This is a genomic window from Paenibacillus sp. Y951 (assembly GCF_056786395.1).
In genome coordinates this window covers 57,672-228,574 of the sequence record NZ_JBXCIY010000008.1, presented here as the reverse complement: position 1 = coordinate 228,574, position 170,903 = coordinate 57,672, and the positions used below count along the sequence as shown (strand labels likewise).

At 38.7% G+C, this 170,903-nt stretch carries 152 protein-coding genes, 5 tRNA genes and 1 riboswitch (1 of these 158 only partly in view); of the genes, 111 read left to right on the top strand and 46 right to left on the bottom strand.

Annotated features, from left to right (window positions below; translation table 11 throughout):
- Positions 1-2,445 (top strand): fibronectin type III domain-containing protein (locus AC1TPB_RS14050; RefSeq protein WP_482077061.1); only part of this gene is annotated, 2,445 nt, incomplete at its 5' end.
- Positions 2,446-2,617: 172 nt separating this feature from the next.
- Here the strand turns inward: AC1TPB_RS14050 and AC1TPB_RS14045 are convergent.
- Positions 2,618-3,787, bottom strand: coding sequence for an ROK family transcriptional regulator (locus tag AC1TPB_RS14045; protein WP_482077060.1), 1,170 nt, complete (start codon positions 3,785-3,787; stop codon positions 2,618-2,620).
- Between the two features lie 204 nt (positions 3,788-3,991).
- Between AC1TPB_RS14045 and xylA the strand changes: the two genes are divergently transcribed.
- From xylA to AC1TPB_RS14030, 3 genes are all read left to right on the top strand, one after another.
- Positions 3,992-5,305: a xylose isomerase gene (xylA, locus tag AC1TPB_RS14040; protein WP_482077059.1), complete on the top strand. Its 1,314-nt coding sequence runs from the start codon at positions 3,992-3,994 to the stop codon at positions 5,303-5,305.
- Positions 5,306-5,686: 381 nt separating this feature from the next.
- The gene (gene xylB / locus AC1TPB_RS14035) at positions 5,687-7,183 is read left to right on the top strand and encodes a xylulokinase (protein ID WP_482062377.1); all 1,497 of its coding nucleotides are present in this window, start codon (positions 5,687-5,689) and stop codon (positions 7,181-7,183) included.
- Between the two features lie 99 nt (positions 7,184-7,282).
- Positions 7,283-7,621 (top strand): hypothetical protein, encoded by a 339-nt coding sequence (locus AC1TPB_RS14030; RefSeq protein ID WP_482077058.1) that lies wholly within the window; start codon positions 7,283-7,285, stop codon positions 7,619-7,621.
- Between the two features lie 40 nt (positions 7,622-7,661).
- Here AC1TPB_RS14030 and AC1TPB_RS14025 read toward each other — a convergent pair whose 3' ends face one another.
- Both AC1TPB_RS14025 and AC1TPB_RS14020 read right to left on the bottom strand, forming a co-directional pair.
- Complete coding sequence (locus AC1TPB_RS14025; protein WP_482077057.1) at positions 7,662-7,787, bottom strand: hypothetical protein; 126 nt, start codon at positions 7,785-7,787, stop codon at positions 7,662-7,664.
- 157 nt (positions 7,788-7,944) lie between these two features.
- Positions 7,945-9,213, bottom strand: coding sequence for a BaiN/RdsA family NAD(P)/FAD-dependent oxidoreductase (locus tag AC1TPB_RS14020; protein WP_482077056.1), 1,269 nt, complete (start codon positions 9,211-9,213; stop codon positions 7,945-7,947).
- Positions 9,214-9,394: 181 nt separating this feature from the next.
- On the opposite strand from AC1TPB_RS14020, the gene AC1TPB_RS14015 reads away from it, so the two are divergent.
- From AC1TPB_RS14015 to acpS, 5 genes are all read left to right on the top strand, one after another.
- Positions 9,395-11,062: a two-component system sensor histidine kinase NtrB gene (locus AC1TPB_RS14015; RefSeq protein ID WP_482077055.1), complete on the top strand. Its 1,668-nt coding sequence runs from the start codon at positions 9,395-9,397 to the stop codon at positions 11,060-11,062.
- A gap of 81 nt (positions 11,063-11,143) precedes the next feature.
- Entirely contained in the window at positions 11,144-11,578 is a 435-nt protein-coding gene (locus AC1TPB_RS14010; RefSeq protein ID WP_482077054.1) for a BrxA/BrxB family bacilliredoxin, read from the top strand.
- Positions 11,579-11,581: 3 nt separating this feature from the next.
- On the top strand, positions 11,582-12,394 hold the full coding sequence (gene nadE, locus AC1TPB_RS14005; RefSeq protein WP_482077053.1) for an ammonia-dependent NAD(+) synthetase: 813 nt from the start codon (positions 11,582-11,584) through the stop codon (positions 12,392-12,394).
- Between the two features lie 174 nt (positions 12,395-12,568).
- Complete coding sequence (locus AC1TPB_RS14000; RefSeq protein WP_482077052.1) at positions 12,569-15,613, top strand: EAL domain-containing protein; 3,045 nt, start codon at positions 12,569-12,571, stop codon at positions 15,611-15,613.
- A gap of 1 nt (position 15,614) precedes the next feature.
- Complete coding sequence (acpS, locus tag AC1TPB_RS13995; RefSeq protein WP_482077051.1) at positions 15,615-16,013, top strand: holo-ACP synthase; 399 nt, start codon at positions 15,615-15,617, stop codon at positions 16,011-16,013.
- Positions 16,014-16,073: 60 nt separating this feature from the next.
- Here acpS and AC1TPB_RS13990 read toward each other — a convergent pair whose 3' ends face one another.
- Positions 16,074-16,445, bottom strand: coding sequence for a c-type cytochrome (locus AC1TPB_RS13990; protein ID WP_482062385.1), 372 nt, complete (start codon positions 16,443-16,445; stop codon positions 16,074-16,076).
- Between the two features lie 245 nt (positions 16,446-16,690).
- Here AC1TPB_RS13990 and mutY point away from each other — a divergent pair, with 245 nt between their 5' ends.
- Positions 16,691-17,947 (top strand): A/G-specific adenine glycosylase, encoded by a 1,257-nt coding sequence (gene mutY / locus AC1TPB_RS13985; protein WP_482077050.1) that lies wholly within the window; start codon positions 16,691-16,693, stop codon positions 17,945-17,947.
- 4 nt (positions 17,948-17,951) lie between these two features.
- Positions 17,952-18,587: a bifunctional 4-hydroxy-2-oxoglutarate aldolase/2-dehydro-3-deoxy-phosphogluconate aldolase gene (locus AC1TPB_RS13980; RefSeq protein ID WP_482077049.1), complete on the top strand. Its 636-nt coding sequence runs from the start codon at positions 17,952-17,954 to the stop codon at positions 18,585-18,587.
- Positions 18,588-18,627: 40 nt separating this feature from the next.
- On the opposite strand, the gene AC1TPB_RS13975 is transcribed toward AC1TPB_RS13980, so the two are convergent.
- Positions 18,628-18,756 (bottom strand): hypothetical protein, encoded by a 129-nt coding sequence (locus AC1TPB_RS13975; RefSeq protein WP_482077048.1) that lies wholly within the window; start codon positions 18,754-18,756, stop codon positions 18,628-18,630.
- A gap of 129 nt (positions 18,757-18,885) precedes the next feature.
- Here AC1TPB_RS13975 and AC1TPB_RS13970 point away from each other — a divergent pair, with 129 nt between their 5' ends.
- Positions 18,886-20,112, top strand: coding sequence for a transglutaminase domain-containing protein (locus tag AC1TPB_RS13970; RefSeq protein ID WP_482077047.1), 1,227 nt, complete (start codon positions 18,886-18,888; stop codon positions 20,110-20,112).
- 982 nt (positions 20,113-21,094) lie between these two features.
- Here AC1TPB_RS13970 and AC1TPB_RS13965 read toward each other — a convergent pair.
- Positions 21,095-22,234 (bottom strand): conserved virulence factor C family protein, encoded by a 1,140-nt coding sequence (locus AC1TPB_RS13965; protein WP_482077046.1) that lies wholly within the window; start codon positions 22,232-22,234, stop codon positions 21,095-21,097.
- A gap of 620 nt (positions 22,235-22,854) precedes the next feature.
- Between AC1TPB_RS13965 and AC1TPB_RS13960 the strand changes: the two genes are divergently transcribed.
- The 3 genes from AC1TPB_RS13960 to AC1TPB_RS13950 all read left to right on the top strand — a co-directional run bounded on the left by AC1TPB_RS13960 (position 22,855) and on the right by AC1TPB_RS13950 (position 27,128).
- Positions 22,855-24,480 (top strand): ABC-F family ATP-binding cassette domain-containing protein, encoded by a 1,626-nt coding sequence (locus AC1TPB_RS13960; protein ID WP_482077045.1) that lies wholly within the window; start codon positions 22,855-22,857, stop codon positions 24,478-24,480.
- Positions 24,481-24,719: 239 nt separating this feature from the next.
- Positions 24,720-25,589, top strand: a complete 870-nt coding sequence (locus tag AC1TPB_RS13955; protein ID WP_482077044.1) for a cation diffusion facilitator family transporter — start codon at positions 24,720-24,722, stop codon at positions 25,587-25,589.
- Between the two features lie 408 nt (positions 25,590-25,997).
- Positions 25,998-27,128, top strand: coding sequence for a C40 family peptidase (locus tag AC1TPB_RS13950; protein ID WP_482077043.1), 1,131 nt, complete (start codon positions 25,998-26,000; stop codon positions 27,126-27,128).
- Positions 27,129-27,426: 298 nt separating this feature from the next.
- On the opposite strand, the gene AC1TPB_RS13945 is transcribed toward AC1TPB_RS13950, so the two are convergent.
- Both AC1TPB_RS13945 and AC1TPB_RS13940 read right to left on the bottom strand, forming a co-directional pair.
- Positions 27,427-28,038: a YqaA family protein gene (locus tag AC1TPB_RS13945; RefSeq protein WP_482077042.1), complete on the bottom strand. Its 612-nt coding sequence runs from the start codon at positions 28,036-28,038 to the stop codon at positions 27,427-27,429.
- 85 nt (positions 28,039-28,123) lie between these two features.
- The gene (locus AC1TPB_RS13940; protein ID WP_482077041.1) at positions 28,124-29,236 is read right to left on the bottom strand and encodes an MGDG synthase family glycosyltransferase; all 1,113 of its coding nucleotides are present in this window, start codon (positions 29,234-29,236) and stop codon (positions 28,124-28,126) included.
- 196 nt (positions 29,237-29,432) lie between these two features.
- Between AC1TPB_RS13940 and kapB the strand changes: the two genes are divergently transcribed.
- A complete protein-coding gene (kapB, locus tag AC1TPB_RS13935) occupies positions 29,433-29,819 on the top strand; it encodes a sporulation phosphorelay system protein KapB (protein WP_482077040.1) in 387 nt (128 codons plus the stop codon).
- Between the two features lie 77 nt (positions 29,820-29,896).
- Here kapB and AC1TPB_RS13930 read toward each other — a convergent pair whose 3' ends face one another.
- The gene (locus AC1TPB_RS13930) at positions 29,897-31,249 is read right to left on the bottom strand and encodes a stalk domain-containing protein (RefSeq protein WP_482077039.1); all 1,353 of its coding nucleotides are present in this window, start codon (positions 31,247-31,249) and stop codon (positions 29,897-29,899) included.
- A 297-nt stretch (positions 31,250-31,546) separates the two neighbouring features.
- Between AC1TPB_RS13930 and gltB the strand changes: the two genes are divergently transcribed.
- Entirely contained in the window at positions 31,547-36,148 is a 4,602-nt protein-coding gene (gene gltB / locus AC1TPB_RS13925) for a glutamate synthase large subunit (protein WP_482077038.1), read from the top strand.
- A gap of 214 nt (positions 36,149-36,362) precedes the next feature.
- Here the strand turns inward: gltB and AC1TPB_RS13920 are convergent, their stop codons facing one another.
- Both AC1TPB_RS13920 and AC1TPB_RS13915 read right to left on the bottom strand, forming a co-directional pair.
- Positions 36,363-36,794 (bottom strand): bactofilin family protein, encoded by a 432-nt coding sequence (locus AC1TPB_RS13920; RefSeq protein ID WP_482077037.1) that lies wholly within the window; start codon positions 36,792-36,794, stop codon positions 36,363-36,365.
- Between the two features lie 77 nt (positions 36,795-36,871).
- Positions 36,872-37,882, bottom strand: a complete 1,011-nt coding sequence (locus AC1TPB_RS13915; RefSeq protein ID WP_482077036.1) for a M23 family metallopeptidase — start codon at positions 37,880-37,882, stop codon at positions 36,872-36,874.
- A gap of 220 nt (positions 37,883-38,102) precedes the next feature.
- On the opposite strand from AC1TPB_RS13915, the gene AC1TPB_RS13910 reads away from it, so the two are divergent.
- From AC1TPB_RS13910 to AC1TPB_RS13900, 3 genes are all read left to right on the top strand, one after another.
- A complete protein-coding gene (locus AC1TPB_RS13910) occupies positions 38,103-38,306 on the top strand; it encodes a hypothetical protein (RefSeq protein ID WP_482077077.1) in 204 nt (67 codons plus the stop codon).
- Positions 38,307-38,614: 308 nt separating this feature from the next.
- Positions 38,615-38,941, top strand: a complete 327-nt coding sequence (locus tag AC1TPB_RS13905; protein WP_482077035.1) for a hypothetical protein — start codon at positions 38,615-38,617, stop codon at positions 38,939-38,941.
- On the top strand, positions 38,938-39,126 hold the full coding sequence (locus tag AC1TPB_RS13900; RefSeq protein WP_482077034.1) for a hypothetical protein: 189 nt from the start codon (positions 38,938-38,940) through the stop codon (positions 39,124-39,126). The genes AC1TPB_RS13905 and AC1TPB_RS13900 overlap by 4 nt, the downstream gene beginning before the upstream one ends.
- 40 nt (positions 39,127-39,166) lie before the next feature.
- Here AC1TPB_RS13900 and AC1TPB_RS13895 read toward each other — a convergent pair whose 3' ends face one another.
- Positions 39,167-39,478, bottom strand: coding sequence for a dehydrogenase (locus tag AC1TPB_RS13895; RefSeq protein ID WP_482077033.1), 312 nt, complete (start codon positions 39,476-39,478; stop codon positions 39,167-39,169).
- Positions 39,479-39,613: 135 nt separating this feature from the next.
- Between AC1TPB_RS13895 and AC1TPB_RS13890 the strand changes: the two genes are divergently transcribed.
- From AC1TPB_RS13890 to AC1TPB_RS13875, 4 genes are all read left to right on the top strand, one after another.
- Positions 39,614-40,222 (top strand): DedA family protein, encoded by a 609-nt coding sequence (locus tag AC1TPB_RS13890; protein WP_482077032.1) that lies wholly within the window; start codon positions 39,614-39,616, stop codon positions 40,220-40,222.
- 63 nt (positions 40,223-40,285) lie between these two features.
- Positions 40,286-40,852, top strand: coding sequence for a thioredoxin family protein (locus AC1TPB_RS13885; RefSeq protein ID WP_482062403.1), 567 nt, complete (start codon positions 40,286-40,288; stop codon positions 40,850-40,852).
- A 2-nt stretch (positions 40,853-40,854) separates the two neighbouring features.
- Positions 40,855-41,505, top strand: a complete 651-nt coding sequence (locus tag AC1TPB_RS13880) for an MBL fold metallo-hydrolase (RefSeq protein ID WP_482077031.1) — start codon at positions 40,855-40,857, stop codon at positions 41,503-41,505.
- Positions 41,506-41,620: 115 nt separating this feature from the next.
- Entirely contained in the window at positions 41,621-43,795 is a 2,175-nt protein-coding gene (locus tag AC1TPB_RS13875) for a Tex family protein (RefSeq protein WP_482077030.1), read from the top strand.
- A gap of 168 nt (positions 43,796-43,963) precedes the next feature.
- Here AC1TPB_RS13875 and cmpA read toward each other — a convergent pair whose 3' ends face one another.
- Both cmpA and AC1TPB_RS13865 read right to left on the bottom strand, forming a co-directional pair.
- Complete coding sequence (gene cmpA / locus AC1TPB_RS13870) at positions 43,964-44,101, bottom strand: cortex morphogenetic protein CmpA (protein ID WP_482062406.1); 138 nt, start codon at positions 44,099-44,101, stop codon at positions 43,964-43,966.
- A gap of 165 nt (positions 44,102-44,266) precedes the next feature.
- Positions 44,267-44,626 carry a hydrolase/acyltransferase gene (locus tag AC1TPB_RS13865; protein ID WP_482062407.1) on the bottom strand — a complete coding sequence of 120 codons (360 nt, stop codon included), beginning with the start codon at positions 44,624-44,626 and terminating at the stop codon, positions 44,267-44,269.
- Between the two features lie 294 nt (positions 44,627-44,920).
- Here AC1TPB_RS13865 and AC1TPB_RS13860 point away from each other — a divergent pair, with 294 nt between their 5' ends.
- The 13 genes from AC1TPB_RS13860 (at position 44,921) to AC1TPB_RS13800 (ending at position 54,503) form a co-directional block, all read left to right on the top strand.
- The gene (locus AC1TPB_RS13860; protein WP_482077076.1) at positions 44,921-45,391 is read left to right on the top strand and encodes a SprT family protein; all 471 of its coding nucleotides are present in this window, start codon (positions 44,921-44,923) and stop codon (positions 45,389-45,391) included.
- A 44-nt stretch (positions 45,392-45,435) separates the two neighbouring features.
- Positions 45,436-45,511: transfer RNA gene (locus AC1TPB_RS13855), tRNA-Asn, on the top strand.
- 4 nt (positions 45,512-45,515) lie between these two features.
- Positions 45,516-45,606, top strand: a tRNA-Ser gene (locus AC1TPB_RS13850).
- Positions 45,607-45,759: 153 nt separating this feature from the next.
- Positions 45,760-45,834: transfer RNA gene (locus AC1TPB_RS13845), tRNA-Glu, on the top strand.
- 46 nt (positions 45,835-45,880) lie between these two features.
- Positions 45,881-45,956 (top strand) — tRNA-Lys (locus tag AC1TPB_RS13840).
- 321 nt (positions 45,957-46,277) lie between these two features.
- Positions 46,278-46,363: transfer RNA gene (locus AC1TPB_RS13835), tRNA-Leu, on the top strand.
- Between the two features lie 200 nt (positions 46,364-46,563).
- On the top strand, positions 46,564-47,043 hold the full coding sequence (locus AC1TPB_RS13830; protein ID WP_482077029.1) for a hypothetical protein: 480 nt from the start codon (positions 46,564-46,566) through the stop codon (positions 47,041-47,043).
- Between the two features lie 212 nt (positions 47,044-47,255).
- Entirely contained in the window at positions 47,256-47,939 is a 684-nt protein-coding gene (locus tag AC1TPB_RS13825; protein WP_482077028.1) for a class I SAM-dependent methyltransferase, read from the top strand.
- Positions 47,940-48,041: 102 nt separating this feature from the next.
- Positions 48,042-48,980, top strand: a complete 939-nt coding sequence (locus tag AC1TPB_RS13820) for a copper amine oxidase N-terminal domain-containing protein (protein ID WP_482077027.1) — start codon at positions 48,042-48,044, stop codon at positions 48,978-48,980.
- Positions 48,981-49,076: 96 nt separating this feature from the next.
- A complete protein-coding gene (locus AC1TPB_RS13815) occupies positions 49,077-49,958 on the top strand; it encodes an ATP-binding cassette domain-containing protein (protein WP_482077026.1) in 882 nt (293 codons plus the stop codon).
- The gene (locus AC1TPB_RS13810; protein ID WP_482077025.1) at positions 49,955-50,659 is read left to right on the top strand and encodes a hypothetical protein; all 705 of its coding nucleotides are present in this window, start codon (positions 49,955-49,957) and stop codon (positions 50,657-50,659) included. The genes AC1TPB_RS13815 and AC1TPB_RS13810 overlap by 4 nt, the downstream gene beginning before the upstream one ends.
- 179 nt (positions 50,660-50,838) lie before the next feature.
- Positions 50,839-52,917, top strand: coding sequence for a DUF2339 domain-containing protein (locus AC1TPB_RS13805; protein WP_482077024.1), 2,079 nt, complete (start codon positions 50,839-50,841; stop codon positions 52,915-52,917).
- Positions 52,918-53,081: 164 nt separating this feature from the next.
- Complete coding sequence (locus AC1TPB_RS13800) at positions 53,082-54,503, top strand: aldehyde dehydrogenase family protein (RefSeq protein ID WP_482077023.1); 1,422 nt, start codon at positions 53,082-53,084, stop codon at positions 54,501-54,503.
- Here the strand turns inward: AC1TPB_RS13800 and AC1TPB_RS13795 are convergent.
- Positions 54,492-54,629 carry a hypothetical protein gene (locus AC1TPB_RS13795; protein ID WP_482077022.1) on the bottom strand — a complete coding sequence of 46 codons (138 nt, stop codon included), beginning with the start codon at positions 54,627-54,629 and terminating at the stop codon, positions 54,492-54,494. The genes AC1TPB_RS13800 and AC1TPB_RS13795 overlap by 12 nt on opposite strands.
- 8 nt (positions 54,630-54,637) lie before the next feature.
- Positions 54,638-54,820, bottom strand: a complete 183-nt coding sequence (locus AC1TPB_RS13790; protein ID WP_482077021.1) for a hypothetical protein — start codon at positions 54,818-54,820, stop codon at positions 54,638-54,640.
- Positions 54,821-55,163: 343 nt separating this feature from the next.
- On the opposite strand from AC1TPB_RS13790, the gene AC1TPB_RS13785 reads away from it, so the two are divergent.
- The 5 genes from AC1TPB_RS13785 (at position 55,164) to AC1TPB_RS13765 (ending at position 60,065) form a co-directional block, all read left to right on the top strand.
- Positions 55,164-55,829, top strand: coding sequence for an HAD family hydrolase (locus AC1TPB_RS13785; protein ID WP_482077020.1), 666 nt, complete (start codon positions 55,164-55,166; stop codon positions 55,827-55,829).
- Positions 55,830-55,909: 80 nt separating this feature from the next.
- Entirely contained in the window at positions 55,910-56,419 is a 510-nt protein-coding gene (locus AC1TPB_RS13780) for a hypothetical protein (protein ID WP_482077019.1), read from the top strand.
- A 263-nt stretch (positions 56,420-56,682) separates the two neighbouring features.
- Positions 56,683-57,729 (top strand): FtsH protease activity modulator HflK, encoded by a 1,047-nt coding sequence (gene hflK, locus AC1TPB_RS13775; protein ID WP_482077018.1) that lies wholly within the window; start codon positions 56,683-56,685, stop codon positions 57,727-57,729.
- An 11-nt stretch (positions 57,730-57,740) separates the two neighbouring features.
- Positions 57,741-58,610 carry a protease modulator HflC gene (gene hflC, locus AC1TPB_RS13770; RefSeq protein ID WP_482077017.1) on the top strand — a complete coding sequence of 290 codons (870 nt, stop codon included), beginning with the start codon at positions 57,741-57,743 and terminating at the stop codon, positions 58,608-58,610.
- 171 nt (positions 58,611-58,781) lie between these two features.
- Positions 58,782-60,065, top strand: a complete 1,284-nt coding sequence (locus tag AC1TPB_RS13765; RefSeq protein ID WP_482077016.1) for an MFS transporter — start codon at positions 58,782-58,784, stop codon at positions 60,063-60,065.
- Between the two features lie 58 nt (positions 60,066-60,123).
- Here AC1TPB_RS13765 and AC1TPB_RS13760 read toward each other — a convergent pair whose 3' ends face one another.
- The gene (locus AC1TPB_RS13760) at positions 60,124-60,351 is read right to left on the bottom strand and encodes a 3-dehydroquinate dehydratase (protein ID WP_482077015.1); all 228 of its coding nucleotides are present in this window, start codon (positions 60,349-60,351) and stop codon (positions 60,124-60,126) included.
- 125 nt (positions 60,352-60,476) lie between these two features.
- On the bottom strand, positions 60,477-61,391 hold the full coding sequence (locus tag AC1TPB_RS13755) for a helix-turn-helix transcriptional regulator (protein ID WP_482077014.1): 915 nt from the start codon (positions 61,389-61,391) through the stop codon (positions 60,477-60,479).
- Positions 61,392-61,546: 155 nt separating this feature from the next.
- On the opposite strand from AC1TPB_RS13755, the gene yicI reads away from it, so the two are divergent.
- The 5 genes from yicI to AC1TPB_RS13730 all read left to right on the top strand — a co-directional run bounded on the left by yicI (position 61,547) and on the right by AC1TPB_RS13730 (position 68,890).
- Positions 61,547-63,868, top strand: coding sequence for an alpha-xylosidase (gene yicI / locus AC1TPB_RS13750; protein WP_482077013.1), 2,322 nt, complete (start codon positions 61,547-61,549; stop codon positions 63,866-63,868).
- Between the two features lie 118 nt (positions 63,869-63,986).
- Complete coding sequence (locus AC1TPB_RS13745; protein ID WP_482077012.1) at positions 63,987-65,063, top strand: AbrB family transcriptional regulator; 1,077 nt, start codon at positions 63,987-63,989, stop codon at positions 65,061-65,063.
- Positions 65,064-65,215: 152 nt separating this feature from the next.
- Positions 65,216-65,998: a sugar phosphate isomerase/epimerase family protein gene (locus tag AC1TPB_RS13740; RefSeq protein WP_482077011.1), complete on the top strand. Its 783-nt coding sequence runs from the start codon at positions 65,216-65,218 to the stop codon at positions 65,996-65,998.
- Positions 65,999-66,062: 64 nt separating this feature from the next.
- Complete coding sequence (locus tag AC1TPB_RS13735) at positions 66,063-67,085, top strand: Gfo/Idh/MocA family protein (RefSeq protein ID WP_482077010.1); 1,023 nt, start codon at positions 66,063-66,065, stop codon at positions 67,083-67,085.
- A 947-nt stretch (positions 67,086-68,032) separates the two neighbouring features.
- On the top strand, positions 68,033-68,890 hold the full coding sequence (locus AC1TPB_RS13730) for a CAP domain-containing protein (protein WP_482077009.1): 858 nt from the start codon (positions 68,033-68,035) through the stop codon (positions 68,888-68,890).
- A gap of 90 nt (positions 68,891-68,980) precedes the next feature.
- Here AC1TPB_RS13730 and AC1TPB_RS13725 read toward each other — a convergent pair whose 3' ends face one another.
- Entirely contained in the window at positions 68,981-70,252 is a 1,272-nt protein-coding gene (locus tag AC1TPB_RS13725) for a methyl-accepting chemotaxis protein (protein WP_482077008.1), read from the bottom strand.
- A 254-nt stretch (positions 70,253-70,506) separates the two neighbouring features.
- Here AC1TPB_RS13725 and AC1TPB_RS13720 point away from each other — a divergent pair, with 254 nt between their 5' ends.
- A complete protein-coding gene (locus AC1TPB_RS13720) occupies positions 70,507-70,908 on the top strand; it encodes an O-methyltransferase (RefSeq protein WP_482077007.1) in 402 nt (133 codons plus the stop codon).
- Here the strand turns inward: AC1TPB_RS13720 and AC1TPB_RS13715 are convergent.
- Positions 70,896-71,087 carry a DUF5325 family protein gene (locus tag AC1TPB_RS13715; protein ID WP_482077006.1) on the bottom strand — a complete coding sequence of 64 codons (192 nt, stop codon included), beginning with the start codon at positions 71,085-71,087 and terminating at the stop codon, positions 70,896-70,898. The two genes, AC1TPB_RS13720 and AC1TPB_RS13715, sit on opposite strands and share 13 nt — an antisense overlap.
- A 120-nt stretch (positions 71,088-71,207) precedes the next feature.
- Here AC1TPB_RS13715 and AC1TPB_RS13710 point away from each other — a divergent pair, with 120 nt between their 5' ends.
- The 3 genes from AC1TPB_RS13710 to AC1TPB_RS13700 all read left to right on the top strand — a co-directional run bounded on the left by AC1TPB_RS13710 (position 71,208) and on the right by AC1TPB_RS13700 (position 71,966).
- Positions 71,208-71,420 (top strand): alpha/beta-type small acid-soluble spore protein, encoded by a 213-nt coding sequence (locus AC1TPB_RS13710; RefSeq protein ID WP_258202446.1) that lies wholly within the window; start codon positions 71,208-71,210, stop codon positions 71,418-71,420.
- Positions 71,421-71,632: 212 nt separating this feature from the next.
- On the top strand, positions 71,633-71,767 hold the full coding sequence (locus tag AC1TPB_RS13705) for a hypothetical protein (RefSeq protein ID WP_482077005.1): 135 nt from the start codon (positions 71,633-71,635) through the stop codon (positions 71,765-71,767).
- Positions 71,768-71,822: 55 nt separating this feature from the next.
- Positions 71,823-71,966, top strand: a complete 144-nt coding sequence (locus tag AC1TPB_RS13700) for a hypothetical protein (protein WP_482077004.1) — start codon at positions 71,823-71,825, stop codon at positions 71,964-71,966.
- 39 nt (positions 71,967-72,005) lie between these two features.
- Here AC1TPB_RS13700 and AC1TPB_RS13695 read toward each other — a convergent pair whose 3' ends face one another.
- From AC1TPB_RS13695 to AC1TPB_RS13685, 3 genes are all read right to left on the bottom strand, one after another.
- Entirely contained in the window at positions 72,006-73,001 is a 996-nt protein-coding gene (locus AC1TPB_RS13695) for a metal-dependent hydrolase (protein WP_482077003.1), read from the bottom strand.
- A gap of 253 nt (positions 73,002-73,254) precedes the next feature.
- The gene (gene gerQ, locus AC1TPB_RS13690; RefSeq protein WP_482077002.1) at positions 73,255-73,677 is read right to left on the bottom strand and encodes a spore coat protein GerQ; all 423 of its coding nucleotides are present in this window, start codon (positions 73,675-73,677) and stop codon (positions 73,255-73,257) included.
- Positions 73,678-73,703: 26 nt separating this feature from the next.
- The gene (locus AC1TPB_RS13685) at positions 73,704-74,126 is read right to left on the bottom strand and encodes a cell wall hydrolase (RefSeq protein WP_482077001.1); all 423 of its coding nucleotides are present in this window, start codon (positions 74,124-74,126) and stop codon (positions 73,704-73,706) included.
- Between the two features lie 174 nt (positions 74,127-74,300).
- On the opposite strand from AC1TPB_RS13685, the gene cyoE reads away from it, so the two are divergent.
- Together cyoE and AC1TPB_RS13675 are read left to right on the top strand one after the other, a co-directional pair.
- On the top strand, positions 74,301-75,209 hold the full coding sequence (gene cyoE / locus AC1TPB_RS13680; RefSeq protein ID WP_482077075.1) for a heme o synthase: 909 nt from the start codon (positions 74,301-74,303) through the stop codon (positions 75,207-75,209).
- Positions 75,210-75,230: 21 nt separating this feature from the next.
- Entirely contained in the window at positions 75,231-75,860 is a 630-nt protein-coding gene (locus tag AC1TPB_RS13675) for an SCO family protein (protein WP_482077000.1), read from the top strand.
- 174 nt (positions 75,861-76,034) lie between these two features.
- On the opposite strand, the gene AC1TPB_RS13670 is transcribed toward AC1TPB_RS13675, so the two are convergent.
- Positions 76,035-77,219: an MFS transporter gene (locus AC1TPB_RS13670; RefSeq protein WP_482076999.1), complete on the bottom strand. Its 1,185-nt coding sequence runs from the start codon at positions 77,217-77,219 to the stop codon at positions 76,035-76,037.
- A gap of 458 nt (positions 77,220-77,677) precedes the next feature.
- On the opposite strand from AC1TPB_RS13670, the gene AC1TPB_RS13665 reads away from it, so the two are divergent.
- The 10 genes from AC1TPB_RS13665 to AC1TPB_RS13620 all read left to right on the top strand — a co-directional run bounded on the left by AC1TPB_RS13665 (position 77,678) and on the right by AC1TPB_RS13620 (position 88,028).
- Entirely contained in the window at positions 77,678-78,178 is a 501-nt protein-coding gene (locus tag AC1TPB_RS13665) for a hypothetical protein (RefSeq protein WP_482076998.1), read from the top strand.
- A 37-nt stretch (positions 78,179-78,215) separates the two neighbouring features.
- The gene (locus tag AC1TPB_RS13660) at positions 78,216-80,336 is read left to right on the top strand and encodes a peptidoglycan D,D-transpeptidase FtsI family protein (RefSeq protein ID WP_482076997.1); all 2,121 of its coding nucleotides are present in this window, start codon (positions 78,216-78,218) and stop codon (positions 80,334-80,336) included.
- Positions 80,337-80,711: 375 nt separating this feature from the next.
- The gene (locus AC1TPB_RS13655; protein WP_482076996.1) at positions 80,712-81,464 is read left to right on the top strand and encodes a Cof-type HAD-IIB family hydrolase; all 753 of its coding nucleotides are present in this window, start codon (positions 80,712-80,714) and stop codon (positions 81,462-81,464) included.
- Between the two features lie 40 nt (positions 81,465-81,504).
- The gene (locus tag AC1TPB_RS13650) at positions 81,505-81,990 is read left to right on the top strand and encodes a DUF456 domain-containing protein (protein WP_482076995.1); all 486 of its coding nucleotides are present in this window, start codon (positions 81,505-81,507) and stop codon (positions 81,988-81,990) included.
- Positions 81,991-82,086: 96 nt separating this feature from the next.
- The gene (locus tag AC1TPB_RS13645) at positions 82,087-82,800 is read left to right on the top strand and encodes a ThuA domain-containing protein (protein WP_482076994.1); all 714 of its coding nucleotides are present in this window, start codon (positions 82,087-82,089) and stop codon (positions 82,798-82,800) included.
- A 24-nt stretch (positions 82,801-82,824) separates the two neighbouring features.
- Positions 82,825-84,534, top strand: coding sequence for a putative polysaccharide biosynthesis protein (locus AC1TPB_RS13640; RefSeq protein ID WP_482076993.1), 1,710 nt, complete (start codon positions 82,825-82,827; stop codon positions 84,532-84,534).
- A gap of 412 nt (positions 84,535-84,946) precedes the next feature.
- A complete protein-coding gene (locus AC1TPB_RS13635; protein WP_482076992.1) occupies positions 84,947-85,285 on the top strand; it encodes a thioredoxin family protein in 339 nt (112 codons plus the stop codon).
- 91 nt (positions 85,286-85,376) lie between these two features.
- Positions 85,377-86,300: a COX15/CtaA family protein gene (locus tag AC1TPB_RS13630; protein ID WP_482076991.1), complete on the top strand. Its 924-nt coding sequence runs from the start codon at positions 85,377-85,379 to the stop codon at positions 86,298-86,300.
- Between the two features lie 167 nt (positions 86,301-86,467).
- Positions 86,468-87,175, top strand: a complete 708-nt coding sequence (locus AC1TPB_RS13625; RefSeq protein WP_482076990.1) for a Cthe_2314 family HEPN domain-containing protein — start codon at positions 86,468-86,470, stop codon at positions 87,173-87,175.
- A gap of 79 nt (positions 87,176-87,254) precedes the next feature.
- Positions 87,255-88,028 (top strand): SDR family oxidoreductase, encoded by a 774-nt coding sequence (locus AC1TPB_RS13620; protein ID WP_482076989.1) that lies wholly within the window; start codon positions 87,255-87,257, stop codon positions 88,026-88,028.
- 64 nt (positions 88,029-88,092) lie between these two features.
- Here AC1TPB_RS13620 and AC1TPB_RS13615 read toward each other — a convergent pair whose 3' ends face one another.
- A complete protein-coding gene (locus AC1TPB_RS13615; RefSeq protein ID WP_482076988.1) occupies positions 88,093-88,338 on the bottom strand; it encodes a NifU family protein in 246 nt (81 codons plus the stop codon).
- Positions 88,339-88,431: 93 nt separating this feature from the next.
- Between AC1TPB_RS13615 and AC1TPB_RS13610 the strand changes: the two genes are divergently transcribed.
- Positions 88,432-88,704, top strand: coding sequence for a YuzB family protein (locus AC1TPB_RS13610; protein ID WP_482076987.1), 273 nt, complete (start codon positions 88,432-88,434; stop codon positions 88,702-88,704).
- Between the two features lie 342 nt (positions 88,705-89,046).
- On the opposite strand, the gene AC1TPB_RS13605 is transcribed toward AC1TPB_RS13610, so the two are convergent.
- Positions 89,047-90,108 carry an NAD(P)/FAD-dependent oxidoreductase gene (locus tag AC1TPB_RS13605; protein ID WP_482076986.1) on the bottom strand — a complete coding sequence of 354 codons (1,062 nt, stop codon included), beginning with the start codon at positions 90,106-90,108 and terminating at the stop codon, positions 89,047-89,049.
- A 319-nt stretch (positions 90,109-90,427) separates the two neighbouring features.
- Between AC1TPB_RS13605 and AC1TPB_RS13600 the strand changes: the two genes are divergently transcribed.
- A complete protein-coding gene (locus tag AC1TPB_RS13600; RefSeq protein ID WP_482076985.1) occupies positions 90,428-90,787 on the top strand; it encodes a HesB/IscA family protein in 360 nt (119 codons plus the stop codon).
- A gap of 130 nt (positions 90,788-90,917) precedes the next feature.
- Here AC1TPB_RS13600 and AC1TPB_RS13595 read toward each other — a convergent pair whose 3' ends face one another.
- The 5 genes from AC1TPB_RS13595 to AC1TPB_RS13575 form a co-directional block, all read right to left on the bottom strand.
- Entirely contained in the window at positions 90,918-91,670 is a 753-nt protein-coding gene (locus AC1TPB_RS13595) for a hypothetical protein (protein WP_482076984.1), read from the bottom strand.
- 656 nt (positions 91,671-92,326) lie between these two features.
- On the bottom strand, positions 92,327-93,067 hold the full coding sequence (gene pflA, locus AC1TPB_RS13590; protein WP_482077074.1) for a pyruvate formate-lyase-activating protein: 741 nt from the start codon (positions 93,065-93,067) through the stop codon (positions 92,327-92,329).
- Positions 93,068-93,105: 38 nt separating this feature from the next.
- Positions 93,106-95,367, bottom strand: coding sequence for a formate C-acetyltransferase (gene pflB / locus AC1TPB_RS13585; protein WP_482076983.1), 2,262 nt, complete (start codon positions 95,365-95,367; stop codon positions 93,106-93,108).
- A 53-nt stretch (positions 95,368-95,420) separates the two neighbouring features.
- On the bottom strand, positions 95,421-98,015 hold the full coding sequence (gene adhE / locus AC1TPB_RS13580) for a bifunctional acetaldehyde-CoA/alcohol dehydrogenase (RefSeq protein WP_482076982.1): 2,595 nt from the start codon (positions 98,013-98,015) through the stop codon (positions 95,421-95,423).
- Between the two features lie 948 nt (positions 98,016-98,963).
- Positions 98,964-99,725: a Crp/Fnr family transcriptional regulator gene (locus AC1TPB_RS13575; RefSeq protein WP_482062450.1), complete on the bottom strand. Its 762-nt coding sequence runs from the start codon at positions 99,723-99,725 to the stop codon at positions 98,964-98,966.
- A gap of 167 nt (positions 99,726-99,892) precedes the next feature.
- On the opposite strand from AC1TPB_RS13575, the gene AC1TPB_RS13570 reads away from it, so the two are divergent.
- The 3 genes from AC1TPB_RS13570 to AC1TPB_RS13560 all read left to right on the top strand — a co-directional run bounded on the left by AC1TPB_RS13570 (position 99,893) and on the right by AC1TPB_RS13560 (position 102,220).
- Positions 99,893-100,345, top strand: a complete 453-nt coding sequence (locus AC1TPB_RS13570) for a GAF domain-containing protein (RefSeq protein ID WP_482062451.1) — start codon at positions 99,893-99,895, stop codon at positions 100,343-100,345.
- A gap of 116 nt (positions 100,346-100,461) precedes the next feature.
- Positions 100,462-101,130, top strand: coding sequence for a response regulator transcription factor (locus AC1TPB_RS13565; protein ID WP_482076981.1), 669 nt, complete (start codon positions 100,462-100,464; stop codon positions 101,128-101,130).
- Positions 101,120-102,220: a PAS domain-containing sensor histidine kinase gene (locus AC1TPB_RS13560; protein ID WP_482077073.1), complete on the top strand. Its 1,101-nt coding sequence runs from the start codon at positions 101,120-101,122 to the stop codon at positions 102,218-102,220. Before AC1TPB_RS13565 ends, AC1TPB_RS13560 begins: the two co-directional genes overlap by 11 nt.
- A gap of 922 nt (positions 102,221-103,142) precedes the next feature.
- Here AC1TPB_RS13560 and AC1TPB_RS13555 read toward each other — a convergent pair.
- A complete protein-coding gene (locus tag AC1TPB_RS13555; protein WP_482076980.1) occupies positions 103,143-103,340 on the bottom strand; it encodes a hypothetical protein in 198 nt (65 codons plus the stop codon).
- A 466-nt stretch (positions 103,341-103,806) separates the two neighbouring features.
- On the opposite strand from AC1TPB_RS13555, the gene AC1TPB_RS13550 reads away from it, so the two are divergent.
- The 11 genes from AC1TPB_RS13550 (at position 103,807) to AC1TPB_RS13500 (ending at position 114,885) form a co-directional block, all read left to right on the top strand.
- On the top strand, positions 103,807-104,313 hold the full coding sequence (locus tag AC1TPB_RS13550; protein WP_482062454.1) for a Crp/Fnr family transcriptional regulator: 507 nt from the start codon (positions 103,807-103,809) through the stop codon (positions 104,311-104,313).
- A gap of 37 nt (positions 104,314-104,350) precedes the next feature.
- Entirely contained in the window at positions 104,351-104,659 is a 309-nt protein-coding gene (locus AC1TPB_RS13545) for a hypothetical protein (RefSeq protein ID WP_482076979.1), read from the top strand.
- Positions 104,660-104,909: 250 nt separating this feature from the next.
- A complete protein-coding gene (locus tag AC1TPB_RS13540; protein ID WP_482077072.1) occupies positions 104,910-106,559 on the top strand; it encodes an alkaline phosphatase in 1,650 nt (549 codons plus the stop codon).
- An 84-nt stretch (positions 106,560-106,643) separates the two neighbouring features.
- Positions 106,644-107,345: an ABC transporter ATP-binding protein gene (locus AC1TPB_RS13535; RefSeq protein WP_482076978.1), complete on the top strand. Its 702-nt coding sequence runs from the start codon at positions 106,644-106,646 to the stop codon at positions 107,343-107,345.
- A gap of 5 nt (positions 107,346-107,350) precedes the next feature.
- Entirely contained in the window at positions 107,351-108,550 is a 1,200-nt protein-coding gene (locus AC1TPB_RS13530) for an ABC transporter permease (RefSeq protein WP_482076977.1), read from the top strand.
- Between the two features lie 17 nt (positions 108,551-108,567).
- A complete protein-coding gene (locus AC1TPB_RS13525; protein WP_482077071.1) occupies positions 108,568-109,515 on the top strand; it encodes a hypothetical protein in 948 nt (315 codons plus the stop codon).
- Positions 109,516-109,693: 178 nt separating this feature from the next.
- A complete protein-coding gene (locus tag AC1TPB_RS13520; RefSeq protein WP_482077070.1) occupies positions 109,694-110,428 on the top strand; it encodes a response regulator transcription factor in 735 nt (244 codons plus the stop codon).
- A gap of 79 nt (positions 110,429-110,507) precedes the next feature.
- Positions 110,508-111,593 (top strand): sensor histidine kinase, encoded by a 1,086-nt coding sequence (locus AC1TPB_RS13515; protein WP_482076976.1) that lies wholly within the window; start codon positions 110,508-110,510, stop codon positions 111,591-111,593.
- A 216-nt stretch (positions 111,594-111,809) separates the two neighbouring features.
- Positions 111,810-112,586 (top strand): ABC transporter ATP-binding protein, encoded by a 777-nt coding sequence (locus tag AC1TPB_RS13510; RefSeq protein ID WP_482077069.1) that lies wholly within the window; start codon positions 111,810-111,812, stop codon positions 112,584-112,586.
- Positions 112,561-114,531 carry an ABC transporter permease gene (locus tag AC1TPB_RS13505; RefSeq protein ID WP_482076975.1) on the top strand — a complete coding sequence of 657 codons (1,971 nt, stop codon included), beginning with the start codon at positions 112,561-112,563 and terminating at the stop codon, positions 114,529-114,531. The genes AC1TPB_RS13510 and AC1TPB_RS13505 overlap by 26 nt, the downstream gene beginning before the upstream one ends.
- Before the next feature lie 132 nt (positions 114,532-114,663).
- Positions 114,664-114,885, top strand: a complete 222-nt coding sequence (locus AC1TPB_RS13500; RefSeq protein WP_482062461.1) for a hypothetical protein — start codon at positions 114,664-114,666, stop codon at positions 114,883-114,885.
- 179 nt (positions 114,886-115,064) lie between these two features.
- On the opposite strand, the gene AC1TPB_RS13495 is transcribed toward AC1TPB_RS13500, so the two are convergent.
- Positions 115,065-115,781 carry a metallophosphoesterase gene (locus AC1TPB_RS13495; RefSeq protein ID WP_482076974.1) on the bottom strand — a complete coding sequence of 239 codons (717 nt, stop codon included), beginning with the start codon at positions 115,779-115,781 and terminating at the stop codon, positions 115,065-115,067.
- A 226-nt stretch (positions 115,782-116,007) separates the two neighbouring features.
- Between AC1TPB_RS13495 and AC1TPB_RS13490 the strand changes: the two genes are divergently transcribed.
- The 3 genes from AC1TPB_RS13490 to sda all read left to right on the top strand — a co-directional run bounded on the left by AC1TPB_RS13490 (position 116,008) and on the right by sda (position 119,661).
- Positions 116,008-118,125 carry a DNA topoisomerase III gene (locus tag AC1TPB_RS13490; protein WP_482077068.1) on the top strand — a complete coding sequence of 706 codons (2,118 nt, stop codon included), beginning with the start codon at positions 116,008-116,010 and terminating at the stop codon, positions 118,123-118,125.
- Between the two features lie 470 nt (positions 118,126-118,595).
- Positions 118,596-119,267 (top strand): YheC/YheD family protein, encoded by a 672-nt coding sequence (locus AC1TPB_RS13485; RefSeq protein WP_482076973.1) that lies wholly within the window; start codon positions 118,596-118,598, stop codon positions 119,265-119,267.
- A gap of 250 nt (positions 119,268-119,517) precedes the next feature.
- The gene (sda, locus tag AC1TPB_RS13480) at positions 119,518-119,661 is read left to right on the top strand and encodes a sporulation histidine kinase inhibitor Sda (RefSeq protein ID WP_482076972.1); all 144 of its coding nucleotides are present in this window, start codon (positions 119,518-119,520) and stop codon (positions 119,659-119,661) included.
- A 65-nt stretch (positions 119,662-119,726) separates the two neighbouring features.
- Here the strand turns inward: sda and AC1TPB_RS13475 are convergent, their stop codons facing one another.
- Complete coding sequence (locus AC1TPB_RS13475) at positions 119,727-120,728, bottom strand: NAD(P)/FAD-dependent oxidoreductase (RefSeq protein ID WP_482076971.1); 1,002 nt, start codon at positions 120,726-120,728, stop codon at positions 119,727-119,729.
- 303 nt (positions 120,729-121,031) lie between these two features.
- Between AC1TPB_RS13475 and AC1TPB_RS13470 the strand changes: the two genes are divergently transcribed.
- Together AC1TPB_RS13470 and AC1TPB_RS13465 are read left to right on the top strand one after the other, a co-directional pair.
- Positions 121,032-122,225: an NAD(P)/FAD-dependent oxidoreductase gene (locus AC1TPB_RS13470; RefSeq protein ID WP_482076970.1), complete on the top strand. Its 1,194-nt coding sequence runs from the start codon at positions 121,032-121,034 to the stop codon at positions 122,223-122,225.
- Positions 122,225-122,530 carry a hypothetical protein gene (locus AC1TPB_RS13465; protein ID WP_482076969.1) on the top strand — a complete coding sequence of 102 codons (306 nt, stop codon included), beginning with the start codon at positions 122,225-122,227 and terminating at the stop codon, positions 122,528-122,530. The genes AC1TPB_RS13470 and AC1TPB_RS13465 overlap by 1 nt, the downstream gene beginning before the upstream one ends.
- A 758-nt stretch (positions 122,531-123,288) precedes the next feature.
- Here the strand turns inward: AC1TPB_RS13465 and hemQ are convergent.
- Entirely contained in the window at positions 123,289-124,035 is a 747-nt protein-coding gene (gene hemQ / locus AC1TPB_RS13460) for a hydrogen peroxide-dependent heme synthase (RefSeq protein ID WP_482076968.1), read from the bottom strand.
- A 185-nt stretch (positions 124,036-124,220) separates the two neighbouring features.
- Here hemQ and AC1TPB_RS13455 point away from each other — a divergent pair, with 185 nt between their 5' ends.
- The 10 genes from AC1TPB_RS13455 (at position 124,221) to AC1TPB_RS13410 (ending at position 138,528) form a co-directional block, all read left to right on the top strand.
- Positions 124,221-124,511, top strand: a complete 291-nt coding sequence (locus AC1TPB_RS13455; protein WP_482064416.1) for a YuiB family protein — start codon at positions 124,221-124,223, stop codon at positions 124,509-124,511.
- A gap of 233 nt (positions 124,512-124,744) precedes the next feature.
- Positions 124,745-126,313, top strand: a complete 1,569-nt coding sequence (locus AC1TPB_RS13450; protein ID WP_482076967.1) for a DnaD domain protein — start codon at positions 124,745-124,747, stop codon at positions 126,311-126,313.
- 24 nt (positions 126,314-126,337) lie between these two features.
- Positions 126,338-127,288 carry an AFG1/ZapE family ATPase gene (gene zapE, locus AC1TPB_RS13445; RefSeq protein ID WP_482064414.1) on the top strand — a complete coding sequence of 317 codons (951 nt, stop codon included), beginning with the start codon at positions 126,338-126,340 and terminating at the stop codon, positions 127,286-127,288.
- A gap of 342 nt (positions 127,289-127,630) precedes the next feature.
- Positions 127,631-128,662, top strand: coding sequence for a phosphotransferase (locus AC1TPB_RS13440; protein ID WP_482076966.1), 1,032 nt, complete (start codon positions 127,631-127,633; stop codon positions 128,660-128,662).
- Between the two features lie 174 nt (positions 128,663-128,836).
- The gene (locus AC1TPB_RS13435) at positions 128,837-130,597 is read left to right on the top strand and encodes an ABC transporter ATP-binding protein (RefSeq protein WP_482076965.1); all 1,761 of its coding nucleotides are present in this window, start codon (positions 128,837-128,839) and stop codon (positions 130,595-130,597) included.
- The gene (locus tag AC1TPB_RS13430; protein WP_482076964.1) at positions 130,597-132,369 is read left to right on the top strand and encodes an ABC transporter ATP-binding protein; all 1,773 of its coding nucleotides are present in this window, start codon (positions 130,597-130,599) and stop codon (positions 132,367-132,369) included. The genes AC1TPB_RS13435 and AC1TPB_RS13430 overlap by 1 nt, the downstream gene beginning before the upstream one ends.
- Positions 132,370-132,506: 137 nt before the next feature.
- Positions 132,507-134,114: an ABC transporter ATP-binding protein gene (locus AC1TPB_RS13425; protein ID WP_482076963.1), complete on the top strand. Its 1,608-nt coding sequence runs from the start codon at positions 132,507-132,509 to the stop codon at positions 134,112-134,114.
- A 29-nt stretch (positions 134,115-134,143) separates the two neighbouring features.
- The gene (locus AC1TPB_RS13420; RefSeq protein WP_482076962.1) at positions 134,144-134,380 is read left to right on the top strand and encodes a hypothetical protein; all 237 of its coding nucleotides are present in this window, start codon (positions 134,144-134,146) and stop codon (positions 134,378-134,380) included.
- A 721-nt stretch (positions 134,381-135,101) separates the two neighbouring features.
- Positions 135,102-136,763: an ABC transporter ATP-binding protein gene (locus tag AC1TPB_RS13415; RefSeq protein WP_482076961.1), complete on the top strand. Its 1,662-nt coding sequence runs from the start codon at positions 135,102-135,104 to the stop codon at positions 136,761-136,763.
- Complete coding sequence (locus AC1TPB_RS13410) at positions 136,741-138,528, top strand: ABC transporter ATP-binding protein (RefSeq protein ID WP_482077067.1); 1,788 nt, start codon at positions 136,741-136,743, stop codon at positions 138,526-138,528. The genes AC1TPB_RS13415 and AC1TPB_RS13410 overlap by 23 nt, the downstream gene beginning before the upstream one ends.
- 296 nt (positions 138,529-138,824) lie before the next feature.
- Here AC1TPB_RS13410 and AC1TPB_RS13405 read toward each other — a convergent pair whose 3' ends face one another.
- The 3 genes from AC1TPB_RS13405 to AC1TPB_RS13395 are packed head-to-tail and all read right to left on the bottom strand — an operon-like array spanning position 138,825 to position 143,255.
- Complete coding sequence (locus AC1TPB_RS13405; protein WP_482076960.1) at positions 138,825-139,832, bottom strand: sugar ABC transporter substrate-binding protein; 1,008 nt, start codon at positions 139,830-139,832, stop codon at positions 138,825-138,827.
- On the bottom strand, positions 139,825-141,420 hold the full coding sequence (locus AC1TPB_RS13400) for a response regulator (RefSeq protein ID WP_482076959.1): 1,596 nt from the start codon (positions 141,418-141,420) through the stop codon (positions 139,825-139,827). Before AC1TPB_RS13400 ends, AC1TPB_RS13405 begins: the two co-directional genes overlap by 8 nt.
- 47 nt (positions 141,421-141,467) lie before the next feature.
- Positions 141,468-143,255: a sensor histidine kinase gene (locus AC1TPB_RS13395; protein ID WP_482076958.1), complete on the bottom strand. Its 1,788-nt coding sequence runs from the start codon at positions 143,253-143,255 to the stop codon at positions 141,468-141,470.
- A 280-nt stretch (positions 143,256-143,535) separates the two neighbouring features.
- Here AC1TPB_RS13395 and AC1TPB_RS13390 point away from each other — a divergent pair, with 280 nt between their 5' ends.
- The 9 genes from AC1TPB_RS13390 to AC1TPB_RS13350 all read left to right on the top strand — a co-directional run bounded on the left by AC1TPB_RS13390 (position 143,536) and on the right by AC1TPB_RS13350 (position 152,823).
- Positions 143,536-144,510: an ABC transporter substrate-binding protein gene (locus tag AC1TPB_RS13390; protein ID WP_482064405.1), complete on the top strand. Its 975-nt coding sequence runs from the start codon at positions 143,536-143,538 to the stop codon at positions 144,508-144,510.
- 179 nt (positions 144,511-144,689) lie between these two features.
- Positions 144,690-146,201 carry a sugar ABC transporter ATP-binding protein gene (locus AC1TPB_RS13385; RefSeq protein WP_482076957.1) on the top strand — a complete coding sequence of 504 codons (1,512 nt, stop codon included), beginning with the start codon at positions 144,690-144,692 and terminating at the stop codon, positions 146,199-146,201.
- Positions 146,198-147,232, top strand: coding sequence for an ABC transporter permease (locus AC1TPB_RS13380; protein WP_482076956.1), 1,035 nt, complete (start codon positions 146,198-146,200; stop codon positions 147,230-147,232). Before AC1TPB_RS13385 ends, AC1TPB_RS13380 begins: the two co-directional genes overlap by 4 nt.
- A complete protein-coding gene (yjfF, locus tag AC1TPB_RS13375) occupies positions 147,225-148,211 on the top strand; it encodes a galactofuranose ABC transporter, permease protein YjfF (RefSeq protein WP_482077066.1) in 987 nt (328 codons plus the stop codon). The genes AC1TPB_RS13380 and yjfF overlap by 8 nt, the downstream gene beginning before the upstream one ends.
- A gap of 118 nt (positions 148,212-148,329) precedes the next feature.
- Complete coding sequence (locus tag AC1TPB_RS13370; RefSeq protein WP_482076955.1) at positions 148,330-149,355, top strand: ABC transporter substrate-binding protein; 1,026 nt, start codon at positions 148,330-148,332, stop codon at positions 149,353-149,355.
- A 362-nt stretch (positions 149,356-149,717) separates the two neighbouring features.
- The gene (locus AC1TPB_RS13365; RefSeq protein WP_482077065.1) at positions 149,718-150,743 is read left to right on the top strand and encodes a sulfate ABC transporter substrate-binding protein; all 1,026 of its coding nucleotides are present in this window, start codon (positions 149,718-149,720) and stop codon (positions 150,741-150,743) included.
- Between the two features lie 41 nt (positions 150,744-150,784).
- On the top strand, positions 150,785-151,642 hold the full coding sequence (gene cysT, locus AC1TPB_RS13360; protein ID WP_482076954.1) for a sulfate ABC transporter permease subunit CysT: 858 nt from the start codon (positions 150,785-150,787) through the stop codon (positions 151,640-151,642).
- 35 nt (positions 151,643-151,677) lie between these two features.
- Positions 151,678-152,562: a sulfate ABC transporter permease subunit CysW gene (cysW, locus tag AC1TPB_RS13355; protein ID WP_482076953.1), complete on the top strand. Its 885-nt coding sequence runs from the start codon at positions 151,678-151,680 to the stop codon at positions 152,560-152,562.
- Positions 152,563-152,607: 45 nt separating this feature from the next.
- Complete coding sequence (locus AC1TPB_RS13350; protein WP_482076952.1) at positions 152,608-152,823, top strand: YezD family protein; 216 nt, start codon at positions 152,608-152,610, stop codon at positions 152,821-152,823.
- 89 nt (positions 152,824-152,912) lie between these two features.
- Here the strand turns inward: AC1TPB_RS13350 and AC1TPB_RS13345 are convergent, their stop codons facing one another.
- On the bottom strand, positions 152,913-153,059 hold the full coding sequence (locus AC1TPB_RS13345; RefSeq protein WP_482064398.1) for a YqzM family protein: 147 nt from the start codon (positions 153,057-153,059) through the stop codon (positions 152,913-152,915).
- 385 nt (positions 153,060-153,444) lie between these two features.
- Between AC1TPB_RS13345 and uvrC the strand changes: the two genes are divergently transcribed.
- Positions 153,445-155,256, top strand: coding sequence for an excinuclease ABC subunit UvrC (gene uvrC, locus AC1TPB_RS13340; protein ID WP_482077064.1), 1,812 nt, complete (start codon positions 153,445-153,447; stop codon positions 155,254-155,256).
- Here the strand turns inward: uvrC and AC1TPB_RS13335 are convergent.
- Positions 155,222-156,907: a CPBP family intramembrane glutamic endopeptidase gene (locus AC1TPB_RS13335; RefSeq protein ID WP_482076951.1), complete on the bottom strand. Its 1,686-nt coding sequence runs from the start codon at positions 156,905-156,907 to the stop codon at positions 155,222-155,224. The genes uvrC and AC1TPB_RS13335 overlap by 35 nt on opposite strands.
- Before the next feature lie 89 nt (positions 156,908-156,996).
- A complete protein-coding gene (locus AC1TPB_RS13330) occupies positions 156,997-157,893 on the bottom strand; it encodes a LysR family transcriptional regulator (RefSeq protein WP_482076950.1) in 897 nt (298 codons plus the stop codon).
- A 339-nt stretch (positions 157,894-158,232) separates the two neighbouring features.
- On the opposite strand from AC1TPB_RS13330, the gene AC1TPB_RS13325 reads away from it, so the two are divergent.
- Genes AC1TPB_RS13325 through sdhB form a run of 3 tightly spaced genes read left to right on the top strand, consistent with a single transcriptional unit; the run spans position 158,233 to position 161,452 of the window.
- Positions 158,233-158,904, top strand: coding sequence for a succinate dehydrogenase cytochrome b558 subunit (locus tag AC1TPB_RS13325; protein ID WP_482076949.1), 672 nt, complete (start codon positions 158,233-158,235; stop codon positions 158,902-158,904).
- Between the two features lie 23 nt (positions 158,905-158,927).
- Entirely contained in the window at positions 158,928-160,685 is a 1,758-nt protein-coding gene (sdhA, locus tag AC1TPB_RS13320; RefSeq protein ID WP_482064394.1) for a succinate dehydrogenase flavoprotein subunit, read from the top strand.
- Between the two features lie 2 nt (positions 160,686-160,687).
- On the top strand, positions 160,688-161,452 hold the full coding sequence (gene sdhB, locus AC1TPB_RS13315; RefSeq protein WP_482064393.1) for a succinate dehydrogenase iron-sulfur subunit: 765 nt from the start codon (positions 160,688-160,690) through the stop codon (positions 161,450-161,452).
- Here the strand turns inward: sdhB and AC1TPB_RS13310 are convergent.
- Positions 161,426-161,629, bottom strand: coding sequence for a hypothetical protein (locus AC1TPB_RS13310; RefSeq protein ID WP_482076948.1), 204 nt, complete (start codon positions 161,627-161,629; stop codon positions 161,426-161,428). The two genes, sdhB and AC1TPB_RS13310, sit on opposite strands and share 27 nt — an antisense overlap.
- A gap of 583 nt (positions 161,630-162,212) precedes the next feature.
- Here AC1TPB_RS13310 and AC1TPB_RS13305 point away from each other — a divergent pair.
- A complete protein-coding gene (locus AC1TPB_RS13305) occupies positions 162,213-164,081 on the top strand; it encodes an SLC13 family permease (RefSeq protein ID WP_482076947.1) in 1,869 nt (622 codons plus the stop codon).
- 77 nt (positions 164,082-164,158) lie between these two features.
- Here the strand turns inward: AC1TPB_RS13305 and AC1TPB_RS13300 are convergent, their stop codons facing one another.
- From AC1TPB_RS13300 to AC1TPB_RS13290, 3 genes are all read right to left on the bottom strand, one after another.
- Positions 164,159-164,470, bottom strand: a complete 312-nt coding sequence (locus tag AC1TPB_RS13300; protein ID WP_482064391.1) for a winged helix-turn-helix transcriptional regulator — start codon at positions 164,468-164,470, stop codon at positions 164,159-164,161.
- Positions 164,471-164,688: 218 nt separating this feature from the next.
- The gene (locus AC1TPB_RS13295; RefSeq protein WP_482076946.1) at positions 164,689-165,525 is read right to left on the bottom strand and encodes a histidinol-phosphatase; all 837 of its coding nucleotides are present in this window, start codon (positions 165,523-165,525) and stop codon (positions 164,689-164,691) included.
- A gap of 355 nt (positions 165,526-165,880) precedes the next feature.
- Positions 165,881-166,783, bottom strand: coding sequence for a LysR family transcriptional regulator (locus AC1TPB_RS13290; protein WP_482076945.1), 903 nt, complete (start codon positions 166,781-166,783; stop codon positions 165,881-165,883).
- Positions 166,784-167,036: 253 nt separating this feature from the next.
- On the opposite strand from AC1TPB_RS13290, the gene AC1TPB_RS13285 reads away from it, so the two are divergent.
- Positions 167,037-167,837 carry an AAA family ATPase gene (locus tag AC1TPB_RS13285; RefSeq protein WP_482076944.1) on the top strand — a complete coding sequence of 267 codons (801 nt, stop codon included), beginning with the start codon at positions 167,037-167,039 and terminating at the stop codon, positions 167,835-167,837.
- A gap of 105 nt (positions 167,838-167,942) precedes the next feature.
- Here the strand turns inward: AC1TPB_RS13285 and corA are convergent, their stop codons facing one another.
- Positions 167,943-168,878, bottom strand: a complete 936-nt coding sequence (corA, locus tag AC1TPB_RS13280) for a magnesium/cobalt transporter CorA (RefSeq protein WP_482064387.1) — start codon at positions 168,876-168,878, stop codon at positions 167,943-167,945.
- A 385-nt stretch (positions 168,879-169,263) separates the two neighbouring features.
- Positions 169,264-169,368, top strand: a riboswitch (SAM riboswitch).
- A 317-nt stretch (positions 169,369-169,685) separates the two neighbouring features.
- Between corA and metA the strand changes: the two genes are divergently transcribed.
- The gene (gene metA, locus AC1TPB_RS13275; protein ID WP_482076943.1) at positions 169,686-170,603 is read left to right on the top strand and encodes a homoserine O-acetyltransferase MetA; all 918 of its coding nucleotides are present in this window, start codon (positions 169,686-169,688) and stop codon (positions 170,601-170,603) included.
- 21 nt (positions 170,604-170,624) lie between these two features.
- On the top strand, positions 170,625-170,903 hold the 5' portion of the coding sequence (locus AC1TPB_RS13270) for a PLP-dependent transferase (protein WP_482076942.1). It continues 876 nt past the right edge of the window; the window shows 279 of its 1,155 coding nt (coding positions 1-279); its start codon is at positions 170,625-170,627; the stop codon falls past the right edge of the window.

Genomic DNA, 170,903 nt, shown 5'->3' with positions numbered 1-170,903 from the left:
TCGAGCAGGAGATTAACGATTCAAGATTACAGCTATGACCTAGACCGCTATTCACAACGTAACAAAGGGGTTACCACATGGGTTTGGAAGTGGAAGAAGGTCGATGATACAGATTGGACCGTTGGCAAGCCACCTAGTCAACTACAAGCGAATACCGATTATTTTGTAGCGTTAAAGGTAAAAGATATTGACGGGGCTTGGTCAAGTGAAGTTGTGAAGTATGTGACCACGAATCCATTCAATCAGCCACCAGTTGCTTTGTTCACGATTGATCCGAAGTCAGTCTCCTGGAGCAAGCAAGCCGTTGTAACCGATCATTCGTATGATCCCGATGGTGATCCAATCATTACGAGAGATTGGAAGGTATATCGAGAGAATAAGCTTATTTTAAGTAGCGGTACAACCCCTACATTTAATCAAATCAAGACAGCAGCAGTAGCAGCAGGGCTAGACGCTTTAGGAAATTATAAGCTTACATTACGTGTGCAAGATTCACAAAATCTATGGTCAGAAACATATACGGACTTTTTAGAAGTCATTAACTTCCCACCGATTGCCGATTTTGAACCAATAGAAGATACGTATCGAGATACGGTGAATAAAGTTACCAATCTAACCGCTAATCCCGATCAAGACGGTGACAATGTAACGTATCAATGGAAGCTCTATTATGGGGATAAATCCTATAATCTAGGAACAGCCCAGCATCCGAGTTTCAAAGTGAAAGATAGAGGGCTAGGTAAGTTAGCTGTAGGTACATGGCAGCTAGAATTGAAAGCGAGTGATCCATTAGGTGCTAGTAGTTATATGACTCATGCTTTTAATGTGGTCAACCAAGTGCCAACAACGACCATTACAAGCGGTCGCTCTACGGGATACATTAATGAACCATATGCTTACACCTCTAGTCGGTCCGATGCCGATACGGATGATGTAGCAAGCCTACAAACTTTTTGGAGATTAACGTCACCTTCAGGCAAAGTGAAGGAATGGTATACACAAAACATATCCATTACTTACGTTGAAAAGGGTTCTTATGTACTAGAAAATTGGGTAGTCGATCAATTGGATGCGAAAAGTGAAATCGATAAAAAGAACATAACGATTTTGAATCTAGCACCAATACCAGGCTTTACGATGAATCCGAATCCTACGTATCGAGGGGTAGATGTTAACTTTGTTAGTCAGGCTACGGATATGGATGGATATATTGATAAGCAAAAATACGAATATTTAGCAGACGATGGCTCTATTATTACATTAAGCTCAAGTGGCGATTTCACAAGATCATTTCAAACAGTTGGCAAATTGAATATACAACAAACGGTAACCGACAATGACGGTGCGACCGCATTGATTGTGAAACCAATAACTATTGTTAATCGTCTCCCTAACGTTGAAGTTACTACTCCAACAGCAACATCCCCCGCGACTGCTACCACCTTTACTTCATTAACTCCTACAATACACTGGAAAATGACAGATGCAGATAACGATCCGCAAGTGAAGTATGAATTAGTTTTGAAATCTATTAGTGGAGCGATATTGCAAACGTCATCTGTTGCTACAGGTTCAGCTCAATCATTTATCATTCCTAGCAACTGGAATCTTATTGAAAATACGATTTACCGAGTTACTGTTAGATCCTTTGACGGCTATGATTGGAGCGTATATGCAACCGATAAATATTTCAATATTATAACGAATCAGCCGCCAACAGCAGGATTTACATGGTCGCCAGCTACCATTTGGGAAGGTGATCATATTCAGCTCAAGCATCAAGTGGATGATCAAGATGGAGATATGCTGCTTGTTCGCTATAAAGTAACCGCGCCAGATGGAACGATTGCAATGTATCCGCAAACTAGTAACTATTCACTAACAAAAGCTCAATATAGTAGCGATGCATTTAGTATTCATAATGCTGCAATAGGGAAATATAAAATTGAGCAAACGGTATCCGATGGGAAGAGCGCTACGGTGCTGCTCACTCAATTCATCACTGTTAATGAATTAGATGTCATTGGAGAAGTTGTCCATACTGATCTATGGGAGCAATATAGATTAAGCTACAATCAATCTGCAACAACGAATGGTGCTGCTATATGGAATAGCGATCAATTTTATGGGGGTGAAAAATTCATACTGAAGGCAAGCACGACAAATACAGGGGCGATAGACTCAAGTTCAAATTCAACAGGGATTACTTATGCAAGAGAAGTAACTGTTTCGCTACTTAATAAATACGGTACGACTCTACTTCGTCAAAATGCTACGAAATGGACAGGTGAACTATGGCATATCGAATTTTCAGATATGAAGAAAGGGATGTATGATGTAATCTTTGTGGCGACTTACTCTAATGGCGTTGTAAAACAACATACCGTCACTATAGAAATTATCGGTAAAGCATCATCATTCGTAAGTCTCCATCGTTGGAAGTAGACAAGGAAATAGGTGAGATAAGGGAAGCCATGCGCTATTGAGTTTCTAATTTAAGCGGGGGTAACGAAGATAGAAATAAACAAAATATAAATGGGATACTCTAAGGTAGTTCATGACCTTGGGGCATCCCATTCTGCGTTTTTGTACTTAATGTATCCCATTTAGTGTAAGCCTATTGATGCGTCGCTTTAAATTGTTCGAAAAAACGATCAATCGCATAGTATGCGGCACCTCTAACAGCAGACAGTTCCTGTAGCTCAGCAAATAAAAACTGGAGCTGCTCTGTATGGAACGAAAGTGCCCGTTGTTGCACTGTTTTCTCGATCGATGGCATAATCCATTCTGCTGCTCTACTCATCCGATTGCCAATCATCACGCTATCTGGATTCAATGTATTGATAATGTTGGCAATTCCGATGCCGAGGTAATGTCCAATCTTCTCGAATAAATGCAGTACACGCTCATCACCTTGTTCAGCTGCCTGTATCAATTCATCAAGATGCTCAAAGCCATATTCAGAAGCATCCTCTAGCAAAGCTTTTTCTGAAGCATATAATTCCCAACAGCCTAGATTGCCGCAGGTGCACTCTTTACCGTTGAAATCAATTGATAGATGACCAAGCTCGCCAGAAAAGCCAGAAGTACCTTTGTAAAGCTCTTTATCGAGAATGATTCCCGAGCCAATACCATAGCCGACGCTAAGATAAATTTGATTGCGTATCCCTTTGCCCGCACCATATTTTTGCTCACCTTGAGCACCAGCATTCGCTTCATTATCGATAATGATCGGGTAATCAAACCGTTCCTCTAGCATTTGCTTAAGTGGAACTTCGCGCCATTTCATATTCGGTGCGAACAAAATTGTGCCATTTTGGTCTACAATACCGGGCACACCGACACCGATCCCGACGATACCGTAATTACTTGTTATAGCTTGTTCTATTAATGTATCGATGCTCTGAATTAATGCATCAAATGCTAGCTCACGTTTCTGGTTAGTAAGCTTTTGATAGTATTCCTGTTCAATGTTTCCGTTAAGATCGACTAGGACACCGCGAATATAATTGACGCCGAGATCGATGCCTATCGCATAGCCAGCCTTATCATTAAATAAGAGTAAAACAGGCTTACGACCACCGCTCGATTCACCAGGGCCGATCTCTAGTACAAGATTATGCTCGATTAATTCGGCTACTAAATTAGAGACAGTCGCTTTATTTAACCCTGTTTGTTCAGATATTTGAGCACGAGAAAGTGGGGCGTGCTTACGAATACATTTCAAAACAATATATGAATTCAGTTTTTTGACTAAAGCAAGATCACCTGTAGATTTGGCTTTCAAAGTGAAACCTCCGTCCGAAAATATAATACTGAAAGTAGTATAGCATAAAACTTTGTTTATTTAATAGACAAACTAAGTATTGTTATGTTATTGTTATATCAAGGTTGCTAGATAAAGCGATTTCAATACTGAATTTTTGAAGTCACTATCTAGTCAGATATCAATTTATTCAATTAAATTATCTATTTTAGGAGGATTCATTATATGACTTATTTTACTAGCTTTGATAAAATCCAATTTGAAGGTAAAACTTCTAAAAACCCATTCGCATTCAAACAATACAACCCAAGCGAAGTGGTTTCAGGTAAAACTATGGAAGAACATCTTCGTTTTGCAGTTGCTTACTGGCATACATTTAACGCTAACGGTGCTGATCCTTTCGGTACTGCTACAATGATTCGTTCTTGGGATAAATTCGATGGTCTTGATCGTTCGAAAGCGCGCGTAGAAGCTAACTTTGAATTTATGGACAAATTGAACATTCCTTACTACTGCTTCCATGACGCAGATATCGCTCCTGAAGGTGCAACACTACAAGAAACAAACAAAAACATCGATGTTATCGTTGCTATGTTGAAAGACTACCAAAAACAAACAGGCAAAAAGCTTCTTTGGAACACAGCTAACAACTTTACAAACCCTCGCTATGTACATGGTGCTGGTACAGCTGTTAATGCTAACGCTTATGCTTTTGCAGCAGCTCAAATTAAGAAAGGTCTAGAAGTTGGTAAAGAACTAGGCGCTGAAAACTATGTATTCTGGGGCGGTCGTGAAGGTTACGAGTCTCTTCTTAACACGAATATGTCTCTTGAGCTTGATAACCTTGCTCGCCTATACCAAATGTCAATTGACTATGCTAACGAAATCGGTTTTGACGCTCAATTCTTAATCGAGCCTAAGCCAAAAGAGCCAACAACTCACCAATATGATTTCGATGCTGCAACTACAATTGCATTCTTACAAAAATACGGTTTACAAGATAAATTCAAACTTAACCTTGAAGCTAACCATGCTACACTAGCTGGTCATACGTTCGAACACGAAATTCGTGTTGCTGCAACAAACGGTATGCTTGGATCGCTTGATGCTAACCAAGGTAATATGCTGCTTGGCTGGGATACAGATGAGTTCCCAACTGATCTATATGCTACAACGCTTACTATGTATGAAGTTCTTAAAGCTGGTGGTATTGGTCGCGGTGGCGTTAACTTTGACGCTAAAGTTCGTCGTACTTCCTTCGAGATGGATGATCTAGCTCTAGGACATATTGCTGGTATGGATAGCTTCGCATGGGGCCTAAAAGCTGCTGCGAAACTAATCGAAGAAAAAACTTTCGATAGCCTAATTGATGATCGTTATGCAACATTCACAACTGGTATCGGTGCAGATGTTGTTGCAGGTAAATCTTCTCTTAAAGCTCTTGAAGCACATGCATTAACAAACCCAGTTGTTGATAACAGATCTGGTCGTATCGAGAGATTACGTCTACAACTAAGCGAAGCAATCTACAGCGTGTAGAGGAAATTCAATAAGCGGACTTTATAACAAGAAAATTTACAACTTATATAAGTGTTTCCAACTAATGCTTCCGAAGCGATTACACGTTTCAGGGAGCATTAGTTGAAATTAAAGCAAAAAGTTGCTTTACTCATCGTCACTTGGGTCCATTTATGTGAATTAAAGAAAAAACTTGCATTAATGTGTCTAGTGAACTACTCGATGGAGCTAATAAAGCAAAAAGTTTCGTTAATATGTCAAGCGGGCTAGTCCATGGAGCAATTAAAGCAAAAAGTTGCTTTAATGACCATCTACCTGTTGTGTTTACGTGAATTATGACAAAATTTTGTCGCCAGGAAGTCTAATCAGAATACAACAAAATGTTTTAGGAGGTTACAGTCAATGAGCTATGTTATTGGTGTTGATTTAGGTACGAGTGCGGTTAAGACGTTGCTCATGGATCGTAAAGGTAATATTGCAGCGGAAGCTACTCGTAGTTATCCTCTTTTCCATGACCGCCCAGGCTATAGCGAACAGCGTCCTGAGGATTGGGTAACTGCAACGATTGAAGCGATGAATGAAGTAGCTTCTGCAGAAGGTATTGATGCATCGACTATTGAAGGAATTAGCTTCTCGGGTCAAATGCATGGTCTTGTACTATTGAATGAGGCTGGCGGCGTTGTACGTAATGCCATTCTTTGGAACGATACACGTACTACAGCAGAGTGCCGTGAAATTGAGTCGGTTCTTGGTGATACTTTACTTAGCGTAACGCGCAACCCAGCGCTTGAAGGATTTACATTGCCGAAAATTTTATGGGTTCGTAAGCATGAAAAAGAATTATTTGATCAAGCTTCGATCTTCTTATTGCCGAAAGACTATGTACGTTACCGCTTAACTGGTGAGTTGCATATGGATTATTCCGATGCAGCTGGTACATTACTATTAGATGTAGCTAGTAAAGTATGGAGTAAGGAAGTATTGAAAGCATTCGATCTTCCTGCTAGCTTCTGCCCTCCACTTGTAGAATCACATGGTCTAGTTGGTACACTTCTTCCAGAGGTTGCTACTGCATCGGGACTATCTGCATCGACTAAAGTATTTGCCGGCGGTGCTGATAATGCATGTGGCGCAATCGGTGCTGGTATTTTATCAGAAGGATTAACGCTTAGCAGTATTGGTACTTCTGGTGTTATTCTTTCTTATGAGAACGACAAGGACAAAGATTTTGCAGGGAAAGTACACTTCTTCAACCATGGTAAAGAAAATTCATTTTACGCAATGGGTGTAACGCTTGCTGCTGGCTATAGTCTGAGTTGGTTCAAGAAAACATTTGCTGCAACTGAGTCATTTAACGAAATGCTCGCAGGAATTGAAGACGTTCAACCAGGTTCGAACGGGCTGTTATTTACTCCATATCTTGTTGGTGAACGTACGCCACATCCAGATGCTAACATTCGTGCAAGCTTTATTGGTGTAGATGGTTCTCATGAGCGTGTTCATTTTGCTCGTGCTGTTATGGAAGGAATTACATTCAGCTTGAACGAATCAGTTGATATGTTCCGTCAAGCAGGTAAAGTTGTTGATAAAGTCGTATCGATTGGCGGCGGAGCACAAAATCCAGTATGGCTACAGATGCAGGCTGATATTTTCAATGCCACTGTTGTTTCACTTGAGAACGAACAAGGTCCTGGTCTAGGTGCAGCAATGCTTGCAGCATATGGCTGTCAATGGTTCACTAGTCTTGAGGAATGTGCAAGTCAATTTGTGAAGCATGCGGATAGCTATGAACCTAATGCTCAAGCTGTTGAGCAATATGCAGGTTTATTCCGAATTTATCAGCAAATTTATGCGCAAACCGTTTCTATTAATGAACAGCTTGTTCCATTCCGTGGATAATTCATATGTATAAAAAGCTCCTTCTTGTTGGATAACTAAGATACATCCCGAAAGCTATATGCTCAGGAATGGACTCATCCAATAGAAGGAGCTGTTTTTATGTCATCACCGATGGCGATTGTATTTGATTTCCCTGATGAACAAAGTACGTTAAATGCTTTTTCTTTGTTACAAGAGCTAGGATATGATCCCTCTTTACATGATGCAACGAGATTACATATTCATGTCATTAATGAGGATCTTACTTCGGCACTTGAGATTACTCAGGCTAATGGAGGTACACTAGTTGAACAAGCTCATATTCAAGATGAACTGATTGCTTCAACCGCGTATGGGCTTGATGCGATATTAATTCCTGCATATGTTGTTAATGAAGATTTAATTGCCGAAGAGGATGGGCTGCCAACGATTGAGGGTCTTTCATCATTTTCAGGGTAGTTCAAAAAGCGGACTTTGATAACGAAGTAACGCAAGTAGCTTAATCGACATCGAATATGAAGCGAACTTGGAAAGTACGGCATAAGCTTCCGATGTATGTTTCTTGCAGAAACATTGTAGGTTCGCGTGTACCAAACACGTACACTTGCGCTTCCGCCTTTCTCAAGTAGCGCTCCATTTTCTCGGCTTTCGAAAGCCCGCTTTTTGAACTTTGATTTGAAGGGGTAGTTCAAAAAGCGGACTTTTTGAACTTTCACGCAATAACAGGCTGTAGTATTGAAGGAGTGAAAAACCTTCAATACTGCAGCCTGTTTAATTTATTATTATTGTAAAGTTAAGCTCTCAGCTGCATCTCGACCAGCGTTATAGCCTGTCGTAAATGCCGCGGTAATATTGTAGCCGCCAGTGTAGCCATGAATATCAAGAATTTCACCACAGAAATATAACCCGCTCATCAGCTTCGATTCCAATGTACTTGGATTAACTTCCTTCAAAGAAACTCCCCCACCTGTAACAAAAGCTTCCTCAATCGATAAGGAATCATGAATTCGGATCGGAAAGGCTTTAATAAGATTGGCTAGCTCCAGCCATTCCTGCTTTGGAATATGATCGAAAGTAATCTCTTCTTGTAAATTCGCTCGTCGCATCAATAGTGGAATCATTCGTTCGGGAACAAATGATTTCAGAACATTTTTCACCATTTTCTTGGCATCACTTTGACAAAGTAGATAGGATTGATCATGGACCTCCTGCACGGTTAACTCAGGCTTAAGATCAACGGTTAAGCGAATCGGCGTACCTGAACTTTTCATCAATTCTTTAACGACAAATTGACTACAGCGCAGTACAATTGGACCGGATATGCCAAAGTGTGTAAAGATCATATCACCTTGATGGGTAATAAGCTTCTTTTCCTTTAAGCTCCAAACAGAAAGTGTAACATCACGTAAAGACAAACCTTGTAATTCTTTGTCTGCAATAAAATGCTCTCTGGACGTAAGTGGAACTTCCGTTGGGAATAATTGGGATATTGAATGACCTGCATCCTCTGCCCATGCATAACCATCTCCCGTAGAGCCTGTATGAGGGACTGATTTTCCGCCAACAGCGACAATTACTTTTTGACAATGAACGATTTCTCCCGACATTAATCTGACACCAGTCACTTTACCTTCTTCATAAATGACTTTAGCAACAGGACTATTGACTTTAATATGAACACCGAGTCTACGAACTTCTCCAACTAAAGCATCAACGACCGACTTTGCTTTATTAGATATTGGGAACATGCGACCATTATCTTCCTCTTTTAAGGCAATACCAAGCGATTCGAAAAATGCCATAATATCGTAATTACTGAAAGTAGCTAAAGAACTATGCAAGAATCTACCATTTCCTGGGATGTTTTTAATTAATTCATCAATATCTTTTGCGTTAGTTACATTACATCTTCCGCCACCAGAGATGCCTAATTTTCTACCAAGCTTGTCTCCCTTATCCAAAAGCAAGACATTAGTACTGTTTTTTCCAGTTGCTACAGCTGCCATTAGTCCAGAAGAACCGGCGCCGATAATAATAATATCGTAATACATATTAATCCTCATTTTCATTTATTATTAAAAAATGTCGAAAAAGCAAATAAAATGCATATAATTATTTTGGCTATAAATGTAAAAAATATAACCAAAGATGCTTGTAATTGTGTATACTAGATATTAACATAAATCGAAGCGATAGGCGAAGTGTTGTTAATTTGCTAGAGGAGGATTCTTGATGCTTTATGCGATTGTATCATATGCTATTATTACTACATTACCCGCTGCATACATGTACTTCTACCCTACGAATGCTAACTCTGAATCTTCACGCAAACTAACTGTAAGTGCAATCTCACTAATCTCTTTCATTATTCAAACTCACTATATGCTGGATTTAAATAATCTTCAATACTGGTTTGCTATGGTTCCATTATTTTTCACTGGCCTATATGCAGGGAAGCATTACCTTGCAATGGTCGCAGTTGGCGCAGTGTTGTTTCATCTATTTTATTATACCTCGGGTTTAGAATTTCTTATCTATACCACCTATGTGTTTATTATCTCTATAGTAACCTTCACCATATACTATAAGTATCAAACTTTACATAATATCGGGAAAATTATATTAATAATGAGCAGTGTTACAGTAGCCGGCATACTATGCGTACTTCTTTATATACAAAGTGCAGCTCCACTCATGGTTAACAATATTGTATATACATGGTGGGAACAAATCGAATATGGACTACTATTTTATAGCTCGCTGCTGATTTCAGTTATGGCACTCATTAGACAAGAGGATAAAGACCGAATAATTACTTTATATCAATCATTGAACCGTACTTATCATCATGAATTAAGCACATGGATTCAAGTCATAAAAAATGCACCTTTTGCTGTAATGAATGTAAATGTAAATAATGAAATTATATATGCAAACAACAAAGCCTATGAGGAGCATTCGCTTCTCCAGAGTGTAAGTAATAAATTGGATTGTAATCTAAAACTTGATGATGTACTTTCTTCATCTGACAGCTCGTCTGTTACACAACTTGTTGAACAAGTATTTATGAACAAAATAGCAGCTAATATTACTCAATTTGATGGTGAGAATTGTTATATGTACTCTGCGTTACCAATTTTCACTCATGATAATAAGCAAATTTTAGCTGTCTCATTATTTGTGCAAGATATAACGGAGTTACATATTCTTCGTCATGAAATAGACCATATGGATAGATTAAGCTTAGTTGGCCAGATGGCGGCTAGTATTACGCATGAAATACGTAATCCAATGGCAGTTATTCGCGGGTTTGTACAGTTACTCGAAGAAAAAAGTGGTTCTAAGGGGCATGAGTACTTTCGTATAATTATAGATGAGCTTGATCGAGCAAACGCGATTATAACTGATTTTCTCGCGCTAGCACAGCAACGTGAGGTCAAAAAAGAGTTCCAACAAATTAATAAAGTTATTGATGATTTATCGCCGCTTCTGCTTGCCGATGCAAATCTTAGAGGACAGACGATGGAAATTACATTAGCTGAACAGCTTCCACCTATTTCGATTAATGAGCGAGAAATTAAGCAACTTATGTTGAATCTCTCTCGCAATGCGATGGAAGCTATGGATCAAGATGGTCATTTACATATTAGTACGACGCGGTGTAGTGAAGGGATATTACTCTGCGTATCCGATCTAGGTCCTGGAATATCTGACGATATGAAAATTAAAATATTTGAACCGTTTGTCTCCACGAAGGATACAGGAACTGGATTGGGACTCCCCTTATGTGCAGATATTGCAAAACGCCATAATGCCCATATTAAAGTACTAAATAATAAAGAACGGGGAGCTATTTTTCAAATTTTGTTTCCGATTGAGAAACAGCGATTAAGCTCATAATATAAGCTTAATGAGTTGCACTGTTTCATGCTCAGAAGGTATAATGAGAGTCAGATACAAAAAACTAAGGGAGTGTTATGGATGTCCATGTCATTTGAAAGATATATGTTAGATATGATTCAACCAATGCGAGATGATCTTACTAGCGTTGGTATTACAGAATTGCGTACGGTAGAAGAGGTGGAAGCTAATCTTCCTACAGCAAAAGGAACTGCTCTTGTTGTTATTAACTCAGTATGTGGCTGTGCTGCTGGTCAATGTCGTCCTGGTGTAGCTGATGCACTTCAACATGCAGTAACACCTGATCAATTATTTACTGTATTTGCTGGTCAAGATAAAGAAGCTACTGCAAAAGCTCGCGAATATTTCGCTCCATATCCACCTTCTTCACCTTCAATTGCGCTTATGAAGGATGGCGAATTAGTATACTTTATCGAACGACACAGTATTGAAAATCGTTCTGCTGCTGATATATCTGCTGATTTGGCTGCAGCGTTTGATAAATTTTGTGGTTAATATATGAGCACATTACAATCGCAAATTATTGAAAGATTTGGTGTTAAGCCTAGTATTAATGCTGCTGAAGAAGTTCGTAAGCGCGTTGACTTCTTAAAAGAATATGTTCGTAATACAAGGACTACTGGGTTGCTTATTGCAATTAGTGGTGGTCTTGATAGTGCGGTTGCAGTAGGACTATGCAAACAAGCTACAGATGAACTAAGCGATGAAAGTGGAAAAGAGTACATCACACTTGGTGTATTTCAACCTTACGGTGAGCAATCCGATATTGCTGATAGCTATGCTGTAGCCGAAGCATTTAATCTTACGCATAAAGTTGAAACAAATATTGAAGAAGCTGTTGATGAAATTTCATTAGAGGTTGAACATGCCTTCAAATCAGTTGGAAAACATCAGCATATTAGTCGCAGTGGCAAAGGTAATGTGAAGGCTCGCACTCGTATGGTCGTTCAATATGCACTAGCATTTGATATGAATTTACTTGTTGTAGGCACTGATCATGCATCAGAAACAGTTACAGGATTTTATACAAAGTGGGGCGATGGGGCAGTAGATATCACACCACTTAGTAGCTTGAACAAGCGACAAGTCAATCAAGTAGGTGCATACATTGGTGTGCCCGAATCAGTTCTTATTAAAGCGCCAACTGCTGGATTATGGGATGGTCAAACAGATGAGAACGAGCTTGGTATAACGTACACACATAACAATGATTATTTGGAAGGGAAAGAAATTCCAGAGGATGTACGTGAGAAGCTTGAAAAACAATACTTAAAAACAGAGCATAAAAGATCGCTGATTCCAGGGATCTAGACGACAGAGCCTATCGCATACTTAGCGATAGGCTTTTTCTAACAAAAGAAGTTTATGCAGTGAAACGCTTTCAAATTTCGCTGCAATTCATGAAACTTATACATTAGCCTTACATAATATGCTATACTTCTTACTAATATTAGAAATATTATGGGGATAAAAGGAGGAACTCAAATGCAGCGTCAACGAACAATCGGCGTCTTAACTCCTTTTCTAGGTGGAAATTATTATACAGAAGTGATCCAAGGTATTCAATTTACTGCTAGAAAACTTGATGTAAATCTAATTATTATTCGTACAGGAGGTAAATACTTTGATGTTCCAATTGGAATGGACAAAGTAGATGGCTGGCTTGTCGTTAATTATGCAGTGGAAGATCATTTTTTGAAGCAACTTGAAGAAATATATCAAAAACCTATAGTGACAGTGGCCAAAGATATTCGACAGTTGAATATGAATGGTGGAATGGTCGTAGTTAATAATAAAAAAGCTGCAAAAGAAGCTATTTTTCATTTACATAAACATGGTCATACCAAAATTGGTTATTTAGGAAGTATGACGATGGATGATATGAAATATCGTTACGATGGTTATTTATCTGCCATGCAGGAATTAGGGTTAGAAGTAAAAGCGAATTATATATATGATTCTGTTGATATGAGTGTATTTGGCGGCAAACAAATCGCAGAGAGAATCATCAGTGAAAAATTCCCAATGACGGCTGCGTTAGTGGGTACAGATCTTTGTGTATTTGGTATGATTGATAAATTACTTGAAAAAGGATATAGCGTGCCGGAGGATATTGCTTTAATCGGCTTCGATAATTCTAGTACCGCGCGACACTCTGAAATTTCTATTACTAGTTTTGAACAGAATCTAGATCTTATATTAATAAAAGCGATCGAAAACTTATGTCAACGGATCGAACACCCCCAAACATTTAAGCTAGATGTTATCGACGGTACACTTATTAGACGTCAATCCTGCGGTTGCGGGATCGAGGAAGGTAATGAAAATAACGAGAGTAGTATCATCCAAGTAGAATACGCCAATCATATTAATGCTTTACGTACTGAAAATAATGTTAACTATGAATTTAATCGTTATATATTAAGCCACAGATTTAAACATGTCCGTGATATTGCAGATTTAATTGATAATTATTTTAATTGGGGTTCGATTACTGAGCAACAAGGATATAACGCGCAGCAGCAGCCTCATTTGATAATGAAAGAATATTTTAATTTTACAACTAGAAAAAACGAACTTAAGCAAATTTATTTGAAGCAATATGAGACATTGCCAGCTCACCCACCAATATTCTCATCGCAAAATTTGAAATCTGATAATGAAGTAATTTATGTTCTTCCCTATAGACAAACTCAAAATAATTGGAGCTTACTTTCATTCGGTACATCTCATGAAAAGACGAATCAGCGAACTTCTGAATATATGAGAATTGTACATTTATTTGATATTGTATCTAACACAATTGATAGACTTTCATTATTAGATGAATCAGCAACACTTAGACAAAAGCAGCAAGAGTTGTCTGAACGACAAGATGTGATTACTCGATTAAGCGATGATATTTTATTTGAAGTGAATTTTGATAAGAAAAAAGTATGGTTTAATCGTAATCTTAACTTCAAAGTAAAACCAACAACATTTTTAGGGCTCGAGGAGTTGGTCCACCCTGAAGATGTGAGTTTGCTTAAGAAGCATTTTTATGAGCATTTCCGCGATAACAAACCTTTCTATATAGAATTAAGAATTCAGATTAATAATGGTCCATATTACTTCGCAATTATTAGCGCTGAAAGTACGAGAGATCATGTAGGAAATATTCAAAAATTAATTGGTACGATAAGGGATATTTCAAAGCAGCGTATTAGTGATGATGGCAATGAATTAGCACATGGACTTGTAAATCGCAGAAGATTTTACGAGGAAATTAAACAGGTTATTCAAGCAGGGCATCGTGAATTTGCACTATGTGTGTTAGATATTGATAATTTTAAGCTTATTAATGATTTATATGGGCATCATGTTGGCGATGATATAATAGAAACTCTGTCAGATGTGCTTACTCGTTGTATTAAGCAAGGGGATCATATTTCACGTTTTGGTGGAGATGAGTTTGTTATTTTATTCCAATTCAATCAAGTTGAGGAGATTGATATTTTCGCAGCGCAAATATCTGAAGCTATTTCTCAGCGGATTGTAGGTATGAATCGTGATATCAATTTATCGGTTAGCGTTGGGATTAGTTTATATCCAAGTGATGGACATGAGTACGATGAGTTACTGAAAAAAGCAGATATAGCGCTATATCAAGTGAAGCATAATGGTAAAAATAACTTTATGAGATATGAACCATATATGATTAATTATCAGCAAGACAAACGTAAGATGGAGAAAATATTGCGTGAAGCGCTAGCGAAAGAGCAGTTTCTGTTAGTATTTCAGCCACAAGTACATGCACGTTCAAAGCGAATATATGGAATTGAGGTACTGCTTCGGTTACGTACGGAAAGTGGTGTAATTTTATCACCAGATAAATTTATCCCGATAGCGGAGTCTGTTGGATTAATTGTACCGATTGGGGCATGGGTCATCCGAGCGGCTTGTATACAGGGGATGGAATGGATTAGACAAGGCTATGAACCAGTTAAAATTTCAATTAATATATCTGGATTGCAATTGAAATCTATTCAATTCATGTCCTCGGTACGAGCTATATTAGAGGAAACTGGAATGAATCCTGCACATTTAACATTTGAAATTACGGAAACTACGATTATCGATCAATCACATGTTGTGTTGAATGTTATTGAGGAGATCAGAAAAATAGGTATCTCTGTAGCTATTGATGATTTTGGAATTAGCTATTCATCATTATCCGTGTTGAAAAATTTCCCAATCGAAATTTTGAAAATAGATAAAAGTTTTATACGTGAAATGGTTACAGATGACAAGGGATATAAAATCGTTAATGCGATTATAAATATTGCCAAAAGTCTAGATCTACGTATCGTTGCAGAAGGTGTAGAAGATAGCACTCAATTGGAGCTATTAGACGAATTAGGGTGTCATTACATTCAAGGTTTTTACATAAGTAAACCAATTAGCAAAGAAGAGATCATTTACTTTTTACCGAACAAACCAGTATTAGCAAATATGCTATACAACCAAGAGCAAAAGGATGGAGCACGCTAGAATGATTATTGGCATAGGTCACGATCTGACGGAACTTTCACGAGTAAGGAAGCTACTAGCAGGAACAATTGGTGAGAAGTTTCTACACCGTATTTTTACCGAGCAGGAATATGTGGAGTTTAGTGCAACAGTTGGAGAAATACGTAAAGTTGAATATGTAGCAGGTCGCTTTGCCGTGAAGGAAGCGGTAAGTAAAGCTTTTGGCTGTGGGATAGGCTCGAAGCTTGGCTTTCATGACATTGAAATTAAGCGAAGTGTCAATGGGAAACCCGTTTGCAGTGTTACAACAACAGCACTAGAAGCGCTTGGATATGGAGATATGAATCTTGACATTCATGTTTCCATCACCCATGAACGAGAGCTTGCTTCAGCATTTGTTGTCGTTGAAAGTAGACCGTAATTAGTAAGGGGTGCATTAGAAGATAATCTTCTAATGCACCCCTTACATGTTTTCATGATGTTATTGCTTAGATAACCAAGCAGCTAGTGAATTGATTTCTTGCTCGGAGAGCTTATCTTTGAATGGTTGCATGATCTCACCACCATTAGTAATCGTTGCAACAATATCATCGTAGCTCAGTGATTCATAGATTAGCTGCAAATTAGTTTGTTCACCCATCTTGCCAGAAAGATCAGTAGCATGACAGCTTATACAACGAGCTTTATAAATCGATTGAACTTCACTTGAAGCAGTTGAAAGTGAAATCGGCTTCGAGGATTGTTGTTGCCCATTTGAAGATGAATTTGAGCCTTGCTGTCCACATGCTGATAAAATAACGCTAACGCAAATAATGGTACAAGCTACAGACATAATAGTTTTCGCGGCTTTCATTGCTAACCTCCTACAACTTTTCATAATCTCCCTGAAGTACTTCTAGTTAATGAAAAGTACTTCGGAAGGAAATACTACAACTTTTTGTTACCTACTTGAAGTGCTTCCTGCCAACAAAAAGTCGCATCGGAAGCATACACTAAACTTTTCATAATCTCCCTGAAGTACTTCCAGTAAATGAAAAGCACATCGGAAGCAGAGCTTACTCAGAAATGATATAATATATAGAGATAAATCTATTATAGATGAATACTAATGCAAGTACACAAGGGATGGTAGTACATTACATGACAATATTAAGTATTGAACAGAAAAAAGAAAAATACGGCTTAGACATACTAGAGTGGTATTTTCATATACAGCGCGATTTGCCTTGGCGTCAAAATCATGATCCGTATCGTATATGGGTATCAGAGATTATGTTACAACAGACTAGAGTAGATACAGTAATTCCTTATTATAATACATTTATGGAGAAGTTTCCTACAGTACGAGCGTTAGCAGAGGCACCGGAAGATGAAGTGTTAAAGTGCTGGGAAGGATTAGGCTATTATTCACGCGCTCGTAATTTGCAAGCTGGAGCACGTATGGTCATGGAGCAATATAACGGACAGGTGCCAACAACTGCGGAAGAAGTAGCGAAGCTTAAAGGTGTTGGACCGTATACTTGTGGAGCGATAATGAGTATAGCGTACAATGAGTCCGTACCAGCTGTAGATGGCAATGTTATGCGTGTCCTATCACGATTTTACTTACTTGAAGATGATATCGCTAAGGTATCGACAAGAACAAATATCGAAAAACTAGTTTTAACGATGATTCCAGAAGGTAAAGCCCGTTACTTTAATCAAGCACTAATGGAGCTTGGCGCGTTAATCTGTTCTCCGAAATCGCCTAGCTGTCTAATCTGTCCTGTTATGGAGCATTGCGAAGCAAGAATTCAAGGCAGAGAACTAGAAATACCAATCAAGACAAAAGCAAAAAAAGCTAGAGTTGAGTATAGAGTTGCTGTAATCGTAGAAGGAACTGGTGAGAATGAAGGTAAGATTCTTATTCGTCAGCGTCCTAATGAAGGATTGTTAGCAGGAATGTGGGAACTACCGCATATACTAATTGAAAATAGTAATGCTATTTCATTATTCGACGCCGAACCGAAAGAGCAGCCTGAACTAGGCGCAGCTATTTCCGCTTCCATCTATAATGAGCAAAAGCTGCTAGTACGTCCGTATCAATGGTACAGTGATGAAGAGCATATATTTAGTCATATTCGCTGGAAGATGCGATTTTATAATGCTGATATGGATAGAAAATCAGAAGTTTCACAGATAAATGAGTATTCGGAACTGCTAGTTGCTGAACGAAGTGAACCGTACAATAGTAAGGTTGCAACTGATAACGGGAGTCAATATCGATTTATTAATGAGGCGGATATGAATACTCTTCCGTTTCCGAATTTATTTTTGAAAGTCATTCAGAAATATTGGAAGAAGAAAGAGGAATAATAAGATGAAATCTACACTGCTTAATGAACTATTAGAGCATAAAATTATTGCTATATTACGAGGGATCGAAGATTCATATGCGATAGCTACGGGGCATGCCATTGTCGATGGTGGCGTCAAATTTATGGAAATTACGATGAATACTGTAGGTGCGACCACTATGATTGAACAATGGCGTACAACATTTGACGGAATTGCTTATGTTGGTGCTGGTACAGTTATTGATGTTGAACATGCGAAGCGAGCGATTGCAGCAGGTGCTCAATTTCTTATATCGCCCAATTTAGATCTTGAAGTTGTTCAATATGCTCAGCAGCAAAATATACCGATGTGGCCAGGCGTTATGACACCAACGGAGATTATTCAAGCAATGAAAGCGGGCGTTGATGCTATTAAACTATTTCCGATGGCTTCGCTCGGTATAAACTACTTAAGCGAGATTCGCGGTCCGATCAAAGACATACCTATTATTGCTACTGGCGGCGTTAATTACGATAATTTTAGGCAATACTTTGAAGCAGGCGCTAATGCCGTTGGTATGGGGACGAAGCTAGTTAATTTGGAAAATGCGAAGCTAGGTAAGTTTGATGATATTACAGAGCAGGTGCAGAGCTTTACTACGTTAGCCGCATCAATTTAAAAGGAAGTTCAAAAAGCGGGCTTTGATAACGATGAGTCTGCTAACGTAGCATACTCGACATCGAATATGAAGCGAACTTGGAAAGTACGGTTCGCGTGTACCAAACACGTACACTTGCGCTTCCGCCTTTCTCAAGTAGCGCGTCATCTTCTCGGTTCTGAAAGCCCACTTTTTGAACCTCTATTGTAATAGGAAGTTCAAAAAGCATACTCGACATCGAATATGAAGCGAAGATAACGATGATTGGCTTGGTAGTGGATTCGGCATAGTTAACTGAAGATTGAGGGGTGAGATGCTTTTGAGAAAATTATTCGGGATCGTCGTAATTGTCGCAATTGCTATTGGATGCTACCAATGGTTTGAGCAAAATACCGATATGGATTGGAAGCAGCAGGTCACAACTACGATCCAAGAGACAGTTGACGATACGGCATTTTTTATTAAGGATGGGTTGACAGTAGAGTCATCTTCGTCTTCTAGTAAGACAGGGGAAGAAAAGCTTTCGTCGAAAGATAGTGAACATATTGTGCGATATATAGCTAAAGAGCTTGCTGAAGGTAGAACGGCAATTGATATTACGATTCAAGGTAATAGCGATGATGTTAAGAATCAATTCGCTAGCTGGCTTCAACAAGCTATAGATGTCGATGATTACATCAAATATACGATGGAATCATACAGTTACTCGATGAGTAGTGGATTATCAAGGTCTGAGGTTGCTCTTACTGTTGTATATCGAGAAAGTCATGAGATGAGTGCAGAGGTTACAAGTTATGTGAAGCAAGTCATTAAGACGCTTGAGCTAGAGGAATATTCTGCATTTGAACAAGTAAAACTAATCCATGACTGGATTGTGCAGCATGTTCAATACGATCAGAGTTTGACTCGTTACACAGCATACGAAGCGATTACTGAGGGTACAACAGTATGTCAAGGTTATGCATTGTTAGGCTATCGTTTCTATAGTGAGGCAGGCTTTGATGTTAGAATTGTTGAAGGCAGTGTTAACACGGGAGAACATGCTTGGAACTTAGTGGAAATCGAAGGGCAATGGTATCAGATTGATCTCACATGGGATGATCCGATTGGTCAGGCAGAAGACGATGTATCTTATAAGTACTACTTGGTAAGTGATACACAGTTAGCTCAGGATCATGTATGGAAAGCGGATTATCCCGTCGCAACAATGAGTTACCAACAATTGTTGAATGAGCAACTAGCAACTGCTGATCCAGCTTCGGAAGCATTTATTACGGTTCAACAATCAAGAGAGCAATTAGGGTACCATATGGAGGATTCGAGTAATACGATTGAAAGTTATGAGCAGATGAAAGCTATGGTGAAATCTGCAGTTGGAACTGGCGAGACAGAGCTACAGTTTCGCTATACAGGTGGAGAGCAATTAGTTGATGATATCAATAAAGCTTTCAAATCATTGAACAAAAGTCTGTCCTACCAAACTAGCTATCAGGAATGGAACAAAGCGGGAGATTATCTCGTTACGATTACGATAGAATATAGGTAATGAGTAAGCAGTCGCACTAATGTAGGTTTGAGTAATTGTAGAGAGAAAAGTAACCGAAAAGCCTAATAGACAGTAAAAATGGAGTCTATGGAGCAGAAAAGTAACCGAAAAGCCCAATAGACAGTAAAAATGGAGTCTATGGAGCAGAAAAGTAACCGAAAAGCCTAATAGACAGTAAAAATGGAGTCCATGGAGCAGAAAGGTAACTGGAAAGCCCAATAGACAGTAAAAATGGAGTCCATGGAGCAGAAAAGTAACCGAAAAGCCTAATAGACAGTAAAAATGGAGTCCATGGAGCAGAAAAGTAACTGGAAAGCTCAATAGACAGTAAAAATGGAGTCTATGGAGCAGAAAAGTAACTGGAAAGCCTAATAGACAGTAAAAATGGAGTCTATGGAGCAGAAAAGTAACCGAAAAGCCTAATAGACAGTAAAAATGGAGTCCATGGAGCAGAAAGGTAACTGGAAAGCCCAATAGACAGTAAAAATGGAGTCTATGGAGCAGAAAAGTAACCGAAAAGCCTAATAGACAGTAAAAATGGAGTCTATGGAGCAGAAAAGTAACCGAAAAGCCCAATAGACAGTAAAAATGGAGTCCATGGAGCAGAAAAGTAACCGAAAAGCCCAATAGACAGTAAAAATGGAGTCCATGGAGCAGAAAAGTAACCGAAAAGCCCAATAGACAGTAAAAATGGAGTCTATGGAGCAGAAAAATAACCGAAAAGCCCAATAGACAGTAAAAATGGAGTATATGGGGCAGAGAGGTAACATTGGGCATATTATTGACAGTAAGGCTCAATGGAAGGTAATTGTAGCTTTCGTTTGGCATTCTTCTGTCAGCTCGGTTCGATAGGCCTTGCAACTTACACACTATTGATATTGAATATACAAACAAGCTCGACCGACACCAAGTAGAGTGTTAGTCGAGCTTGTATTAATTACCGATGTACCGCAATTCAAATGCCTCTTGTATAATATTGATATTATTGTTCCTTTTGTCTAGCTGCTGTCATCTGCTGCCATACTGAGCCGGCTGCTTCTTCACCGCGTTCAATACGTTCAATTGCGATCTTCGCCTGCAATTGAATTTCAAATTCTGGGTCAGTGGATGCAACCTTCAACGCTTCCAGCGCGCGCTCATCGCCAACCTCGTACAAGAAGCGGGCAGCACGCCAACGGACAAGTTTGTTTTTGTCAGCTGAAGCAACAATCATCGGCTCTATCGCACCAACATCACCTAGATCAGATAAGGTGTCGCCAGCAGTTCTACGAACGGAAGGGGAGCTATCCGCTAATGCTTTGTACAGTAGTGACAATGCATCATCTGTACGCAAATCACCAAGCAGTATAACTGCATGTCGTCGTATCGATGTATTACTGTCTGTTAACGCTATTTGCAGTACTTCGATTGCTTCCTCATCTAACGCATAACGCTCTAGGGCGGCATAACGAGCTTGCCACTCGTCTTCGTGTAATTTTACTAATACTTCCGCTCCGTTAAGTGGTAAAGGTCTAATAACCTCGATAGGAGTGTCATCTCCACTACCGATAGCGAGAGAGGCTTCAATTAGATTATGAAGTCGTTCACTTGTGTAACTGGCCTCTAGCTCCTGTACAATTTCATTCGCTATCTCTTCAGGAACGCCATAGCGAACGCCGAATTCTTCAAGTTTTCGCTCACGTATCATCGATGAACCGGCAGCTTGAGTAATCGCGTCGATAAACTTTTGCGGTAAAGCAGCACGAAATTCTCCATCAACAGTTTTAACGCGGATTTGCATCGGAATTCCACGGAACATTTGTACAAGTACTTGTGCTTCCCCATATCCATCGGAACCTTGTGCCACTGTTGCAGCTAATTGTTGATCAGCTTGTAAAATAATTCTTGCTTCTGCAAGGATAGCAGCCCAATCCGCTCCTGGTTTGCGATCAAGCGCAATAAAGTCTGCGGTATGGAATAAGCTTCTGACACCTTGAATCGTCAGCAAACTGCGATATGGCTGGGCAAGATCAGTTGATTCTTTGGTCGTATAAGTAAGTCTACGGCCTCTAGGCAAAGCTTCATCGAGATTCAGTTTCATAGAATTTGGACTCGGTGTAGGCTCAATCGACAATAATTTCATAATTAATCCCCCTAAATTTTTTTGTGAATCAAAGTGAAACCGCCGCGTAGAACATAAAATAGTATCTATGCAAAGCGAATGAATGAAAGTAGCATAATACGGAAAAAAGTTACTCTGTTTACTCCGCAACCGGTGCCCCGAAGCAAAACAAAGCAAAAACTAACCTCGTTCTTAATCCCATCACCCTCGCCGTAGCGGAGAGAATTTTTCATTCCTCCACGCTCTAGCGGAGAGAACTAATCGCCAACCTTCGCTTTAGCGGAGAGAACCAATCGCTCGTGGAGAAGCGCAGCGTTCGTTTTTGTCCTCGGATTTATACCGCTTGACCAATCCAATAAATCCGAGGACAACGGCGATCGGAACAGCAATTGGTTCTCGTAGCGCCCCTGATCGGAACAGCGATTGCTTTTCGTAGTGATCCCCGATTGGTTCTTGCAGCGCTCTCCTATAAGAGTAGCAGTTATTTATACAATAGCAAAATAGTGACGTATTAATAAAGCGATTTTCGTAAATTATGAACAATGAATAAGAAAATTCATGGAAAACGGCGTCTTTACAGTTGAGACTATGCTATAATAGTCTGAGATAACGAGAATGATAATGAAGGACGGGATTACGTAATGATTAGTACAAGTGGCATCACGCTACGTTTTGGTAAGCGTGCGCTCTTTGAAGATGTAAGTATTAAATTCAACCCTGGTAACTGTTATGGTCTTATCGGTGCTAACGGTGCAGGAAAATCAACATTCCTTAAAATACTTTCTGGTGAAGTTGAGCAGTCATCAGGTGAAGTTCATATTACGCCAGGTGAGCGCCTTGCGGTATTGAGTCAGAACCATTATGCATATGATGAGTTCCAAGTGCTTGAAACTGTTATTATGGGTCATAAAAAGTTGTATGATATTATGAAGGAAAAAGATACTTTGTATGCAAAAGCTGACTTCACTGATGAAGACGGTATGCGTGCTGGTGAGCTTGAAGCTGAGTTTGCTGATATGAATGGTTGGGAAGCTGAGTCGGAAGCTGCTGAGATGTTGAACGGTCTGGGCATTGGTTCAGATTTTCATGACAAGCAGATGTCTGAACTAGATGGTAGCGAGAAAGTTCGAGTGTTGCTAGCACAAGCACTATTTGGTTCACCGCATATACTATTGCTGGATGAGCCTACCAACCATCTTGATATCGAATCTATTCGTTGGTTAGAGAACTTCTTAGGCGACTATGAAGGTACTGTAATTGTAGTCAGCCATGACCGTCACTTCCTGAATGAAGTTTGTACACATATTGCCGACATTGACTTTGGTAAAATTCAAATGTATGTTGGTAACTATGACTTCTGGTATGAGTCCAGTCAATTGGCTCTTGCGCTAATGCGTAATGAAAATAAGAAAAAAGAAGATAAAGTTAAAGAACTACAAGCGTTTGTTCTACGTTTTAGTGCGAACAAATCGAAATCCAAACAAGCAACTTCTCGTAAAAAGGCGCTTGAAAAAATTACGCTTGATGACATTCGTCCTTCCAATCGTAAATATCCGTTTATTCTATTCAAAGGTGAACGTGAAGCTGGAAAGCACTTACTAATGACTGAAAATCTTACAGTTTCAGTTGACGGTGAAAAAGTAATTGATAACTTGACGATGGCTATTAATAAAGGTGATAAAATTGCTTTTGTAGGTCCTAATGGCTTGCCGAAAACAGCATTTTTCCAAGCTGTTTCTGGAGAACTTGAGCCAGATGCAGGTTCATTCTCTTGGGGAGTTACGACGACTCGTACTTACTTCCCGAAAGACAACTCAGCATACTTTGATGATGTTGATCTGAACTTGGTTGAATGGTTACGTCAGTATTCTAAAGATCCTGATGAAACATTCCTACGTGGTTTCCTAGGACGTATGTTATTCTCCGGTGATGAAGCTATGAAGAAAGCAAGTGTGCTTTCAGGGGGAGAAAAAGTTCGTTGTATGCTATCTAAGATGATGCTTGAAGGTGCTAACGTATTTATTATGGATGAGCCAACGAATCACTTAGACCTTGAATCCATTACAGCATTGAATAATGGTTTGATGGATACAGATTGCACTATTCTTTTCACATCTCATGACCATCAGTTCGTTCAAACGGTAGCGAATCGTATTATCGAATTTACGCCAAACGGGGTAATCGATCGTCTAATGACTTACGATGAATATCTTGAAAATGCTGAAGTAAAAGAACTTCGTGAAAAAATGTACAGCGGTACACTTTAATAATATAGAAGCCTCTAATGACCTAGTTGTTCAACATCTAGGTTGTCAGAGGCTTTTTTTATGTATATACGTGCATATATTGAAATTTTTAGTCAAGCTTACAATGTTGGATTAATGATAACTTGTTGCACTGGGGCATAAAGTTACGCATTAGGTCAACACTGTTTCTGTAGACCCACATTAGTTGTATCGTGTATGATACGTTAGTGTGTTCTAGTACGGATCAGGAGGTTATTAAGTTGACGCAATATGAGGAAATAAAAGAAGGCGAAAAAGGAGCATGGATCAGCATTGCTGCATACTTAGTTCTTTCGTCAGTAAAGCTTATTATAGGTTATATATTCTTGTCTGGTGCACTAGTTGCTGATGGATATAATAATCTAACCGATATTATTGCTTCTATTGCAGTATTGATTGGATTGAAAATATCTCAGAAGCCGCCTGATGAGGATCACCCGTATGGACATTTTCGTGCAGAGACGATAGCAGCAATGGTTGCTTCGTTTATTATGGCTACTGTAGGGATTCAGGTACTTATCGGTGCCATTCGTACAATGATTAAAGGTGAATATCATACTCCCAATATACTTACAGCTTGGGTCGCAATAGGAGCAGCGCTTGTTATGGTAGCTGTATACATGTACAATAATCGCCTTGCTAATAAAATTAACAATCAGGCGTTAAAAGCTGCAGCAAAAGATAATTTATCCGATGCTTTAGTAAGTATTGGTGCAGCGGTCGGTATTTTTGGAGCGCAACTTAATATGCCGTGGCTAGATCCTGTAGCGGCATTAATTGTAGGTATTATCATTTGCAAAACGGCATGGGATATTTTTACGACCTCTACACATGCATTAACTGATGGAATAGATGAGAAGGTGCTGAAAAAGCTTCATACTACTGTATCTAATACGAAAGGTGTATGTGAAATTACAGACTTGAAGGCACGAGTACATGGAAATAATGTGCTTGTAGAAGTCAGTGTTCAGGTTGATCATGAATTATCACTCATTGAAAGTCATACCATATGTGATGAAATTGAGCGTAGACTGTTCAAAAAACATAATATACTTAATGTAAATGTGCATGTAGAACCATTAGAACAATAGAATAATACTGATTGATATAACATATAAATACAGTAATTAAAATTAAATGGATAAAAATTATGATCCTAAAGTAATGGTAAATGCAGGCAATAATGTCTAGGTCCTAAGAAATTGGTTCTAAAGACCTAATATGCTAACTTGGGAAAAGTAGAAAGTAATGAGAAGCTTCTCACTTTACTAATGTGCATTTGCTTCGAGGTAACTATAATAATGAGAATATAAAGGACACATCTCTTCTGAGATGTGTCCTTTATTAATATTCTCTCACTATTTCACGACCTATTTTTCGGACCTCTGCTGGCACACGTATTTAGGTAAGTAGTCAGATGCCTAGTCCCTCCTTTTAATCCTATAATTGCATCAACGCTTAACGAAGCGAATACAGCAAGAGGAAGGAAGAATAGCAGAATGAGTTATTCAATCAAATACAAAGTAGCATCTGCAGCAATTGCAGTAAGTTTATTAGTAGGAGGTCTGTCTATTACTGGGACTCCTAGCGCATATGCAGCAGAAGTAAGCGCGGTTAATCAACAGGCACAAGTAACATGGGGAGTTAATATGAGAACTAGTTCTAACTCTAGTAGCTCAGTAATAAGAATGATATCGAAAGGCGAGACAGTTACTATTATCGGAATTGCTTCTAATGGATGGCTTCAAGTACAAGATAAAAATGGTCAAAAAGGATTTATTTCTGATAATAGCAAATATACTGAAGTTGTAGGTGCTTCGACCAACAACAATACAGGTTCTAATAACAGTGGTACTGGGACTCCTAGCGCGACTCCTAGCGTATCTACAACAGAGGTAAGCGCAGTTAATCAACAGGCAGAAATAACATGGGGAGTTAACATGAGAACTAGTTCTAACTCAAGTAGCTCAGTTATAAGAAAGTTATCCAAAGGTGAGAAAGTTACTGTTGTTGGATTTGCATCTAACGGATGGCTACAAGTCCAAGATCAAAATGGTAATAAAGGATATATTTCGAATGGGAGTAAGTACACTGAAGTTGTAGGAAGTTCATCCAACAATTCAGGTTCTAATAGTGGATCTAGCTCAAACAATGGTTCAAGCTCTAATGGCTCTACGTCAGCTAATAGTTCATCTGTAGAAAAAGTTATATCTGCAGGAATGAAATATTTGGGAACTCCATATGAATATGGATCTAACCGTAATACGACAACAACGTTTGATTGTTCAGACTTTGTGAGACAAGCTTTTATTGATGCATTAGGTATCAAATTACCTGCTGACTCTAGACAGCAAGGGACATATGTGAAAAACCTTGGTAATGCAGTAACTGATATTAATGATTTGAAACGTGGGGACTTAATGTTCTTCATGTCATCTAAAGGTTCTAGCAAATCTAGTTATAATGGTATAAACAAATCAACTCAAAGAATTACTCATGTTGGTATTTACTTGGGTGATGGTAAAGTACTTCATACGTTTTCCAATGCTGGTGGCGGCGTAACAACAAGCAAAGTGACAGGAAATAGTTGGGAATACCGTTTCTTATATGGCGGTAGTGCCTTGAAATAGTAACATAATAGAAATTCCGAAGGATGCATAGTAATGGCACAGTTCAACTGTCCGATTACTATGCATTCTTTTTAGTTTTTTTAAATGTAATTGTCGAAATTAGCAGTTTATTACACATGTCGATGATATAATGAAAAGAATTACCAAGCTCTACAATACGGAATAATGAATCAGATCTTTGTTGCAGATGAGAACGGAAGGATTAAAAGTAACTGAAGCACAAAAAAGCAGTATCCATCGACGAGGGGAAACCTCGTTGTAGATGGATGCTGCTTTTTGTGCCACAAAATATAGAACATTATATATCAACAGATTGATTGCTGTTTTCTTGTAATGCTAATGCTTTAAGTGCTTTTTTCTTCTGTAGCTGTTTGCGAACAATAATGAAGATAACAATGATCGGTACGGCTATAAGGAAAATATATAAGGACACGTTAGAAACCATCGATTCTGCAGCTTTACCAAACATATAGAATAAAGTACCTACAACATAAAACTTAACGGCTCTACCAACTATTGCATACGCCATTAGCTGCCATAATGGATATTTCATGACACCAGATAATATCGTAAATACTTTAAATGGAATGGGAGTAAAAGCACCGATTAATATTGCACTAGAACCTTTTGTATTGAAATAATGGGTAGCTTTTTCAATCCATTCAGGTTTTAAGAGGCGTTGTAAAATTGCGGCACCGAAAAATTTACCGATATAGTATCCTACAGGAGTACCTAGCAAACAGGCAATAAAACCTATAGTAGCAAGCCATAGTGCGGATTGTGGATGAGCAATACTTAAAGATACTTGAGTGAAAAATGCGGGAATAGGAAAAATTACGGCGTCTAGGAAGGAATGTATCGCTAATCCCCAAGGGCCAAAGCTCTCCATGAAATCGAGAATTGCATCCATCTAAGCGTGCTCCTTTTATTTTAAAATACGTCTAATGAATAATACGATTTACGCAGTTAATGGTTTCAAAAATAAAAAAGCTGTACTACAACAATTGCAGTACAGCCTTAGGACAATCTAGAGGACTATAAGTTTGATCTCGCTTATCTTTTAGCTTTTGTCGATATTGAACTAGCCCCTCTTCGTTATGAAGTAAATTAAACCAACGATCAACGGTATCATTAGAGGTTAGCATTTCTCCAAAGCCCATATTAATAAAATAATCACAATTTTCTTCTTCTTGTCCAGGAATAGGCTCGTAGAAGAGCATAGGCAAAGCTTTGTTAAATCCTTCAGTGCAAGTCATGCCGCCAGGCTTCGTAACTAACAAATCGCTAATATCCATTAACTCATTAATATAAGGAGTAAAACCAATAATATGTATGTTGTGATGCTGGAATAGTGGGTCATCCAACAATTTTTTTCGCATATCGTCATTGGAGCCAATACAGATAATCAGTTGCGTCGTTTCTCGCCATTTGGTCATATAAGATAACGCGTTATCCTCAGTAAGTAATCCCCAACCACCACCCATAATTAATATTGTAGGTAGGTTATTAAGTTGAAAACGAGCAAGGACTTGATCACGGTCATTAACTTTCCAAAATTTTGGATGAATAGGAATACCCGTTACAGCAATATGATTTTCTTGTACACCTTTAGCAAGTAGTCGTTCTTTTACAATAGTAGAAGAAACGAGGTATTGGTTAACCTCTTGATTCACCCAAGAGCCATGTGCATCATAGTCAGTAATCACTGTAATTAATGGTGTGTTTATGCGTTGTTTTCTTAGTCGAGCGATAATCATATTAGGTAAAGGGTGTGTACATATAATAATATCTGGCTTTAGCTGAGTTACTAATCTTAGTGCTTGAGTATAAAATAAGCGATGAAGTGCTAGCTTAGCAATTCCATTTGCTGGTTTACGATAGTTGCTTCGATACATCATTCCGACAACTTTAGGCTGCGAACTAACTGTTTTGCGGTAGGCACTAATAATTAGTGGAGCTACGATAGGATTGAGAAAACTACCTAATTCAAACACTTTCGTTGAAAGATCGGGATTAAGCTGTTTGAGACCCTCACTAAGAGCATGAGCTGCTTGGGTATGGCCAGAACCAAATCCTTCGGATAGCAGCAATACTCTTTTCTTACTCATAAATTTCACCTTCTTTATATATATCATATTACTTGCCTATGCCATGTTATACAAGTCCAGTTTATTCTACTTGCCATTCATATGTTCATCATTTACAGTAATTTTAAATGAGAAGTCGAAGAATATGCTTCCGAAGCTACTTTTCATTTGCAATGATGCTATGATGAATCTAATGAAAAGTTTTGGGAGGTACAAAATGGAACAGCAATCAGCATTTGAAATTGGTCAACTTGTACAAGCAAAGGTAAGATCAGGTATTTATATTGGTGAAGTATATGAGATTTATGCTCCACGTCTTGTTGTAAAAATACTGGCGGTCGTTAAGCATCCTGACCAAGGAGATTTACATAATCCTAATGAGCCTGATGTAGCTATGTTTCATGAACGTAGAGCGCTCAGTTATACTGAAAAGACTACAGTACTACCAAGAGATGTTCAACTGTATACTGGTGCAATTCCAGAGTATAAAGAATCGTTGCTAATAGCTGCCAATCAACAGTTGAATCAATTGCAGAAGCTCAATCAATGGACGGGGAAGAGTGCGACCATCCTGAAAGAGCTACTACAAGATTATAATAGGTAGTTCAAAACATCCACTTGTGATCACGAAGTTTTTGCTTTCGTAGCTTACTCTACATCGAATAAGCTACGAACCTTCATTTAATTATTAACAAACACCAATTTTTGTTTGGCCCAGTATTGGACGAATAGGTCTAGTCCAGAAGACAAAGCGGCAATTGGTACGTAGGTTTTACTCTCCTTACCTATTGTCTCTAAAAATACGGGTGCATCTAATGGATATGATTGACCATTTACGATATAAGTATTAGAACCAACTTTCAACTCTACGGTACGATCATTTAATTTGACGGTTGCTGTCTCAGTTATATTGCTCCAAGATAGATCAGCACCAACAGCATTCGTAATGTCACGTAATACTAGATAAGTACGACCATTAATAACTTTCGTAGGATAATTACTTACTACGTCTTTACCATTAACGACAACAGATAATGAATCCCCTGCTTTTTTTGCCGCAGCAGTTTTGAATTCTCCCCACAACAAAGTACTATAGGCTTCCCCTAATTTTTGATACCCTGTAGCATTTGGATGCACATCTAATGAAGCGATATCAGTAAGTCCGAGAGCATTGCCATCGATAACTGCTGCTGCATCAATATAATCAATTTGTAAACCTGACTTCTTAAATTCTGAAACAACAGAAACGAATTCATTATTCAAGTTGGTTTGTGCACCAACAAGTAGCTGAGCTAAATCCGGTGAAACTTGAATATAGGACTCTACACCGTTAAATGTTACTTTTGGTAGAGGTATATATTGATTTTGGCTAGCGATAACAACATCAGAATTAAGGCTTTGAATAATAGTCAAAATAGCAGTTAAATTCTTTTTATATTCCTCTGTTGATGTTTGCAGTTGGGCTAATAATATGTTTTTCTCATCGGCACTCATAGAAGAGACGCTTTTCGTTAGGTCTAACCCTGCAAGAATATTCAAAAAGTCATTTCCACCAATAGCGAGTACGATAAGATCAGCACTAGAAACGGATTCATATAGTGCATTCGTATCTCCAATTAGCGTATCCACTCTTGGATCTTTCAATCCTTGTTGTACTCCATTTGCTGTAATTGATTGTTGTTTCTCCACAGCAGTTAACCAGTTCAATAATCCTTCTGAACGTAATCCTAGTACTCCATAATTCGTATAGGATGCATGATTACCTTGAAACATCGCTTGTTCATAGATGATTTCGCTGAATCCATAAGGTACAGAAGTCGCATCGAACCCTTTTTGATAACTAGCAGCCAAAGAATCACCTAAAACGACAACATTAAAAATATTTTTTTTCGTTTGCATTTTTCCGTCACTGATCATTGGTTGCTCAGCGTGGGCTAAAATAGGTGAAAATACAGAAAATAGTAGTATTAGAGCGGTTAATGAAGCGGTGACCACACTTCCTCTCCATTTTTTAGATTGTAAATTAGTATACATATAATACAAATCCTCTCTCGTTAATTCCCTTGTATATCAAGGTTTCACGTGATATCCCCTCTATATTTATTGTTCAAATAGTGCTAATATAATATCATTCCGATTCGTTGTTTTACTTGAGTTATGAAACGATGGCGTGAGAATCGAAAAAAATATCATTTACTTTAGATAAGATGAACAATAAAAAATGGGAGGTTGTAGGGGATATTACGCTCTCTACTATTTTATAATAACTTTCCACAAAGAAGAAGACGTTAATGAATAATCTTTATATTTAATATAGAGGGGAAATATACGATGAAAAACCAAACAGTTAGTTTACCTCCTAGACAAGGACTATATGACCCGCAATTCGAAAAAGATGCTTGCGGAATGGGCTTTGTCGCTAGTATTAAAGGCGTAAAGTCTCATGACGTCATTAGTAAAGCGCTACAATTGCTTGAAAATATGGAGCATCGCGGTGGTCAAGGTAGTGAGTCGAATACAGGAGATGGCGCAGGGATCTTAATTCAAATCCCACATGCATTTTTCGTAAGTGAACTTAATAAGGAAGGTCTAATTCTACCTGAACCCGAAAACTATGCGGTTGGTATGATGTTCATGCCTCAAAATGCAGAGCAACGTTCTGGCATCGAGGAGAAATTAGCGTCCATTATTGCTGAAGAAGGTCAACAATTGATCGGCTTCCGTGAAGTTCCAACAAATGATGAAAAACTTGGTCAATCTGCATTGTCTGTAAAGCCGTATGTGGCTCAAGTATTCATTAGACGTAATGCTGCCCTTGTGGACACTCTTTCATTTGAACGAAAATTGTACGTCATTCGTAAACGTGCTGAGCTTGCTATTCGTTACGGAGGGCAAGCGGGCGGAGAGATGTTCTACTTCTCTAGTATGTCATCTCGCAAAATTGTATACAAAGGTATGCTTACGACGGAGCAAGTTCGCTCCTTCTATATCGAATTGAATAATGCTGCGGTTGAATCTGCGATGGCACTTGTTCACTCTCGCTTCAGTACTAATACATTCCCAAGCTGGGAAAGAGCACATCCATTCCACTATATGATTCACAATGGTGAAATTAATACATTGCGAGGTAATGTGAACTGGATGCATGCTCGTCAAACGTTGTTCGCAAGCGAATTGTTCGGTGATGATCTAGAAAAGATCAAACCAATTATTGCTCCGGATGGTTCTGATACGGCGATGTTTGATAATACGTTTGAATTTCTATCGCTTGCAGGACGTTCACTTCCACATGTAGCGATGATGATGGTTCCAGAACCTTGGTCCAATCATGAAGGTATGGATCAAGATCGCAAAGCATTCTATGAATATCATAGTGCGCTAATGGAGCCTTGGGATGGCCCGGCAGCGATGGGCTTTACAGATGGCGTACAGATTGGTGCAATGCTTGATCGTAACGGTCTACGTCCAGCTCGTTACTATGTAACAAAAGATGATCATATCATTTTAGGATCTGAGGCAGGAGCAGTACCAGTTGCCCCAGAGGAAATTGTATATAAAGACCGTCTACGTCCAGGTCGTATGCTGCTTGTTGATACAGCGAAAGGTTGTATCGTACCGGATGAAGAGATTAAAGCGATGATTGCCGCCGAGCAACCTTATCAACAGTGGCTTGATGCGCATCTTGTAACGCTGACTGATTTGCCAGATGCACCTACGCTGCCGGAAGTGAGAAAGGAAAGTTTGCAACAACGTCAACAAGCATTTGGGTTCACATACGAAGAAATTCGTAAAGTGCTGGAGCCGATGGCACTGGAAGGTCAAGAACCTTTGAGCTCCATGGGGTATGATGCACCATTAGCGGTGTTGTCAGAGCGTCCACAGATGCTATATAACTACTTCAAGCAATTGTTTGCCCAAGTAACTAACCCACCAATCGATGCGATACGTGAGGAGCTTGTTACTTCGACTATTACGACAATTGGGCCAGAGCGTAATTTATTGAATGCTGAACCTGAAAGTTGTCGCCATGTGAAATTAGATACACCATTCTTATCGAATGAACAATTTGCTAAGCTCCGTCATATTCGTCGTGAAGGATTCAAAGCAATAACGATTCCAATGTTCTTCTCTGCAGGTAGCGGTGCTACTGGAATTGAGAAGGCATTGGATGAAATATTCGCAGCAGCAGATCGTGTTATTGAGAAGGGGCATAACTTAATCATTCTATCTGATCGTGGCGTTAATCAAGAAAATGCGGCAATCCCGGCATTGCTTGCTGTATCTTCTCTGCATCACCATCTTATTCGTACAGGTGCTCGTACAAAAGTGTCGATCTTACTTGAATCAGGTGAACCAAGAGAAGTACATCACTTTGCATTATTGCTAGGTTACGGTGTTAATGTCATTAACCCCTATCTTGTATATGAAACATTCGAGGATATGGTTGCCAAAGGATCAATGCGCGGTGTAACTTATGGAAAAGCTGTTAAAAACTACATTAAAGCAGCGACAAAAGGTGTAGTTAAAGTGTTATCCAAAATGGGTATCTCTACTATTCAGTCTTATCGTGGTGCACAAATCTTCGAAGCAGTTGGGTTACAAGAAAGCTTAATCGAGAAATATTTCACTTGGACACCATCTAGAATTGGCGGTATTGATCTTGAGCAGATCGCCAAAGATGCACAAAATTCACATAATCGTGGATTTGCAGCACAAGCAGGTGCTGAAAGTGAGCTTGACTCTGGCGGTGAATATCAATGGAGACGTGATGGTGAAGATCATCTACTGACTCCACAGACGATTCATACACTACAAACTTCAGCTCGTAACAACGACTATAAATTATATAAAAAATTCTCTACCCTTGTTCAGGGTGAGAACAAAAAGCATCTTATGCTACGTTCTCTAATCGATTTCAAAACAGATGGTCAATCTATTCCACTTGAAGAAGTTGAATCTGTAGATTCCATTGTGAAACGTTTCAAAACAGGTGCAATGTCTTACGGTTCTATTAGCCAAGAGGCTCATGAAAGCTTAGCGATTGCAATGAACCGTCTTGGTGGTAAATCTAATACAGGTGAAGGCGGAGAACATCCATCACGCTTTATTGCTGATGAGAATGGTGATCTACGTCGTAGTGCAATCAAGCAAGTAGCATCTGGTCGATTCGGTGTAACGAGTCATTATCTTGTTAATGCTGATGAAATTCAGATTAAGATGGCACAAGGTGCTAAACCAGGTGAAGGTGGTCAACTTCCAGGTCAGAAAGTATATCCTTGGGTTGCTGAAGTTCGTGGCTCTACTCCAGGTGTTGGTCTAATCTCACCTCCACCGCATCATGATATTTATTCGATTGAAGATTTGGCTGAATTAATTCATGACTTGAAAAATGCTAACCCTCGTGCCCGTATTAGCGTGAAGCTAGTATCTGGTGCAGGTGTTGGAACGATTGCTGCGGGTGTTGCAAAAGGTCGCGCTGATCTCATTATGATTAGTGGATATGACGGCGGTACAGGCGCTTCACCTATCGGATCTATTCGTCATGCTGGTCTTCCATGGGAGCTCGGTCTTGCTGAAACGCATCAAACATTGATGTTGAATAATTTACGAGATCGGATCGTACTTGAGTCCGACGGTAAAATGATGAATGGTCGTGATGTTGCCATTGCTGCTCTACTTGGCGCAGAGGAATTTGGTTTCTCAACAGCTCCACTGGTCGTTCTAGGTTGCGTCATGATGCGCGTATGTCACTTAGATACTTGCCCAGTTGGTGTAGCTACACAAAACCCTGAGCTTCGTAAGAAATTCACTGGTGATCCATCTCATATCGTAAACTACCTTCGCTTTATTGCCCAGGAGTTACGTGAAATTATGGCTGGGCTTGGTTTCCGCAGCGTTCAAGATATGGTTGGTCGTGTAGACCGACTACAAACAAAAGTACTTGCTGATCAATTGAAAACAAAAGGTCTTGATCTATCTGCGATTCTACACGAGCAGCAGCCTGCTGAAGGTACTACTCGTTATAATTCTAAGGGGCAAAATCATGGACTTGAGCTTTCACTTGATGCTAGAGAACTTATCCCAAATGCAGCAACGGCGCTTGAGAACGGTGAACAAGTTCGTGGAACATTCCCGATCTTGAATACAGATCGTGTTGTTGGTACTACGCTTGGTTATGAGGTTACTAGACGCTATGGTGCGCAAGGACTTCCTGAAGATACAATCTGGTATCAATTTGTCGGTACAGCTGGTCAATCATTCGGTGCATTTGTTCCAAAAGGAATTACGCTTTCCGTTGAGGGTGATACGAATGATTACTTCGGTAAAGGACTATCAGGTGGTAAAATTATAGTAGCGCCATCGAAACGATCTACATTTGTTGCAGAGGACAATGTGATCACTGGTAATACAGTGTTATACGGTGCAACGGGTGGAGAAGCTTATATCCGCGGTATCGCTGGAGAGCGATTCGCAGTTAGAAACTCTGGCGCTAATGTAGTCGTTGAAGGCGTCGGTGACCATGGCTGTGAATATATGACTGGCGGACGTGTCGTTGTGCTTGGTGAAACAGGACGTAACTTTGGTGCTGGTATGTCTGGTGGCGTCGCTTACGTATACGATCCAAAACGTCTATTATTAAGTCGTAGCAATCTCGAAATGATTCTGCTTGAGCATATCGAAGAGCATGAAGATGTCGAAGAACTTCGTTCCATGTTACGGAAGCATGTGGACTATACGGAAAGTGAAGTAGCGTCTCGGATTCTCGGTAATTTCAATGCGGAACTAACTCGCTTCGTGAAAGTCATTCCGAAAGATTACAAAAAAATGCTACAGCATATTAAGCTAGCGCAGCAAGCGGGTCATGCTGGCGAAGAAGCGTTACTAGTTGCATTTGAATCAAGTAAGAAGGAATTACTGCTAGCGTTGAAATAACAGCTAATCATAATCGATCATATGATATGAAAACTTGCAGCAGTTACTAGTATATAAGAAAAAGGATCGTCGCTCAGTCATTGTTGCAATGGCTTGAGAGACGATCCTATTTTTGAGGTAGTACAAAAAGCTTACTTTGATAACGAAGTGATTCAGGACGCATTATCAGCATCGGGAAGTTGATAATAAGTAGCTACATAAGCTCTTTTAGTGGCTAGCCTGCCTGTTTTGCTTTACGATTTTCCGCTTTATTTTCAAGATTTTTATTAATCGTTTCGACCTCTGCATTACTTGCTTTACTTGAAGCATTAATCATCTTACATTGACCGTTAAAGGTAGCACCTTCTTGAACGATAATGGATTGTACGACTGCATTGCCATTTAGTTGTCCAGATGGAGTAATAATGAGTCGACCCGTAACGGTAATATCGCCATGTAATTGACCTGCAATTGTTAAGTTCAAGCATTTAATTTCTGCCTTAGCTACGCCGTACTCTCCGATAATGATCTCACATTGAGATGTAATTTCCCCGTGAAATTCACCTTCAATTCGCAGATTAGCCTCTGTCTGAATAGAACCTTCAAAAACAGTTCCTTGCCCAATTAACGTGTCAGTTGCTGTAAGACGTTTCGCTTCCTTAAACATTGCTTTCCTCCTTAAAAATTTCAGATGGCTTCTCAGAGCGGCTATTTTGCAATGAAAAGTTGCTACGGAATGATAAGCTAAATATGTTTTTGATTATTCAGAAAGGGTAACGGTGAGACTGCTACATTTTTTTGGACGATTTGAAAATGTAAATGCGTGCCTGTACTTTTCCCAGTAGTGCCCATTAAGCCAATCTTCTCTCCCCTAACGACGATATCACCGATACTAGCTTCAATAGCATCAAGATGCATATATATCGTTTGCAGATCATGTAAATGTGAAATGACAATATAGTTGCCATATTGATCGTCGTATCCCGTCTCGATAATTTCACCATCCGCAGCACTGAAAATGGTATCGCCTTTCTTGCCGGCAATATCAATACCAGCATGAAAACGTGATTGGCCGGAAAAAGGGTCACTTCGATAACCAAAACCTGAAGTCAGTTGAGTAGATATTGTAGGCCAAAGATTAGGATATGCATCTACTGCTTCGCGAATCTTACTTGCTTGACGTAGCGTTTGCTGCATAGAAACTCCCATCACTTCGATATACTCACTCATTTCTTGTAATGGAGTATTGGCTTGATATGCCATCGTAGCTATGCGATAGGTAGATTGTTCTAGTGTGTGCGTATCGTTCTCATCCTCATTCTCATTCTCATTCTCCATAATGCTTCTATTCAAGCTCAAAGGTACTTCCTCTCCATACGTCTGGATAAATTGCTGGAGCTGAACCTCAAGCTTCTGTAAATCTATAAGCTTTGCATCAATAGCGGCTTGATTCTGTTGTAAATTAGCTAGTTCGGATTGCAATGTATGAATGTAATTTTCCTTATTATTTATTTCCAAGCTATGCTCGGAAAGCATCGAATCATATTGCTGCTGTAGCAAGGCTTGCTGGCTCTCGATCCGTCTTAGCTCGGAAGCTGCTTGCAGTTGTAGACCGATGACACAGCTAGTTACTACAGCTATGAGAGCGACTGGTGTAGCAATAAGAGATCGCTTTGTCACGTTAAATTGCTTCACAGACTGATCAGGTCCGCGCATCAATAGAAACGACCAATTTGAGTTCTGCTTATGCCTCACACAAATACTCCTTCCGTTTTCCAGCTTACATAAAATTAGAACGTTCTATCACTATTTATTCTGAGATACTATAAAACATGCCATTATGCAATAAAGTTGTCTGAAAGATTCTATTTATCAGCTGTATGAATTGACTGTAATTCGGGGAAATTAGCGTTAGATTTATTATTAAATTCCAATATTCATCGGAATGACTAAGAGGAGAATTGATATGGATAATATGATGCACAGCGATAGACAACGTCGTACAGAAGAACAAGAGATTGTTACAGATGAGCATGGAGGGCGAGAGAGCTACGACATGGATGTAGACCGAATGGTTAATGAGGGACTTGGTGGCGGAAATGTTACGGAGCATAATGGATTAGTTGATGAGACAACTACTGATTCAATGGGAATTATTGTGGAGCAGGATTTGGAGTAGAGTGCTCCGAGAACCAATTACTGTTCCAATCGGAGTCCGCTCCAAGAACCAATCACTGTTCAATTGGAGGTAGCTCCAAGCACGAATGACTGTTCCAATCGCCGTTGTCCTCGGTTTTAATGTAATAGCCATAGCGGCATAAGTCCGAGGGGGAAACAACCGCTATCGCATACCACTAGTGATTAGTTCTCTCCGCTGGAGCGTGGGGGAGTGATTAGGTACTCTTCGCAGGGCGGTGGATAATGAATAAAGGGAATATAACTTTTTTCGTTACTACTTAGTTCATTCACCAACTTAATAAAACAAAATTGCCGTTACAGACGGAGCTATTCGAGCAATCGTGGCGCTGTAACGCCAAAATTGATGCTACAGACGAGCCATTCGAGCGATTTTGGCGCTGTAACGTCAAAATTGATGCTACAGACGAGCCATTCGAGCGATTGTGGCGCTGTAACGCCAAAATTGCCGCTACAGACGAACCATTAGAGCAATTGTGGCACTGTAACGCCAAAATTGATGCTACAGACGAACCAATCGAGCAATTGTGGCTCTGTAACGCCAAAATTGATGCTACAGACGAGCCATTCGAGCGATTGTGGCGCTGTAACGCCAAAATTGATGCTACAGACGAGTGATTCGAGCGGTGGACTATAAAATTATAGTCTATGGAGTCAAAGTAACAAAAATAAGCGCAGAACCATTATGGCATCTACGCTTATTTTTGTATTTGAAAGTAGCTGCGCTTATTTTGGTAGGAACAAATGAAGTGAATGTTAACGAATATATGGAACTACGATCAAGGGAAGGATTAGTGGAGTGATCGCAATCTAGCACCTCGATGTTGCCATACCGAGTGAAGATTAGCCACCATAAGCAGCGCGAAATGCTGTAACAAACTCTGCACGATCAACTTCTAGTACTGCGACGAGTTCATCACATACGTTCTCTTCCCACCACTCCACCTGTTTCTTACGATTACTGCGATTCTCGTGAAGCCAAACCGCATGATTTGCAACTTTTTTGAAATAGATTGTTTCTGCTTGCTCTACTTTTTCAGGAAGGATATATACTTTTAGTCGTTTAATTGTACGGTATAACTCAGCTTGACATGATCGGCGAATTTTCCTCGCAGTAGGTAATTGGGGATTATGATTAGCAGCCTGATGTTTCATTATGAGTTCAGCTCCTTCTATATACTTAACTCATAATATGCAATTATAATTAGGCTGGTCACATAATGAAATTTGGTAGCATGTCCGCAGGTATGATAGAATATCGTTTAGTAATAGAACTGATGGAGGATGAATATGGAAAATTGGATAACGGAGATTATGGAGCAGTTTGGTTACTTTGGTATTTTGTTGTTAATCGCAATTGAGAATATATTTCCACCGATACCATCGGAATTAATATTGACTTTTGGTGGGTTTATGACAACGAAAACAGCAATGACGCCACTTGGTGTAATTGTTGTTGCAACAATCGGATCGCTGATCGGTGCAATTATTTTATATTATATTGGTCGTGTACTCGATGTTGAGAGATTAGAGAGAATTATTGATCGCTGGGGAAAAGTTTTACGTGTGAAGAAAGAAGATATTCGTCGTGCCGATGCTTGGTTTGATAAACATGGAAACTGGGCAGTATTTTTATGTCGTATGGTTCCATTAATTCGCAGTTTAATTTCAATTCCTGCCGGCATGTCTGGTATGAAGTTAGTACCTTTTCTACTATTTACAACACTCGGAACATTAATTTGGAATACGATTCTTGTGACGCTTGGATCAATGCTCGGTGATCGTTGGGAAGATATCGTAGCATTTATGGATGTATACTCCTACATTGCTTATGGATTAATCGCAATATGCGGTATTGCATTTATTATTTTCTACATTCGCAGATTCCGCAAAAATTAGCTATAATTAAATCAATTGAAATTATTGTTATATAAATGAGACATGCAGAAAGAGGGATATATAATGAGCAAAAATGTAGCGAGTAAAATTGGTAAAGGGATTAGTCCTGAACAATTTATTGCAGGCATGACGAAAAATCAAGAGCAATTTATAGCTTGGAAGGAGCAATTCGAATGGCCTTCTGAAGAAGATAAAGAGTTCTATGCATCATTGAACAATCGTGATGACCTTCGTTGCTTAATTGTTATGGCAGATTGGTGCGGCGATGCCGTTCGTAATATTCCAGTCGTATTTAATGTTCTTGAAAACAGTGGTATTCCGATTGATGTGCTAATTATGGAAGACCATCTTGATACGATTGATCAATTTCTAACTTATGGTGGCCGTTCTATTCCAGTCGTAATTATTGCTGACACTGGCGGCGTTGTACTAGGTCAATGGGGTCCTCGTCCGAAACATGTGCAAGAAGTTATGGCACAATTCAAAGCGACTAACCCTGATCGTGAAGCTGCTGATTATGGGGATCGTATGGCTGTTGTTCGTGCAGGCATTATGGAGCAATATGGCGAAGGTACTGGCTATCAAGCTCATATTGTTGCTGAATTACGTGAAGTATTGGAGAGCGTCTAATTATGACTACGCCAACATTTCAAATTACTAGTTTTTCATTGGGGCCATTGCAAACCAATTGTTATTTGTTAACGGTTGAAGAAGAAGCTACGGGGGGAAAACGTGGAATTATTATTGATCCTGGTATGAATCCGAAGCGTTTAATTGAGAAAATTCAAGGTGTTCATATTGAAGCTATCTTGTTAACACATGCACATTTTGATCATATGGGTGGTGTTGATGAGGTTCGTAAGCTTGCCAAATGTCCAGTATATATTCATGATCTTGAAGCAGACTGGCTAACTGATCCTCGTAAAAACGGCTCGATGCGCTGGCAGGATGTAACACCGCCGCTTTCGACTGATCCAGCTGAATATGGATTGGATGAGGGGCAGGTGCTAGAATTGATCGGTCATTCCTTCAAAGTGCTTCATACGCCAGGTCATTCTCCAGGTAGTGTAAGCTTCGTATGCGGTCAAAATATTTTCTCGGGAGATGTATTATTCCGCTTATCTGTTGGTCGTACTGATCTTCCAGGTGGTAAAGAAGTTGATCTCTATCATTCTATTCAAAATAAATTGTACAAGCTGGACGATGCGACGATCGTATACTCAGGACATGGTCCGAAAACAACGATTGGCTACGAAAAGGCTAACAATCCATACGTAAAATAACTAACATGAGAAGCATTCCTAGCAGTAGCACAGGAATGCTTCTGCTTGCATAAAGCGAGCGATGAATGTCGTATTCGTAGTCGATATATAATGAGATAAAGAAAGAGGTACATACATGGAACAGAGCGTAATCCACATGATAAGCGAGATCGCTAAGCAATTAAATATTCCGCAAAGTAAAGTTAAATCAGCAGTGGGCTTACTTGATGAGGGAAATACAATTCCATTTATTGCACGTTATCGTAAAGAGATGACTGGTGAGCTTGATGAGAATCAATTACGTGATATTGAAGAAAAGCTGCAATATATGCGCAATCTTGAGTCTCGTAAGCAAGAGGTCCTTAGACTAATTGAAGAACAAGGTAAGTTGACCGAGGAACTTGCACTTGCGATTAATAAAAGTGTAAAGCTACAAGAGGTTGAAGATTTGTATCGTCCTTACCGTCAGAAGCGTAAGACGAGAGCGAGTGTAGCCAAAGAAAAAGGGCTTGAACCGCTCGCAGAGTGGTTGTTAGCTCAGAACAGTCCTATCACCCCGTTAGTTGAAGCGGCACGTTATATCGACGCTGAGAAGGGCGTAGAAAGCGCTGAAGATGCGTTGGCAGGTGCGAAAGATATTATTGCAGAGCAATTAGCAGATGATGCGAAGATTCGTACTTGGGTTCGAACGTTCACATTTAGCAATGGTATATTGAAAACGGTTGTGAAGGATGCTGAGACGGAGTCAGTATACGAGATGTACTATAACTATCAAGAACCTATCAGTAAATTGCCATCGCATCGGATACTTGCGATTAATCGTGGGGAACGGGAAGAAATTTTGAAGGTTAGCTTCGTACTAGATAGCGAGCGAATTGAACAGTATATGCATAGGCAGACAGTGAAGCGGGATGCTCCTTCAAGCTCAGGGGTCATTCAAGTTCTTCAAGAGGTAATTGTCGATGCGTATAAGCGTCTACTAGCGCCATCGATTGAACGAGAGGTGAGAACAGAACTGACAGATAAAGCTGAAGTTCATGCGATCGATATTTTCTCGGAAAATCTTCGTAATCTACTATTGCAGCCTCCTGTTCGTGGCAAACGAGTGCTCGGAGTCGATCCAGCCTTCCGAACTGGCTGTAAGCTTGCAGTCATTGATGATATTGGGAAAATGCTAGAGGTTGGCGTCTGTTATCCTACAGCGCCGCATCATAAAACTGCTGAAGCTGAGAAGCAAATTAGCAAATTAATCGATACGTACGATATTGAACTGATCGTTATTGGTAATGGAACTGCGTCACGTGAGACGGAGCAATTTATTGCAGCGCTTATCAAAAATCATGCAAAAGCAACGCAGCTGAAATATATTATAGTGAATGAAGCGGGAGCAAGTGTGTACTCTGCTTCCAAATTAGCAGCGGAAGAATTCCCTGAGCTTGATGTTGCTGAGCGCAGTGCTGTATCTATCGCAAGACGTCTGCAGGACCCGCTAGCCGAGCTAGTGAAGATCGAGCCAAAAGCAATTGGCGTGGGCCAGTACCAGCATGATGTTAGTCAGAAAAGGCTGGATGAGACGCTGACTGGTGTTGTAGAATCAGCAGTTAACCATGTTGGAGTAGACGTCAATACGGCATCTGCATCACTATTATCTTATGTAGCAGGGATTAATGGGACAATTGCCAAAAACATTGTGAAATATCGCGATGAGAATGGGCGCTTTGTTAAGCGTGCTCAGCTGCAAAAGGTACCGCGTCTGGGTGCCAAATCATTTGAGCAATGTGTTGGTTTCTTGCGTATAGCTGAAGGTGAGCAACTGCTAGATAACACACCAATTCACCCAGAGTCTTACCGTGTGGTGAAGGCATTATTGAAAGAGCTTGGTATGAAGGAGCAAGCAGTTGGTAGTGAACAACTGGCATCTGAACTTAAAGCTCTGAACATAGAAGAGACTGCGGCTAAGTTAGAGGTTGGCGTGCCGACGATGAAGGATATTGTCGATAGCCTATTACGACCAGGCCGTGATCCTCGTGAGGAATTACCAGCGCCAATCTTCCATACGGATGTACTGAATATCGAGGATTTGACGAAAGATATGGAGCTGCATGGTACTGTGCGCAACGTGATCGACTTTGGGGCATTTGTTGACATTGGCTTGAAGAATGACGGACTTGTCCATATTTCACAGCTTAGTGATCGCTTCGTCAAACATCCGATGGATGTTGTTTCGGTCGGAGATACAGTAACCGTATGGGTGCTGGAAGTCGATATGAAGCGGAATCGTGTAGGGCTAACGATGAAGAAGCCTCGCTAGAAGAAGTTCGATTCGATCTTATGTCATTGTTCCAACTGGAGACCGCTCACCACTAGCGATTAGTTCTCTCCGCTTAAGCCATACCAAGTCGATCGCATGTGTTCGTGAAATAAGCCCAAAGCTTTTATCGGCTTTGGGCTTATTTCAATTGCTATTGGATTTATAAGATTAATTAGAATCAGCTTCCGAATTTACATGAAAGTTGTGGGTACGATAGAAATACCAACAATCATTAAGTAGACGAATTTGCCGACGATCACGTTTCAAGAAAGCTTTCATTAATTGATTGCGAAGCCAATGAGGCATGAACAGTTCCTCCCTCCAGCCTAGGCGATGATGATTCATTACCATATGGCATTTGGAGATTATAGGTGTCTGTCTGCCTAACAAATGCGACAGCTATCAAATGTTACTATAAGATGTAGTTCAAAACTAACATGGTCATTAGGCCATGTTAGTTTTGAACATGCACTATAATTGTTGATCTTCTAGCTCTTCATACCATTGTTCAAGCTGGGCTTGAAGGGCACGAATTTCAGTAAGTAAAGAAATTAATGGGTATGATTTTTCTTTGACAGCAGCAAAATCTGCCTCAAGTTCATTAATGTAATCAAGACCAGATTGAATGTGAACGAGATCGGTATGGAGTTCTACGGCATCACATTCAGCAACTGCGTAAGGTAAGTTAGGTACTTCATCCGCAGTAAGCTTGTCGATTTCTTTACGAAGACGCAAATTCAATGCGCTTAACTGATAAGCGTGAGTTGCGGGCATTTCTATGAATGTTAGCTTAGTTTGTTGTTGCATTAACACATAGCGCATAATAGCCATAATAAGTTGGTACTCTCCCCTCAAATAAAAGCATATTCTACTTGACAGTGTAGCCTATTGTAGGCTTACAATTCAAGTAGTTGGAAGATGCTTCTGATGTGACTTTTTTGTTCAGGGGAGTGCATCAAGAAGAAGGTAAAAAGATTTAAGGAGATGCGTTCGAAGCTACTTTTTGTTTGCGAGATAGTGTATCAGGAAGATAATAAAAAGTTTTAGATTATACTTCCGAAGCTACTTTTTGTTTGCGAGGAAGTGTATCTGGACGAGAAAAAAAGTTTTAGAAGGTGAAAAATGATGGATGATCAGAAGTTGCAACAATGGGTGGAACGTGTTTCGCTGCAATATTTTGACAGAGCGTTTCTACATACTGCGACATTTAATAGTCGATTGAAAGCAACAGGTGGACGCTATTTCACGAATAGTCATAATATAGAGATTAGTCCTCACCAGTTAGAGGCATTCGGACAAGAGGAAACTGAGAAAATAATTAAGCATGAACTCTGTCATTATCATTTGCATATTTTGAAACGGGGATATAAACATCGCGATATGGATTTTAAGCAACTACTGGCTCATGTCGGTGGTTCCCGCTATTGCAATACATTACCAGAACGAAGCAATCGTACAGGTGCGAACTATAAGTATCTGCTTACGTGTAAGGAATGTAAGCTGAAATATTATCGCAAGCGTCGGATGGATGTAGGCAAATATAGATGTGGAAAATGTGGTGGGCAATTAATGATAAAAGAGCTTGACAAGCTATAACGTACATGGTAAATTATTAAGTGTTCGCTTTATCTTATTGTTGTTCCCTGATAGCTCAGTTGGTAGAGCACTCGACTGTTAATCGAGTTGTCACAGGTTCGAGTCCTGTTCGGGGAGCCATTATGGGGAAGTACCCAAGTGGTTCAAGGGGACCCTCTGCTAAGGGGTTAGGCTGCGCAAGTGGTGCGTGGGTTCGAATCCCACCTTCTCCGCCATATTTTTTTCTTGGTAGGCTTGCTTTTAGAGGACCGTCAAGCGGTCTTTTTTATTTGCTAAAAATACTCGGGAAAAATCGCGAAAAAAAGTATTGCATTGTGAAAAAAAACGTGATAAGATACATCTTGTCGCTTTTCAAGACAGTCTAAGATGGCCCGTTGGTCAAGTGGTTAAGACACCTCCCTTTCACGGAGGTAACAGGGGTTCGAGTCCCCTACGGGTCACCACAACCATTCTTATGAGAGCAACTCACATGAGTAATGATTATCATGCGAGCCATTAGCTCAGTTGGTAGAGCACCTGACTTTTAATCAGGGTGTCGAAGGTTCGAGTCCTTCATGGCTCACCAGTTTACTTCTTAAGTCAAGTCAGCTGGATGAATGGTATAATAATGTACAATTTGGCAATAGCCATCATATAGTGGAGCCTAGTATACTTGTATACTAGGTTTTGTTGTTTTATGGTGTGCCTTGCGAAATTGGCGAGGTAGGCCATGAAATTAGTGTCTGTCTGGTAGTGATTAGAAGGAACACCACTTTACAATTAAGACAGATTACTGTAATATACAAAAAGTATGAACTAACAGATTAGTGGTCGATGCCACTAGTAATACATGAAAACTGTTAGAGGTCTCAGGGAATTCAACTGAGAGTGATTCATTCATCGACGTGCGGTAGTGGCGGAACGGCAGACGCGCTAGCTTGAGGGGCTAGTGGGGGCAACCCCGTGGAGGTTCGAGTCCTCTTTACCGCACCATATATGACCTTATCGTGATTTTACATAATTGAATTAGTTAGTGTGCAGGGCTGCACACGATATTATAAACTAGACCACTTTCTTTTCAGAACACAATTCTGATGGGAGGGTGGTTTTTTTGTTATTGAAGCGGCGTGTTCCCATTATGTGGTATAATAGGAATCTAATATGCAGAACTAATTGAAGTTAGGAGTGAAGAGATGAATCTTAACAAAAAGCTTTTGATTGTAGTGAAGATGTGTTTATTCATGTTAACTTGTTTGCTTATAGGTGCTTGTGGTCAAATTGAGAAATTTGAAACCATTGAAGTTTATATGATGGAAACTTATGATGATAATCAAAATGATGAAGGTTTATTTGAAGCGACGGGTTACGTTATAGCTAATGCAATAACTATTATCGAGGAAGGGAAAACCTATATAAAATCAGATGTTAAAGCTATTGAGGATTTTTATAATATGGAAGGTAATTATATACGAACAGAAATAAGCCATTCCTATATAAATAAATCTAAAATGTTACTCACTGAAGAAGGAAAAACCCTCAAAGAAGAACTTCAAGAAACCTCCACAATCCTTATAACCTCTGATAATGCAAAGAATTTTAAATCAAACAATATGACACCCGAAGAAAAAACACAGGTGAAAGAACATGTACTAGCTATGATGGATAAGCTGTAAGAAATGATTAGTTTAATGTGAATCAGCCTTTGTGAATCAAGTTGATAATGGTCTTTTTATTACTGGAATAACTAAATTATAATATAGTTCGAATTCTGACTATGAAAAGATTTATAGCCAAAACCTATCACTCCTATAGTCATTATGTATTTCAGTAATAAGCCTCTTTCTTATATGATAGTGAAAACTTAACTATAGCGGAGGTTGATTCAATGAATAATCATAACGAGATAATATCTAGCTTTAATGAGGTTGCGCAGCAATATGATGAACAACGCAAAAAGTTAATTCCTTGTTTTGATGATTTTTATGGCATAGCGGCTGCACTTGCGAATAGTAATAAACCATCGCCTACTATTTTGGATTTGGGTGCTGGAACGGGATTAATGTCATCATTGCTATTGAAAAAGTTCCCTGATGCTTCGATTACTTTAATTGATATTTCAGAGAAAATGCTCGATGTAGCTAAGTTAAGGCTTCAATCGTATCCCAATGTTAACTATGTCGTAGCGGATTATACTAACTATATAGCACAAGAGAAGTTTGACATTATTATATCAGCGCTTTCCATTCATCATCTAACGGATGTACAAAAATATGAATTATATAAAAATAGCTATAGCAATTTGACTGATTCCGGTATATTTATTAATGCTGATCAAGTTCTTGGAGAAACGGTCTATCTTGATTCTCTCTATAAATTAGATTGGAAAAGCAAGGTAGAAGCTAGTGATCTAAGTGATGAGGAAATCACATCAGCATATGAAAGAACAAAACTAGATAAAATGTCTAATTTACAAGATCAATTAAAAGCTTTGAAGAGTATTGGCTTCTCAGATGTGGATTGTATTTATAAATATTTTAACTTTGTGGTGTTATATGGAAGAAAATCGTAGAAATTGTGAATTAGCCTTGTCAAACCCAACAAACATAGTTATACTGCTTTAAGGAAAAAGGGTATGTTTTCCATACAATTATACATATGAGGGAGAAACGAAATGAAAAAGATAATCGTATTAGTACTTGCGATGATGTTACTTGTACCAACTGGAGTGTCGGCAGCAGCCAATTTATCCGTTATTAAGGTGTATGTTGATGGCGAGCAGCTTGTATTTGATATTGATCCTATTCAAACGCAAGGAACTACGCTAGTCCAATTTACGACAGTTTTCAAAGCGTTAGGGTTAGACTACTCTTGGGATCAAAAAACTAAAACAGTTACTGGATATAATGATGATGTTACGCTTAAATTAACGATTGGTAATAAAACTGCCATTGTAAATGGAGACAAAGTTCCATTATTAGTTGCTCCAGTAGTGAAAGATGGAAACACATTGATCCCACTTCGCTTTGTAAGTGAAGCAACAGGTGCTGAAGTTGATTGGAACAAAGTTACACGTACGATTACAATTGATTCGTATTTTATACCTTTAGTATTTGACACAAACACTCTAAGTGATGCAACTTGGGGTATGACTATGAAACAAGTGAAAGATGTAGAATATGGTAGACTCTTCGCTTCCGATACAGATTATTTATACTTTGGTGGTATTTACGCAGGCGGCTATGATGCTGATGTAGAATATGAGTTTGCGAATAATAAACTAGGCAGAGCAACGTATTATGTAGACACTTATTATGACGATAATATGGACTATATTTACGCTACGTATGATTTATATTATGAGCTTGAAGCAGCATTTGGCGAGCCAACAGTAGATCTTGAATTTTGGTCAGAAGATATAGTTGATGAAGTGGATTTTGAAAAGTATGGAGATAGTCTTGTTGCAGGCGATGTTGATTTACTATCAGTATGGAAATTAGCAGATACTGAAATTGCTCTTCTGACAACGGTTGATGATGACGGTGAACCGTATGTTTGTATCATATCATCAGGACTTCAATACTTTAAACCACTATTCAAAGAGTACTACTAAAGGAATTTAGCTATAATTATTAAGCTTCATTACATATAAAGATAATGTTATCTTTTTATGTAATGAGGCTTTTTTTATAGAACTATGAGGTGAATAATGGAATCAATGATTGAACTTAGAAAAGCAAGTAAGTCGTTTTCAAAGGATAAGATGGTTATAGATCAAATCAGCATTAATTTGGTGAAAAATCAGTGTATTGCAATTTTAGGTCATAATGGCTCTGGCAAATCTACGGTTTTGAAAATGATTGCAGGCCTTATACCTTGTACTTCAGGTGACATTATTTATGCAGGAGACTGTAAAATCGGCTATGCACCTGAACAATTTCCGAAGTTGAGATTTACTGCAGAACAATATTTATATGCAATGGGGCGTATTCAGAGGCTACATAAGTCCGAATTAAAGCAGGAAATAATAAAATTACTTCATAAGTTTAACTTGAACGAAAGCTATAACATGACGTACTTTTCAAAAGGCATGCTTCAAAAAGTTAATTTGTTACAAGCTGTGCTTGGAAACCCTACTGTACTTATTCTTGATGAGCCACTCTCAGGATTGGATGCGAGCTCCCAAATTGAATTAATAACAATGTTGCAACTATTCAAAAATGAAGGAATAACCATTATTTTAACTTGCCATGAAAATTCTCTGCTCAATGGAATTGCTGATCGCATTATAGTAATTAAGGACGGCAAAGTTCATTCCGATAATCCCAATATACAAAACAGAGAGTCATTATTCAAAATTATTTACACTAGTAATGGAAGTACTGAAGTACCTATTTCTCACTGTTTTAATCTAGAAAAGATTCTATCTCACAAGTATGGTAATGAGCTAATTGTTAAAGAAGAGCATCGGGATTATGTTATGTTACAATTACTACGACATAAATATTCTATTACTTCTGTAACTAAGGAAATAGAGCGAAAAAGTGTGTTAGAACTTACGAGCTATGATCCAGAGGGGGAATCTAGTTGAACCTTCATTTGATCAACTATTTATTGAAAAGCTATATTCGTTCACATCGGTATTTTCCAGCTTTAATATGTTTTTTCCTATGTTTAATGATAATGTATTCCTATAAGCCTAATCCGATTATGGAAACTTATGCGTTATCTGCAGTTTTCCTATATCTGATATCTGCGTGGCTTTGTTATAGTTTTATTAATTCTACCAATCCAATACAAGGTCAAATAATTTCTCTACATGCTGGCAGTATACGCGCATATTTAATTGGGAAAATAGTAATGGTATCTGTGCTTTGTTGTGTATTGTGCTTAGTTGCAGTTAACTATCCGCTTGTGACAAATATGTTCAACGAGCCAGTAACGCTTCAAATGTCGGTATTAGCTCTTGCTGTCCATCTCGAGATTTCACTTTTAGGAATTGTTATCCCCTTATTTTTTAATAGAACATTTATTAAAAGTGGTAGTTTTGCTATTTCATGCATACTAATGATTCTTGTTATTACTTTAGCAAAGGGTGGAATTGTAGAAGCATTTGGAGAATGGATTGAATATCCATTGTGGATATTGCCACCAACATTTCAGCTGATCGATATGTTATCTAACTTTGTAAATTATTCTACTTTTGAAATTATTGCTGCATTAGTTATTCCGATCTTGTACTGTTTTGTATTCTTTTGGCTTTATTTAAAGCTCCAACAAAAAAGAATATAGATAATAGTCTAGAGATTAAAATGATATGATATAATACATCGGGAATGGAATATACTTCTAAATGATCTTAGAATAATTAATTTTGAGAAGTAGTTAAGGGGGAGTTCATAATCGATTCACAAAATAAGAAGAGTGAAATTGAAAAACAGATAGCGAAGCTGGAAGAAGAGCTGAAAGCTATGCAAAACGAAGTGGATCAGCAAGCCGCGCCGCAAGGAGCGAATCCACAGCAGTGGAACCAAGCCGCGCCGCAAGGAGCGAACCCACAGCAGTGGAACCAAGCCGCGCCGCAAGGAGCGAACCCACAGCAGTGGAACCAAGCCGCACCGCAAGGAGCGAATCCACAGCAGTGGAACCAAGGCGCGCCGCAAGGAGCGAACCCACAGCAGTGGAACCAAGCCGCACCGCAAGGAGCGAATCCACAGCAGTGGAACCAAGCCGCACCGCAAGGAGTGAATCCACAGCAGTGGAACCAAGCCGCACCGCAAGGAGCGAATCCACAGCAGTGGAACCAAGCCGCACCGCAAGGAGCGAATCCACAGCAGTGGAACCAAGCCGCACAGCAAGGAGCGAATCCACAGCAGTGGAACCAAGCCGCACAGCAAGGAGCGAATCCACAGCAGTGGAACCAAGCCGGGCCGCAAGGAGCGCACCCAGCGCAGCAGCAACAATACGCCTATGGTCAGCCGTATATGAAGGTGCAAAAAGAGAAATCTTCTCGTAATTTTGAAAATACACTTGCCCGCGTGTGGCTGCCTACCGTATTTATTATCGTTCTATTAGTAGGGATGCTATGGGGCTTTGTTGCAGTAGTGAGGGAAGGATATCTTACGGAACCAGTACGCTGTTGGCTCGGAGTTTTCGTGGCGATCGTACTATACGTATTGGGTTTAAGTCAGTACCGTCATAAGCGAGCTGCACTCGGAAAAGTATTATTAGGTGGTTCGCATGGATTGCTAATCATTACGATATCAGTGGCACATTTAGCTTATGAAATATTACCGATACCGTTGGCTATCGTGTGCTATCTCATTGCATTTGCGCAAATTATATATTCATCAATACGTTGGAAATCAGAAACGCTAGTTACAATTTCAATTATTTCCGGATTTCTCTGTGCTTTTCTAGTAGACTTAACAGAAATTAATGGATCACTATTTATTATTTCACAATTAGCATTCTCATTAGTTATGTTGAATTTAAGCTATAAACTCATGTATCGTGTAGCGTACTGGTTTGCATTCGTACTTTTACAGTTCTCATTACTTATTGCCTACAATGAGTTTTTCGCTATTTCAAAGAGTTTATATGTTAGTGCCATTCTTATTCAACTTATTTGTCTATTAATTCATTTTATTATGGATAAAGGAAATACGCTAAATCATATTATAATGCAAGTTATAGCTCTCTCTAATGCATTGATTTGGTCCTATGCTTTATTAGCGAACAATGATAAAATTTCATATTGGATTGTTCTAGGCGTGATGCTACTTTGTTATTTGGGTGGAACAGTCCTCTTCCACAATAAGATGGTAACTGCGGCGAAAGAAGGTAAGGATAGCTACCAATTCCGTTATGAGCTAAGTTTAATTATTACAAGCTTTATAGCTCTTATATTATTTGTTGATCTTGTAGCTAATGACTATAGAGCAACGATGATACAGTTAATCGTAGCCATTTCATTATTTGTAGCGATCAGACAGAAATATATAGTATATGGGGTGCTTTCAAGTATCGTTTTTGTAGCGGTTTCGATTGAAGTTATGGTGCAAGAGGTGCCACATATAATTTCAGCTGAAATGTTAAATTGGGTCATTATATTAGCTTCGTTGCTACTAATTTATACGCAGTATCAAACGAATATTGTTAACAACAGTAAAAGCGCTGATGAGGATATTACATTACCAATTCTACGTTGGACTTCAGCTTTTGTTGGGTTTTTATTTGTCTCGATGTTATCGGTTGTACTAAGTACAGAGCTAGGAATCGAAATGCAGCATTACATTATGTCAGCTTTTTGGACGATATATGCCATCGGTGCTATAATACTTGGACTATTGAAAAAATGGTCAAAGCCTAGAATTACAGGGATTTTCATCTTATTCGTTGTATTGATGAAAGTCATATTCATTGATTTGCCGGATGTGCATATTGGTATTAAAGCAGTAATATTCATCGTATTAGGCGGTGTAGGTATTCTGATTTCACGTTTAATGTATAATAACCAAAGCGAAGAAGAAACAGTTAGTAAAGAGTAACGACTACTGAGAGAATTAATTATGCTTAACTATATTCGTGAATAGATATGTTATCGCTCATTGAATGAACCATAAAACGTTCCTTTAGCAATGGTAGGGTTGTCCTCCCATTGCGTAAAGGAGCGTTTTTTATTGATTACATTATGATACGAGGAGAGTATGAGATGAAGAAACAGTTATTCATTGGCGGAAAAAAAGTGTCAACGGAACACTACGAGCCTTTACGTTCTCCGTATACTGGGGACGTTATTGCGATGATTGCTCAGGCAACGATTGCACAATTGGATGCTGCAATAGACTCAGCGCTAGCTGCATGTGCATCACAACGAAAGCTTGCTGCATATGAACGTGCACATATATTAAGCAAAGTTGCTCAATTGTTAGAGGAGCGTAAGGATGAAGCCGCACATTGTATAAGTCTTGAAGCTGCGAAACCAATTAAGCAATCTTATATAGAAGTAGAGCGTACGATTCAAACGTATCAATATGCAGCAGAAGAAGCAAAACGTTTGAACGGTGAGATGATTCCGATGGCCGCTATGCCTGGAGGTGAAGGTCGATTAGCATTTACGATTCGTGAACCGCTAGGAGTAATCGGGGCTATTACACCATTCAATTTCCCAATGAATTTAGTTGCCCATAAAATAGGACCGGCAATTGCCGCTGGTAATACGGTTATCTTAAAGCCTGCCCCACAAACTCCACTATCTGCTTTATTTATTGGTGAACTCTTCATGGAGGCAGGTTTGCCAGCAGGAGCATTGAATATTGTAACAGGTGATGGTGTGCAGATTGGAGAGCATCTCGTTGTCGATCCACGAGTCAATATGATAACATTCACTGGCAGCCCAACCGTAGGCTTAAGAATATCTCAGCTTGCAGCAATCAAGAAGCGCACGTTAGAGCTTGGATCTAATTCCGCAGTAATTATTGATGATGAGATGATGACTGACGAAGTTATTCAACGTTGTGTCACGGGCGCATTTAGCAATAATGGACAAGTATGCATTTCATTGCAAAGAATATATGTGATTGGCGAACAATATAATCGTTTTGTAGAGCAATTTGTTACAGCAGCTTCCCAATTAGTAATTGGCGATCCACTATCTCTTCATACAGACGTATCGGCATTGATATCTCAAGCAGCGATTTCACGCTCAAGACAATGGATACAAGCAGCACTAGATGACGGTGCTTCACTTGTGTTAGGCGGGAAGGTTATCGATAATGTCATTCTCGAACCGACAATATTGGTAAATGTGCCAGAACATTCGGCTATTAGCTGTCAGGAAGTATTTGCTCCGATTGTTATAGTGAATAAGGTCAGCTCTATGGAAGAGGCAATTGCAATGGTGAATAATTCTGCATATGGTTTGCAGGCTGGTGTCTATTGCAAAACACTAGAAACAGCGTGGCAGGCAGCGGCGAACTTGCAAGTAGGGGGAGTGCTTATTAATGATATTCCAACATACCGTGTTGATCATATGCCATATGGTGGTGTTAAGATGAGCGGTACTGGCAAAGAAGGCGTGCCGTATGCCATAGAAGATATGACAACAAGTAAGCTCATCATCTTAAAGCGGTAGTTCAAACAGCGGACTTTGATAACGATGTAATGCAGGTAGCGTATTCGACATCGCATCTGAAACGAACTTGGAAAGTACGGTTCGCGTGTACGTAATCATGTACACTTGCGCTTCCGCCTTTCTCAAGTAGCGTTTCACCTGCTCGGCTTGCGAAAGTCCACTTTTTGAACCTTCATTGAAAGAGGTAGTTCAAACAGCAGACTTTGATAACGATGCGTATGCTGACGTAGCGTATTCGACATCGCATCTGAAACGAACTTGGAAAGTACGGTTCGCGTGTACGTAATCATGTACACTTGCGCTTCCGCCTTTCTCAAGTAGCGTTTCACCTGCTCGGCTTTCGAAAGCCCACTTTTTGAACCTTGATTTGAAGCGGTAGTTCAAAAAGCGGACATTGATAACGAAGTAATGCAGGTAGCGTATTCGACATCGCATCTGAAACGAACTTGGAAAGTGCATTTCGCGTGTACCAACCATGTACACTTGCGCTTCCGCCTTTCTCAAGTAGCGTTTCACCTGTTCGGCTTTCGAAAGCCCACTTTTTGAACCTTCATTTGAAGTTTCGAGCATTTGACCGCTCGTGTACTCGTACCGTACACGTTGCTGGGTTTTGTTGCATCGCTTGGAACAGAGATTTTAATTAGTGAAGGAGACGATTTTATGATACGAGCTATAGTATTTGATTTTGATGGATTGATGATCGATACGGAAACATTAGATTATGAGGTGCTACAACAAATTTACACTGAATATGAGTTTGATTTGCCAATCGAAACGTATGCGCAAAACATTGGGACGACTATCGGTGAATTTAATCCTTACACAAATCTAGCGAATTTATTGAAACAAGATAAAGATGCACAATTCTTTGGAAATTTACATAAAGAAAGATTACAGTTACTGTTGCCTAATCTTATATTACGTGAAGGAGTAATGGATTTTATTACACAAGCGAAGCAAATGAATCTGAAAATAGCATTAGCAACAAGCTCTAATCGAGCATGGATTGATAGTTTCTTCACTCGGTTTGAACTACATCAATATTTTGATTACATTTGTACAGCAGATGACGTTACGCATGTGAAACCTAATCCTGAGCTTTACCTTCGAGCATTGTCTCTGCTAGGCGTGGACGGTCAAGAAGCTATAGCATTTGAAGATTCTCACAATGGTTCAATAGCCGCGGTAGCTGCAAGGATGCATTGCATCGCTGTTCCGAATCCGGTTACGCAACATTTTACGTTCGAGCATTGCTCCTTAATTATATCCTCGATGGCGGATACTACTTTAATAAAGGTTATTGAAGCGATAGAGAAACCGCTTTAAAAGGAAGTTCAAAAAAAGTTCAGAATCGGCTGGTATACTCTCTATTATTAATTTAATTATAAATAGAGGAGTAAATAAAGATGATACTTTCAATAGTTAGTAACATGGATGCAAAGAATTACTGGTCTATGTTGACCGTAATTGGAATTGTTATACTAGCAGGATTTATTATTAGAGACTTTAAACAGCGCCATAGATATATGAATACACTATCTACTGTTCAGCAGGAACACGCCAATTTTGGACAACAAGAAAATATAGATGAAGGCGTCCTATTACTTGATCAAGATCATAAAATTATCGGAGCTAATGCTTTATTCTATTCATATACTGGCTTGGCAGAGATGCAACCATATCGAGAATCAATCAAGTATTTAGCGACTATTTTTCCAACTAGTACTCGCAGTGATGCTATTAAAAAAATGAAAAAAATATTGCAGCAAGGCTCAGGTTCGATGAGTGGTATTATTCAAAATCAGTCAGGTGCTATGCAAGAAATCACATTGAATTTGTTCAGTATTCAAGATGGTGATGAGATTATTACGTACTATTTATCTATGAATAGTAGATATCCGCTATGCTTGACTTAGTGACAATCTGAAGACACAGAAAAGACGATGTAGGAAGTGAAATATAGCGGTGAAAATAGCTGTCATATATTATCAACGTAATATCGTGGCTATCTACAAAGTAATGAGTAGATAGCTTTTTTTATAGTTATCCCAATGGTATGTTTTTGCTGTAGCGCTCTCGAAAACAACAAAACTGAAAATAACCTTAAAATTCTGTGACCAAACCGTGAAATGAACGTATAGAGTCATATGATATAAGGAGAATGAAAGGGGAATTGGATTTGAACTTTGAAAATGGAAACAACGAAAACCACACTGAACAAAGAAAAGACATTTCTTGGAATCCAAAAGTTGTTAGTAAATCAGTCATTGGTATTTGTATCGCAATTATTTTATTGTACATTGGAATGACTTCATTCTACACCGTGGAGGAACGAGAACGTGCTGTAATATTAACATTCGGTAAAATTACAGATGAGGCAACATCAGGTTTACATTTCAAGCTTCCGTATCCGATTCAAGATGTGAAGATCGTCCCTGCAGAAATGACACAGTATATTACAATTGGTTATCGTGAATCAGCAAATGGTGACATTGTTGATGAGTCTGAAGCGATGATGATTACTGGTGATGAAAACATTGTGTCTGCTGATGCTGTTATTACGTGGAAAATAGGAAACATCAAAAATTATTTAACAAATATTGATAATCATGAAACATTTTTACGTAACTCTGCAATAGCATCTATTCGCTCAGTCATGGGTGCACAGAAGTTAGATTATGCGATTACTGATGGTAAAACAGTAATTCAAGAATTAGCAAGAGAACAACTAATGAAATTACAAGAAAAGTATGAGACTGGAATTATTATTATTGACTTAAAGTTCCAAGATATTGAACCACCTGATGGTCAAGTAGCAGAAGCTTTCCGTGCCGTTACCAATGCACGAGAAGAGAAAAATACGAAAATTAATAATGCAACAAAGTATGAAAATGATCGAATTCCAAAAGCACGAGGAGAAGCTCAAGCATTAATTGAGCTAGCAGAAGCTGAAAAGGCTTCTCGTATTCTGAATGCACAAGGTGATGTAGCTAAGTTTAATGCAATTTATGCAGAATACAATAGCAACAAAGAGATTACAGAAAGTCGTCTAATTATTGAGACTCTGGAAAAAATTCTGCCTAATGCGCAAATTATTATTACAAATACCGGTAGTGATACGGTTAACTATTTACCACTCAATGAGCTTTTGAGTAAGAAGAGCAGCTCAATAACGAACAACACTTCATCTAGCAGTTCGAATTCCGACTCTGCTGGCACACAGTAGGGGGAGATTATATGAAAAACTTTAAACTTACTGGATTTATTATTGGGGGAATAGTCCTCGTAATTTGTATACTCAGCTCATTATTTATTGTAAAAGAAGGCGAATATAAAATTATATTGCGTTTTAGTGAAGCAGTCGATGCTAAATCAGAACCTGGACTATATATGAAAATACCTTTCGTCGACAAAATTAAAGAGTTGCCCAAGTACCAGATGACTTATGAGAATGTACCGACTCAAATTATGACGAAAGACAAGAAAGTTATTCTTGTTGATAATTACACGGTATGGAGAATTGAAGATCCCGTGAAATTCAATAAAACAAGTCCTACTGTAAGTGATGGGGCACAAAGGATTAATGAAGCGGTATACAACTCTGTAAGACGTAAGCTTTCTGAAGTGAATTATGATGAAATTATTAGTGAAAATACAGCAAGAGGTGATTTGAATGATGAAATCACTAAGGATGTAGCTCTGTCACTGCAACGTGATAATTATGGTATTAAAATAGTAGATGTACGTATTAAACGTACTGATCTACCTGAAAGCAACAAGGAAAGTGTTTATAATCGAATGATTTCCGATCGTCAATCGATTGCTGCCCGTTATTTATCAGAGGGTGATGAAGAATCTAAAAAAATTACATCAAAAGCAGATCGTACTGCACTTGAATTAATGGCTCAAGCCGAGGCTGATTCCAAGAAAATAGTTGCGGCAGGTGAGCAAGAGGCTGCAAAAATTTATAATGAAGCATACGGTAAGGACCCGGAATTCTACAATCTGTATCGAACGTTGGAGAGTTATATTGTAACGATGAGTAATAATCCAGTCATTATGATGCCGATTGAATCTCCATATGCTCAAATTTTGCTAGGAGAATAGTAAACATGAACACCACAGTCTATTGTCTCTCTTCGAGAGCTAAAGCACTGTGGTGTTTTTTCTATTTATTAAATATTAAGCGACCACTATACAAATAAGATGCTTTTATAGTATGGTGATTCTTGGACAGTAATTTTTGGGTAAATACACTGAAAAAAGGATCGTTAATATATGTCACAAGCATTAAAGGCTGAGCAACACCAACATTTCGGAATGGAGATACAGCCTCGGGTATGGTGGAATGTACGCGTAGATTTTGTTGCAACTTTGTTTTTTAGTCTTTTCAATGTAGTTATGAATCAGTTTTTTATTGCTTTTGCTATACAAGAAGGTGCTTCTAATTTGCAAGTAGGGATATTGTCAGCTGCTCCAGCAATTGGCTTAATATTCTCACCGATTTGGGCTTCATGGATTGAGCGATCGGATAAGCCGAAGCCATTTACGATAATTCCTAATATGATTGGTCGTCTATTGCCAATATTGCCCGCAATATTCCCTAATCCTAATGTCTATGTAGTAACGGCTGTTGTCTTTCAATTATTAATGGGGATTCAAGCGCCGGCCTATGCTTCGCTCGTATCTAGAATTTATCCATCCAATCTGCGTGGTAGATTAATGGGCTATGTACGTGTTGGTATGGGTGTATTAATGATTCCAATAGCATATCTAGTTGGTAGCTGGACAGACGTATTGGGGCCAAGGGGACCATTAATTGCTGCTGCGATTGCTGGATTTATCTCTGTTAGTATTTTCAATTCGATTAAAGTATCCAAACAAGGTTCTAAACCTAATCGAGGTCTTACTGCAGTAGCTAGAGTTGGCAAAAAAGCTCAATGGCTAGAACAAGTTCAGCTTGTGAAAAGTAATAAAATACTTGCATTATTTCTTATAGCAACAACGTTTTCAGGATTTGGTAATATGATGTCAATTCCTTTATACCAGATTATTCAAGTCGATGTACTTGGATTAAGCAATGTAGAAATAGGTTATGCACGTGTCGCCTACTATATCGCACTCTTATTAACGTTCTGGTTAGGCGGTATTATGATTGATCGTATAGATATTAAGTATACTCTTATAATCGGAATAGCTGCTTACGCAATTGTACCTTTGCTATATAGTTTATGGGGGAGCTTTACTGCAGTATTAATTGGAAATGCAGTTCAAGGTGTTGGTGAAGCAATTTGGGAAATCGGGATTATGGCATTCATATTCAAGATTGCTCCAGGGAGAGAAGCTGTTGTCTTTGGTATACATCTTATGATGTTTGGTATAAGAGGGACTATTGGTCCGTTATTAGGGACAGGATTAACTTCGATAGTGGAAATTAACATTATATTAATTATTGCCTCGATTTTCGGATGGATTGGTACGTTTGTGTTCATCTGGGGAAATCGTAATAAAGGTGAGCCGATATTAGCCAAACACAATATAAAAATACAGTTTAAGAACTAACTTATTAAAACAACAAAGGGACGAAGCTACTGCACTGGTAGCCTCGTCCCTTTGTATATTAATAAAGTGAGATCGTTAAAGTATGATGTTCGGTTAACGCATGTAACGTTGCTTCTGAACCAATAACTTCGATACTAATAAGTGTTGCTAAGCAAGTTTTTAAAGCTTGCTTGCCTGTTTCCCATTTCTGATTCAAAATGGCTTCCAGTTTACGCATTGCTTTTTTATTAAGCTCTTGCATATATACAGGTATCTGTTTTTCTTGGAATACAACTGTAATTGTCATGATTCATTCCTCCAGCACAACAAAGTATGAGTGTATTGTAGCGAATCAACCTTAAGATTACCTTAAAATTTGAGTGAAAATTTCGAAATTTATTAACAATTATGCAAAGTGATATTGAGAATTAGCTAAAGCGTATAGTCTAAGGAGCTATTTAGCATTTTTTTGCGATATTCAGATGGTGTGCAGTTCATTTGCTGACGAAATACTTTAACGAAATAACTCATATGGTCGAAACCGACATCCAATGCGACCGATGAGATTTTGTTCGATGGATCAAGCAGCAACTCTCCTGCACGACGTATGCGATAGGAATTTACATATTCGATGGGTGTTTGTCTCGTCATACTTTTGAAGAAACGACAGAACTGGCCATCACTCATCGGAATTTGCCCAGCGATCTGCGATATTTTTAGAGGCTGATTGTAATTGGATTGAATATAACTAATCGCCTTTTTCAATCTAATCGTCTTCGTCTGATCGGTTAATTCACGTTTGCTGCGGTTTGCATGTCTACCTTCTGGCAAGATCGTTTGCAGCATTTGTAGCAACAATGCTTTAATACTAAGCTGATAGCCCAAATCCTGCTGATCACAAAGTGATAATATAATTTTGAGCGAATCTAAAAGCTGTTTCTCCCAGCGTGAATGTGGCTTAATATGACGGGGAAAACTGCGAGTACGTTCGAAAAAAGGAGCAATATACTCAGTTTGTATTGCATCAAAGCTAGCACTTGCTAATAATTGTGGGTCAAACACGATCGCTCCATACATACAAGTCGCATGATGATGAGAATGACCTGTATGTATTTCTCCGCTATCAATAAATATAGCCTCGCCAGCCTTCACGACATAGTAGTCGGTATCCACCTGAAATAATACTTCCCCTTGCATGCAGAAGAAAAATTCCATTTCGCTATGCCAGTGACATTCTAATATTGGTGCTCCGGCAATCGTTTGGTCGATCCAATAGGCTGCCAGCGGAAATTGCTCAGTACCATGCAGGCGATTTTCCTTCAACGATGTTTTGACGCTTAAGTCCATTTGTGACACCTACTTTTACATTTATCAAAATAGTGCTATATTTCAGCATTATACTGTTAGAATTGTTCTAATTTTATCAGTATAATGCAATTATATCAAATTAATTTACTGTCCAAATAAAGAAACATTAACAATAGAAAGGTTGATCATATCCTATGAAATTTACAAATGGTAACTGGTTAATCCATGAGCAATTTAATGTACAAGGCGCGGTACAAGCGCATGAATTCTATGAAAAGGATGGCGTATTAACAGCTTATGCTGCACCGCGTCCGCTTCTAAATAGAGCAAGTATGCTTGATACGATGCTATTAACGATTCAATTCCACTCTCCACTACCCGGAGTTATTGGAGTGAAAGTTATTCATCATACTGGTGTGCGTAATCTTGGTCCTAACTTTGAACTTACGAAATCTGCGGAAAGCAACGCAGTTATTGAAGAAAATGAACATGAAGCCGTTCTAACTAGCGGTGACTTAAGCGTTCGTATTGCTAAAGGTCCAGAATGGAAAGTAGACTTCTTCCGTGGTGGCAAACGTCTTACAGGAAGCGCGCAGCGTTCTATGGCGTACATTACAGAGGGCAAAGAACGTGCATATGTACGTGAAGAGCTTGATCTTGGTGTTGGCGAATTAGTATATGGTCTTGGTGAGCGTTTCACTCCATTTGTGAAAAATGGTCAAACGGTTGATATTTGGAATGAGGATGCTGGTACAAGTTCTGAGCAAACATACAAAAATATTCCTTTTTATATAACAAATAAAGGCTATGGCGTATTTATTAATCAGCCTGAGCTTGTATCGCTTGAAGTAGCTTCTGAAAAAGTGAAAAAGGTTCAATTTAGCGTTGAAGGTGAATCGCTTGAATACTTTATCATTGACGGTCCCGATATGAAAGGCGTGCTTGATCGCTATACGCAGCTTACTGGTCGCCCGGCATTGCCACCAGCTTGGACATTTGGTCTATGGCTAAGCACATCGTTTACGACTAATTATGATGAGCAAACGGTTAACTCCTTCGTTGATGGTATGGTTGAACGAGATCTTCCGCTTCACGTATTCCACTTTGACTGCTTCTGGATGAAAGAATTCCATTGGACAGATTTCAAATGGGATGAGTCTGTATTCCCAGACCCAGAAGGAATGCTTACCCGCTTGAAAGAGCGTGGCTTGAAAATTTGTGTATGGATTAACCCATATATTGCTCAACGCTCTCGTCTATTTGAGGAAGGTGCAGCAAAAGGCTACTTAGTGAAAAAAGCTAACGGAGACGTATGGCAATGGGATCTATGGCAACCTGGTATGGCGCTAGTAGATTTCACTAATCCTGCTGCCTGCGAATGGTATGCATCGTACTTGCGTGAGCTTGTAGATATGGGTGTAGATAGCTTCAAAACTGATTTCGGTGAGCGTATTCCAACAGATGTTGTATACTTCGATGGCTCTGATCCGTTCAAAATGCATAACTACTATACGCAGCTTTATAATAAAGTCGTATTTGAAGTGCTTGAAGAAAAGCTTGGTAAAAATGAAGCAGCAGTATTCGCTCGTTCAGCAACAGCTGGCGGACAACAATTCCCAGTACACTGGGGTGGTGACTGTTATGCGGATTATGAATCAATGGCAGAAAGTCTTCGTGGCGGATTGTCGCTAGGTATGTCAGGCTTTGGCTTCTGGAGTCACGATATTGGTGGCTTTGAGAATACAGCACCTAGTCATGTATTCAAACGTTGGTTGCAATTCGGCTTACTATCTAGTCATAGCCGTCTACATGGCTCTAAGTCTTATCGAGTACCTTGGGCTTATGATCAAGAAGCAGTTGACGTTACTCGCTTCTTTACAAAGCTGAAATGTTCATTAATGCCTTATCTATACAATACAGCTGTTCAAGCACATGAATTAGGAATTCCTGCTATGCGTTCGATGGTACTTGAATTCCATGGTGATCCTGCAGTAGAGCAACTTGATCGTCAGTATATGCTCGGAGATAGTATACTTGTTGCTCCAATCTTCAATGAAGAGGGAGATGTAACATACTATTTGCCAGCGGGACAATGGACGCATCTATTAACGGGTGAAGTAGTTGTTGGTGGTACTTGGAGATCAGAAACGCATGGCTTTATGAGCTTGCCATTATTCGTTCGTGAAAATACCATTCTTGCAATTGGTGCAGTTAATGATCGTCCTGATTATGATTTCGCTGATGGTGTTGAATTACAGCTCCACAATTTACAAGAAGGTGTTAAGGCATCAACTGTAGTTCGTGATGTGAAAGGTAATGTTTCATTAACAGTTGAAGCAACACGCAACGGTAATTCGATCGCAGTTGCATTGAACGGTGCCAATAAGCCACTTTCACTTGTTGTTAAAGGTCAAGGTGAGGTAACTGCTGTTGAAGGAGTAGCAGCAACGGTTGAAGCAGGTCGCATTGCTCTTGATCCGAAAGGTAACGCACAATTTACAATTGTATTAGCATAATACGGTTATTATAGAAAACAACAGGATTTAGGTGAAAGCTACCTAAGTCCTGTTGTTCATTATGAAACCTTTAAATAAGTAACGATCATGTACTGTATACTGCTATACTAGTTATAATATGGAAGACCTATATTTCAGACTAGAAGAGAGAAGGAACAGCATGAAGCTTACTTATTTACCTATTATAAAAGTTAGTGTAGTTTCAGTGATTGGGGTGATGCTATTTCACCTGTTTTCACTTCCTATGCCGTGGATGTTGGGTCCTTTATTTGCAGTAATGCTATCGCAATTAACGTTCAAAACAACGTGGGGGTGGCCAGTTACTTTCCGTAATATTGGCTTAGTTATACTTGGAACTACGATAGGTGAATCATTTACAGTTGTTGCTCTTCAAAATATGCACGAATACTTGCTGTACATGGTTATCATGAATGTTATTCTCATTATTTCATGTATTTTGCTCGCGATGATCACTCAAAAAGTAACCGGTGTATCGTTGATGAGTGCTTTGACTGCAAGTATACCAGGTGGATTATCACAATCTGTAGCATTTGCAGAAGAGCATAAAAATATTGACATTGGTGTAGTTACGTTCTTCCAAGTCGTGCGTGTCATTTCTATTGTAAGTATTGTACCTTTTCTAGTGAGCGGACATCTCATTAATGATTCACTAGCTGTAAAGGAAGCATCCCCATACTGGGCAGTTATATTATTGTTAGTTATCTCCTATTCATCTGTCGTATTAGGGAAAAAGATAAAATTACCGGTGCCATATTTTTTGATGCCAGTCATCTTAGGAATACTACTTAATATTAGTGGTGTGTACGTCCCAGCAGTTTCATCAGACTTTCTTCATATAGCACAATTAGCAATCGGTGCATACATAGGTTTGCTACTTAAGCCGCAAATGATCAAGTTGCCTTGGAAAGTAATCGTAATGGGCTTACTAAGTTCAATCTTAATTTTAGTAATTAGTTACTTATTCTCTTATTTATTAATGGAAATGATCGGAGAAAGCTTTGCTACAAGTTTTTTGAGTACAGCTGCAGGTGGGATGGACCAAATGACACTGATTGCTACAGCAATCAAGGCGGATTCTACTGTCGTCACGATTTTCCAAATGTTTCGATTACTATTTATATATCTCTTAGTACTACCTGCGCTGAATTGGTATGCTCAAAGAAACAATAATTGATAAAAAGCCAATACTGATAAATAACAAATGACAAAATAACATAAGAATATGTTAATATAATTAATGTTTTTATCGTAATGTATGCGCTATACTTAATCTAGTTGGACAAAATAAGACATAAATTGATAAACATATAAAGGAGTTTGAATATAATGAATAGAATGTCAATCGGATTGCAGCTTTTTACGCTTCGTGAACAATTGGAAGCAGATTTTGAAGGCACTTTACGTCATGTGGCAGGATTAGGTTATGAAGGAGTAGAATTTTACCATTACGGAGATATTCCAGCAGATAAAATGCGTGAGCTATTAGCTGAGCTAAATATGAAAGCAATTGGTAGTCATATTCAATTGTCAAAATTGAAAGATAACTTGGACAATGAAATAGCCTATCTGAAAACAATTGGTGCAAAGTATGCGATCTGTCCATGGTTAGCTGTAGAAATTCGTGATGTTGATTCATGGCGTCAGCATTTAATTGATCTAGCTGACATTGGTCGTGCTTGTACTGAGCAAGGTATTGAATTCTTATATCACAATCATGATTTTGAATTCAGCACATTAATTGACGGTCAAATGGTATTTGAAGCACTATTCGAACGCATTCCTGCTACTGATCTAAAAGTAGAAATGGATATTGGTTGGGTAAAATACTCAGGAATCGATCCAGTGAGCTACATTAACAAATATACTGGACGTTTACCATTGCTGCATTTGAAAGATTTCTTGTTGGAAAGTCGTGATCCTGAAAAACAGATCGATACTGTTGAGTTAGGGGAAGGAGTTCTTCCATTAGTCGAGATTGTAAAAGCAGCTAGTGATGCAGGTGTGGAATGGATTATTGTAGAGCAGGATTCATGTACGAATCCTCCATTGGAATCCATCGCTACTAGCTACAAGTGGTTAGAGCAAAATTATCTTAATCAATTTAAATAATTATAAAAGGTCACGTTCAAAAATGCTTTGCATTTTTGAACAACCTCTAAAGGAGATTATTAAAATGTCAAAAGTTAAAGTAGCAGTAATCGGTTGCGGTTCTATCGCGAAATACCGTCATATCCCTGAGTATGCAAGTGATGCCAATGTTGAGCTAGTTGCATTTGTAGATCCAATTATTGAACGTGCTGAGCTTTATGCTAAGGAGTATGGTGCACAAGCATTTTCTGATTATAAAGAAATGTTGGCAGCAATTAAGCCAGACGCAGTTAGCGTTTGTACGCCTAACTTCTTGCATGCTGAGATGACGATTGAAGCAGCGAAAGCTGGTGCACATGTCCTTGTAGAAAAACCAATGGCAGTAACTGATGCTGAAGCAGAGGCAATGATTGAAGCGACTAAAGCTAGCAATGTGAAGCTAATGGTTGGTCATAACCAACGCTTTATGCCTCCACATGAAAAAGCAAAAGAAATTTTGAAATCAGGCATACTTGGTAAAGTGCTTACTTTCCGTACCTCTTTCGGTCATCCTGGTCCTGACGCATGGAGTATTGACGGTGCTGATAGCTGGTTCTTCCGCAAAGAAGAAGCGATTATGGGTGCTATGGGGGATCTAGGTGTTCATAAATCCGATCTGATCCGTTGGATGCTTGATGATGAAGTATCTGAAATTGCAGCATTCGTGGGTACTCTTGATAAAAAAGATACAGATAGTGATGATAACTCTTCTTGTATTCTACGTATGAAATCTGGTGCTATCGGTACGTTAGTAGCAAGCTGGACATATTACAAAGGCGAAGACAATAGCACCATGTTATGGTGTGAAAATGGTGTAATGCGTATCGGTACTGACCCAGTAGATGATGTTATCGTTGAGCTTCGTGATGGTACAGTAACGAAATATCAAACGGGTGAAATTTCAACTAATGAGAAGCAAGTAACAAGTGGTGTAGTTGAGAAGTTCATTGAATCCATCGTAAATGATACAGTTCCTGCTGTCACAGGCGAGGAAGGTAGAGCCTCTTTGAAAGTTATTCTTGATGCTTTCGAGTCTCAAGAAACTGGTCGAGTTATTAAAGTTAACTAATATTGTTCAGTAAGAAAAAGCATTTCGGGCTTTCCCGAAATGCTTTTTCTTGTTTACATATTAGAAATATAAGTATTTGGTAGAAACAAACAAGAAACTGACTTCATTGAGCTTAATAAGAAAATGGAACGAATGAATATCTATAGCGCCAAAATTGGTGTTACAGAGCGAAAGCTGCACAGCACATGATGCTATAGCGCCAAAATTGGTGTTACAGAGCAAAATTTGCACAGCACATGATGTTGTAGCGCCAAAATTGGTGTTACAGAGCGAAAGCTGCACAGGACATGATGCTGTAGCGCCAAAATTGGTGTTACAGAGCGAAAGCTGCACAGGACATGATGCTATAGCGCCAAAATTGTTGTTACAGAGCGAAAGCTGCACAGCACATGATGCAGTAGCGCCAAAATTGGTGTTACAGAGCGAAAGCTGCACAGGACATGATGCTATAGCGCCAAAATTGGTGTTACAGAGCGAAATTTGCACAGCACATGATGCTGTAGCACCAAAATTGGTGTTACAGAGCGAAATTTGCACAGCAACACCACTACGATACGAAATAAAGGTAGAAGTCTTTGTTTGTCTCTAAACACACGCGCCCTCGCACAATAGAAAATAAAGTAACCTTGTTTTATTATTTCTCCTGCGCTCAAGCTACGAGAAAAAAATCGCCCTTCTACGCTCCAGCAATTAGTTCTCGCAGCGTCCCCGATTGTAACAGCAATATTCTCCGCTTGTTTAAGTTTTCTTCACTTAGTTACATTTACCATAGTGAGGGGATTTTAACAAAGCAATAACAACAGATATGTATACGCTTACAAAATGATTTTGGTAATTTTTGATTCATGCAACCTAAAAAAAACTTTGATACGATAAAGCGGAAGTTGACATATTGGTACACACAGAAGTTATCCAAGAAGCAACAAAAAGTTTAGGAGGAATTAATTATGGCAAAGCAAAAATGGAAGCTGGGAGTCGCAACAATTGTGGCAACCGCTCTTATTAGTACAGCTACTTTAACAGGGGCAAGTGTAGATGCAGCCTCTACTATATCTAAGATGGACATGAAAGAGCAATCTTATACATCCAATTGGCAATCTAATCTTATGAATAGTTTGCTTAACAAAATCACGGATTCCAATCAAACGATTGTAACGATCGGAAATTGGAAAGTGAATGTTCAAACTGGTTTTTGTATTTATTTACCTAATCTTAAACCTGGAGTTACACCTAGCCCTACAGTAACACCTACTGCGAACCCAACAGCAACGGTAGCGCCAACAGCGACAGTAGCGCCAACTGCGAAGCCAACGCCAACTGTTGCACCTAAACCAACAGCAACTGTAACGCCAACAGCAACCGTTGCACCTACTGCGAAGCCTACACCGACTGTGAAGCCTACGGCAACTCCAGCACCTGATGCTGGAAATTCTTCTGTAGCAGCAATTCAGCAGGAAGTTGTAAAGCTTGTTAATGCGGAGCGTGCTGCAGCTGGATTATCTGTATTGGCTTTAGATGCTAGCCTTAATACAGTAGCGATGGAAAAAGCAAGAGATATGGATGTTAATAATTACTTTAGTCATAATTCACCAACGTATGGTTCTCCATTCAATATGTTGAAAACATACAAAATCACTTACTCATACGCAGGTGAAAATATTGCTACTGGTCAAAAAAACGCTGCTCAAGTTATGAAGGACTGGATGAATAGTTCAGGACATAGAGCGAATATTATGAGCTCTAACTTTACAAAAATCGGCGTTGGATATGTGAATGGCAAATGGGTTCAAATGTTCATCGGTTAATGCAATCATATTTGTACCAATATGGTGAAAGAAGCCTTCCTTGAAATCAAGGAAGGCTTTTCATATGCTATTAGGCTCTGATAACGAAGATTATTTCAACTTGAAAATTTGGATAGTACGTTGCAGCTGAGTTGCCATATTAAGCATTCGTTCAGTTTCTGAAACAACGACTTGCACGGAAGGAATTTGTTCATTCATAGAAGCTGAAACTTCCTCAGTACCAGCAGCCGATTGTTCTGTAATTGCAGAAATATTTTGAATTGCAGCAGAAATCTTTTGTGCACTATCAAGCATACTATCGCTTTCTTTAGAGAAATTGAAGATTTGCTCACTAATAAATTGAATGCTTACTACAATTTCATTGAAAATATCTTCTGTTTGACGAATATGTGCTGCTTGCATACTAACGACTTCTTCATTGACTTTCATATTATGTATCGTATCTTGAATTCCTTTATCGATACTTTTCACTAAGTTGAACACTTCTTTTGTCGAAGCTGTTGATTCTTCTGCCAGCTTACGAACTTCTTGTGCAACCACTGCAAATCCTCGTCCGTGTTCACCTGCGCGTGCTGCTTCGATCGATGCATTTAAGGAAAGCAGGTTCGTTTGTTCAGCAATTTCAGATATCGCTTTCGCTGCTGCTGAAATACCTTTAGCCTTTTCAGCTAAATCTTTAATTGTTATAGCAACTTGCTCTGTTGCTTCTATGTTACGATTCATACCATCACTTTGATTTTCAAGGGCAATACGACCTTTATGTACGAGCTCAATCGTTTCTTCGGAACGAGTATTCATTTCTTTTGTAGAATGTGCGTAATTTGTAACACGAATCTCAATTTCAGTGATTGATTCAGTCATATCAGATACATCTTCAGAAATCGTACTAGCGCCAGTTGCAAGTTCAGTTGCAGATACAGCTACCTGCTCCATCGTAGATTGAATAGTGTTATTTTTTTCGAAAATACTGCGACTTGTTTCTGCGACATGTCTCGTAATATTCATTGATTCAGATAGTATATCTCTTAATTTAATAACCATGCTGTTGAAGGTATGCCCAAGCTCACCAGCATTTGTCGCCTCCACATCAATGGTTTGAGAAAAATCGCCTTTAGAAATACGATTTGCAGCACTTTGAATTTCATCAAATGATGCTGTAATTGCATTCTCTACAAATAAAATAATGGGATAGGCAATTCCATAAGATATTACGGCAATGATTATTATTGCTGTGAAATACTGATTCATAATAATAGTAAATATTAGCGCTAGTAGTGTTAAAATGGAAAGGTTAGAATATGTAACAAAAACAAGCTTGCTTCTAACGGATAATGAATTAAACCAATTAGTGAACTTCTCCATAATGTAAGCGCTCCTTTATCAATAATATCCATATTATAGCACCACTTTCGGGATAGGTCCATCACATTAATAGTCAGAAATTCATATATACTTAAACTAAAACTAGTTCAATAGTTGTACAAGTTTATCGGGGGATTCGGTAAATACTACGAAATGCTTCGGTAAATACTGTGCTATCTTTCGGTGCAAGAAGACAATTTTCGCGTTATATTAGAATTGAGTTTACAAAAAAAACATTTGAAGGGAGAAATAAAATGACTGGAATTTCATTAGCAAGACAAGTTGATTTTGTTTTTCGTCAATTAGAACATGAGTTAACAGGGGCAAATGCGGGTACCGTATTAATTATTGTAAGAAACGATACAATTGGTAAATTCGGTATTAAACATCATCCCATTCATATTCAAGATGATGAGGTGCAAAAAGCAGGTGCGGGATTAACGAAAGAGCAGGTAGATCGTTTCAGAGTTTTGGCAATTGATGCATTGAAGATGAAGCGTAATTGGACTCACGGCGAAATACTATATGATTTTTCGGTTAGATCTAATCGAAAAGGGTGGTCTGCCAGTGTTCTTTATGAATCCAATTACAATATGTCCACGTGGAATGTTGTTCCACATTCTAAGCGAAACGGTTTAATTGATTATTCTTCTTGATTGGATTGTTGTTTCATCTTCCGTAGTTTTACCTTCACCATAAACCCCGTTCCAATTGTAATAAGCGATAACAACCCCCAAAAGATTACCCATTTGAGACTATGAGCCATAGCAATCGACATTCCTGCTAAGCAAATAATTCCTAGACTAGAGAACAGCAAAGACAGTGATTTAGACAAGTTCATTCTCCTTTAAAAACTTTTTTTCGAAAATCTGTATAGTAATCTTTTTCGTGCACATAATATGTTTGCAAGCTTGCATATGAATTTTACCTATGAGGACGAAGGGAGATTTACATCATGGCAAATAAAAGTAACCAATTAATCGTTCCACAAGCAACTCAAGCGTTAAATCAAATGAAAATGGAAGCAGCTCAGGAGCTAGGCGTACAATTGTCACCAGAAGGATATAACGGTAACCTAACTACTCGCGAAGCAGGTTCAATCGGTGGTTATATCACTCGTAAGCTAGTGCAAATTGCTGAACAGCATTTGTCAGGCGGACAACGTTAAATTTGATTTTTCATTCAATATAATAATCAAAGAAGCTCAAGGGAAACCTTGAGCTTCTTTGATTATATGATGTTTGTTGAAACAGTACAAACAAATCATTCGCTAAAAAACCAAGCAACGTGTACTTTCTAAGTACGGTTCATACTTGATTTCGAATGACCTACGAAGCCCATCTTCGTTATCAAAGTCCATTTTTTGAACTTCCCATATCAATGAAGGTTCAAAAAATGAGCTTTCAGAACCGAGAAGATGAGACGTTACTTGAGAAAGACGGAAGCGCAAGTGTACATGATTACGTACACGCGAACCGTACTTTCCAAGTTCGCTCCATATTCGATGCCGAGTAAGCTACGTTAGCATACACTTCGTTATCAAAGTCCATTTTTTGAACTTCCCATATCAATGAAGGTTCAAAACATGGGCTTTCAGAACCGAGAAGATGGAGCGCTACTTGAGAAAGACGGAAGCGCAAGTGTACGTTATTGGTACACGCGAACCGTACTTTCCAAGTTCGCTCCATATTCGATGCCGAGTAAGCTACGTTAGCATATACTTCGTTATCAAAGTCCATTTTTTGAACTTCCCCTACACAGAGGAAAGCTTTGCTTCATTGTATAGCCTCTTATACAACTTCCGATCGTTAAGCCAGCCTACATAAGATGCAAGTGGTTGTTCATCGTGATCATAGAAGACGATGGCAACAAACGGATATTGCCTACGATGTCGATAACGGGCATCGGACCAACGCACCTCAGTACCCCAACGATGCTCAGTTACATGCGCAACGGTATGTTTAGTAAAGCTTTGAAGTGCAGCTACTGTAGGGTGCTGACAAGACTTCTCAATAAGTGGATGCTGATCAGACGAAATTTGCTCCACCCAGCGAATAGTATCATTCTTCCAAGTGCCTAGCTTATAACTACCATCGGCCATTTTGATCATAATATGCCATATTCGATATCGTACTGTTGGAATAATCATAAGCACTTCATCATGATGAATAGGAATATGCTTTTGTAGATATTTCATTAAGCGATAGTGATAATCCACTCTTATTACATAATAAAGGGCAATAACGATGTACAGAATTGGGAAAATAAATCTAGGATCAGCGAACTGGCCTATCCAGAGTACACCAGCAATAACATGAGTCGTAAATATAAAAGGATCGAAAATATGAATGATATTCCACGATATCCATCCCCTCGAAAATGGTCGAAGCGCCTGTGTTCCATATGTATTGAACAGATCCATGAACACATGTAAACTTACGGCAAGAAAAGTCCAGCTTACGATATGTCCATATCCTTCATTTAAATGGAACAGCATATATAATGAAGCGGAAACTATAAGAGTCCATAATAGAATCGCAGGTATAGAATGAGAAATGCCGCGATGCTGTCGAATATAGATTTCATTATTGCGCAAACGGGTAATCGTATCGAAATCAGGTGCCTGTGAACCAATAATTGTTGCTAATATAACTGCAGTTTGCATAGCCGGCTGATTAATAACTACCGGATCAAGTTGAGATAAGCCTGCTAGTCCAACTCCGACAACAAAATGTGATGCTGTATCCAAATGTAACCCTCCTAAAACTTTTTGTTACCAACTTAAGTGCTTCCTGCTAACAAAAAGTTACATCGGAAGCATAAGCTAAAACTTTTCATAACGTCTTACTGTGCTTCTTGTGATGGAAGCATACACTACTTCCATTATGCACGAGTTATTGGTAAATATTACACGGGTAATGGAAATAAGTGACGATGCATTAAAAATGCCATGAATGAACAATGTAAAGCACTGTTCATTCATGGCATGGAATAAGCTGAAATTATTCTACTGGTGATTCAGGTGTTACCATTTCACCATGGAAAGGATATTCGTAAGCAATGGGCTCGTCGAAAGTAACGTAGTCAAGATTAAGCATAAGCAACAAGTAACGTTCACCAGTTTCAGGATTGCTCACCACAATGTGATCACGACCAGCTGCTTCAATAAACCCTTGAAATATTTTCGCATTCCATTGTGAGTTATTTTCATAAGTCATATAGAAGGTACCAATTTTTCCGCGATTGAGACGCAAAATATTTTCTACATAGGATTCTTCATAAGTAGGTGCTGATGTAACGATATTACCGCCCATTGGAGTTACTGCTGCTCCGCTCGGAACTAATGGCGGAATAACTTCTACATCACGGTAGAATGATGGATGGGAATAAGGATAATAATAAGGTGAAGCATTAAAATAGTTCATGAATAACTTCCTTTCGAATTGAAAAATTAATAAACGCTTTTACAATCATCCCAGGTTGGCTTGAAGAAGCAATGTGCTTTGTAGCGACCACTATTTTGCTGGTTATACCATGTACTAGGACAATCGCCAGTTGGTCTGAAAAACCACAGTGCATTGGAAGCGGGATGAGTTCGCTCTCCACGAACAGCACGCTCTGCAAGTCGTACTTCTCTATCTCTTGCATTTTGATAAAAATAACTTTTTTGTGTTGCTTCGAATCCGCCAGGACTTTGATAAACCATATCAGGAATTGAGCGAATGTTTCTAAAGTCAAGGCAGTCACCAAGAACTCGATTGACGCTAACATTACCAACCATTAGCATCCCTAGCTCACCCTCACCTTCAGCTTCGGCACGCATGAGTCGAGCAAGCATCTTTGTCTGCTCGGAATTGGTTTTAATAACAGCCATATTGTGTCTGTAGCTCCTTTCACTTTATCTAGGCAAAAATCCATAACACATTGTATGGAGTATCCTGCCTAAATGTGACAGTGTTTTCGTCACATTTGCATGACGAATTAATGAACAACAGAAGTGAACATTGTCACAAACCTGTTTTTTCGGTATGATTAGAAGCGATTCAACATAGAAGGACAAACGAGAAAATCGTCTTACGTGAAGCGGGAGGATCAACAATTGTTTAAAGACTTGATAGGACTAACTAAACCTGGTTTGCTGCGTCTTAATGTATTTGCTTCTTTAGGGGGCTTCTGGGTAGCATCGAAGTGGTCGTTTGATTTTTGGCTATTATTGTGGATGCTAATTGGATGTACATTAACGATGGCTTCTGGAACAGTTATTAATAATTTTTATGATCGTGAGCTCGATCTGAAAATGGAGCGAACGCGAGATCGTACACTACCATCAGGTAGAATGAAGCCATCATCGGTATTAATTTACGGAATTATATTAGGTGTCGTTGGAGTTACTGTTTTGTTCACTTTAGTTAATGTGTTATGTGGTATTTTAGGTATTATTGGCTGGGTTGCTTATATCGTTATTTATACGATGTGGCTGAAGCGAACGTCTACTTGGAGTACTTCAGTTGGCGGTATATCAGGAGCAATGCCTCCAGTTATCGGCTATTGTGCAGTTACAGGTACAGTTGATATGGGCGCTATTTTATTATTTGCGTTTCTATTCTTATGGCAGCCTGCACATTTCTGGTCACTTGCTATTCGTCGTGTAGAGGAGTATCGAGCAGCTGGCTTTCCACTACTACCCGTTGTAAAAGGAATTAAACGTACGAAAATTCAAATGATTCCATACTTGGTCGTTATGCTAGCTACAGTAATATTAATGTACGCATATGACTTAGCGGGCATATACTTCTTAATTCTGTCTACGGTATTAACTGTTTTTTGGCTTGTTCATACCATTATGGGGTTGTTCGCAAAAGATACAGAGAAGTGGGCAAAATTCAATTTCTTAATTTCGGTAAATTATTTGATGATTGTGTTTATTGTTATGATTATCAATACGCCGAAAATGTAGCTGTGAAAGGGGAAAGCAGTGTTGGCATTTTTGAAGAAATACGCATTTCAGATCGCAATATCATGCTTAGTCGTAGTAATGGGTGTATATTTGCTTTACACCTACTTATGGCAGCCAGAAGCAGTACCTAGTGTAAAAGAACCGGCACCAAACTTCCAACTTAATGATTTGGACAATAATCCAGTATCACTTGCAGACACTAATGGAAAAGTTAGACTAGTATATTTCTACTTTGCAAGCTGTCCTGATGTATGTCCACCGACAACGTTTCTAATTAGTGAAGTTCAGGAAATGTTAAGAGAGAAGGGTGAACTCGGTACAGAGGTAGAATTGATCTCGATTACGTTCGATCCGACAATCGATACACCTGAAGTCATTACGAAATTTGTGCAAAAAGTGGGCGTAGAGTTTGACCATTGGACATTTTTACGAGGCGAAAGTTCTGAGGATATGATTAAATTAGCTCGTGAGTTCAGTGTTGCGGTTATGTATGATGAAGAGGCAAAAACTTTCTATCATAATAATCCACTGATCCTCGTTGATCAAGATGGTAATATCCGTCAATGGATTAACGCTTCACCTAATATTGAAGCTGGTGACAAAGAATTAACGGCTCAGGATGTATATAAATCTTTGAAAAAGTTATATTAATAAAAGTTCAAAAAGTAAACTTTTTGAACAAGCACAATTAAAAGACATTCTTCAACGATGCTGTGGCAGGATTAGTAGCAATATCCCGAGATATTGCGCTAATCCTGCCTTTTCAATTTGAAAAATGTGAAACTGCTATATAGATGATTCCAAGAAGTAGCTCCAGCCAACCACTTAGATTTTTAGCGTATTAGGGGATATAGTTTTGTTATCTTTTGGTGGAATAGCGTTGAAAGCAAGTGCTATAAATAGGATAACGAAGGCGATAAAGTATGGTGAAATAATATCTCGCACTTGCCCAGCCAAAAATGGTCCAAGAAATGCTCCTATCGATGTCGCGATCGATAGCATGGAGAAGGTTTTTCCATATTTACTGCCTTCACTAAGTTGAATAAGCCAATGAGAAAGTGCTGGGAAAACGACTCCTTTACTCATACCGATAAGTAGTAGTAGTAGCATAAAGGGAACTTGGAAACTTGCTGCGATAACAAAATAGAAGATCGATAATGATAATGTCCCTAGTATTGTTCTAACAGCTGGATCATAGCGATTAACGAACAACATACATAATGTAATGAGTGAGCCAATGCTAACGACTGTAAAAAGTAGTCCGGTTGTCATGATAGAGTCCATACTACCTGCCATTAAAGGAAGTTCAAATGTTAAAATGCCCTGAGAGCAGCTTAAGCCAATTGGAATAAGAAAAATAGTCCAACGTAGTTTCTTGTCCGGAGTATTCGTAGCTAATACGTCTGTAGTAGCTACAGGTGCATCATGCATTGGAACTGCGGTTGCTGAATCCGCTAAGGCAAACTTTTTTTCTTTAATAAAGAAGAAAGCTAGTATCGCAGTAACGATAAGAAGCCAACCTAATATTAGAAATGTTTTGGTGAAGCCTAGTTTCGCTACTAGAATCGCACCTGCTGCAGGTGAAAGTACTGATGCTAGTGTATGAACAAGTCCGTTACCAGCCATTAATTTTCCTTGCTGAGTTATATCTGAGCTAAGTCTCGCTAATAATGATAGACAGGCAGGTGATAGAAAAGCTAGAACGAAGCCTGCAATCGAACGTAAAATAAGTAATTGCCATGGATCAGTAACGGCAGATTGTACGAGTAGTATAGCACCTGCAAGGAGTAGACTACCTACGATGAACAAACGACTTCCTAGTTTATCTACATATACACTTGCTATAAGATTACCCGGTAGATGAGTAATAGAGTAAATACCCATAATTAGTCCGATAAATGATGGAGCAGCACCTAAAGAGATGGCAAATGGCGTTAATATCGGATATTGTGCATGCAAATCAAAAAATGCAACAAACAAAAATAAGTAGAGCCATATGGCTGTTTTCACTGTGTAAGCCTCCTACAAACATTTTTAACGATGAATGGCAGTTTCGAAGCCGAATACATTACAGCGCATTACCGCGTGATTCCAGGCAACTGGTTTGAACATCCTCTATAGCTACTTGTACGCTCGAGCGGGACAACTTATGCCTATAATTACACCTTCATATTTACTCTAGTAGTCTTGGTAGGGTATAAAATTACACGCTCACATTTACTGTAGTCGGCTCAGTAGGCTATAATGTTCAAGTGACTCCTCTTGGAAGAGGTCGTTCAAAAAAGTCACTTGTGATTAGGATGGCTATGCTAACGTAGCTTATTCGGCGGCGATTATGCCTCCCCATTGAAAGTCTGCATATGCTTTCGACATAATATTTCTTAATGGTAGTAGCAAAAATTTGGTAGTAATCATAATGAGTCTGGGTGTAGGCCCATGTACTATGAAAAATTTAGGGGGAAAAAAGGATGAATTTTTTGGACTTTTCAAGTTACGATGTAGATACGTGGTTAGCGTTTTTAGAAGAGAAATGGTACGTTATTTTAATTGCGTTAATTGTCATCATGTTAATTGTTCGCGTGATGAAAACGATGGTGAAATGGGCTATAATTTTGGTAGTAGCTGTAGGTGTCATTGTCTACAGTGGATATACGCTTGACGATGTGAAAAGCTTAAGCACTAGTCTAATGAGTAATGGCTTTGAAGAATTGAAAGAAATCGGTGCCAAAGTAGCAGATAGCGCAAAGGAAGAGGCTCTTAATGCTATGATCGGAGAAGCAACAAGTGCAACATATACAACAAATAATGATGGAACATTTACAGTGAAAACTTCGTCTATTACTTTGACCGGCCAACCTGGTAGTGAAGAGGTATCGATATCGATTAAAGGTGCTCCAGCTTTCAAGGTGCAAAGCAGTGATATTGTTAGCCAATTTATAAAGCAAGCAGAAGCAAATAGCAAGAAATAATTCGTACTTGGTAGCGGTAGTAGAAGGGGTGTTGTAAGTGCAAGATGATCCAAAGCAACAAGAAATACTGCGGAGAAAACAGTTTTCATTCAGACTTAATGTGTTTTTCTTTATCGTATTTGTTGTATTTAGCATACTTATTGTGCGATTAGCAGTATTGCAATTCGTAGAAGGACCAACATTTGTTAGTGCAATCAATAAAAAATATGAGCGCAATGTTCCAATAGCTCCAATTCGCGGTAATATTTATGATGCTAATGGTTATCCGATCGCCTATTCTACTTCAACGCAATCAATCTATTACAACATTCAACCTGCCGTTAGAGGCGGTAAATCTAGTAATGAACAAGCGGAAGAAATGGCAGAAAAGTTAGCAGAAGTATTTGAGGAATTTGGTAGTTCCGAAAAAATGATGACGAAGGAAGATATTATTCGTCAAATGGATCTTGTATTTAGTCGTAATATTATGTCTACTCCTCGTCGCATTAAGAAAGATTTAACGAATGAAGAGCTAGCGTATATTATGGAAAATCAATCGGATTTTGTTGGTGTAACTCTGCTTGAGGAAAGTGTACGGAATTATGACGAAAATTCGATAGCGGTTCAGCTTGTCGGTTATTTGAAAAAATATAGTGGTGTAAGAACGACTTCTGATTTTTATAAAGAAAAGTTGTCAATAACAGATCATTTGTATAAATATATCGAAGAAGAAGAAGTTGGACTGGATGGCATTGAATATATGTATCAGGATATTCTTCGTGGTGTTAATGGTGTAAAAAAATATCCAGTTAATAATCAAGGGGTAATAACAGGGGATATAAGTATAACGAATCCTACGAAGGGCTCCGATCTGTACCTTACGATAGATAAAGAAGTTCAGCTTCATACGGAGAAATCTATTATGAGTCATCTGGAGAAGATTCGTAATTCGAGTTATTCCTCTGAACGAGCGCCTTATGCCGTAACGGGCTATGCTGTAGCAATGGAAGTAGAGACTGGGAAAGTGATATCAATGGCGAGCATGCCAGATTATGATCCGAATATTTGGGCAGGCGGTAGCATAACCCAGGAAGTTTACGATAATCATGAGTATGTGCTGAATAACGGAACGATCCGGCCTGTATATGGTCCTTATAAAACAGAGGAAGAACGTAATCGACATCCTGGCTCGATTGTACCGATGGGCTCCACAATTAAGCCATTAACCGTCTTAATTGGATTGAATGAAGGCTTTTTCACTACAGAGTCGGAGTACAATGATAGGGGTAGATTTGCATATGGTAAAAAAGGGTATGAACGGTATATTGGTAACTCTGGTGGTCATGCTTATGGGTTAACAGATGGGGCAAGAGCTATTGAGAAATCATCCAATACTTTTATGGCAGATTGGATTGGTAATAAGCTATATATGCGTGGCTCAGTTGATGGTCTATCGAGTATAGATATATGGGATTCCTATATGAAGCAGTTCGGACTTGGCGTTACAACTGGCAGTGGCTTGTTACGTGAGCATGCTGGTGTTATCGAATACTATGGCGAAGCAGAGCGAGGTAGTAAGCAATCTGCCTTAGTGCAAGCTTCATTCGGTCAACAAGGTCGTTATACTACCCTCCAATTAGCTCAGTTTACAGCTACACTTGCTAATCGGGGCGTACGCTTAAAGCCACAATTTGTTAATGAAGTTCGTTCAGCAACTGGCGAATTACTGCAAAGCTTTGAGCCAGAAGTACTGAATGAAGTAGATATGCCAGAGGCGTATTGGAAAGAAATAGAGACCGGTATGGGAAAAGTAGGGGTACAAGGGTTTGCGGGATTTGAGCATACGTTTAACCGGAAAACAGGGACATCTGAGCAGGAAGTAGCGGGCAGACGAGCGGAAAATGCAGTATTTATTGCCTATGCTCCTGCAGAAAATCCGAAGCTAGCAGTAGCAGTCGTTGTTCCTGATGGCGGTTTTGGTGGATGGGGTGCTGCTCCAATTGCTCGCCAAATGTTTGATGCGTATGATGCAGTCTATGGACTTGGAGATAAACCCAATGATAAGTTGTATGAATCGTTGTTCGGGAAACCGAGAGTGAGCGGGGATGCTGTAGCGGGCGATATTGCTGATGGTAGCACTGCGGAGGGAGCTACACAAACCGGTAATGCTGCGGAGTAATTATCAAGGATTAGTTCAATAGGTGTAAGTGTCAACAGCTGTACGATGAGCTGGACACTTGCACCTTTTTTTTATGGAAAATATTTCTCGAGATCAACAATGTTTCCTTTGACCAACTTTGTAAGAGTGGCATAGAATAAATTATTATAAGGAAGGGAGTCGTTTTTAATGCGCAATATTCCTCGAAATTCTGCAGTGAGAAGATTTGAATTAATGGTGAAAATGGTCATGCTAATATTTCTACTTACAATTGGTAATCATTTATAATGGGTAACAAAGTAATGGTCTAGCTTCTTCTCCAACTGGAGAAGGAGCTTTTGTTGTGTTAAGTATGGTAATATTAAGTATCCATTAAAAAGATTTGGGGGACTGAAAATGAATCAATATAAACTAATTGCTTTAGACATGGATGGAACGGTACTTAATGATGAGAGTGTAATTAGTGAAGAAAATATTCATTGGATCAACAAAGCGAAAGCTGCTGGAGTGACAGTTATGTTCTCTACAGGGCGCGGCTTCAATAAAACGATTGATTATGTAGAACAATTACAACTTGACTCACCAATCATTACAGTCAATGGTAGTGAAATATGGGAGAAACCTTATCAGTTACTCGATCGTACATTATTAGACCATCTATGGGTTGAAAAATTATATGAACTTGCCAACCGTTATCCAGAGGCATGGATTTGGGCATATACGACAGAAGAAATTTATAATAAAGAAAACTGGAATGAGCTTAAAGGTCAGTATGGTCAGCATGAATGGTTGAAATTTGGCTATTATGTTGAGGATATCGAGATGATCACAGCAATTCGAACAGAGATCCAGCAATGGGGTCAACTAGAGTTATCGAACTCCTCATTATATAATATCGAGATTAATCCATTCAATACTTCCAAAGCAACAGCACTCCAGAAGCTTTGTAATCATATGGGCATTAAGATGGAGCAAGTCATCGCGATGGGTGATAGTTTGAATGATATTAAAGCGATTCAGCAATGTGGACTAGGTGTAGCTATGGAGAACGCGCAGGATGAAGTAAAACATGCTGCCGATTATATTACTTCGTCAAATAATGACGATGGAGTAGCTGCTGTTATACGTAAATTTATTTTCAATCTATAGTTGCATTCAACGAACATGATGTTGTAAAGTGAGGTGGAATATGGAAATAATAGGCATCGTTTTAGTCGTTCTGCTGTTTGTTATTGGAATGATCGGAACAGTATATCCTATCTTACCAGGTGTTTTTTCCATATATGCTGCGTTTTTTGTATATGGTTTCTTTATTAGCTTTGAAAAGTTTGGATTTTGGTTTTGGTGTATCCAAACGGTGATCCTTCTAGCTTTACTTATTGCTGATTATGCCGTTGGTGCAATGGGCGTGAAAAAGTTTGGCGGTTCAAAAGCTTCTATCATTGGCTCCACGATCGGAATTATTATTGGTCCATTTGTATTGCCAGCATTCGGATTAATAATAGGCCCGTTTGTAGGAGCAGTATTAGGGGAATTACTGATCGGAACTAAGTTTAAGCGGTCTATGCTTATTGGCTGGGGATCATTAGTGGGGCTATTTAGCAGTATTGTAATCAAAATCATCCTGCAGCTTATTATGATTATTGTATTTATTTTATGGATATGGGTTTGGTAAGGTAATATATGAAAACTAGTTAATGCTTCCGAGGTGATTTTTCATGTTTCGGGAGGATGCTCAAGTAGTTTATGAAAAATTGCAGGAGGTTATCGAATGATTAATGTGACGATTTGGAATGAGTTTTTGCACGAAAAGGAACATGAAGAGGTAACACGAGTGTATCCCGAAGGGATACATATTACACTGCAAAAGGGATTAGCATCAGATGAGTTGAATATTCGTACAGCAACGCTTGAGGAAGCTGAGCATGGATTAACTGAAGAAGTACTACAGCAAACAGATGTACTTGTGTGGTGGGGACATATGGGGCATGATCGCGTGGAGGATCATATTGTTGATCGTGTGCATGCACGTGTAATGGAAGGTATGGGGTTAATCGTACTTCATTCCGCTCATTTCTCTAAAATTTTCAAAAAGCTGATGGGGACAGGCTGCGATTTGAAATGGCGTGAGGCTAACGAGAAAGAACGGCTTTGGGTCGTTAATCCAGGTCATCGTATTGCTGAGGGGCTACCTGAATATATTACGTTGGAGCATGAAGAAATGTATGGCGAGCATTTTGATATTCCAGCTCCAGATGAATTAGTTTTCTTAAGCTGGTTCCAAGGCGGAGAAGTATTCCGCAGTGGTTGTACATTCTATCGTGGACAAGGTAAAATCTTCTACTTTAGACCAGGTCATGAGACATTCCCGACCTATTACAACGAACATATTCTAAAAGTTATCGACAATAGTATTCATTGGGCTAAGCCAACGATAACAGCAACGCCAGTAAGAGGGAATCATCAGCCACTAGAGACTTTGTAAGAGGTAGTTCAGAAAGCCTGCTTTTTGAACTTATACTATATTAATCAATTTAGATGGAATGGACTTAGATATCATATGTTGAAAAAGGATTCATTACTTAAAGGTACACTTATTCTAGCATTAGCAGCTCTAGTTGCTCGCGTATTAGGTATGTTCCAACGTATTCCGCTCGAATATATGTTGAACGAAGATGGACAGGCCGCATTTATTGCCGCTAACCAAATTTATTTGCTATTACTAGTTATTGCTACGGCTGGCTTTCCTAGCGCAATAAGTAAAATGGTTTCTGAAAGAATGGCTGAAGGTAAGCATCAAGAAGCAAAACGCATCTACAAAGCGGCTCTCGTCTTTGGGGCCGTTACAGGATTGTTATTAGCTCTGTTTATGTATATTTTTGCACCTATGTATGCTTCCATTGCTAATAAAGGTTCTATTACTCTTGCAGTACAAGCGATAGCACCTGCTTTAATTCTTTTTCCAGTCATTGCGATGATGAGAGGCTATTTCCAAGGTCGCCAGATGATGGCGGCAGGCGGTATTTCACAAATTGTGGAGCAGTTTGCCCGTGTTATCCTCGGTTTATTACTTGGTTATATTTTCTTAAGCCTTGGCTATAGTGATGATTGGGCTGCTGCTGCGATTACGTTTGGTAGCGTATTTGGTAGTATTGGTGCATTTGCAGTTATGTTACATTATGCTCGTAAACTTAAAATTCAAGATAAGAAGTACGAAGGGAATTTCAATGCTGAAGCTAGAGCGGCATTAATGCCTAATCAACCATTTACAATTGAAAATGGTCCTCAGCTGAAATTCAGAACAATTTATAGTGAAATATTGAAAATGTCTTTACCAGCTCTCGTAACTTCTATGACAATAAATTTGGTGTATACCTTTGATACAACCTTTTTCTATCGGATTACAGAAAAGGTGTATAGTCTTGTTCATGCAACAGAAGTATATGCTGATCTCGGTATAAAAGCTCAATCATTGGCGGGTATTCCTCCGATCTTAGCTATTGCATTAGGATCTTCTATTATTCCGATTATTTCGGCTGCCTTTGCCCGAAAAGATCAGCAAGAGGTGAACAAACAAACTTCTGCTGTTCTGAAAATTGTATGTATTACAGGTGTTCCCATCGCTTTATACTTAACGGTTTCTGCTTATTCAGTTACGGGATTATTATTTACTAGCACACGTGGTAGTGAAGTTGTAGCGATGTTATGTATAGGTACAATATTACAAATTACAATGATGACTACAAACTCGATTTTATATGGAATGGGCAAACAACGTCAGACGATGGTTAATACTTTAATCGGACTAGCTGCCAAAGTTATTATTAGTACTCTTTGCGGTATGTATTTTGGGGTTGCTGGTTTTATTATTGGTTCAACAGTATGTTTCCTAGCCGTTACGTTACTAAATTTATATTTGATCCGTAAAGATGTTCAACTACAAGTACTTGGCAAGCGTTGGATACCATATTTGATTGCGGTTATTATTTCTGCCGGGGCAGCGTGGTTAACTCAATATGGAGTATTAGAACTTACGGCTAATATTGCTAATAAGTTATCGTATCTACTTGCAGTTATTACATCAGGAATAATTTTAAGTCTTTTGTACGGTATATTATTGCTTAAACTTAAAGTAATAACGACAACAGATGTCGAATCATTGCCTGGGAAATTACGCGGACCAATGAAGAAAGTTATGCGGGTACTTAGGGCAGGATAATGAATGTAAAGTAGTTGGGATACTGCAAAAAAATTGCCTAGACACTAATTGGCTTTGTTACGCCACAGTTGCAGCACTCGGTGCATATTAAAGCTACTTATGGCTTTATTATTGCGCCGCATAAGCACCATAGTGTGCAAAAAAACGGACTCACAGTACACTAATTAGTGTACAACTTACACATTAGGATGTAAGAGGACACACAGAACGTTATGGATAGGTTTACGCTCAACATTCATTAGTATTTGAGTGTATAAGGTCCTCTGAGTCCGCGTAAACTCCAAATAAGCGGAAAATACGGAAATAACGTCCTTACAGTCCGCTAATTTGCTTAGAATGCTTTCGATGCTACTTTTTGTTAACAGAGAGGTTTATCTAGAAGATACAAAAAATTGTAGGAGGAATGAAGACGATGAATAAAATTACAACGGATTCACAATATCGGGAACAAATTGTACAAGAGCATTTAACGATTATTGTATTCAAAACAACATGGTGCGGCGATTGTCATTACATTAATCCCTTCATGCCGGAATTAGAAGAACAATATAAAGGTAAGGTTGAATTCTATGAAATTGATCGTGATGAATTACCTGATCTTTGTTCTGAATTGAATATTCTTGGTATACCAAGCTTTGTTGCATTCAAAAATGGTCGAGAACTGGTTCGTTTTGTTAACAAATTACGTAAAACACGTGAGGAGATTGAACAGTTTGTGAACCGTGCACTTGATGTTGCCGATGCAATCTAGTTATGGCTTAAGTTTCACATTTTGAACATGGCTTTTACCTAATTGTGTAGCTATAATTAATGTAACATAATAATTGGAATTAGGTGAATACATGAATGTTTCAAAAGGATTTCGCTTTTTTGCAATGATTTCCTGCTTAGGTATGCTACTTGTACTGTTAGGCGGTGCATTAGTAACAAATACAGATTCTGGTGCCGGCTGTGGTACGGATTGGCCTCTCTGTAATGGTAAATTTATACCTGCGTATACAGTTGATTCAATGATTGAATATTCTCACAGAGCAGTTAGCGGCGTGGAAGGTCTTATCGTTGCGGGTGTCTTTATCGCTATTTACCGTATGTACAAGCGTGAAGGTAAAACGTATCGTGAGCCAATGCAATATGCTTGGTATGCACTACTATTTACGATAATACAAGCATTAATGGGGGCAGCTGCTGTAAAATGGCCCCAATCCGATGCTGTTATGGCGATTCATTTTGGCATATCTTTAATTGCCTTCGCTGCAACGTTATTACTCGTTATCTGGTGTTATCGTGATAAAAAAGGTATTGTAGAGACGGCTCGCTATCCTCGATCGCTTTTACCGTGGGCAATAGCCATTTCGATCTATACGTATGGTGTTGTATATTTAGGAGCTTTCATTCGTCATACAGATTCAGCAGGTGGTTGCCTCGGCTGGCCTTTATGTAATGGAGAAGTTGTACCTGAGTTATCAGGAGCTACTGGAATAGCATTTATACACAGAGTAGCTGCTGCAATATTAGGAATTCTACTTATAACATTGCATTTCTACATCAAGCGATTAACTGGAAAGAGCTCATTGACGAAATCGTCAGCTGTAATTGTTATTCTCGTTATTGCTCAAATATTCAGCGGTGCTTGGCTAGTCTATACGATTGGTAATACAAACTGGTTTATATTTACAAGTTTACTCCATAACTTAATAATTGTTGCGCTGTTCGGCTTATTAGTGGATCTTGTTATTCGCTCTTGGATATATCGCAAGGAAGAATGATGCATGAAGCTGCTATTGCCCCAAGGAATAGCAGCTTTTTTGTCGCATACGAACATAAGTGACTGTTTGAACATTTTTTAATAATAGAGATTCAGATTTGAAGTCGAATAAGCTTCCTTTATTACATCGTTATCAAAGTCCAATAGCATAAGAATGGAGTGAGAAGTATGCTGCAGTTTATGTTTCAACAACCGGAACAGCCACCAACAGGGAAGTACGCTGAAGTAGATCAATTATTAGAGAAATTCGCTATGCAAATGGCGAAGCGAAGTAGCAAAGCGGATGATAACAAGGACAAGTGGACGAAATTTGAAATATGGACGTTAGGTTTACAGGCATCACTCCGTGAATTATATGCGAGTCATTATGCTGCACAAAATTTTCGTGAAAAGATTGTTTTAAATTCGATAAAAGAGATGGACGCAGAGCAAAAAATAGATTACGCTAGGTATGTATATTTTGACAAAAATGGCTTTATAAGAGTCTTCTCGCTACTTGATAAATTAGGAACTTTTTTGAATGCTCTATTGGAATTAAAAACGGAGAAAATAAAAGCACACTTTTCTTATTTTACTGTTTTACGAATGATGCGCGAACGACAAGTACATGTGAAATTAACTCAGCCATTGAATGAGTTAAAGGAACAAAGTAAGGAACCAACACATCGTCTTCGTAAACGAAGAAATACGGAAACGCATTATATGAATTCTGAAATGCATGATGATTTAATTCAACGAACGAGAATGTATGGCCAAGAATTAGTGCTAGAAAATTTAGATCAACAGATGAAAGATTTAGCGGTTGGTTTAGATTTAGCAATGCAATCAATTAAGCTTACATTCGAATATGCTCAGATACTGGTGCATCGTAATTAACCCGCGTTTCATGAAGTAAGGTAGTTCGAACTGATCGGATGTGATTACTTTGAACTTTTATCGGAGAAGGAGAATGTTTATGGAGCTTAAGGGGAAAAAAGCTTTAATAACAGGAAGTGCAAAGGGATTAGGAAAACGAACTGCGATGGAACTGGCCTCAAAGGGTTGTAGTATTATGATTCATTATATGGAAAGTGAACAAGAAGCGCTTGAAGTACGCAGGCAATTGTTGAAGCTGGGTGTCGATGCAACCGTCGTTCAAGCTGATATCGCGAAGCCAGAGGGCATTGATAAGCTCACAGTAGCTGTAGAGGCTTGGGGCGGTGTGGACATTCTTGTTAATAATGCGGGTCCTTTCGTAAGAGAGCGTAAATTATTCCAGCAATACGATGAAGAACTAATTACTTCACTTGTACAAGGGAATTTATTGTCAGTTATGCAGTTGAATCATAGACTATTACCTTATATGCGTGAAAAACGATGGGGAAGAATTATCCATTTTGGCTTTGGACATGCTAATGAAGCGCGCGCATGGCCACAACGAGCTGTTTATGCTGCTGCCAAAACGGCGTTAGTTTCATTTACAAAATCACTTGCCGTTGAAGAAGCACCTAATGGTATTACTGTTAATCTGATTGGACCTGGAGATATTAAAGGTGACTATAAGGAAAAGTCGATCCATGAAGCCATTAATGATTTGGATGGCGAGACGCCTATCGGTAGACCTGGTACAGGTGAAGATGTTGCACGTGTTATTTCTTTTTTATGTGATGAGAAATCGAGTTATTTAACGGGAAACATTATCGATGTTACTGGCGGATTTGATCCCATTCGAGCTAATATTGTAAAATAAGAAAGGCGATCCAATTCCCTGTGATGGGATGGATCGCCTTTTTGACCACATAGTAGCGGTTATATTAGAATACTTGAACAACCTCTACGATGCCATCTACTTCTTCAAGCAGTGCACGCTCAATACCAGCTTTTAGCGTAATTGTAGAACTTGGGCAGCTTCCGCATGCACCCATTAGACGAAGCTTAACGTAACCATCTTCCACGTCTACTAGTTCGACGTCACCGCCATCACGTTGTAGAAATGGACGAAGTTTGTCAAGAACGTCTAATACTTCATCATATTGTGTATCTTGTACTTGTTCACTCATTGCATTCATCTCCTTTCTCCTCTATTATAGTACAAAGTAAAGAAAAATCATACTAAAGTCAATTAAGAACTTGAAAAGTAAGGTGTTATAAACATGATGAAACCTACAGTTGAATTTTGTGCAGGTAATATGCATCACGGCACAGAAAAATTACTTGATAAATATGAAGCAGATGACGACTTTGAAGGAACGGAATTTGGCTGCTTAGGTAATTGCGGCGAATGTTATTTGAAGCCATTTGCACTAGTGAATGGATCAATCGTCGCAGCAGATTCCGTTACAGAGTTAGAGCAGCGAATAGAGCAGTTTCTCATCGATGAGGAGGAGAATACCGCAGCACTAGATAAGCTGCTGGATATGCTATAAAGCGGAAGTTCAAGAAGCTGACTTTGATAACTGGTTCGATACAGTAATCAGATCTCGGTGAGTGAAAAGATTTACCTGAACGGACACAGAAGCCGTTATTTGTGAAATTTAGGGTTGAATAGAATTTTAAAGGACACAGAAGCCGTTATTTGCACTTAATGGAGTCAAAATTCATCAAATCCTATAGAATAAGCGCATCTGTGTCCGGTAAAATCGATAATAGAGGCATACAGAGCAAATAAGGTCTCTGGTGTCCGTTTATCCAACGAGTGAAGAAATCAAAACCAACCTTGATTGATATTCAAGCACTGATTTTTGTTTTGAGCCTGCGAACGCCCAATCTTAATGCTTAGCGCGCCATAATACACCGCTTTTAATTAATCGCGGTATTCTTCCACGCATCGAAAGTTTCCCCATTACACCGAAACCGCTATGTTTACCAAGTGCCCCAAGTGTACCTCTAAGCTTGAATGGTTCTAACTGAAGGGAATAATTATTCCATATCGCATGAAGTACTTTCGCTACACGTTCTCCTTGTAAGCCAGCTACTTGAGCGCTTGGTGAATATTCTGAGCTCACGCAATCACCAATTACAAAAATATGCGGATCATCAAGCAGTTGATACTGTTCATTAACAATTAATCTGCCCTGATTATCTTTGGCAGCTTGTAATTGTTGAACTAATGCTACGGGCTGAATTCCTGCAGTCCAAAGAATTGAATTCGCTTCGATCGGACGAGATTGATTCTCGGCATATAACACCCCGGACTCAATTCGATGGAGTGCCGTATTAATTAATAAATTAACGTCATGCTCCAGAAACCATTCCGCTACATAAGTTTGCACATTTGAGGGGAAACTTCCTAATAGATTTGGACCACGATTGATTAATGCGATGTTAATATCGGGACGACTTTCACGAAGCTCAGATGCCATTTCAACGCCACTTAGTCCACCGCCTACAATGGTAACTTGTCCATAAGGCTTCACATTATTCAGATCAGCATAAGCTTTTCGAGCAGCTTGGAATGTTTGTAAACTATTCGCATATTGCGACGCACCTTCAACACCATGATAATGATCGATACAGCCAAGACCGATAACGAGTGAATCATAGTAAATGGGATCATGACCTACTACGTGTACAGTCTTTTGTTCACGATTAATTTCAATGATTTCGCCTAAAGCTAAGTGTACATCCGGGGAATTAGGAAAGGCAACTCGTAACTGTAGATCGGATGCTGTTCCAGCAGCAAGAGCATAATATTCTGTTTTCAACCCTTGAAAAGGTGAACGATCGACAAGTGTAATTGAAGTCCCTTTCGGTAATCCTTTATTCAATAACTCATTTATTAATGCTAAGCCACCATATCCTCCACCGAGAACAACTAAGTTATAACTCATTTTGTCATCTCCAATTTTTAGTAACCGAACCATTTAGAGTGCTATAAAATAGAAGTAATATTGATCATTATAAAGTAAGCTTGCTATATAGTACAATCCCTCTATTATAGCGAGCAGTTTGAGATGGGATATTAACAATTGCTTAGAAACGAATCCGTTCATCTATTGAGCAATAAGAAATAGTGGAGTATACTTATACTATATTAAGGTAAGTGAATATCTCTAATCGAGATTATAATAACGTATCGGCTTCCGATGCTACTTTTCATTACAAAGTAGTATTTTGGAAAGTACATGAAAAGTTTTAGGAGGAAATAAGATGATTACAATAACTGAACTTGCAGGAGAAAAGCTTGGTGAGATGCTTGCAGCGGAAGAAAACGACCAAATGTTTTTACGTGTAGGTGTAAAAGAGGGTGGCTGTAGTGGTTTCTCTTACGGTATGGGATTCGATGATGAAGAGCAAGAAGGAGACACTTTACTTCAAGTAGATGGTCTTAAAGTTGCAGTAGATGTAGAAAGCGCAAAATATTTACGTGGTCTTGTTATCGACTATAAAGAAGCGGCAATGAGTGGTGGATTTACGATAGAAAATCCAAATGCATCAGCTACTTGCGGTTGTGGTTCTAGCTTCCGTACAGCCGTAGATGCAGGTAATCCAGCAGCTGATCCTTGTTAATTGTGAATTGAAGAAAGGGGATCATCTCTCAGTCATTAAAATGACTGAGAGATGATCCCCTTTTATCTGTTATATCTATACTATTATGCGGCGAGTAAGATGCCTCTAATTGACTTTAAGTGGAGCTCATTCACTTTAATTGATTACGTGTCCTCGATATTTCGATAAGCTCTGTTGCAGGAGCTTGGGAAAGGAGATAGATTCCATTTCCATAGTCGAGTGAAGTCAGATTGTTATGATTAGAATGGATTTTAGTCCGAATATAGACGAAAGGAGCGTTATAATCTTGCTTAATATCAATGCTTCCTGCTAATGGTAGCCCATCCTTATTTTCAATAGTTGAATCTTTACTATATTGAATGGAAGTAAGCAATGTTGCGTCATTAGAGGAAGTATAATCGTAAGGTAGCTTCTCGTTATTTGAATATGCACCAGGTGAATTCCACGATTGTATGGCTTCGGCTGGAGCATCATTTACATCAAAATGCCATGTTCCGATCGGTAGAGACATAGGTGGCATAGATAATGTTGTAATTTCAATGCCAGAGGTTTCATACTGCCCAGTTTCAAGCGCTTTGTAGTGAATGATAATATCATAACGATGATAAGATGTGATTGGATCAGTGTCTTCTGTAACCCTATATTGTTGAATGGCAAGCTGTTGCTGAGCTCCAATGAATTGCATAGTAATGATGTCTTCCGACTGGAAGGATAGTTTTTTCTTAGAATATAAAGTTGCTGCAATCTGCTGCTCTGTATTAACTTCGACAGCAATATAAGCATCCATCCATGCCATAAACGGCTTATCGGAATTTTCGGAGCTACAACCACCTAATGTCAACAACATAGTGAACAGTAAGATTATCGTAAATATACGCTTCATATTAACCTCCTATTATTTTAACTTCCAAATTACTTCGAAATTCCTACTAATCATATACATATAGAACAAACCAGATAGGTAGTAGATTCATTAACTGAAAAGCGTAATAAGTGCTGGACCCTGTGACAAGACAAGCAAATAAGAAGAAGCTTACAAGAGTTAACCCAGCCGCAGCAAGCTTGCGTAATATGTAGGATAAGCAATAACTAATCACTTCCATATATGAGCACTCCTTTGTAAAGAGTATACATGAGTGGAAGTATATTGGAAATGTTTGGTGGCAGATAAATACAGAAGCATGACTAATGCGATCTCAAACTTAGGAATTGGTGCCGATGAGGGCGGAGAAGATAACTCAGCTCCATAGACTATAAAATTAATGTCTATGGAGCTGAGGGGAGAAAAATAGCTAAATGGAGTAACAAATTGCTTTGTTTGTACATTAAGCGCAGAAGAGACATAAAGCAACTATTAAAATAAAAATGAGCCTCCAGAATATCGCCTCTGGAGGCTCACCTTGCATTAAGGGAGTCAAATTCGCCCCTTAACAGCTTAAGTTTTTCTAACACACTAATTATCAGTAACTTCATGCCCAAGTGGAGAGAATTTAATCACTCTCCTGCGCCGTAGCGGACTCCGATTAGTTCTTGGAGAGGCTACATAATAACAGGAATGTTCAATGAAGCTTCAAGCTGCTGCTTAATGCTTGCCATTTGCTCCTGTGAAGGAGGTTTAATATGGTCAAGCTCATAGTCTAGCCCAAGACTTTGCCATTTGAATTTACCCATTTCGTGGTATGGAAGTAGCTCTACCTTTTCGACCGTAGGTAGGCTAGCGACCAGCTTGGCTAGTGCATCAACATCTTCTGGATCAGTAGTCAATGTGGGCAGTACTACATGCCTAATCCATAGCTTCGTGCCATATTCAGTTACATGCCTGGCCATTCGTAATATACGTTCATTAGATTGAGTCGTTAGCGCTATATGTTTCTGCTCATTTGCTTGCTTTAGATCGAGTAAGATTAGATCTAATACATCTAGCAATTTAGTTGAATCCAGATGAGATGGCTCGCAGAAACCAGATGAATCCATCGCAATATGGAGCTGATGTCTACGTTTCAATTCCCTGCCTAGTGCAGCAAGAAATGGGGCTTGTAGTGACGGCTCGCCACCTGAGAAGGTGACTCCGCCGCCAGAAGTACGATAGTAATTAAGATAAGGTTCAATTTCCGCAATGACTTCATCGACTGTCATTACTTTACCTGTCGTCATATCCCATGTATCCGGATTATGACAAAACTGACAACGAAGTGCACAGCCTTGCATGAAGAGTACGAACCGAATACCAGGACCATCAACTGTTCCGAACGTTTCGAAGGAGTGAATACGTCCTTTCATGTGACGATCATGTTCTATTTGCTGAGCAAGATTCGCCATTACATTTCACCGTGGAATGTACGACTGATGACCTCAAGCTGTTGCTCCTTCGTCAGCTTAATAAAGTTAACAGCATAGCCAGATACACGAACAGTTAGCTGTGGATATAACTCAGGATGTGCCATTGCATCTTGTAATGTTTCACGATCAAATACGTTGACGTTAAGATGATGTGCATGCTGCGACATATACGTATCAAGCAGTGCTGTTAAGTTGTTCTTCCGAGTCGCTTCATCTTTACCAAGTGCACGACCAACAATCGAGAACGTATTGGAAATACCATCAAGCGAATCTTCATACGGTAGTTTAGCAACACTACTTAGCGATGCTAATGCACCTTTTCGGTCACGACCATGCATCGGGTTAGCACCAGGAGCGAATGGCTCACCAGCTTTACGACCATCTGGTGTTGTACCTGTTTTCTTACCGTAAACGACATTGGATGTAATTGTGAGCACAGATTGTGTTGTCACAGCATTACGATACGTTGGATGTTTTCTTAGCTTCTCCATAAAGCGGTGTACAAGGTCTACAGCAATTTGGTCAACGCGATCATCATTGTTACCGTATTGTGGGTATTCTCCCTTTGTACGGAAATCAACTGCAATGCCTTGCTCATTGCGAATCGGATATACTTTAGCGAATTTAATAGCGCTCAAGCTGTCGGCAACGACGGATAGGCCAGCGATACCAGTTGCCATCGTACGCAAAATTTCACGGTCATGCAGCGCAAATTCTAATCGCTCATAGCTATATTTATCATGCATATAGTGAATAACATTTAACGTATTGATATATAATCCTGCCAGCCAATCCATGACATGATCAAAGCGTTGCATAACCTCTTCATAATCAAGTACCTCGGATTGTAGTGCAGGTAGTGCAGTAGCAACGACAGGGAGGTTCATCTTCTCATCGACGCCACCATTAATCGCATATAGTAACGCTTTTGCTAAATTAGCTCGTGCGCCAAAAAATTGCATTTGTTTGCCGATCCGCATAGCAGATACACAGCAGGCGATACCGTAGTCATCGCCGAATGTCGGACGCATTAGGTCATCATTCTCATATTGTATAGAGCTCGTTTCAATCGATACTTTGGCGCAATATTTTTTGAATGCACTAGGTAAATCTGTAGACCAAAGCACCGTTAAGTTCGGTTCTGGTGAAGGCCCAAGCGTATACAATGTATGCAAAATACGGTATGAAGATTTCGTCACCATTGGGATTCCGGTCGTCGTAACGCCACCAATAGATTCTGTTACCCAAGTAGGATCACCACTGAATAGTTCATTGTAATCTGGTGTACGAAGGAATTTCACAATACGTAATTTCATAACGAAATGATCCATTAGCTGCTGCGCTTCTTGCTCTGTCAATGTACCTTCTTGCAGATCACGCTCAATATAAATATCGATGAATGTAGAGACACGACCTAAGCTCATCGCTGCGCCATTTTGCTCTTTAATAGCTGCAAGATAAGCGAAGTATAACCATTGAATCGCTTCTTGTGCTGTTTCTGCAGGGCGAGCTATATCATATCCATAGGTAGCTGCCATTTCTTTCAATTCTTGTAGCGAGCGAATTTGCTCGGAATGTTCTTCACGTTCACGAATCGTGTCTTCAATCATTGGTGAAGCATCGGTTAACGTTTTGTCTGCTAATTTACATTGAATAAGATGATCAACACCGTATAATGCGACTCGACGATAATCACCGATAATGCGCCCACGACCATAAGCATCTGGTAATCCAGTTATGATACCCGTTTTACGTGCTAGCCGCATCTGGGGTGTATAAGCATCGAATACCCCTTGGTTATGCGTTTTACGAATCGTAGTGAACACATCGACTAGCTCTTGCGGAACTTCATATCCGTATGCCTTACAAGCATCTACGACCATTTTAATACCGCCAAATGGTTGGACAGAACGCTTGAAGGGAGCATCAGTTTGGACGCCGACAATTTGTTCAAGCTCTTGATTGATATAACCAGGTGCATGAGAAGTAATTGTAGAAACCGTCATTGTATCAACATCCCATACGCCACCACGCTGGATCTCTTCACGAGAAAGTTGACTAATCCGATCCCATAACTTAGTTGTTGCTTCCGTTGCAGTTGTTAGAAATTGCTCATCACCAGTGTAGGAGCTCATATTGCGAACGATAAAATCTCGTACATCGATCTCGTCTGACCATTGTCCTTCTTCAAAGCTACGCCATGCTGCAACATTACCTTTTACTGTATTTAATGTACTCATGCTTATTCCTCCATATCATGTTGAATTTGAAATTGAAGTTGAGATGCATTTATTTATTGAAATTCACCGTAGAAAGCTTGACGGTAAAGCTGTGAAAGCTCAGCTACTAAAGGAAGTCTTGGATTGTAGTTCGTGTACTGATCCTCAAATGCTCGCTCGGCAAGATAATCTACTTTAGAGTCAAAAGAAATGGCAGAGATGCCACATTGCTCGAAGCTGTCAGGTATACCAAGTGAACGATTGAGCTGTCTCACACATAGTATCAAACTATTTACACCTTCATTGGTCGTATGGGCAGGTAAGCCAGCTAAGCGAGCGATTTCTGCATAGCGTATATCTGCTTGGAAATGTTTATAGTTGGAGAAGTTTTGAAATTTTGTCGGTCGAGAAGCATTGTAACGAATAATATGAGGCAACAGAATTGCATTGACTCGACCATGCGGTAATTGAAATTCCGCACTGAATTTATGGGAAAGGCTATGACAGATTCCAAGAAATGCATTGGAGAACGCCATGCCTGCAATCGTTGATGCATTATGCATTTTCTCACGCGCAACAGGATCAGCTATTGCATGGGATTTTTCTAAATTCTCTATAACAAGCTGAATTGCTTTAATCGCTAACCCATCGCTGAAATCATTGGCCATAATCGAAACGTAAGCTTCAATCGCATGTGTTAGTACATCCATGCCAGTATCACCAATGACTGTAGGTGAGAGCGAAGCGGTATATTCAGAATCGATAATCGCGACATCAGGTATCAATTCATAATCTGCTAGCGGATATTTGGAATGCCCTTTGCTAACATCGGTAATCGTAGCGAAGGAGGTAACTTCAGATCCAGTTCCTGATGTTGTCGGAATAGCAACAAGCTTAGCGCGTTTACCGAGTGTAGGGTATTTATATACTCGATTGCGAATGTTCATAAATTTCATTTTGATCGTATCAAAGCTTGTTTCTGGACTTTCATAAAATAACCACATCGCTTTGGCAGCATCTATTGCAGAACCACCGCCCAGTGCAATAATACAATCTGGTTTAAAGGCGTTCATCCGCTCGGTACCTTGCATAACGATATCGATCGTAGGCTCATGTTCTACTTTGGCAAAAATTTCGATTTGTACAGGTTCACTACGTTTGCGTAGGAAGTATTGAACTTTATCAACATATCCAAGCTGCTCCATACGCTGATCCGTAATGATGATGATGCGATGTATATCATGCATTTTTGTTAAATACTGTGTCGCACCAGCTGAAAAATATAGCTTCGGTGGAATTTTGAACCATTGCATATCGACATTGCGATTAGATACATGTTTAAGGTGAAGGAGCTCCATATTCATTCGCTGATGATTACTTGATGATTGATAGCCAAATGATGCGAATGGGGATTGGTCACGTTCTTGATTATTCATCGCCGCTTGAATGGATGGTGCGTTAACGATGACGCGATTGCTTAATAATTGTTGGCTGAATTTCTGAATAATAGACTCATTATGACTATGAATAATCGCTGAATGTTTCCCGTGACCTAGCGCTATAAGCTGCTGAGCAAGCGTAATGGCCATGTCGGCATCATCTACAATATAGAGTGCAAGAATTGGACAAGCTTTTACTGCAGAGAAAGGAAAGGCTGCACCAACCTGATCTTGTGGAACAATTAATAGCTTTGTATCCTCAGGTATATCTAGCTCAATCGCATGGGCAATAGCAAGCGCTGATTTGCCAATATAATTAGCATTGAGATTACCTTGTTCATTGAAAATATGGTTCATTAGCGTATTGCTTTCCTCTTCGTTAAGGAAGTAACAGCCTAGTACTTTCATCATTCGTACGACTTGATTATAAATTTGTTGATCGACGAGTACTGCTTGTTCCGAAGTAAACATCATGCTATTGTCAAAATTTTTAGACAATATTAGATCTGTAATAGCCTGTTTCAAATCTGCAGTGCGCTCAATATAGCAAGGAACGTTTCCATAGGAAACACTTAATGTCGATTTCCCTAGTTGTTTGGCAGCCTGCAGTAAATCGTTATCTCCATTAGAAATGACTAAGGCTACATTCTCATGAGACATAAGCGCGTGTGTTGCTGCATGAGTAGAATGATCCACCCATTGAATACAGAAGGCGGGTGCACCGGAAAGAATAGCTGCATCTCGAACACTTTGAACGGCTTCAATGCCACAACGTGTCACTTCTTTTTGAAATACAAAGATAATCGGATTACGTGTTTTCACCGCTACTAAACATTGAAATAATGTAGTTGCAACAGGTGAAACTTCTGTAATTAACGTAACAAGGGTGCCAATTGGTTCAGCAATGACTTTGTATTGCTCATATGGATTATTTTCAATTTCTCCAACTGTTTTCATATATTTCAATTGATGATATATGCCTTCCGTGGCATTCATATTTTTCATGATTTTATCTTCGAATACACCACGTTTTGTCTCGTCCAGCTCAAGTTTTGCCAGTTCCATATGGCGACCAATTCCTGCAAGTGCCATATGCTGAACAATCTCGTCGATTTGTTCCTGGTTCATCGTACTAAATTGCTCTGCGGCTATAGCTGCACGCTCAATACTTAGCTGAATATGAAGATCATCTTTATTGAAATGTTGGAGCTTCGACTCATGTAATGCCATAGCTCATCACTCCTTAACCTGTTCATACTTTTATGACGATGATAATAAATCCATTGTAGAGTAGATGCGGTTAAAACGATGTGCTAAATATCACAAAGTTTATGAGGAATCATTATGACAGTGTAGCTAGATTAGTTTGAGTGTAGGAAGTAGTAAGATAGCTGGGGTAGAAAAGTAGCGAAGGAGCGGTGACAACCGAAAAAGAGTAGGGTCGTCCGCAAAAGTAACTAAAACGGCTCATGGACAGTAAAAATGGAGTCCCTGGAGCATAAAAGTAACAAAAACGGCTCGTAGACAGTAAAAATGGAGTCCCTGGAGCATAAAAGTAACAAAAACGGCTCATGGACAGTAAAAATGGAGTCCCTGGAGCATAAAAGTAACTAAAACGGCTCATAGACAGTAAAAATGGAGTCCCTGGAGCATAAAAGTAACAAATGCGCCTCGTAGACAGTAAAAATGGAGTCCCTGGAGCATAAAAGTAACAAAAACGGCTCGTAGACAGTAAAAATGGAGTCCCTGGAGCATAAAAGTAACAAAAACGGCTCGTAGACAGTAAAAATGGAGTCCCTGAAGCATAAAAGTAACAAAAACGGCTCATGGACAGTAAAAATGGAGTCCCTGGAGCATAAAAGTAACAAAAACGGCTCGTAGACAGTAAAAATGGAGTCCCTGAAGCATAAAAGTAACAAATGCGCCTCGTAGACAGTAAAAATGGAGTCCCTGGAGCATAAAAGTAACTAAAACGGCTCGTAGACAGTAAAAATGGAGTCCCTGGAGCATAAAAGTAACAAAAACGGCTCATGGACAGTAAAAATGTAGTCCCTGGAGCATAAAAGTAACAAAAATGGCTCGTAGACAGTAAAAATGGAGTCTGTATCCAATAAATCATCAATAGGGTCTACTAGAATGTCGAAATGGTATCGACTTTCCAAGTAGCCCTTTCTTTTCTTATAGTCGGCATATTTCTTTTGGACAAGTAGGGCATATCGGGCAACCAGCCATATCCTTCAAAGCATCAAGGTTGGTTACTTTCAAGTAGCCAGTACTTTCACTGCATATGATCCCATCTCTTTTCATGGAAGCAAGCAAGCGATTAATACCTTCCCTCGTTGTTCCTACTAATTCTGCGAGCTCATTGTTCGTTAATTTTATATCAATATGAATGTGCTGATTGGCTTGCTTCTCGCCAAAGCTGTTGCATAGACGGATAAGTGTAGATGCAAGCGCACCGTTTTTTCCACCCATTAGTAGATCACGTAGCTTAGATTCTGTTTTACGTTGGATAAGACCCATCCACATCGCATATCGATAAGCAAAATCTCCGTATTTGACCATTAGCATTTCAAGCTGCAATCTAGGAATAATCCCTACTTCTACTTGATCTATCGTTTCGGCAGTATAACGATGGGTCGTGTCCCAAGCATCAATGTCGGCAATCATATCATCAGGTTGTAAAATAGATAGTAGAAGATCTTTGCCGTCCGAAGCAGATTTGCGCAGTTTAACGCGACCTTTCAATATCCAGTACACTGCATTCGCATCATCGCCTTCCCAGAATAGGTGCGTGCCAGCGGAGTATTTTTTGGTATGCATGACTGAAGCAAGAAGGTCGAGTTGCTCATCTGTAAACACAGTGCTTAGAGAACCTGGTCTATAATTGTTACTCGGTCTTTTCGCTTTAGTTGTTTCTGTATCGTAGTAAATACTCATCTAAGCCTCATCCTTTCTGGTGCGGTTTCTATATTTATACTATACGTTGTTATGACAATACTTAATATCGGGGAATGCCCTACATCGGTTTAAGGTATCTCCCTAACATACACTTGACCTATTCGCTGGTATGATATAGAGGTAACTAGTCGGAAAGGAGCAGGTTTATGACTCCAACTCAAATTATTGTAGAAGAGAAGCTACAACAATTGTTAAAGCGTACAAAAAGCGATCTCACAGCTATTGGAGTTTTAGATCGTGCAACTAGAAAGCTCCACTGGTATCCCGTGTACGGTAGCGTAAGCAATCGTACGCAGCGAATTCGACAGCAGATCAATCTCGGTCTGACAGGCGAAGTATTGCGTACAGGAAGCTTCTTACAATCCCGAGCAGCCAAGCATGAAATCTTTGACTTGGGTGAATCGATTATGCTGACAGAGAAACTGCTCCATGCAGCAGTTTGGCCGATTACATTGGATCAGCATCAAATTAATGGTGCTATATTAATAGGTAAACGTTATGAAGGCAATTATGATGCTCAGCAAGTTGAAGCTGGGGCTGAAGTTGTACATGAGCTTACCGATTATTGCGCTCATTATATAGATAACAATCATTATTAAGCCTAATCCCTGACATTCCCTGCTAGAATTTTACGGAATTCGTACATTTTGCTGTAAACATTCATGTTTACCGTTATAATAAATGTAGATAATGACGTGATGAAAGGGTTGTATAGATGATTAGGCTTCTTATATGTGATGATCACGCAGTTGTTCGATCAGGTCTATCGATGCTATTACATGGTCGTTATGACATAGAAGTTGTAGGTGAAGCTTCAGAAGGTGATGAAGCGATTGCGCTAGCGAGTAAGCATCTGCCCAATGTTGTACTAATGGATCTCAGTATGCCGCATGGCAAGGATGGAATGACGGCGTCTGCTGAGTTGAAAAAGCTGCTACCACAAGTCAATATTCTTATACTTACGATGCACGATGATGAGCAATATTTGTTCCAAGCGATTAAGGTTGGGGCGTCCGGATATATATTAAAAAATGCACCTCATGATGAGCTTGTAGGTGCGATTCAAGCGGTTGCGAAAGGTGAAGCTTATCTCTATCCTTCTGCAACGAAGAAGTTAATGAGCGAATTTATGAATCGGAAAAGTATAGAACCAGCCGATGATACAGCTTACATGAGTCTTTCAGAACGTGAGAAGGAAGTATTGGGCTGGCTTGCCAAAGGGTATGCGAATAAAGAGATTGCCCAAAATCTATTTATAAGTGTAAAAACGGTTGAAGCTCATAAAAGTAATATTATGGAGAAGCTTAGCTTGAAAACTAGACCTGAGTTGATTAAATTCGCTTTGCAAAAGGGGCTGCTGCAATTTGATGAAGATGAACAATAATCGAACCCGACGGCAGTACTTTGAACAAACTGATGTTTTACTGTCTCGTTTGGAAGAAGTGATGGAAGACAATGAATTGTTTGAACGGACGAAGAAATCGTTAGAAGAGTTAATTGATGTGCAATTTGCATTAGGTGTATCTTCGATCGTCGCGATTACTGATGTGTGCGGTAAAATTCAATATATTAATGATAAATTCGTAGAAATATCGCAATATTCGGAAGCGGAGCTGATCGGTCAGGACCATCGAATCATTAATTCTGGTCACCATCCTAAAGCTTTTTTCAAGGAGCTATGGTGTACGATTTCGCGTGGTGAGGTTTGGAAGGGCGAGATCAAAAATCGTGCAAAGGATGGTACGTTCTATTGGGTCAATACGACGATTGTTCCGTTTCTCGATGAATTAGACCAACCGTACCAGTATTTGGCGATCCGTAATGAAGTAACTAAGCTTAAGCTTGCTGAGAAAGAACTTAAAGATATGATGGTTAAAGTGATGGAAGTTCAGGAAGAAGAGCGAAAACGCATTTCACGAGAGCTGCATGATGGTATCGGACAAAGTTTATTTTCGTTTATGATTCAAATCGATCGAATGTTAGCCGATCATGAGCAATTAACGGAGCTACAACAATTAAGAAGTAATGTAGCGCTGATGATGCAGGATGTTCGCAGTATGGCCTGGCAGCTTCGTCCATCTGTGCTAGATGATCTTGGTGTAGAGCCAGCGATCAAAACATATTTGGACAATTATACAGATCATTTCGGAATAAAAGTCGAATTGGTTGGTCGGCTGAAGCAGCGTTTGACCTCTACAAAGGAAACGGTAATTTATCGTATTATTCAAGAAGGGTTAACGAATATTGCGAAATATGCAGATGTAGATGAGGCTGTAGTAGCATTTGAAGATTATGCAGAGCGGGTCGTTATTACGATTAGAGATCAAGGTGTAGGCTTCAATTATGGTGAACTGGAGCGGACGGGCGTAGGTTTATTCAGTATGGAGGAGCGTGCCAACAGTGTAGGCGGCACTCTTCTAGTGGAATCAGCACAAGGAAAAGGGACGACGATAACGTTGACGATACCGAAATAACAATATTTAATAGAATATTAACAGACGACCGCTATGTAGGGACTTCCCTAATAGCGGTCGTTTTTGAGCTATAACGTGATACTTACAGCATCTAATCGAAAGTCTAGCGACAATTTCTACACTGGTTCATAGCTTACCTTACGCAATACATTCGTTAAGGTATGGCAGACATGGATGTATAAGCGACATGAAGTCGTTAATACTAAACCATAGGATCGTGAAAGAGGTCATAACCTACCGACTTTCATAATCTTTTTATCTTCTTCTCTACGGCGTATATCCTTCGGTTGGGGTATACGCCCTTTTTTTCGTTACATAATATCATTTTTTTCTGTTTTTACCTACTCGTGCTCTTATTAGATCAATTAAGTGCCCAAGAATCGCCCAAAAGGCTATATGTTGTAAATAAAGAATTGGTAAGAACAAATAAGTAGTATCGGGGTTTTCATTGATTCTTGATAACCACTTAATGTTCAGCCAGTTTATCGGATTTGTAATAAAAATGATTATGTTATAATCATCACTTCCCGACATATTGAAAAAGCATATCAAAATTGAAAATATAATAAACCAAAACGAAAACCTTTTTATAATTGGCATCATTGACCAACTCCATTTTTAGATTAATAGTCCATTGTACCAAACGTCTTATTAATAAATTCCAACGTTTCCTATTATTATGTTATTTGTTAAGGGGTTATACTTTCCTTCACATTCTCTATAAAATAATCATATCGCTTTTGGCGATGATGCTTCCTTGTCTTGATGTGAGGAGCAATTCAGATTCTCCATCCTCGATTAAGTGTTGGTGATCTATCACTGAGTCTAAGATTTTTACTTGAATTCGATTATATTGGTCAATTTGAGAAGAATTTTTGATCTGAGTTATAATATCTTTTAATTTATATCCAGTAAAAGGACCTTAAAGAAATACATTATCTTGAAATGGATTCGTACTAATAAATGTGGAGTAATAAGGTGAGGAGTAATAGATATTGTTGTTTTCACGTAAAAACATTAGAAATTGATCCCCATCGTTAGATAGCTGCTTTTTGGAGACATAGTCCAACGTACTGTTATTGAAATTATCTCTTCCTTTATATAGTTTAATGATTTTCATAGTATCTCCAATACCAGCCGTCTTAGAGGTTCGAACGCTTACGAGCTCAGCTAGTACGATATAATCTGATTGTGCTATGACTTCGTCTAATGAAGTGTATTGTACTGTACTGGGTTGTTAATATCATTGTAATCTAGCTTGAAGTTATAACTAGGTGGAACTGTTGTTCCTGATGAGCAAGCATTAAGAAATAAACAAAGGAGAACAATCGCAATAACCTTTCTCATAGTAATCAAACCTTTCTTCAAAGTATAAAACAATCTAATAAAATAGAAAACTATTGTAATTATATTCCATTGTGATTAAATGTGAAACCTAACAACTCAGCCGTTTTCAGTAGCTTTATCTCACTAAATACCATCCTAATAATAAATGTGGAAATTTTCACTGAGTATGTGATTATAATCACATACTCATCATTCCTATCGTCGTATACTAAGGTCATAAAGAACAAGGAGTGATTGATATGTTAAAGTTTTGGAGAGAAAATAAAATCGCAGCCGCTATCGTTGCTATCGTAAGAATCGTATTAGGATACAAATGGATTACAAGTAGCTGGGGTAAAATAACTGGCGGTGAATTCACTGCAGCAGGCTACTTACAAAATGTTGTTACGAATCCCGTTGCGAAAGGTGATGAAGTATTATATCCGGTCTATAACGCATTTATCGAGCATATAGCTTTACCTAATGTAGCAATTATTGATGTAATTTTACCTTGGGGCGAGTTTCTTGTAGGTGTTGGCTTAGTACTTGGCGTTCTAACATTACCGGCAATATTCTTTGGATTACTAATGAACTTCATGTTCATGTTTGCTGGCACAGTTAGTACGAACCCGTATATGATTTTACTAGGTTTCATTGTTATGCTAGCTGCTGGTAACGCAGGTAAATTCGGAGGCGACTTCTACGTACTACCGTGGTTGAAAGCAAATGTTGGGGAAAAACTGGTCAGACGCTTCAAAAAAGGTTAAAATAGCTTCAAGCCAAGTGAAAGGGGTATTTGTAGTAATGGCACTTCGAGAATGTATATTTCACTTCAAATTTATTGATGGTCCAGAGACGAAAATGCTTAGAGCGCTAATTTTCCTTCCTGATGATCGTAAACCTAGTATTAATGATTTCATTGCAGCTTTCGCCCAGTCAGGTTATCAAGTTCAGCTTGAAAATGAACAGGAACTTATTTTTGCTCCTACGAGCTCAAAGGAAACTTACAAGCTTGATATTACAAAAATCGAGATGAAGGGTGAAGAGGACTCACCAGAGCATGATGGAGAATTTAAATCAATTATTGAGCATCTCCGTGGTGGCAGATGGTAACATCGTCGATAAATAGAATTCTAAATGAGCGTAGTCTAAAATACATAGACTACGCTTTTTGGTCTTCTATTTTTAAAGATATTCCTTAAATTTACATTTTAAATATAATTTCATAATACTCCCCTAACTTTTGTTTTACATAATAGGGTAGTAGTGAATTGGTTAGAAACAAACAAATGGAGGGATTAAATTGAAAAAGAAAGTTATTAAAGCAGCAATAGCAAGCTGTCTCGTGTTCTCTACTTTATCCATTCATCCAGTTCAAGCAGACAATCAAACAACTGAAAGTGCAAAATCAAAAAATCTTATCGTGTTAATAGGAGATGGAATGGGTCCTGCCCAAGTATCAGCAGCCCGCAATTATTTAATGTACAACAAGAATATTGATCATTTAACGCTTGATAGCATTTATGTTGGTCAAGCCACTACATACGCAGACCGTGGTGAGGATGGCGGAACGATCGTATCAGGTGTCGTTACTGATTCTGCTTCCGCTGGAACTGCATTTGCAACAGGTAATAAAACATATAATGCTGGAATTAGTGTTTCCAACGAAGATGTATCAAAACCATTCGCTTCCGTTATCGAAGCTGCAGAAGTTGCAGGGAAATCTACTGGTCTTGTAACGACGGCTCGAATTACTCATGCTACACCAGCAGTGTACGCGTCACATGTCCGTAGTCGTGATAATGAGGCTGCTATTGCTTCGCAATATTTGGATAGTGGTGTAGATGTGTTATTCGGTGGTGGAAGCTCATTCTTCTTAAGTAAAGCTGACGGTGGAAAACGCACAGACAAAAGCATCATTACTGATTTTGAAGCAAAGGGATATTCCTATATAGATAACGCTTCTGAACTAAATTCATTATCAGCAACTAGCGGTAAAGTGCTTGGTTTGTTCAGTAGCTCACATATTCCTTATGTACTAGATCGTACAGCAGAAATACCATCTCTAGCGGCGATGACTTCAAAAGCTTTAAATATTTTGGAAAAGGATGAAGATGGTTTTGCAATTATGATTGAAGGGGGACGAATTGATCATGCATCGCATGCAAATGATTTCCCTTCTACGGTACAGGAAGTTCTTGATTTTGATGCAGCCGTAAAAGTTGCACTAGATTATGCAAAGAAAGATGGCAATACATCAGTCGTTATTACAGCAGACCACGAGACGGGGGGCTTATCATTATCTCGAGACAATATATATGAATTGAATCTTGATCTATGGGATAAGCAAATTAATTCTTCCGAATCTCTAGTTAGCAAACTCAATGCTGCAGTATCTATCAATGAAATTAAAAATATTGTAAAAGCAAATACTTGGATTACTGATCTTTCAGATGAGGAAGCGAAAATCATTCTTGCAGGAGATGGCTCTTCTTATGGACGAGAAGGTGGGTATAACCAAGTAATTAGCAAAAGATTGCTTGTTGGCTGGAGCGGACATGGTCATTCAGCTGTTGATGTTGGAGTATGGGCATATGGTCCAATCGTTGATCAAGTGAGTGGTCAAATCGATAATACGCAAATTGCAAAAGCTTCAGCACAAATTATTGAGGTTGATCTTAAGTCTACATCTGCAACGATGCAAGCGAAATATTTATATCCTAAGTTTAAGATTACTCGTGATAATGAAGTTCTATATCCAGCTAAAGCTCTTGCTGAGTCGCTTGGTGCAAAAGTTGAATGGAATGCTAATGCCCACATCATTACGATTACAAGTGGAACTAACGTTATGAAAGTAGATACTAATAAACTTGAAGTTAATCTTAACGGTACAAATACAGGGCTGCGAGGTCATCTCGATAATGGTAAATTATACTTGTCGCTAGCTGCCTTTAATAAACTTACAAGTAAAAATATGACTTGGGACGTATTATCTGAACGCATTGTGAAGTAAAAGTGTGTAACAAAATTAAGAGTAATGGACAGGGGAGCAGTGCTCTCCTGTCCATTTTTACAATAGGGAGGAGAGATAATCTTAATGGGAGATATGATCAACGTAAAAAGCTTGGAAAAATCATATAAATCAGATCAGCGTTCCCTTCCGATTGTTAGTATTTCTTCATGGTCGGTGAAGCAAGGGGAGCGGATAGCACTGCTTGGACCGAGTGGTAGCGGGAAAAGTTCATTGCTTCATCTTATTGGTGGAATATTAGCTGTTGATCGTGGCATAGTTGAAGTGGCAGGAGAGCTTATTAGTGAGATGAATGAGATGCAGAGGGATCGCTTCCGGGCAAAAACGGTAGGTTATGTTTTTCAAGATTTTTATCTAATTCCTTCACTTACTGCGAAGCAGAATGTTGAGCTTGTAATGGAGCGTAATTTGGCTAAAGGTGAGCGTAATAAGCTGATTGAACATTGGTTTGAGCGAGTAGGGCTTGCCGGGAAGATGAATCAACGCCCCTATCAACTATCCCGAGGACAGCAGCAACGTGTAGCTATTATTCGAGCATTAATTAATCAACCTCCACTAATTCTTGCTGATGAGCCGACGGGAAGTTTAGATTGGGAAACAGCTGCGCACATTATGGAATTATTACTGGAAATATGTGGAGAGAATAATACGACACTGTTGACAGTCACACATGATTTGCATTTAGCCCAGTTGTATCCTGCAACGGTACAAATGGACAAAATTAACTTATGTATGCATCAAGACAATGTGCAAGAAAGGAATGGGTAAAGCATATGAATGGTTGGAAATATATATGGAACAATATGCGACATCGCTCTGTTTTGTCTATATTGACCATTTTTGCAGTTATGATTACAGTAGCATTATTTGTACTTCTACTCATGAGCAAAGACAGTGTTGAGCATGGTGCGCAAAAAGGATATGGTCCGTTTGAACTTGTCATTGGAGCTGACGGTAGCGATTCGCAGCTCGTTCTTAATACTTTTTATCGAGTAGGAGTGCCAACAGGTAATGTTCCATTAGAGCTACTTAATATTGTAGAAAATAGTGAATACACTGATGTCGCTTTTGGTATGACTACGGGGGATAATTATAACGGTTATCCGATAGTTGGTGTTTCATCAGCTTATTTTGCTACTCGCTATGAGGATCGTCAACTGAAAGAAGGACATTTATACGCAGCGATAGGTGAAGTTACCGTTGGTTATGCAGTAGCAAAAGAGCTTGGCTTACGTATAGGAGATCAATTCAGTGGTGCACATGGATTAGTTGATCATGTTGAACTAGATCATGAAAGTAATGAAGACGATGAACATGAGAGTTTTCATTATAAAGTAGTTGGGATATTACCGAAGCTTAATACTGCTGATGATCGTACTGTATTTACAAGGTTGGAAAATGCGTGGGTGATTCATCATGATGAAGACAGCGCTAAAGAAATAACTTCAATTATCGTGAAACCGCACTCGTTATTAGGTATTCAATCTTTGAAGCAACAATTTGATGCGATGGATAATGTGCAAGCTGTCTATTCAAGTAAAGCGGTCGCAGATGTATTAAATGTAGTGGATACCGGCTCGAACCTACTTATGGTTGTCATGTCTATTTGCGTGTTACTTGCGACAACAGCGTTGCTTCTTGCATTGACAGCATCCATTCAAGAAAGAAAGCGTGATGTTGGATTGTTACGCCTAATTGGCAAGTCTAGATATTACATATTGTGTACACTTGTAGCCGAAGGAATCGCGTTGGCTACAATAGGATTAGTAGCTGGACTTGTACTTGGTCATATTGTAGGTGCTATCATAAGTAATTCATTGTTCATTCAATCAGGTGTGCAATTACAAGCGTTCCAGATCGCTACGTATGAGTGGGTTCTTATTGTCGCAACATTATCTCTAGCTCTACTTGCATCATTCGGACCGGCAATGAAAGTATATCGCACCGATGCTTTAACTTTATTTCGCAATTAAGGGAGGAGATCTCATTGATGCATCGTCGAATGAACAACATTATTACGAGTGGTTATATACTTGTTTTGATATTACTACTGGCCGGCTGCGGGGAGCAGAAGTCAACTGAGCAAGTGGGCACTTTTGGCGAAGGGATTACGCTAACGGAACAATCAGTAGACTTAGCTGATGTAGTAGTAACGATTCCGACAAGTGATAACGATAATAACATTGACGAGAATAACTTAGACGAATTAACTGAACTTGAGTCCAAGAATAATGATAATGGTGCTAACCAACTTGCTTTATCTTCACCCCAAGTTAGTAATGAAGATGAATCTACAGTTTCCACTCCAGCATCAGCATTGTCACTTCCTTCAACTAAACCGAAGGATCAAGTTTCTAAACAACAGCAACAAGAACAACAAGAAAAAGAAGAACAACAAGTACAACAAGTACAACAAGAAAAAGAAGTACAACAACAATCAACGTCAACACAAGCAGTCACGAGTAAACTATCCAGTGATAATATAGAACCAAAATCAACAACGGCTCCCACTAAAGAACCTATTAAATCTACCTCTGAACAGAAAAAAGAGACAACGAAGAGCAAGTATCAATCTATTAGTTGGAGTGGCTTCTTTGATAATGAAGAACAGAATACACCCTCAGATGATTTTTGGGATCTATCTGAAGCAAAAAAAACCGTTCAAATAAAAGGATTTATGGGCGAAATACTCTCTTTAGATAATAACTGGTTTCTTCTTATTCCAGAGCCCGGTGCGGAATGCCCTTTTGATAATGGGGATGAAACCTATTGGAATAAAATAATGATCGTCTACGTTAAGGATGGAACGAAACTTCGCTACACATCCAAGCCACTTCAAATTACTGGTCGACTAGATGTGGGCGTTAAAGTGGATGAGTCTGGCTACAAAACAATGTTCCGAATCTATGATGCGAATTTTGAAGAAATTAAAGAGTAACAATATTATTATATTGGATAGATGATATGATGGTATTGGAAAGTTGATTTCATTATAAGTTTTGATCTATCATATAGTGGACACCTCTTCTGTAATATAGTGATGGTTTAATACGCTCACTATGCCAAACAAAGTGGTGTCTTTCTATTTTGAAACAAGAGATGAAAGGAGTTATATGATGTACTCGATAATGATTGTTGAGGATGATTCCAAAATTGCTCAAGTATTAAAGTCGAAGTTAGAACAATATAGTTATAAAGCAATTATTGCTTATGAATTGAAGAACATTATGGATCAATTTGAAGAAGTTCAGCCCGATATGCTGTTATTAGATATTAATTTACCCTATTTCGATGGCTTCTATTGGTGTAGGCAAGTACGTAAAAATTACAATATTCCGATCATATTCATCTCTGCTAGAGACGGTGAAATGGATCAAGTGATGGCTATTGAAAATGGTGGAGATGATTATATTACGAAGCCAGTGCAACTTGAATTATTAGTTGCCAAAGTTAGAAGTCAATTGCGTAGAGCTTATGGAGAATACGCGATTACTCCAACAAATTTTACTGCAGTGGATGAAAATCCCCTCTCAAATGTTGATGGGAAGAGCAATAAAGTTGAAATAGAAGGGATGACGCTATGGCTTTCGCGTAATGAGCTTAGCTATGAACAACAGCTAGTTGATCTAACGAAGAATGAATTACTGCTTGCTGAATGTTTTTTCACCTATTACGGTGAAGTTGTTACAAGAGATCAATTACTGGAAGCTTTATGGGATGATGTTCAATTCGTAGATGATAATACATTAACAGTTAATATGACGAGGTTGCGCAAGAAGTTTACTGAATTAGGGCTACCTTCAGCTATCGAGACGATACGCGGTCAAGGATATAAATTAAAGCTTGTATAACTTACAAAATATGTAGTAAATACTCAACTTAACATAGTAAGAAAAGCCTTCGATGTAAGGTGGAATGGAGCATTACGATATGAAGAGTAAATTTCCGATGCTACGTATGTATATATCTGATCAAAGATATTATATATTCATATATTATCTTGCATGCTTGTTAGGTGCAGGACTATTTATGTTGGAGTGGAAAAGATTGAGCGGAGATATTGATCTTGGATCGATGATTTACTATATAATATTCGCTTCAGTCATATTGCTCAGTTGGCTCATTATTAATTACCTCAGAATAAAGCCCTACTATGAATCTTTGTCCAAAGCATTAATTGCCAAAGATCCGCTCTACGCAGTTCAGTTAATACAAGATCCGCGGACAAGTGAGCAACAACTGATGAGACAGTTACTTCTTAATCAGCAATCCATGTATATAGAGCAATTAGAAACATTGCGAAGGAAACAAGAAATTCAATATCATTTCACTCTGCAATGGGTTCATCAAATGAAAACACCAGTATCAGTTATTGATATGCTAATGCAACAAGCTCAAGATGGGGTTAAACATAAATCTATCATGAACTTGCAGGAGCAAGGAGAGTTATTTCTAAGTATTCAAGAGGAATCCACAAGATTGGAAACTGGACTTGAGATGATGCTTCATTCGGCAAGAGTAGACAAGCTTGAACTCGATCTTTATGTTCGTTCTGTTCCATTACACGAAGTTACCAGAGGTATAATCAATCGTTACAAACGATTATGTATTCAATATAATATCTATCCGCGGATCGTAGGAGAAGCGATAGCTTCTACAGATCAAAAATGGTTCAGTTTTGTTATGCATCAAATCATTAGTAACGCGTTAAAATATAGCAAACCAATATCAGGTAATAAGACACTAACTATAGAGTTTGAACAAACAGAATCTCTCACAACAGTAAAAGTAATTGATCAAGGCATTGGTATTGCAACGAGCGATATTCGGCGTGTGTTTCAGCCGTTTTTCACAGGCGAAAATGGTAGAACCATTGGTGAGTCAACGGGTATGGGACTTTATCTAGCACAAGAAGTTTGTCAGCGTCTAGGACATAAGCTTAGTGTAGAATCGCAGCCAGGAGAAGGAGCAACATTCATCATTACAATACAATCAACGGGTATTCATCGCATGTAACACTGAGATTTTCGCCGTCGATAACGCTACGAAGCACCACTTCGTGATCACGAGTCATCATTTTAAACTACCTCTATTGAAGGTGACAAAGCTGTAAGGTTCAGTGCCGCATCTGAAAGCTTCTTCGATTACTGCCATCAGAACGCTCCGTTATAATGAAGCAATGAACAACACATTTACGAATAACATTATGATTGATATAAAGGAGTTATTATGATGAGCGTATTAAAAACAAAGGGCTTAAGTAAAGTATATGGTGGTAAAAATAATGTATTGTATACTGCGCTGCAGGGACTTGATATTGAGGTTGAAAAAGGTGAATTTGTCGGAGTAATGGGTCCGTCAGGTAGCGGGAAGACGACACTGTTGAATATTTTGGCTACCATCGACAAAGCCACAAGTGGACAGTTAGAAATTAACGGGATTAACCCAGCAAAGTTGAATGATCATCAGTTAGCACTCTTCAGGCGTCGTGAGCTAGGCTTTGTATTCCAAGATTTCAATTTACTAGATGCATTAACCGTGAAAGAAAATATTATACTTCCGCTTGTAATGGAAGGGTTGAAGCCGAAAGTTATCGAGGAGCGTCTACTACCTCTCGTAAAGCTGCTACAAATTGATGAATTACTGAATAAGCGCACATATGAAATATCAGGTGGTCAAAAGCAAAGAGCGGCAATTGCACGAGCAATTATTCATAAACCGTCATTATTGTTAGCGGATGAGCTTACTGGAAACTTAGATTCTAAGTCAGCGAAAGATGTTATGGATACATTGCAGCGGATGAATTCGGATATGAATGCTACGATATTAATGGTTACGCATGATCCATTCTCAGCAAGCTATTGCAAACGAATCATTTTTATTAAAGATGGTAAGCCATTTACAGAAATCCACCGTGGCTCTAATCGCCAAGTTTTCTTCCAACAAATATTAGATACATTAAGTTTGCTAGGAGGCGATTTCGATGACGTTTCGTTCCCTCGCGCTTAAAAATGTAAAAGAAAATTGGCGTTCATATAGTGCATTCTTCTTGAGTAGTGTTTTTTCAGTTGCAATTTTCTATATCTATATAGCTTTCATTCAACATCCTGACGTGACGAGTGGAAATATTGCTGCGGCTTCAAAAGTGAAGATGGGGATGGAATACTGTTTGTATGTTATTGCCATGTTCAGCTTTATTTTTATTATGTATTCAAGTACATCATTTTTGAAAACACGTAAAAAGGAATTCGGTCTATTCTCGTTATTTGGCATGACTAAGCGTCAGCTGCGAAAGCTCGTTTTTATTGAAAATATGGTTATTGGCATACTTGCCACGGGAGTAGGGATTGCAGTTGGAATTCTCTTCAGCAAATTGTTCTTCCTTGCACTTGGTTCATTATTGCGTTTGCAAGAAAATATAAGTTTTGCGATTCCACTAAGTGCAGTAGTAGTCACGGTTGGCATATTCGTAGGTATCTTCTTCGTTATTACGTTATACTCGACGCTCCGCATAGGCAAAGGACAAATTATCGACTTACTACATGCTCACAAAAAGCCTAAAGGTGAATTGAAATATTCAATTTGGCAGGTCGTACTAGGCGTTCTATGTATTGTGGGGGGCTATGGTCTTGCAGCAACGATGACGATCGAATTATTTTTTGTTGTCGCTCTACCGATTCTAATTCTGGTAGTAGCAGGTACCTATTTCTTATATTCACAACTTAGTATTGTGTTTTTACAACTATTGAAAAAAAATCGTAGCCTCTACTATAATAAGTCCAATATGCTTATTATTGGTCAGCTCGGCTATAAGATTAAAGACAACGCACGTATTCTATTCACGATTACCATTTTAAGTGCAGTCGTTATGACGGCTATGGGTACAATTTATATTATGCAACTAATGGGCAAGGAACAAGCTTCTCACAATTCTTCTTATTCGATTGCTTGGAGTGAACAGAAAAATGATACTAATCCAGTTACGACTGAAGCATATGTAACAGAAGTTCTTGAAAAATATAATCATCGTATAGAAAAAAATGTAACGATTGAAGGGATAATATTACGAAATTACTCGCTAGCATTTACCAATAATAGAGCTAACTACGGATCAGATGAAGAAACAGGTAGAATTGTTGACGCGATTCTTATTCCGCTCTCTACTTATAATCAAAATGCTTCAAAAGAGAATCAAATATCGAGTCTTAATGAAAATGAACTAGCTGCGTTAGAACTTTATTTAAGCTATATAAAGGAAAAAAAAGCCAAACTAATTGGTCAACTTAATGGTGAAACTATTGAGTATGAGATTACGAAAATGGCTGAAGAATCTATATTTAATAGTAAGGTTATTCAATATGGGGGGACGATTGTTGTTCCTGATGAACTCTATGCGCAATGGAATCAACAAAGTACGGATGAAGACCGTATTGTGTTCCATGGGTTTGAAATCTCTAACTGGGAAAAAGCGTTACCCGTCGTAGAAGAGATTCAAGCGAATACGAATGATACGAACGATCAATTAGACATGAGTAAAATTATTTACTATGCTGGATATTCTCAGTCGATGTCATTGACTATTTTCATTGGTTTGTTCATTAGTTTATTGTTCTTTATTGCTGCAGGATCATTAATCTACTTCAAATTATTTACTGAGCGCGACGAGGATATTACAATGTTCAAAAGTTTAAGTAGATTAGGCGTCACGTATAAGGAAATGAGAAAAGTTGTCATTACTCAAATTGGAATCATATTCTTCTTGCCTTGTATCGTCGGGATTTCTCATGCGCTATTTGCAATGCTAGCGCTCGATGGAATATTAGAATCATCGAATTGGCTATACTCGTTTGTTGTATTTGGAATATATATTGCGATGCAAGCCATATACTTCTTGTTTGCAAGTAGAAGCTATCTATCGAGTATTCGTAAGGGTTCGATTACTGTTACTAATTAGGGCGCTCCGAAAACAAATCACTGTTCCAATCGCCGTTGGCCTCGGATTTATGATTTTATCATAGCGGTATAAATCCGAGGACAAAAGCCACCTTCGTATAAAAGAGAGAAGTGTACTGATGAGGAGAAAACCATGTCTACAAAATCTGGGCTTTTAAGACGATATGAGCATACGATATATCGTATGGCTATCATACTATTACAAGATGAGACACAGGCGATAGAAGTAACTAAGAATGTGCTTTGTGAGCTTTGGCATGACGAAGGTTTTATCGATTTGGATGAACGTAAGCAGCATAATGTGATGATTTGGCTTGTGAGTTGCGCTACTTCCAGCCAACACCAAATTGCGTAGTCTTTCTTTATCAAAGTCTTTTTTTTGAACTACATCCAATGAAAAATGAGGGTATCACTTCGCTTTGCACAACAATGTGCAAAAGTAGAGTGATACCCTCTTAGTGTTCCTACCTGAGGAGGAGCTGTAATGAAAGTGGCCGATCAGATATGACAATACAGAATTCCATATTAGCTTGATTAGCGATTACGTACACTCGGTACATGATAAACGTGAACATCTCCCGTACGATATTCCTCACTCGTTGAACAGCTATAGCAAAGCCCATGTGTTAGATCAACCAAGGAAAGTTTGTAGCCATGCTTTGCTCCAGTGTCAATTCCGATTCTACATTCATCAACGAACAAGGAGCCGGGGGTAGCCCCCAATTTGAATGTTGGCGTATGACCAAAAACGATGCGTTGACCAGCAGTACCACCAAGATCAGTATCGAGCTTGGCACGGAGTGTCGATAATGGATATCGTGTGAACGACTCCCTTATTTCAGTTAACTCACGTATCGGATGCAATTGGAGCTGTAAACCAGGTCGAACCCCAGCATGAACGAATAAATAGCCATTTTCCATATGATAACTTGGTAGCTGACGAATAAAGCGCAAATAGCGCAAGCGATGTGCGGTACTACCACGTCTTAATGTAGCCAATTTCAGTTCATGATTGCCTGGTAAAGCAATTGCACCTTTGTCTACTAACTGGTGAACAAGATCGATCAAGCGCCACGTAATAGGCTCACCTGCTTCAATATAATCACCTAATATTACAAGTTGATCCCGCTTAGGATCGTATTGTGCAGCCTCTAGTAAGGATAGAAATCCTTGTCTTTGTCCATGAATGTCTGATATGGCCAGCAACCGTCGCGATGATCGTCTTGCTGATCCATGTTGCACTGCATTCACTACTTTCTTTAGTTAGTTAAAGTTCCATTAGTAGTATATACGTCAAGCACCTAGTTTGACTCCGATATATACCTAGATGGTGGTTAATTTGCCCTACAAAAATTAGGTGCTTGTCTATAGAGGAATGTTCAAAATGCTCGCTTGTGATCGTACTTCTAACGATTGAATGAACTCCCGATGTATGTTATGTTGTGACCATATGTTAATAGATTGGAGCAATCGGGAAATGAAATCACTAGTATTAGCTGAAAAACCAAGTGTAGCAAAGGAAATTGCTCGTGTTCTTGGTTGTAATACGAAGCATAAAAACTATATGGAAGGACCTAATTATGTCGTAACTTGGGCATTAGGTCATCTGGTTGAGTTAGCTGAACCAGAAGCTTATGATAAAAAGTATAAAACATGGGAGTTAGACGATCTACCTCTCTTACCTGCTAAAATGAATATTCAAGTGATGAAGGAAACGTCACATCAATTTAAAGCGATTCAAGCGTTAAGTAAACGTAATGATCTATCACAGCTAGTTGTTGCTACTGACGCTGGACGTGAAGGGGAGCTTGTGGCTCGTTGGATTATGGAGCTTATTCATTGGAAAAAGCCGTTCTCTAGGCTTTGGATTTCTTCGCAAACGGATCAAGCGATTAAGGAAGGCTTCCGTAATTTGAAGCCAGGTTCACAATATAATGATCTATACAAATCAGCGGTTTGCCGGGCAGAAGCGGATTGGATTATTGGTCTAAATATGACGCGTGCCTTGACATGCAAATATAATGCGCAGCTAGCGGCGGGCCGTGTTCAAACGCCTACTTTGTCCATTTTGATGGAGCGTGAGCAAGAAATTACAGGATTCCAAGCGAAACCATACTGGCTGTTACAAACTGATGCAACAGGCTTTACTGCATCGTGGAGAGCCGGGCAGGGACATGATGGGAAGCTATGGGACAAAGATGAAGCAGATCAACAATTGCTTGCTATAAAGGATGCTAAGAGCGCACAGGTAAGTCATGTGAAGGTCATGGAGAAGCAAGAGCTTCATCCGCTTGCTTATGATCTGACAGAGCTGCAACGAGATGCTAACAAAAAGCTAGGTTTCTCAGCTAAGCAAACTTCCAATGTACTGCAAAAGCTATATGAGCAACATAAGTTGGTCACTTATCCACGTACCGATTCTAGACATCTAACAAGTGATATGACCTCAACGTTGAAGGATCGTTTGGAGCGAGTGGCTATCGGTCCATATCGTGAAGTAGCTTCAGCACTACTGCGTAAGCCGTTACAAGTAACGAAGCGAATTGTAGATGATAGTAAAGTGAGTGATCATCATGCGATCATTCCAACAGATCAATTTGTCCAATTGCAAAATCTAAGCACTGATGAGCGTAAGCTTTACGATCTCATTGTTCGGCGCTTCATAGCACTATTTTGTGCACCGTATCGTTATGATGAGACGAGTGTTGAACTTACTATTGGAAAACATACCTTCTATGCCAAGGGGCGAGTGGAGAAGGATAAAGGTTGGCGTGAAATTTACACGGTTACGAAAGATAGGGATGAACAGGAAGAAGATATCTCCTTATTGCCTGCATTGAAAAAAGGACAGCAAGTTCAACTGAAACAATCACGTCTGAAGGATGGTATGACTACGCCGCCAGCACGCTATACGGAGGCATCATTACTTGCGATTATGGACAAGCATGGTTTAGGTACTCCGGCGACGAGAGCCGATATTATTGAAAAGCTGCTGTCTACGGAGACGATTGAACGTAGAGGGCATAGCTTGCACCCGACGCTGAAAGGTAAACAGCTTATTGAGCTTGTCGTTGATGAACTGAAAAGTCCGCAGTTAACGTCACAATGGGAACAGCAGCTAGAGGCTATTTCGCGTGGCAGGGGCGATGCAAAGCAATTTATGAAACAAATTAGAATGCAAGCCGAGCAATGGGTTAATAAGGTGAAAACCGAGACCAAACAGTATAAGCCACATAATATGACCGGTTCTAAATGTCCCGATTGCAGTGAACCATTACTTGAAGTAAAGGGTAAGCAAGGCAAGCGCTATGTTTGTTCTAATCGTGAATGCTCTTATATGCGTCATGCTGAGCCACTGAAAATTAATAAGCGTTGCCCGCAATGCCGTAAAAAAATGGAACTGCATGATGGTAAAGCAGGAAAATATGCACAATGTCGTCCATGTAATGTCATTGAGAAGCTAGATGATAAAGCTAGTGGCAAAATGAATAAGCAAGAAACGCAGCGTCTGATGAAACAGTATAATCAAGAGCAGCCATCGATCGGAAATAGTCTAGCTGATAAGCTGAAGGCGGCTCTTGAACAGAAACAATAGAAGAAGCGACGCTTGAAAGTAATAGAATAAGCTTTGAAGAAACGTATGTATATAAGCGGTAGCGTTCTGTAATTACAGAAGGTGCTGCCTATACATACGTTTTTTTGTATAGAGGAAGTTCAAAACGCGGACTTTGATAACGATGAATGGACTAACGTAGCTTAGTCGACATCGTATATGAAGCGAACTTGGAAAGTACGGTTCGCGTGTACGTAATCATGTACACTTGCGCTTCCGCCTTTCACAAGTAGCGCTCCATCTACTCGGTTCTGAAAGCCCACGTTTGAACCTTTATTGTAATAGGAAGTTCAAAACGCGGACTTTGATAACGATGAATGGACTTCGAAGGTTACCCGACATCGAATATGAACCTTTATTCAGTGGTACATCCACACAAGAATAAAAGCTTGATTGACATACAATAACATAGTAATGACGTTGTAATGGCCCGAAAGGAGAAGGATGTACTTATGACATGGCATCCAGGTAGGAAAGTATCGAGTAAAGTACTGAAGCAAAATGCATTAGAATCAGATCCGCAAATCGCTCCACATATTCCACATACTAAAAGTTATAATGCTGCCAATTTAAAAGATATGTTAGAACAATATCGGATGGTTTTTGTGAAACCGATCAAAGGAAGTCTAGGTAATGGTGTTATTCAAGTAAGAAAAATAGACAGTGGATACTCATATAAGGTGAACAGTAAAAATTATGTGGTTACAAATTATGAAGCACTAGAGAGTGGCTTAGCAAGTCGGAAGATGAAACGTCCTTATATTATTCAACAAGGAATTGACTTACTGAAAATTAATGGATCACCTGTAGATTATCGTGTGAAATACTGTATAGATAACGGAGCATGGAACTATCGAGTCATTCTCGCTAGAGTCGCAGGGCCAGGGTATTCTATTACAAATTTAAGTAAAGGTGGGCGCAAGCTTGATTGCAATACAGCGATAAGACGAACTTTAGGAGCGGGAGCAGTAGCTCAAACAATAGGCGAAATGAAGCGGCTTACAAGATTATGTACCGCCGTACTAGAGCGGAGATTTCCTGGATTAACACATCTTGGTTATGATTACGGTATTGATCAAAACGGTAAACTATGGATCTTTGAAGTGAATACGAGTCCTAATTAATAGATTGATAGACTGATATAAAAAATTAATGAAAAATTAATATCTATTAAAGTTTTTTATGAAATTGCTAGTTTTAGAGGTTGTGGATAACTGTATCCACATTATCCCGTGTGAGAATAGGGATGATTCGACTGATATACACAAATAATCAACAACATATCCACATCATATTGTTAATAATGGCGACTATTGTCGTAAATAGAATGAAATGATAGGATGAAGCTAATCCAAATTTTGGGAGGTGGTTATAGTGAAATTGCTTTCAAATGAATTGTTAATTGAAACGTATCATCAAGCGATCCACTATCAATGTGAACGTGAATTTATTCAAATGCTTGTATTTGAACTACAACTACGAGGCATTTTACTTCCAGAAGAACAATATTCGGCATAGATAATTATAGATAGAATATTATTAAAGTCGCAGTCACTACGAAAGTAGCTACTGCGACTTTTTGTTTATAATTTCATATTACTACTGTGACCTGGGGAAAGCTTAGCACTAGGATCGACATATACTTTTGCATTGTTAATCGCAGTTGGAGCTTCACCAAAGCCAACAGCAATTAGCTTTAACTTTCCTGGATAAGTTGTAATATCTCCTGCTGCGAAGATACCTGGAATATTCGTTTCCATACGAGTATCAACGATAATTGAACCTTTTTCGATTTCAATTCCCCACTCAGCAATTGGTCCTAATGCAGAGATGAAGCCAAAGTTAACGATAACTGCATCAACTTCAACTTCTGTTGTTTCGTTAGTTTTTACATTGGTTAGCGTTACGCTAGTAATGTTATCTTCGCCCGTAAGAGCAGTGATTTCCGTAGGAGTAATAATGTTAACGGATGAGTCCATCAATTGCTCTACACTATGCTCATGCGCTCTGAATTTATCACGACGGTGAACTAGCGTTACGCTTTTTGCGATGGGCTCAAGCATTAGAGACCAGTCAACTGCTGAATCACCACCACCACTAATAAGTACGTTTTGATCTTTGAAGCGTTGAAGATCTCCAACGAAATAATGTAAATTAGTTTTTTCAAACTTCATCGCATTTTCAAGCTCAAGGCGACGAGGAGAGAATGCGCCGACACCAGCTGTAATGATAACAGCTTTCGCTAAATGTGTTGCAGTGTCAGTCGTTACCTCGAAAAGACGCTCATCTAGCTTCTTCACATTAACAACTTTTTCTTCAAGACAAATTTGTTGCTCAAATAGAGAAAGTTGTTCTTTCAGACGATCAACGATTTCTTGTGCAGTTACTTTCGGGAAGCCTGCAATATCGTAGATATATTTCTCAGGATAAAGTGCAGCCAATTGACCACCTAGCTGAGGCATACTTTCAACTATTTTCACAGATGCTTGACGCATACCACCGTAAAAGGCAGCAAACATACCAGCTGGACCTCCGCCAATGATTAAAATATCTACTACATCTGTTTGATTTGCTGTATTAGTCATGATTTACCTCCAAATATCTATTTTTCATTTACTTTCTTATTATAAGCAAATTTTGCGAATAAAGGAATGCGGTTAATTAAAATCAACTTAATGGAATTGTGCACTATGCCGAATATTTTCGTATAATGTTCCCTTGAAAATTGTTATGAAACTCTGTAATATGTCTGATGTATATAACAATTAAAAGCTTATCTATTACGGCATTTGTTAATTGATGTAGACACGCAATAGAGAAAATGTGTCTAACATACACATATAATGGAGCATACTAAATAAAGATAATGGAATGGATGGGATTCTACGATGAGTAACATACCGAAAATAGTAATCCTCGGTGCAGGATATGGTGGTATCCTTACCGCGTTACGACTACAAAAAGAACTTAACTACAATGAAGCTGATGTTACTCTTGTGAATAAACATGATTATCACTACTTCACGACACATTTGCATATGCCTGCGGCTGGAACCGATAAGCCTGAAAATGCAAGGGTCAATATTTCTCGACTGATCGATGAATTCAAAATTGATTTTGTTAAATCAACTGTTGTACAAATCCGACCTCAAGATAAAAAGGTTATTTTGGAGGATGGTACACTATCTTATGATTACTTAGTTATCGGTCTTGGCGGTGAACCAGAAACATTTGGTATTCCTGGTTTGGCTGAGAATGCAATGAATATTCGTAGTATCAATTCCGTTCGCCTTATTCGTGAGCATATTGAGTATCAATTTGCACGATACAAGCGTGAACCACATCGACTAGACTACTTAACATTTGTCGTTGGTGGCGCAGGCTTTACTGGAATCGAGTTTGTAGGTGAATTATCAGATCGTATACCTGAGCTTTGCAAGTTTTATGATGTAGATCCTACGCTTGTGAAAATCTATAATATAGAAGCTGCTCCAACAGCGCTGCCAGGCTTTGATCCTGAATTAGTTGAGTACGGCATGGAAGTGCTGCGCAAGAAGGGCGTAACGTTCCGTATTGGAACAGCAATCAAAGAGTGTACATCAGAGGGTGTCGTTGTAGGCGAAGGCGAAGAGATCAGATCAGCGACGGTCATATGGACTGGTGGTATTCGTGGTAATCGTCTTATTGAAGATGCTGGCTTCGAGACAATGCGTGGTCGTGTGAAAGTAGATGAATATTTACGTAGTCCTGGTACAGAAAACATTTATGTGCTTGGTGATAATTCATTAATGTTCAATGAAGAAGGTCGTCCTTATCCACCAACTGCACAAATTGCTATGCAACAAGGTGTGATCTGTGCGCATAATCTTGTCGCTTCGATTCGTAATCAAAGCATGAAAACATTCGAATTCAGTAATAAAGGTACGGTTGCTTCACTTGGAAAAGGAGAAGCGATTGGTCTAGCATATGGTAAGAAGTACAAAGGACGTAAAGCTGCGTGGTTGAAAAAGTTAATTGATATTCGTTACTTATTTATTATCGGTGGCGTGCCACTCGTACTGAAAAAAGGGAAATTTCTATAATGAGACATTGTAGCGTACAAGTTAGAGGGTTATTAACTCGTGATGAGTTAGATCGTTATAACGCATTAATGGAGGTAGGCTCTTATCTTGAATCGCAAATGCGTCATGATCTATCCTACACCGTTCAGCAGGAAGTTGATTTGCTTATTCAACCTGCGATTGAGCGATTGAAAGATAAAGGCCGCGCACGTGACGCGGCTACAGCGCAATATCTTGAAGAAAAGCGCATAGCTGCATTGCAAGCCGAGCTTGCTGCGCTAGAAGAGGAAGATGAGCTCACAGAGGAAGACGAAAAAAACGAGTAGTCGGCTGGAAGTCTACTTTAACTAATAACAACAAGCAATTGAATACAACGTTATACTGAAGGATGAGTAACACAAAGGGAATATCTCTTGTATGTGTCGCTCATCCTCTTTTGTTTTGAGGCTCAACCTCATAATAAGTGCTTGACTCTTTAAGTTTACATACTTAAGCGGACTCAGAGGACGTTATGTCTGCGTTCTCCGCTTATTTTGAGTTTTCGCGGACTCAGAGGACCTTATTTGCTCGTTCACTAGTGCATCTTGAACGTAAACCTATCCATAACGTTCTGTGTGTCCTCTTAACTCTCAAAGTGTTGGTTTTACGCTAATTAGCGTACTGTGAGTCCGCTCGTTTGCACACTATGGAGCTACTGCAGTACAACAAAGCAAAAAGTTTCGTTAATGTGCGCCGAATGGTGCTACTGCTGCACATCCAGTATGTCCACTCATATTTCGTCTAGATTTGGTTTTAGTTTTGAGTCTAATCCTAAAACGATAGACACCAAGACTAGAGAAACCTTGCGCTCGCTGGCGACGGAGCTCTATGAGTTAAATAAGACGATTACGTCGTTTAAGGATAACGACGCAGCTCACATGTTTTATCTATCGGAGAACGATAGTTGAATTCAGCAATACTTTTTACCAAATTATAATGTCATTGTAAATGAACGAAAAGATGGATAAAGATTTCAGAAGTATTCTGAATCTCTATCCATCTTTTTATATAATATGTTGATGCTTGTAGTGCATTTTGAACTACCTTATATGGAGAGTAGTGTTTGCCACTTGTCGGCGTCCAACTGATTCCCAATATAGAAATCACCGAATTCGCCATAACGAGCACTTACTTCATCAAAACGCATTTCGTATACAAGCTTCTTGAATTGAAGTGGATCGTCGGCAAATAGTGTTACGCCCCACTCCCAATTGTCAAAGCCAACAGAACCTGTAATGATTTGTTTAACTTTACCAGCGTAAGTACGACCAATCATGCCGTGACTGCGCATAAGTGTTTTACGTTCGTCCATACTAAGCATATACCAGTTGTCTGCACCGTTGCGAAGCTTATTCATTGGATAGAAGCAAATATGTTTTGCATTCGGTAGAGCAGGTTTCAAACGAGCGGCAAGTTCAGGGTTTTCCATAGGATCGCCTGTAGAATGTCCCATGTAATTGCTTAGTTCTACGACACTAACATAAGAGTAAACACTATATGTAAATGAAGCAAAGCTTGTTTTGTTAAATGCTGTTTCAATCGTATTCAAGTCTTCAAGTGTTTCACGCAAATGCATGAAAACAAGATCAGCCTTCTGTCCTACGACAGAATATACAACAGTGCTTCCAGTGCGAGCTTCACTTACTGATGTCCATTGCGCTAGAAACTCATTCAATTCAGCAACGGCTTTACTTCTCTCGCCTTCATCTGCTAATCTCCAAGCAGTCCAATCAATCGTGCGGAAATCATGCAATGCATACCAGCCTTCTAATGTTTGTGCTGCTTCACTCATCGTATACAATACCTCTTTTCGATTGTAGTTAAGTAATAATATTATTGTATCTTAATTAATGGGCAAGGAGCAAATGTCATAGTTGTGACAAAAAAATTGTCGCAATTGACTTTCCAGCCACCATTCTTTAAACTAATGACAGTGATAATACATAATATATATATTAAAGAAGGAGGACATTTACTGTGCTTCAAATTATAATAGCAACTATGCTTTTTCTAGTCATGGCATTTGGTATTGGTTTTGTAATTAATATGCTTGTGAAAACGACATGGTTTCCGACATATTTTATTATTGCAATCATCATTGTATTAGCTGTATGGGCACCTTGGGGTGGCAATAACGAAAAGCTTATTGATGTCATAAGTAACTATACAATTATTGACTTTATTCCTGTTATTGGAGCTATTGCAGGTGCATTATTAAGTGGAACATCGATGAAAGCACTTCGCAAAGCCGGGTTTAAAATGTTTTAAGGAGATTTACTAATTCTTATTACCAACATATTGCTATTAAAATGGGCAGTTTCTCAAGGTCGATTAGATCGATCTGTGAGAAAGCCCTTATTTTTTGCGTTCAAAGACGTTTACTTCACATGCGAATCCAATTTGAACGATACTAAACATAGTTAACCCAGTTTTTTGAACATACGAAAGCTGCAGTTTTATGATAGAATAAAGAGAAGATTGTCAAGGATGGAGTCGATTCAGTGCGGATCCAACATTTGTTTGAATTTACAGAGCATCACCAATATTATTGTTATCGTGATTTCTCACTAAGTACAGTAGATTATCGGATGCTATCATTAATTTATAAACCATTAGTCGGTGCATTTGCTATTTCAATATATGAACAATTATGTATGATCGTGCCCGAAGGAAAGACAGGCTACTCTCCAGTAGAACCTCATCGTAGATTGCTTTTAGGCTTAGGTCTTGCACTCAACGATAAAAGTCGAACATATTTACTAGAGCAGCTTTCAAAACTTGAAGCTATTGGTCTTTTGCAAAGCTCCAGATTTATGAAAGAGGAGCAGGAAGATTATATATACGAATATGAGCTCGCATGCCCATTACCTCCGAATGAATTTTTTGAAAATATTCATCTAACGATGTTATTACGTGATAAACTTGGCAAATATGCTGTTATTGATATTCGTGAGCAAATGTATGCTCCACTTCCAGAAGAAGTAAACGTTGGTCAAGAAACAAAGGAAAACATTTCAGTTCCGTTCTATGAAATATTTAAGCTTAATGCTCATATTGTAGATGATGAACTGGATCAAGCATTATTAGAGGTCGCACCTGCTAGAGCAAATGCGCCCGTTATTCAAAACGCATCAGCAGGATATTCTTATTCTGAAATTTCGATTCGTTTCCCACGAAATTCTAATAACCGTTATTATGTTGAGCAATTACGGACTCACCCAGAGCAATTAGCGCAAATTAATTATGTAGCTTATAAGTATGAGCTTGCTATCACTCAAATATCTCGTCTGCTAGATGAAGACGGTGTGTTTGATATAAGTGGCGAATTAGATTTTGATCAGCTACAGCGTCTTGCCGTTCAATTTTTCCGTCAAGATAAGAAGCATGAGGAAGAACGTGATCGGAAGCTTGCTCAAACAGCGATGTATCAAGAAGATCAAGACCAAGAACACCAAGCCAGTGAACAAGATGATGAACCTGAATTCGATGTGGACGAGCAATTCTTCCTACCAGTTCCGAAGCTACTTGCTAACTACTGCGATATTAATCAGTACAATGCACTGATGCGCAATGAGCCGCATATTCAGTTTTTGAAGAGATATTTCCCTGGTTCAGTTCCAGATTGGATATTGAATGTATTCGAACGAATTGATCTTCATTATAAATTAGCACCACCAGTTATTAATGTGTTGATCCATTACGGCATTGGCATGAACGATTCAGGTCGAGTGACGAAAGCATATTTAGACTCTATTGCGTCAAATATGTTAATGAAAGGAATCGATAGCTACGAGAAAGCCGTGCAATACGTTCGAGACCAAGATCAACTTGAAAAAGATATTGTACGTCGTAAAGAAGAATCCTATCAATCAAGCAGTAGCAATGGACGTAGCAATCAAGCTACAGCAAATCGTCCAACGAACTACGGTAATAATCGAGGTAGAAGTACTAACAGACAAAAGCCAGTTATACCAACGATCAGTAATGAGCAAGTGGCGAAAGGTCAAATTTCAGCAGAAGAGTTGGATGAACTTCGTCAATTAGCTCGTAAGTTCGATCAGCAACCTTAATGAGATAAGAAAGAGGTGAATACGATGGAATCTCTAGGAGATCTACTAAAAGCTTGGCCAAGTGGTCAAGATATGCTTCAATTAGCTAAGCAGAAGCAAGCGGAGCTTATGGAAGACCCACTTGTGATCGCTTTAAGAGAAAAGTATCCGAATATCACCGATTATGCCATTAAAGTGAATTTGAATCGAGTACATCAGTATGTTACCGAATATCGTAATTGCAGTCATTGTCCTGGGCTTGATCTTTGTCCTAATGACTTCACAGGTCACTATACGTTGCTGCAAACGGAAGAAATCAATGGTGAAGCTCATCTTATTGATAGAAAAGTAGGATGTAAGAAACTAAGAGCATCGCAGCATGAGGAATTGGTACGTAATCGTATTCGTAGTTTCTATATTGATGATAAAGCGTTGAAACGTCAATATTCTGCTGACGAGATTTTAGGTAAAGATTTAGAAAGAGCAAAGGTTGTTGGCTCTTTATTGAAATATATTGATCGAACGAAAGCAGAAGGATTGTCTCATAAAGGACTTTTTCTTGCTGGGGACTTTGGTGTAGGGAAAACTTATCTGATGTGTTATGCATTGCAAGAATTAGCCAAATCGGGCTATTCAGGAGTTATTGTATATATGCCAGATTTCGTCGAAGATCTGAAAGTATTAATGCATGAACCTGCGAAGCTGAAGGAAACGGTAGATTTGATGAAAGAAACTGATTTACTCGTGTTTGATGATATCGGTGCTGAGAATTTGAATCCATGGGCACGAGATCATGTGCTTGGAGCGATTCTCAATTACCGGATGGATCGTAAACCAACGTTCTATACATCAAACTATAGCTTAGATGATCTTGAAAGTCATTTTAGCTTTACGAATAAAGATGGTGAAGAACATCACAAAGGACGACGCTTGATGAATCGAGTGGCGCCTTATGTAGATGAGTTGGTTATTACAGGTAGCAATAAGCGCGGATAAGTATAGATGAACTACAAAAGCAGCGAAGAGGATGAAGAATCCTTTTCGCTGCTTTTGTTTGTTCCGCAAGCAGCACTCCCTAGTATAATAAAGTCTAAATTCGCGAGATTCATAAGTCCCAAAAAAACATAACCTTACAAATTATTGGTAAATATATAATTATTATATAATTTGTGAGGTTATATTAGTTGTTGGTTTTATGTTAAATTATTAGAAGAAATATAATGGGGTGAAATTTTTTGGGAAATTCGAGAGTGTCAGTTTTGAGAAAAGCCCAAAACACCTTAATATTATGAAACTTAAGAGATTTACAATAGAAATTTCCATTTTTATGTTTAAAATATGACAGCGCATTCAAAAATTAATATGAAAAATAAAGGAAGTGTTGGAATGGGGTTTTTTCCGGTTGCTTACTCACTATTGGAAGAGAAAAGATTACTATTGTATTTAAAGGAGAATTATAAGACTTTAAAACCAACTAGTATTCAGTACTTTCTTAAAGGAATGAATGATACTTATATTGTTTCGACTGAACAGAAGAAATACATCTTCAGAGTGTATCGGGCAGATAGAAGAAATGAGGAGGAAGTTAAGTTTGAAATCGAGTTATTAATTTATCTGCAGAAAAATGGAGTGACAGTATCGATTCCAATTGAGCGAGATGATAAAAATTATTTGAATATTTTTAAAGCTCTTGAAGGAGATAAAGTTGGTGTAATGTTCAGTTTTGCAGATGGAGAAGAAAAACCGATGCGAGCAGTAGCGGATAGTCAGAAGTTTGGCAGATCGGTGGCTTCTATCCATAATGTTACTGATCAATTTAAAAGTTCATACAAAAGAACAGAGTTGGATTTGAATTACTTAATCAAACAACCGCTTCGCACTTTAGAAAATTATTTAAGCCATCGCCCATCAGACTTTGAATTTATAGATAAAATGGCCGCTCATTTGGAGGATACATTAAATTCGTATTCACAGGAACAATTGGATTGGGGATTATGTCATGGGGATTTGCATGGTAATACCAATGTTGCTTTTACAGATGAAGGTAAGCTGACACATTACGACTTTGATATTTGTGGTTACGGGTGGCGAGCATACGATATTGCAGAGTTTAGATTAGCAAGAGAAATTCATAGTGGTCATGATAAAGAAGAAGTAGAACGTTTGTGGCAAGCATTTTTGGATGGTTATCAAGAAGTGAGAGTACTATCTGATAAGGATATTCAACTAGTACCCACATTCGTAATGATAAGACAGCTCTGGCTGTTTGCATTCTGTTTTGAGGATGCTACTTTAAGTGGAATAGCTGATTTAGATGATTATTTTATTGATGAAAAAATAGAATTTTTTAAGCAGCGTATAAATGTTTAATCATTATACATTGACCCACTGGAGTTCTAATTTAGAAATAATGATTGCTATTGTATCATAAAGTACTATCAAAAATTGTCCAAGAGCCAGCTTAAATATAATTTAAGCTGGCTTCTTTTGAGAGTATGGAGAAATTATTGATGATTTCATTTAGAAAAAAATAAGGAGCTCACAATGTCAACGACGACGTATTCGACGAGAAAAACATTTTTTAGAATGCTGTTTTTTTCTAAAAGCTATCGATATTGGATTGCATTACTTTTTGCAATAGTGTTCTGTGCAAGTGCTGCAGGTGTTGGGTATATGGAAGCTATTCGTAGAATGGTTACTGGCGCAACTAAAGGACAAATTGAAATGATCTATATAGGCGGTATTCTCGCATTAGTAACGATTGTAGTTCAAGCTATATTGAAAATTGTAGAAAGTCGTGTTCTTGCTAAAGTTAAATTAGATTCGACAGCGGGATTTCAATTACATGTTCTCGAACAAATACATACAAAGAGAATGGATCGCTTGGAACAATATCGCACGAGTGATTTGGCTAGTAGAACTACACAAGCGGTTACAAAAGCTCAGACTGGTCTTACAGATAAAATGATTACCCTTTTTTCTAATGTCGTACAAATTGTAATTACACTGGCTTACTTCACCTGGTTGGATATTACGTTAACAGTCGGTCTAATTGGATTTACTTTAGCTTCCCCGTTATTAACATACCCATTCTCCAAGCTAGTTCGTTTGCAATACGATAAAAGAGGTGGAGAAAATTCCTTAGTGGAGACCAAGCTTCAAGATGCAATACATGGTGCAGAGGAAGTCAGAATATTTTCTATGCATACGCATATGCAAAATATTTTAACCAAAAAGTTTAACGTATTAATAAAAAGAACACTCAACATATCCAAGTTCGAAAGAGTATTTGATATGGTGAATCGGATATCAATTTTTGGTGGTATGGTGTTTATATTAAGTTATGGCGGGATTCAAGTTCTTAATGGAAAAATAGAAGCAGGGACACTAATTGTATTTGTAGTTACAAGCGGCCAGCTCTCGAATCCGCTTAGAGAAATTACACGGATATGGACGGATATGATTCAGGCTATATCTCAAGCTCAACGAGTATTCGACATTTTAGACATTGATGAGGAAGTAGAACGACAAGCAAACATACAAGTAGATAACATTAACAAACAAGGTGAATTACTGAGGTTTTCTAATGTTTCATATGAATATTCCAAGGAAGCGGTTGCGCTGCGAAATGTAAGCTTTTCAGTAAATATAGGAGAAAAGGTGGCTATAGTTGGTGCTAGCGGTTCAGGGAAAACGACTTTAATGAAGCTGTTGTTAAAGTTTGCATCCGCTACTCAAGGAGAGATATTTGTTTATGGGAATCCTTTAAGTCAATTTTCTTATAAAGTATGGCGCTCTATGGTCGGCTATGTGCCTCAGGAAAATCAAGTCTTTAGCGGTTCGATCGCGGATAATATTCGCTTTGGACGTCATGTTGTTTCTGAATTACAAGTGATAGAGGCAGCACAGCAAGCAGGATTATATGAGTTGATTATGGGATTACCAAAAGGCTTTAACACTCAAATAGGAGAGCTTGGAACACAGTTGTCTGGCGGTGAATTGCAGCGTTTAGGTATTGCGAAAGCTTTTTTGCATAAACCTTCTATATTATTGCTTGACGAGCCTACTTCGGCGCTAGATGTTGAAAATGAGCGAAGATTTGAGCAAACTATTCATGCATTAAAAGATGAGACTGTTATTGTTATAGCCCACAAGCTAGAAACAATACGTAGGGTGGATAAAATTATTGTTCTGAAAGAAGGAGAGATTGTAGAAGTAGGAACGCATGATTACCTAATGAATCTACAAGGTTCATATTTTGAACTGTTTTGTGAACAGAATCAGGATATGGGAGGAGCAGTATAGTGTCAATATTTCAAATAAGAAAACAATTATCGTTTATTTTTTCCCATATGAAGCGTTATTCATTGATCTTGGCCTTTTTTCCATTGCTAATGGGTGTCGATATTGCCTTTGAGCTAGGAGTTGCCAAAATCCAAGGGGGATTTGTTGATACTGTAGATAATAGAAGCAGGGATGAGTTAATTGAACTCATTCGTTTAGTGATATGCTTGCTATTGACAGGAATAATTTTGCTAGCAATACACCGGCATTTCATTGTAAAACTATTGAGTTTTGTTCATCGAGATATTACATTGCAGCTATTTCAAATATTAAATAAAGCTTCTTTCGGTAAGCTCAAGAAATATCATTCTGGCTATCTAATGAATCGAATCAAGGATGATCCGCAGCATGGTTCAACGATTGTGGAAGCTACAATTGAACTTATTACTGTATTTGTTATGATTATACTTTCTTTTTTATACTTGGCAAGAATTGATTTGCTGCTTGCATGTACTGCGCTACTAAGTGCGCCTTTGCTTTTTGGAATAGGTCGACTTTTTGACAAACGTATTCGAATACAAGCTAATGATGTGCAAGAAAAGGAAAGTCAAATTCATGGAACAATTCAGGAATTTATTCAAGGTATATCACTAGTAAAAGTATTTGGAGAAAGCTCAGTTTATATTAATCAAATTAAACGGCAGAGAAAAGCTCTCAACAAGGCACAGACCTCATTAATTATGACCAATTCCATTAGTCATAATGCTACAGAAGTGGCCTATAGTCTAGTCTATATTTCAGCACTACTTTTCATAGGGTTAGCAACGATTAGAAATTCATTAACTCCAGGTACGCTTGTAACATTTACAGTACTGTTTGAACTAGTTGTATGGCCAGTGGTCGGGTTATCTGATCAGTACACTCGTGTTCAAGAGGGAGTCGGTGCATTTCAACGTATTTATGATTTTATGAAGCTGGATACTAAGAGCGATCAGAAAGTAACTGCTGGCTTAAGCAATTCTACTAATATTGCAGACGAGTTACTTACTTTTGAAGGAGTAACCTATCTAAGTGAGGAACATGAGAGAGCTATTGTTGACAATATTAATTTTTCCATAAAACAAGGAGAAGTCGTAGTTGTCATAGGAGCAAGTGGTTCAGGAAAGTCTACATTTGCCAAGTTATGTTGCGGCTTGTATGAACCATCTGCTGGTCAAGTGGTAATTAACGGTGAGTCTGCATCTAACTTATTGCAAGCAGGCATTTCTCCAGCAGTATACATGTCACAATCTCCATATTTGTTTTCGGGAACTATAAAAGAAAATGTAAACCTTGGAAATTTAGATGTTTCGGATGAGGCTATTCAAGAAGCTTTGAAACAATCTGAACTTAGTGAGCATGTTGCGAAGCTTGCTAGTCATGAGCAGAGCTTAATTGGTGAAGGGAATTCCAGTCTTTCTGGGGGGCAGAAACAGCGTCTTGCATTATCACGTTTGTTCTTAAACAATGATAAAAGTCTAATTATTATGGACGAGCCAACCTCTTCGCTAGATATGAAAACAGAAAGAAAAATTATCCATCATTTAAAGCAATATCTACAAAGTAAAACAGCTATTATTATTACGCATCGTTTGAATCTTCTTTCATTGGCTGACCGCATTATTGTGATGGAAGGGGGAAGGATTATTGAAGAAGGAACTTATAAGGAGCTAATGCAAACATCGCATAAGTTGAAAGTGTTTCTTGAATCAGAGCTTAATCTATCAAAAGAGAAAGCAGAGTTAACGTCTTAATAAATTAGCGTGATAGCATACATAAATAACCAGAATATTAGATAAGAAGCTAAAGGGAGCAAGAAAAATAAAAAAAAGTGGGAGTGTTGACCATATATAAAATGCTTTATAAATATGCAAAGGGGTCTATTGTTTTAATGACAGTATGTGGCGGATTGACGCTGCTGGCACTCGTTTCTCAACTGTTAATTCCTTATTCTAACAAAGTTTTAGTCGATGGTGTTTTTCTTGAAGGTAGTTTGGAGCAGTTGTCGCTTGCCGTGCTGTTGTTCGGATTATCGGCGGTTGGATACTTGGTGTTTTCGCAAGCTAATCACATTTTGTTCACGAAGGTTGAAGAAAATGTATTGCTGAAGTTAAAGCTTGATATACATAAAAAGTTTCGAAGCATTCATAATATAGATGGGCATGATCTCGGTGAAAAAGCTTCCTATTATACGAATGATGCTAATTTACTAAAAGAAACATATCGAGCTATTGTAGCATTACTGCTCGGAATGTTTCAATTAATGATTATCTTTTCAATTATGCTAGTAATAGATTGGCGTTTTAGTATTATTATGTTGTTGTTAATCCCAATATTTTCAGTATGGCCACGTCTTATGAAAAAGGGGATTCATAAAAAATCAGCTGTTGTGCAGGAAACAGAACAAAAAATATTATCTAGCATGACAGATAGCTTGCGGCTTTCAAAGGAAATTAGAATATTCAATCAAGAAGAATGGGATATAAGTAATATGCGCAGTAGCTTTAGCAGTATTATTCGTCCAAAGCTAGCGTTGCAAGTTTGGAATGCTTTAATGTCTGTTAATCAGCTGTTCTATTGGATTATTTTATGTACACTGATGTATATTGGTGGAAAGATGGTTCTTGATGATGCAGTTAGTGCAGGGATGCTCATTGCTATAATTAATTATCTTGGATTTGTTAATGAACCTGTGCATTCGATCATTTCTAATTATTCGAAAATTCAAACTACTAAAGGAGCGATTGAACGATTAGATAAATTGTTCCAACTGGATAATAGAATTGAAGGGAGCGAACAAATAGAGCGTTCAAGTCATTCGATTGAAGTTAACCATTTATCGTATATAAAAGAAGGAAAAGTGATTTTAAGGGATATAAGCTTCAAGGTAAATGAAGGTGAATTTGTAGGCATCATTGGGAAAAGTGGCTCTGGGAAATCAAGTTTATTGAAATTACTTTCACGTATGGATGAGCCTACTGACGGGGAAATAAAAATTGGAGGAGTGGATTTGCAGGCTGTTGAAATAAAAAGCTTTTACGATAACGTGTGTATTATTACACAAGAAAACCACTTCTTTAAGGGGACGATACGTGATAACGTGCTGTTCGGAGAGCGGTATACTGATGATGAACTAGTAGAAGCATTACATGGAGTATCTCTATTAGAAGCTATTAAAGAATTACCTAAACAACTGAATAGCGATCTAGGGGAAGATGGCAACAAGTTATCGGGAGGACAAAAACAAAGACTAGCTATTATAAGAGCATTGTTGAAAAATACACCAGTTCTATTGTTGGATGAAGTGACCTCTGCTTTGGATATTAATACAGAGAGAGCTGTAATGGACTATATTAGACATTACAGACAGGGTAAGACGACAATTGTTGTAACTCATCGAATTAATACAGTCCAAGAGTCAGATTGGATTATGATTTTAGAGGATGGACAAGTTGTAAAACAAGTTACGTATGAAGAAGTTCTGCAATTGGATAATTGAGCGAAAACTACATATTATCTTAAATAGAGGTGAGTAGAGTGGATAATCTTTTATTTTTATTGTCTTTTGTTATCGGGGGAGCGGCAAGTCTCGTTCATTTACATAGAGATGACAATGCGGTGCTGCTTATGAAACGGTTTTTTATTGGTGCAGTTGTTAGTTTAGGGTTATGTAGCCTATTCTTTATTGGGGCCTCAATTAAATATATTATCCTTATTTCAATTATTATTGGCGTCCTTTCAGGCTATATACCTGTTAAGAAATAACCAATATTGGTGGACAACTGCTTCAAAATGGTTGTCCACTTTTCTTTGCCTATGATGTTTTCAATCAAACATTCCGTTGATGATAATTTTTAGCGATATTCTCTCGTGCACTTAAATAGAACTATTCGCGCTTAAGCTTAACTAAAACTCAGGAAGCAGCTCGATTTGGTTATACGCCCAGTTGAATGACTATGCTCGACATATCCCCATTGAAACAGGTGAAAAACGTGATTTTGTTAGGACTCGCTATATTACAGGTGGATGTTTGAAAACTAACTCAATCCAGCACTTCATTAAATATTTTGAAAAGTATACAAAATTAAAGCAGAAGGAGTTTTTGTTTTATACATACGAAATGTCAGTTTGCCCGCCTGCTTCAATTTCAGTAGAGAATGATTGCTTAAGTTTATTGCTCCCTAATAATTATAATATAAATATCTTGAACAGGGATTCTTTGTGTAGAATTAAGTATAGATTTGTAAATTTCAATTAGATTTTTTTACTATACCGTAATTTAATATAAGGTAAATGAAATGATGAGAAGGGGATAGTTATCAGAAAAAAAAATGAATCCTCCACTTGGTCAAATATCCAGTATGTCCTCTCTACTTCTTGGATTCACAGTAAACGTTCTATTGTTTTTTATTCAATATTTACCTTATTTACTGCTCTTCAGCCTTTTATATTGATCTTGTTTCCTAAATTTATTCTAGATGAATTAATGGATAGACAAAGACCTTCTTATTTTATTATACTAATTGCTTTAATGTTTGGTTTATCAGCTATTATAGGATTTTTAACATCATATCTTCAAAACATAGGTTTAGCTCAGTTAATGAAGGTCGTATTTAATCAGATGCACGCCCATACCGCGCAAAATATGAATGCGGATTTCAAAGATACGGAAGATCCAGAATATCTCAATCAGATGGAACAGGCCAAACGTTCCTTGCAAAGTACAGAGAACGGTTTTCAGGGATTATTTCATACTTTGTTTTCTTTAATGGCTGGGTTCCTAGCTTTTTCTGGATACTTCACTGTAATTGGGAGATTGAATATTTGGATTATTCTTCTTTTAATTGTAACGGTTGTATTTTCTTATTTCTTTTCATTACGAGCAAAGCGATATGAGTATGGACACGAAAAATTATTTTCGGAGCTTGATCGGATGAAACGTTACTATTCCGATGTCATGCAGGACTTTACATATGGTAAGGAGATAAGAATATTTTCATTGAGTGATCAATTAATATCATTATATAAAACCGCTACTCAAAGAAGGAGAACACTTCAACAGAACATAAATAAACGATATTTTCGGAGTTCCACCCTTGACGTTATAATTCTTTTTGTTCGGGAAGGAAGTGTATATGGATACTTGACCTATTTGTTTCTCCATCAAAGAATAACAATAGGTGACTTTGCCATGTACACCGCAGCTGTAGTAGGATTCTCAATTATTCTTCAACGCGTGATGATAGATTTGGCTCATATGCGAACACAAAACTTGTACATACAGGAGTTGCGTAGCTTTCTTCAAACCAATAGCCAAGGAGATGAGGAGGCGGATAGTGTACTAATTCCAGAAGGTCCTTATACTATTGAATTCAAAAATGTTTCATTTAGCTATCCAAACAGCGATCAATCTATATTCAAAGGCCTATCCTTTACAATACCTGCACATCAGCGGCTTGCTATTGTTGGGCATAATGGAGCGGGAAAATCAACATTAGTTAAGCTACTCTGCAGGTTGTATGAACCGGACAGTGGAAAAATATTGCTTAATGGAATCGATATTCGAAGATTCTCTAGAACCGATTATTGGACACTGTGGTCTACTGTCTTTCAGGAAGTCCGAATACTTGCTTTTTCAATAGCTGAGAATATTTCCATCCAGGAAAAAGGGCAAGAAGATGTTACCAAAATTTATGATTGTATCGAGAAAGCGGATTTAAGTCAAAAAATATTAACGCTGAAATACGGCATTAATACCAAAATGCTGAAATTTTTGGATGATGAGGGCATAGAGTTATCCGGAGGAGAAAATCAACGAATGATGCTAGCCCGAGCTCTTTATAAAGATGGTGCTATGATTGTATTGGACGAACCGACAGCAGCGGTCGATGCATTAGCAGAGTACAGTTTGTATAAGAGATTCAATGAAATAATTGGAGATAAAAGTGCATTATATATTTCTCATCGTATGTCCAGTACACGCTTTTGTGACCAGGTTCTGTTCATGGAGCAGGGTGAAATTGTCGAGCGGGGCAGTCATAATGAATTGATAGTCCAAAATGGGAAGTATGCGAAAATGTTTCAGGTTCAGTCACAATATTATAAAGGGAGTGAAAGTGAAGAACATGAAAACATTCCCTGCGATTAAACAAGATTTAAAAGTAGCAATTTATTTTTGGAAGTTAATTCATGTTTTATCAAAAACATATATTCCACTTATGGTGCTCGTTTCTTTTTTTAGTGCATTATCTCCTTTTATTAATATTCTTGCTCCCAAGTACATCATTGATGAACTGATGGGTGAAGCAAGGGGAGAACGATTGATGCTGTGGATCGTTATTCTGGCAGCAGGGAATGCCTTATTCGGATTAATACAGAGCTTTTTGGATCAAAAGATTGAACTAGCCAATATGGAAGTTGTTGACGGATTGGAACTTCATATTGGTAGACATATCATGAATTTAGATTTTGAAAGTCTGGAAAATTCAAAAGTATTGGATTTAAAGGAACAGGCACTAGCACCGATTAATCAACAGAACGCGATCCGAAAAATGATGAATAGTATGAAACTGCTGCTTCAGACCTTTCTTTCTCTTCTGGGATTGACTGCTCTGATTGCCACACTGAACATAGGCATTATCTTTCTAATTCTAGGGTTGATTCTGCTCAATACGTATATTTATAAAAAATTGCAGCAGTCCCAGTTTCAGTTCCACAAAGTCTTGGCTCCCTTAAATAGAAAATTTGGCTACTATTCTAAGCTATCTACTGATTTTTCTATGGCCAAAGATGTCCGCCTTTATGGAATGGCTCCCTACTTATTGAAAAAGGTAGATGATTATCATAAGGAAAGTATCAGTGGCTTTGGAAAGTTATTCAAGATGGTAGGGATTTATAATGGTTTGACTAATATTAATCTTCAACTCCAAATAGTAGTCGTATATGGTTATATGATCGTGAAAGTGCTCCAAAGGAAGATAGAAATTGGTGATTTTATAATGTATATTTCCGCGGCTAATAGCTTTTCCAAACAAGTGACTGTAGGATTTAATTCATACGTTGAGCTTCGGCAAATGTGCAAGTATCTCGATATGTTTAGGTTATTTGAAAAAATTCCAGTGAAAATGAGAAGTGGCAAGAGGGAAGTTGGAAAGATGGTGGACGCAGAAATTGAGTTTAGAAATGTCTATTTTAAATATGAAGGGAATGAATCGTACGGGCTTAAAAATGTGTCGTTAACAATAAAAAGCGGCGAGAAAATAGCCGTAGTCGGACAAAATGGTGCTGGTAAAACGACCTTTATTAAATTGCTTTGTCGACTGTATGAACCAGAAGAAGGGGAGATACTTCTTAACGGTTATCCGATTAATCAGTTTGATTATGATGAATACATGAAGTTACTGGGAGTTGTTTTCCAAGACTATAAATTATTTTCATTTTCCATAAAAGATAATCTGAATATGGCTGTTAAACCGGAAGTATCAGAAGAAGAAATGACATCGATGGTTCGACAAGTCGGGTTAGAGGGGAAAATAGGAAGTTTGAAAATGGGATTGAATACACAGGTGTTTAAAACGTTCGATAAAGAAGGAACAAACTTCTCAGGTGGTGAGAGTCAAAAAATGGCGATTGCGAGAGCTTTGCTTAAAAAAGCTCCTATTCTAATTTTGGATGAACCGACGGCTTCGCTTGATCCGTATGCGGAATATGAAATATACTCTAACTTTAATCAAATTACAGGAAAACAAACAGTTATATATATTTCACATCGCTTATCTTCATGTAAATTCTGCGACAATGTTGCTGTGTTTAAGGAAGGAGAATTAGTAGAGTATGGACCACATGACCAGCTTGTGAAAAGCGGAAAAGAATACCGTTCCATGTGGGAGGCACAAGCGCAATATTACGTGTAGGAGTTGAAATATTGTACATTTCAATAAATGAATTGTCTCAAGAACTATCACCTCTCATTCTTCATGATGTAGATGTACATGAACTATATATTACATTGTTGAAAGATATTTTGGGATGAATGTAGAACATATATCCAATAAAGGTTGAAACGGTTTTTTATTGGTGGACAACTGCTTCAAAATGGTTGTCCACTTTTCTTTGCCTAGGATGTTTTCAATCTCACATTCCGTTGATGATAATTTTAAGTTACATTCCCTCGTGCACTTTAAATGCAACTATTCACAATCAAGCTTAACTAAAACTCAGGTAACAGCTCGGTTTGGCTTCGCGACAGCGTAGCTATCTCCAAAAATTCAAAGCTATTTAACGGTTCATTGGTGACTGCTTTAAGTAGTGATTGAACGATACGCTCGCCCCACAATTGTTCGTGACCATACACATTCGTTGTAATTTGACCGTTAATCATTGCTTCCTTAACTTCATGCGTCATACCAAAGGCAATCGCATGTCTGTTCAGCCCCATCGCCTTCCACACTAATACAGCCTCAGAAATAGAGACAGGGTCCATCGCAATATACGCATCGAAATGAGGATGGTTATCAATCATTTCCTCCAAATCAGTTAAAGCAAGCTCGCTGCTTCCTTCATGAGCACGTATATCTAAAATTTGGATTTCAGAATGCTGTTCAAGATAAGTAGTCATTGCGGATAGACGCTGCTCTACGCTCGACATGCTGCTCATGCCGATTTGTACGAGAATCATTCCTTTGCCGTTCAGTCTTTCGGTAATGACACGCCCTAGCTCAATACCAGCTTGTTCGTTATTGCTTCCAATATAGGTAGCACGCCCAGTATCCGGACAGTCTGATTCGAAGCACACAATGGAGATACCTTTGGAGATCGCTTTCTTTATTGTTGGAGCTAACGCTTCGGCATCAATAGGTGCGATCGCTATCGCGTCAACCTCTTGCTTAATCATCGTTTCCATCATTCGTATTTGTTGCTCTAAATTAGTTTCATCTGGTGCCTTGACGATTAGATTACTACCAAGTGAATTAGCTGTTTTCTGGGCATTTTGTGTAATCATTTCATAGAACGGATGTGACATTGGATATATGATTCCAAATGTGTATTGATTATTAGGTTGCTCGGTTATCGCGTTAGCCGAAGGAGGCTTCACTTGACTTGGTATTGATCTATTCAAGCTTATAAGTACAACACAGGTAGAAATAATGACAAACGCAGTTAACATTATAGTCAATCTACCCCATTTTTTCGATGCAAAATAATTGGATTTAATCATGCGATTCACCTGACTCTACAGTAGATGTACTATGACTTTGACGGCGGAAATCTCTAGGAGTCATGCCGGTCATCTTCTTGAACAAATTAGAGAAATAGTGAGGATCATTATAGCCAACCTTGAATGAGATTTCATAGCTTTTATCAGCTGTCGTATGCAGTAATTCCTTTGCTTTCATAATTCGAGTTGACGTTAAATGTTCAATAAATGTACTTCCTGATTCTTGACTGAAAATTTTACTGAGATGGCTTGGGCTGATACTTACATGTTCGGCGGCATCCTGTAGTGAGATTAGATCATTACTATAATTTTGTTGTATATACATCTTCACTTTATGGATGAGGTCTCCGTAGCGATCGGCAGATTCAGATCGCCATTTCCATATCTGTTCGATTACCATAACAAGATAATCCTCACAGTGCTGCCTATTTTCAATTGCCTTTATTTTTTGTTGCATAGTGTGAATGAGCATTTCTGTCACCTCAGCAGCTGCAGAGCGAAATGTTTCCTTGGACCACCGCAAAGCTTCTAGTGTTAAGTTATTAATTAAATAATAGCCATACAATGAAGCGTTCCAATCTAATCGTTGAAGTGCCGAAGTAAAGCTCTGCAGAAACGTATGAAGCTCTGCAGATCGTCCGATTTTAAGGAAAATGTGAAAACTTGCGCGATCAAGTAGAATCATTTTGTTAGTTGCTTCATCAGCGGCGTTCCACAATGCATGTTTGTTGCTTTGTGAGTATCTCTTTAAGTTACGATCTTCTTCAGCTTCTAGGAAGGAAGTATGAATTGCTTGCAGGCGATTCTGCACAGTTCCAATACCTAGTAGTACTGTAGGTGAGAGTAAGGAGCTAAGTTGAGTGAAGATTTTTTCTCTTATTTGTACAACAATTTTTTGTAACTCAGTTTCACTATCATGATAAAGAATCCAGACATATTCAGATTTACTTCTTTTGAATGACCAACAGTTGCTGTAAGAGGCTTTGATCGCTTCCATAACATCATCTGTTTTGAAAATAGTTGCTGTATCAAGGTTAACTGGAGGTTCTAAGTAACGAACATCCCAGACGATGACAGCATAATATCTTGCGAACAGCGAAATCGATAGTACGTTGGCAGCTTCTGCTGCATCTGCAATCGGAATGAGACCACCACATAGATCGCTCATTAGCTTATCCTTTGTATAAGGAATATTGTTTTTATGTTGACGCTCTTTATCGATTTTACGGCTAACATTTTGCAATAGCAGAATAAGCTCGCTAGGACCAATTGGCTTAAGCAAATATTCCTCTACCCCTATTCTTATAGCAGTTCTCGCATAGTCGAATTCATCATGCCCACTGAGAATAACAATCTTCGTATTAGGAAGTCTTTGCTTTACAATTTTACTTAATTGAATACCATCCATAAAAGGCATCCTAATATCCGTTATCAAAATATCAGGCTTCCACTTTTCAATGAGTGGCAATGCCATTTCACCATCAGAAGCATCACCACAATAAATAAAACCTTCCTTGTCCCAGTCCACATAATCTCGTATATGTTCACGAATTAAAATCTCATCATCAACAAACATAACCTTCTTCATATATTCACTCCTAAGAGATTAATCGAACAGTAAGGCGGCATAAGTGGCTATGATGGGATACGTACGATGAGTCTGGTGCCGATACCATCCCCGCTCTCAATCTCGATCCCATATCGTTCCCCGAAATAAAGTCTAATGCGTTGATTGACATTATATAACCCGAAGCCACGGATCTGCTCTGTGGACTCTTGTTCACTTACATTGGGTTCTCTTAGCTCGGCAAGTACAGCTGCTAGCCGCTCGGCGCTCATGCCAATTCCATTGTCCTCGACAATTAGTAAAATATCATGATCTACAATATGACCGCTAATACGAATGAATCCTTTACCGCGCTTGTTTTTGATGCCATGATAGATTGCATTTTCAACTAAAGGCTGCAATGTCATTTTTAATGTGGCATGTGGTAAAACTGCTGGGTCAATCTCAATCACGTAATCTAGTATGTCACTATAGCGCATTTGTTGAATGACGAGATAGTTATGGACATGATCAATTTCTGACTTGATAGAGATCCAATCTCTTCCTTTATTCAAGCTTATTCGAAAAAACTGGGAAAAGGCTTGTACGAGCTTAATGACTTGATCTTTTTTTCCGGCTTCCGCCATCCAAATAACCGAATCTAGTGTGTTATATAAGAAATGAGGGTTAATTTGTGCTTGAAGTGTTCTCAGCTCGGCTTTTTGAATCATTTCTTTTTCTTGTAAATTTTGATGAAGCAGATTTTTGATTTTTTCAAGCATTAGATTAAAGCTATGTCCTAGATCGGTTATTTCATCGCGACCAGTGGACTTTACTTTAGCTTCTAGATCTCCATTAGCTGCTTGCCGCATTTTTTTCTTCAATATTTGGATAGGCCGAGTTAATCTAGCAGTGATGAAGAAATAAAGTGTAATCGCAAATATAATACTTAACAGGACGCTTACAATAATAAGCTGTCGAATTTCATTTGCATCCTCGACAATTTCTTGCAGAGGGACAGTACCGATAATTTTCCAACCGGTCGTTGGCGATGTTGTAAAGACAACAAAAATCGGTATACCTTTTGTATTATGAACTAAACTACCTTGCTCGACAGGAAGAACATTGTTAATCCATTCCGTAGGTTGAATTGAAGTTGATCGATTATTTATGTCAGGAGCTGTGAAAATTGGGTTGCCTTTTGGATCGGTAACATAGAAAAAACCAGAATCTCCAATGGTGACATTACTTATAAACTTTTTAATGACCGAATCATTCATATCGATTACGATAAACCCGATCACTTCTCGGGTTACCTTTTGTTTGACTGTTGCCATAATAGAAACGGTATCAGAATTAGCGTATTTGAACCCATCTAGTCGATCTAATGGTGAAGCTTCTATTGGAGGAATAATTAATATCATTTCAGGATCTTTCATTAATATATCTAAATGTGAGTTTCGTAATGGATTGTAATCAAGCTGAAACAGTCCCTTTCGCTCACTAATACCTTTACCATAAAGATTGATCATCGTAATATTTCGAACATCCCCGTATTTATAAATTTCACGGTATAGCTCAAAGGTTTCTAGTATTTCCTTAGCATTTTCATACGTCTCATTCGGTGCAAATAAAAATTTAAGCACATGGGGATTGTTTTCTAGCTCTAGCAGCTTACCTGTATCTTGAAATAAGACATCGATATCGCGAGCGAGTTGTTCTGCTACAAGCATAGTGGACGCTTTATTATGATCAGAAATCGTATCAAATGATTTTTGATAGGAGATCAAGCCTACAGTAATTAAGGGGACAGAAGTTAAAATGATAAAAAGCGTTAATAGCTTTGCTTTCAAGCTGGATGTAATCAATCTAAGCAAAGTGAGCAATAAAACCAGTCCCTCTCTATTTGCAATGTGAGATGGTAAAAAGTACTAACTCTACATAGTATAGCAAAAAAACAGTACAGAAGATGATAAATGTAAACGTAACCAAAATTAACAATAAAATAATAAGAAATTCTATGAATATAAGAGAATACAGCTAAAACAGACAAAAAATTGAATGAAATGCTTAAAGAACTCCGTATATCTTCAGCTTGTGCCCCCTATATACTGAGCGTACACCAGTAAATGGTGATAAAGGGGAGGGTTTTAGATAATGAAAAAATCAATTAAGTTGAGTTTTGCACTTCTTTTAGTACTAGTCTTGGTATTTGTTACAGCATGTAGTAACAATGGTGGGAAATCATCAGGAGATAAAGTCGTACTTGGCTTTGCTCAAGTTGGTGCGGAAAGTGGTTGGCGTTCAGCGAATACGAAGTCTATTCAAGATTCTGCTGCAGAAGTAGGATTTGAATTGAAATTCTCTGATGCTCAACAAAAACAAGAAAATCAAATTAAAGCGATTCGCTCATACATTCAACAAAAAGTAGATGTTATCGCATTCTCTCCAGTTGTTGAATCCGGCTGGGACACTGTATTGAAAGAAGCAAAAGAAGCGGGAATTCCAGTTATTTTAACGGACCGTGCAATAGATTCCAAGGACACGTCATTATACAAAACATTTATCGGTTCGGACTTTGTATTAGAGGGTCGCAAGGCTGGAGAATGGTTGCTTGAGCAATACAAAGACTCTTCAGAAGATATTAACATTGTAGAACTTCAAGGAACGACAGGATCTTCCGCTGCGAATGATCGTATGGCTGGCTTTGCAGATGTTATTAGTGCTAATTCTAAATTAAAAGTTATTGCCTCACAAACGGGAGATTTCACTCGTGCTAAAGGTAAAGAAGTTATGCAGGCTTTCTTGAAAGCGCATAAAAAAATTGATGTACTGTACGCACATAATGATGATATGGCACTAGGTGCGATCCAAGCGATCGAAGCTGCCGGCTTGGTACCGGGTAAAGATATTATTATCATTTCTGTTGATGCAGTTAAAGATGGTATGCAAGCTGCAAGCGAAGGGAAAATCAACTATATCGTTGAGTGTAATCCATTACTTGGACCACAACTTATGGACGCTGTTAATAAAGTTTTAGCTGGTGAAGAAATTGCTGCTCGTATTGTAACGGAAGAAACAACATTTACTTCAGAACAGGCGAAAGAAGCTCTACCAACTCGTCAGTACTAGGATAGTAGAGAATCTTAAGAATTCAAGCTACTCCTTAAGATGATGTTCCAATCAAGTTCAAAATGATCACACGTCATATTCGATGCCGAATCTACTTCAGAGCTTGCGCATCATGATCACGTGCGGTCGGATTGAAACCCATCTAAAGGAGCGGCTTTTTCTTGAAGGAGAGCGAAGTCATGGGCGAAAACCAGTCGATATTAACGATGACGGGAATTTACAAAGGATTTCCTGGGGTGAAAGCTCTAGATAATGTGAATCTGCAGTTATTTGCAGGGGAGATTCACGCTTTAATGGGTGAGAACGGAGCAGGGAAATCTACATTAATTAAAGTGCTGACAGGCGTTTATATGATAGACGAAGGGGCGATTGAGCTAGAGGGTCGCCCTATTGCCGTTCATAGTCCACTAGAGTCGCAAGAGGTTGGAATTAGTACCGTGTATCAGGAAGTGAATTTATGTCCTAATTTAACGGTTGCTGAAAATATATTTATAGGACGAGAGCCGCGGAAATTCGGTCGTATCTTATGGAAAGAGATGAATGAGCAGGCGGGAAAATTGCTGCAGGAAAGGCTGCATCTAGATATTGATGTGACATTGCCGTTGCATAATTATTCAGTAGCAATCCAGCAATTAGTATCCATTGCGAGAGCACTCAATATTTCTGCTAAAGTGTTAATTTTGGATGAGCCTACTTCTAGTCTTGATCGGAATGAAGTGAAGCAATTGTTCAATATTATGATGAAGCTGAAAGAAGAAGGACTAGCAATCTTATTTGTCACACACTTTCTGGATCAAGTGTATGAGGTATCTAATCGGATTACCATTTTACGGAACGGTCAGCTTGTCGGTGAATATTTGACAACGGAGCTACCGCAATTCGAGCTAGTATCGAAAATGATCGGGAAGACGCTGCAAGCCTTTGAGGAAATGCCGAAGTCACGTGCACAGAAGAAGCATGAACACTGGTTTGCTGAGGCAAAGGAACTTGGGCGCACGGGTGTGATTGAACCGTTTAATTTGAACATCGGATATGGTGAGGTTGTAGGACTAGCTGGTTTACTAGGGTCAGGCAGAACGGAAGTAGCTAGACTGTTTTTTGGAGCGGATCGTCCAGATCATGGGACATTGCATTATGAAGGAAAGAAAAGTATTCATTCGCCACGCCAAGCATTAGAAAATTCAATCGCATTTTGTTCGGAGAATAGAAAAACGGAGGGAATCATTGAAGATCTTACAATTAGAGAAAATATAATATTAGCATTACAAGCGAATAAAGGCTGGTTCAACAGAATACCGAGAAAAAGACAGAACGCGATAGCAGATGAATATATTACAATGCTGAATATTAACCCGCCAATTCCGGAGCAATTGATTAAAAATTTAAGTGGTGGAAATCAACAAAAAGTATTATTAGGACGCTGGTTATTAACTCAACCTAAGTTACTTATATTAGATGAACCAACAAGAGGAATTGATATTGGGGCGAAAGCAGAGATTCAAAAACTCGTATTATCATTATCAGATGAAGGTATGTCTGTATTGTTTGTTTCTTCAGAATTAGACGAGGTCATTCGAGTTAGTGATCGTATCGCAGTATTGCGTGATCGACATATCGTTAAAGAGATGACAGATACAGAATTGAATCAGCAAAGTATTATGAAGGCAATAGCGGGAGGTGGTGAGCAATGAAAGGAATAATGAAGCATCACTTATTCTACCCTCTTGCCTTACTAGGTCTATTATTGCTCTTCAATTTTATATATTCTCCAGATTTCTTTTCACTTGAAATGAGAAATGGTCAGCTGTATGGTAGCCTCATTGATATTTTGAATTTTGGGGCACCATTAATGTTAGTATCTATTGGTATGACGCTCGTAATCGCTACGAAAGGGATTGATTTGTCAGTTGGCTCAGTTGTAGCAATTTCTGGTGCGATGGCATGTCTAACGATCAGCAATGGAACGAATCAAAATGCATTTTCATTAGTGCTGATTGCGATCGGAACAGCATTAATATTATCTATTGTACTTGGCATGTGGAATGGATTTCTAGTTACCGGAGCTGGGATACAACCGATTATTGCAACGTTAATATTAATGGTTGCAGGTAGAGGTATTGCGCAATTAATAACAGGTGGACAAATTATTACAGTCGTAAGTCCCAAATATCAATTTATTGGGTCAGGGTCGCTTTTGTCATTACCGTTTTCGATTTTTGTTGTAGTCATTGTGTTATTCGTGGCCGCATTGTTAACTCGTAAAACTGCGCTAGGACTATTTATTGAATCAGTTGGTAATAACCCAGAGGGAAGCAGACTTTCTGGTATTAAATCTAGTATGATCATTTTCGCTGTATATATATTTTGTGGCTTATGTGCAGGGATTGCGGGATTATTACTTAGCTCTAATGTAGCAAGTGCAGATGGAAATAATGCAGGGCTTTGGTTCGAACTTGATGCTATTCTTGCAGTTGTTATTGGTGGAACATCTCTTAATGGTGGAAGGTTTTTCTTAATGGGAACGATTATCGGCGCACTTATTATCCAAACATTAACAACAACGATTTATATGACTGGTGTTCCGCCAGAGATTACGCTTGTAGTTAAAGCTTGTGTTGTACTTGCCGTGTGCTTGATTCAGTCAGAAACATTCCGAAAATCTTTCGTTAAACGTAGAAAAACACGTACTTCTGTTGATAAAGAGGTGATGCCTTATCTTTAATCGCAAATATATTCCGATTATTATAACAATTTGCTTATTCGGCTTAATGTTTGCCGCGGGCTCGTTTCGTTATACTGGATTTTTTTCTATTCAAGTCATATTGAATTTATTAATTGATAATGCCTATCTATTAATCGCAGCGGTTGGAATGACCTTCGTCATAGTATCTGGTGGGATTGATCTTTCAGTAGGTTCTGTTATAGCTCTTACGACAATGGTATCAGCTACTCTAATCCAGCAATATGGCTGGTCGCCGATGTTAGTTATTCCGTTAGTGCTATTGATCGGATCGACACTCGGGCTAATTATGGGAGCATTGATTCATTATTATAAGCTACAGCCATTTATCGTTACACTCGCAGGTATGTTTTTGGCGAGAGGCCTATGCTACGTCATTGGGACAAATACAATTACAATTGATCACCCACTATATGTTAGTATTGCGCAAACAAAAGTATATTTACCTGGTGGATACTTTATTTCAATAAGTGTAATTATAGCAATAGTTATCGTTATCGTAGGTATATTTATTGCTCATTACACAAGACTAGGTCGCAATATATATGCTATCGGAGGAAGTGAGCAATCTGCTCTACTTATGGGGCTTCCTGTAGCGCGCACGAAAGTAATGACTTATGCATTGAGCGGGCTTTGCTCTTCATTAGCAGGTGTTGTGTTTACATTCTATATGCTTTCAGGCTATGGCTCACATGGAATTGGCGCAGAATTAGATACGATTGCAGCGGTTGTTATTGGAGGTACTTTATTGACAGGTGGCGTCGGATATATTGCAGGTACTTTCTTTGGAGTCATGATCCAAGGTGTCATTCAAACGATCATTAGCTTTGAAGGGACATTAAGTTCGTGGTGGACAAAAATAGTTATTGGACTTTTATTATTTGTATTTATTATTTTACAAAGGATACTGGGTAATCAGAAGAAACGGCAATCGGGATATTCATTACTAGCGAGAAAGTAATATCATTGGCAACCTTATTTTACCATGTTATCATTAATGTATTAGCTATCGCCATCTTGTGAATGTAATACATCAGTAAGACGTAGCTACAATATGTAGGCGGAAGGCGTGCTGTAGCATGAAGCTTTGGTGGCATCGGAATTTAATATATAGTTTGGTGTTATTTCTTCTACTGAGTGGATGTCAAGCAAGTCAATCAACAGTGAATAATGAATCTAATAACATACCAATCGTGATCAATGAGCTGGAAGAAGTTGAAGTAGAAAAGCCAATTGTATTAGGCTTTTCACAGCTAGGATCTGAAAGTAAATGGAGACTAGCTAATACAGAGTCTATTGAGGCAGCAGCAAGTGAAATGGGAATTGAGCTTATATTGAAAAATGCGGAGCAATCACAAGAGAAACAATTCGAGGCTATTCGTTCATTTATCGAGCAACAAGTAGATATTATCGCATTTGCCCCTGTTGTGGAAACGGGCTGGGAGCCTATTCTGCTAGAAGTTCATGCAGCAGGTATTCCGGTAATATTGATCGATCGGGCAGTAGATGTAGAAGATTCCTCGTTGATTGTTACTTTTATCGGCTCGGACTTTTATGATGAAGGTGTCAAAGCAGGAAAGTATTTGCTCGATAAAATGCGGAATAGAAACGAATCGATTTATATTGCTGAGCTAGCAGGAACAATCGGCTCTACGCCTTCTATTGAACGAGGGGAAGGATTTCGAGAGATGATTAAAGATCAGTCGAATCTAATCCTTGCTGTTAGTGAGTCCGCGGATTTTACGATAGAGAAAGGCAAGCGAGTTATGAGGAAATTTCTAGAAGGTGAACAGCTACCAGATGTGTTGTATGCTCATAATGATGATATGGCACTTGGCGCGATTCAAGCAATCGAAGAAGCAGGACTAGTTCCAGGAGTCGATATCGTCATTATATCAGTAGACGGTACGCAAAAGGCACTTGAAGCAATGAGTGAAGGGAAAATTAATCTTATTGTGGAATGTAATCCTTTGCTAGGTCCAATGATTATCCAGGCTGCCAATGAAATAATGGCAGGTAGAACATTACCAAAGCGAATTATTCCTCCGGAAAATGTTTTTACGGAGACGATGCCGCTTGAAGAAATTTCCAAGCGAAAGTATTAGACGCAGTTTATATATTTTTGTAAATGAGTATAAGGAGTAGCCCAAAGTCATGAAAATGACGATGGAGCTGCTCCTTTTTTTGAGGGAAACGAGCCTGAAGTTAAGAGAGGATTTTATTAGGAGTGCAAGTAATAGCATACAATCTAGAATGGCAATAAGCTAAAATTAATACGGATGAATCACATTACATATGCTTTATAAGATTCTCTAATAGCTTTAATAAAAATATGTTGACAGAGAGTGGTAATTACTGTTAACATCCAATCAATAACCAACTAAACAGATAGGAATAATAAATAGTGACCGGAACAACCGGAATGAACATTACCTATCCCTAAATTATGGAGGGATTTGTTATGAAGATGAAGTCAATTACTCATTTATCAAAAATTATTGTTTTGGCGTTACTAATTGGGGTGCTTGGAGCTTGCGGTACAGCTACAAATTCAGGGTCAATACAATTATTAAACGTATCGTATGATCCAACTCGTGAGCTATATGTAGACTTCAATGAAGCTTTCGCGAAGTATTGGCTAGAAACGGCTAATCAAGAAGTAACCATTGAGCAATCACACGGTGGTTCTGGAAAACAAGGTCGAGCAGTTGTGGACGGTCTTGAAGCTGATGTCGTTACACTAGCACTTGGTTATGATATCGATGCAATTGTTGATGCAGAACTAATTGAAAGTGATTGGCAAACTCAATTTGACCGTAACAGTGCACCTTACACATCAACAATCGTGTTTCTAGTTCGCAAAGGAAATCCGAAAAATATATTAGATTGGAATGATCTAATCAAGGATGATGTAGAAGTTATTACACCGAATCCGAAAACTTCAGGTGGAGCACGTTGGAACTATTTAGCCGCTTGGGGTTATGCGCTTAAACAAAATAACAATAGCGAGGACGCAGCCTTTCAATTTGTAAAAGAGCTGTTCAAGCATGTGCCGGTATTAGATACAGGAGCTCGTGGGTCAACGACAACTTTTGTAGAGCGTGAAATAGGTGATATTCTGCTGGCATGGGAAAATGAAGCATATTTATCGATAAATGAATTAGGTCCTGATCAATTCGATATCGTATATCCATCATTAAGTATTTTGGCAGAACCACCGGTTGCCATTGTTGATAAAGTAGTCGACAAACGTGGTACACGCGAAGTTGCAGAAGCTTACTTGCAATACTTGTACACTCCAGAAGGACAAAAGATTGCAGGAGATAACTATTACCGACCAACAGATCCAGAAGTTGCGGCGCAGTTCAAAGATCAATTCCCTGAATTAGAGTTACTAGAAATTGATAAGGACTTTGGTGGCTGGAAAGAAGCGCAAACGAAGCATTTTGCGGATGATGGAGTGTTCGATCAAATCTATACTCCTGGTAGCTAATATGTAAAGTGAATCTGATTTATAAAGGAGTATGAGCACCTATGTCATTCGTAAAGTTTAAGCGTAAACGCTCATCATCTAGATCGATCATTCCAGGCTTTAGACTAACACTTGGGATTTCAATGTTCTACTTGAGCATTATTGTATTTATTCCGCTAGCTATTATTTTCTTAAAGTCGTTCGAGCTTACCTTTGAGCAGTTTTGGGCGGCGGTGACGAATGCTCGCGTGCTGGCTTCTTATCGGGTTAGCTTTATTACAGCGTTATGTGCAGCGTTGATCAATACCTTCTTTGGATTAATCGTCGCTTGGGTATTAGTGAGATACCAATTTCCAGGTAAGAAGATTATCGATGCGCTTGTTGATATTCCATTTGCATTACCAACAGCAGTGGCAGGGATTGCCTTAACGGCGATATATGCAAAGAATGGCTGGATTGGATCATTTTTAGAGCCGTTAGGTATTAAAGTTGCTTATGCCCCACTAGGTATCATTGTGGCATTAACATTTATCGGAATCCCATTTGTCGTGCGAACGGTACAGCCAGTTATTGAAGATTTGGAGAAAGATATGGAGGAGGCAGCGGTGATGCTTGGTGCATACCGCTTCCGCACCTTTTTCAGAATTATATTGCCAACGTTATTTCCAGCACTGCTAACTGGTTTCACCTTAGCATTCGCCAGAGGAATCGGTGAATATGGCTCCGTCGTATTTATCAGTGGCAATATGCCCTTAAAAACAGAAATTTCTCCGCTGCTCATTATGACAAAGCTAGAGCAATATGATTACGCCGGAGCAACTGCGATCGCAGCTGTGATGCTAATCGTCTCATTCATATTACTATTCGCCATTAATCTATTGCAGTGGAGAATGAACCGTAGAATGACATCAAATTCTTAAGTTGAACATCCTATCCTATAAAGGAGGGGAATCAGATGGCTGGAGTAGTACAATACCACAGCTCCTCCCACAAAATTGTGCGAGAGAAGCATATCAATGAAGCGACCTGGGTACGTTGGAGCTTGATAAGCATAGCGGTATTGTTCATCGTTATTATGATCGTCTTGCCGCTTGCACTCGTTATCGTAGAGTCGCTACAAAAGGGATTTGCAGTCTATATTGATGCGATAACCCATTCGGACGCATTTGCAGCATTGAAGTTAACGTTAATAACTGCATTAATAGCTGTACCGCTTAATACAGTTTTTGGTGTACTCGTCGCTTGGGCAATTTCTAAGTTTAAATTTCGTGGTAAGCAAATATTATTAACGCTAATCGATCTGCCATTTGCTGTATCTCCTGTTATTGCGGGACTTGTGTTCGTTCTTATGTTTGGAGCACAAGGATATTTTGGACCATGGTTAGCAGCGCATGATATTAAAGTTATATTCGCAGTTCCAGGCATTATTATTGCTACGCTTTTCATAACTGCACCATTTGTAGCGAGAGAGATTATTCCACTGATGCAGCAACAAGGAATTAGTGAAGAGGAAGCAGCGATTAGTCTTGGTGCGAAAGGTTTCAAAGTATTTTGGTATGTAACATTACCAAATATAAAGTGGGGGCTGTTATACGGAATTATTCTTTGTAATGCGAGGGCAATGGGCGAGTTTGGTGCTGTATCTGTCGTATCAGGCCATATTCGTGGCAGAACGAATACATTACCACTACATGTTGAAATTCTCTACAATGAGTATCAATTTTCAGCGGCATTTGCCATTGCATCGTTGTTAATGTTATTAGCGATTTTCACATTAATCGTGAAGGCGATTGTAGAGTGGAAAGAAGGGCTTCAGTCGAAGCGGGAAAGCATTGAGTAGAGATGTAATCCAAGCAGCATATGAAAAGTTTTAGGAGGAATTGTGATGGCGAAGCCTTTAGAGGTTGATTCAGTGTGGCAGGCACGTATTGCGGAGCAAATTAAAGGATTACAATTCGGGCAAGTACTAGTAACGGTTCATGAAGGTCAAATCGTACAAATTGATCGTACAGAACGAACGAGATATCCACTTGCTACTAAAAAAGTAGATAACTTCGAAGAGCGTAGCGGCACTCTACCGAATAAACAAGATATAAGTTAAATTCATTGTGACAATAGAACAGAAAAGACCGAGTGACTCTTATTCAAAGATAAGAGTCACTCGGTCTTTTGTTGCATTCTGTCTGCTTATTATGAAATGAAAAATTTCACAATAACTGCAGCTGCGAACACAACGACCATAAAGCCAAGCATGCCGCCGAAGCCAACAAGAACGTCTTTAAGATCGTCACGTGGTTCTTCGTTAATATGCTGACGTGGATCGCTTACATTTTCCATCGTGCAGTCCTCCTTGACATACCTATTACTGTACATAGTATAACCAATATTTCGCTAAATTGTAAAGTGAATATCCGATTCAATCAAAAAGAATGAATGCGAACAAATATGCTACAATAATAGTAGTACATGAAAAGTTAGATAATGCTTACGAAGTAACTTTTCATGTACACGAAGCATAATCAAGTAGTACATGAAAAGTTAAGTTTATGCTTTCGATGCTACTTTTCATTCACGAAGTAGTTTCTTATGTTTGTATCATGAAAAGTTAGATAATGCTTACGAAGTAACTTTTCATGTACACGAAGCATAATCACGTAGTACATGAAAAGTTTTAGGAGGTAATGTAATGTCGCAGTCATCGAATCCTTATGATGAAGCTATCGTGAAAGAACATCTACGCAATAAGTTAGCATTACTTCCTGATTTGCCTGGTTGCTATCTTATGAAAAATAATGAGGATGTCATTATTTACGTTGGTAAAGCGAAAATATTGAAAAATCGCGTACGATCATATTTCAATGGCAGTCATAATGGGAAAACACAAAAATTAGTTAGTGAAATTACTGATTTCGAATTTATTATAACGGGTAGCAATATGGAAGCTCTAATTTTAGAGTGTAATCTTATTAAGCTCCATAATCCAAGATATAATGTTCTGTTAAAGGACGATAAAACTTTTCCATATATTAAAATTACCCATGAAGCACATCCGAAGCTTGAAGTAACACGTAAGGTGTACAAAGATAAAGCGAAATATTTTGGGCCTTATCCTAACGCATATGCGGCACAGCAAACGAAGAAATTACTTGATCGTCTCTATCCGCTGCGCAAATGTCAGAAGCTTCCGGACAAAGTATGTCTTTATTATCATATCGGTCAATGTATTGCACCGTGCGAATTTGAAATAGATCAAAAGCAGTATGATGAGATGATCGCAGAAATTACGCGTTTCCTTAATGGCGGTGAAGATTCTGTCAAGATTGAATTAGAACGTAAAATGGGAGAAGCGGCCGAAAAACTTGAATTCGAGCGTGCCAAGGAATACCGTGATCAAATTGTAGCTATTGATGCCATTATGGAGAAACAAAAGATTACGATGAATGATGCACTTGATCGAGATATATTCGGCTATGCGGTTGATAAAGGCTGGATGAGTGTACAAATTTTATATATGCGTAAAGGTAAATTAATCGAGCGCCACGGAACATCATTTCCCTATTATGGTGAGGAATACGATGATTTTATGAGCTTTGTGACGCAGTATTATAGTGAAAACCCTGCATTACCTAGACAAATTTTATTGCCTCAGCCTGTCGATGGCAGCAGTATGGATGCCGATGAAATTATGTCTTGGCTACATGAATGGTTGAAGGTCAAAATATTAATTCCACAGCGTGGACAGAAGAGTGAAATCGTCTCAATGGCTGTGCAGAATGCGCAAAATGTATTGAATGAAAAGTTCAAGCTCATTGAAAGAGATGAGGAGCGTAGCGTCATTGCTTCACGAAATCTTGGAAATGCACTAGGAATAGAAAATTTACATCGAATCGAAGCATTCGATAACTCGAATATTCAAGGGACAAACCCAGTATCGGCGATGGTTGTCTTCCGTGATGGTAAGCCTGATCGTCGTGAATATCGCAAATATAATGTGAAAACGATTGAAGGCGCTGATGATTACGGGACGATGCGAGAAGTTATTCGTCGCCGTTATGAGCGTGCTCTTAAGGAAGGTACAGAGCTGCCAGATCTTATTGTAGTCGATGGTGGTAAAGGGCAGATTTCAGCGGCTATTGAGATACTACAGGACGAATTAAGCTTATTTATTCCCGTATGTGGACTTGTGAAGGACGATAAGCATAGAACAGCTGAATTAATGAGTGGCGACTCGGCGGAGCTTATTCCGCTCGGCAGAGATAGTCAGGAGTTCTATTTGCTGCAGCGCATTCAAGATGAAGTACATCGCTTTGCGATTAGCTTCCACATTCAAAAACGTGCCAAGTCGATGGTAGAGTCGAAGCTTGATTCGATTCCTGGTATTGGCGAGAAGCGGCGTAAACAGTTATTGAAGCATTTCGGGTCGCTGAAAAAAATAAAAGAGGCTCAAGTCGAAGACTTTAAGCCCCTTTCTATTGGTGAAAAGCTAGCAACTACTATACTTACGGCATTGCGGGAGGATACTCAGGACGATTAGGCGGTCCTGCAGTATCCTTTTTTTTGTTATGAAGCAGCTTAATAACATAAGCAATTAAGAATGGTAGAACAAGGAATACGATCGAAGAGACGATATCTATAGTCCCTCCAAATAGTATAAGCTGCATGCTCATCAATATCGTATTGAAAATCGCATGAGTGAACATCGCTGCAATAAAGCCGAATTTGACCATAATAAAGGTGAATAGGAATCCGATAATAACTAATTCCAAAATTCGCGTACTTGCTGGGTAAAGTGGGTACATCGTATGTCCAGCGGCCCACACAAGCGACGGAATTAACGCAGCTAGCCATGTGTTTCTGAACCAACGACGGAAGATACCGACTCCGAAGTAACGATAGATAACTTCTTCAGAGATCGCTGCCATCCAAGCTACTGCAGGATATAACCAAGTATATTCAATGTTCAAGAATGATTGTGAAGCATCATTTGCCGACCAAGTTCCAAGTACAGTCGTAAGTAATAAATAGATCACATTTTGAATACCTAGCAATATAATTGCTAGCAAATAAGACATTTTCATCATATCCCAAATGTAATGACCATAATCGAGATCACGGAAGCGCGGCCAGAGACGGAAGCCTTGTGCTTTCCATAGTCCATCACCAGCGACAAAGGAGAAGTATACTCCAACGGCGCCAAAGATGAGCGAGATAATAACGAATAAAATCATAAGTATGTTAGCGAATCCGTCATCCATAATCGTATTACTTTCTAATCCAAGCTGACTTTTCAAAAATCCAAAGTTAACGAGCGCGGAAATAATCGTACTAATAATCGTTAACCACATACCGTATTTAAATGAAGTATGGCGACGATATAAAATGGCATAGATGATCGCAAGGACACCGAAGATGAATGTAAAGCCCATATATACAAGAAAAGTCCATATAGCAGCGAAGAAATCTTGTTTTTTCGTATATGCTGTATATTCGTCTGGGATAATGAAGCCAGGCAAGTATTTACTTACAATAGATCCTTCACTCGTTTCCAATACAGTCGTGTCAATTTGTAGAATAGCTTCCCCGATAACTTGTTCATCATTGGAAACATGCCAACCATTTGAGTTACTAGATGGAGCAGTAATTGCTGCCCGATCCGATTGACTAACTGCTTCATATTGATCGAAATGTGTAGCATCATTCAATGGAAACTGTCGATTTGTAATTTCTTGCTTTAATGCTGCTAATGTAGCATCTGCACTCGCTACTGTTCCCGTAATAGAGAAATTCCAACCAGTAACTTGACCAGTGAATAGACTCATAATGACGTATCCATCACCTTGGCCAGAAGCAAATCGAAGGTTGACTTGATACTGATCGAACGGCACTAATTGTTCGAACTTTTCATCATGCTTGGCCTGTAGTTTTTCTTTCATTATGTAACCGGTATAAATTTTATTACCTTGATGATAGGCTTCTGCCTTCTCGACCTCAAAGCTTGTGCGCTGTTCGGCAAATGCTGATGCTATTTCAATCGCTTTATCATTAGAGATAGGTTTGCTACTCGTTGTTGAAGTAGCTGTTGCATTCAAGCTCGGAAGTAGTTGTAATAAAATGAAAACGATAAGTGAAATCGTTGCTAATATACTCGCTAGCTTCCAAGTTTTCGGGGTAATCTGGTTGATCATAATTCACCTCTTTAAATTATTATATACTCATTATACCGTGTACGCAGAATACAATGTATACAATATATTCCAATGTGTTTATACGTTTATTACGCTTGACGATGATAAAAGGTTGCAATGTCTTGAATACAGTTTCTCACCGCTACATCCAATGTATTAGGATCTGCATGAATTAATGACGTCGTACGCTTAGTACCTTCCAGTTGTGGAATGGGATAAATATCAAGATCGTTATCAGCAATTAATTGTGGTCGCAAATATGACTTCGGTAACAGTGCACCTGCTCGGAACGTATGAAGCAAGCGTAGTATAGCTTCGAAAGAATCGATTTCCATTCTAATTTCAGGCGTTAATTGATACGCTTCAAACAATTCATCGATCAATAAGCGATACCATGTTCCTTTGGAAAATAAAATCATCGGAATATTATTCAGATCATGCACATCTAATTGTTTTGCTTCTGGAAGCATCAATGAACGAGGCATGACTAGAATAAGATGATCATCAAACAACGGGGTACACTGGACATAGGAATCATCTAGATGTGAGGCGATGACCGCAATATCAACTTTATGTTCCTTCACAAAACTAACGATTTCATGAGTTTTTCCAGTAATCGCTTTTATATCAATTTCAGGATGAGATTCTCGAAGCAGTGCAATGAGATCGGGTAACGTCGTTTGTAAAGTCGTCAAACTTGCACCGATCGTAATCGAGCTTCTTCCCGTTTCTTTGAACTCGGCGACTGTTTTTAGATATTTGAGGTACAGTCGCTCTTGCTCAATAGCATATTCAAAAGTAAGTTGTCCAATACGTGTTAACTCTAGTCTTTTTCCAATCCGCCTGAATAGTGGAGCACCGATTTCATGCTCTAGCTTTGAAATTTTTCGTGATAGTGCTGGCTGGGATAGATTAAGTGACTGAGCTGCTTTATTCATACTAGAGTGTTCCACGATACGTTTGAAAATATATAAAGCTTCATCCATTATAATATACCTCCAACTTTTCATAACTAATACGTAAGCTTCCTGTTTAAAAAGTAATTCGGAAGCATTCGCGCCAATTTTTTAGAGCCTAATATAATACTTCTATTATAAAATTATAGATGAAATTATTCTCTTATGCAAATTTGTTATAAGCATTAATAATGAATATGCAATTCCATTATAAGCGAAAAAGGAGTACGATAAAACTATGGCAAAAATGTGTCATCATTTGCTATACCTATGGGTGATTGATTGACTAGCGCATATAGGTGGGGTAAAATGTGGGTTGATTTCATTGGATAAGTAAGCACTTACAGTTTGAAAGGAGAAAACAAAGAGATGAAGGGAAATAGTTATTTCTCTCGTAAGCTGCACTCACTACTAGGTATCATTCCACTAGGTGGATTTTTCGTAGTGCATGCTTTAACGAATTTCCAAGCTTTCGAGCGAGGACCAGAAGGATTTCAAAAAGGGGTAGGCTTAATTAATAGTTTACCATTATTGCCTGTACTTGAGTTTATATTGATCTATATCCCGCTATTATTCCATGGAATATATGGTTTATACGTAGCGTATCAATCGAACTCAAATCTAGGACGCTTTAAGTACGGACGAAATTGGGCATTTACAGCACAGCGTATTACAGGGGTAATTACCTTCGTATTCGTATTCTGGCATGTGTATGATACACGTTTCCAGGTATACTTAGGGAATATATCACATGAGGAACTTGGTTCAACGATGAATCACATCGCAACAAGTCCACTTGTGTTCACATTTTACGTAATTGGTGTTCTTGCAGCATCTTTCCATTTCAGTAATGGCTTATGGGCATTCCTTATTAGCTGGGGAATTACAGTTGGTGAACGAGCTCAACGTATTTCTTCGAAAATTTGTATCGGTATTTTTGTAATTATCTCTGCGTTATTCATCTTATCTCTTGTTGCTTTCAGAGGCGACGAATTCAAAGAAGTGGCAGATGCCTACATGGCAGTGCGTTCAATTCTTTAGTATAGATCAAGGAGCGAATCGTAATGGCTAAAAATAAAATTATTGTCGTTGGTGGCGGTCTTGCTGGTCTAATGGCTACAATCAAAGCCGCTGAGGCTGGCACACATGTCGATCTATTCTCAATCGTTCCCGTAAAACGTTCACACTCTGTATGTGCACAAGGCGGTATTAACGGCGCTGTAAATACAAAAGGTGAAGGCGATTCTCCTTGGGAGCATTTTGATGATACCGTATATGGCGGTGACTTCCTAGCGAATCAACCACCAGTTAAAGCAATGTGTGATGCTGCACCTGGTATTATTCACTTAATGGACCGTATGGGCGTAATGTTCAGCCGTACATCAGAAGGCTTGCTAGATTTCCGTCGTTTCGGTGGAACACAATATCACCGTACTGCATTTGCAGGTGCTACAACGGGTCAACAATTGTTATACGCACTAGATGAGCAAGTTCGTCGCTGGGAAGCAGCGGGACTTGTTACGAAATATGAGCACTGGGAATTCCTTGGTTCCGTTATTGATGATGACGGCGTATGTCGCGGTGTATCTGTTCAAGATTTACGTTCTATGGAAATTAGTACGGTGCGCGGTGATGCAGTTATTCTTGCATCAGGTGGTCCTGGTATTATTTTTGGGAAAACTACGAACTCCGTTATTAATACAGGAACTGCTGCAAGTGCGGTATATCAACAAGGTGTGAAATATGCGAATGGCGAGTTCATTCAAATTCACCCAACAGCAATTCCAGGTGATGATAAACTTCGCTTAATGAGTGAATCTGCTCGTGGTGAAGGCGGTCGTATTTGGACATATAAAGATGGCAAACCTTGGTACTTCCTTGAGGAGAAATATCCTGCGTACGGTAATTTAGTACCTCGTGATATTGCAACTCGTGAAATCTTCAGCGTATGTGTCGATGATAAATTAGGAATTAACGGCGAAAACATGGTTTACCTTGATCTATCTCATAAAGATCCTAAGGAACTTGATGTTAAGCTTGGTGGTATCATTGAAATCTACGAAAAATTCATGGGCGATGATCCTCGTAAAATACCGATGAAAATTTTCCCAGCAGTTCATTATTCAATGGGCGGTATGTGGGTAGATTATAATCAAATGACGAATATTCCTGGTCTATTTGCAGCAGGCGAATGTGACTATAACTATCATGGTGCTAACCGTCTTGGTGCTAACTCGCTATTATCAGCAATTTATGGTGGTATGGTTGCGGGACCAAAAGCAGTTGAATATATTAAAGGTCTTAATAAATCAGCAGAAGATATTTCCGCTTCTGTGTTTGAGAAAGCTACTCGTGAGCAAAAAGCGAAGTATGATCGTATTCTTGGTATGAATGGTACTGAAAATGCATACGTGCTTCACAAAGAGCTTGGCGAAGTGATGACTAATAATATGACCGTTGTTCGTTATAACGACAAGCTGGTAGAAACTATTCAAAAGATTAAAGAACTGAAACAACGTTATAACAATATCAACATTAATGATACTGCGAATTGGAATAATGCTGGTGTCGCATTTACTCGTCAATTATGGAATATGCTCGAGCTTTCTGAGGCGATGACATTAGGTGCATTGCAACGTAATGAATCGCGTGGTGCACATTACAAGCCTGAATTTACGGAACGTAATGATGAAGAATTCTTGAAAACGACAATTGCAGATTGGACTCCAGAAGGTCCGAAAATATCTTATGAAGAAGTTGACGTTAGCTTGATTAAACCTCGTACCCGTGACTATTCTGCAGGGAAGAAGAAAGGAGAATAATAATGGCTGAAACTACAGTAGCTACGAAAACTGTTACCTTTATTATTTCACGTCAGGATAAACCAGACTCAGCAGCATATACGGAAACGTTCAAGATTCCTTATCGTCCTAATATGAATGTAATTAGTGCTCTAATGGAAATTCAACGTAACCCAGTAACTGCTGAAGGCAAGAATACTACACCAGTCATTTGGGATTCTAACTGTCTAGAAGAAGTATGTGGTGCTTGTTCTATGGTTATTAACGGAAAGCCTCGTCAAGCTTGTAGTGCGTTAATCGATCAACTAGAACAGCCAGTAAGACTTGAGCCAATGCGTACTTTCCCAGTTATTCGCGATCTTGTTATTAATCGTGAAAGAATGTTCTCTGCTCTGAAAAAAGTTAAAGCATGGATTCCAATTGATGGAACGTATGATCTTGGTCCTGGACCGCGTATGGCAGAATCAGAACGTCAATGGGCATACGAATTATCTAAATGTATGACTTGTGGCGTATGTCTTGAAGCTTGCCCGAATGTGAATGATCGTAATAGCTTTATTGGACCGGCTGCGATTTCTCAAGTTCGTCTCTTCAACGTTCATCCTACTGGTGCGATGAATAAAGACGAGAGACTTGAGGCGCTAATGGAAGATGGCGGAATAGAAGGCTGTGGTAACTCACAGAACTGTGTTCGCTCTTGCCCGAAAGGGATTCCACTTACGACATCTATTGCTGCGATGAACCGCGATACTACTAAGCTATTATTCAAAAAATGGCTTGGTGTGTAGTTCAAAAAGCGGACTTTGATAACGAAGTGTATGCTGAAGTAGCGTAGTCGGCATCGCATTTGAAACGAACTTGGAAAGTACGGTTCGCATGTACCAATAACGTACATTTGCGCTTCCGCCTTTCTCAAGTAGCGTTTCAACTGCTCGGTTCTGAAAGCCCACTTTTTGAACCTTCATTTAAAGTTTCGGGCACTGACCGCTCGTGTACTTATAACGTACACGTTGCTAGGTATTGTTACAATGACTTTAATAACGATGATTGACTCCGTAGGTTATTCGATATCGAATATGAACCTTAGAATGTATTTTATTAAAAACGTCGGGATAGTTTTCTATCTTGGCGTTTTTTTATTGGGTTGAGCAGCGTATTGCTTGTTATAACCAGCTTACATTATCATTGATAATCATTATCATATGAAGTTATTATTATAGTACTGAAAATTGTTACTATTGTCAATGCTTAGGAGTGGTGACAAGGTAATGTTTCAAAAACCTCTCACTATCATGTGAGTACGTACCGCTGTTCCAATCGCGATTAGTTCTCTTCGCTGTAGTTTATATGAGGGGTAAACAAAGCTATAAGTAGCTTTAATTTAGTTACTCATGCACTGTAACGCCAAAAGTATCGCTACAGTCGTCAAAATTGAGTTAGCCTAAATATTAATCCTCGCAGTGAGCCTGCCGCTGTAATGAAAATCACAGTTAATGCAATATGTACATGTTACTATAGCAAGAGAGTACGATTGAGGGGGAAACGACGTTGAATATAGATATGATATTAACATTAATTATATTGCTATTAGCATCGATCATGTTCGTCAGTGGAAAAATACGTTCAGACCTCGTAGCGATATGTGCGTTAAGCTTATTAGTTATTCTAAATATTCTTGATACTGGAGAAGCATTGGCTGGCTTTGCAAGCTCTGTTGTCATTATGATGATTGGCCTATTTGTCGTTGGAGGAGCGATTTTTCAGACCGGTCTTGCCAAAATCGTCAGTGGAAAGTTATTGAATTTGGCAGGTACGAATGAGACAAGACTACTTATTACTATTATGCTATCGACATCCTTTGTTGGGGCATTTATTAGTAATACAGGAACGATTGCAGTGATGCTACCCATTGTTGTAAGTTTGGCTAATCAAGCGCAAGTAAGTACAAGACGACTACTTATGCCATTAGCATTTTCAGGTAGTTTAGGTGGAATGCTGACCTTAATTGGTAGCCCGCCGAATATGGTTGTAAGCGAAACATTAGCAAAAGCTGGTTTCGAAGAGATAAGCTTTTTTGGATTTGCACCAACGGGTGTCATATGTCTTGTTGCGGGAACATTACTTATTATGTTTTTCAGTAAAGTAGTCCTAAAAGGAAAAAGTAAAGGTAGCTCGAAAAAGAAAAAAGAGCGTTCATTAGATGAACTAGCCGAGCAGTATAGCCTTGCGCAAAATTTATATCGAATGCAATTGGGTGAAGGCTCACCGATGCTCGAGAAGACGCTGAAGGAGCTTTCGTTGGTAAGTTTATATCATGTACATATTAATGAGGTTAGACGCCGCCAATCTCACAAAAACCCGTTTTTCAAAACGATTAATCAGGAAATGGCCGGTCCAGAAACTAGATTACATATGAATGATATTATTTATGTTAGCGGTCATTACGAAGAGATTGAACGATTTGCAAAGCATCAGAAGCTGACAATTATTAGTGATGATATTGTGGAGAAGGACTCTGCAGCAGCGCTTGAACAGTTAACAACATCCGAAATTGGCATTGCCGAAATACTTATCCCATCTAATTCGCGTCATATTAATCAATTGGTGAAGCATTCGGGCTTTCGCGAAAACTACAATGTTAACATCCTTGGTATACAGCGTAAAGGAACGTATTTGCTGAATGAATTGAAGGAAGAGAAAATAAGATCAGGCGATGCGATTTTAATTCAAGGGGAATGGAAGCATATTGCACGATTATCTCTAGAGCATGAAGATGTTGTTGTCGTTGGTCAACCAGCACAGGAAGCTGCGAATATACCATTGATTCATAAGGCACCTATTGCTGCTCTAATAATGGTGCTCATGATTGTCGGCATGATTATTAATATTGTACCTGCCGTTGTATGTGTGATGATCGCTGCGATAATGATGGTTGTTACAGGATGTTTGCCTAATATGGAATCAGCTTATAAGACAGTTAACTGGGAAAGTATTGTACTTATTGGCGCAATGATTCCGATGTCTACAGCAATTGAAAAGACAGGTGCAGCAGCCTTATTATCAGAAAAGCTTGTTATTGGGCTAGGAGGGTATGGTCCGTTAGTATTGCTTGCAGGAGTATATTTTGCAACATCATTGATGACGTTATTTGTAAGTAATACGGCGTGTGCTGTGCTGTTTGCTCCAATTGCTTTATCGGCGGCTGTAGCGCTTGACGTCAATCCTCTTCCATTTATGTTAGCAGTATCGATCGGAGCTAGTATGTGCTTTGCTGTGCCGTTCTCAACGCCACCGAACGCGCTTGTCATGGGGGTAGGTAAGTATAAGTTTATGGATTATATTAAAGTGGGTTTACCGGTGCAGATTTTGCTGGGGGTTGTAATGGTCTTCGCAATACCATTAATCTATCCATTTTGAGCGGTAGCTCAAAATGTTCATACAAACAAGAGCTGGATTAAAGGAATCATTGATTCCTCTAATCCAGCTCTATTTGCTTAGCCTATCCATTTCTCTGCCCATTGTTGAATGGCACAGATGACAGGTTCTAAATCTCGACCTTTTTCAGTCAGTTCATATTCAATACGTACAGGCATTTCAGGATATACATTGCGAACAACGACACCAGAACATTCTAACTCCTTCATGCGATCGGTAAGCATCTTATCGCTCATTTCTGGAATTTGTTCCTTTATATCTTTGAAACGTTTAGGTCCGCCAAGTAAAACATGAATGATCCTACCGGTCCACTTTTTTCCTAGTAAGTCCGCAGCACTTTCATACCGTGGACACATCACTGAATAGTCCATCCGTATCACCTTCCTTAACAATTATTGTAGCATACAAACTAAAAAAAAGTAAGTACCTATGGCAAAGTAGGTTGACGGTCAATACTGGAGTAATCAAATATCTAGTCAAAATAATGGGCATGAAAAAACCTCTCCCACTTAACAATGTTGTAAGTTAGAAAGGTAATTGATAAAAATTATATTATAGAACATAACAATATGAGCTAGCTACAAAAATATTATAAGGCTACCTCAATAGCTTGACGATTTTTATAGTAAACCCAGCTACGATAGCCGATGTCTTTTAAGCGGTTTGCCACTTCATCGAAATCATCACCAATGCGCTTAGGAGTATGAGCATCAGAACCGAACGTTACCTTCACACCATAATGATATGCCCTTGCCAAAATATCATCAGAAGGATACCAGCCACCAACATCTTTGGTGCTACCTGACGTATTAATTTCAATTGCAACATTACAATCAGCGATGACTTGCAATGTTTCATCTATTTTATTATAAGCAGGGATATCAGAAAATGGTGGATAGTAGCCTTTCATGGCATCGATATGACCAAGAATTTGGAATAGTCCACTGCGAGCAGATTGAGCAATAAGATCATAGTAAAGCTCTTTCGTCTCGATTTTTTCTTGATCGGTTAAATTTTTCCAACGATTTCTGTTAAAGATACTTACTCCAGCTACTTGGTGCACGGAGCCAATGACATAGTCGAAAGGTACTTCATTCAAGGCTGTTTCATACACAGTTGTATGTTGTGGGAAGAAATCAGATTCGATCCCTAGTAATACATCAATTTGACCTTCGTATTTCTGTTTTAACGATTGTACCTCTGTAATATAATTGTTAAATTCGCTTCTAGCCATCGCAATACCTGGGAATGGCTGATCATCATCGTGTGCGAAGTAAGGCGTATGATCTGAAATACCAACAGCTTGAAAGCCTTGTGCGATTGCAGATTGAATATAATCCTCAATTACTCCATCAGCATGTCCACAACGGTTATGATGGGTGTGAAGATCGAATTTAACACGGCTGCTATTATCAAATGTACTCATTTGCAATCCTCCTACAACTTTTCATTTGCTTTTGTTAAACTTCTCTGTTAAAGAAAAGTACGACGGAAGCATAACCTACAACTTTTCATATGCTTCTTGTAATGCTTCCTTGAGTTGAAAAGTACATCGGAAGCTTTTACTATAAGGGTTTATTGAACTACTCTTACAATGAAAGTTCAATAAGCGGGCTTTCAGAACCGAGCAGGTGGAGCGTTACTTGAGAAAGGCGGAAGCGCAAGTGTACATGATTACGTACACGCGAACCGTACTTTCCAAGTTCGCTTCAGATGCGATGTCGACTAAGCTACTTTAGCATCCTCATCGTTATCAAAGGCTGTTTATTGAACTACCCTATCTACTCTGCATTCATAAATTGATACTGGGGCATCCCCTTCAAATCGCTTAAAAATTGCTGCATCGCTGAATTAATATATCGTCCTGATTTGTAGACTACACCTACAGGATGTGTAGCAACAAGCTCTTCTACTCTAATTATTTTAATAGTACCTAACTTACGTTCCTGTTCAATTGCTAGTTTAGATACAATTGCAGCGCCGAGATTAATTTCAACCATTCGTTTAACTTCTTCGCTACTGGACAATTCCATTATTATATTAGGAGTCAGGCGGCAATCTTTACATATTTGATCAACGAAACGTCTACCTAAAGTATCAGGTGCAAGCATAATCAAAGGGACATGCTGCAGCTGATCCATTGTAATAAAATCGTATTGGCTCAATGGATTTTCAGGGGATACAATCAATTCAAATGTATCATAATAAAGAATTGAGGAAGTTATATTTGTGTTTTTTTCAGTCAAGTAAGTAATACCAATGTCTACGCTACCATTATCTACACTAGTCATAACTTGGGAAGATGGCATCGTATGAATGGTTGTTTTGATTAGTGGGTATTGATTTTGAAAATAGGATAGTACTCTAGGTAACACTTGAACTGCGATAGATGCTGTTGTTCCTAAAATAATATGCCCCTGCGGATTATCGTTAAGATCTGAAAGTCTTTGTTTTAAGTCATCAACAATCGAGAGCATTCGTTCAGCATGTTCAAGAAATACTTGCCCATGTTCAGTTAAAGTGACGGGTTGATTACGATCAATCAAAATGGTATTGAATTCTTCTTCTAAGCTTTTGATTTGTGCCGATACAGCTGGCTGAGTCAAATTCAAAAGTTCACCAGCTTTTCGAAAACTCATCGTTTTCGAAATTGTAAGTAAGGTTTCTAGCTGACTAATATTCAATTTTCGCCAATCCCCCTTCTCGAATAGTTCAACTCGATGGAGCTATCCTCTATTATAGCGAATACAAGCTCAATGGGCAAAAATAATTGAGTAACTATCCCTTTTTTCGATTTTTTTGTGAAATTGCACTAGAATAAAAAGTGGACACTACTTAGAGTTACACAGATAATATACTTATCAAAACAAAGTGGTATCTACTCATGAACAAGCCAAAAATACGCAAATAACTTTTGAAATAAAAGGGGATTCTTACATGATATATTTGAACAGCTTCAAGCTTTCTTCCGTAATCGAGCGTAATCCAAATATTTACCCCTATCGTGTGTTTAACAATAACGCTGGTGAAGTATTTATATTCGATAAAATAACTGTGATTTATGGAAACAACGGATCAGGTAAGTCAACCTTACTTAATTTGATAGCTAACAAATTAAATATGAAGGGAAGTGAGCATTTATCCAATCATAAGTATTACGACGCTTTTATTGAGGAATGCTCATTTTCCTTACCTGATACTGTAAATGCTCATAAACAGCCGAAAATACCTGACGATAGTCTTTATATGAAAAGTGAAGATATATTATATGAGATCAAAAAAATTCAACAAGAGTCTGTTTTAAGAGAGGGTTATTTGTATGAGCATTCTAAACTAGGATATACGAAGGAACAGATAGAGCAATTAAAGCAATCAGCACAAATGAACAAACGAATTGAAATTATGAAATTTGCCAATGAAAAATATTCTAATGGAGAAACGTCCATGCAAATGTTCGATCAATATTTATTGCCTGATGCACTATATTTGCTCGATGAGCCTGAAACATCACTTTCTCCTGCTAATCAGATTAAGCTTTGTGAAGAAATCAATCAGCTAGCTAGATATTTTAACTGTCAGTTTATCATTGCTAGCCATTCCCCCTTTATGTTAGGTACTCTTGATGCGAAAATCTATAATATGGATGCGCCAAGCTTGAAAACATCACAATGGCATGAACTTGAAAATGTACGTTTCTTTTATGAGTTTTTTCAAAGTCGTAATCATATGTTTAAGTAATTGCATAGGTGCTGTACTTATGACAACAAAAACCTCCTTAAGTAGCTGATAGACAAGCAATCAGAGACTTAAAGAGGTCGTTGGCTAAAATGTAGTAGTGTGAAGTTACAACCATTCCTTTTTGCGGAAAATAAAGTACATCCCAATTCCGAGCGTAATCATAATACCTAATATGACATAAGCGCCGTATTTAAAGTGAATGCCTGGGATTGAATCGAAGTTCATTCCATATATACCAGTAATAAAAGTTAGCGGCATGAAAATCGTTGTAATTGCAGTAAATACTCTCATAATTTCATTGGCTCTGCTAGATAGGGAGGATTGATATGCCTCTCGTAAGTTACCCATTAGATCGCGATACGTATCGAAAGACTCAGCAATTTTCAATGCATTTTCATATACGTCACTGAAATATTTTTGTAGTTGGTCATCAATTAATTTAAGCTCTTTTTTTATTAAAGTAGCGATTAGCTCGCGTTGTGGACCAAGTACTTTTTTCAACCACAGAATTTCACTGCGTAAGCCGATAATCTCATTCAAATGAGATTTTTTGGTATGCATCAATATATCTTCTTCAAGTACCTCGATACGAAGCTCAATACGATCACCAACAAGTGCATAATTGTCAATAACTAAATCGACCAAGTGATAAAGAAATTGATCGGGTCTTGTTACTTCTTGCTCCCAAAGGATGGGCTTTAACGTACGCAACTCATTAATTTTTTGCTTCGTTACTGTAATAATAAAATGTTTACCAAGGAAAATATTAAGGGCACGCAGGAAAAATTCCTCATCATCGAAACGAAGGCTATTGATCACGATAAAATAATGACTTTCATAAATTTCGATTTTCGGGCGTTGCTCTTCTTCATTCAAACAGTCTTCTACTGCAAGATCATGCATGCCGAACAATGGCTGCAAGACGACAAGATCGTCGACATCTGCATCAATCCAGTAGAATCCTTCGTTAGGAGGTATTAAAGTATCCTCAATATTTTTTATTAAATCAAAATTTCCACTTTTAACATGTCTAATTTTCATAATAGTTCTCCTTCCTGTCTGGAGGAGCTACACAAATTACGAGGTTGCTTACAATGTCATCATCTATATTTAGTAGCAAAGCAGCTGTGGGTATAGAGAAGAGCAACAATCGTTAGCAAGCTGTAATGGTAGCATCCCAATATGAAATTGCCAGGGACTTGGTCGATCATCGTCCATCTAAGCCACACACTCCTTTGCCTCATTAATAATAAAATTGCTTTATACTCGAAAAGTCCATGAATCCTTGTCTAGTATACTCTGATGTGTTCGAATCATACAATATAAATTTGCTATAAAATATAAAAAATGATTGAATATCAGGTTATTGACGTAACTCTCATAATGCTATAAAGTATTGGTAATAGTAAAAATTGAATATGCTACTTTCTTATCAAGAGCAGGCGGAGGGAAAAGCCCTATGAAGCCCGGCAACCGACAGTTATGCACGGTGCTAATTCTTGCGGAAGCTTTAGTTTCTGGGAGATGAGAGAGAGGTTCCGATATACAGGCCTTTTCTCATTACAGAATGGTCTTTTTTTGCGTCCGTTTAGACAAAAATGGTGTGCTTTTCATTTACGAGAAGTATATCAAGCTGACATGAAAAGTTAGGATTATGCTTTCGAAGTACTTTTCATTACAGGAAGTATATCAACTAGTTATGAAAAGTTAGGATTATGCTTTCGAAGTACTTTTCATTGCAAGAAGTGTATCAAAGTAGTTATGAAAAGTTAGGATTATGCTTTCGATGTACTTTTCATTGCAAGAAGTGTATCAAAGTAGTTATGAAAAGTTTAAGGAGTGAGTGTTATGCCAATCAAGATTCCCGATTCTCTACCGGCCAAGGAAGTTTTAACAAGTGAGAATATTTTTACGATGGATGAAAGTATTGCCTACAAACAAGATATTCGACCATTGCGAATTGTGATCCTTAATTTGATGCCGACCAAAGAAACAACTGAAACTCAATTGTTGCGTTTGATTGGTAATACGCCACTACAGGTTGAAGCTGTGTTGTTACACCCCAAAACTCATACATCTAAGAATACATCATCGGACCATCTAACAAGCTTTTACAAAACATTTGATGAGATTGAACATCAATATTTTGATGGGATGATCATCACTGGTGCGCCTGTAGAAAATCTACCTTTTGAAGAAGTGAACTATTGGGAAGAGTTAACGCAAATTATGGACTGGAGTAAAATACATGTTACTTCTACTTTCCATATTTGTTGGGCAGCACAAGCTGGCCTTTATTATCACTACGGAGTTCCTAAATATCAGCTTGATGAGAAAATGTTCGGAGTGTATCCTCATATATTAAGTACGCGCAATGTTCCGCTGCTTCGTGGATTTGATGAAATGTTTTTCGTGCCCCAATCACGTCATACGGAAGTTCGTCGTGAAGATATTGAAAAGATCGAAGATCTTGAAGTGTGGTCAGAATCGGAAGATTCCGGATTATACATTGTTGCTTCTAAGGGAGGCAAGCAGATTTTCGTAACAGGTCATTCTGAATATGATCCTGCTTCATTAAAATTCGAATATGATCGCGATAAAGAAAAAGGTCTTGAGATAGAGGTTCCGAAAAACTATTTCCCGGGAGATAACCCAGATCGTACACCGATCTCTACGTGGAGAGCGCATGCTAATTTATTATACTCAAATTGGTTGAATTATTATGTTTACCAACTTACGCCTTATGAATTAGGCGCAGGGATATAGAGGAATAGGGGCGAGTATTTCATGAAAATCGAAAGTCGTTTGGCACAAATTGGTTCACAAAAAGATACAGTAACGGGAGCTGTAAGCTTTCCCATTTATCAGGCAACGGCATTTCGTCATCCAGCGCTAGGTGAAAGCACTGGCTTTGATTATGCAAGAACGAAAAGCCCTACACGTTCCGTATTAGAGGAAGCAGTAGCAGAATTGGAATCTGGAGATGCGGCTTTTGCTTGTAGCTCGGGTATGGCTGCCCTTCAAACAATCTTTGCTTATTTCAGTTCAGGTGATCATCTTATCGTA

Excerpts from the sequence above, each read along its gene's own strand:
- xylA (WP_482077059.1), top strand. The coding sequence starts at position 3,992 with ATGACTTATTTTACTAGCTTTGATAAAATCCAATTTGAAGGTAAAACT.
- xylB (WP_482062377.1), top strand. The coding sequence starts at position 5,687 with ATGAGCTATGTTATTGGTGTTGATTTAGGTACGAGTGCGGTTAAGACG.
- AC1TPB_RS14030 (WP_482077058.1), top strand. The coding sequence starts at position 7,283 with ATGTCATCACCGATGGCGATTGTATTTGATTTCCCTGATGAACAAAGT.
- AC1TPB_RS14020 (WP_482077056.1), bottom strand. The coding sequence starts at position 9,213 with ATGTATTACGATATTATTATTATCGGCGCCGGTTCTTCTGGACTAATG.
- AC1TPB_RS14015 (WP_482077055.1), top strand. The coding sequence starts at position 9,395 with ATGCTTTATGCGATTGTATCATATGCTATTATTACTACATTACCCGCT.
- AC1TPB_RS14010 (WP_482077054.1), top strand. The coding sequence starts at position 11,144 with ATGTCCATGTCATTTGAAAGATATATGTTAGATATGATTCAACCAATG.
- nadE (WP_482077053.1), top strand. The coding sequence starts at position 11,582 with ATGAGCACATTACAATCGCAAATTATTGAAAGATTTGGTGTTAAGCCT.
- AC1TPB_RS14000 (WP_482077052.1), top strand. The coding sequence starts at position 12,569 with ATGCAGCGTCAACGAACAATCGGCGTCTTAACTCCTTTTCTAGGTGGA.
- acpS (WP_482077051.1), top strand. The coding sequence starts at position 15,615 with ATGATTATTGGCATAGGTCACGATCTGACGGAACTTTCACGAGTAAGG.
- AC1TPB_RS13990 (WP_482062385.1), bottom strand. The coding sequence starts at position 16,445 with ATGAAAGCCGCGAAAACTATTATGTCTGTAGCTTGTACCATTATTTGC.
- mutY (WP_482077050.1), top strand. The coding sequence starts at position 16,691 with ATGAATACTAATGCAAGTACACAAGGGATGGTAGTACATTACATGACA.
- AC1TPB_RS13980 (WP_482077049.1), top strand. The coding sequence starts at position 17,952 with ATGAAATCTACACTGCTTAATGAACTATTAGAGCATAAAATTATTGCT.
- AC1TPB_RS13965 (WP_482077046.1), bottom strand. The coding sequence starts at position 22,234 with ATGAAATTATTGTCGATTGAGCCTACACCGAGTCCAAATTCTATGAAA.
- AC1TPB_RS13960 (WP_482077045.1), top strand. The coding sequence starts at position 22,855 with ATGATTAGTACAAGTGGCATCACGCTACGTTTTGGTAAGCGTGCGCTC.
- AC1TPB_RS13950 (WP_482077043.1), top strand. The coding sequence starts at position 25,998 with ATGAGTTATTCAATCAAATACAAAGTAGCATCTGCAGCAATTGCAGTA.
- AC1TPB_RS13945 (WP_482077042.1), bottom strand. The coding sequence starts at position 28,038 with ATGGATGCAATTCTCGATTTCATGGAGAGCTTTGGCCCTTGGGGATTA.
- AC1TPB_RS13940 (WP_482077041.1), bottom strand. The coding sequence starts at position 29,236 with ATGAGTAAGAAAAGAGTATTGCTGCTATCCGAAGGATTTGGTTCTGGC.
- kapB (WP_482077040.1), top strand. The coding sequence starts at position 29,433 with ATGGAACAGCAATCAGCATTTGAAATTGGTCAACTTGTACAAGCAAAG.
- AC1TPB_RS13930 (WP_482077039.1), bottom strand. The coding sequence starts at position 31,249 with ATGTATACTAATTTACAATCTAAAAAATGGAGAGGAAGTGTGGTCACC.
- gltB (WP_482077038.1), top strand. The coding sequence starts at position 31,547 with ATGAAAAACCAAACAGTTAGTTTACCTCCTAGACAAGGACTATATGAC.
- AC1TPB_RS13920 (WP_482077037.1), bottom strand. The coding sequence starts at position 36,794 with ATGTTTAAGGAAGCGAAACGTCTTACAGCAACTGACACGTTAATTGGG.
- AC1TPB_RS13910 (WP_482077077.1), top strand. The coding sequence starts at position 38,103 with ATGATGCACAGCGATAGACAACGTCGTACAGAAGAACAAGAGATTGTT.
- AC1TPB_RS13895 (WP_482077033.1), bottom strand. The coding sequence starts at position 39,478 with ATGAAACATCAGGCTGCTAATCATAATCCCCAATTACCTACTGCGAGG.
- AC1TPB_RS13890 (WP_482077032.1), top strand. The coding sequence starts at position 39,614 with ATGGAAAATTGGATAACGGAGATTATGGAGCAGTTTGGTTACTTTGGT.
- AC1TPB_RS13885 (WP_482062403.1), top strand. The coding sequence starts at position 40,286 with ATGAGCAAAAATGTAGCGAGTAAAATTGGTAAAGGGATTAGTCCTGAA.
- AC1TPB_RS13880 (WP_482077031.1), top strand. The coding sequence starts at position 40,855 with ATGACTACGCCAACATTTCAAATTACTAGTTTTTCATTGGGGCCATTG.
- AC1TPB_RS13875 (WP_482077030.1), top strand. The coding sequence starts at position 41,621 with ATGGAACAGAGCGTAATCCACATGATAAGCGAGATCGCTAAGCAATTA.
- cmpA (WP_482062406.1), bottom strand. The coding sequence starts at position 44,101 with ATGCCTCATTGGCTTCGCAATCAATTAATGAAAGCTTTCTTGAAACGT.
- AC1TPB_RS13865 (WP_482062407.1), bottom strand. The coding sequence starts at position 44,626 with ATGGCTATTATGCGCTATGTGTTAATGCAACAACAAACTAAGCTAACA.
- AC1TPB_RS13860 (WP_482077076.1), top strand. The coding sequence starts at position 44,921 with ATGGATGATCAGAAGTTGCAACAATGGGTGGAACGTGTTTCGCTGCAA.
- AC1TPB_RS13830 (WP_482077029.1), top strand. The coding sequence starts at position 46,564 with ATGAATCTTAACAAAAAGCTTTTGATTGTAGTGAAGATGTGTTTATTC.
- AC1TPB_RS13825 (WP_482077028.1), top strand. The coding sequence starts at position 47,256 with ATGAATAATCATAACGAGATAATATCTAGCTTTAATGAGGTTGCGCAG.
- AC1TPB_RS13820 (WP_482077027.1), top strand. The coding sequence starts at position 48,042 with ATGAAAAAGATAATCGTATTAGTACTTGCGATGATGTTACTTGTACCA.
- AC1TPB_RS13815 (WP_482077026.1), top strand. The coding sequence starts at position 49,077 with ATGGAATCAATGATTGAACTTAGAAAAGCAAGTAAGTCGTTTTCAAAG.
- AC1TPB_RS13805 (WP_482077024.1), top strand. The coding sequence starts at position 50,839 with ATGCAAAACGAAGTGGATCAGCAAGCCGCGCCGCAAGGAGCGAATCCA.
- AC1TPB_RS13800 (WP_482077023.1), top strand. The coding sequence starts at position 53,082 with ATGAAGAAACAGTTATTCATTGGCGGAAAAAAAGTGTCAACGGAACAC.
- AC1TPB_RS13785 (WP_482077020.1), top strand. The coding sequence starts at position 55,164 with ATGATACGAGCTATAGTATTTGATTTTGATGGATTGATGATCGATACG.
- AC1TPB_RS13780 (WP_482077019.1), top strand. The coding sequence starts at position 55,910 with ATGATACTTTCAATAGTTAGTAACATGGATGCAAAGAATTACTGGTCT.
- hflC (WP_482077017.1), top strand. The coding sequence starts at position 57,741 with ATGAAAAACTTTAAACTTACTGGATTTATTATTGGGGGAATAGTCCTC.
- AC1TPB_RS13765 (WP_482077016.1), top strand. The coding sequence starts at position 58,782 with ATGTCACAAGCATTAAAGGCTGAGCAACACCAACATTTCGGAATGGAG.
- AC1TPB_RS13760 (WP_482077015.1), bottom strand. The coding sequence starts at position 60,351 with ATGACAATTACAGTTGTATTCCAAGAAAAACAGATACCTGTATATATG.
- AC1TPB_RS13755 (WP_482077014.1), bottom strand. The coding sequence starts at position 61,391 with ATGGACTTAAGCGTCAAAACATCGTTGAAGGAAAATCGCCTGCATGGT.
- yicI (WP_482077013.1), top strand. The coding sequence starts at position 61,547 with ATGAAATTTACAAATGGTAACTGGTTAATCCATGAGCAATTTAATGTA.
- AC1TPB_RS13745 (WP_482077012.1), top strand. The coding sequence starts at position 63,987 with ATGGAAGACCTATATTTCAGACTAGAAGAGAGAAGGAACAGCATGAAG.
- AC1TPB_RS13740 (WP_482077011.1), top strand. The coding sequence starts at position 65,216 with ATGAATAGAATGTCAATCGGATTGCAGCTTTTTACGCTTCGTGAACAA.
- AC1TPB_RS13735 (WP_482077010.1), top strand. The coding sequence starts at position 66,063 with ATGTCAAAAGTTAAAGTAGCAGTAATCGGTTGCGGTTCTATCGCGAAA.
- AC1TPB_RS13730 (WP_482077009.1), top strand. The coding sequence starts at position 68,033 with ATGGCAAAGCAAAAATGGAAGCTGGGAGTCGCAACAATTGTGGCAACC.
- AC1TPB_RS13725 (WP_482077008.1), bottom strand. The coding sequence starts at position 70,252 with ATGGAGAAGTTCACTAATTGGTTTAATTCATTATCCGTTAGAAGCAAG.
- AC1TPB_RS13720 (WP_482077007.1), top strand. The coding sequence starts at position 70,507 with ATGACTGGAATTTCATTAGCAAGACAAGTTGATTTTGTTTTTCGTCAA.
- AC1TPB_RS13710 (WP_258202446.1), top strand. The coding sequence starts at position 71,208 with ATGGCAAATAAAAGTAACCAATTAATCGTTCCACAAGCAACTCAAGCG.
- AC1TPB_RS13705 (WP_482077005.1), top strand. The coding sequence starts at position 71,633 with ATGAAGGTTCAAAAAATGAGCTTTCAGAACCGAGAAGATGAGACGTTA.
- AC1TPB_RS13700 (WP_482077004.1), top strand. The coding sequence starts at position 71,823 with ATGAAGGTTCAAAACATGGGCTTTCAGAACCGAGAAGATGGAGCGCTA.
- gerQ (WP_482077002.1), bottom strand. The coding sequence starts at position 73,677 with ATGAACTATTTTAATGCTTCACCTTATTATTATCCTTATTCCCATCCA.
- AC1TPB_RS13685 (WP_482077001.1), bottom strand. The coding sequence starts at position 74,126 with ATGGCTGTTATTAAAACCAATTCCGAGCAGACAAAGATGCTTGCTCGA.
- AC1TPB_RS13665 (WP_482076998.1), top strand. The coding sequence starts at position 77,678 with ATGAATTTTTTGGACTTTTCAAGTTACGATGTAGATACGTGGTTAGCG.
- AC1TPB_RS13655 (WP_482076996.1), top strand. The coding sequence starts at position 80,712 with ATGAATCAATATAAACTAATTGCTTTAGACATGGATGGAACGGTACTT.
- AC1TPB_RS13650 (WP_482076995.1), top strand. The coding sequence starts at position 81,505 with ATGGAAATAATAGGCATCGTTTTAGTCGTTCTGCTGTTTGTTATTGGA.
- AC1TPB_RS13645 (WP_482076994.1), top strand. The coding sequence starts at position 82,087 with ATGATTAATGTGACGATTTGGAATGAGTTTTTGCACGAAAAGGAACAT.
- AC1TPB_RS13635 (WP_482076992.1), top strand. The coding sequence starts at position 84,947 with ATGAATAAAATTACAACGGATTCACAATATCGGGAACAAATTGTACAA.
- AC1TPB_RS13630 (WP_482076991.1), top strand. The coding sequence starts at position 85,377 with ATGAATGTTTCAAAAGGATTTCGCTTTTTTGCAATGATTTCCTGCTTA.
- AC1TPB_RS13625 (WP_482076990.1), top strand. The coding sequence starts at position 86,468 with ATGCTGCAGTTTATGTTTCAACAACCGGAACAGCCACCAACAGGGAAG.
- AC1TPB_RS13620 (WP_482076989.1), top strand. The coding sequence starts at position 87,255 with ATGGAGCTTAAGGGGAAAAAAGCTTTAATAACAGGAAGTGCAAAGGGA.
- AC1TPB_RS13615 (WP_482076988.1), bottom strand. The coding sequence starts at position 88,338 with ATGAGTGAACAAGTACAAGATACACAATATGATGAAGTATTAGACGTT.
- AC1TPB_RS13610 (WP_482076987.1), top strand. The coding sequence starts at position 88,432 with ATGATGAAACCTACAGTTGAATTTTGTGCAGGTAATATGCATCACGGC.
- AC1TPB_RS13605 (WP_482076986.1), bottom strand. The coding sequence starts at position 90,108 with ATGAGTTATAACTTAGTTGTTCTCGGTGGAGGATATGGTGGCTTAGCA.
- AC1TPB_RS13600 (WP_482076985.1), top strand. The coding sequence starts at position 90,428 with ATGATTACAATAACTGAACTTGCAGGAGAAAAGCTTGGTGAGATGCTT.
- AC1TPB_RS13595 (WP_482076984.1), bottom strand. The coding sequence starts at position 91,670 with ATGAAGCGTATATTTACGATAATCTTACTGTTCACTATGTTGTTGACA.
- pflA (WP_482077074.1), bottom strand. The coding sequence starts at position 93,067 with ATGAAAGGACGTATTCACTCCTTCGAAACGTTCGGAACAGTTGATGGT.
- pflB (WP_482076983.1), bottom strand. The coding sequence starts at position 95,367 with ATGAGTACATTAAATACAGTAAAAGGTAATGTTGCAGCATGGCGTAGC.
- adhE (WP_482076982.1), bottom strand. The coding sequence starts at position 98,015 with ATGGCATTACATGAGTCGAAGCTCCAACATTTCAATAAAGATGATCTT.
- AC1TPB_RS13575 (WP_482062450.1), bottom strand. The coding sequence starts at position 99,725 with ATGAGTATTTACTACGATACAGAAACAACTAAAGCGAAAAGACCGAGT.
- AC1TPB_RS13570 (WP_482062451.1), top strand. The coding sequence starts at position 99,893 with ATGACTCCAACTCAAATTATTGTAGAAGAGAAGCTACAACAATTGTTA.
- AC1TPB_RS13565 (WP_482076981.1), top strand. The coding sequence starts at position 100,462 with ATGATTAGGCTTCTTATATGTGATGATCACGCAGTTGTTCGATCAGGT.
- AC1TPB_RS13560 (WP_482077073.1), top strand. The coding sequence starts at position 101,120 with ATGAACAATAATCGAACCCGACGGCAGTACTTTGAACAAACTGATGTT.
- AC1TPB_RS13555 (WP_482076980.1), bottom strand. The coding sequence starts at position 103,340 with ATGAAAATCATTAAACTATATAAAGGAAGAGATAATTTCAATAACAGT.
- AC1TPB_RS13550 (WP_482062454.1), top strand. The coding sequence starts at position 103,807 with ATGTTAAAGTTTTGGAGAGAAAATAAAATCGCAGCCGCTATCGTTGCT.
- AC1TPB_RS13545 (WP_482076979.1), top strand. The coding sequence starts at position 104,351 with ATGGCACTTCGAGAATGTATATTTCACTTCAAATTTATTGATGGTCCA.
- AC1TPB_RS13535 (WP_482076978.1), top strand. The coding sequence starts at position 106,644 with ATGGGAGATATGATCAACGTAAAAAGCTTGGAAAAATCATATAAATCA.
- AC1TPB_RS13530 (WP_482076977.1), top strand. The coding sequence starts at position 107,351 with ATGAATGGTTGGAAATATATATGGAACAATATGCGACATCGCTCTGTT.
- AC1TPB_RS13525 (WP_482077071.1), top strand. The coding sequence starts at position 108,568 with ATGCATCGTCGAATGAACAACATTATTACGAGTGGTTATATACTTGTT.
- AC1TPB_RS13520 (WP_482077070.1), top strand. The coding sequence starts at position 109,694 with ATGTACTCGATAATGATTGTTGAGGATGATTCCAAAATTGCTCAAGTA.
- AC1TPB_RS13515 (WP_482076976.1), top strand. The coding sequence starts at position 110,508 with ATGAAGAGTAAATTTCCGATGCTACGTATGTATATATCTGATCAAAGA.
- AC1TPB_RS13510 (WP_482077069.1), top strand. The coding sequence starts at position 111,810 with ATGAGCGTATTAAAAACAAAGGGCTTAAGTAAAGTATATGGTGGTAAA.
- AC1TPB_RS13505 (WP_482076975.1), top strand. The coding sequence starts at position 112,561 with ATGACGTTTCGTTCCCTCGCGCTTAAAAATGTAAAAGAAAATTGGCGT.
- AC1TPB_RS13500 (WP_482062461.1), top strand. The coding sequence starts at position 114,664 with ATGTCTACAAAATCTGGGCTTTTAAGACGATATGAGCATACGATATAT.
- AC1TPB_RS13490 (WP_482077068.1), top strand. The coding sequence starts at position 116,008 with ATGAAATCACTAGTATTAGCTGAAAAACCAAGTGTAGCAAAGGAAATT.
- AC1TPB_RS13485 (WP_482076973.1), top strand. The coding sequence starts at position 118,596 with ATGACATGGCATCCAGGTAGGAAAGTATCGAGTAAAGTACTGAAGCAA.
- AC1TPB_RS13475 (WP_482076971.1), bottom strand. The coding sequence starts at position 120,728 with ATGACTAATACAGCAAATCAAACAGATGTAGTAGATATTTTAATCATT.
- AC1TPB_RS13470 (WP_482076970.1), top strand. The coding sequence starts at position 121,032 with ATGAGTAACATACCGAAAATAGTAATCCTCGGTGCAGGATATGGTGGT.
- AC1TPB_RS13465 (WP_482076969.1), top strand. The coding sequence starts at position 122,225 with ATGAGACATTGTAGCGTACAAGTTAGAGGGTTATTAACTCGTGATGAG.
- hemQ (WP_482076968.1), bottom strand. The coding sequence starts at position 124,035 with ATGAGTGAAGCAGCACAAACATTAGAAGGCTGGTATGCATTGCATGAT.
- zapE (WP_482064414.1), top strand. The coding sequence starts at position 126,338 with ATGGAATCTCTAGGAGATCTACTAAAAGCTTGGCCAAGTGGTCAAGAT.
- AC1TPB_RS13440 (WP_482076966.1), top strand. The coding sequence starts at position 127,631 with ATGACAGCGCATTCAAAAATTAATATGAAAAATAAAGGAAGTGTTGGA.
- AC1TPB_RS13435 (WP_482076965.1), top strand. The coding sequence starts at position 128,837 with ATGTCAACGACGACGTATTCGACGAGAAAAACATTTTTTAGAATGCTG.
- AC1TPB_RS13425 (WP_482076963.1), top strand. The coding sequence starts at position 132,507 with ATGACAGTATGTGGCGGATTGACGCTGCTGGCACTCGTTTCTCAACTG.
- AC1TPB_RS13415 (WP_482076961.1), top strand. The coding sequence starts at position 135,102 with ATGGATAGACAAAGACCTTCTTATTTTATTATACTAATTGCTTTAATG.
- AC1TPB_RS13410 (WP_482077067.1), top strand. The coding sequence starts at position 136,741 with ATGAAAACATTCCCTGCGATTAAACAAGATTTAAAAGTAGCAATTTAT.
- AC1TPB_RS13405 (WP_482076960.1), bottom strand. The coding sequence starts at position 139,832 with ATGATTAAATCCAATTATTTTGCATCGAAAAAATGGGGTAGATTGACT.
- AC1TPB_RS13400 (WP_482076959.1), bottom strand. The coding sequence starts at position 141,420 with ATGAAGAAGGTTATGTTTGTTGATGATGAGATTTTAATTCGTGAACAT.
- AC1TPB_RS13390 (WP_482064405.1), top strand. The coding sequence starts at position 143,536 with ATGAAAAAATCAATTAAGTTGAGTTTTGCACTTCTTTTAGTACTAGTC.
- AC1TPB_RS13385 (WP_482076957.1), top strand. The coding sequence starts at position 144,690 with ATGGGCGAAAACCAGTCGATATTAACGATGACGGGAATTTACAAAGGA.
- AC1TPB_RS13380 (WP_482076956.1), top strand. The coding sequence starts at position 146,198 with ATGAAAGGAATAATGAAGCATCACTTATTCTACCCTCTTGCCTTACTA.
- AC1TPB_RS13370 (WP_482076955.1), top strand. The coding sequence starts at position 148,330 with ATGAAGCTTTGGTGGCATCGGAATTTAATATATAGTTTGGTGTTATTT.
- AC1TPB_RS13365 (WP_482077065.1), top strand. The coding sequence starts at position 149,718 with ATGAAGTCAATTACTCATTTATCAAAAATTATTGTTTTGGCGTTACTA.
- cysT (WP_482076954.1), top strand. The coding sequence starts at position 150,785 with ATGTCATTCGTAAAGTTTAAGCGTAAACGCTCATCATCTAGATCGATC.
- cysW (WP_482076953.1), top strand. The coding sequence starts at position 151,678 with ATGGCTGGAGTAGTACAATACCACAGCTCCTCCCACAAAATTGTGCGA.
- AC1TPB_RS13350 (WP_482076952.1), top strand. The coding sequence starts at position 152,608 with ATGGCGAAGCCTTTAGAGGTTGATTCAGTGTGGCAGGCACGTATTGCG.
- AC1TPB_RS13345 (WP_482064398.1), bottom strand. The coding sequence starts at position 153,059 with ATGGAAAATGTAAGCGATCCACGTCAGCATATTAACGAAGAACCACGT.
- AC1TPB_RS13335 (WP_482076951.1), bottom strand. The coding sequence starts at position 156,907 with ATGATCAACCAGATTACCCCGAAAACTTGGAAGCTAGCGAGTATATTA.
- AC1TPB_RS13330 (WP_482076950.1), bottom strand. The coding sequence starts at position 157,893 with ATGGATGAAGCTTTATATATTTTCAAACGTATCGTGGAACACTCTAGT.
- AC1TPB_RS13325 (WP_482076949.1), top strand. The coding sequence starts at position 158,233 with ATGAAGGGAAATAGTTATTTCTCTCGTAAGCTGCACTCACTACTAGGT.
- sdhA (WP_482064394.1), top strand. The coding sequence starts at position 158,928 with ATGGCTAAAAATAAAATTATTGTCGTTGGTGGCGGTCTTGCTGGTCTA.
- sdhB (WP_482064393.1), top strand. The coding sequence starts at position 160,688 with ATGGCTGAAACTACAGTAGCTACGAAAACTGTTACCTTTATTATTTCA.
- AC1TPB_RS13310 (WP_482076948.1), bottom strand. The coding sequence starts at position 161,629 with ATGAAGGTTCAAAAAGTGGGCTTTCAGAACCGAGCAGTTGAAACGCTA.
- AC1TPB_RS13300 (WP_482064391.1), bottom strand. The coding sequence starts at position 164,470 with ATGGACTATTCAGTGATGTGTCCACGGTATGAAAGTGCTGCGGACTTA.
- AC1TPB_RS13295 (WP_482076946.1), bottom strand. The coding sequence starts at position 165,525 with ATGAGTACATTTGATAATAGCAGCCGTGTTAAATTCGATCTTCACACC.
- AC1TPB_RS13285 (WP_482076944.1), top strand. The coding sequence starts at position 167,037 with ATGATATATTTGAACAGCTTCAAGCTTTCTTCCGTAATCGAGCGTAAT.
- corA (WP_482064387.1), bottom strand. The coding sequence starts at position 168,878 with ATGAAAATTAGACATGTTAAAAGTGGAAATTTTGATTTAATAAAAAAT.
- metA (WP_482076943.1), top strand. The coding sequence starts at position 169,686 with ATGCCAATCAAGATTCCCGATTCTCTACCGGCCAAGGAAGTTTTAACA.